This window comes from Aquimarina mycalae (assembly GCF_029906345.1).
Lineage (GTDB): Bacteria > Bacteroidota > Bacteroidia > Flavobacteriales > Flavobacteriaceae > Aquimarina.
Map to the genome: position 1 here is coordinate 1 of NZ_JARYGY010000007.1, position 230,686 is coordinate 230,686.

The following is a 230,686-nucleotide window of genomic DNA, read 5'->3' on the forward strand; positions in this document are numbered from 1 at the left end:
TTATTTAATACACGCTCTTTTTAGGGGTGGGTCAATTTAAACAGGAATACCCAGGTCACTTTAAATAGGATTCAATGGGTCACTTTCGCAGGATTAAGTGGGTCAGTTTGGCAAGAATTTCCATACAATGATCTAATTATATCGGAACATAAGTATGGTTTCGGAGGTAAAGAAGAAAATGATGAACTTGGGTTAGAATGGTTGGATTTTGGGGCACGAAATTATAATTCTGCAATTGGAAGATGGATGAATATCGATAATATGAGTGAAGATTATGCTGAATGGAGTCCATATAATTATGCTCTCAATAATCCTATTTATTTTATTGATCCTGATGGGAATAGTGCAACCGATGTGTGGTTGTATGATATTGATACAGATCAGTTAACCTGGGTTAGTGATGTAGGAGGAAGTGAAGTGCAGTTTGTAGGTATTACTAATAGTAATAATGATGATTTGGGGATGGCTTCCGTTTATGGAAGTCAAGTTTATGTAGCTGAACTTGAAAATAGTGTTTTTGTTTCCAGTTATGATGCAACTTCGGATATTCCAGCAGGATATAATTCAAATACAGGATATAATTACACAGGATTAGACTTGAAAAAACGAAATGAATTAAAGGAGTTAGGAGGTGTATTTTGGGGATTAATAAGAGAAAGGGAAACCTCAGGAGTTGCTGAACCGATTCACAGTAAAACGGGAGTCGATGCTTATATAAGAAAATGGGGGACTAATTCTGCATTTTGGCATGGTGCTGAACATTATTTTTCGGCAGATGGAGGAACTAGAGGAGTTGCTCAAAGAGGTTACAATGCTCTTAAAAGGCAAGGTTCATCCTTTAGAGATGCTTTAGATGGATCTAAGTCATCCGCTAGAAAAGTTTTAAGAAACTCAGCCAAATCTTCACTACGAAATGCACCAGCTTTTAGGTCAATTTCGGGAAATACTACTGCTAAATCAGGTTCTATAAGTAAATCTGTAAGTACATCTGTTTCTGGAGCAAGTAGTCAGACGCAAGCTAAAGTGATTAAAAATTCTTGGAATAGCTTTTTAAACCTTACGAAAGGCACATATTCTGGCAAAAACTGGTTAAAAAAAGCTTCTAGTGATTATAAGAAACTTCAAAGTAGTACCAAAAACTAGTAATTAAAAATATTAAATCTTGAAGTATCCGTATTCAAAAAAACAGATACTTCAAGATTGATTGGAAGCTTTAAGTTTGGACAATTTGTCAAATATTTATATAGTTTTGTGAAAATATTATAGTTTATTGAACACGATGATAAATCAATAATAATTGATGAGGCAAAAAAAACATAAATATTTAGATTTTTATGATGGCATAGTATGTTTTAAAAAATTAAATTTATTACCAATGATTTTAAGAGTTTATTGTAAGGATTGTTTAAAACCGAATAGAATTAGCAGCAATGCTTCGGATAGAGTTCAGTTGTCTAAAGAAAAGGGAGATCTGATTGAATTAAAATGTAAACATTGTTCTAAAAATCAAAAATACTCTCCTAATGATGTAATAGGTGAAAATGGTGTGTTAAATTTAATTCTATTGATTGGTATGATTCTTGGTACTATTACATTAGGCATCTTTCTTTTAAAATATGTTAATAAAGGTGGGGTTTATTCTTTGTATATTATACCAGTAGGAATTGTAATTCCTAGTTTAATTTATTTTGTTTGGTTGCTTGAAGAAAAGAAAAAAATTAGATTGTTTAACAAGTTTAGAAGATAGTTTTTAATGAAACGTATATTTTTAATTATTGTTTTTATTTTTTGTTCTATATCAGCAAATTGCCAAGTAAATAATGAGCAAGAAATATTTTTAAAAAAACCATCGGAGAGTGAAAAAATATATAATAATTATGTTGTAGATCAAAAAGCAACATTTAAAGGTGGAGAATCCGAATTATTCAAATTTTATAAAAAAAATTCGAAGTTTAAAGTAAAGAATTTCGAAGTTCCTAGTAAGTCTGTATATTTCAATTTGTATATAAATGAAAAAGGCAAGGTTTATGACTATAAAATAATTAAATCTATTGGTGCGGATTATGAAGAAGAAGTGACAAGGCTAATAAGTCTAATGCCTAATTGGGAACCAGCTATTAACAAGAAGGAACGAATTAAGGTTGTAGTATTTGATTTCATCACTTTTGAGTAAGGTATATACAACATTAATTAACGTGAATTCGAGATAATCTTATCCAATTCTATATAGATTATCAATATTAATATTGGGCTTTGTTGGGTATTAAGGAATAGACGATTACCAGATATTAAATTGATAATCGTTTTATTGAACTTAAGCGTTAAGTTTATATTTGAAAAAACTCTCCGAATTCATAATTCTTTGATGTAATTCAATTTCATTGAATATTATCTTAGGAGGTAATCTTTCTATAGATTCTAATATTTCTATTAAACCTTCTCTATCACTTGTGTCATATAAAGTTTCTCCATTTGGTTTTTCTCCAATAATCCAACAGTTTGCTCCTCTGCCAACTTCAGCACTAAATTCAACAGGAAGGTTACATTTTGCAACGCACTTTATGTAGATATCTTCATTATATTCCAAACCAAAGCCTTCAGATATAACACCTAAAATTTGATTTGGTCTGTTTAATATCTCATCTATACATTTATCAGAGTTTTCAATTTTAATGCTTTTTAATAATTTCTTTAGCTTAGGAATATTATTAAAAACCTTTGACTCATTCGATTTTTTATATGTATTCAATTTCATCGGTTTATTGAACTTTTATTTTATCTCTATTCTTAAATCAGAAGGAGCATTTTCACAACTTATTTTCACATCATGATTTTTATAAGTATTCACTCCGCAATTAATATACTCTTCCATTACATCTCCTAAAATCTCTATAACTTCAACTTTAGGATTCTTTTTCTTATGTTCTTTAAATGGAATTATAATTTGAGGGTATTTATTAATTTCCCATATGTCCTGACTTATCATTTTGATATAAGGCTTTCTAGTATAATATGCTAAAACAGCACCTAATCCTAGAAGCAATATTCCTATATAAATAAGAATATTGGTAAGTATATTGTTTTCAATTACATTCCTTAATACCTGACCTCCAAGAGATAATACAAAACCTAGTAATTGTAAGAATAAGTTACGTCTTTCTTTATTCATCGTTTTATTGAACTTTTGATTTATTGAAAACGAAAAAATATATCCCTATTCCAAGGGTAATCAAAAAGAATAATAGAAAATAGGGATATGGTATATTTATCCCAATAAAATGAACATCATATTCAGTTAAAGGAATAATATTTCTTAAACTTCTTCTTTTAGAAATACCACCGTAAAAATCTTTTGTTTGTATTCCATAAAATAACATTAGTATTGAAAACAAAATTATTATGAATGGTACTTTTTTATTTGATTTTATTTGCATTTCTATTTATTGAACTTTAAAATATGTTTACATGTTATTTAAGTTTAATACATCTAATAGACCTTTCCCAAAATCAGTTAAAACATAAGCGTATTCTGTATCTCGAATTTGATAATAAGAATAATTACTTTCTTTATTTCCGATCTCTCCTTTCTGAAACAGTCCCTTTTGTATCCTTGGTAATACTACTTCATTTTTATCTAATAATTCATGTGTTTTAACCACTTCCGAATAAATTAAAGAGTATTGATCTTCAAAAGCATCTAACCAATCATTTCTATCAAATGTTTCCCAAACATCAAATTTTGCTAATAACGGATTCCTATTTTGCCTAGTCTGTTTAATAATACCTAGCATTTCCAAGTTTTCAATAGATAACTTTACGGTCTTAGAATTAATTAACTGCTCATTGACTTCTTTTGGAAAATTAAATAACTCTCTTCGCGTCTCCTTAAATTCATGAGAATTGTGAGCCAGAAAAAGGGATTTTATGTAACCGTGGTTTCCAAGATGTTTTAGAATTATTGATTCATCATAAGACATCTCTTTAAGAACATTAACATATCGCGGATGTACTTTATTAATAGTATTTATATGCGCTGCTTTAGTAAATAGGGTAATAAATAAATCTGCCAAATCTTCATTAGTAACAACAGTTAAGTGATCAATAATATTTGCAGCAATTTCTCTTGGTGGAGTTATTAATTTTCCATCAGGAATTTTAATTAGCTTCTCTTTAAGTGCTTTGAGATTTCTTTCAAATAAAAGTTTGGCACCTTCACTCCCCAATTTTAAAAAAAGTAAAGGCGTTAATGAAAATTCAATAATTGTTTTAACACCTGAACCAATCTCTTTTAAACCAGGTTGGAATAGATCGGGATATGTTAATTTGACTAATTCCATTGAATTTTCACTTAAGGAACCAATTCCAAATATATCTAAACCATTTTTTCGTTCTTTACTCATCGTTTTATTGAACTTTAAAATTTTTTACTTTTTGCCACGACTTGAAATTCATCCTCATACAATATCATATCAGGTTTATCAGTCTTTAATACTCTAGTATTCACATCATTTTCCTCAAGAATCGTGACTAAATCCCACATTTTATTTATGAATTCCTGAGCTGTGTCTTTAAACCATGCCACAGCCTCTTTGGGAATATTTTTTCTAGAGTATGGGGGTACAGGCAAATTATCATTAAAATATATAAATGTGTCCTCTAGAAAACCTATCTGGTAATCGAATAGTTGATTCTTGTCTTTTAGTATCTGTAATTCAGTAAAAAGCCCGTTCTGATTTCTGGCTTCTTCTGAATCTACACTTGCTACAAACCTCAAATACGTCATCGTTTTATTGAACTTTTTTTGTTATTTCGGAAAATGAAAAGCCATTATTTCAGTATATACCAATTTCCCTTTATCTTCTGGGAAATGCAATAAATAAGAAAAAGATGTTTCATCATTTGCTCCCACATATCGTATATAGTAGTCATGTTTTGGAATAGTAGTTTTGATTGTTTCGATAACAGTAGAAAAATCTTTGTTTTCGACAAACAGTATTATAGCAACCTTGCTATCCCTCCATGTTAAATACCTGTCAAATAATTGATTGACAGCATCTTTTAAGGCAATGGCTCCTTTCCATTTTTTACATTCGGCAATAAACAAATTAGTGCCATCAATATGTTTAACTAAGATATCTGTACGTCCCTCCTTGTTGAATGTCTCACCTGTTACTGTAGCATTGTCAAACTTAAATTCAAGAAATGGTAAAATATAATCTCTAAGACCTTCCTCGTCTAGACCTCGATATATCTTCTTCTTTTTCTCTACAGATTTATAGATTAAATTTATAGTATTCAGGATTTTATTATAAGTTTTATTTTTTAATTGTGGAATTTTGGAATATGAATTTTCTTTGGAATTCAAAACTTGATCTTGTTCTGGTAATATAGAAACTACAGGGGCATATATTACTTTGTCAATCGAAGAGTCTTCTTGCAAGTCCAAAGATTCAATAAAAGATTTTTCATTTTGTGCACTCATTAATCTTTGATTAAAAATATTCTCAAATTTGGATTCCAGCCCGCCCAAATACTCAGACAAATCTTTATTGATCTTTTGATAATTCTCTTCAATAAATTTTATGATACCTTTCTTCGCCAATTCAAACTTTGCTTTTGATTTTCCAGCAATTTTAAATTTTCCCTTGATAATACCCTTCTTCAAAGATTCTGAATCAACTTTGTACAAATTATCATTATTATTGACACTTAGGGCAAAATTACTAGGCTTATAAGACAATAACTTATAATATCCTTCGAAAGGAATTGAATAAGTAAAGGAATAAACATCCATTTTATTTCTTACTCCGGTTCTAATTTCAAAATTTTTTCCCTCTTTGTTTTCTAAAGTAACTTGTAACTTATCAAATTTTATGCTTAATGGCTCAAAGGAATATTTATCAATATAATATTCCTTAAGCTTCAGGTAATTAACACCCAAAATATACTCGTCAGTATGTCTATCTATTTCTGTTTTTATTTGATGTACATATTCAGGAAAAATTGTTATTGCCGTTCTTGAGCTGAAAAGATTGATAAATTTCATCGTTTTATTGAACTTTATTTTCTTGTAACATTGTTGAATCAATCATATGTAGAGCGAACCTTCTTTTATGTTCTAAATCATTAAATTTTTTTCCTTGTGATAATTCTAATAATTTTTCCAAGACCTTTTTACTATTATCTGATTGTTCAATAAACATTACTCTTTCTGGTTTATGTAAAAACAAATGAAATAAAGATACATAGTGTTGATTTTGAATCAAATTGATTAAAGATATTGTTTCCTTATTATTCTTTTGAACAGTTCTTATATGTTTAAGAGTTTCTAAAACATAAAGAGCATAGTTTAATTTATGGGTTTCGTTTTTGAATATTTTGTCATTGTTAGACTTTTCTAAAACTTCATAAATCTCAGATAAAAAAGAGGTGGACTCTAATTTTTTTAAAATCCCTCTATTCTCAAGAACTTCCTCAGTAATGTGAAAATTAACCTCAATAAATCCTTTTAATTTTTCTATATCCATCGTTTACTTAGACTTTAAGCAGTTGTAATTAAAAGCTTTTTAGTTTCCTCACAATGCATTTCTATAACATCAAATTCTATAAGTTTTCCTATATAATTTTTCCTTATTATTTGATACCAACCATCAGACCATTTCTTAAGTAATTCAGGTGTAAGATTTATAATATAAGGATAATCTTCTATTGATAGATCTTCATCGTTCATCCAAATAGTGTCTCCTAGTCTAAGTTCTTTCGCGAAACTTAATTCTAATTGTAAGTTACATTCTGTTAAATCGTTGAATCTGATATTATCAGGAATCAAATAGTCTGATGTAACATCTTTTAATATTACTTTTTCTATATGCATTAATCAATTATTTGAATTTTATTCTAATAGTTACTGTCATTTTTCCATATTATTACAGGAAATCATATGTATAATATGGCTATCTTTAAATCAATGCAACTGCAATTGATAGTATTATTTTCTTCTTACAATTACAGTCATATTCTCTTCCTTATTTGAATTTTCTAAATATTCTTGTTGCATTTTGTCAATTTCGGCGTTATCAAAAATGTTATTCTTATTAGCAACTTGTTTAATCCATTCTTTCATTAATAAAATCTCCTTACTACTATATAACGCACTTTTAATGTCAATATATAAGTAATCATATGTTTTTTTAGGAAGAAGTTCATAGAAATCTTCTTCTTTAAAAAAATGTTTGAAATAACTGAAATCTCCATTCAAACTATGCTTCCAAGAATGATTGGTAAAAAGTAGAATGCTACCTGATCCAATATTTTTTTCGATCTCGGTAATAAACTCTTTAGCTTCTTTTAGATCCAAGAAATGAAGCAAATTTGAAACAATTACTCCGGTAAAAATTAGTTTAGATAATTCTAATTCTGAATTCGGAAATCTTTCAGTGTAAAAAGTAATTTCATTCTTTGACTTTATCTTTTCAATTCTTCTTTTTAATGCATCTATTTGTATTGGTTCATCATCAATTGCAAAGAGCTGGTGATTGGAATTTTTACAAAAGTCTATTAGATATGGGCTCTGTCCACATCCAATATCAACTATCTTTCCTTTTTTTTGTGGATGGTAAACATCCATTAAATTCCTGAAGTTTTTAAGAAGATCATCATTTGTATAATACTTCTCATAAAGTTCCCAGTATATCTTTAGTTGTTCATTCATTTGAATTCCTATCGTTTTATTGAACTTTTAAATTTGTACACCTTACGCCATGTACAAGTATGCCATTAAGTTTTATATCGAATTTGTATGCATTAAGATTTTCGCCTTGATACATTCTTTTTTCTGATTTATTACAAATGATGACTTCAACATTTTTAGCTATAACATCCCCAGATAAATTTCTTTGCTCTGTTATCAAAATAGCTTTTACACCTGACCAATTACTCGAGCTTATTTCTTCATATTTATCTTCTGTTATCATCGTTTTATTGAACTTTATTTATCTTGAATCTTTAATAACTATAAAGTTATTTAGAACTCCAATGCATTTGAAAACTGTTGGATCGTTATAATTCCTATTTTTATTAATCTCGAATATTGAGAAAATGAAAAAATCTACTGTTTTCCCACCATGAGTTTCAACATAAGATTTCCTACTACCTTTGGCTATAAGATATTCCTTGAAATCAGAGTTACTTGGATTTGTAAAAACTAAGATTATTAATACCGAAATAGATATGATTAACAACTTGTTTTTGAACAACTTCATTTCTATTTTGCTTATCGTTTATTTGAACTTTTAGGTTCTCTTTTTTAATTTCTTGATTACTCATTTTTTCTACTTTGATAACATCCCCATCAATTAATACTAGCACCATTTATACTATTTCGATAGAGGTTGTTATCGAATGAAATACATAGTTTTTCATCATAATACCATCAAATTTTCCGTCCTCATTTATCCAAATTTGACGAACGTTGTGAAAAACATTCCTGTCGAGTGGAAATTTAGCGTTTGGATTATGATAAATTGTTAAACTTTCATTCCAATCTTCAATCGATTTCCCTTTTTCTACTTGATAAGTAAAATCCTTTGCCGGTGCATTTGGCTTACTATCATCAAATTTAGAACCTATGCGGAAGATCATAAGTTCTTTTTCTGACAATTTATGTTCATACCCCATTCTGTTGAATTTGTGTAAATCACAATTATTTGAAAAAATTATAGCACTAACATTTTCGGTATCTGGCTGAGAAAAAAAATGTGATGGAATTTTTTTATCGTCATTTGTATGCTCCTTTACTATTTCTGTTTTTAAATTTTCTAAACCCTTTTCCGTCTGTTTTGTTATTACTTTTCTGCCATATAAATACTCCATTAACTTTGCATCAGGTAAAAATTTAGCCAAATAATTGTGTGATGGTGTAATTGCAAAAACTAAAGGTTTATCCTTAACCCAATCTAACTCCCAGTATTTTTTGTTCAGCTTCGAGAATAAAACGCTGCCCAATCTTATAGTATAGTAATCTAATATATCTTTTTGTACATCTAAATCCATCTTTTTAATGGATTCTTTTATAAATTCTTCTGAATACTTTTCGTCTATTTTTTCCGCAGACAGACTAGCTTCAATAAAGAAATCATATTCTTTTTTTTTAACGTGAAAATCAGGTCTATTTTGATCTTCAAGGAATTGGAATTGATTTTCAAATAAGAATATAAATAAGTAAATTTCCCAAAGTCTAGAATCAAAACCTGTACTTTGAAAATCTTTCACAAAATTACCGTCTTGGTCATTCATAAGCAAACAAATATTTTTAATAATGTTTTTAGCTGGGTCGAAAAGAGAACTTTCAGTAAGAAGCTTAAAATTTTTATTCAGTTTGTCTTCCTTGACAATTTTTTTATAAATGTCCTCCATTTAGATCATTTTATTGTGCCTTATTATAGCTTTATTCCTAACTTTCTCAATACTTTTTTGGCTAACTTATCAGGTCTAGTGATAGCCATTCTTATATCGTTATTTTTACCCATTCCAGCTAAGCCAAAAATATCATCTTGGAGTTTGTTCAGTAAACTATTTTTACCACCCAAAATATTGCCTTTTAATATTTCTCTTACATCTATATGAGTGAAATGTTTTGGTAAAACCTCAGATAATCCACCTGTTATAATTGCTACGGATTTATCAACTGAAACTTGTATGGCCGCTTCATGTTCCTCATAACACTCATTCTCTATGTAGTTTTTGAATTCTTCAATTGCTTTTTTCCTTTGTCTATTTAATTCGAACAAAAAGACTTCCCAGTCTATCTCTATGTCTTTCGAGGGATCATAAAATTTCTTAGGATTTAAACCCTTTTTATTGAGATTATCTATCACTAATGCTGTTTCTTGGATTAATGGTTTATAGTTTTCATCTATTTTGTTCAATCCCTCTTCTAGTGCTTTTTTACAATTTGACATACTAATTATGATTAAAATGATTATTAATTTATCCTTTTGTCGTCCCTGTGGCCTTTCTTTTTGGGATTATCTGCCATTGTTTGTTTCGATTTTTTGTTAAACTATTTTTTAGTTGATTTAGAAGGTTTTAAGCTTGGTGTATTTCCCGGTGTATTTTTATTATCTCTCTGTCTTCTATCTGGTTTTCCTGTAGATTTTGCTTTTCTTTTAGGTCCTGGTTTAAGTACCATAATCTTACTCTTTTTTATTTGTATAATATTTTATCGAATTTTTTCAATCTACAATATCTATAAACTATTAATACAATTATTACGGTTTTCCACAGTAATGCTTTTTATCATCGCTTGTGATTATTATAAACTCTCTCAAAAAACAAAAAATCCCTTACCCGGAGCTAATCCAGATAAGGGGTAATTTGCACGTTTACGTTGATTCTAAAATAAGGATTTTTATTTAACTCTGGTTATTTTTTCCCTCTTTTATTTGTGTGCTTTTTGCAATATGCATTCTCTATTTGCTTGTCTTTATCCCAAAACATAGCTTTACAAACAACACAATTTCTGCGACCACGATGAGCTAGATATTTGTATAAAGTGGCTTTGGAATTAATATCCACTAGTTTCATAATTTCTAAAATAGAAAGCTGATTTTTCTCATCTCGGTAATAATTCTCAGCAAGAATAGCCTTTGATTCAGCTATTTTGCTTAAACCTTTTCTCCTACCAATCATAGTACCTCTTCTTCTTGCACTTTCCTGTCCGGCTAATGTTCGTTCTACAATGATATTTCTTTCCATTTCTGCAACAGCGCTAAAAATGGTGAGCACAAATTTTCCATGAGCAGATGTTGTATCTATGAAAGGCTCCTGTAAACTCCTAAAGCCGACTTCCAATTGTTCAAATTCATCAACCAGCTTTAACATATTAGAAACACTCCTAGCGATTCGATCCATCTTCCAAACGATAACTATATCTTCTTCTCTCAATTTACTTAAAAGTAAATCCAGACTTTTCCGATTGGCTTTTGCTCCAGAAGAAACATCTTTATAAATATTCTTTTCTTTTACTCCTGCTTTTAACAAAGCATCTATTTGTAAATCAAATTTCTGAGAGGGGGTACTTATACGTGCATATCCAAATAACATATCGGTTCATTTAAGTGTTAAATCATAAACTTATTAAATGAACCGATTTATTGAACTTGATGGACTTCGAGGTAGGATTTCTGAGATCCCGCCTCTAGGGCGGGATTAGTTCAACTATCTATTTTGATGTAGCGCTACGCGACTTTTCAACATAGAAGTTTCACTAAAACCACTGGTTAAATATACTCCTATTCAGGTAGTATTCATTCACATAAATTTATGCCATATCATTTCTTACGCTCCAAAACTACTGTAAACAAACTATCGGATTGGGGTTCATCGTTATGAAACTTGATTTCAGCTACTGTCCTTTTTCTTTTAAAATGATTCTGGGGGCGACTTTCCTGTTTTTTTATAATAGCATTAAACTTCAATATTGTGAATAATTTATATATAACTTATGTTTTTATGTTTATCATAAATTGGGGAATAATCTCCTAATAATATTATATTTAGGAAAAATCAAAAACAATAATTCCATAATTTAAAAATGTATGTCTGATTCAAAAATTATTAAAGAAATTGAACAACGACTATCTAAGATTCCTGTTTTCAGACTTTATGATAATGATGATGATCTATTCTTGCCAAATGGATATTCAATGGATAATAATAATAAGGTGAATAAACTTTCTATTCAACTTGAAAGAGGCATAGAAGGACCTGAAAATATAGGTTTAAGCAAAGAAACATTGCTGCTAATTTGTGAATTAGTAAACCTTGAAGTATTAGATTTAGCACATAATTATATACCTTATTTACCAAAGGAAATAGGCAATCTAAAAAACTTAAAAGAATTATTTCTAGGAGGGAATTCTTTGACTAGTCTCCCATCAGAAATAAGAAAATTAACTCGCCTTAAGAAATTATCCTTAAATTCAAATCAATTTGAGGTTTTACCATTAGAAATAACCAGCTTAATAAATTTAGAACAGTTAAGTATAAATTCAAATGGAATTAAGTATTTGCCAGTAGAAATAGGAAATTTGACAAAACTTAATAAGTTAGAGATTAATAAAAACCGGCTTCAAGATCTATCTTCAGAAGTAGGTAACCTTCAAAAAATTCATACATTAGATTTAAGTGCAAATTATCTTCGCACTCTACCAAGGACAATTAATAAACTAAATAGAATAATTGATTTATCTATTGGAGCCAATTTATTAGAAAATTTCCCTTTAGAAATTGGTAGTATGCAAAAGTTAAAGGTTTTGAATTTAAGCAATAATAAATTAAAAAATATACCGAAGGAAATAGAAGGTTTAACACACCTTGAAATATTGCACATAAATAATAATCACTTAGAAAAGATATCACCAAAAATTAAATATTTAAAAGCTCTTCAGAAGTTGTTTATTAATTCAAATCAATTAGAATATCTGCCTAGTGAAATAGGTGAGTTATCAAATCTAAAGTTCTTATTATTGAATTCTAATCAATTAACCAATTTACCTTCGGAAATTGGAATGTTGTCAAACCTTCTAAAATTAGATTTAGATTTTAATCAAATAGATCAACTACCGCCAGAGATTGGTCAATTACTATCTTTAAAAGAATTGTCTCTAAATTCGAATAAATTAAGTAATATACCTTCGGAGATTGGAGATCTAAAAGGGCTGATGAAATTAGAGTTAAAATTGAACCCCAATATAGTGTCTCCTCCTCTTTCTGTATTAGAAAAAGGTTTAACAAACATTCAAAAATATTTAAGTACATCACAAGTAAAGGTTTGGAAAGGAAAAGTGGTTATAATAGGAGAAGGTGGTGTAGGAAAATCTTGCCTATTAGATGCTATAGAGGAAAAGCCTTTTAATTCTAATAATCCTACCACTCATGGTATAAATATCAGAAAAATAGAAGCCTCACTAAATGTTGAAAACAAAATGGAACTTAATTTTTGGGACTTTGGGGGACAAGATATTTATCACGCTACGCATCAATTTTATTTAAGTAATCATTCTCTTTTTATTTTAGTATGGAATGCTCGACAAGGGTTCGAAGCAGGAAAGGTAGAAAAATGGCTAGAAACTATTGAAGCTTTAGCTCCTGAATCTCCCATACTTGTGGTAGCGACTAATACTAAAGAAAGAGGTGCAGATCTCCCTAAAGATGAATTTAAGCAAAGGTTTATAAATATTAAGAGTTTTATCAATATTGATAATGAAAATAATTATGGAATTTCTTTATTAAAAGAAAAAATTAAAAACGAAGCTCTTCAAATACCCTATATGGGTGTTGATAGACCACAAACTTGGATAAAGTCTATGGAAAGCCTTTCGTTGATGGAAGAGAAATATATAACCAAGCGAGAACTTTTTAGCATATTTAAGAGAAATGAAGTTTATAAAGAAAATTACGAGAGTTTTGCTAATTATTTACACGCCTTGGGAGAAATTTTATATTATCCGGAAGATGAAGAATTATGTAATACCATTATTTTAAAGCCTAAATGGGTTAGTGAACACATAGCACGAGTATTAGATAACGAAACCATTACGAAAAATGCAGGCTTTTTAAATAAGACTTTAATGCAGAATCTATGGCATGATTTAGATTCCGATACACAAGTAAAATTTCTCAGTCTAATGGAAAAATTTGATCTCTCATATCGTACTGATGAAAGAGGAGTTTGTTTAGTGGTAGAAAAACTCAAGCACGAGGAGGATTTAAGATATGTAGAACCTTGGGAAAATAAAAAGGAAACAAAAGAGATTCATTTTATTTATCAACTTAGTGTAATTCCTGCTGGAGTTCCGACTTGGTTTATTGCTCGAACACATCGTTATTCCAAATTCATTCATTGGAAAAATGGAGCGTTTTTAGAAGATAATCAAAGTGATTCGCTATGTTTAATTATTGCTTCTGAATTCAATAGAGAAATCCATTTGAAAGTAAGAGGGTCTAACCCTTATTCATTCTTTTACAAACTAAGGGATATATTTGAACATACTTTGTCAAGGTTTAAAGGATTGAGTGTGAAAATTTATGTTCCATGTAGAGGCAATGGAGTTGATTTGTGTGAACATAATTTCAGGTTGGAATTATTGAAGAAAAGATTAGAAAAAAAACCACCGATAACGAATATTGAATGTCCGGTGGAGATAGAAATAAAGAGTGTCACAGAATTACTTTTTGGAATAAGCGACACCAGTGTTCCTGACGTTTTAGCTAAAATTAAAGAAAATACTGAATCTATTCTTCAAAATTCAAATCAAAAAAACGAAAATCTTAAAAATGAATTATTGGACTTGAAAGAATATATTCAATTACAATTTATTCATCAAAACCAATCAATACAGAAATTATTAGATATATCCTGTCCTAATATATTTACTTTTAAACCAAAGAATATTCTAGATTGGGGTAATGTCGATATTAGTCAACATGTTTTTGAACTTACTCTCTATTGTCAAATGCCAGGAAAAATGCATCCAGTAGTCACGTATGAGATCACGGAAAATAGAGATTGGGTAAATTCAATATTACCATATTATAATAAAATGCTTAGACTTGTTAGAATTGCCGTTCCTTTTGTTTTTGAAGGAGCATCGGGATTATTAACAATTAAACACGATGGAGTTTTAAAAAAATTAACGACTATTACTAAGCCTCTTAAACCTATACCTATTGAAGATAATATAGTTGAACCAGATCTGATTTATACAAGTAAAACATTTAGTAATCATAATGATGGTAATACAATTAGACTTTTAAAAGAAACTTTGAAAAAAGCTGACCCAAGTTGTAATTGGGGTGGGTTAAGTAGAAAAGTTACATCAGAAGGTAAAGTATTATGGCTTTGCAAGGAACATTATAATGAAATTTAGTACAATAAAAACAAGAAAGTTAGTTTTCCGTTTCAGTGGACTAAGTTTCATTCATTATAAAAACACACAACAGAATTAGCTTTCAGGTATGTACATACCTTTTCCATCATACCGAAAGAAACTTTTATTTTTAACTCTATTCTCTTTATAGTATTTCTACTGACCCCAATTAATGTTCCGCATTCTATTGCGGTAAGTTGGTTTTCAATACGATATAACAGAAGCTTATTTGATAAGGAATTAGTTCCATCATCCCAAAAATTGAATTTTAAAAATTCATTAATTTTCTTCCTTTTTTGGATATCAGGTAAATGCACGTTCCATTCAAATCTTGAATAGTTGGGAAGTAAAAGCCCCAAATAGTTGCCTGTTTGTTCCTGTGTCCAGCCTCTGCTCAGTCGCTCACGTTTTAAGGCAGCACCGAGACTCGTGTCGCTGTTTAAAGGGTATTCGCGGATAGGTTTAGATGCATGTATAGCTATATCCCAAATGGGCAACGCAACCAGTAGGTTGCTTGGTACATGGCTTAAATCAAGTATACCCTAAAGTGCATAAAAAGTATATGTCACAAATTGAAGAAAATGGTGGTTTCTTTACTGATTTTTGGAGCACAGATACTTTTGACAGAAAGAATTTTTTAGGACGTAATCGCATTATTGCAGGTTTAAGCGAAGCTACTGTTGTTATTGAGAGTGCAGAGAAAGGAGGTTCACTGGTTACTGCAGAAATTGCAAACTCTTATAATAGAGAAGTTTTTGCTGTACCAGGAAGAGTAGGAGATCCGCTAAGTTCGGGTTGTAATACACTTATTAAAACGCAAAGAGCACACATGATCACTAGTGCAGCGGATCTAATCTATATGCTTAATTGGGAGTTGGATGAAAAAGAACAACCGACGGTACAAAAACAACTTTTTGTAGAATTAGAAGGAAATGAAAAGAAGATCTACAGTTTTCTTACTAAAAATGGAAAGGAGTTACTGGATGTCATTGCATTACAATGTGAAATTCCAACATTTAAAGTGGCATCGATGCTATTAAACATGGAATTAAAAGGTGTTATCAGACCGTTGCCAGGCAAAATGTTTGAGGTTGTTTGATAATTAGGTGTAACATTTTATTTGATTGTGACACATATTTAAAATCATATAAATAATTTAAATGAAAAATAAATTGAAAATTAACAAATCTGTTTTATTTTATATTTTAAGACTAATATGTCGATACTTTATTGCTTTAATGATGTTTTCCTATGCTTCTGCAAAAATATTAGGAACTCAATTTTCTTCAGATCTTAGTATTGGAGAGAGAGCTATTAGTAGTATGAATGGTTTTGAATTAACCTGGTATTTTTACGGATATTCACCTACTTATGGTATGCTCATAGCTGGTTCACAAATTGTTGCTGCTCTACTGTTATTATTTAGGAAAACCGTAAGAATGGGAGCTGTGCTACTATTATCTTTTATGGTTAATATTGTTTTATTGGATGTTTTTTATGAAATAAATGGAGCAACACCAATGGCAGTTTTACTTACATTAATGGGTTTTTTCCTTCTATTAAGTGATTGGAATGCATTCAAAGGCTATTTTTTAAAGCAAGAAAAAGAGATGCATTTTTATAAAGAAGAATTGCCACTAAAATTTAAAAAAATACATTGGTTTAAGTATATATTGATACCAGTGATGTTTATTGGAATGTTTTTTTCGATTTATAAATTGCGAGAAGTATATATGTATAAGAATGAATTTTATGGAGCTTGGAAAGTAATGGATACTAAGTATGATTCTAAGATTGATAAAGTATATTTTGAACTTAGAGATAGGATAGTACTATTAGATACAACAGGAAAGCTTTATAAAGGAAATCTAAAAAATCAAGATGAGGTAAAAAGCACTTTCGATATTGAAGCAAAACATTACTCAAAATCATTAAGAAGTTTTGTTCAGAAAAAAATTGACACATCCAAAATAAAAGGGGAGAATAACATAAAAAATGAAAGGTTAAGATTAAGTAAATTGTATCATAAAATAAACAACTCTGAACCAGTTAACATTAATGCGGTTTATAAACTAAATATGGATACATTATATTTAACAGAAGGGAACAATATAGATCTAAAATTGATTAGAATTGAGTAGTTTTTATACAGTGCTATTTTATACAAGTGTTGTAAGAGTATGTTTATAAGGGGATTATCTCATTATTATTAAGTCCAAAAGCTGGCATAGGATTTTGCAGTAAAAAGTATCTGTGGCCAATTTATTTCTTATTAGTTTTAAAGAATAGTATACGATACTTTGGTAACAATAAAGGAATCAAAAAAACAATAGGAAGTAATTTAAGCTCATCTATGCTTCTTCATATATATCAAATTCGGCAGCAATGGATTTCATTAATTCAGTATCTTCAAAATCATCGTCAGACATTTTAGATAGTTTTTCCAAGTATAGATCAAACTGACCATTCTTAAATATGGTTAGCATTTTTCCTCCATTTTTACAGCTTGCAGCATGCCAAACATTAGGAGGAACAGTAACTGTATCACCAGGTTTAGCAATTACAGTTTCATTATCAAAAATTAATTCTACTTCGCCTTCTAAAATGTAAAAGATTTCTGTCATTATTTTGTGGTGATGCCTTTTCAAGTAAAACCCAGGTTTTAAGGTGTCTTCAACAAAAGACAGCTCACCATTAGTATCATTTGAAGAAAGCTTGATGAAACAATGATCTTGAGAATAATTATAGTTTTCACCTTCACCTTGCCGTATAACTTCTTTTTCTTTCATTTTTATTTGTTTAATTAGATGCTTCTATTCTTTGCTGTTATCGTTTTGATATTAATGATTTGATTTCCCTAAAAACATTACCATCCATACATCAAAAGAATTCTCCAAGCATTTATAGATAACCATTCTTTGTAAAAAGAACATTTCTCTTAAAGAATACCAATGCAATGTAAATCACATTGGTATTTTAAAATATTAAGTTATAGTTCTAAGGGGTTTATGTATTAAAATTAATCTACTTTTTTAGTTGATTAGGTTATCGACTTACCTTGTTTACTTATGGTAATTTTGGGAAACTTCAAAACTATCTTCAAACCAATTCCAAAGTATAATTTTTCCGTCTTTCACTTTTACACGTAATGACCATGGGAATTCTTTGGTTTTCTGATTTGATTTGGTAAGCAAACCAACCATTGTGCCAAAGAAAGCCGCTGTATCTCCGCTAGCGAAAGCATCCTCGGTATTCCATTTAACGGTTTTAAAATTTTCCCCAAAAAGAGGCATAAATTGTTCTAAGATTGCTTTTTTTCCTTTCCACGGACCTATCCATGGCAGACTTTTATCACCACTATTTTGCCATATCATGTCTTCGTGCATAAGCTTTTTAATGGTTTCCATATCTCCCTTACCCATTGCTTCCATATAAGCCATTGCAATTTCCATAGTTTCCTTAGATTGCCTGTCAATACTTGGTTTAACTATTTTTTCTGATTTTAATTCCTTAGTATCATTCGTTTTGATCCAGCCTATAAACACTATAGAGGCTATAAGAAATGATGCTAGCATCAAATATTTCTTCATGATTATTGATTTAAATATAATTGAACAACAACAAAGTTAAATCAGCACCGAAAAGTTATTAGGTTAAAAAAAGCTTTTTTAGGGTAGAAATGAGAAAAACACTTACTGGCTATTTTCTTTAAATTGTTTTGGCGAAAGTCCAGTTTTTTTTCTAAAATATTTAAAAAAATTGGTTGGAGTACTAAACCCTGCTTGATAAGCAATTTCGGTGAAGGAAAGTGATGAATTGATTAAAAGCCTTTTGATTTGAAGAATTACAATTTCATCAATACAGGATTTAGCAGATTTGCCAATAACGGCTTGGGTTATATTATTAAGTGTTTTGGATGTAACACCCATTTTATTTGCATAATAGGACACCTTTTTACTTTCAAAACATTCCCGTTCAATTAGTTCCTGTAGGTACATAAATTTTAAATGGTATTTCTTTATTCCTAAGTAGTGAACACTCTTTGATTTTATCCGAAATAGTTTAAGTATTAAGACTTGCATTAAATATCTTATTATTTCTATTGAATAAGTGTTTTTGAGATCAGAATATTCTTGCGCTATTTGACCAATCAAATTTTCTATTTCAGCAAAATCATTGCTATTTAATTGTAGCTTGGGAGAGCTTAGCATTTCATTAAATAGTTGAAATAGCTTTATAGTTTCACTTTTATCCGAATAGTGAATAACAAAATCTTCGGTAAAAACAAGAAATTTTCCTTTAGCATCGGTTTTGTAGAACTTGTGAATATTATTCTTACGTAACGTAAAAACTGTCCCCTTTTTAAAGGAATAATCATTATAATTTATACTGTGTTTTCCATTTTTATGAGTAATGAGCGCTATAACATAAAAGGAAATCTTATGATGATCAAATTGACTGTGATCTTTAGGTTTTTTTTTAAGAATATCCTCTAAATCGACTAGATCAAACCTATAGTTACTATTCCGCTTATTTTTAAAAAGTATTTCTTTCATTATATTTTAGAATAGTTCAATAAGCCATATGACTATAAGAGGGATAATGTAAAAAAGCAAGTAAGAAAAGAATACCGAAAAGATAGAGGCTACAATGATTTCGAATCTATTTCCTTTAGTGTAGAAAACCATGTATAATAGAAACAATATATAGAAGAAAATTATAGGATTAAATATAGGCGGTACGCTTTTAAAAACATAAAACATGATACCAAATAAGGTAGAATGACCTACGATTAATGAATTAATCGCTAAGTGTTCAAAAAAGTTAAAACGCTTAAAAAACAATCTAGTAAATAAGCTTAGAAATAAGATATTCAAAAGCCAGAAGAATTTTGAATACTGGGCTATGATTTGACCCGTTTTATAGCTAAGACTGTATAACTCAGGATTACTCCTTTCGATTTGATCGGATGAGGAGATATTAGAAATCCCAAGTTGAGATTGAATAATCAAATATATAGTAATCGTTATAATCGCATAGCTTATGGGATTAAAGAGACGTTTTCTTTTTCCTTGGATGTAATTGAGAATGGTTTTTTTTGGTGCAATGATCAAGTATTTTAAATTGAACAAAAAACCTTTATCCATATCAGTAAAACCAGATATAAAATCCGTTGCTAAGGATTGATATGTAATTTGTTTTGTTGTACTCTTTTGTCCGCATTCAGGACAAAAATTCCCATGAAATGATGTTTTGCAGTTGAGACAGTGTATTAATTCCAATAGTAATTTATGTATATATATTATTTGGTATAAATATAGGTAATAATACGATTCAGGTACAGAATCTATAGGAACAACCACGATTTTTGTAACGATGATTAAGACGTCTTATTCAAAATAATTCAATTATTTTTTGTATCATTGTGATATCAAAATGATATTATTATGAAAAACGAAAAAAATATTAAAGCACAAAATGGTTATTTAGTACTGGGAATTTTAGTGATTGTTGGCTTGGTATTGATCGCGATAACGATTAAAACAGAACTGCCGCAACTTTTGTTACTATTTCCAATAGTATTAATTGTTTTGCGAGGATTTTTTATAGTTAATCCTAATAGTTCTAAAGTAATGGTACTTTTTGGGGCATATAAGGGAACGGTCAGAGAAAACGGGTTCTTTTGGGCTAATCCATTTTATACCAGGCAAAAAATATCTTTAAGAGCTAGAAATTTTGATAGTGAACGAGTTAAGGTAAATGATAAGATTGGAAACCCTATTATGATTAATGTAATTTTGGTTTGGAAAGTCAATGATACCTATAAAGCAGCATTCGATGTAAATCATTATGAAGAATTTGTAAGAGTACAAACCGATGCCGCTGTAAGAAAATTGGCAGGATCGTATCCATATGATAATTTTGATGATGAACAGGCAGAATTGACATTGCGTTCTGGTATGGATGAAGTAAATGAAGCTTTGGAAAATGAGATTACAGAACGTTTATCTATGGCAGGTATTGAAGTGATGGAGGCAAGAATAGGATATCTGGCATATGCACCCGAAATAGCAAGTTCAATGCTAAAAAGACAGCAAGCAGTCGCAATTGTAGCTGCACGTAAAAAAATTGTAGAAGGAGCTGTTGGAATGGTAGAGGATGCATTACAAAAATTATCGGCAGATGGAATTATAGATTTTGATGATGATAAAAAAGCATCTATGGTTAGTAATTTAATGGTAGTTTTGTGCGGTGATAAAGAAGCTACACCAGTAATTAATACTGGGACTTTAAATTAAAATTACATGAGTAAGAAAAAGTCATTTGCACTACGAATTGATCCTGAAGTTTTTAAAGCCATTGAAAAATGGGCTGATGATGAATTCCGTAGTGTAAATGGCCAATTAGAATGGATGATTCAGAAATCTCTAAAAGATGCAAAACGTCTTAAAAATAAGAACAAGCCAGATACTAAAGATGAAAGCTAAAATAGATCTTGCCTTATACCGATGCTCCTTAGAATATGATAACTAAATCACTCCACTACAAACTTTCAATCGTAGTATTTTTTTAACAGATTGAACTACCTGTTTTTTGTAATTAGGATCCTTTTTCATCGCTGCTATAATTGCATTGATTGTTTTTTCTTCGTTTTGTGGCATCAGAATGAGATCACAACCAGCTTTAGAGGCTAATAAAGGTGCATTATCAAGAATCGTTACAGCTTTCATGATATTTAATGCATCAGAGATAATAATTCCTTTAAATCCCATTTCTTCTTTAAGCAGACCAGTAATTATTTTTCGAGAACAACTAGAAGGTAAACCATCTGTACCATACTTTTCGTTATTTTGGATGGTGATATGTGCGATCATAATGGATAATACACCATCTGCTATGATTGTTTTATAGTTGTCTACTTCTTGTAAAGGACCATCGATATATACACTTTGTTTATGAGTATCGCCTTTTACCAGTCCATGACCTGGAAAATGCTTTGCCGTAGCTATAATACCACCTTCTTGCGTGCATTTTATAAATTGATTCGCAAGACTGATTACTTCATCTTTATCGCTTCCATAACTTCTGGATTTAATAGCTTCATTGCTTGCGCTAATATCCAGTACAGGTGCGTAATTATGGTGAACACCTATTTCTCTTAGTTCGGTATTAATGGTATTTACGACGGCATCAGATTGTGCTTCTGTTTTGATATCAATGGTTTTTCCAACATCTTTAGCACCTTTGATTCGGCTACTAAATAAACTAGGTTCTGCATCCATACTAAAGAGTAATGGAAGTGTCTTATTTTTAGAAGAAATTGCGTTTAAGGCCTGAATACTTTCGGTATGTGTTTTTTTACTGCCTTTTAAGAAAACAACGCCACCGATAGCATCTTTTTCTGTCAGGTTTTTTACGGTAGCCATGGGTTTTCCTAGTTCACCTGCAGATGATATGATCATTTGTGCTACTTGTTGTCTTTCTGAAAGCGTATGATAAATAGAATCTACTGTATATTCAAGTTCTGAATTATAAGTATAAAAATCTTGTAAACCGAACTTGGTAGATTGAGCGTTTGTTTGCAAAGTGCAACATACACAAATTAGTAGAAATAGAGGAAAATAGCGCATAAGTAAGAATTAGTTTTAAATATTAACATTGGATTGGAACACCTTTTAATTGTCCCCATTCGGTCCAAGATCCATCATAGACCCAAAGATTGGAATAACCCGAAAGCTGAGCAGCTAATAAAATAATACAAGCCGTTATACCAGAACCACAACTAAAGATTAGTTTTTTATTTTCAAGATCAAAATTTGCAAACAGCGTACGAAGTTCTTGTACTGGAAGCATTTTTCCATCTTCTAGTACTTCGGTATATGGTAAACTGAGAGCGTTGGGTATATGTCCTCCTTTTAGATCAGATCTGGGTTCGGGATCAATACCCTTATATCGCCCATAGGAGCGTGCATCAAGGATCATAGAATTTGTACTGTTCATTTCAAATAAAACTTCTTCTGCGTTTACAACGCATTTGGAACGATCGTTTACTTTGAAATTTCCTTTGGGGTAATTAGTAATAGTACTTTTGTTTTCTGTTGAAAACCCTTTACGTATCCACTCAGGAAGACCACCATCCAGTACTGCAATATTTTTATGCCCCATTATGGATAACATCCACCAAGCTCTTGGACTTGAATAGATCCCAATCGTATCATAAATTACGATTTTAGAATTAGTATTAATTCCAAGTTTTCTACAACTCTTTTCAAAATTGTTTGCAGAAGGAAGCATATTAGGTAAATCAGTATCTTGATCAGAAAATGATTTCTTGATATCAAAGAAACGAGCTCCTATGATTTGAATATCAGAAGATGTTGATGTATTTGTAGTGACTTTTTTAATACTTGCATCCAGGATAATCAAATCAGGATGATCAAGATGTTCTGATAACCAATCTACAGATACTAATGGAGTAGGAAGTTGTAATGTTGTCATTGCCTAAGATGCTTGAAACTTATCGAGCAATCTATTGGTTTGCTGATGAAGTTTTTTCTTAAAGAAACCTGTTCCTCCAAGTAATTTACCTTTCCAGCCAATTGCCTGAGAAGCCCATCGATGTAGATTAAAGTGATCTGTATGCTTTATAATTTTACCATCTTTAAACTCAAATTGAGCATCAATGCTATTATGTACTTTTCTTCCAGTTTGGCTAAAGGTATACCACGCTTCCCAATGTGCAGATCCGTTTTGCTCATTAGTTTCAATTTTAGAGAACTCGACTCTAAGATCTTTACCATTTTTGCATAGCATTTGCCACATTTTTTTTGCTCGTTCTCCCTTTAGTTTTCCAAAACCAGGGTCTTCAAAAACAATGTCATCATGATAACAAGATATCATTTTGTCCGCATCTTGTTCGTTTAGACCAGTATAAAATCTTTCGATGAGCTCTTTCATAATTACCTAGTTTTATGTTTAATTCTGTTGCTTCTCATGCTATCAAAAGAAACATTTTAATTGCAATTTAGTCCAGTTTATCAGCTAGTTTGCTAAATACTTTTTTTGGATTTTTGTTTTCATATAGTACATCATGTACGGCATCAATAATGGGTGTTCGTGTACTTTTGGTAGCGTCCAACTCATAGGCCGTTTTAGCTGCATAATATCCTTCTGCGACCATGTTCATTTCCATTTGCGCACTTTTTACAGTATATCCTTTACCGATCATATTACCAAACATTCGGTTACGTGAGAAAATAGAATATCCAGTTACTAATAAATCTCCGAGATATGCAGAATTATTGATATTACGTTTCATCTTATGAATCTTTTTGATAAAACGCTTCATTTCACGAATAGCGTTACTCATTAAAACACTCTGAAAATTATCTCCATATCCTAATCCGTGTGCAATTCCAGCAGCAACCGAGTAAATGTTCTTTAATACCGCAGCATATTCAGTACCAATAATATCATCACTTACCTTACATTTGATATATTCACTGCTTAATTTTTCTGCCATAACCTTTGCTTTAGCTTCATCATTAGAAGCAATGGTTAAATATGAGAGGCGCTCTAAAGCAACTTCTTCTGCATGACAAGGACCAGTAATTACACCAATATTATTAAAAGGAATATTGTATTCATCATGGAAATGTTCTCCTACAATTAGTCCAGTTTCTGGAACAATCCCTTTGATTGCAGAAAAAATGATTTTATGTTCTAGTGAAGCAGAAAGATTACCTAATTCGGTATGTAAGAACGCAGAAGGAATCGCGAAAATTAAATAATCCGCATATGTAATAGCTTCATTAATATCATTGGTAAGTCTAAGTTGTTCAAGTTTAAATTCTACCGAGCTTAGATAATTAGGATTATGTTGCTGTCTTTTTAAATGTTCAATAGCATACACACTTCTCATATACCAACCTACTTCATGTAGGTTCTCGGTAAGCATTTTTACAATTGCAGTTGCCCAGCTACCACCACCGATCACGGCGAATTTTAATTCTTTATCCATGTAAAATGATTGTGAGTTCAAAAATACGCAAAATAGAATTCAAAATAAAAGACTGATAATCAATTGAATATATTTTTGGCACAGGTTTTGGTTTCTTCTATATGAAATTGAAAAACACTTAGCTTATGAAGACTTTAAAATTACTTTCGGCTTTATTATTAGGTTCAATACTTTTTACTTCTTGTGTTGCAGAAGTAGTAGTAGAAGAAGATGTTTTTATTGAAGAACCTGTAATTACATTAAATGAATTATTAAATACGTATGAAATCTGGTATGTGGATATAGAACGTACACAAGGAAACGGTGAGATTCCTTTTCTTCAGAAAGCATTTACAGTTTCTTTTAAAAACGGAACATTTTATGCCAATAATAATCTAGTAGGTATTGGAAGTAATGGTAATGGGTTTGGGTTAGACGTTGGATTCTATGATACTTTTAGTATGGAGGTTGATATCAATCATGATATTGATGGGATTTATAGCCTTGATGTAACGCAATATGGAAATAATGAAATAAGGCTGTATGATCGCATTACTAACACGAGTTATTATCTTATTGGATATCAGAGAAATACTTTTGATTATGATAGGGTGTTCTATGATAATATTCATTACTTCTTGCATGAGTATACTACCTGGGAAAAAGTATATACAAGTGAGTTCGGAGCATTAAATGAGTTTGATAATGAGAATTACTTACAGTTTCTTTATTATGGATCTGGAGATAATTTTAATAGTTCTGAAGATGCTAATGTTAACAATATCAATGATATATACTACGATTATACTGGGTATTATGCGGTAGAAGATGTAGCTAATAATTTCTATATGAAAAATTTAACACTTGATTACGATTATTTGGGCAATGAATATTTCGAGTTGACCGTTATAAATGATAGTAAGATAGAATTGCTTCATCCTGCTTCGGGAACTATTTACGAATTTGTTGGTAGAGGATATCTTCAATTTAAGAATTCTAAAGATGGAAAACCATCCCAGAATGATAAGAAAAGAATTAAAAAAGCAGATTTTATGAAGCTTACAAAATAGAAAGTCGTACTAGACAATATAAATTTTTTTGGTTGGTTATTTAGTTGGAAATCGTTCTACAAGAGAAATCTTGTCTGAGCGATTTCTTTTTTTATGTTAATAAGTGTTGATTAAGTATCTGATATTGAGAATATAATTTAAAAATTACAGGGAATTAACCTCTTGTTTTTTTATCTTTAATACCTTAACAAATCAACTTTAATATTATGCTCAAAAAAATTTTAAACATCGACAACAGTAAAAAACTAAGTAAAATCGCGCAGAAATCTATTCAAGGAGGCGGTTTCCCATTTTTTAATGAATGCTGTGCTTGCGTTTTTAGACCAGGAAATAGCCCTTATCAAATCATAATTACACAATCCTGTTCGGATCCTTGCCCAACAGATGGAAGTTTAGAATATGAAGATACAGGTTGTTAAGTATTAAAATAAGCGAACTTCGGTTCGCTTTTGTTTTTTTTAATTAAGATTGCTTTTGTTTTTGGAAAGATCTCACGCATTTCCGTAATTTTATATTTCAAAACATAAATAGTTATGCCGATTCAGCAACCGTTCAATCTTACTACATGGATTGAAGAAAATAGAGATATACTAAAACCTCCAGTTGGTAATAAAAACTTATACAAAGATGCAGGAGATTACATTGTAATGATTGTTGCTGGTCCCAATGCAAGAAAAGATTACCACTATAATGAAACAGAAGAACTATTCTATCAATTAGAAGGGGAGATCGAAGTACATATTCAGGAAGATGGTAAGAAAAGAACCATGAAGTTAGGACCAGGAGATATGTACTTGCATCCTGCAAAAATTCCGCATTCTCCAGTACGTCACCCTAACTCTATTGGATTAGTGATCGAAAGAAAACGGGTAGATCTCGATGCCGAAGATGGATTATTATGGTTTTGTGACAATTGTAATACCAAATTGCATGAAGTATATTTTAAATTGAACGATATCGAAAAGGATTTTCTAAAACATTTTAAAGATTTTTATAGTAACACATCTTTAAGAACTTGTAATAATTGCCAAACCGAAATGCCCATGGATGAGCGATTTATTGCTGAAGAATAAAGAGTCAATTTAATTCAGGTAGTTGTGTTTTAGTAGAAGATTGATTTTTTTTATAGTGTTTTTTTGAAAATTCATTCAAAATCAACTTTATAAACGATCAAAATTTAATATATCTTTAAAACACAGTATCTTTACAACCTCAAAAAAAACAATTCAAAAAACATGGCAGCTATAGCAACAGATTTTGGAATAGATGAAGCACTAAAACAATTAGGTGTTTCTGATCTTAATAATGGAACTTCTACAGGTTCTGATTGGTTTTCTTCTGGAGAAGAGATTTCTTCTATTTCACCAGTAGATGGTAATTTAATAGGAAAAGTAACTACAACTACTGCCGCTGATTATGAGCAAGTAATAGAAAAAGCACAGTCAGCATTTAAATCCTGGAAATTAAAACCAGCACCTATAAGAGGAGAAGTTGTAAGACAGTTTGGAGAAGAGTTAAGAAGACTAAAAGAACCACTTGGAAAACTTGTTTCGTATGAAATGGGGAAATCATATCAAGAAGGATTAGGAGAGGTTCAGGAAATGATAGATATCTGTGATTTTGCTGTTGGATTATCCAGACAATTACATGGATTAACGATGCATTCTGAGCGACCTGGACATAGAATGTATGAACAATATCACCCAATGGGAATTGTTGGAATTATTTCAGCGTTTAACTTTCCAGTAGCGGTTTGGGCTTGGAATACTGCTTTAGCATGGATCTGTGGAGATGTATGTGTATGGAAACCAAGTGAGAAAACACCACTTTGTGGAGTAGCTTGTCAAAACATCATTGCTAAAGTTTTAAAGGATAATGATCTTCCTGAAGGAATCTCTTGTTTGATCAATGGAGATTATAAAGTAGGTGAGATGATGACTACAGATAAGCGTGTTCCATTAATTTCTGCTACAGGATCTACAAGAATGGGTAAAATTGTGGCAGCCACTGTTGGACAACGCCTTGGTAAATCTTTATTAGAATTAGGAGGAAACAACGCTATCATTGTTACTCCAGATGCTGATATTAAAATGACCGTGATTGGTGGAGTATTTGGAGCAGTAGGTACAGCAGGACAACGTTGTACATCTACTAGAAGATTAATTATTCACGAATCTATTTATGATAAAGTAAAGAATGCTGTAGTTGATGCATATAAGCAATTACGTATTGGAAATCCATTAGATGAAAACAATCATGTTGGACCTTTAATTGATACCGATGCCGTAAAAGGATATCAAAATGCTTTAGAAAAAGTGGTAGCCGAAGGAGGAAACATTGTTGTAGAAGGTGGTGTGCTTTCTGGAGAAGGGTATGAAAGTGGATGTTATGTAAAGCCAGCAATTGCTGAAGCGGATAATTCTTTTGAAATTGTACAGCACGAAACGTTTGCTCCTGTTTTATACTTATTAAAATATAGCGGTGATGTAGAAAACGCTATCGATCTTCAGAACGGTGTAGCGCAAGGATTATCTTCTGCTATTATGACCAACAATCTTCGTGAAGCAGAAAGATTTTTATCGCACGCAGGATCTGATTGCGGAATTGCCAATGTGAATATTGGAACATCTGGTGCTGAAATCGGAGGTGCTTTTGGAGGAGAAAAGGAAACTGGAGGAGGACGTGAGTCTGGATCTGATGCCTGGAAAGTATATATGCGTAGACAAACAAATACAATTAATTACACAACAGAACTTCCTTTAGCTCAAGGGATTAAGTTTGATTTGTAAGGTATAATATCATTTTAAAAATAGAAGCACCCTTTTCAATAAAAAGGGTGTTTTTTTGTTATATATCATGCGTTAGCAAATTATACTTAAATATAATATATGCTTAGACCAAACTCAATAATAGTATGCTTTTTTAGGAAAAATAAGAAGTAGTGCCAATATGTTAAAAAAACAGAGTTTTGTTGGTAATATTTATCTTAGCAAAAATAAAGACGCAACCACCTCGACAGAAATGCATCTTTATTATAAATATGTAAAAGAGATATGAAGAAATTAATTTTAATCGCATTATTAATTTGTACAGCTTGTAACCTGGATGAACAAGAAACCACTGATCCTGTTTTTTGTACGGAAGAGGCAAGACCAGGACTAGAAATTAGTGTGAAAGATGGAATAAACAGTGATGTGTTTCTAGTTACAGGGATTACAGTAGTAGCTACAGATAATGATTATACTGAAACACTTGAAAACATTACAAATTCTAATACTTTTGTTGGAGCTTTTGAGCGAACAGGAACATATATTATAACAATTAGCGGTGATGGATATGAAACATTTACTTCCACAATCCCTATTATTGTAGATAAGGATATATGTCACGTAATCACTGAAAGTAGAGAATATATTTTACAGTCTAATTAAGAAGTTATCCTTGAGGTTGGTTTCCATACATATCTACCAACCAAACAATAGTTAGAATTATAACAATGATCATTAGAGAAAAGAAAAATATTTTCCAAAAGGAATATGGTCGTTTTCCAGATATTTTTCCTGTTTGACCATTGACAAAGAAATTGTATTTCTTTGCATTGTATTGATATGCACTGATGTATACAGGTAGTAATATATGTTTAAATGTTTCTTCAGATAAACTCATATTTACCGAATGTACTCGCTGCGTGTCACCACCAATATCATGGCGTGCCCAGGAATGTGCGATTCTTTCTGCCTCTTGCGTAGAAGACAAATGACCATCTTTTAATGGGATTGTATATTTTTCTGTAACAAAACCAGCTAAAAAACTAGTGTTAAAAGGTTCTAAAGCGTCAAGGTTCCAGTGAGCAATTTTAGTAGGTATTGGATTTTTACGCTGATGAGAAGCTTTTATAAGAGTATCATCCACAAAACCGTTTACATTACCACTAGCAGGAGTCCATCTGGTTCTTCGTTCTTGTCGAGTTCCACTAACTGTTTTACCATTAACTGTTTTGGTATATGGAACACTTACATAATAATAATCTCCTCGTTGTCCAGTATAGGTTGCATATAATTGCGCGTCAAAAGTCCAATAGGGAAGATATAAACCTTTAGTATGTTCAGGATCTAAGGCCGCTTTTTTAAGATTATTTGGCGCAAACCACAATCCTTTTACCCATTTAGAAAATATTTGATGTGATTTTTTTTGATCAAGCTGAAAAGGCAATACAGCTCCAGGAAGAATCCAATCTTCTTTATAAGCATCTTCTATGATCAAAGGCATCGTACAATACACACAATGAAGAGATTTGTAATTTTCTTCAATGTGCTGATTTGCACCACAGTTTTTGCAATGTAGCATCAAAATCTCTTCAGAATGAGAAAGAGATCCCATTTCATCGAGATAAGGTTTTAGCTCTAATTCCTTAAAACCATTTTCATCTTGAACAATAGCTTCTTCATGTCCACAATAATCACAGGTAATCTGAGTGGTACCTGGCTTATATGTCAACTCAGCACCACAATTGGTACAGGATTTTTTTTGTTCAGAAAATGCTTTTTTTTCTTCTTCCATGTTAGGAACTACGATACTAAAGGTTTTACAAAATAATTCCTTCTCCTTTGAGGGAGAAGGTTATGATAAGGTGTTTAATTAATATTAGAAGACTTATGCTCCAGGTAATGGAGGAGGAGTGCTACCACCTAAAAATGATTTTAGCTCTTCTACATCTTTAATCGCAGCCCAATTAGCCATTCCTTGTTTCCATACTAATGAATCTTTGTTTACAGTTCTATTAGCAAAGAGTGCTTTTAATTGATCAATAGATACAGGTCCTGCTTGTTGACCATTAGAGGCGTAGAAGTATTGAACCTGTACAGGCATTGGTGGTGGAGCAACTGGAGAACTTTGCTGAGGTTGTACTTGTTGTTGTGTAGCCATTGGATTCATCATACCACCCATTTGTTGTGCAAGTACAAAACCCATTCCCATTCCCATTCCAGCGCCAGCAGTACCACCTTCATTAGCTGCGGCAGCCTCAATAGCTTTTGCTGTTTTGAATTTGGTTAATTTATCTAGATCCAGTTTGTCGATTCTACTATACTCAAAGATCTCTTTCTTTAAATCTTCTGGCATCGATACATTCTCGATAAAGAATTTTTCTAAAGAAATCCCAACAGATTTAAATTCAGGTTGCATTACCTCTTTACAAGTTTCAGACAACTCAGTAGTATTTGCAGCATATAATTCAATTGGGAAATTAGCTTCACCAACGGTATCCGTAAAACGTGTTGAAATTAGACTTTTAAGATGTTCGTTAATTTCAAAATTGGTAAAATTAGCATCCGTACCAACAATATCAACGATAAATTTTCCTGGGTCACTAATTTTAAAAGCATAGGTTCCGAAGGCTCTGATTTCTACCAGACCAAAACGATCGTCATTTAATGTTATTGGGTTTTTTGTTCCCCATTTTTCATTCGTAAATAAATGTGTGTTTACAAAATACACTTCTGCTTTAAACGGACTGTTAAATCCATATTTCCAACCTTTTAGAGTAGTTAAAATAGGCAGGTTTTGAGTGTTTAAAGTATAGGTTCCTGGTTCAAACACGTCTGCTAATTGACCTTCATTAATGAATACAGCAGTTTGCCCTTCTCTTACAATCAATTGGGCACCATTTTTTATTTCGTTTTGGTAACGTTCGAATCGATGTACAATGGTATCCTGTGTATTGTCTAACCATTCTATAATATCTATAAATTCGTTGCTAAGCTTCTTTTTTATTTCGTCAAAAATTCCCATTGGTGAGTTGATTTATAATTCGTGTTCTAAAACTACAAAATAGAATGCTTCATTAAAAATTATTTGAGGTTAAAATCTATGAGATTTAGATGAAATGCAGATTGTTTTATAAGTCTTGCGTATCATCGATTATTTAAAGGGATCAAGCAGTTTATTTTTGGTTAAAGAACAAAAATAGAATCTAAATATCTTTTAAGTTCAAATACTATCAGAATTGAGTAAATATAAAACTCCCTGCTCAAAAAGATTGAACAAGGAGTTTTATACTTGATTAGGTATGGTTATTAGTCTAATCCGTAATGCATTTGTACTTCATCATAATTACTAAAGTCGACACTGCTAGCATCAGTACCTTCTACTAATACAAATCGTAGTCTAAGATTTGATTGAGTAAAAGTGGCTCTCAATGTGATTTTACCAACTTCTATTTTGTCGATTTCTAGAATAATCTGTTGTCCGAGACTTAGTGGCAATACTTCCCAATAATCATTTCCAGTTACTGTAACATATGCATATACGATTCCTGTGTCATAAATTTCCTGAGTTAATTGAGGGACATCAAAAACGGTATCACCATTATTTATAGTTTGATTTTCTAATAAAACCGAAACTACATTAGCATTACCATCTTCACCTTGAGAGCCAATTGCACCATCAAGTCCGTTGGCACCATCTTCACCATCACAAGAAGTTAATACTAAGGCAAAAGCCATCATACAATACGTTAAAAATTTCATTGTCGTTTTCATCATTTAATGTTTTATAGTTTATGTTTAGTGTGAGTTTTTATAAAGAGGTAAACATTAGAACTAAAAAAAACCTATTCAAATTCATGAAATAGGTTTTAAAAGGGAAGTATTTTCTTTGTAATTAGAGGTCAATCACTTCTGTAGTATGATTTCCTATATATATGTTTAATGATTCTGTTGTTGTGTTTGATGTTCCATCAGATCCTCCAAAATCTTTAACTAAAAAAGAGAATGAGATGCTTATGATATCTCCATTGGTTATTAATTTTCCAGTTAAGATATTTCCAGTAGTCGGATTTGCCTGATCCCCGTTCCAATAAATTAAGCTAGAAATAAATGTCTGAGAAGTGTTTTCCCAAGGAGCTGGTATTTCTGTAATAAACTCAATATAATCGTGCGGGTATTGCCAAGATATTCTTTCTACACCTCCAGAATCCGATCCAGTGAAAATAAAATCATATTCAGTGTCTGCATTTAAATTAAGTTGAAGCCCAGAAAAATCATCATCTTGAGTAAATGTTCGATTAAAACCATCTCCAGAAATATTAAATGAAAATTCGGGTACTGTTGTGTCGATTTCTGGGATGTCGGTATCACAGGATATTAATAGTAATATGGACATTACATATATTATCCTAATTAATTTTGTAACGATTAGTGTTTTCATCATTGTAAGTTTTATAATTTAAAACTTAGTGTTGATAAAAGATTTCAGGTAAACATGAAAAATAACAAATTTGGAATTTAAAAGAGGAAGTGCTTAAATTCCTTTAGGTATAGCATTTATAAGTTTTTTTGTGTACTCCATTTTTGGATCTTCATAGATCAAATCAGCATCACCTCGCTCTTCGATTTTACCGTTATTCATAACCAAAAGTTGATCCGACATATACTTTACTACCGCTAAATCATGAGATATAAAAATATAGGTAAACCCAAATTTTTCCTTTAGTTCATTTAGTAAATTTAGTACTTGCGCTTGCACAGATATATCTAGCGCACTTACCGATTCATCACATATTATTAATTTAGGCTGTAATGCGATGGTTCTTGCAATACCAATTCGTTGTCGTTGTCCTCCGCTAAATTCGTGAGGATATCTATTAAAATATGCTCGATCGAGCCCTACACGTTCTAAAAGATGAATGGTTTTTTCTTTTCGTTCTTTATTATTAGCATATAGGTTATGAGCTTTCATCGGTTCCATAATTGCATTACCTATTGTTAATCTAGGATTAAGTGATGCAAATGGATCCTGAAATATTAATTGGATCTCTTTTCTTAGATTTCTTATTTCAGAAGAAGAGATTTTTGTAATATCCTGACCTTTATATAAAATCTCACCGCTATTAGCTTTGTCTAATTGTAAAATTGTATTTCCTAATGTAGACTTACCACATCCAGATTCTCCAACAAGTCCTAGGGTTTCGCCTTCGTATAATTTGAAGCTTACATTGTCGACAGCTTTAAACTCTTTTTTACCAAACAAACCAGCTTTAGAAAAAAAACTCTTTTCTACATTCTTTACTTCCAGTAATGGTGGATTACTATATAATTCTTTATGATGTTCTTCTCGTTGTATTTTTGTAACAACTTCTCGATCCTTTTTTTGATCATTGAGATAATCTTGTATGGTTGGTAGGTTTTTAAATCTAACGTCTAGTGATGGTCTGGCATAAATTAATGCTTTTGTGTACTCTTTTTGAGGGTCATTAAAAATTTGACTTGTAACTCCATATTCAACCATTTTTCCTTGATAAACGACTAGTACCTTATCTGCAATTTCGGAAACCAACGATAGATCATGTGAGATAAAAAGAATACTCATTTTATATTCTTTCTGAAGCTCTTTAAGGAGGCTAATAATTTCTTTTTGTACTGTTACATCTAGTGCCGTTGTAGGTTCGTCTGCAATAAGTAATTTTGGTTTACAGGCAATTGCCATAGCAATCATGATACGTTGTTTCTGTCCACCACTCAATTGATGTGGATAAGAATCATAGGCACGAGCGGTATCAGGAAGTTTTACTTTTTCGAATAAAAAGAGTGTTTCTTTTTTTGCTTCGGATTTAGATAGGTTTGTATGCTGAAGCAAAATTTCTATGACCTGTTTACCACATTTCATAGATGGATTTAAGGAGCTCATAGGTTCTTGAAAAATCATTGCAATTTCGTTTCCACGAATGGATTGCAAGGTTTTATCATCTACATCAAGAAGTGAATTATGATCATATAGAATTTCACCAGTCGAATTCGATATGTTTGTGGGAAGTAATCCCATAATAGCTAGTGATGTTACTGATTTTCCGCTTCCTGATTCTCCAACTACTCCTAAGATTTCATTAGGATTGATGTCAAACGAGATATTATGTAATACCTGAGTTGATGTTCCCTCAGAAGAAAAATAAACAGATAGATTTTTAACAGAAAGCAATGCAGTAGTATCCATAGTATCAAAACTAAGTAAATTTAATCAATTCGTCTTAATGAATTGATGGATAGACCAGCTTATCGGAAGTGTTTATCGTGTAACTATTTTGGTGTGATATTTGTTATATTTACGTTTCAAAGAACACTATGAAGCTTACCAAATTATCACTACGAACACGGATTTTTATCTTGATGACTTTATTAGTACTTATAGCTTCGATTATGATTGCTGTTATTGCTATATTTCAATATAAGGAAGAAGCTGAGGAATATCATAGTGAACGACTTGATAGAAAAGAGGTGGCGATACGAGAGAATATTGATTTTATCATTAGAAATACTACCTATAAAGAATCAACAGAAAATATTCCTTTAATATTTAAAGCACCCAGAAAATTTGGTATTAACGAATTATCAACGGTACATAATTTACCAGTGAATATTTATGATTTAGATGGTAAATTATTAATAAAATCTCCAGAGACATTTGTCATAGACACTTTGGATAGGCAAATAGATAAAAAGATCATAGATGATTTGGGTAATGATTTTGAAAAAAAGACCATTATAAAATTTGAAAAAAAGGGCATTAATTATCAATCATCTTATACTTTTATTTCGGACTCTAAGGGTAAACCCATAGGAATTTTGAATCTAACTTATCTTGAAGATGATGATTTGATTACCCGAGAACTGAAGGAATTTTTGAAAAGAATAGGAGAAGGATATCTTATTATATTACTGATTGCAATTACATTAGCGTATTTCTTATCTAAATATATTACTCGTTCCTTAAAAACGATTTCAGAAACCATAGATCAAACACGTTTAGATAAACGAAACAAAAGAATTCAAATAGGGGATACAAGTGAGGAAATTTACTCATTGGTTAATGCATATAATAGTATGATCGATGAACTAGAAGAAAGTGCTGCTATGTTGGCTAAAAGTGAGCGTGAAGCGGCTTGGAGAGAAATGGCCAAACAAGTAGCTCATGAGATCAAAAATCCATTAACACCAATGCGATTGACCGTTCAGAGTTTTGAGCGTAAATTTGATCCAAATGATCCAAATATTGATCAAAAGGTAAAAGAATATAGTGATACGTTGATACAACAGATCGATACCATGAGTTCTATTGCATCTGCATTTTCTAATTTTGCGCAGATGCCAGCTCAGAAAAGTGAAACATTAGACGTAGTGAAGATTGTGGGACTGGCGTTGGATATTTTTAACGAAGATTATATCGTCTTTCCTTCAGAAAAAGAAAAAATTATTGCCACATTCGATAGAACTCAGCTAATACGTGTGGTTACTAATTTGGTGAAGAATGGTATTCAAGCAATTCCTGAAGATCAAATACCTAAAATCATGGTTAATGTCTTTACAGAAAAAGAGGATATTGTGATTACTGTAGCCGATAATGGAGTTGGTATTACAGAAGAAAATAAAAAAAAGATTTTTGAACCAAAATTTACAACCAAAACCAGTGGAATGGGGCTCGGATTAGGTATGGTGAAAAATATTGTGGAAACCTATAAAGGAAGTATTACCTTTACCTCTCAAGAAGGAAAAGGAACTGTATTTAAAGTAAAATTTCCAAAAGAATAACCTGATATTTAAAATATTATGAAAGAGTATAAATTAGAATCCTTAATTTATTATTCAAAATTAACATTGGATAAAGAGCATATTCTAAAATCTTCTTCTAAAGACATTCAAGAAAAACTGGATATATATGCTAAAGATCGATGGAGATTGGTCTCTACAGATGTTGAAGATTTCGGAATGGGCATGTATTTCTATTTGTATTTCGAAAGAGACGTAAAATAATAAACAAACAATATATAATGTATAATAATATTCTCACAGCTCATAATAGTGGAATCACTACGATTACGATCAATCGTCCTTCAAAATTAAATGCACTTAATAAAGAAACTATTCAGGAACTACATAAGGCTTTTGATACAGCTAATAAGGATGCTGCAACAAAAGTAATTATAGTGACTGGAAGTGGAGAAAAAGCCTTTGTAGCAGGAGCAGATATTAGTGAATTTGCTAATTTCTCTGTAGATCAAGGTGGTCAGTTGGCCGCAAAAGGACAGGAATTGCTTTTTGATTTTGTAGCAAACTTATCTACACCAGTAATAGCTGCTGTTAATGGATTTGCACTTGGTGGTGGATTAGAGTTGGCGATGTCGGCTCATTTTAGAGTTGCTAGCGATAATGCCAAAATGGGATTACCAGAAGTTTCTTTAGGTGTCATACCAGGATATGGAGGAACCCAACGTTTACCTCAATTGGTAGGAAAAGGCAGAGCGATGGAAATGATAATGACAGCAGGAATGATCGATGCTAATCAAGCGTTAAATTATGGATTGGTAAACCATGTAGTTACTCTAGAAGAGTTATTACCGTTAGCAGAAAAATTAGCAAGCAAGATTAGTCGAAATTCTTCTGTAGCTATAGGTGCAGCAATTCAGGCTGTTAATGCTGCATACGAAGATGGTGTAAATGGTTTTAAAACTGAAATAACAGAATTCGGGAATTGTTTTGGAACTGAAGATTTTAAAGAAGGAACTACTGCATTTTTAGAAAAAAGAAAGGCAAATTTTCCTGGAAAGTAATAAAAGTACAGATGAGGCTTTCTAAAAAGTAATATTTGGTTGTTAAACCCGATTCATTATTTTTTAGAAAGCTACCCTATTTTTGTCGATAAAAATTCATTTCATCTATATATTCCCATACTTCTTTTGTAAGTAATGGCCTGATATTTTTCCCTTCTGGTATTGCGTTTCTTATAAAAGTTGAAGATATTTCCATAATCGGAGCGTCAACTCGATGAATTTTTGGATGAGTTAAGAGTTCATTTACAACTTTTCCTCCTGCAATTCGTGGATACACATAGATGTCATGATTTTCTAAAATCACATCATAGTTTTTCCATTTATGGAAGCTTTTTAAATTGTCTTCACCCATGATCAAACTAAATTGATCATTGGGATATTTTTCTTGTAGATGTGCGAGTGTATGGATAGTATAATTGGGTTGAGGTAGTTTAAACTCAATATCGCTAGGATTTAGTTTGGGGTATGATTCTGTAGCGCGGTATACCATCTCCAATCGATGATTGTTGTCAAGCAACGAACTTTTCTTTTTAAATGGATTATGGGGTGTTACTACCATCCATATTTCATCAAGGTCAGAGTATTCTGCCATATGATTAGCAATCGCTAAATGACCTATGTGAATGGGATTAAATGTTCCAAAATATAGACCTGTTTTTTTCATAAGAAGTCCTTTCTTTCTTAGAAAAGGGAGATTAGATTCTTGTTATCCTAAAATAAATTTTTTTACTAATTGTAATACCTCAGCTTTTGCTTTTTCAAGATCATCATTGGTTACAATAGCATCAAATTGTGGAGCAGTTGCTAACTCAGTAGAAGCTTTGGCTACTCGCATATTGATTTTATCTTCTGATTCGGTTTTACGTTTTTTAAGTCGAATTTTTAATTCTTCGATACTTGGTGGTTTTACAAAAATAGCAAGGGTACGATCAGGATAGATTCTTTTGATATCTAATCCACCAACAACATCAATATCAAAAATAACATGTTTGCCTTTATCCCAGATACGTTGCACTTCGGTTTTTAGCGTTCCATAAAAATTATCACGATATACTTCTTCCCATTCCAGAAATTCATCTGCTTTGATTTTATCTTTAAACTCTCTCAATGAAAGAAAGTAATAATCTTTTCCATGAACTTCTCCTCCACGAGGTTCTCTGGAAGCAGCAGATATTGAGAAATCTAGGTTCAATTCCTCATTGTGTAATAAGTATTTAACTAAAGTAGTTTTTCCACTGCCTGATGGTGCAGACAGTACTATGAGTTTTCCTTGTTTCATCTATATAAATTTTACCAACAAAAAAGGTAAAGGACTATGTATATCAGCTTTTAATTTAGACTACTATAAAATATTCAGTAGCTGTTCTTTGATTTTTTCTAATTCATCTTTCATCTGCACAACTAATTGCTGCATGGGCGCATAATTAGATTTGCTTCCTATAGTATTGATCTCGCGACCAATTTCTTGTGTTATGAAACCTAACTTTTTACCATTAGAATCTTTAGAATTCAGTGTGGTTGTAAAATATTCCAAATGGTTGGCAAGTCTTACTTTTTCTTCAGTAATGTCAAATTTTTCAAGATAATATACTAGTTCCTGTTCAAAACGATTTTCATCCACTTGTTCTTTTAATTCAGAAACGGCTTTATGTAATCTTTCTTTTACTACTTCAATACGTTCTGGATCAATCTCAATAACTTTTTCAAGCAAATCTCCAATGTTTTTGATACGAGTAACAAAATCTTTCTCTAGTGCTATACCTTCATCAAGTCTGTAACTTTCTATTGCATTAAGAGCATCAGACAATCCTTTTTTTATAGCTTCAAATTCTTTTTGATCAACCTCTGCACGCTCTGTTTTTAAAGCATCTGGCATACGAACAGCCATTTTTAAGGTTTCCAGTCGATTTCCAGGATTATGGATTGATTCTAATTGTTTGATGTAATCATTTACAATATCTCTATTGATTTTAGTTGAATTTTCCTCTCCAGTCACTTCTACATATAAACCAAAGTCTACTTTTCCTCTTTCCAGAGTTTTTGCAATGGTTTTACGCATTTCTAACTCCTTTTCGCGGTATTGAGAAGGAATCCTTGCATTAAGATCTAGATTTTTGCTATTAAGGGATTTTACCTCAATAGTGATTTTTTTGGTAGGAAGCTGAAGGATGCACTTCCCAAAACCTGTCATGGATTTGATCATAAACTTATATCAGTACTCGTTTAAAAAATTACACGAAGATACATAAAAGTAGTGAGGTGAAGGTATCCAGTACGGTTTTAGAAACTATAACAGCAAATTATTAACAAATTAGACCTCTCTAGACATAATAATTTTATCAATATAGTTCTCTTTTTCCAGAAAAAAATTAGGGATAATACCGCGTTTTTGAAACTTCATTTTCTGATACAATGCAATTCCTGAAGGATTGGAAGCGTATACTTCTAGCCAGATTGTTTTTAGTATTTCGTTTTCTTTTGCCCAATCCACCACATTTTGAAGCAATAAAGTACCAATACCTTGATTTTGCCACTGCGTATGAATACCCATACCAATCATACCTGTGTGTTTCATTTTTTTTCTTACACTATTTGATAGGTCAATATTTCCAATAATTTTTTCTTCAGAAATTGCTACCAGAATAATACTATTAGTATCTAATTGATATTTTTCAATCATATCTCTTTCCTGATCAATATCATTCGGATATTCATCTTCGAAGAGAGGCAAGGTTGCTGTGTTTTTTAAATATTCTAATTTGAGATTTAATAATTGAGAAGCATCATCGGATATAGCTTGTCGAATCAAGATATCTTGACGGTTTTTAGCGGTATATGTTTTTGGAAAGAAACTCAACTATAAATAGGGAATTTAGACTAAGCATCTGGGTTTTTATCTCTAATTCTTTTATAAAGTCGTATCCCCAGCATTAATAATACAGCAAGTAAAAGAATACCTATTACTCCATAGATCCAATTTACTGCATCTCGCACAATCACTAGAAATATAACAGAAAAAAGAATAATTGTAGATCCTTCATTCCATATTCTCATTTGGTTCGAAGACCAAGTTACAATATCGTTCTGAAGCTGTTTATATATGTGATGGCTTTTAAGATGGTATATAAAAAGTAGGACTACAAAGCCTAATTTTATATGCATCCAGGAATCATGTAAAATCCCAGGCCTTAAAATTAATAGGCAAATTGCAAAAGTAGTTGCCAGGATTCCAGAAGGCCATGTGATGATAAACCAAAGCCGTTTGGCCATTAGTTTTAATTGCTTTCCTAATATTTCTTTATCTGGAGAAGGCTTTTGCGAAGCCTCAATCTGATATACAAATAATCTAGGCATATAAAATAACCCTGCAAACCAAGTTATTACAAAAATAAGGTGCAGGGCTTTTATGTAGTTATAGTATTCTTGCATTTATTCTTCTACAAAAAGATAATTAAGTTGCAAGGTATTGAATTCTGTATTAAAGCTTTTGATTTCTTCAGAAATTAATTTGTCAAAAGCTTTTAGTTGTTTGTCAATCTGTTTCGTCAATTCGTTTTTAACTTCTATATCTTGAGATGTAGGACCAAAATCTCCCATTCCTACAAGAGAATTTAAGTGACCTAGTTTATTTGTTAATCTAATTGGGAAATTTAAAGGATCCTGACCACTTTTATTTTTGGTTTGATATAATGCTTTCTCAATTTCTCCAAACTGTTTTTGCAAATCTTTTGCTTTTTGGACTAAATCTTTAGTGTTCTCATCATCCTTGTATTGTGTGGAGAACGCTTTTAGTTGCGCATTGATCTTTCTAATTTTTTTAATGGATTGGTGTGCTTGATCGACCGTTTTATTTACGCTAGTAATAAAATCAAATTGTGATTGCATTTCTTGAGGAGTTGCCTCGGCTCTTGGATCAGCAAGAATTGTAAAAGATTGAGAAGTTTCATTTCCATTTACATTTAAACTCACTTTATAAGTGCCTGGAACCGCTTTAGGACCATTGAGATTTGCCCACCATAGAATCATTCCTTTTAGTTTTTCTGCACCATCACCACGCATGTTCCAACTAAACTGATTGGCTCCTTTTTTTAACTCTAACAGTTTGTCTTTTTTCTCCTTAGCTCCAGAACTAAATGATTTTATAGTATCTCCCTTTGTATTAAAATAGGTAAGCGAAACAGTGTCTTTTTTTGTATCAAAGTTTTTTAGGTTAAAGTATGTGATTACTCCACTAGGATGATTGGTGCCTTCTGTTTTAGATTCTTTGCGACTTCCACCAGCCATTCTATAGGTGTCTTTTGGTTTAAACAAGACGTTCTCTTGATTTTTTAGAGTGTTGCTTAGTTGGTGTATCACGGTAAGATCATCAATAATCCACAAACTTCTTCCTTGTGTAGCAACGATCAAATTATTGTCTTTGATCGTTAAATCCGTAATAGGAACAATAGGAAGATTTAATTGAAATGAATTCCAGTTTGTACCATTATTGAACGAAATATACATTCCTGTTTCAGTACCAGCATACAGCAACCCTTTACGCTTAGGATCTTCGCGAAGTACACGTGTGAAATGCTCATTATTTATTCCAGAAGTAATTTTTGTCCACGACTTTCCATAATCGGTTGTTCTATATAAATAAGGTGCAAAATCACCAGATTTATAGCGGGTTCCTGCGACATAGCAAGTACCTTCGTCAAAAGAGCTTGGCTCAATGCTATTAATCATCATCCATTCTGGCATTCCCTTAGGAGTTACGTTGCTCCAGTTTTCCCCTCCATCCTGACTTATATGAATTAATCCATCATCACTACCAGTCCATAAAAGACCTTCTTTTAGAGGGCTTTCAGCAGCTGCAAAAATGGTACAATAGTATTCTACAGAAGTGTTATCCTGAGTAATAGGCCCTCCAGAAGATTTTAGTTTGCTTGGATCGTTTCTGGTAAGATCAGGACTGATTACATTCCAGTTTTGACCTTCGTTTTCAGTTACATGTACGTGGTTAGAAAATGTATATAGCTTATTTGGATTATGTTTAGAAAACATAATAGGGAAATTCCATTGAAAACGATATTTCATATCCTCGGCGCCATGTCCCATTGGATTATCAGGCCATACGCTTATAGATCTAATTGTTTCGGTTTTATGATTTACTCTGGTTAAGAAACCATCATAACTACCTCCATATACGATATCATTGTTTTTAGGATCTACAGCTATATGAGCGGATTCTCCACCAGCTGTGCGTTCCCAATCATCCTCAGAGATAGAAGATCCTGTACTTCTATGATTAATTCTAATGGTAGAATTGTCCTGTTGCGCTGCATAAATTCTATATGGGAAACTATTATCTGTAGTTACGCGATAAAATTGAGAAGTAGGTTGATTGTGATAAGTACTCCAGGTTTCTCCACCATCGTAGGTAATTTGCGCACCTCCATCATCGCCCATTATCATCCGTTTTGGGTTTTCTGGAGCGATCCAGAGATCGTGGTGATCTCCATGAGGAGCTCTGAAACTACTAAAGTTTTTTCCACCATCTTTACTCTTATGATAGGATACGTTTACAACATAAACAACATCTTGATCCTTAGAGTCTGCATAGATACGGGTATAATACCAGGCACGCTGACGAAGACTGCGATCACTATTTAATTGATTCCAAGTATCTCCTCCATCATCACTACGATATACTCCTCCTTTTTCTTTATTTTCTACTATTGCCCATACTCTTTCACTATTTACAGGAGAAACCGTTACTCCTATAATTCCAAGAGTATCTTTAGCAAAACCTTTATTTGTTGAGATTTCTTTCCAGGTTTTTCCGCTATCTGTGCTTTTCCATAGTGCAGAACCATCTCCTCCAGAGCTTAAGCTATATGGCGTTCTTCTTGCATTCCAAGTTGAAGCATATAGAATTCTCGGATTGTTAGGATCTAAGGTAAGATCAACAGCTCCTGCATCTTGATTAGCGAATAATACTTTACTCCAGTTTTTTCCACCGTCGATACTTTTGTATACACCTCGATCTTGTGTAGGCTTATAAATATTTCCTAAAACTCCAGCATAAACAATATCTGGATTTGTTGGATGAATAGCTATTCTAGGGATATGTCTGCTTTTTGGTAATCCTGACTGAATCCATGTTTTTCCTGCATCAACACTTTTCCATACGCCATATCCAGAAGATACGTTTCCACGTAATGTTTTTTCTCCACCACCTACATAAATAACGTTGGGATCACTTTTAGATACCGAAATAGAACCAACAGATCCGCCAAAGAAACCATCAGATATGTTTTCCCAGGTACGACCTCCATCGGTAGTTTTCCAGACTCCGCCACCTGTTGCTCCAAAATAAAACAGGTTTGGTTTGTTAGGAACACCCGTTACTGCGGCACTACGACCACCTCTAAACGGACCAATTAATCGATACTCTAATGCATCGTATAATTCTTGTTCAAAGGTTTGGGCATTCAGGAAGGAAAAATTACCTAAAACAAAAAAGGCAATAATAGTTACTTTAATAAATTGTGAGTACATGTTGGTTGAGTTTTAAAGTTTTGCCAAGAATAACTAAAACATAAAGTGGAGTAGATTTGATGGCCCACTAAAATCTGGAATAAAAAATTATTCAGAAAGATTTTCACGTAAATTTAACCTTAGTTGATTAAATCGATAATTAAGTTGTCTTAGGGATCACTAAAGTTTTCCTAACTTCTCTGTTTAGAAAATAACCTGTAAGAATAGTCGATAGTACATCTGCAATTGGGAACGCAATCCAAACTCCTAAAACACCTAAAAATGGTGGAAGAATTAAGATGAGAGGAATTAAAAAGAAACCCTGTTTGGTAAGACTCAATAATAGCGCAGGTATAGCTTTTCCTATAGATTGGAAATAGGCAGACCCTATAAGTTGAACAATGATTACTGGCGTGGCTAAGAACACAAACCGCAACGCCGATGGAGTTCTTTTCAAGATCTCTGCATTATTAGCAAGTGTTTCAGGATCTAAAGATTCTTTACTACTCACAAAAAGCGAAACAAAACTTTCAGGGAATAGCATGATAATTGTGAATATACAAATTGCCAACATACCTCCATATTTAATTGAAGTATTAATTGTACGTCTCACTCGTTGGTATTTTTTAGCACCATAATTATATCCAGCAATGGGCATAAATCCTTGATTTACTCCAATTACAGGAAATAAAGCAAACATCAACATTCTACTTATAATACCATAAGATGCAACATCCAGTGCATCTCCATATGTAATTAAAACATTATTCAATAATACCGTAAGTACGGCGATAGTTCCTTGTCTGGCTAAGGTAACAAAACTTAATCCACTAATCTCTTTTACTACTGTGGGTTTAAGTTTGAAATATTCAAAGGTTAGTCTTAATTCACTTTTGACGATAAAAAACCAGGCAATAAAACCGAAGCAAATTCCGTAACTAATAAAGGTTGCCCAGGCAGCTCCTTCCATTCCATACCCCATAACGTTAATCAGAAGATAATCCATAAAAATATTACCGATTGCAGGTAATATCATAGCGATCATGGCAAATTTTGGTTGACCTTCTGCTCGGATTACGTTATTACCCATCATACACATGGATAACATAACGATTCCATAAAGGACAATTCTATAATAAGTGAGTGCGTAGTCCTTAAATGAGTCATCTGCTCCAAAAAATCCGATAAGATAATCTTGGAATAATAAACCCATTACTGCAAGAAATCCTGAAATCAAAAAAGTAAGCGTGGTCTGATTTCCGAATACACGCAAAGCCTTGTCATGATTTCCTGAGCCCAATGCTCTGGATAACACAGAGCTACCTCCGATTCCAATAGCTAACCCAATCGCCCCAATAAAAAAAGTTACAGGAATCACAACTGTAATTGCCGAAATAGCCAATGGACCAATCCAACGTCCTAAGAAAATCGTATCAACGATCATGTTTAATGACATGACAAGGATTCCAATAGAAGCAGGTACGGCTTGTTGTACAAGAAGTTTTCCTATGGGTTGGGTGCCTAATGCATCAGAGTTAACTTTTGCCATTATATGACAGTTGTTTTAACATTGGCCCATTCATTCACCCAATTTCCTATGATGTCTGCCCAATCATCACGATCATTCAAACAAGGAATCGTAGTAAATTCTTTTCCACCAACCTCATGAAAGATTTCTTCTCCTTCCATAGCAATTTCTTCTAAAGTTTCCAGGCAATCAGAAACAAATGCGGGCGTAACAATAGCCATTTTTTTAATACCTTCTTTACCCATTCTTTCAATAGTTCTATCGGTATAAGGTTGTAACCATGGATCAAAACCTAATCTAGATTGGAATGAGGTAGAGTATGTACCGTTTTTAAGACCTAATTTTTTCGCTACTTGTACAGTGGTTAACTCACATTGATGGCGATAACAGAACTCGTGTTGTACAGATCCTTTTTTAAAACAACACTTTCCGTCCATTTTACAGTTTCCGTTACTAATATCACTTTTTCTAATGTGTCTCTCTGGCACACCATGATAGCTAAATAAAAGATGTTCATAATCCAGATCTTTAATTTTTTCAGCTATGCTATTAGATAGTACCTCAATATAGTCTGGTTTATTATAAAAAGCAGGAATATCTGTTAATTTCATATGAGGGAAATGTGCTTTCCGTAGTTCTTCGGCAAGCACTAAAATAGTTTCAGTAGTCGCCATGGCGAATTGTGGATATAAAGGGACTATTAATACTTCGTCAACCCCTTTTTCGTGTAATTCTTGCAAACCACTTTTTAAACTCATAGAACCATATCGCATGGCTAATCCAACAGGTATTGAAGTTCGTTCTGCGACTTTTTTCTGTAATCTTTCTGAAAGTACAATTAATGGAGAACCTTCATCCCACCATATCTTTTTGTATGCTGCGGCAGATTTTTTTGGTCTGGTATTAAGGATAATACCTTTAACCAATAATGTTCTTGCCCAAAGCGGCACATCAATAACTCTAGGGTCCATTAAGAATTCACCGAGATATTTCTTTACATCCTTTGGATCTGTGCTATCTGGAGATCCTAAGTTGACAAGAAGTACACCTTTACTCATAATTTTTCTTTTTCGGGAAGTAAAAATACAAACTATTATATGGATAGTTATTAAAAAAACAATAAGACTTGCTTATGGTAAGATTAGAAAACAGCGAGTAAAACAGCATGGTTAAACGCATAACTCAGAATTGCTTAATAAAAAGTAAACAAATTATAGCCCTAAGTTAAAATCTTATAAACTAAGAGTTACCAACTATTATTTTAGTATTTTTATAAGATCAAAAAAGCATTGAAATGAAACGTATTATTGTAGATGTCGAAAACGATAAACTGCCCTTTGTCTTAGAGTTATTGGAGCATTTCGAGTTCGTATCAGTTTTAAGTGACACTGGAGAAGATAATAGAGGAATGTATGATTCTATAGTCTCTCTACAAAAAGGAGAAGGGATTCCAGTAAAGGAATCTTAGGATAAGTTATCAACTTAGATTCATCACATATTTTTTTGGTGTAGTGCCAAATTTTTTCTTGAACGCAGCTATAAAATGGCTCGCTGTACTATATCCTACTTTTAACCCTACTTCATTTACATTATGACTTCCCGAAGCCAATAATTGTCGGGCTACTTCCATTTTATAGTCAAACAAAAACGCATATACAGGTTCGCCATAAATTTGTTTAAACCCATCTTTAAGCTTACTTAACGGCAATCCTATTTCCTTGGACAATTCAGAAAGAGTAGGAGGCTCTGCCATTCTGGAAATAATAATTTCTTTAGCTTCCTTTATTTTAAGAACATTCTCTTCATCTACTAAAAAAGGACACTGCTCAATGTCCGCATCTTCTGGTTTATTAAAGTATAAACTTAACAATTCATAAGATTTACCTTTAAAATATAGAAGCTTAATAGACTTATGGAGATTATAATTTAAAACTTGATTTAAAACGACTGTCATGGATGGAGAAATGTCAGCATCTGTATAATATTTTTTATCTCGATTACCTTCTCCTAGAAACGGAATATAATCTGCTTCTTTAGAAAATAACGAATGAAATTTTTTTATTGAAATTAAAAGAGAAACCAACCAAGAATCTTTTTCCATCTCCAGATTCATAGGTAGATCTCTTTGAGGATTATACAATAGCAGGGACTTTTTCTGTGGCAATGGTAAAGCGTAGCTTCCGTTATTAAAATTAAATTTCATATTGCCCTTTAAACAAAAATGAAATTGAATATAACTGCTGTCTATATCACGGATAATTCTTTGAGTATCACTGGTTTCGTTTTGAAATTTTAGAATGTAAAACCCATCTTCTATAAAGGTTTCTTCTAAAATTCCTTGAGCGTTATTTTTTAGTTGTATTTCCATCAGGACAAAAATATTTATTTAGAATTAATCTAAACTACTTAGATTGGAATCTATGGTACTTATACAAAAATAGGTGTTTTTACCCGTTTTAGCATATTTGAAGGAATAAACAACGCTTTTCGATATTAAAAAAACTGCTAGCGTTATTTTTTAAACTAGATGTAGGATATTTTTGCTACCGAAAAATTAAGAGAACTTAATGGAGCCTCACCTACGGAACAAAGGAACTAATTTTTATACTATCGGCTTGAGCTATAAAAAAGCTGATGCAGAGATAAGAGGTCATTTTAGTATAAATGAAGAGGCAAAGACTGCTATACTTAATCAGGCTAAAGAAGAAGGGATAGAAGGCCTTTTAGTGATGTCTACCTGTAATCGTACTGAGTTATATGGTTTTGCTCAACACCCATTTCAACTTATTAAACTTTTATGTGAACATACGCATGGAACTGTCGAAGAGTTTGAAAAAGTTGCCTATGTACATAAAAATAGTAAAGCGGTTTCACATTTGTTTCGAGTAGGAACAGGACTAGATAGCCAGATTCTGGGAGATTTTGAAATCATTGGTCAAATAAAATCAGGATTTAGAGCGTCAAAAAAAATACAGATGATCAATCCATTTTTAGAACGATTGATCAATGCCGTAATTCAGGCAAGTAAAAGAATCAAAAACGAAACTGAAATTTCTACTGGAGCCACCTCTGTTAGTTTTGCTGCGGTACAATATATTTTGGCAAGAGTACCCTATGTGTCCGATAAAAATATCTTACTTTTTGGTACAGGAAAAATAGGACGTAATACCTGCGAAAATTTAATAAAACATACCAAAAACGATCATATTGTTTTAATAAACAGAACAAGAAATAAGGCAGAGAAAGTAGCTGGAAAGTTTAATCTTGTAGTTAAAGATTTTAATAACCTTAAAGAAGAGGTTAATAAAGCCGATGTGCTGATAGTAGCTACTGGAGCACAGATACCAACAATTAACAAGTATATTGTTGATACAGATAAACCGCTATTGATCTTAGATCTATCTGTACCTAAAAACGTAGATACTAACGTTACTGAATTACCAAATGTTACTTTAGTACATATGGATCATTTATCAAGAATAACGGATGATACTTTGCAACGCAGACGTGTACAGATACCTAAAGCTGAAGGGATTATAGAAGAAGTAAAAACAGAATTTGATAGCTGGTTAGAAACTAGAAAATTTGCTCCTACCATAAAAGCTTTAAAAAACAAACTTAGCACGTTTAAAGAAGCAGAGATTAATTTGCAACGAAAAAAGATGTCTGATTTTAATGAAGAACAAGCTACGATAATAAGTGATCGTATTATTCAAAAAATCACCAATCATTTTGCAAATCATCTTAAGGATGAAAATACTTCATCTGATGAAAGCATTGAATTAATTCAGAAAGTATTCCAAATACAGAATAAATAGTGGCGAATAAAACAATCCGTATTGGGACCAGAGATAGTGAATTAGCACTTTGGCAGGCACATACAGTACAGAATATATTAGAAAGTTTAGGGTACACTACCTCATTAGTTCCTGTAAAATCCACAGGAGATATCATTTTAGATAAACCGTTGTATGAATTAGGGATTACTGGTATTTTTACAAAAACCTTGGATGTTGCTATGATCAATAACGATATTGATATTGCAGTACATTCTATGAAAGATGTTCCGACTGCTTTACCTAAAGGCATTGTCGAAGCTGCTGTGTTAGAACGCGCAAATGTAAATGATATTCTTTTACATAAAGGATTAGATTTTTTGGACAAGGAAGAACAAGCAACAATAGCTACTGGAAGTCTAAGACGACAAGCACAATGGCTACATAAATACCCTAATCATAATATTGTTGATTTGCGAGGTAACGTAAATACCCGTATGCAGAAATTACAAGATAACGATTGGAACGGAGCTATTTTTGCAGCTGCTGGATTAGAGCGAATTAATCTAAAGCCAAAAGATTATTTGAATCTTGATTGGATGACACCTGCACCAGCTCAAGGAGCTATGTTGGTTGTTGCCAAAGAAGAAGATGCTTACTGTTTAGAAGCGCTTTCTCATTTGAATCATGCGGATTCTAAAATATGTGTACATATAGAACGAGAATTTCTTAGAAAACTAGAAGGTGGATGTACAGCACCAATAGGAGCTTTGGCCAAAATTAAAGAAGGATATATCCATTTTACGGGAGTCTTGTTTAGTTTGGATGGAAAAGATAAGATCGAGGTTGTAAAGACAATTCGTATCGAGGATCGTGAAGGTTTTGGAATTACTTGTGCCGAAGAAATATTACATAATGGTGGAAAAGAATTGATGAAGAAGATTAAAGCAGATTTAAAATAATTGAGTGCAAATGCTACCATATTATCCACAAAAAAACTATCAGTAGCTCAGAAAGAGTTGTTACTAAATGCGGGAATCGGAGTTGTAGCATATAGTGCAATTGAGATTGAAATATTAGATATTTCAGGAACATATACCTCTCCAATAGCAAATGCAATATTTACAAGTAAGAATGCGGTAAAAGCAATTCAAAATACAGATATAATTATTGATGTATGTTTTTGTGTAGGAGAGAATACAAAAAAACTGCTGGAAGAAAATGGTCAAAAAGTTGTTGAAACAGCTAAAAATGCTTCAGATTTAGGCAAAATTATAGCAAAAAAACACAAAACAGAGCAGTTTTCTTTTTTTTGCGGAAACATAAGAAGGGATGAATTGCCAGCCATTTTAAAAGAAAATGATATTCATCTAGAGGAAAAAGTAGTATATAAAACTCATATAAAAACAAGGAAACTGAATCGTAATTTTGATGGCGTATTCTTTTTTAGTCCATCAGGAGTACAGAGTTATTTTTCTAATAATGTAATAGGTACTGGTACAGCTTTTTGTATAGGAAATACTACAGCATCCGAGATTAAAAAATACACCAACAATATTATTGTTGCTAACAAACCAACTGTAGAGAATGTTATCGTTCAGGCAGTTAAATACTTTGATAAAAGGATATGATAAAAAACGATTTATTTTTAAGAGCTTTAAAAGGAGAAACAGTAGATAGACCGCCAGTATGGATGATGCGACAAGCAGGAAGATATCTACCAGAATTTATGGCCTTAAAACAGAAATACGATTTCTTTACAAGATGCAGAACACCAGAGTTGGCTTCAGATATTACAGTACAACCTATTGATATTATTGGTCCAGATGCAGCAATATTGTTTAGTGATATTTTGGTTATTCCTCAGGCGATGAATATCGAAGTAGAGATGAAAGATGGTATTGGTCCTTGGTTGCCAAAACCAATTCGTTCACAATCAGATGTTGATCAGGTGGTTATTCCAGATATTGATGAAGAGTTAGGATATGTCATGGATGCAATCAAAATGACAAAAGAAAAGTTAGATAATAGAGTTCCATTAATTGGTTTTGCTGGATCACCATGGACAATACTGTGTTATGCGGTACAAGGGCAAGGTTCTAAGAACTTTGACAAAGCTAAAGGCTTCTGTTTTACACAGCCAGAAGCTGCACACCAATTATTGCAGAAAATTACAGATACTACAATTGCCTATCTGAAGAAAAAAGTAGCGAATGGGGTCAATGCGGTTCAGGTGTTTGATAGTTGGGGAGGAATGCTTTCTCCCGTTGATTATCAAGAGTTCTCTTGGAAATATATTCAGCAGATCGTAGATGCACTGAAAGATGAAACTCAAGTTATTGTATTTGGTAAAGGATGTTGGTTTGCATTACAAGAAATGGCTGCGTCTGGAGCTGCGGCATTAGGCGTTGATTGGACCTGTTCTGCGAGAAACGCAAGATACCTTACTGGTGGAAATATTACACTACAAGGTAATTTTGATCCATCCAGATTATTATCTCCACCATCAGATATCAAAAAAATGGTAAAGCAAATGATTGATGAATTCGGTAAGGATAGATATATAGCAAATTTGGGACATGGGATTTTACCTAATATTCCTGTGGATAATGCAAAAGCTTTTGTAGATGCTGTAAAAGAATACAAAGTGTAGTCATGAAAATCCGAAGTCTGATTAGGCGATTTAGTTTTTGGCAATTATTCCGATTATCGGGATTAATGTTTCAGAAACCATTATTGATTTTTCCGACGGCGAAGGCCACGAAACAAACCATGATTATTTGCAATACTTTATATGGAGCAACGCATCATAACAATGGTAAACCTAATGCATTTAGGCATGCATTGTGGAATGTTTTGATTTGCCAAAAAACCTTTAGAAGTACTAGAAATGCAAATAAATCAATGATTTGGGCTCAAAAAGTGACTGATTTACATGAAAAATTAGCTCCAAACAAACCTTTAGAAGAGGCAATGGATTTGCATAATAATGCTTTAGGAAGAGATTATTTTATGAAGTTAAAAAATGCTTCAGAAGAAGAAATTATCACTTTTTTGGAGCAAAGACTTTGTGAAGCTAAAGTAGTGGAAACTGTTAAATCCGTGCAGGAGAACACTAGTTATTTGGTGTACCTTTCAGAATAAAATAAGTAAAAGAATAGTACATAAATTGAAACAAAAATCATAAAAACACTACCTATAAAGCGTTAACCAATTCATTACATCATGATTAAGAACATCATTAGCGGTATCAAGGCATATTTTGGAGGTTTTGCTTTAATCTCAAAACTTGGATTGTGGAAATACTTTGCAATTCCAATTCTGATTAGCTTTTTAACTGGAGTCATCTTTATGGTTTTAGCTTGGTTTTTGTCTGATCCATTAGGTGGATTTATTGCCAAAGCATGGGTTTGGGAATGGGGATCAGAAACCTTTGCAGTGATTAGTAAATATTTAAGTATCCTCCTAATCCTGGCAGTTGGATTAGTGCTATATAAGCATATTGTGATGGCGTTGTCTGCTCCATTTATGAGCCCCGTTTCAGAAAAAGTAGAAGCACACATTTTAGGCGATCATACCCATATACATCGTAATACTTCCTTTAGAGAACAATTAATGAGAGGTGTTCGAATCAATGTTAGAAACTTATTTAGAGAATTATTGTTTATACTTCCTTTATTGGTTCTTAGTCTTATCCCTGTTGTAAATATTGTGACAACAATTTTAATTTTTGTGATACAGGCATATTATGTAGGTTTTGGTAATATGGATTATACGATGGAACGGCATTTTAAGTACAAAGAAAGTATTGAGTTTGTGCGAAAGCATAGAGGAACTGCGATCGGTAATGGATTGGTGTTTATGTTGATGTTATTTATTCCAATTGTTGGATTTATAGTAACGCTTCCGATTTCGGTTGTAGCAGCTTCTGCAGAGACTGTAAAGATTTTAGATAGAGAAGGATTAATGATAACAGAAACTTCTGAAGAGGTTTCTAAGATTGAAGCATAATTACAATGAAAGAAAAGTTTTATCAATACATACAGAATCTTCAGGACGCCATCACTTCTGGATTAGAAGCAATTGATGGTCAAGCAACATTTAAAGAAGATATCTGGAAACGACCAGAAGGTGGAGGAGGTCGTACGCGTGTGATCGAGAATGGAGCAGTATTCGAAAAAGGAGGCGTAAATATTTCGGGAGTTCATGGCAAATTGCCTAAAGCCATGCAGAGTTATTTTAATGTAGGAGATGTTGATTTCTTTGCCTGTGGATTGTCGTTGGTTTTACATCCTAAAAATCCTATGGTGCCAACAGTACATGCCAATTGGCGATATTTTGAAATGTATGATGCTGATGGAAACATTGTAGATAGCTGGTTTGGTGGAGGACAGGATTTAACACCTTATTATTTGTTTGATGAAGATGCGAAACACTTTCATAAGATATGCAAAACCTCTTGCGACAATCATAATGCAGATTTTTATCCTGTATATAAAAAGAAATGTGATGAATATTTCTATAATGCGCATAGAGGTGAAGGTCGTGGAGTAGGAGGTTTGTTTTTTGATTATTGCAAGGCAACAGATGATATGTCGATGCAGGATTGGTATAATTTTGTGACTGAGATTGGTGATAGTTTTTTAGAAGCGTATGTACCCATCGTAGAACGCAGAAAAAACGCAACATATACTAAGGATCAAAAAGACTGGCAGGAGATTCGACGAGGGCGATATGTTGAGTTTAACCTGGTTCATGACAAAGGAACCTTGTTTGGTTTAAAAACAAACGGAAGAATAGAAAGTATATTAATGAGTTTGCCTCCACAAGTACAATGGAGATATGATCATCATCCAGCTTCTGGAAGTGAAGAAGAAAGGTTGATTACGGTATTAAAGAATCCAGTAGATTGGATATGATAAGGTCGTATAATTAGAAGTAAGAAAAATAACTACCTAAATCTATACCCTAATAATTTACAGATTGTTAAAGTAATTCCTGTAATTTATCTGCTCCTAATTGTTTTGTCTTTTTTTATAAATGTCTTTCGTGTTTCTTGGAACCGCTTATAATTTTAACAAATATGATTTAGGTTTAGTGCCTGTGATTCAGTACCACTATATACTTTTTCAACCTTGCATAAAATACCTTTGATCTTCTTAGTTGTATCGTTTACACGAATAAAATGATATAGATTTACTATTTTTTTACGATAAAAAGCGCAAAAAAACGGCTAAAATGCAATATTTAGTGAGTCTTATCTTACCATTAATCCTAGTAAAAACGGGGTATAACCAAAATAAATCGGTTTAAGTGCTTAAAAAACAGGATAAAAGGTTGTTGTTGTGATTTTTTTTATTAACTTGCGCTAACTTGTGGGGCTTAATATTTTAAAGAAAACCAATTAACACCCAGAACCCTATGAAAAAAATTTTACTATTGTTAACTGTAATCCTTCTGACAGGATGTCAATATTTCACAGACGGAAAACAGAAACCTAAATTTGCAAGTTTCAAGAAAAACACAATCGAATTTCGTAAGAATACTATTATGCTTACGGCTGGATACGAAAAAACATCTCCAGAGCAATTTAAAGTAAGATTAGATTCACTAAGTGAAAAATCTAAGTTTAAAGATATTGCATTAGAAGAATTAAAAAAGATCGAAAACAAAAAGGTTGATTTTCAATTATTTGTAGACGAGAAAAATGTAGAGAACTACGTATTTATATATGCTTGTGATTATTATCAGTTAGATGAGCATAGAGCAGCAACTGTAGTGGAGGCTTTAAGTAGAGAACTAAAAGACGAAGCAAATGTTCAGGAAGTAAGATACAAAAGGATTCACGGAAGATTTTTCTTTACGCCAACTTCAAAGATTGTTAAGTTAAAATACTTAAAAGGATACAAGATGGAGAAGAAATATCAGGCAGAGTATATTGTAGCATCTAAGTTAGGTGGTATCGGTCTACTGATAAGCAATCTTGAAAATGTAGATTTCGAAAGTTCTATTAAAAGATTAGCTTTAAAATAAAGAATATAACCAATTTTTATTGGGTTTTCAATACAATTAAAAAGGGTATTAGTGTTGTAGCTAATACCCTTTTTTATATAACTTTATCATAATAAGAAATTTCATATTACAGTAGGATGCAGAGAGTTTTAATGTTATTGGTGGTTATGGGTATAGTAGGATGTGCACGCAGTGTAGAACCGACTGTAGAAAATATTAATACCATCTTTGCTTCTCAGGATTTTACTTTTGAATTTCATAAGGTACACGAAGCAAAAAAATCTATCAGTTTTAGAAATGATTATTTAGTATATAAAAGTGATCAGCCTACATTAAGACGAGAGATTACCTATGATGAGGTATTACTGATTAATGATTTTATACAGAATATAGTGAATCTTCATGATCCAGATTTAAACCAGGAATCTTCATCATATTATATTATAAAGAATACGGCTTACAAGGCTGTTATTATCCCTAAACAGGAAGATTTTTATTTTGAAGCTCTGATAAAGACCTTGCAATTACAAAAATAGCTATTGGTTACTCTTCAATCTGTTCCTCAATAACCTTAAATTGTTTTATAGCAGTGTTGGGTTCTATGATATTATAACCTTTCCAGAAATCAGGATCATATTTTGATAAATATGCTGAATCCACATTTTTATTTTCTTTACTACTTGCATATTCTGACTCAGTAATATTGGTTGCATTAAAAACAATAACTTCATATTTGTTTTTAGCATAGCTAATAACATCAAGATTAAGTGATAATTGATTTTGTTTGTTTCTTCCTTTTACGTTTTTGTTTTTCTCAATAATACTTAGAGGTCGATCTACTCCAAACTTGTTTTCGGTTACTTTTTCAATAAACTTAACTCCATATTTTCCATCAGGTCCTTTTGCAAAAATAGTAGTTCCGCTATATCCGTTTTCTTCAAAACTAAGGCCCAATAGATTAAAACTACGCAGTCGCTTTACGTTTTGATAATCAATTCTCATGATCGCAAAATCTTCTGTGTTTACATATATAGTTCCTTTAAAATCACCTCTTCTTTTGGGAGTAAAATTAATCACATACACACCTATATCATCTAATATGGTATAATCTACACGTTCAAAATTGTATCGTCCAGAGTTTTTGATCACATTTAGTTTGGTATCTGATTGATAAAATGTCTCATTAAAAAGATTTTTAAGATTCATTTTTCTGGACTTAAAGAAGAAATTTTCCTTTGGGTTTTCAATTCCATCTGCAATCGCTGCAGCATCCTCATTAGCATTTAAGATAGAGTCTACTTGTACTTTTTGACTAAATAGACCTGATCTTATTTTGATATAAGAATCGGGCTTTACATTGTCTCTAAATATCTTTTCCATCTTTTTGAAAATGGCTTCAAAGGATCCTCCATTATTTTTGTCATATAAACGAGCACCTTTGATTACATTTAGCTTTTGTTTTTCTGTATTGCCATAAAAATCACACAAGGCTTCTGCATAAAAAACAGAATTTCTGGGTACAACTCTAGAAATACTATCTACAAGATTTTTATCAATCTCTGCGATACTAGATTTCTTAAATTTAATATCCATTTTTTTGATAAAACTAGTATTGGTTTCTCTAAAAAACAACCTACTTTTTGCCAGAGCATCTCTATAATTTTCCTCCATATTATCATCTACATTATCAATGATTTCATCAATAGTTAGATTTTTGTTAGAGATAAATACGCTTTTTAGCTCTATCGCTTTGGGTTCTATATAGATGATGCTATCTGTAATATTTTGCACCGCAACACCTACAGTAGCATATCCCATAGAAGAGATATAGATCGAATCTATTTTTGATTGAATTTCATCTAGTGTAATACTAAAACGTCCTTCTTCATTTGTTACGATTCCTTGGTTTTCGCCAATTTGTATGGTTGCATACGGAATTACTTCATTGGTTTTTTTATCGACAACTTTGGAACTAATCGTTTGGCCAGTAACTGAAAAAAAATTTAGGCACACACAAAGGATTAGTAATAAGATTTTATAAATTTTCATAGCTTCAGTAGATTCATAAAATTACCATATAAAAATATAGATTCTCAATGTATCTAGGGCATAGTTACCACACAAAAGAATATCATTATGATTATATGTCTTATAATAAGACGAGTCACCTACTGATTTATAACAGAGAATATCTTAAATATTATGGATTTTATAAAAACATGTATTGAACCTATGGCTTTCTTTTAGTCAGTGCCTTGTATCAAATGTTATGTCAAAAAGAGGATATCTAGGTACGATCATACAATGATCCTCAATATATTTAAGACTCACCTTCAAGCACTGTAAACTGCTTGATGGCTGTATTAGGCTCTATGATATTATATCCTTTCCAGAATTCTGGATCGTATTTAGATAAATATTGTGGTTTGATACTTTTGTTTTCTGTACTACTTTCATATTCACCTTCGGTTATTGGTTTAGAATCAAAAATAACTACTTCGTATTTGCTGATTTCGCCTGCACCGATATCCAGACCTAAGGATAATTCGTTTTGTTTACGTCTTCCTTTTACGAATTTGTTTTTCTCGATAATTTTAAGTGGGCGATCAATACCATATTGATTCCCTCTTGTTTTTTCGATATAGCGTACACTATACTTACCATCTGCACCTTTAGAAAAAATGGTTTTCCCAGCATATAGATTATCCCTAAAACTGACTCCTAATAAACTAATACTTTTTAGGTTTTTTACATTCTTATAATCTACTCGCATAATCGCAAAATCCTCGGTGTTTACATACATAGTTCCTTTAAAATCAGCACTTCTTTTAGGTTCAAAATTGATGATATATACGCTACTGTCGTCAATGGTTGTGTAATCCATAAGTTCGAACTTGTATCGACCTGATTTTTCAATAAAATTTAATTTAGAATCTTCTTGAAAAAACATACTGGCCAATATGTTTTGTAATGATGATTTTCTATAGTTAAGAAAATAGTTTTCTTCGTTTTTATTTGGTTTTTCTACTTCTTTTTTTACCTCTGCAGCTTCTTCATTGTTATCAAAAATAGAATCCATCTGTACTTTGGTTCCCAGAATCCAACCTGATTTTATTTTTAAATAAGAATTTGGTTTTACGTTCTTTTTTAGGATATCCTCCAGTTTTTCTGATAGTGCCTCCATGGATCCATCATTGCTCTTATCATAGAGTTCGGCACCTTTGATAATATTAAGTTTTTGTTTGTTAAAATCTCCATATAGATCACATAACGCTTCGGTATAGTACGATGATTTTCTGGGGATGATAGAGACCACACTATCGATAAACTTTTCGTTAAACTCTGCAATCGTAGATTTTTTAAACTCGATATCGATCTTATTGATATCGCTAAAATTAGATTGTCTGAAAAAAAGCTTTTTATGAGACATATCCTTGCTATAGTTCTGATCTACATTTTCTTTTACATTGTCGATAATCTCATCAATGGTTAATTTTTTATTAGACACAAAAACCCCACTTAACTCGATCGCTTTGGGTTCTATATATATAATACTATCAGTAATACTATTGAGTGCAATCCCTACGGTAGCATATCCCATAGAAGAGATATAGATAGAATCAATGGCTGTTTGTTTTTTATCCAGAGTAAAACTAAAGGTTCCTTCTTCGTTAGTGATTACGCCACCATTGTCTGCATATTGAATTGTAGCATATGGGATAGGTTCGTTTGTTTTTTTGTCTACCACTTTAGAGCTGATGGTTTGTGCTTGAAGCAAAGATGTAGAACATACAAAGAACAAAATGTAGTTATAGAATTTCATGAGTTGTTATTTAGATTGATGTATTAGTATAGACATCATTTTTAGTAAAAAGGTTGCCTGCACATTGTATATGAAGACTGATACGAGAAAACTTTGTTACAAGAATTGCACCAAAAAAAGAAGAAAGCCCAGAAAAACGAATTTCCTGAGCTTCTTTGTGATTTTTTAGAAAACGGAATATTTGGCTAATTCCAATTAAACAAAAAATCCCTTACATAGGTAGTCGTAAGGGATTGTGCTTTATTACATTAAATTTTGTTTGAAGGTATATGATGATAAAAACAGTAAGATTGTTTTGTTATTAATTAGTGAGCAATACTTATTTTTTTAAAAAGAAAATCACGATAGTAACAGCGCGTCCATATCGTGATTTTCAGAATTCAACTAACTAACTAAATTTTTATTGCTACCACATTTATAGTATGGCAGGCAAACAACTAGGTTTTAGAAACCTTTTATTCCTCATCTACTCTTCTTAAATTATCATTAGAGTTTCTGTCTATTAATTTATTATAAGGATCAATACCTGCTTTTTCTGGTTTTTTATCAGTCACAATCGTGAATGTATTTTCGCCAGGTTGTAACCACTTTCGTTCCAGGTAATATGGGTTCTTAAGAGGTACTTCTTGATCATCTACAATATCCTCACCAAACAAACCAATTTCTATATAGTTGGTCGTATCATCGGTACGCTCTTCTTTTCCTTTATCATCATAATAAATCTTCTTAGAATCTACTGTAAAGGTAGTTTCATAAGAACCATTATCCAGTTTTTTGGTCTTGGCTTCTTTGGTTATGTTTTCGTATAATACTATTTCTTTAAAACCATCATCTACCGAGTATTTTAGAGAATCTGGTGCTACCTTATATAGCGCTTCATATAAATTCTCTGAGGTAGGATATACTCCTTTTTCAAAATGTTTATACTCATCAAGAAAACCTTTTAAGGCAGTATTGATTTTTTCTTCACCAATAATATCCTGCAGTTCATACATCACCATAGATCCTTTTCGGTACCAAACATATCCTCCTGTTTCTACATTCATTAAAGAACGTTCTGGTTTAAAACTAAAGGATCGACTTCTTAGGTATGCATCCAGAGAATACTTAAGGAAATTTTTAATTCCATTTTCTCCATATTCTTTTTTCATAGTCATCAAGGATGAGTATTCTGCTAAGGTTTCAGAGATGATATTAGCTCCAGATGTTTTACTAGGAGTTACAATATGTCCCCACCATTGATGTGCAACTTCGTGCGCAGTTACCCTAAAAGCATAATTAAAATCTTCTGCTTTATCAAAATCAGCAGCAAATCCAAAATCCTCAGAATACGGGATCGTAGTTACAAAAGATTGTGCAAATGTCGAATGAGCGGGGAACTCTACAATTCTGATCACAGAATTAGGATACTCATAGAAATTCTTAGAGCAATAGTCTAATGCTACCTTCGTCCCTTCAATAAAATACTGCAAGTTTCTTTTATGCTTAGGAGAGTGATAGATCTCTATAGCTACTTTTTTACCGCTAGGTGCCGTCCAACTTGATTTTTCTACATCATATCTGGCTGAAACTACATTAAAGAATAAGTCGGTCTGAGACTCTAGTTTATAATGGTAATACGCTCTGTTATCTTCCTTCCATTCTTTAACTAATTTACCTGGTGCAATAGCAATTTGATCTGATGCTGTACTCACTACTGCTTCAAAATTGATATAATTAGCATCCTCATTAAATAGATTCTTTTTTAAAGCAGTAGAATCTGTTCTGGGAGGAAATAAATAATCTAATTTTTCTAATCCATATTTTCTTCTGGTACCATTGTCACTAAGAGACCTGTCGTAATGAAAACTTGGAAATATAGAATTATTTATAAAGGTACCGTTGTTTAGTACCTGTGTTTCTATGCTATTTGCAAACCCTTTGGTTTCGGCAGACATAGAAATTGACAATTCAGCAGTATCTTTTGGTTGTAATGTATTAGGTAATTTATAGAAATACATCCTGTTAACCGTATCAGAAACTACAGGTTTTATAGGACTACCATTATAGATGATTTCTCCTAATTGTGTATGTTCTACTGGATATTGAACATTTAATAACAAGGTATCAATAGGAGTGGCGTAATTATTAACCAACTTAAATTCTCCTGTAGCTTTTAAGGCTCTTTTTTCTGGAAATACATCAATATAAGCTTTTAAATCAGTAACCTGTGGATGTGCCTGATTGATCAATCGTGAATATTTTTTTTCAGCCTCAGCAGCGATTTCATTAAAGTAATCTCCACTTTCAATAGTATTCAATACTTTTAAATTATAATAACCATAACCTGCTACAGAAGCAAAAGCAATGATCACCATGGTTAAGGCTCCGATCATTTTGAAATTCAACCTTCTTTTGGCTAAGGTTAATCGTTCTTTTGCTGTAGAAAAGAATCCACGATTCCAGAATATGGTTCCAACTACTAATAGTATAGCCATCATTAAGGCCCAATACAAGTTTAATGTAAAAGTACCGTGCATATAATGACCAAACCCATTCAGGTCACTTAAGAAAAATGGTGTAGAACCTGTGAAAATAAGTAATGGATTATTACTTTTAAATGCTAACGTAACTAATAGTGGAAGTCCAATATATATTAATATAATTATAAAATGGCCTAAGAACTTATTATTCACCAAAACATGAATGAAAAAACACAGAAATATAGTTGCAATAAAACTAGGAAGAATGAGTGCAAAATTATAAACTGCGTACATCCCTAGTTCATATCCAAAATAACCATTAAACGTTTGAAACAACGCACCAATTAGAATATTTACAAATGCTAGTACACCTGCAATACCTAATAGCGAAATAACTTTAGAAAAGTATAAACTTGTATTGTTAATCGGTAATGCATCATAAAACACAAAAGTTTTGTTCTTACGAGTTCTATGCACTGCTTCACCAGAATAAATAATTAAAATAATAATGGATAAGAGAGAGATTCCTCCAGAAATATAAGTCGTTACAAATCTCGTAAGCGGTAAATTAGGAGTTCCATAAATCTCATTAGCATTATAAATTGTAATTAAAGAAAGTAAGATTCCAATAACAATCAAAATTATAAAAACAGGATCTTTAATGATAGAAAGAAATTCAATTTTACTTAATGACAGTAAGTTGTTTCTTTCTGTTTTTTTATTGAATATCTGAGATATAACACCTGTAAATGATGGCGCATGCGTATCTCCTTTAGTTTTCTTTTCCTTTTTACCAGAAATTAAGAATTTCTTATAGTCGAATTTAAATAAAGTTAGTAAGAAAAATAACAATCCTAATCCCAACCAAAGCATTCGATTTAATAAAAATTTCCCATAGATTGGAAGTTGATTAATATTTAATTCATTAACCGACCAATACTTTTTGACAAAACTAAAAGCTCTTCCACCAAAAGGATCCAAATATATGGTTAGCCATTGATTATCTAGACTGGCGAGTAAGTTTCCTGAAATACTATATAATAAGAATAAAAATATTCCTCCAAGATATATAATAGGCATTTTCTTAAAAAAGGCCATCAAACAAAAGAAGAGAGAACCTATTAGAAATGCATTGATCTGTAAGATAAATATGAACGGAAGGAGATATGAAGATAAATTAAAAGCATCATAATCCCCATAATCTGGTCTATCTAAATACATTCCTGTAGTAAAACCTATAATTGCACCTAGTACAATAAATAGGTTTAATAATGTAACAATAGTAAAGCTTCCAAAAAACCTTCCTAATACATACGATTTTTGCGTAATCGGAAATGTAAAATAAGTCTGTGCAGTTTTATGATCCTGATCTCTAAAAATGGGAACTCCCATAATAGCAGCATAAAAGAAAATAGAAATCACAGAAATTGGAGCTATAACATCTATAATATTATTAGGACTATTGACAAATTGTGCAGTAACAGATTTTTGAAAAACTGCTATTAACAATGCCATAGCAAGCCCTAATCCAGCATAAATCCAAGTAGCAGGTCGACGAAGACGATATTGTATTTCGAATAAGAATATTTCTTTCATAATTATGCCTCCTGTTCTTGCTTTTGATTAATACTATAGAAATAGAATTCTTCTAAACCATTGTTCATTTGCTCAAAACCATTTCCTGGAGCACTCTCACTGTATATATTCACAAAGAACTGGCCTCCTCTTAAATAATTAGAAAGCACAGTAAATTCATTTTGATAACGTTCCAATTCAGTTTTTTCAATCTGTTTTTTGAATATTTTTCCATCCAATGTACGTGATAACTCTTGCGGATTTCCTTGAGCAAGAATTCTTCCTTCATTAAAAACCGCCATATGCTCACATAAATTAGTTACATCATCCACAATATGAGTAGATAATATTACGACAGCATTTTCACCTAATTCACTTAGTAAGTTATGAAAACGATTACGTTCTAATGGGTCCAAACCTGCTGTTGGTTCATCTACAATAATTAGTTTTGGATTTCCCAATAAGGCTTGCGCAATTCCAAAACGTTGTCGCATCCCACCAGAAAAATCTCCCAGGTTTCGATTTCTAAATTTATATAAGTTCACCTTGTTTAATAAATCGGCAACATATCCTTTACGTTCGCTGGTATTGGTAATGCCTTTAACCTTGGCAATATGATTAAGCATCATTTCTGCAGAAACCTTTGGGTATACTCCAAAATCCTGAGGTAAATAGCCTAATGTTTTTCTAAGCTCTTCTGGTTGTTTAAAAACATCAATGCCGTCAAAATCGATAGATCCTGTATCCGCAAGTTGCAATGTAGCGATCGTTCTCATCAAGGTTGATTTTCCAGCGCCATTAGGGCCAAGAAGACCAAACATTCCTTTTTCTAAGGTAAGATTTACATCATTTAACGCCTGTGTTCCATTTGGATACGTCTTGTTCAGATTTTTTATTGTAAGCATACTATATAAAGTTTAGCAAAGTTTATGTATTGAATTGTTAGTATAAAATGTGGTGTGTTTGTTACAGAATTGTATTAATTTTATAAAAACGATCCGCCTAAAGTTACATTATAGTTGGTATATTTACGTTTCTTATAAATTAGTAGCAAGTTAATGCATCAACTCCGTAGAAATAGAAGATTACGAACCAATGATTCGATTCGATCTTTAGTAAGAGAACATACGATTACTCCCAATGATTTTTTAGTTCCTCTTTTTGTAGTAGAAGGCAATAATGTAAAACAAGAGATTGCATCCATGCCTGGATATTACAGATATAGTCTCGATTTGTTGAAAAATGAGGTAAAAGAGGTTTGGGCGATGGGATTAAAGGCAGTATTACTTTTTGTAAAAGTACCAGATAACCTAAAAGATAATAAAGGAACCGAAGCGTTGAATCCCGATGGATTAATGCAACGAGCAATTAAAACTGTTAAAGATGTCGCTCCAGAAATGTTGGTCATGACTGATGTAGCACTAGATCCGTATTCTTCTTATGGTCATGATGGGATTGTAGAAGATGGGTATATTGTCAATGATCCTACCTGCGAAGTATTAGCTCAGATGTCCTTATCCCATGCAAAAGCTGGAGCTGATTTTGTTGCTCCTAGTGATATGATGGATGGCAGAATTCTGGCAATTAGAACCTTGTTAGAAGAAGAAAACTATAAGAATACTGGTATTATGAGTTATAGTGCCAAGTATGCTTCTGGTTTTTATGGACCGTTTAGAGATGCGCTGGATTCTGCACCTGGTTTTGGAGACAAAAAAACATATCAGATGGATTTTGCAAATCGGGATGAAGCGATTAAAGAAACATTGATGGATATAGAAGAGGGCGCTGATATTGTTATGGTAAAACCTGGATTGGCGTATTTGGATATAGTAAGAGATGTGCGTGATGTGGTAGATGTGCCAGTAGCAGTATATCAAGTGAGTGGAGAGTATGCGATGCTGAAGGCAGCTGCCGCAAAAGGGTGGTTAGATCATGATGCGATTATGATGGAACAACTTATTGCATTTAAGAGAGCAGGAGCGCAGATCATCGCAAGTTATTTTGCCAAAGATGTGGTGAAACTTTTAGGATAGTAATAAATTAGAACTATATGATAAGCAGGGATCGATTGTATCAAACTTTTGGAGAGTTATTGTATGTAATTGCAATGAGTGATGGTGTTATCCAGAAAGAGGAAGTGAAAACTCTGGAAGAAATACTGAAAGCGCATCCCAAAGGAGAAGAAATAAAATGGTCATTTGATTACGAGAATGAAAATCAAAATGATATCGAAACCCTTTATAAAAAAGTAATAGAAGTTTTTTCTGATAATGGCCCAGACGAAGAATATGACTTTATGATTTATGCCTTAACAAAAATTGCAGAAGCAAGTGATGGTATGGGATCTAAAGAAGAAAAGGTGATTAATAGTTTCTCTAAGGATCTATTAGAAAGATTTAAAAAAGACATCGATAATTTGTTTAATCATTTGTAGAAAATTAATTTCTCAAAATCTGTTTCAAAAACTAAATAGACTAAAATTAAGAAACCTTGCGAATTGACTTGATTGGTATTGATTTTAGTATAACCACTTTTATAAAACCTCTAAAATTAAAAAGATGAAACATGTTGTTTTATTATTGTTAAGTATCACTTTTATCGCAACTAGCTGTCAATCCGAAAAGAAACCTGAAAAAGAAAAAATCGTTATCGGAGGGAAGAAAAAAGCAAAATCTCCAGAATTTGAATTAGGTGAAAAACTCTTCAAAGGCAAAGGAAACTGTTTTTCTTGCCATAGATTAGATAAAAAATCTGTAGGTCCAAGTACTGCAGAGATTATGAAAATCTATAAAGAGCAAAATGGGGATATTATTGGTTTTCTTAGACAAAAGAAAGATCCGATTGTAGATCCAGATAATTACTCAGTTATGAAGACTAATTTTGCACGATTAGAGAAGTTTTCTGATGAAGAACTCAAGGCAATAGAAGTATATATGAATGAAGTGACTAAAAAATAATGAAGAATTTTTTAATAATCTGTATTCTTATTTCGTATCCTGTAATGTCTCAACACACAACACCCAAATCCGCGTTTCTAGAAAAATGGAGTAATTCTAAAGAATATCTGTTAGCAATTGCCGAATCCATGCCCGAAGAACATTATGTTTTTAAACCTACAGAACGCGAGATGGATTTTAAGAATCAACTACTTCATATCTGCGGAAATATGCGTTGGCTTGGCACCAACTATTTTTCTGAAGAAACTTTTGATCGAAAGCAGTTTTCTGAAAATGTGCCCGAATCTAAAAAAGAAGTTATTCTATTGCTCAAGGAGTCATTTGATCTTGTTTATGATCGCATAAAGACGGTAGATGAGGATGCCTTAAAAGCAGAGGTTGATTTTTTTGCAGGCCCAAAGTCAAGGCTTCAGATTCTAAATTTATTGCAAGACCATGTAACACATCATAGAGGACAATTGATTGTATATCTAAATCTTAATGAAATTAAACCACCAAGGTACGTGGGTTGGTGATAAGGATTCTTATCTTTTCTTTTTACAAATGATAAGCAAATCCTTACTTTAGCAAAACTAATTATATATTATGGCATTACTTATTATATACGGAGTCGTATCTATTTTCTTTTCGTTTTTATGTTCGATTCTCGAAGCAGTGTTGCTTAGTATTACCCCAACCTTTGTGAATGTTAAGAAAAAAGAAGGTAAAGCCTATGCATCTTCTTTAGAAAAGCTAAAAAAAGATGTAGACAGACCGCTTATTGCGATTCTAACACTTAATACAATTGCCCATACTGTAGGAGCTATATTAGTAGGTGTACAAGCAAAAGTAGCATATGCAGAAATGTATGGATCCGAAACACGTACGTTTCTTGGAATGGAAATTACAGAAGATTTAATGGTAGGAGTGGTATCCTCTGTGATGACAATATTGATATTAGTTGCCTCTGAGATTATACCCAAAACGATTGGAGCAACCTATTGGAAACAGCTGGCTAATTTTACTTCGAAAGCCTTACATGTATTGATTTGGCCATTAAAATGGACAGGAATACTTTGGTTATTGCAATTAACTACAAAACTAATTGGAGGAAAAGGACATCACGGATCGGTATTAAGTAGAGAGGATTTTACCGCGATGGCAGATATTGCAGAAGAAGAAGGTGTTTTTGAAGAGTCTGAATCTCAAATAATCAGAAATCTGCTAAACTTTAAAGCCATTTTTGCAAAAGATATCATGACACCTAGAAGTGTTATGAAAATTGCTCCCGAAGAACAGAATGTTCAAGATTTTTTTGAAGCTAATAAAAACCTTCGTTTTTCCAGAATCCCAGTATATGCTGATAATCCAGATAATATAACGGGATATGTGCTAAAGGATGAGGTGTATAAAGAAATGGCTGAAGATAATCATGCTAAAAAATTAAATGACCTTAAGCGAAAGGTATTTGTTGTAGATCGTAATGTAGCAGTTCCTAATTTGTTCGAAAAACTAGTAGAGCATAAAGAACATATGGCATTGGTAGTCGATGAATATGGTTCGATTAGTGGTTTGGTCAGTATGGAAGATGTTATTGAAACGCTTCTTGGGTTAGAAATCATGGACGAGAGTGATCAGGATTCTAATATGCAGGAACTGGCAAGAAAAAACTGGGAGAACAGAGCAAGACGTTTAGGTATTCTGGATGATAAAAAGGAAGAATGATTCAAACCGCTTTCATAGAAACGCCACTTGGGATAGCTACGATTACAGGCGATGAAAATGGAATAAGTAAGATTTCAATAACAGAAGATACTACAGAAAAACCTTCTGCCAAAATTCCAGATGTATTACAAAAAGCAGTAATCCAATTACAGGATTATTTTAAAGGAAACAGAAATACTTTTGATATTAAGTTAAACCCTTCTGGCACAGATTTCCAAAAAAAAGTTTGGCATGAACTATCTAATATTCCTTTTGGGAAAACAGTAAGTTATCTGGATATTGCTAAGCGACTAGGAGATCCTAAATGTATAAGAGCTGCTGCATCCGCTAATGGAAAAAACCCTTTGTGGGTTGTAGTTCCCTGTCATCGCGTAATTGGTAGTGATGGATCACTTACGGGATATGCGGGAGGATTGTGGCGCAAAAAATGGTTATTGGATCATGAAAACCCTGTAAAACAACAATCACTTTTTTAAAGAACTAACAATCAATAGTTTAAGAATACTTATTGTCATAGAGTAAACACAAAATACATCAGTATTACTGCACACATCTATATATAATTTAGGGTACGATCAATTTTTTTGTTTATATAATATAGATTATGATTATATTATCCTATGATACAAGCATATAGATATCTCTCAATAATTTGCGTATTTCTTTTTTTTGACATTTATGCTCAAAACCCTATTGATAGGGAACTGAATAAACCTTTGGTTCTTGAAAGCGATTCTGTCGAGTTTTTTATCAAAAAAGGAGACAGTTTAAATTCAGCTAAAAATCTGACTTTAGCAGAAGATGCGTACGAGAAAGCTTTTCGTTTGGCAAAAAGAATTGGTGATAAAAAACAAATACTTGATACCGGATTTAAATTAGAAAGATATCGGTCTGCGATATTGGAAAAGCATGATGAAGCCAAAGAAATAATTGATTTTATAAATAGTTATTGTACAAAATTAGATGATAAAGATTGCATCATCCAAAGTATAATTCGTTATGGTGAACTGAAACGGAGAAAACTTCAATTTGTTGACGCATTGAAGCGTTATAGTCAAGCACTTCTCATGGCAGAAAAAACAGAAAACAAAAATCTAAATTGGCAAATATTAACTGGAAGAGGAGGTTTGTTATTGGATATTGGGGATCTTGATCAAAGCAAAAGAGATTTTAAAAAAGCTGTTGATTACATTACCGATATTAAAGGAAAATACATGACAGATAAACTCAAATGCATCATCATTGATGACGAAAAAAAAGATAGAGAGAATATTCATATGCTTTTGGATTCATACTGTCCACAAGTAGAGGTTATTGGAGAAGCCAAAGATAGAGCTACGATTCTTTCAGTGCTATCAGAACTAAAACCAGATTTGGTCTTTATAGATATTCAATTAGGTGCGATCTCGGTATTCGATGTGTTGAATGAATTGGATAGTATTGAATTTAAAATTGTGTTTGTAACTGCTTTTGATAAATATGCAATACAAGGGTATCAATATGATGCGATAGATTATTTATTAAAACCAGTAGATCCCAAGCGATTAATTAAAGTAGTGGATAAAACCTTTAGATTAAAAGATCAATTAGCATCTAAAGAGAATATTGCCAATGATTTTAAAGAACTGTATTCTAAAGTGATGGAAACTCCTAAAATATCTATTACGGATGCTAAAGGAGTACATATTGTAAAAGCTATTGATGTTTTATACTGCGTAAGTGATGGGAACTATACTACATTTGTAATGAAGGATGAAAATGAAATTGTAATCTCTAAAAACTTAAAACATTTTGAATCTAAATTAAAAGATTATAATTTTTTTAGAATTCATAAATCTTATTTGGTAAATCTCAATCATATTGACTTCTTGGTAAAAGAGCAAGGAGGCTCTGTTGTTATGAAAAATGGAAAATCTTTACCAATCTCCAGAAATGGTAAAAAAGAACTTTACGAGAAAATGAATATTTTATAAGGAATTTCTGGGTAAATAATTTTGGTTTTCACAATATTCTAAAGTGATCTTCAGTATTTTATATACTTCTTTACTACCCTTAAATTTTATTATATGTATGTAAAAGTGCATTTAATACACTAAAACCTACCGTTAAAACAATCAACCGATTAAAAACTGTATGTGTCTGTTACTTTTGATCTGAAATTAACTCAGAAAAAATACATACTTATGAAATCGAATTTTTTAAAAATCGGAACAGTTGCAGTAGCTACACTTTTATTTGCAACTACATCTTGCTCGGATGAAGGAATAGAAGCCGGATTAGAAACAGGAGAAGAAATTAATGCAAGCCATCTTCCAAAAAATGTTTTAAATAAAGTTTTAGAACTTAAAATGAACCCCAATGAATTTGAAGTAGAAGAGCTTGTGCATTTGGATGGTACAGTTTCAGAAGTGATCGTTACTTCTGGTGATATGGCAATGGATAAAGAGAGGTTTTTAGGGATACCTGCTAGTACCGAAGGTTTTGCTAAACAATATCGTACAGAGTTCATTATTGATACAAATCTGCATCCAGAAGTAAACCTTTTTGTGTATACAGGAGGTCCAATTCTTGTTGATGGTGAGCCTAGGTTAATTGGTTTTTCTGCAGGAGCTCAGCAAGGAATTATAGATGCTTTAGAAAACTGGAATTCGGTTCGTTCTGGACTTACGCTTAAAGCAGAGTTTAGCTCAAATCCAAATCTTTTTGATGAAAATGTTCATGAAACGTTCATTGCTGTAAACCTTACCTTACCTGGATTTTCGGGTAGAGCAGGTTTCCCTGACGAGGCAGGTAACCCAGGAAGCTTCTTCATTATAAGTCCTATAGCAAACCAAGCTGCGCCAAATGTTCCAGATGCAATTGAACATTTAATTACACATGAATTAGGACATGCTATTGGTTTACGTCATACAGATTGGAACAGTAGACAAAGCTGTGTAGATTTAGGATTAGAAGATGCACCATCAGTAGAGACTAATGCTCCTGATAGAATTTTTGGAACGCTACCTAGTATTCCTGGTATTATAGAGCAAGAAGACTCTATTATGAATGCTTGTTTTGGAGAAACGGATGGAGAATTGAATTTCTTTGATGAATTTGCTATAAGAAATTTATATAGACGAAGTTTCTCTTATTATAATTACTAAATACCCATACATAATGTTTGTTTAAGAAAAGAGCACTGATTCAGTGCTCTTTTTTTGTGATCAAAAATGAATGAATAGTATGAGATTTATTTTTATAACTTAGTGCTTCAAAATTTTAAGATTTATGAAAATCATTAAAAAACTCCTTAAAGGCCTCGTAGCCATCTTGCTACTTTGTATAGTGCTATTGTACATTTTTGATTATGATTATATCCTTAAAGGAGTTCGTGTGGTCTATATGACAGGTCACACTACAGCTTATATAGATGATTACACCTATTTTGATAATCATACCATAGAAAAAGGAGATACGTTTATTCCGTGGAAATTACATGCTAATTATAATAAAGCTACACCTACAGAAAGGTTGAATACTATAAATGAAACTATGGGAACAGTAGCGTTTATGATTATTAAGAATGATGAAATATGGTATGAGAAATATACAGAAGGCTATGGTACTGAATCTAAAACCAATTCGTTTTCTATGGCAAAAAGTATTACAACTGCCTTGCTAGGGAAAGCGATTATGGATGGATATATTAAAAACCTAGATCAACCAATAGGGGATTTTCTTCCTAAATTCTCAGAAGGATTAGCTGCCAAGGTTACTGTAGGAGATTTATCTTCTATGTCTTCAGGATTAAATTGGACGGAACATTATACAAGCCCATTTTCGATAACTGCCAGAGCCTATTATGATCCCGAATTAAGAGATGTAATGAATGGATTAGAAATAGTAAAAGAACCTGGGAAGGAATTTGAGTATTTAAGTGGGAGTACTCAATTATTGGGAATGGTCATTGAAAAAGCAACAGGAAAGACCTTATCAAATTATTTGAGCGAAAGTTTCTGGAAACCAATGGGTATGGAACAAGATGCCCTTTGGCAAGTGGATAGTGAAGAAAGTGGTATGGAAAAATCATATTGTTGTATTGCCAGTAATGCCAGAGATTTTGCTCGTTTTGGAGTGTTATTTAAAAATGATGGAAAATTTGGAGGAAAGCAAATATTGCCTAAAGAGTTTACCAAACTAGCTACTCAAAAACGTTTTGAAAAAGACGATATGTACGGTTATGGATTTTGGTTATCGGATCATCTGAATAAAGATATATTTGTAATGCGTGGAATTTTAGGACAATATGTGATCAGTATTCCTGAGGATGATGTAATCATTGTTCGCTTAGGGCATCATAGAGGGCAGCCGCAAGGATCTTTTAGTGAAGATTTCTTCATTTATATAGAAGAAGCATATAAAATGTTAGAGAATGCTTCATAAGATTGACTTAGAACACATCTTGTTTTTAGACATAGAAACCGTTCCAGAACAAGAACATTTTGAAAACCTAACAGATGAAATGAAATATCTGTGGGCGGATAAAACAAAATATCAACGCAAGGAAGAATTTTCTCCCGAAGATTTTTATGAACGTGCAGGTATATGGGCAGAATTTGGTAAGATTGTCTGTATTTCTGTTGGATATTTCACTTTTAAAGGAGAAACAAGATCGTTTAGAACGACTTCTTTTTTTGGAGAAGAGAAACAATTGTTGATAGATTTCAAAAATTTACTAGAAACACATTTTAATCGACCACATCATTTACTTTGCGCACATAATGGTAAAGAATTCGATTTTCCGTATATCGCCAGAAGAATGATTATTCATAATATTAGTTTACCTTTTAAGCTAAATCTATTTGGTAAAAAACCTTGGGAAGTACCTCATTTAGATACCTTGGATTTATGGAAATTTGGTGATTATAAACATTATACTTCATTAAAATTACTCACCAATATTTTAGGAATCCCTTCTCCAAAAGATGATATCGATGGTAGTCAGGTAAGACAAGTATATTATGAAGAAAATGATATTGATCGTATAGTAATTTATTGCGAAAAAGATACGGTTGCGGTAGCCCAAATTCTTCTGCGTTTACGACAAGAAGATTTATTGGACGATGATGAGGTAGTGTCAGTATAAGTGAGGGTTAAAAACTAGTGTTTACTGCTAACCAGACGAAAAAAAATCGCTCAATTGAGCGATTTTAATACGTTTTTTCTGATAGATCTATTCCCATTGTTTTGTAGTAGTACTAAGACCTTGATATAATAATTTTAAAGGAGTTGATGTTTTATCAGAGGTGTTACTGGTATCTCCAAGTTCGAAAAAATAAGTGTTGTTATCAGTAGTACTTTTTCTTCCTATAGTTAATCCTGCGGGTTTGAAGATTGCTAAATACCCACTATTTGTAGGCGCATTGCTTCCTTTTAATAAGAAGAACACTTCTTGATTGCTAGCTGTATGTCGAGGTAATGGATCTCCTACATCAGAATAACCTTCTGTATTACTTGTATTCGATTGTTTTATTTTTAATCCAGGTTGATCAGAAGCATCTATAGCATAATATTTAAATGCAAATAAATAGCTGTTCGCTGGCATAATGGCATGCGTAGTTTCATTAGTCAATGTAGTAGGCGAAGAAGTTGTGGTAATTATGTTAGAGGACTCATTATATTCTGATTCCAGAACACCACTTTTGGATACTTCCATAATTTCCGTAGCCAATAAGTTATATTCTGCTTCTGTAATTAAAATCCATTGTCCTTCAACTGCATTGGTATATTTAGATTTTGATACGGTTAATACAGCTTCAATTCTATCTTTTTGAGGATCCGTGTTATCATCAGAATTTGTGTCGTCTGTATTTGGGTCATCGGTAGTTTCATCCTGTGGGTTGGTATTGTCTGAATCAGTTTCGTCAGTTTCGTCAGAATTGGTCTCATCAGTATCAGTTTCATCAGTATCAGTTTCATCAGTATCAGTTTCATCAGAGTTTGTTTCGTCTGTGGATTCCTCATCAATTGTGGTTAGATTCTCTAATTGATTAATTTCATCAAGAGGTTCATTATCAGTACAGGATTGAAATGATGATACAAGGAATAAAATAATAAATAGGTAGGTGTAGTTTTTAATCATACTTTGGGGTATTTGCATTAAAATTTACGCCAAAATACACAAAAACAGGATTAAGTGCACAATTATTTTCATTTTTTCGATGAAATATACAAGAAATTTCTTACATATCTACAAAACGAATCACGTGATTTACATTAAAAATTGATGTAAAGTGTTTTTTACCACTGTTTTACGTTAGTACTGAGACCTTGATATAATATTTTTAATCGTGTATCACTAAGTTCTACAAAACTATTAGTATCAGATAAAGCAAAATAATAAGTATTGTCATCAGAAGAATCTTTTCTTCCAATTGTTAAACCTGCTGTTTTAAAAAATGCAAGATAAGCCGTATTCAAGGTTTGGACGGTATTCCCTTTTAATACAAAATATACTTCTTCATTGATGGCAGAATGTTCGGGTAAAGGATTTCCGACGTCAATAAATTCTTCACTGTTACTAATGCTGGATTGTTTTATTTTAGAACCTTTGGATCCAATTGCTTCTACTACATAATATTTAAAAGCAAAGATGTAGCTATCAATTGGCATTACTGCAATTTCTGTCTGATTTGCTAAGGTTGTAGGAGTAGAGGTCGAAGATATAATTTCAGAAACATCCAAATATTCAGAGTCATCAATTCCACTTTTGGATACTTGCAGAATTTCTGAAGCTAAACCGTTGTATTCTTCTTCCGTAATACGAATCCAATCACCATTTGCAGCCTGATTGTATTCTAGTTTTGAATCAGATAGTAAATATTCAATATCATCAATATCATTTACAGTGATATTGATATTGGATGTTTTTGATAATTCACCGCCACGCACGTTTATAGTAGCACTGATTCCAGTATTAATTTCATAATTAAAGACACTACTATCTTTAACCAGTATTTCTCCTGTTATACTATCGATCTCTAATGCATTGTCGACAGATTGATTCAAAATTGAAAAGGTAAATGGTCCTTCAAAGTTAGCAGTTATTGATATCGTACCGATCGAATAACCAGACTCTGGATGTTCATCAAGTGTTGCCTGAAGATCAGAAACTTCTAGCGTAGGAATAAAGGTTTCCTCTTCTTCTGGAATTATTATTTCTTCTTCGATTTCAGAATCTATAGGTAATGAATTGTCATTACTACTACAAGATAGTATTAGGATAAAACCCATTATCCAGAAAAAGCCACGTGCCATGTAGGGGTATTGATGATTAGTTGAAGTTGGCTAATTTAACACATAAATGTCTAATATTATATGAGTTATGATTTTTTTTGTAGTGATGTTATCAACCGCTAATTTCTCCCTTTTTCATTGGGATATAGTGTATAGACAGGATCACTTTGAAAATACTCTTTTGTGTGAATATCTATTGCTGTTAGTGGTCCTTTAAAAGCAGCTCCAGTGTCGATATTCCAGATGCAGGTAGCTTGAACTGGTATGGTTTTGTTGATTCTTGTTACTGGAGTATGACCAATATAGATTTCATCAAAAAGTAAAAGCCGCTTTGGGTAGGTAAGATCTGTTTTTTTTAGTTTAGGATCTATGGACAAGGCAGTTTCCCATAAAGTTCGATCCCAATAAAACAGTTTACTAAAGTATTCCCTATGTGGTCCATGAAGATTTGTAAAACCTGCATGTAAGAATAATCGATTGTGATTATCTATGTGATAATTAGTAAGGTTTTCATAAAAATGAAGATGCCTACCTATTTCTTCTTTTGATAATTTATTATAAGAATCTATGGTAGCTTGCCCTCCATGTTTCATCCATTCTGGATTGTATTTTTTTTCGGTCAACCAAGTATAACATAGTTCATCATGATTTCCTCGTATATATATACATTGATGCGTTTTTTGTAGTTCAATGAGAAAAGAAACCAATGGAGCGCTATCACTCCATCCATCTACATAATCACCTAAAAAAATTAAGGTGTCGTTAGTTGTGATTTGTGCTTTTTTTATAAGTTGTTTTAGAGCTTTTAGAGCTCCGTGCATATCTCCGATTACAAGAGTTCTGTTCATGTTATATGTAATAAGTTGGGGTTAACGATTTTAAAATTTAACTGTATCGAACTTTTCTTAAGATTCGAATACTTTCTTTATACAATGCATATACTTTTTCGTCTGCATAATTTCTTAAGTATGGTTTTGCTTCTTCAAGCTTTTCTTTAGCTTCGGTAAAATCATTAAAATAGCACAACAAATAGGTTACAGGAAGATTAAGTAAGTCTTTTTGCTCGTTTGCGGTTAATAACATTTTCTTTTTTAATTTTTCTATCAATGCATTATTACTATTATATAAATGATGTAATATTTTTCTATCAAATTGTGGTGGTTCAAATAATAATGTGTTTTCAATATCATAACTCACATTATTTTTAAATTTGATAGTAACCTCTTCTAATGGATAATACTCGTAGTTATCTTGCAAACCAAGTTGAACATATTCTATAATCTTAAACTCTTCATCCGTAATCGAGATACTAACTTCGTCAAATTGTGAGTAAAATAGTTTTACCTGTTCATTAATTAAAGCGATATCCACTCTAGAATAGTATATTTCGTCATTTACTTGTTTTTCTTTTGCAGACCAACACACTACGAAATACTCTTTAAAAACCTTGTAATCAGGGCTATAGTCTTTTCTCGAGTTCATAAAATCAAAGACACCATCTAGTGTTAACTCTATGTTGTTTTGAGCGTGACTTTCTATAGATTCAACAATTTCAGAATTTACATCCTTGATTACTATATCAAATACCTTGGGCATACTGATACTTCCATCTCTAAAAAAGACAGTACCTCCGTAATATTTCCAAATGTTTTTACGAAGCGAACATAATTTTCCTTCTTGTGAACGTATCGATACTAGACCTACTACCTTATCACCTGGTAAATGAGGAAATGGAATGTTTTCATAGGCTACAAGTGGCGGATTAGAGAGATATGCATTGATCAGATTTTGGATTTTACTATCATCAAAAAAATCAACTCCTATAATATGATTGTCCTCGTCTTCAACTCCAATAACGATATAAGAATTGTTTTTAGGGTTAGAATTTGCAAGAGCACAGATATGCTTAAGAAATTTAGCTTTTCCTTCTTTTTCCCCAATATTAAGTTTGCGTTTTTTGTCATAAAAACTGTTCTCGTCATTATGGGCAAGTAGGTTTTTGATAAGTAAGCGTTTATTGATCATTCCTTTCGCAAATAGCAATCGACATTTTTCCCAAGTTAAACTTAGTTATTTTTATTGGGTCAGCAATGCAATGAGAATAAAGAAATTATAAACTTTTTTTCACGATTGTACTATTAGCTTGTGCGGTTGGGAAAACGACAAGATCTGCAATATTTACATGATAAGGTCTTGTGATTACAAATGCAATGATATCTGCAATATCTTGAGGTTTTAGAGGATCAAAACCTTTATAAACATTATCAGCTTTTTCTGTATCCCCTTTAAATCTAACATTACTAAACTCTGTTTCTACTAATCCAGGATTAATTGCTCCGACTTTGATTCCGTATTGATTTAGATCTACTTGCATTCCTTTATTGATCGCATCAACTGCATGTTTACTGGCACAGTATACATTTCCATTAGGATATACTTCTTTACCTGCAATAGAACCAATATTGATAATATGACCAGACTGTTGGGTAATCATTTTAGGGATTACAGCTTTAGAAACGTATAACAATCCTTTTACATTAATATCTACCATAGCGTCCCAATCATCAAGGTTTCCACTTTGTATTGGGTCAATACCATGAGCATTACCAGCATTATTAATCAAAATATCAATAGTGTCGAATTCTTTAGGAAGATTATTAATATTTTTAAAAACATTTTCTTTATCTCTTACATCAAAAGATAAGGTGTGAACTTTTACCGTATTTTCTAATTCACTTTTTAAGCTTTCCAAACGTTCTTGTCTTCTTCCGCATAGGATAAGATTGATGCCGAGTTTTGCAAACTCATAGGCAGTTGATTTTCCAATACCGCTTGTGGCTCCAGTAATTAATGCTGTTTTTGTCATTATAAAATTATTATTCTTAAGCTTTACATGTTTTTAGATAACTTTTTGATTTTTGCAACACTTAAAATAAGATGTCGTCTTTTGATAAAATCATCGTGAAAGCCGATGAAACTAGTTACGTCCGTTTTTTTCAGTAAATCGATCTAAATATACTGTAAAAATTGGGCGTAAGCGTATTTATAAGAGATACATTTAACCTATAATTAACAAGGAGAAGAAAAATAATTTAACAATTTGCAATGTTGAAACATGAATGTTAAATTCACGCCTTTAAAAAAAGAATAGATGGAAGAAAATAGTTCTATTGATATTGCTTCAATCAATGAAAAAATACAAAAAGAATCTGCGTTTGTAGATTTACTTACTTTAGAAATGAATAAAGTAATCGTAGGCCAAAAACATATGGTAGAACGATTACTGATAGGATTACTTGGGCAAGGACATATATTATTAGAAGGTGTTCCTGGATTAGCAAAAACTTTAGCGATTAATACCTTGTCAAAGGCGGTTCACGGAAGTTTTAGCCGTATTCAATTTACACCGGATTTATTACCTGCTGATGTTGTAGGGACATTGATTTATAATATGAAAGAGAATGATTTCTCTATTAAGAAAGGTCCTATTTTTGCCAATTTTGTACTGGCTGATGAGATTAATCGTGCACCAGCCAAGGTACAGAGTGCTTTATTAGAAGCAATGCAAGAAAAACAAGTAACGATTGGAGATGAGACTTTTGTGCTGGATAAACCATTTTTAGTAATGGCAACTCAAAATCCAGTAGAACAAGAAGGAACTTATCCGTTACCAGAAGCGCAGGTAGACCGTTTTATGCTAAAAACTGTTATTGATTATCCTAAGCTAGAAGAAGAACAATTAATTGTTCGCGCAAATCTAAAAGGTTCTTTTGAAAAAGTAAACCCTGTAGTTTCTATCGAACAAATTCTTACTGCACAAAATGCAGTTAGAGAAGTTTATATGGATGAGAAGATTGAAAAATATATTCTTGATATCATTTTTGCAACTCGTTATCCTGAGAAATATGGTCTGGAAGAGTTAAAACCATTGATCAGTTTTGGAGCTTCTCCTAGAGGAAGTATTAACCTGGCAACAGCGGCTAAATGTTTTGCATTTATTAAAAGAAGAGGATATGTAATTCCTGAAGATGTTCGAGCAATCGTGCATGATGTTTTACGTCATCGTATCGGTATTACCTATGAAGCCGAAGCAGAAAATGTGACATCAGAGGAAATTATTAATAAGATTGTAAACGAAATTGAAGTACCATAGCGATTTTTAGATTTCAGCATTGCGATTTTGGATTTCTGTAATTCACAATCGTCAATTATTAAATCATCAATCGTAAATCATTAGAATGGATACCAAAGAGTTACTAAAAAAAGTTCGAAAAATTGAGATCAAGACCAGGCGCTTGAGCGATCATATATTTGGAGGAGAATATCATTCTACTTTCAAAGGACGTGGTATGACTTTTAGTGAAGTCCGTCAATATCAATTTGGAGATGATGTTCGTAACATTGACTGGAACGTAACCGCTAGATATAACGAACCCTATATAAAGGTTTTTGAAGAAGAGCGAGAATTGACAATGATGCTTATGGTAGACGTTTCTGGATCGCAGTTATTTGGTACCAAACAGCAGTTTAAGAAAGAGATTATTACCGAGATTGCTGCTACGTTGGCTTTTTCTGCAACACAGAATAATGATAAAATAGGATTGATTTTGTTTACTGATGAAATCGAACTATTTATTCCGCCAAAAAAAGGAAGGTCTCATGTGCTTCGTATCATTAGGGAGTTGTTAGAATATCAACCTAAAAGTAAACAAACTAATATCACCGAAGCATTAAAGTTTTTATCTAATGTAATGAAGAAGAAAGCGATTGTATTTATGCTTTCTGATTTTATAACAGATGATTATCAACAAACCCTTAAGATTGTTGGAGGAAAACATGATGTTACTGGAATTAGAGTATATGATCAACACGAAGAAGAAATCCCAAATCTTGGAATGGTCCAAATGGAAGATGAAGAAACAGGTGAGTTAATGTTGGTCAATACAGGATCTAAAAAGATGAGGTTAAATTATACTAAATATTATCAAGATCGAGTAGATTATTTTAGAGATAGTTTTACCAGAAGTGGAGCAGGATCATTAAGCAGTAGGGTAGACGAAAGTTATGTAAAGAAATTATTAGGATATTTTAAACGAAGAGGGTAGGCGAAAATTAAGAATGAAGAATTACGAATTACGAATTATAAATAATACATGTGATGTTCCTTTTTTAATGAGGATAAAGGGGTTGTTTTTTATAATGCCCTTTTTTGCCCTTATTGGATTTCAAGGATTTGCGCAGGTTGCTACAACTATCGATTCTACTTCTATTATTATAGGAAGTGAGATTAGGTATACAATGCAAGTAGAATCTGATTCTACCGAGATCGTTATTTTTCCCGAAGGTCAAACTTTCTCGCCACTAGAAGTTATTGAATCTTATAAAACCGATACGACCAAAAATGGAAATCGATTTAGTTTGATCAAGGAATATGCACTGACACAATTTGATTCTGGACAGTATACCATTCCAAGACAAAAAGTGATGATCGGAGATCAGGTCTTTTTGACAGATTCTGTAAAAGTAGAAGTTCGGGATGTTTTGGTAGATACTACCAAACAAAAAATGTATGAGATTAAGCCGTTGGTAGATGTAGATGCTTCCTTTTTTAATTGGAAGAAATATTTTTGGTGGATTTTGATACCACTTGTATTGATAGGATTCATTGCATTTTTTGTATTAAGAAGAAAAAAACGCAAAGAAGCTAAAGAAGAAGAGTTACCTCCATATGAAAGAGCAATCTTAGCACTGCAGCGAATCGATGCATCTCAATTGTTAGAACAAGATTCTCATAAGGAGTATTATTCTCAATTAAGTGATACGGCGCGTAAATATATCGATGAAGAAGTATATGATCATGCCATGGAGAGTACAACCGATGAATTGATCGAGCGTTTGGATGAGGAAATAAAAACAGGAGCATTACGTCTGGATAAACATACGATTGAAGAACTTAAAACGGTCCTTAAAACAGCAGATATGGCAAAATTTGCCAAATCTAAACCAGATATCGGAACCGCAAAAGCAGATCGTAATGTAATCGAAAGGGTGATTAATGAGACCAAAGAAGCAATTCCTGAACCTACAGAAGAAGAATTATTAGCAGATGAAGAGTACCGAAAAACGGTAGCAGAGAAAAAACTAAGAAGAAAAATCATATTTGGAAGCCTTGCAGGAGTCGGATTGATAGCAATTACCTTAATTGTGTTTATTGCTGTTAAAGGATATGATGTGGTAAAGGATTCTATATTAGGGCATCCTACGAAAGAATTAGCAGAAACAGAGTGGATCAGCAGTGCATATGGCGCTCCTCCAGTTACAGTTTCTACGCCAAAAGTATTGCTTAGAAATAATTATCAACTCACAGATGAGCAGCGACAAATTCTTAAAGGCAATGAAACTTTTGTGTATGGAAGCTTACTCGCAAATTTCTACATCGCCGTGTCTACTGTTCAATATAATAAACAAACAGAGGTTGATCTCAATAAAATTGTAGAAGGAGTTGTGGGTAATTTTGAATCTCAGGGAGCAAAAAATATTTCTGTAAAAGATGAAGAATACGAAACGCTAAGAGGAGCAAAAGGAGTAAAAGTTTTTGGTAGCTTAGAAGTTACAAATGCGATAACCAAAAAAGAGCAGAAGAGTGATTATTTGATGCTTAACTTTGCCGAAAACGGAGGCTTTCAACAAATTATGGTAGTATATAGTAAAGAAGATCGATATGCCCAAGATGTAGCGCAACGCATTATTAATTCTGTAGAACTCAAAAATGCCGAATAACTATGTTTGAAAATTTCACATTTGAGAATCCGCAGTTTTTTTGGTTGTTTTTAATACTGCCAATAGCGATCGCGTGGTATATCTGGAAACGCAATAAACAACAAGCAGAACTTAAGATCTCCAGCATCAAAGGATTTAAAATTTCGGGAAGTTGGTTGTCTAAGCTTAAACCATTTTTGCTGTTGCTAAGATTAATAGCCCTAGCACTTATTATTACGGCTATGGCTAGACCCAGAACAGTAGATGTATCTACCAAAACTAAAACCACAAGAGGTATCGATATTGTGATGGCAATTGATGTATCTGCAAGTATGTTGGCTAGAGATTTAAGACCAAACCGTCTGGAAGCCTTAAAAGAAGTAGCTGCCGAGTTTATAGTAGGCAGACCTAATGATAGAATTGGATTGGTGATGTATGCAGGAGAAAGTTTTACCAAGACTCCAATTACAAGTGACAAGGCTATTGTACTCAGTGCAATGAAGGATATTGTGTATAATAACCTGTTAGAAAACGGAACTGCTATCGGAATGGGACTTGCTACTTCTGTAAATAGGTTAAAAGATAGTAAGGCAAAAAGCAAAGTAATTATCTTGCTTACAGATGGTTCTAATAATGCAGGTTTTATTGATCCTAAAATAGCCTCAGAATTGGCAGTAGAATATGGAATCAAGACCTATACAATTGGAATCGGGACTAACGGAATGGCATTAGCTCCTGTTGCTATAAGACCTAATGGATCATTTCAATACGGAAATGTAAAAGTAGAGATCGACGAAGAATTATTAAAAGAAATCGCCAAGGTAACTAAGGGAAAGTATTTTAGAGCGACCAATAACAAGAAGTTAGAACAGATATACGAAGAAATTGATAAATTAGAAAAAACAGACGTAGAAGAATTTAAGTTCTACAATTACGAAGAGAAGTTTAGACCTTTAGTATTATTAGCAGGCTTACTCTTGTTGTTTGAGTTCTTATTGAGGTTTACAGTATTTAGAAGTTTTATCTAAGAAAATAAAATATAGAAAAGAGTTGAAAAAAGGAATCATAGTTCAAGGAAGTTCAAGAAGTGATGGAGATACAGCTAAGATCGTTTCTTATTTAAAAAATGTTTCTGGGTTTGATATTATTGATTTAAATCAAAGAGACATAAAGTACTTTGATTATGAATTCCAGAATCAGGATGATTTTGAAATAATTTTCAAAAACATTGTTCAGAATTATCAAACTATTGTGTTGGCAACACCTGTATATTGGTATACAATGAGCGGGATAATGAAAGTATTTTTGGATAGAATTTCTGATTACTTATATAAAGAAAAAGAGTATGGCCGTATGCTAAGAGGAAAAGAAATGGCAATGATGAGCTGTAGTAATGATGATGACCGTGTAGACGAGTTTAATCTTCCTTTTTCTAGAAGTGCTGAGTATTTAGGAATGGAGTATCTGGGAGATATCCATACTTGGGTTAAAAATCAGGAGCTTCCTATTGAAGTAAAAGAAAAAATAAATGCTTTTGCATTAAACATAAAGAATTAAGAAAGTATAATATAATTAAGAATGTACTTACTAGAAGAAAAAATATATTTCTGGTTATTGTTAGTGATACCACTATTAATAGTGCTGTTTTTGGGTGTTTTAATTTGGAAAAAAACTACACAAAAGAGATTTGCTGATAAAGAATTGCTTAAGAAATTAAGTCCTAACCAATCTATTTTTAAGTCAATACTTAAATTGGTGATTATAGGTTTGGCAATGGCTTGTTTTGTAATAGCTTTGGTAAACCCAAAAGTAGGTACCAAGTTAGAAACGGTAAAAAGAGAAGGAGTAGACGTAGTATTTGCAATTGATGTTTCTAAGAGTATGTTAGCAGAAGATATTGCGCCTAATAGATTAGAAAAATCTAAGCAATTGGTTACACAGATCATTAATAATTTGGCAAGTGATCGCGTGGGTATTATTGCATACGCTGCCAGCGCTTTTCCGCAGCTGCCAATTACTACAGATTATGGCTCAGCTAAGATGTTTTTACAATCTATGAATACAGATATGCTTTCTTCTCAGGGAACCGCGATTAATGAAGCAATAGAGTTGGCAAAAACATACTATGATGATGAAGAGCAAACCAATCGGGTTTTGTTTATTATTAGTGACGGAGAAGATCATGAAGGAAATGTAGGAAGTATGGCAGAAGCAGCTGCAGAAGAAGGTATTAAAATATTTACAATTGGTGTTGGAACCGCAAAAGGAAGTCCAATTCCAATAAAACGAAATGGAATTGTTCAAAATTATAAGAAAAATAATCAAGGCGAAACCGTTATTACGAAGTTAAATACGACAATTTTGCAGGAAATTGCCAATCAAGCGAATGGCACATACATTGATGGTACTAGTACCAGTAAGGTGGTAGAAAATGTTACCGAACTGCTACAAGGAATGGATAAGAAAGAATTTGAAGCAAAGCAATTTGCAGATTTTAAAGATCAGTTTCAATGGTTCCTTGGTGCTGGATTGTTGTTATTATTCCTAGATATTTTCTTGTTAGAAAGAAAAACATCTTGGGTTAAAAAATTGAATTTATTTAATGAACAATAGTTTATTGAATACTAGAATATTGTCACACTGAGCATGTCGAGGTGCAAAAAATAAATACGTTATGAAGCATGTATTAATCATATTATTATGTTTCCAATTCGGGATCATTTTTTCGCAAGAAGAAGATAGAGAAGCAACGATAGCCGAAGCAAATCGTTTTGTAGCAACGGGAAATGAAGTGTTGGTAAAGGATGGTAATTTTCCGAAAGCAGAAGGAGAGTATCGAAAAGCGATTTCTAAAAATCCTATAGATCCTAATGCCAAGTATAACCTGGCAAATGCCTATTATAATTCAGAAAAATATGATGAAGCAACACAGCGATATACAGAAGCGGTAAAAGTTGCAGAATCTAAAGCAGAAAAACATAAAGCATTCCATAATCAAGGGAATACCTTTATGGAACAAAAAAAATATAAAGAGGCTGTAGAAGCTTATAAAAATGCATTGCGTAATAATCCTAAAGATAATGAGACGCGATATAATCTTGCCTTAGCCAAGAAAATGCTTGAAGAAGAGCAAAAGAAAAACGATCAGAATAAAGACGATAATAAGGATAAAGATAATAAAGACGAAAACAAGGATAAGAACGAGGACAATAAAGATAAAGAAGGGGATAATAAGGAAGATAAGAAAGAAGGAGAAGACGATAAGGATAAAAAGGGAGATGAAGGAGAAGATAAAAAGGATCAAAAAGGAGAGGATGAAAAAGATCAGAAAGGAGATCCTAAAGACGAAGGAAAAGATAAGAAGGAAGATAAAAAAGAAGGTGATGGAAAACCTGAGGAGCAAAAACAGCAACCAAAACAGGCACAAGGACAATTATCTCCTCAGCAGGTAAAAAGCTTATTAGAGGCAATGAATAACGAAGAGAAGAAGGTGCAGGATAAGATAAATGCCAAAAAAGCACAAGGCGCAAAAACAAGAACTGAAAAAGACTGGTAGATAATGAAGATAAGATTAGTTTTTTTAACACTATTTCTAATGATAGCACAGCTAGGTGTTGCTCAGGTCAAATTCGAGACCAAAGTGAGCAAGAAGAAGCTAGGTGTTAACGAGAGATTGCGTGTTGATTTTGAGATGAATAAAGATGGTGACAACTTTACACAACCCAGTTTTAAAGGGTTTACAGTAGTTGGAGGACCTAATCAATCGATAAGTAATTCCTGGGTGAATGGTAAAAGATCTTATGCTAAAACCTTTAGTTATTTTCTTGCTCCTACCAAAAGAGGAAACTTTACTATAGGACAAGCAACCATAGAGATTGATGGGCAAACGTATAAAACATTGCCAGTAAAAGTACAGGTAACTGCTGCCGTTCAAAAACCTAAAGATGGTAATAATGCAGATTATGTAGCCAGTGAAAATCTTCACTTGGTAGCAGAAGTTTCTAAAACCAATCCATACCTTAATGAAGCAATTACAGTAATATACAAACTGTATGTGAGTCCTAGGATACAGATTAGTAATTTAAGAGAAATAGATAACCCAAAATACAGTGATTTTTGGAGTCAGGCAATTAAAATAGGTCAGCTAAAAGTAGAACGAGGAGAATATAAAGGAGAGCCTTATAATTTTGTAGTGTGTGGTAAAACGGTATTGTATCCGCAAAAAACAGGAAAGTTAGAGATTGAACCACTTACATTATCTATTGCGGTAGATGTTCCTACCAACCGTCGTGATATTTTTGGAGGAAAATTGTATTCTACGGTAAATAAAACAGTAGCTGCAGGTACCAGAACGATCAATGTAAAACCACTTCCGGAACAAGGGAAACCCGATGATTTTACAGGAGCAGTAGGTTCTTTTGATTTTAAAGTAACACCTAACAGAACAGAATTAGATGCTACAGAATCTCTAGAAGCAAAGGTTTCAGTTTCTGGTAGCGGAAATTTAAAATTGTTTGATCTACCTAAGTTAAATGTGCCAAATGGTTTAGAACAATATGAACCAGAACATAACGAAAGAGTAAGAACCAACCTTTCTGGAATGAATGGAAATATATCAGATTCATATACCTTGGTTCCTCAGTTTAAAGGAACATATCCTATTCCTCCAGTTTCTTTTTCATATTTTGATCTTAAGACAAAGACATATAAAAGAATTACATCAGAAGAAATTGTGATCAATGTTAAGAACGGACCAGATAGTGGTACTATTGTTAATAATTCAGAATCTTCTGGAACCACCAAAAAGCTAGTAACGCAAACAGGAAGTCAATTTCGGTTTTTAAAACTTAATGCAAACCTCCAACCTATGGAGAAAGAACATTTCTTTAAGTCTACTGGATATTGGATAGCATTGACTGCACCTTTATTAGCGATCCCGTTATTCTTGTTTTTTGGTAAGAAAAGAGAAGAACGATTAAGTGATGTAAGCGGTAACAGAGTGCGTAAAGCAGATAAATTAGCTAGAAAATATCTTTCTGAAGCCAGAAAAAATTTAGGAAACCAGAAAGAGTTTTATATCGCAATGGAGCGAGCTTTGCATAATTATCTAAAAGCAAAATTACATATCCAAACCAGCGATATGAGCAAAGATCGTATCCAGCGTTTATTAAAAGAACGAGAAGTAGAAGATACCACTTCTATAGAGTTTATAGCCCTTTTAGAAAGTTGTGAATTTGCAAGGTATACGCCATCGTCTACGACAGCAATGCAACAGGATTATGATAAAGCATCCAGAGTGATTGCAGCAATTGATAAACAATTATAAATATTGAACGTAGTGAAGAATTTAGTAATAATAGTTGTTTTTTTAATAAGCATCGTGAGTATAGCTCAGGATGATCAGGTTTTTCAGAAAGCAAATACCTTGTATAATCAAGAGCAATATCAAGAAGCTATTGATGCTTACAAATCTATTATAGCATCAGGTCAGGAATCAGCAGAGCTGTATTACAATCTGGGCAATGCTAATTATAAATTGAGTAATATAGGTCCTAGTATTTATTATTACGAAAAAGCACTAGAATTATCGCCAAATGATGAGGATATAAAGAACAACCTGGCTTTTGCTAATAATGCCACTGTAGATGCGATCGATGTGATTCCAGAAGGTGTTATTTCCAGAACCATCAATGGGTTTACCAATATGTTTAGTTTTGATGCTTGGGCATGGATTTCGGTATGCTGCGTGATCGTTTTTGTGGTGCTATTTATGTTATACTATGCTGCTAGAATATCTTCTAAGAAACGATTATTCTTTTTGGGTTCTTGGGTGTCATTGATCATTGGGTTATTTGCGATTTTCTTTGCGTTTAAACAATATGGTTTTATACAGAATAATCAGTATGCGATCGTTTTTGCACAAGAAACAACAATTAAAAGTGAACCTAATTTACGTAGTGAAGAGGTGTTTGAACTTCATGAAGGAACCAAGGTTAAAGTTACAGAAACGGTAAACGATTGGAAAAAAATCAAACTTGCCGACGGAAAAATAGGATGGATTCCTGCTACAGATCTTAAAGAATTGTAACGGTTGTTTTTTCTAATACTTTGATAGCGCGGAATTATATTCCGTGCGATACATAATAGATCTAATATAACTACTTCTAGTTCATTATCTAAATCTTTCGCTCCCGCTAGTCTGTGACTAGTGGTATTATAATGTTATTAAACCCAACAAGAAACCATCACTGTCAATTTTTAAAACTGTATGATCATCTTGATAATTTGTAGTTGCTACTCATGATCACAAAATATAAAAAGCTATACCAACTCGTATAGCTTTTTGTTTCTTATTTCTACTTACTCTTGCTAGTTATCTTTGCCGCCACTAGTCACAGACTAGCGGGAGCGAGGGATTGGATATTTTTTACTCCATTCAACATCATTAGTAAAATCTTCCATAAGCTCAAGAGTTAACTCACCCGCTTTCTTTTCATTTCCATTACATAACTCATTAAGGATATAACTGGACCAATTTAAGCTAAAGTTCTTTTCTTCTCTTACTTGAAGCCAATCGTGAAAGTCATCAAGGATATTTTTATCTTGTTCAGAGATTCCAAGGCTAAAACCTATTAAAAAGGACGCCAATGAAGAATAAGAGTTTTTGTCCAATAGGTACATTCCTTTTCTTATCTTCAAGTGATAAACAATATTTTTTAATTTAGATTTCATATCTACTTTAATTAAAATTTAAATAATTGCCATGTTCAAATAGTTTTTTATAATCATTAACATGTAACCCATTTGGACCTGTTACTCTATCAAAAATCATATCTCCTTTTCTAACAGCGTGATGAATTTTAAAATTCCTTCGCTACCGCTAGTCTGTGACTAGTGGTATTATTATGTTGTTAAACCCAACAAAAAACCATCACTGTCAATTTTTAAAACTGTATGATCATCTTGATAATTTCTGGCACTACTATATTTCCAATCTACTTGATCTATAACAAAACCCGATGCTATTGGATTATTATGAATATAATCAACCTTTTGTTGAATCACTTTATCAGTCCATAACTCGATAGGTTTATTATGTTGTTGCCAAAACTGTCGTTTTGTAACAGTTACGTTTTCTTTTCCAGCTTTTTCAAACATCCATAGCAACCATTCTTTTCTACTTTCTTGTGGATTAGCTTCTATTGTTGCAATAATCTTCTTGGATGTGTACTTTTTAAAATCTCTAATCAATCCTGAAGGATCGCCATGACCAGATCTAAATATCAAGTGTACATGACTAGGCATAAAACAATATGCATATACCTCCATTCTTTTATGTTTTCTACAATAATCAATACTCTTTGCAAGTATCGACAGGTAAATTTCTCTAGTAAAAACATCGATCCAATATACTGTAGCAAAGCTTACAAAATAGAGACCTGATTTGTTATGAAATTTGTAGTTTCTACTCATTATCACAAAATACAAAAAGCTATACCAACTCGTATAGCTTTTTGTTTCTTATTTCTAGTTACTCTTGTCTAGTTATCTTTGCCGCCACTAGTCACAGACTAGCGGGAGCGAGGGCAATGTTTATAGAGCTATTCCAAATACTTTTCTAAATATAACAAAAGCCACAACTCTAAAAGTTGTGGCTTTCTTCTTTTATTCTTACTCGTACCGCTACTAGTTGCAAACTAGCAGTAGCAGCATACTATACCCGAGCGGGGCTAGCGGGGCGAAGGAAACAGGCTATTCTGTAACTTCTATTCTTTCGCTACCGCTAGTCTGCGACTAGTGGTGTTACAATGTTGTTAAACCAAACAAGAAACCATCACTGTCAATTTTTAAAACTGTATGATCATCTTGATAATTTGTAGTTGCTACTCATTATCACAAAATACAAAAAGCTATACCAACTCGTATAGCTTTTTTGTTTCTTATTTCTAGTTACTCTTATCTAGTTATCTGTGCCGCCACTAGTCACAGACTAGCGGGAGCGAGGGGTCTTTGGATTTCTTAATTGGTAAAGTAACTGTAGAAGTGGATAACCAACTCCTAAAACGCGTTATCGAAGTACAACAAATGGATGATAACGATAAAGAGCATATCTTATACACTCTTGATGCACTTATCAAAAATGTAAAACTTAAATCTATCGCATAAAAAAATCCACAACATTACTGCTGTGGATTTATCAATCCTCATGTTCTTACTCATACCGCTACGAAGTTAAAAACTATCGCAGAGCATCACTCTTCGGAGAGCTGAGAGCGATCACTCTAGCGGCAGCAGGGAGTATTAACTATGACCAACTATTGTCATTGAGAAATATTGCCCCTCTATTATTCCTAGATCATTACACCAAACATTATCCATTCCATTTAAAACAATTGGATTATAATCTTCTAAAACAATCCTTTCTTTAATCTGTTTAAGTATATTATTTCCTAAATTACTTATATTTTCTGTTTTAAATTTATCATACCATTCCTTAATAAGGATTTTTTTTATCTCATTATCTCCTTTTAATTGACTAATATAAGTACCCTCATCATAGTTTATTATAACTATATAAATCATCATTTAAATCATTATGTAAATTAAGTTTTATTTCTTTGGCTGTGATTTTCACCTGAAAAATCAGCTTTTCCTTTCCAATGGTTCATTTGTTTCCTAGCCTTTTCCATCATCTTCTTATCTTGTTTAGTCTTATTAGGTTTAGACTTTAGAGATTCGAATTCGTTTTTGAAATTATTGTATTTATCTAGAGCTGATTCTTTTGCCTTTTTATTTGAATGTTTTCCATTTTTACCACTTGATTTCTCATTGACTTTTTCTTCCTCAAAATCCCCCATCCTTTTAATAGGACTATCACTTTCACCTTCTGTTTTTACTATTTTATCATCAACTTTAAATTTCTCATCAACAGCTGTTTCTTCTAGGATAGAGTTCATTAAATTCTCATGATATTCCTTACCTCTATGAAGACATATATCACAAGTTTCCCCTCCTGTATTAGGACTCATTGTATCTGTTAGCACTGCTAACACAGTGGCAATAGCAGTACCTCCAAGTTTAATTACATTTTTTAAAGTACTTGATTGCTTAGCTACCTCTTTTGTAGCTTCTTGAACTACTTTGCCAGTAGCAACCATAGGACCAATAGGGCCTGGCCCACGTGCTTGTTGCACTTTTATTGGTTCATGAGTAATTACATCTTTTTCATTAATAGGTTCCCCTTCTAATCCTTCTAATTCAACTTTCCAGATAGGACTGTTATGTGCAAATTGATATGTAGAAATAGACATATATTCCTCACTAACAGGATCAACTCCAAAAAACCTACCTATTTCTGGCATATAGTTTCTATACCTAAATGTGAGCCAGTTTAATCCAAGTTCATTTTGTTCTTCTTGACCTAAATAACTATAGTTATGGTTACGCCCAGTAATGGTGTTGTTGTACCCTTTATGTTGTAGTCCAAAAGGATAATAATTTTTTTCCTGTAGGATTTCATGAGTCAGATCACCATCACCGTCTACATCTGTGTTATTTCTCAGCACGTCTATTCTCCCATCTTCATCAATATCAGCATAAGACAGTCTAATATTTCCTAGGTGGTCTTTGAGTTGGTATACATAATCAAAACTTCCATCGTTTTTAGGTTGTATATATCCTTCAGGATGGTTCATAAATTCTAAAGCACCATTCTTATAGATATAATTCCCTGCATATACTGTTTCTGTTAAAGAACTTCCCTCTGTTACGATCTTTTTTAGTTTCGCTCCAGTGGCGTCGTAAATATAGCTAATATTTCCGTTAATTGATCGTGGTTGATCATTAATAGTTACGGTTTCAGGTAGATTAAGATAATTATAGGTAATCCCAGTAATGCTTTTGTTACGATCGATAATCATATTACCATTTACATCATATTCATAGTCATTCCCAATGGTATTTCCATCTATAAACCCTTGAGTAGGATCTTCTGTATCTGTTACTTTTAGTAATTTGTTTCCAGCATCATATTCATAAGTAAGGCGATCAATAAGTACAAAATCCTGATCACTACCTCTTGAAAGCGATTGGATATTACCATTTTTATCATAAGAATATCCACTACCATATTTAAACTGACCAAAATAAAGTATTCCAACAAAACCTTTATAATATGCAGCGCCTGTTAGTCTATTAAGATGATCATACTGATAACCATACATTCTACTATTCATTTCATCATCATTAGCAGTTTTCCATACAACCTCTTTAATATTTCCGTTGTAGAGTTTAGCAAAATCATTTAGTTCGGATTTGTTATAATTAATCTTAAAACTAAACAGGTCATCCCCGATGTTGTTTACATCATTAATATCGGTCAACCATCCACGTACATTATATTTATAATCTACAGTCTGTAAGGGCGCTTGCTCTGCATTTCCTACTTTTTTACGTTCTAGCTGTCCCAGATCGTCATATACATTGTGTACAATCATCTCTTCTGGCTCACTATTGATCTGTTGTTTTTGGGTCAATAATCTCCCCATATGATCATAGGTAAAGGTGTCTTTGGTAGTAATAGTTGTTCCAGCTTTGGTATGCATGTTTTGGCTTATCAGTACTCTTCCTGTAAAATCTAATTTATTTAAGCTCCAATCCTCTGTTGCTAAATAATCGTTTTTCACATGCGTTGACCAAATTCTTCCTTTCTCTTCATAATACATAGCTGTAGTTATCCAATCATTGGTTCCTAAAACACGTACCTGTGTTACCGTTGGCAATCCTTTTACATTTGCTACAGAGGTCATCCCTTCCCAAGTTCCAGAGCCATTAGCAGGATTAAAACTTACTACATTTCCTACTTCATAATCATCATAATAGTTGATGGTATAAATCTTATTGATTCCAGTAGGAATAGCGTCATTGGTATAATATACATCAGTTCCTGCAAGGTTTGTTGACCCTGAGGTTTTTGTGACATATTGCGTATAGGTTGCTGTATTATCTGCATATCCTTGCATCTGAGTTCTTGAAATTAAACCTGGATGAAGGTGTAACCCAGTATACGCTACTCTTCCAAAAGCGTCATATTTAGTAAACAACCATTCATTGTTAACCCTTTGATTGGCATCTTGTGTCAATACAGGTTGATCTAGTGTATTGTATACAATATACTCCCATCCTTTGCCAGGGATTTTCTTTTCTACCAATCTATTTCTGTTATCATACTTGTATTGATAACAGAGCTCATTGAGTTCTGTGCCAGAGACACCATTTGTAAGATCTACTTTTGGGGATAGTACATAAGTCAGATTCCCAAAATCATCATATATATAATAGGTATCGTGAGGCTCTTGCTCATTAAAAGTTCTTTTTAAGATCACTCTCCCTAACTTATCGGTATACTCTTCTGTAGTATGATTATCTCCATCACTGCTTTTCCAGTTTTCATCCTTGGTGATATTTACATACAGATCATTGGCGGCATAGCTTCCTTCTGTAACAAGTGTGGGTGCTTCTGTATTGCCATTGGTAAAACTCACCTTAAGATATACCACTCCATCAGCCAGACTGTTGGTTTGTCGATCCATCTTGATGGTGTGATCTGTATTATCAGATTTGATTTTCCAATCCAATCCTGGTGCTCCTTGTTTAAGTGGTCTTTGTAATGGTGACTGCTCAAACACAGTTTCTGAATACGGATTGGTGGTTTGCTGATATTTGGCTGAGTTATAAAAAGCATTCAGTTCTGCTAATGGATCGGTATAGATCGCTCCGTTTTGGGTTTGATCAGAGGCATAAGGCAAGTATTCTTTTGCTTGTCTCCCATAATCATCATACTCATAATGAGTGATGATATCCTTAGGAGTAGATTGCTGGATCAACTCAGTAATCGGTGTACCTGTACCATCTATTTGTGTCAATACTGGATTCCAGAAGTACTGACGTACATTAGGATCTGTGGCACTGAATAAATAACTTCTAAATCGTGAGGTAACCGTAGTATCCCTCCACTTAAAATCTGTACCACTCATTACCTTAGTTCCATTAAGATCATACACACCACTAATACCAGAATTTCCTCCTGTATAGGTATGTGGATGTACAACACCTACTAGTAGATACCAGGTATCTAATTGTGGTAAATCTCCATAAAAGAAATAAGGATTGTTATTTTGAGAACCGCTAAGGTTGTTTACAGTAGAGGTTCCGTGATAAGTAGTTCCATTTTGTGATCCAGTGCGTTTTACCCAAACCGTATATCTATAGGATATATTCTTATCGACTGCAATATAATCTACATTCCAACCTCCATCAGCATTGCTTTCTGGATCATTACCACATTTCCATAACATAGATTGTGCTCCAAATGGATTTTCTCCAAACAAACGTTCATTCTCTGAGGCTTGTCCGTTTTTGTTAAACAAAGGTGTAGATCCTGTGCCTACACTCCAATCATTGGTCCAATCCAGGATATTGGTACTTTGTTGTTGTCCTCCAGCGTTAACCGCTACCGACTGCTTGGCTCTACCCAATCCATCAAAGTAATTGACCGATATGATCTTATCGCTCTCTAATACCTGGTCTTCTTGTCCTTCTTGTACTGCCTTTTGATAAGCAGTGGTTTGTACATAATTCTCTGTCTGCGTCTGTGCAGTTACTACTGTACTTACTAATACAGTAACAGCTAACCATAATTTTTGTATCGTTCTCATTGTATTAGTTGTTTTTATAGTGATATGCATTTTCTGACAGGATGTTTCCTTGTGCATCTTTTACTTTCTCTACTCGATTAAACCTATCATAAGTATAGCTCATCTGATACCCTCTTGGGTCGGTCACACTAGTAACTCCAATCAGTGGGTCATAGGTATAATAACTCATCTGTGCATTGGCAAAGAATGCGTGATCCTGCAAGGTTTGTAATTGTGATCTCAAGGCAGCTTCTTCACTTGCGGTGTTTTCAGTATCAGAAGCAGTTTTGATCTGATGGATCAAATTGGTTACATCTGCAGGCATTCCTGTATAACTCGCATTGGCAATCTTGGCAATCGGATAAGTATCCTTATATCCCCAGATATATATGATATGTGAACCATCTGTCTGGGAGACTTCTAATGGATTGCCATAACTATCGTATTTGTGATAGGCAAGACGTTCTTGTACTGTTTCTGTTGATTTTCCTGCTTTTACCATATGTGGTGCAATCATATTAGATTCCCACTCTTTGTATACCTGTTGCACGGTTCCTAAGACGGTACTGTTCTTGGTATTCTTAGTATAAATCGGTGCTGTGATCATATTCAAGGTATTCATTTTAGTAATCACTGCCTGTTCTGCAACAGTATACTCCGATGTTGGATATCCACCTACTGCATAATAGATATCATCTACATAGACATCTGTATTTCCTGCCTCTGTAATGGTTCTGGTGGTTTGCTTAGGTTGATAATTGATCGTATTGTAATCGTATTCTTGTTTGGTTTCTACTACGGATTGTGTTCCTGCACTATCATAGAAATAGCTCTTGGTCACAGATTCTTTAAGCTGTGTCCATCCTGAACGTAGGTTATCCTGTAATATATATCGGGATCCTGCTCCACAATTATTGAAAGAATTTATACAAGGGACATTACCACACGAAGGAATATTGATCGATGGAATCGTATTAATATTACCATCATAAGAACCATAGAACTGCATCCAGGCACAAGTCTCTGGATTTACAGCCTTGTATGATGGAGCGATCGTATTCTCTACAAAATTATAGATGGTATTTTCAGTCTCTTGTAATTTTCGCTGGTCATTATCATATATTTCTTGTTTGACTAATAACCCTCTTTTAAAATCTAGGTTAGGTGCTGGTGCAAATGGATAAATAAACACACTGGCTGGAGTAGGATACTCCTTTGCAGTAGTATACTTATATAAAGAATACCCATTATTGGTTTCTGATACTTTTACAGTACTATACCCTATATAGTTTCCTTTAGTCAACTGAGCTGTGGTTCCCTTAGTACTTACTTTATACTTTACCGTTGTTGGAATAAAATTACTACCATTATCAGCTCCCGAAAACAAGTGTTTTACAATATTTACTTCATACTCATTTTTCAAACTTCCTGTTTTGATATCTGCCACACCAGAAGATATTGCTGGATTTGCTATATCATTATAATCGTACTGAACTCTCTTTGCTACTTCCATCGTATTAGGAGTGTCTTTAAAAACCACTTCTTTGATTCTAACTCCTCCACCTTTTAAGAACTCTGAAAAGGATGTGGTATTAAGCGTATGATAATCAATACGTACTGTTGCACCTACCAGATTAAACCCATCTATATTATAATCATGATGTTGTAAAAACAGGTATTGATCTCCTTGCGTAAGTGAGAGTTTCATAGTTTCATTGGCACTATCAAATTGAACTGCAACTCCCTGACTAGGGTCGTTTACTGGTGATAGAATGACACTAATTCGATCTACGCCTTGTTCCCATCCTGCGATACTGTTCAAACTAATGTCTACTTCCTGATTATGGGTAAGTGAGAAGGCCAACACACCTCCTCCTGATTGAGGACTTATAGAAGCTGGATGTGTTTGTGCATATTGTTGCGTAATGATATTATCTGGATTTAGATAATAATCTTCTGTAGTCAAAGGTGTAGTTCCTTGATGAGAAAATGTATTCGATTCAAAAACAAATTCTTTTACACCTCCTGTGGGATATTGGATCTGTGATAATAATCCTGCTTTGATCGTTTCTGGATTATATATCGTTTGATAATTAAATCCCCAAGGATCACTTTCTGAATCAAAGGAAGCCAGATTGCTTGTATTGGTATAAGATAATTTATAGCTGTTAGAAGTACCTGTGATTGGTTTTTCTTCTACTTCTGTAAGCCATAACCGATCGGTTTGTTCATAAGTGAAATGATATCGCTTGTTTTCGGTTCCATCTGCATTATTGATGATTAGGTTGGTAAGCATGGCTCCATTGGTTTCTGGATGTGTGCCTCCTAACTGAAAACTTACCGAAGTATTATCTCTAAATCGAATCGATGCCAGTTTTTTGGTTTGTGTTCTAATCGTAGTATACGAAACTGTCTGTTTTGGTTTTAGAATAGAGGTATTATACCCATTTTGCAGTACATCTACAGAAATTGAGGGAGTGATCGTGTTGTAAGTACGAGACGCAGCACTTACATATTCTTCTAAGGAAGTCTGATAACTAAAAGTAGCTATATTTATCCCATTACTAGTAGCTACACTGGTTAAATGCCAAGCTGTTGTTGCCGAGTAATTACCATTGGATGCTGGTACAATTCCTACTCCTCCAGGTCCTTGTGGAATGGATCCATTAAAAGGAATCGTTTCCGAACTTTCTGTTTCAGTAAAATAATACCTATACCCATTGGTATCAGTAATAACAAAAGCATTAATTTCCTTTGTAGATGAAGGACTATAAATGATTTTCACATTAGGATCATTGGATAGTAATTTCACCCCTTGATTGGTCACTACAAACCTTCCTGAAAATCCTAAAAAGTTAAATTGATATAAATCCAATTGTGTATCATAACTATTTGCTGATGTTCCTACTGCATTCCATGCGAATTCATCTTTTTCTAAACCAGATAGTGTATTATAGTTCCAAAAATCTGGATTATGCAATACTCCTAAACGATCCGTAGCATTGCTCTCATCAGGAAAACCTCTGACGGTTCTGGAGATACTTCCTCCAGCAAATAAAGACCAACCTGTTCCTATCCATCCAGAACGACTGTCTACTTTTACGCCTTGGGTATTATACTGTAAGGATAACCCCAGACTTATGCCTTTATGGATTGTTTTAGAAAATAAAGGAATCCCAATACTGGGTTGTCCTGTGTAATACTCTACAGGAACCTCCTCGAACTGCATCAGGTTTGCTACAGTGGGTGATGGAGGTACAATCGTAGGTAATCCGAAAGGACTATCTCCCTCTGGAGTATTCTGACCATACATAGTAATCCCTAGAAAAAGGGTCATCACTACAAAAGAAATCTTCTTCATAAAAAATAATTAAAATTATACACCAATTCAATTTTTCAGGCGGCAAATGTACTGGAAAACCACAATACTCGCAATGGATATTTTCCCGTATATCCTATTGTTTATGTTGTTATCACCTACTGCTGTCAATCGTATTTTTGATATGCAGCAAGCACATTTTATCCGCGTTCTTATAGGTAGGTGTTACCAGTACTAGATATGTTACCCCTAAATCTGCTTTTTTTTTTAATTTTTTTTTACGAGTAGGAAAACTGAACGCAATATTAGGTTCATTTATATTAGCATAAATGAGTTCATTTTTAGGAATACGTATCAACTTTTATTGTTGAGATTACGTTATAGAATATTGAATAAAAACAGAGTATGGAATATTACTGCCTTTTAAAAGCTTGGATTTTACCTTTAGTCGCACTACGCCATAACCATTCTAATGGGCCATATTTATAATGACGCAACCATATATCACTTAGGACCGCTTGCAATGATATAAGAGCTATAGCAATAATTACCAGGTATAGGGTACGTACTTTTCCTAATAATCCTATTCCCCAACCAAATAATAGAAAAGTACCAATAAGAGATTGTAATACATAATTGGTTAAAGCCATCCTTCCATAAGAAGTGAAAAAAGATAAGAATTTATATCCTCGCTTTCTTTGATATATTAGGATAAAAGCGCAAAGAATAATTGCAGTAAGGCCAATATTAGACCAGTCATATGCATTAATTCCGAACACATGAAGCCAGCTTTTAAAATCAACCGGCTGTGGAGATAAAGCGAAAACTCCTCCAGTTATAACTAGTGTGATAACAAAAAAAATGGAAGCTTTTTTTAGCCAGTTCTTAACCATAGGGATTTTTTCTTCTACCTGATGAAATAAGCCAATTTTTCCTATCCATAAACCAATAAGAAAATACCCAAATGTTAAATAGAATCTGCCAAACAAACCAATCTGAAAATCCATTTTTTGTAACATTCCCTGATAACTATTAACAGCAAATACTGATGTAATGCTACCTTCCTTTAAGGTATTGATATAGGAAATATTCATAGCGCTATTAGCATCCATGATCGGTGGTAATCCAAACGCACTTTCGTTTCCTAAAATTGCATAAGAAATAAATCTAGGGATACTTATCAAAAACAATCCTGCAACTAATAGAATCCATTTATTTTGCAAGCGATAAAAAGGAATAAGAAATGGGGCCAATAGGGCATATATGGTTAAGATATCTCCTTTATAAAATAGATGATGCGCATAGCCAATAATAAATAACAAAAAGGCTCTCCAAAGGAATCTCATCTCGAATTTTTCTCCTCTTTTTGTAGCAGCATCCATTTGTATAAAGAAACTTAAACCAAAAAGAATCGAGAATAAAGCGAAGAATTTACCAATAATAAAAAAACCAATCACACCACTAAGAATTTGGTCAAAAAGACCATTACTAATTTCCATCAAATTTTCTGAAGGTGGAGAAGCTATATATTGCTCGTTCATATGTACCAAGCATACACCAGCTAATGCAAACCCCCTTAAGGCATCAATAATTGTAATTCTATTTGTGTTGATATTCTCCAAGATCATTAAAATTAGCGTATTACAATTTTTAAACAAAAAGTAAAAGGTTAATTTCTCTTAATGTTAATATAGTGTATTGATCTAAAACTATTAATCAATTAATTTTACGATTGATTTAACAAATTTTAATAACATTCCTGTTATTTTTGTCAACTTAAAATAATTTTCGGATTGGTAATAAAATGTAAAATAGCAAGGCTTTTGATTGTATTAGGTTTTCTTTTGAACCTAAGCAATTATACCATAGAGTTATTTGACGCATATGATGGAGATAGTTCATCTATAGTTTTTAATATGGATGATACAGAAGAAAAATCTGAATCTAATGAAAATGAAAAATCAGAAAAAGAAGATTTAAAAGAAAAAGAAAAGATTTCTCAGTTTTATCAAGATTTTAATGATAGAGCTATTACCATGTTAGAAAGGCGATATCCCGATTTTTATATTCACAATTCTTCGGTATATCTGGAATATTCCACACCGCCTCCAGAACACTCTTAATTTTACGGTACCTGCTGTTTTGTTTGGGTTTAATAAAATTTAAAACATAATAGCGCTTTTATATGTGTAGTTTTCTCTTGCGATAAGCTGCATATCTACTATTTTTTGTGCCTTTTTTAGGCCCCATATTTAATTAATAAAAAACTATGAACATGTTTAAAAACATAAAAAATGATCTTCCTGCTAGTATTGTAGTGTTTTTTGTAGCACTGCCACTTTGTTTAGGAATCGCACTTGCTAGTGGAGCTCCACTTTTCTCGGGATTAATTGCTGGGATTGTTGGAGGAATTGTTGTAGGAGCATTAAGTGGCTCACAAATTGGAGTAAGTGGTCCTGCTGCAGGGCTTGCTGCAATTGTATTAACTTCTATCGGAGCTTTAGGAGGTTTTGAGAACTTTCTAGTAGCTGTTGTACTAGGAGGTGCAATACAAATAATTTTAGGAATTCTTAAAGCTGGTGTTATTGGGTATTACTTCCCTTCATCAGTGATTAAAGGAATGCTTACAGGTATCGGAATTCTTATTATTTATAAACAAATCCCTCACTTTTTTGGGTATAAAGCTGATGGCTCTGGAGAAGGTATACTAACAGAACTTTCTAATGCTTTAGGAAATATAAGCATCGGTACAACCGTGATTGCTGTGATTTCTTTAGCAATACTAATTCTTTGGAGTAACGTATTATCAAAAAAAGGAAAGCTCTTTACGTTGGTTCAGGGACCTCTTGTTGCTGTGGTAGTTGGTATACTATATTATACTTTTACAAAAGGCACTTCTTTTGAAATTGCTAATGATCTTCTAGTTTCTGTTCCAGTACCAGAAAATTTTGACAGCTTTTTAGGGCAATTCGCTTTTCCTAACTTTGCTGTAATTACACGAAGTGATGTATTATTAACAGGATTTACAATTGCATTAGTTGCATCTTTAGAAACGTTATTGTGTGTGGAGGCTACAGATAAAATCGATCCACAAAAAAGAATAACACCTACCAATAGAGAATTATTAGCGCAAGGAGCAGGAAATATGATATCAGGATTGATAGGAGGTCTGCCAGTAACTCAGGTAATTGTAAGAAGTTCGGCTAACATCCAATCTGGAGGTAAAACTAAACTTTCTGCAATAGTTCATGGATTCTTTTTGTTAATTTCTGTAATTGCTATCCCGAGATTACTGAACCTTATTCCGCTTTCAGTTTTGGCAGCAGTTCTGTTAATAGTTGGATATAAATTGGCAAAACCTTCTACATTCAAGGCAATGTGGAATGCTGGACGAAAACAATTTGTGCCATTTATAGTTACTGTATTAGGAATCTTTTTTATCGACTTATTATGGGGAATTGGATTAGGATTGGCAGTAGGAATCGTGGTTATTTTGTTCAAAAGCTATCAAAATTCTCACTTTTTGCATATTGAAGACAATAGTAATGGTAGGCATATGATTAAAATGACATTGGCAGAAGAAGTAACCTTTTTTAATAAAGGAGCTATTTTGAAAGAGCTGGATCAATTACCAAAAGATACGTATCTTACACTAGATGTTAGGAAAACAAGATATTTAGATAATGATATTGTGGAAATATTGGAAGATTTTTCAGAAAAAGCTAAGGCTCGTAATATAGATATTAAGATAATTTCTGAAAGAGGAATAGTAGAAAATCCTAATAGTTATATCGAATTTTTTGAACTTAGACCTAAAACTGCTTAAATTAAAAAAATAGACAGACATGAAAGCACAGACAAGAGAAACTCAAGCAGCAATTACACCGCAAAGTGCCGTGCAATTGCTTAAAGACGGAAACGGAAGATTTCTAAAAAAGAAAATGACAGATAGAGATTTATTGGATCAAGTAAATGATACTCAAGGCGGTCAATATCCTTTTGCTACTATATTAAGTTGTATAGACTCACGAGTATCCTCAGAATTAATTTTTGATCAAGGAATAGGAGATATTTTTAGTGCCCGTGTTGCTGGTAATTTTGTAAACGAAGATATTCTAGGAAGTATGGAGTTTGCGTGTAAACTAGCAGGTACTAAATTAGTTCTTGTATTAGGTCATACAAGTTGTGGTGCGGTAAAAGGAGCTTGTGATGATGCTAAAATGGGGAATCTGACTGCGTTATTAAGTAAAATTAAACCAGCGGTTGAAGCAGTTAATGAACCAACAGATGCATCATTAAGAAATTCTAAAAATATTGAATTCGTTAATGAAGTTGCTGAGAAAAATGTACATATGACTATCGAAAATATTAGAAAAGATAGCCAGGTACTTAAGGAAATGGAAGATAATGGTGAGATCCTTATTTTAGGAGGGATGTACCATATCGATAGTGGTAAAGTAACTTTTTTTGAAGGGTAAAACCCTTAAAACTATATCAAAAAAAGCCAATGTTGTAAGAGCATTGGCTTTTTTGTTTCAATTTTTATAGCTTTAGTGATAATTAACATAACTTAGATATACAAGACATGAAGGGTTTATTCAATAATATAAAAGGAGATGCTTTTGGAGGTTTGACGGCTGGTATTGTAGCACTTCCGTTGGCATTGGCATTTGGGGTATCATCTGGTCTTGGGCCGACAGCAGGGCTTTATGGAGCTATTTTTATTAGTTTTTTTGCTGCGTTATTTGGTGGTACAAACACTCAGATTTCAGGACCGACAGCTCCAATGACCGCTGTAAGTATGGTGGTAATTGCAAGTATTATTGCAGCCAATGAAGGAAGTGTCGAAAAAGCGTTACCCGCAATTTTAACTGTATTTCTGCTTAGTGGATTAATGCAAATTGGATTAGGAGCAATAAGACTAGGAGAATATATTAAATATATCCCTTATCCAGTTGTCTCTGGTTTTATGACAGCTATTGGTGTGATTATAATACTTACCCAGATTTTGCCATCTTTAGGCTATTACCCGAAAGAAGATGAAGAATATGTTACTAAGTTTAAACCAATGGCAGAAGAAATGATTCTTGAGAATATCTTAATAGAAGAGGCAGGAGAAGGAATCTTGGTACTTGAAGATTTTAAAGAAACTATTTCAAGAGCAGGAAATATTACGCAGGATGATATTTTAAAAGAATCTCAAATTCTTGCCGCCAAAGAAGCATCAGGAGCATTAGGAGCTATAAAAACGTTCCCAAGAGTAATTAGAAATATTAATTGGTTGGAATTTTTACTGGCCTTAGGAACGATTTTTATTATTTACGGATTTAAGCGCATCACTACTGTAATTCCGAGTACATTGGTAGCACTTTTAGTGATGTCTGGGATTGCATATGGTTTCGGGTTGGACTATAGACCTATAGAAGAAATCCCTAGTGGGATTCCAGTCCCTAGATGGGAAATTTTTACAGGGTTTAGTTTAAGTAGTGTTACGCCTTACATTTTTACGGCACTTACATTGGCGTTGTTAGGAGCGATAGATTCTTTGCTTACGAGTATTGTAGCAGATAATATGACCAAAACTAAGCACAAACCTAATAAGGAATTGATTGGGCAAGGAATCGGAAATAGTATTGCTGCATTATTTGGAGGGATTCCAGGTGCTGGAGCAACCATTAGAACCGTGGTAAATATAAATTCTGGAGGAAAAACAAAGTTATCTGGGATGATTGCTGGTTTGATATTATTTATAGTTATGTTGGGATTTGCACCTGTTGCTTCAAAAATTCCAGCTGCTGTTCTAGCTGGAATATTAATCACTGTGGGTATAGGTGTAATGGATTATAAGGGCTTAAGAGCAATAACAACTTTACCAAAAGACATCAAATTAGGACCTATAAAATTGAGTTCTGAAGTGTTAATTATGTTGATTGTTTTGGTGTTATCAACCTTTTGGAACCTCGTATATGCTGTAGGTATCGGATTGGTAATTGCTTCTCTGATGTTTATGAAGCAAATAGGGCGTATAACAGCAGAACGATCCGACATTAAGCCTTTAAATGAAGAAGAAACCTGGAATGATGAAAAAGATTTTTCTGAACGATTAAAAGAAAAGGTTTTTATAAAACATTTGAAAGGGCCTTTATTTTTTGGCTCTACAAGTGATTTTCAGCAATTGTCGTTGCAGATACCTGATACTGCATTAGTTGTGGTTATGAGATTGAATAGAATGCAATATATGGATCAATCTGGTTTATATACAATGGAAGATATGATTGTCGATCTGCAAAAGAGAGGTATTAAGGTTCTTTTTGTTGGCTTACTAAAACAACCAAGATATATGATGCAAAGAATTGGTGTTATTCCAGATCTAATCCCTGAAAACTGTATTTTTCAGGACTTTGATAAATGCATTCAACAATTAGATGTGTAGTTCAAGATCAGGAAAAAAGAATTGAAATAAAGAATATCGTAAGGAAACTTTAGTCTTTTTCTGGAGTTTCCTTTATAATACTTGGCAATACCATTGGAGCAAGTTTTTTTACTGGCGCATATAAAATAGAAGAATCTAGCGTTTCTTGTTTGATAATATTTAAACTTCTATTACCTGCATCGATAAATATAATTACTACACTGGCAATAAAAGCAAACTTTAATACACCAAAAGCAGCTCCAAGAAGTTTATTAAGAATTCCTAGAGAGGCAAAATCTGCAATTTTAGTTAATAATTTTCCAGCAAGAGATATTAGAATTACGATAGCTATAAATGTGATAGCAAATGCTGTTAGTTTAACTGCGCCATCTCCCCAATCAACTCTTTGTTCGATATAACCTCCTACAAGATGAGAGAAATGTACAGCTATATAAATTCCAGCAACCAAGGCAACCAAAGAAGCAAGCGAAACGAATAAGCCTTTACTAAACCCCTTAATTAAACCCCATAGCAATAATATTCCTAAGATGATATCTATGTAATTCATTGATGTATTTTGTTTAGACTAATATACTGTTTTATATCAAAATCAATACTGTGAGAAATTAAACTGAGCTTAATAATAAAAATAAAATGCATAGTAAGACCTATGCTTTTAGAAATACATTCTAAAAATAAAATTAGGTGTAATCCCCAAGGATTCTTGACGAATTATATCCAATTCTGGATTTCCAGTATTAATATTTTCATCGGCTTGATAACTTACAGCGATAGGAACTTGTCTGTTGTACACATTAAGAATCGAAGCTCCGATTTGACCGTTCCATGTTCCTTTTGTATTAAAATTAAATTTATAAATAGCAGAAGCATCTAAACGATGATATTCAGGTAAATTACGTGCATTTGTTGCACCAAATTCGATTTCTTCATTTATAAGATCAGCATCAGTAAATGGAGCGCCAGATCTCCAGGTCCAACCTAAAGAAAACTCCCATTTTTTATGCTCTAAGGTGCTAGAAAATCTAAAGTTATGTGTAATGTCATTATTTCCTGGGAAAGGTGTGTCCTGTATCTCCGAAAATGTATATTCTACATCATTAAAAGTATAACCAATCCATGCTCTAAAATTTCTAAATCGTTTCTTTAGTAATACATCTACTCCAATAATACTACTCTTTCCAGAAGAAAGATCATTATTGATGTTATTAAATCCATTGGTTAGCGAAGTTAGGCCATCAATTTTTTTGTAATAACCATCAATTTCAAAATTCCAATCGTTTTTAGAAAATAATGCTCCGCCAGAGAATTGCGTACTTTCTAATACAGGAACTTCTTCATTATCAGAATGAATCCATATGCTGTTTGCCAATCTAAGTTGAGTATCCTCAAATTCGATTAATTGGCTGATAGGTTGATATCTAAGTTCTCCAGTAGCTTTTAAACGGAAATTTTTAGTAATAGGATATTCTATATGAATTCTGGGCTCAGTATACAATTGATCTACAATCGAATAATGAGAAGTTCGGATTCCAAGGTTGATAGATCCTTTGTTTTTAGTAGAAATTATATAATTAGCATATAAGGAGTTAGCACTATTTTTTATAAGATCAGTTTCATTAATAGGAGTTTCTAATTCACCTTCTCGAGTAATGTTATAAAAAACCTCATTATTAGAGAACTCATAACCTAATGTAATCGAATTCTTTTTATTTAAATCATATGTTATTCCCAAATTGACACCTATATCTTCCACCGTATTTTTTCGAATAGATTGCTCTTCTATTACTAGATCTTGCCGTTCAGTAAATGTATAATCCGAGTCATGTTTAGAATAATATCCTTTAAGCACATGATGGATACGACCTAATTTAGTACCAGTCCAGGAAAAACTGGCGCCTTCATTTTGTATTGTAAGATCATCCGATAACAAGTCTTCTTCATCATTTATTTCAAATACAAGGTCATTTTTGGTATAAATTCCACTAATCAGAATTTTATCTTGTTCTGAAGCATTGATAATTAGCTTTGCATTGGTATCATAGAAGAAAAAATTATTATTTGCAATTACCTCTTCTATTTCGTCCTCTTCTGTATCAATTGGATTGAGTGCATCTGTTATTTTAGTATTCTGAAATACTTTTTCAAAATATGCTGCGTAGGTAGGAGTTTCAAGTACATCGGTATAGGCTCTTCTTCCAGAAATAACCAAACCAACAGTATTGCTTATGGGAGTTTTTATAAAAACATCTGCATGAGTACCATTAATCCCTAAACCACCGCTAAACTTCTTTGGGATTTCCTTATCACTAGTAATGTCTATAACACCAGATACTCTATCTCCATATTCGGGATTAGCGCCTCCTTTATATACTTTGGTATCAGCAATCACGTATGGGTTAAAGGCAGAAATCAATCCAAATAAATGCCCTGTATTATACATTTTTATACCATCCCATAAGATTAGGTTTTGATCAGGAGAACCTCCTCTAATTTGAATACCTGTGGCAGTTTCATCAGGACTAGTAATTCCTGGAATCAATTGTAAACTTTGAAAAACATCAGGTTCGATTTGACCAGGTAAAATACCTAAATCCTCATTGGAAATACTTAGAGTTCCATCAATGTTCTTTCCAAGGCCTTTGGTTATATATTCTACGATAAGAACTTCTTCTAGAGCAGTACTTTGTTTGACCAATCTAATTCGCTGACAATCAGTTTTTTTAAAAGAAGTTACAGGGATGGATTTTTCAGCATACCCAACGTATTGGATGGTAATAGTTGTGTTTTTATCTATTTTTTCTAGAGTAAAAAAACCATTTTCGTCAGAAATAACACCCTCGTTAGTATTTTTGAGAATAATAGATGCGTATGACAATGGGCCATTAGTATCAGCGTCAAAGATATACCCGCAAATAGAAGTTTTAGTATCAGGTTTACTAACCGTTACTTGTCGATCCGAAATTTTATTAAAATTGAGATTGGTTAATACTCTTAATCGTTTCAAAATTTCATCTAAAGAAGTATTATTAAGAGATAAGGTTACTACTTTGTTTTCTACCACATCGTTACTAAACGAAAATATGAGTCCATAGGACTCTGAGATTTCAGTAAGCACTTGCGACAAAGGGGCTTTTTTATATTTTTTAGTTACTTGAGCTTGCGCAGAGAAGACTAGAAATAATAACAGAAACAAAGTTTTTTTCATCAAAATAAAATAATAGGTAATATTAAATTTTTGAGCTCTTTATGAGAGATAATGATTTTATATAAGGCTTAGTACAAGCTTTTAAAGCTGCTATTTGTTAGCTAGTTTTATATTAGAACCATTCACTACATATTCTATATTCATTGGAACAAAAACAGCCTCTAACGCAATAGAGATATTGTTATGAACAAACCCTCCAGAAAATAGTTTATTTCCATCAATATTATCTCTTGTAAAAGTAACATCATACTGACGTTCTAATTCATCAAGAACCTGATGCAGTGGTGTACTTAAGAAAAGACTTTCTCCGCGTTTCCATAATGGTTCAGATTCTGAAATGGATCTTTTATTTAAAGTGCCATTCTTAAGTAAAACACCTTCTCCTTTCTGAATAATCTCTTCTTCATTTTGATTGGTGCCTACACGTACTTTTCCTTCATAGCAAACTACTTCAAATACTGATACTCTTGATTTTACATTAAAAACAGTTCCTAATACCTCTATGATTCCCGAATCTGTTGAAACTACAAAGTTGTCACCCGTTTTTACTGTAAACAAACCTTCTCCTTCTAATGTAACTACTCTATTTTTTGACCAAAAGAAACGATTATAGGTTAAGGATGATCCTGCATTAAGATCCACTTTGCTATCATCTGGTAAAATGATAGCAAGCTGTGTTCCCCGATCTGCGGTATAGGTAACTTTATTAAAGAACAACCCAAGGATTAGCAGGACAGATGCAGCTGCAGAGATTACATAAAGTAAAGGTTTCAAACGGATGACTTTTCCTTTTTGCTGATGTTGTAGTTTTTGTAAGGTTGTGGCTAAAGACTTTTCTTCATCAAAAGAAGGTGCATGAAAATATTCAAGACCCTTTACAATTTTTTCGTAGTCTTCAAACTCTTCAGACTTTTTTAATTGTTCCAGTTCCTGAGGTGTTAAATCATTGTTTAACCATTTTCCTAAATATGGATCTTTATCCTCGGACATCTAAATTAGTATTTGTTTCTCGAATAATTTGGGTTGTTGTTTGCCTTATAACCGCCGACAAACTAAATACCCTACCCAAGCTAAATATTTTTTATAAGTTTTCTTAGTTTTTTTAGTGCATTGTGCATTCTCTTTTCTACAGCTTTAACCGATATGCCTAGCATTTCTGCAATTTCATTATATGTTTTCTTATCGATACGATTTAATAAAAAAACTTCTCTTTGCGCCTCGGTAAGATCCGCAATAGCTTGCTGCAGCTTGATCATAAACTCTTTTTCTTCTAAAATAAAATCAGGAGATTCATGATTTCGATCTCTGTGAGATAATTTAGAATATTCTAGTCTCACTTTTTGATGCTCTACTTGATTTAGAAATAAGTTAGTAGAAACCTTGTATAGAAAAGCTCGTGCTTTCTCAAATATTATTTTTTTACAATTATTCCATAATCGAATAAAAGATTCCTGCATAATGTCTTCTGCCTGATCTGGATTTCCACATTTATAATAAATGTGATTTCTGATAGTCCTAGAATGTGTTTTAAACAACTCATTAAATACAGGTTGCTCACAAACAGATTTAGAAGGGATATTCATAAACGGAATATTTTTTTTTTGATTGAGGGTAGGGTGCTTTTCTTATGGCCGGTTATACAGCCAAAAATAACTCTTTATGAATTCCAAAACAAATCTTAGAATCATAGTACTTTTAATTACAGTCATTGCTATCACATCTATCGGTTTTAAACTAAAACCAGTATTAGAAAACTATGATGACTTTAGTCCAGAAAAAGTATATAAGGTAAAATATAGTTACTTTTTTAAGTCAGCGGATAAAAATACATATGTAAAAACATTCATTCCGCAAGATAATGCCAGACAAAGAATCTCTGGTGAAAACGCACAAAACAACAGTACATTATATTTTAATAAGAAAGAAGGTAAGCACGATAATATAAGAGCTATCTGGAATACGAAAGATAAGAACATATATCATTCTGTTGACTATGAGTTTACATTTGAAGGTAAAGATAAAAGCTATATTATCCCTAATACGTTCATAAAAGCATCTGATTCTTATAAAAAATATCTTGAACCTACTTTAAATATTCAATCAGATGATGAGGCAATAGTTGCATTAGCTACCAAACTTGCTCAAAATGCCGAAAATGATAAAGAGATTATTAGAAATATTTTTGACCATGTGTTACAAATTCCTTCTGCGCCTATTATAACATTAACGGATGCATTAACTGCAATCCAGCAAAACAAAGCATCTTGTAATGGAAAGAGTAGATTGTTTATCGCTTTATCAAGAAACTTAGGATATCCAGCAAGAATCAAAGGTGGAATTATTGCAGAAAACGCGAATAAGAGAACATCTCATGTTTGGGCAGAAGTGCTGATTAACGAAACCTGGATACCCTTTGATACGTTAAACAATCACTTTGCCTATATACCTTCTAATTATTTAGAAATCTATACAGGAGACGAATTCTTAATTACACATACCTCTGGAATCCAATTTGATTACACTTATTTGATTCATGAAGTTAATCATATTAATTTCTTAAAAATGAACGCTTCAGAAATTCGGGAATTATCTGGAATTTCTCTTTGGCAACTTGTAGAAAGTGGGGTGATCCCTAAGAACTCGTTAGATCTTTTATTGCTATTGCCTTTGGGAGGATTATTGGTTGCCTTTTTAAGAAACGTGGTAGGAGTAAAAACGTTTGGAATTTTTCTTCCAGTTTTGATTGCATTCTCGTTACTACATATAGGTTTCTTGTCGGGAATTATATTATTTGTGGGACTCATACTATTGGTAGGATTGATCTCATATCCGTTTGATAAAATAGGGTTGTTATATACTCCAAAATTAGTAGTATCCCTTACTATTATGGTAGGTTTAATGATTATTGCCACTACATTAGGATTGAAGTATCATATTTCCTGGCTCACAACACTTACTTTTTTTCCAACAATTATCCTGACGATCGCTGCCGAAAGGTTTTCGCGAGCAACAATAGAAGATGGATATAAGATGGCTGTTGACAAATTGTTTCAAACCTTAATAGCAACTACAATCTGTTTTGGATTATTGTCTTGGCAGGCATTGCCATCTATCTTAATCATCTTTCCCGAAGTTATTCTTTTGATCATTACTTCAGCAATTTTATTAGGAAGATATATTGGTATTAGATGGGTAGAATTCTATCGCTTCAAACCATTGTTCAATTAGAACAATATAAATAGTAGTAAGTAAAAATATTACTTGAATATCTCAAAAAAACTTGAAAACTATGTTATCGACAATGCTAAAAATAAAATCAAGAAGAAAATCAAATGTGATTGGTTTAAATGAGAGAAACATTAACCTAATCTATCCTAATAATGAAAAGAAACATTATCCACTTGCCGATGATAAAGTGTTGACCAAGGAAATTTTGCATCAATATAATATTCCTTGTGCTGAAACCTATGCAGTGATCGAGTACAATAGTGATATTAAGAAAGCATGGGAAATATGCAAAAAATATAACGCGATGGCTATTAAACCTGCCAATGGATGTGGTGGAGGTGGGATAAAAATTGTTCGTAAAGACAGAGATGGAAACTGGACAAGTAGTGGCAAAATAATAACAGAAAGACAGATTTTTCAGCATATGGCAGCAACTATTATGGGATTCTTTTCTCTAGGTTCTCATGATAGGGTTTTAGTAGAAGAGTGTATAGAGCCTCATCCTTTTTTTCATGATATATATCCGCAGGGAGTTCCTGATTTTAGGATTATCACATTACATCAGGTTCCTCTTATGGGAATGTTACGAATGCCTACAGATAGATCCGATGGAAAGGCAAACCTTCATCAAAATGGTGTAGGTATTGGAGTAGATCTAGACAAAGGAACATTAACTGAAGTATACGATGGTAAAAATTACTTTGATCACCATCCTGATAGTAATTTTTTAATCAAAGACCTTCCTATCCCATATTGGAAAGAAATCATAGAAATATCAATTGAAACCGCAAAGGTATTCCCTTTACATTATTTAGGAATAGATATCGTAATTGATAAAAATAAAGGCCCACAAATTATGGAAATTAATGTGCGCCCTGGATTAGGAATACAATTAGTGAATAAACAAGGATTAAAAAAAGCAATAACAGAAAAAATAAACAAGTAATACAAGGAAAACAACACATATGAATTCATTAAAAACAACCATAACAACTATCCTGGTACTAGCAAGTATTGGTGCATATTCACAAATCAAAAATACCTTACAAGCAGAAACTCAAATAGGGTATGAGTATAACTATTTTCGTAGTCCTGATGAAATACGAACAGAAGGAGTTATTTTGAATAAAGATGATTTAATATCCAGTAGTTTTTATCAGGATGTTGAACTTAATTATAAGTTTCGATATAAATGGAATAAAAATAGACTTAGAGTCTATGTAAACCCTTTTTCAAGACTATTTTACGAGAATTTTGATGATAGTTATTGGAGCTTGAATGTAAATGCAAAGTATGATCACCAATTTAATAAGTCTATATCCTTATTATCAGAAGTAAGGTTTCTGAGAATGAATAGAGAGGGACTTGGCGGAGATCAAGATGTACTAATTAATCCACTTGGATATACCAATTATGGAGGAACCTTAGGATTAGAGTTAGCACTTTATAGAAATAATGAACTTACAGTAGAAGGGTTTTATAATTTTAAAAATTTTGATGCTTTTGGGACTCGTGATTTACAATATCATGAGTATGGAGCACAATTTTCTTGGATGCAGGTATTTAGAGTTAATAAGTTGAAACACAAAATAGGTGTAACGGGATATGTAAAAAAGAGATTGTATGATACATTTAATGCAAGTGATATTGAGTCCAATGGAGAAAGAGATTGGGATTACTTAAAAGGAACCTTGTTTTATAAATTGCCATTGCACAGGCATTTCGAAGTAAAACCAAGCTTTGTGTATTATGTTAGAATTGACAATTCTACCAATCGTTCTGGATTTAATCAATATGGTCCAGGAATTGCCCTGAAATACGATAATAATAAAACGAAGATAAGAGGTACGTTTTCGTTCATCACTAGAAATTATACAGATATCGAAGCCAGGAATACTGATGGACTTATTGGAGAACGATTACAATATGAATATGCTAACTTTCAATTAAATGGCGCCCATAAAATTGGAAACGGGTTTTCATTAACCGCAACCCTGTTTTCAAAAATCCGTAGTACAAATTATAGTGATATAGATGCAAGATCTTTTAGAAATTATAGGAATCAATATGCCGGAATCGGCGTATTGTGGGAGTTTTAAGATTTCTCCCAAATGATGGTTGGTTTTTTTAGTTAAGCGTTACTTTTGTAGCGCTTAATTTTTTATGTAGAAATTGAAAGTATAGTACAGATACATTATGGCTAGAGACGAAAAATTAAAAGAACGCTGGGAAGAATTGGTGACGAAATTATCAAATCAATTTGCTGATGGAGATGAATTAGATCTCGATGCAATTATTTACCTTATCGGAGTACAAGAATTAGGACAGGTACATCGTAGATTTAAGAAAGACGAAAAGTTAGATCTTATGCATATTGCGATATGTCGATTATTAGAACCATATGGTTATTATGAGTTTGATTATTTTGATGAAGAAGGATGGCCTCATTATATTGTAAAAGAAGAATTACCTAATCTTAAGGCAGGAGAGCAATCAGTACTTATGAAAGAAGCAATAGTTAGTTATTTTCTGACAAGTAAGTATATTTCTTAGTTGTGTGTAATCTGAAAAACTTCATACATTTGATTTGAATCATCAATTTTCTTTATTTGATTTATTAATTCTAATTGGAATAATTCAAGGAATTATTACGGGTGTATTATTACTAAATTCAAAAAAGAACAAAAGGAGTAATAAATATCTTGCTTTAGCCTTATTTTCTTTTTGTTTTTTAAGTACTAAACCTCTTTTACATACATTACAACTTTGGGATACTAAGCTATTTAGGTTTTTTCCAAATGCTATTGAACTAATACTGTCACCTTTGATATATTTCTATATAAGGTCACTTGTAAACCCAAAATTTCATTTTAAAACTAAATTCTGGCTACATTTCGTACCATTCTTTTTGTCTCAAACCTATGCGTTTATTGTATATTTTTCTGCTTTAAGAGTAAATGATTTTAGTCAAAAAGATAGTATTGCCAAAAACCTTCATTTCAATGATATAAAACAGTTAGATGAATATGTACTCTTAATTTCCTTAGCATTGTACTTGTTCTATGGATATAAGGAATTGATAAATTATAAAAAGTGGCTAGATAATACAACTTCAGATAGCTCATTTCCTGATTTTAAATGGTTAAAAGATATATTTGGCTTATCCACAATTATTGGTGTATTTTTAGTAATAAATCATTCGTTAGATATTTTTTTAGATTTAAAAAGCAGATCCATAATACATTATGACTTGCTCATGCTTTTTATTTCATTCGTAATTTACTATTTAGGGTTAAAAGGGTATTTGCAACCTGATTTTTCTTTTATAAGGAGTGAAACCAATGCCGACAATAAAACAGATGTTGCTTTATCTGTTGTTAAGGTTAAAGAAATAAAAGTACTACTATCGAAAGCGATGGAAGAAGATAAAGTATTCCTGAATCCTAAACTTACTATTAAAGAATTGTCTGCTATTTTAAATGTTCCTCAAAGAGAAGTTTCTATATGCATCAATAAACACTTCAAATTAAGTTTTAGAGAATTCATTAATAATTATCGAGTAGAAGAAGTGAAATCTAAATTAAAGGATAAAGATTTTAGCCATATGTCTATTCTGGGAATAGCCCTAGAATGTGGTTTTAATTCAGAAGCTAGTTTTTACAGAGTATTTAAAAAAAATACTGGGATATCACCAAAGGAATATCTTCAGCAATAAAGATTGTATATAATCTTCATTTTTCACTCTCAAAAAGTGTTTTGAGAGTCTTGTATGCCTTTTAAGAGTAACAAATGCGATAATTCTTTTGTCTTTTGTACAAATCTTAAAAACATCATGAGACGAAAAACAATCAAAAAATGGGTATTAGGAATAACTTTAACTGTGATTACTGGAAGTATAGTATCCTGTTTAGGTGTTAAATCCCAAATAAATCAACATCTCGGAAAAAAAACAGAACTAGTCAACACATCAAACTTTAAAACATCTTCGGGTTCAATAGCCATAAAAAATATAAGCGCACTTTCATCAGATTGTTCACAAATGTTAGACAGTTTGACGGTCTTAATAAAAGATGGTAAAATTATAAACGTAGCAAAACAAGTTGATATAACAAGTGATTATACCATAGTAGACGGAACTGGAAAATATCTAATTCCAGGGCTTATCGACACACATGTTCACCTAAAAAACAGTAAAAATGATTTGTTACTTTATGTGGCTAATGGTATTACATATGTGGGCGAAATGACTGGAAGTAAAAGACATTTACAATGGCGTGAAGAGGCTAAAAGCGGCTCACTTAGTCCTAGAATATATGTAGCAACAAGAAAAGTAGGAAGCCAAAAGGGTATAATTCGAAAAATAAAAGGAGCTTTTTTTGATCAACCTCTTAATTATACAAAAACAAAAAAAGCTAGAAAAGCAGTTCAAAAATTTAAAGAACAAGGTTTTGATGCAATTAAACTTAATGGCACTTTAAATAAAGAAATATATGAAGCCATAACAAATGAGGCTAAAAAACACAATGTTCCTGCGATTGGTCACTTAAGCTTTTCTGTTGGATTGGATGGTTTGTATTCTTCGGGGCAATCACAATTGTCACACATAGAAGAGATTACTAAAAACACAATGGAAGATTATACAGGAATTGTGTATAATACACCAAATGAATATCTAGATTACCTAAATCAAAAGAGTGATTCTATTGCCATTAAACTTAAAGAAAGTAATATAATCGTAGCTTCTACAATATCAGTTATTGAAAGCGTTCCAAAACAAAATTTTGATATAGAAAATTTCTTAGAATCTATTGAACTTGAATATGAAAACCCTGGACTTATTGAAGGTTCTAAATTAGCAAAAGGCTGGTTACCTGGGAATAACAGTTATGAAAATATGGAAATTAAAAACAATCCCGAGCTAGTTAGAAAAAGTAAAATATTCTGGGAAACGTATGTAAAGGCGTACTATATCATGACTAAAGCTTTAATCAGGAATGGTGTCACTATAACTGTCGGAACAGATGCAAATGTTACTGGTGTTATTCCAGGTTTTTCTTTGCATGATGAATTAGAATCACTTAGTAAATGTGGTATGTCAAACTCGAAAATTCTTCATGCAGCAACAATAGCACCAGCTCAATGGATGCAAAGTGAAACTGGAAAAATTAAAATAGGATATGACGCAGATTTAGTTATTTTAGAAAAAAACCCTTTGATAGATATCAAAAATAGTAGAACAATTAATACTGTAATTGTGAATGGAAAACTTTTGAATAGGAAAGAACTAGATTCAATATTACAATCAGTAAAAGAAGCTAATAATAGAAGTAGAAAAATTAGTATTGATAAATTTATTAACTAATAAAATACGCAACCTTTAGGAAAGTAATGTATCTTCTACTTAAAAAGTCTCAAAAACAATCAATTATGAAAAAACGTATTCTTTTGTTTGCTATTTCCTTTTCCATGGTAATAATTTCTTGCGGAGATGACGATGATGGGATCGATCAAGATCTCTTGATAGGATCTTGGAAATTATCTCAAGAATTCGAAGATGGTGAACTTATTGTATCTGATCCTTGTGATTTGCAAGGAAGTTTAACATTTAATGCCGATGGTACGTTAGAATCAGAATTTTATGAAGAAGACGGAAATGAAAACTGTATTTTAGTAGTAGAGTATGAAGATACAGGAACTTGGGAAAATAAAGGAAATGGAATATATACCTTTATTATTGATGGAGAAGCTAGCACTGATGAAATCAAATTTTCTGAGAATACTTTTTATATAGAATACTCTGATACTTTTGAAGGAGAAACTACAGAGTTTAGAGAAGTATTTGAGAGAATTTAGAGAATCTTCAAATAGCAATTATTTATCTTAAAAAAGATACTTTTACTAGAGTATCTTTTTTTATTTTTATAGATGTAATTTTTAAAAAATGATTGTTTTTCAACACCCAATGGATAATGGTCCGATTTATCGGGAAACTATTATGGGGAGATTGCCTGTAGAGCCATTTAATACCGTGAGTAATCTAATTTTTTTAATCATAATCATTTATTTCTCTATACGAGTATATAAAAATCCAAAGCAACACTTGTTTTTAGCGTTTAGTTTACCAGTTTTGGCAATTGGTTTTATTGGAGGCACTTTATTTCATGGTACCAGAAGTCATCAAATATGGTTGTTTATGGATTGGGTGCCAATAATGATATTATGTTTGTCTGCTGTTTTTTATTTCATTTTTAAATTATACAGAATTTGGTGGAAAAGAGTATTGGCATTTATCCTGATTTTTGGAGTTTCTTTTGCAGTAAGAATGTTGCCAATTCCACCAACCATAAGAATTTCATTGGGATACATAATTACTGCAGTTACAGTTTTGCTGCCGATTATCTTATATCTTATAAAAACAAAAGGGAAAAATAAAGAAATGATTATGCTAGCCTTTGTGTTTTTTGCTATTGCAGTAAGTTTTAGGAGTGCAGATAAGTTTTGGAACACTAATATCTTATATATGGGTACCCATTGGTTATGGCATGTATTCGGAGGAATATCAGTTTTCTTTTTGATGCTATATACCTATAGAGATAACCTAAAACAAAAGAAAATCCTTTCTGAAAGGTGATTTTTCTAGAAATAACACATTTTATTACCTAAAAGGACACATTTTTGTACACACATGTACACTTTTATGTGTACAAATCTTAAATTTGCCCTCTATTAAGAAAAAGATCATGATCGATAAGATTAAAGAATATATCTCAGAAGTTGAGGATTTCACGGCAAAGACCAAAGAAGAAGTTGAAGCATTCAGAATAAAATTTTCTGGTAAAAAAGGATTGGTTAATGATTTTTTTACAGAATTCAGAAATATTGCGAATGATCAGAAGAAAGAATTTGGTCAAGCCATAAATGCACTAAAAGTCGCTGCCGAAGAAAAGGTAAAGGCATTAAAAGATGAGCTAGAATCCAAAGATGAAGAAAAAGGAGCTTATGGAGATTTAACACGTCCATCAGAACCAATTACGCTAGGATCTCGCCATCCAATTTCTTTAGTAAAAAATCAAATTATCGATATTTTTTCGCGTATTGGATTTAATGTAAGCGAAGGACCAGAAATTGAAGATGACTGGCATAATTTTACAGCACTTAATTTACCAGAATATCACCCAGCACGTGATATGCAGGATACCTTTTTTATCCAAACAGATCCTGATATTTTATTACGTACCCATACATCTTCTGTACAGGTAAGATATATGGAAGAAAATAAACCTCCGATCAGAACAATTTCTCCAGGAAGAGTATATCGTAATGAAGCAATCTCTGCCAGATCACATTGTTTCTTTCATCAGGTAGAAGGATTATATATTGACAAGGATGTTTCATTTGCAGATCTAAAACAAACCTTACAGTATTTTACTACAGAAATGTTCGGGAAGTCTAAAATTAGATTACGCCCTTCTTATTTCCCGTTTACAGAGCCAAGTGCTGAGGTAGACGTGTATTGGGGATTAGAAACCGAAACAGACTATAAAATGACCAAAGGAACTGGTTGGTTAGAAATAATGGGATGCGGAATGGTAGACCCTAATGTATTAAAGAATTGTAATATAGATCCAGAAGAGTATAGTGGATTTGCATTTGGTATGGGAATTGACCGTATAGCACTTTTGTTATATGGAATTTCTGATATTAGAATGCTAAGTGAAAATGATGTGCGTTTTCTAGAACAATTTAAGTCAGCATTATAAATTGAAGAAAGATATAGAAATACCTGTTGTAGAGAATGTTCATATCGCAGTAGTCAAAGAATGGAATGAGGAGTTTGGCGGGCACGATTGGAACTCTTACATCATTAATGATCAAGAAATACCTATCGAAATGGTTTTTGTTGTTACTAAAGGCTATGATACCGAAAGAAAAACTTCTTTACTTAGACATGGTATCGGAACGATTAATGCCAAATCTTCTGCTAAAATTGAAATGATTCAAGAAGAGTTATTTGCGATGAATAATGAATTTTCTGTCTCATTCTTTGCAGAAGGAAAGCTATTTGATAAAAAATATCTTTTTAGAAAAAACTCCATCAACGAAAATGCTTTTCGTGATCTACCAGTAATGAAACAACGAGGAGTATTGGTTTCATAAACTTCATCTCAAGTTAAATAACTTGCACAAAAACAGGTTAATACCCCGTTACTTACATCTAAAATGATGCTACTTTAGCCTCATGTTTCCAGATTTTAAAATATAATCAACAACAGCTTTTTGAAATAACAAAAAACAAAGAGCTGTTACATCATATATCCCCTAAACGATTGGAGTGCCAACGACCAATTGTAATGGGGATTTTTTAATCTTAAAACCTAAATATTATGAAAAAAGTAGTTTTTTTAGCCGCAGTAATTACATTAAGTGTGTTCTGTGCATGTGAGAGAGAAACGGTAGACAATACCATTGTTGAAGAATCAATTGATTGGAACACCAATACGTTAGATGAAACCGATGGAAAAGCCAATTGGGGGAGATGTTATTATTATGTTAGGAAAGGGCTGAAGTTTGGAGGAACATGTTACTCACAGTTTATAGGAATATGTGACGTATATAGAATATGTATACCTGAACTAGTTTTTGATCCATGTCAATTTGTTCCTTGTTGGATTGATATTTTTGATCCGTGGATCATTTATGAAAAGATTGATCCCAGAGAGTTTATTTCTTTTAGAGATAAACTAGATTTAAAAATAGACCCTAGAGAAAATGTATTTCCATTTGCGCTTAATGAAGGGATCGCAGGATTACAGTTTTATCAAGACGAAGGCTTTTTAAGAGATAATACCTTTAACCTGGAAGAAGATCTTATATTGGATGCCGAAACTTCAAAAGAGCTTGGACTACACGGAAATGTAATAAAAGCTGGGAAGTATCCTGTTATTATTAATGAAAGAAATAAAACTTTTAATGCTATTCTAGCTGTAGAAAAGGGCTTTGAGCGTTAGTTCAGTTAGTGTTGGCATGTAAAAGAGGCTGTTAAGAATTCATTCTTAACAGCCTCTTACTATTTTTATAGTATGGTTCTTATTCCTTTAATTCAAATACAATAGGCAAAGAATATTGAACATTAACATTGACACCATTTTGTGATCCTGGTATCATTTCAGGCAATAGATTGATAACTCGTTTAGCTTCTTTTTCTAAATCTGGATGAGGTGCTCTTGATTGTACACCGACAATTTTACCTGTATTATCAATTTTAAATCTTACATAAATTCTTTGTTGTCCATTTAATCCAAGATCCTCTCCGATTTTGGTGTTAAATTGCTTAGCCACATGTTGAGATATTTTCTGTGAAAAACACTTTTTTGTCTCTTCTCGTGATAAGTCTTCACATCCTTGAAATACAGGAACATTTTCTATAACACCAAATGGGATTTCTGCATCTGCAACTACATCCTTAAAAAATGGTTCAGAAAAACCGTTTTCGGTAGTTAATAATAATAGTCCTTTTAATGCTTTTCTTTCTTCTTCAGTCATTTCCCCTTTTGCAGCGATAGATTCCTTTAACTCAGCAATATTATTTAGAATCGTACTTTGAGATTTTGATTTATTATCTGAGTCGTTTACTAACTGGGCATTAGCGTCTTCAGTACAGGAAGTATACACTAACATCATACAGACCACAGGTACTAATAATAGATACTTTAATTGAAAGATTTTTTTTGATTTTGATTTTTGTAACATAACAAGTCGATTTTTGATTAATGAATGGTTAAAAAATGTATTAATAAATGAAATTTTCTCTGTTTGAAAAACCTGAGATAAAAGATTCTGATAGTATTCTTTTTTGCTTGTTTCTGAAATAGCTTTGGCATCTGCAATATATTCCTGAAGCATTGCCACTCTGTTTTGATATATATAGATTAGTGGATTAAACCAGAACAGAATGCGCAATAGTTCAAAGAAAATAAGATCCAGTGAGTGATATTCTCTTACATGAATTTTTTCGTGTAGTAGAACATTGGTTTTTTTGATTTCTGAAAGATTATTTCCGATGTAAATCGTATTGAAAAAAGAAAATGCAGTAGTGGTGTTAGGTAATGAAATAAGGGTAATGTTTTTTGCTTGGATTTTGGTTCCAGACCTTTTTAATTTGAATATTTTAAAGACTTTATAAAGAAATAAAAATAGGCTTGCAGCGATTCCTATGTACCATAAGTACCCAAAAACGGGTATCAAAGTAATGTAATTAGATACTTGGCTTTCAGAGCCTATTACAACTTCAGGTAAAAGATGAAGTTGCATAGGAGAATTCGTAATAAGTACTTCTGGCAATTGTATACTGTAAGCTGTAGGAATATGTTGTCTTATGAAATCCAAACGAATAAGAGGAAGCAAAAAACTTAGAACGGGCGTTATCAAAAGATACACTCGATTCCAATTAAAAAAAGTTTCCTTTTTAAGAAATAGGTCATAGGTTACTAAAAAAAGTAGTTGAAATGCTATGATTTGTAGGATATAATGTATCATAATTATTCTTCTTCTTTATTAATTTCTCTCATAGCTGCTTCCATTTCTGAAATACTAATATCATTTTTCTTCATAAAAAAGGAAACCATACTCTTAAAAGATCCTTGAAAGTATCCATCAATCAACTTGTTGATGCTTTGATTGCTATATTCTGTTTTTTGAACTAGCGGAATGTAGATATGGATTCTTCCTTCTTTCCTATAGTTTACAAAACCTTTATCTTCTAATATTCTAACTATGGTAGAAACAGTATTGTATGCGGGTTTTGGTTCTGGTAACTGTTCAAGTATCGAAACAACACTTCCTTCTTGCAGATTCCAGAGGATTTTCATGATGTCTTCTTCGGCTTTAGTAAGTTGCTTCATAGTACGCTATTGTGGTTTTTATTTTCAAACTAAACATTTAGTTTCAGATTGCTAATATAAACTAAATTTTTAGTTTGAACTATTTTTTTAGTTTTAAATTTTACAAAAAAGAAATTCTGTAGTCAAAATGTTTACCAGTTTATAAAAAAGTACACTAATTACTAAAGAACCTCAGTAGGCCACAGTTAGTAATAACTGAATAATGGTCTTAGGGGTTCTTTTTTATTTTTTAACTTTTAAAACCATGTAATCATGAAAAAACAATCATTAGTAATTATTGGGGCAATGCTAATTTCTTTGTTAGCCTGTCAAAAAGAAGATGTAACAGAAGAAGTAGTACATCCAGAAGCGATTTTAGAGGGACAAGATACCGATATACAAACAAAAGCATCGGGAGAATTCTGTAGGTTTACACTTCAGTTTAATGCCAAGAGTGTTCTGGATCCTGTTACTGGAAAACAGATTTGCCAATTCGATCCAGGTAATATTTGTGCTATTGTAGAATGTATTCCTGATCCGAACATTATTTTCGAATTACCACCTATTATTTGGGATCCTTGTCAAATTGTTCCGTGTGGTCTTGATTTTATAGATCCTTGGATTCTTACAGAGAGAATCGATCCAAGAGAATTTAGATCTTTTAAAGATTTTTATGAATTGAAATTGGATCAGAGAACACAGGCGATTCCATTTGCTATGAACGAAAACTTATTAGGAATTCAATTTTATCAACAACCGCAGCCACAACCAAGTATATATGGTAATGAAATACTTCAGGAAGACGGTATGGTTGAATCTGGTATATTTTATCTCGAAAACAAGATTGTTCTAGAGCACGAAGTTGCCAAGAAACTAGGTTTAAGAGGAAATGTTATTAAACCAGGAAAATATCCTATTGTTTTTAACAAAGAGAATAAAACTCATAATCTATTAGTAGTGGTAGAAAATGGATTTTAGTATTCACTAAGTTCTAAGAACAAAGCCAGTTTTTTAATTAAAAAACTGGCTTTGTTTTATTAGAATATTATATCAACAAGTTGGAGTATACTACTGTAATTAGTACCCAACTTTTTCACGTACTCTAGAAAGTACTCTGTTTGCAACTTCAGATGCTTTTTTGGCACCAATAGCCAATGCTTTATCTATTTCATTTAGATTAGACATATAATAATTATAGCGTTCACGTTCTACAGAGAACTTATCGATCAATACTTCATATAGTGCTTGTTTCGCATGTCCATAACCGTAATTTCCACCTTTATAATTTGCACGCATCTCAGACAATTGATCTTCTGTCGCCACAAGTTGATATAATGCAAATACATTACAAGTATCAGGATCTTTGGGATCTTCCATAGGTATACTATCCGTTTGGATAGACATAATATCCTTACGCAGCTTTTTATCTGGTAAAAACAAGTTGATAGTATTGCCTTTGGATTTACTCATTTTAGCACCATCAGTTCCTGGGACATACATCGTTTCTTTTTGGAATTGAGCTTCTGGTAAAACAAACAATTCTCCTACTTGATTGTGCATTCTTTCTGCTACATTTCGGGTCATCTCTATGTGCTGTTCCTGATCTTTTCCTACAGGTACAATTTCTGCATCATATAATAAGATATCTGCAGCCATTAGCATGGGATATGTAAATAATCCTGCATTGACATCTTCTAATCTATCTGCTTTATCTTTAAAAGAATGTGCTAAAGTTAATCGTTGGTATGGAAAGAAACAGTTAAGATACCAAGACAATTCAGTTACCTGAGGGATATCGCTTTGACGATAAAAAACTGTTTTTTCAATATCTAAACCAAAAGCCAGCCAGGTTGCAGCAGTAGAGTAAGTGTTTTCTCTTAGTGTTTTAGCATCCTTAATCTGTGTTAATGAATGCATATCTGCAATAAATAGGAAAGAATCATTTTCTGGCTGATTAGCCATCCTGATTGCCGGAATAATTGCTCCTAATAAGTTTCCTAAATGAGGGGTTCCTGTACTTTGGACTCCTGTTAGAATTCTTGCCATAGTAATTTTATAGTTTCTGGCAAAGGTAATTTTTTTGTTCAGATAGCTCAAAGCAATTGCGTATTTTTGCGGCTATGTTTATCATTAGATACATCTTGATTATTTTATGGCGCATTTGGTTTTATATAATGATGGGTGTTCCTATAATTATTTTATTTCCTGTTTTGCTGGTATTAACATCAAGAGAGCAATGGTATTCACAATTTTTTGTGGTAGCTAGATTATGGGCGGCGATTGTTTTATATGGTAGTGGTTTTCTTCCTAGAGTAAAAAAAGAAGAAAAAGTAGATAGGCATAAGAGCTATATGTTTGTAGCAAATCATACTTCAATGACGGATATTATGTTGATGTTGTATTGTGTGAAAAACCCTTTTGTATTTGTTGGAAAAAAAGAGTTAGCAAAGATTCCGATTTTTGGATTCTTTTATAAAAGAACCTGCATATTGGTGGATCGAAATAGTCAAAAAAGTAGGAAAGAAGTGTTTGATCGTGCTCAGGCAAGATTACAAGATGGAACAAGTATCTGTATATTTCCTGAAGGAGGAGTTCCTGATGATGAATCTATTATCCTAGACGCTTTTAAAGATGGAGCCTTTAGATTGGCGATAGATCATCAAATACCAATATTGCCACTAACATTTCTTGATAACAAAAAACGATTTTCATATACTTTTTTTAGCGGAAGCCCAGGAAGGATGAGAGCTTTTGTACACAAAGCAATTTCAACTACAGGATTGACTCAAGATCATAAAAAAGCGTTGAATATGGAGGTGCGAAATGTTATTTTAGATAAACTGCAATCTAATCAGTTTTAAACCACGTCTTTTTTATAAAAAAACAAAAGCTGTTCCTCCCCAGAAACAGCCTTGTCATCATTGCTTCCCTAGAGCAATAATTCAACCTAACCAACTATAATAACCTAAAACACATTTGGTTATTTTTCTTTTTCATTATTTTTAAAACTTAAAACTTATTCCAGTATATACACCAAAATAATAAGGTTTAAAGTCTTGCGCACCTTCCTTAAAACCATTAAACTGATATTTAAATATAGGTTCCATATTAATCTGAAATTGATCAGATAATTTATAATCAAAACCTATACCAATATTACCACTAAAACTTATATCGTTGACAGTTTCATCTCTTGCTACATTTTCGTTTTTAAAACTTCCAGCAATGATCGACACATCATCGTCTTCAAGAAACAAGGTGCTGACTCCTCCTATCATATGTACTCCTAGTTTCGAGTCAGTTATTGCATACTTAATTTCTAATGGAACTTCAATATATCCAATACTATGATTAAGTAATCCTGGGTTTTGAGATTTAACAAGGATTTCGTCATTAATATCAGGTGCGGATCCAAAATCAGAAGACCCACCTTGATAATCCGAAACTACAATATTTCGAACATTAGTGGGATTATCAAATCCTTCAACTCCTGTAGCTACAGATGAGATACCAAACCCTACATCTTCAGTATTGTAACCTACATCCACTTTACTGATTCCAGATCTTACACTTAGTTTTTTATTAATTGAGTATGCAATTTGGATTCCGTAACTAAGATTAATTTGCCCTTGCTTATTATTGTCAGAGAATTCAGCATCAATAGAAGATCCACCAAAAGAGTCATAATATACTGGAGCTACATTAGGAGTTATATTCCATTTCTTTTCTTGTGTTGTTTCGGTAACCAACGTTTCTTTTGCTTCTTTTTCTTTTATAACATCAAAAATTGACTTTTTTCCGTCATTTGAAGTTTGATCTTCAGTTTCATCAGAAACTATTTTTTCTTCATCTTTGGACGTTTTTTCTTTGGTGTTTTCCGCAAGTATTTTGCTTTCCGTATTTTTTATACCTGTATTGGGTTCTTTAAAAATAGGATGTTCTTCTTTTGGGATATTTCCTTGTTGTGTATTGTTTGTTGGCGAAGAGTTTTCTGCAATCCCTTTTTTAATAACTTGTGATGAGTTGTTAAACGAATTTTTTTGGGTATTCGCTTTGGGCGTATCCGTATTTTTTATATCCGTTACAGCATTTTTAGTATCAGGATTTTGTTCAAAGAAAAGATTCTTCTTATTCTCTGATACATCTTTGATTATTTTATCTTCAGTATCTGTAATAGTAGTGTTAGATTCTTTGTTAAGTTGGTTTTTATCGAGTGAAGGATCTTTATATGTCCTTGGTTGAGTATTTTCTTGATTTGTATTTATATTGGTTACAAGGTCTTTTTTTGGCGCATTTTTTAAAGAACTATTAGTGATAGCTTCGTTATTAGTATTATTACCTTCTGAAGCTCCATCATCGTAATTAGATTTCTGATCTTTAGCCGTGTTTACTAAACCATCGTTAGAGGTTTTGGTGTCAACATTCTGATCTTCTTCGGATCCTACGTCCTTGTTCTCTATTTTTTCTGTATTAACAATTGCATCCTGCACAGAATCATCGTTAGTTAACACAGATCCTACAGATAAAATTACCGCTATCAATGCAGCAACTCCTGCAATACGATACCAAAAGGGTATAATGATTCCTCGTTTTCGATCTTTATCTTTTTTAGCTTTAATTTTTTCCCATACAGCATCATCAGGAGTAACTTCAAAGTTTTTGAATTTTTCCTGAAACAATCTATCTATATTTTTTTTATCACTCATGTTCATCCTTCATTTGACTGAACTCGTGGTTCTTGGTTGGTTTCTATTTTTTCTTTTAAAATTTTTCTGGCTCTTGCTAAATTTGATTTAGAAGTTCCATTAGAAATATCTAACATTTCTGCAATTTCTTTATGAGAGTAACCATCTAATACATAAAGATTAAAGACCAATCGATATCGATCGGGCAATTGCTGAATAATTTCTAGAAGATAATCTAGAGAAACCTGATCTTCATCAATTTCTACTTCGACCTCTTCAATTTGCTCTTCGCCAATGATCTCGAAAACTTTCTGTTTTCGATACTTTTGTAGGGCTGTATTAATTGTTATTCGTTTAATCCACCCTTCAAAAGAACCTTGACTTTTATACTGTTCTATTTTGTTAAAAATTGTAATAAACGCATCCTGCAATGTATCCTCGGCACTTGCATAATTGTTAGAGTACTTTAGGCAGATAGAAAATAACTTACTACCATATAATCTATACAGTTGTTCTTGTGCCTTAGCATCTTGTTTCTTACAATTTTTTATGAGTTGGTCTAAACTCACGAACAGTTTTTGTTTTACGTAATTAAAATATAAACTCCTATTCTACAACGGGAACTTCCATAATTAAAAATTGATTCTCTCCTTGATCATTTCTGCCTTGCCAAAATCTAAAAACATAAGAATCTTCGAATCCAACAAAGAAATCAAAAGAAGCCTCAACTAAATCAGTTTGCACAAGATCTTCGCAAACACGGTCGTTAACTACCACATTGACTGCAGAAACTGTACGTTCATTAGATACTCTATCATAATCAAAACCACTAAAAGAATGACAATCAGAAGGTCTGAAATAAGAAACAGTAATCGTAACTGTTTCTCCTCTTACGAATTGATCTGGAATTTCTACTTGTTCAATAGGGACTAATTCATAAAAAAAGTTGATACCTGCATCATCACTCAAGCAACTTGTCAAACAACTTGACAAAATAATCATTGCAATTATTTTTATCTTTTTCATACTACTAACTTTGGGGTACTACATACCAAATTGTATAATATAGATGTTTGTATATGCACATGGTTGCGTTGGTATCTAAATAAATTTATTAATAAGCGGTATAGCTTTGTTATTTTATGTAGGTATAAAAGGGGTAAGATTTGGATAAAAGGTATAAAAAAATCCCGAAACTCGGGATTTTAATATTTTTTTTAAGATGATGGTTTATTCATTTACAATCTTTATGGCTTCCTTGATTTTTTCTTCAAGTTCTTCCATAAGTTCTGGATTGTCATTTAATAAAGCTTTTACAGCATCTCTTCCTTGACCTAATTTTGTGTCTTGATAACTAAACCATGAGCCGCTTTTTTTGACAATTTCATAGTTTACACCAATATCAATAATTTCTCCAGTTTTAGAAATTCCCATACCATACATAATGTCAAATTCTGCAGTTCTAAATGGTGGAGCAACTTTGTTTTTTACAACTTTTACACGGGTTTTGTTTCCTTGTACTTCACTGTTACTATCTTTTATTTGAGTAGATCGACGAATATCTAATCGAACCGAAGAATAAAATTTAAGGGCATTACCACCTGTTGTGGTTTCAGGATTACCAAACATTACTCCAATTTTTTCACGAAGTTGGTTGATAAAGATAACAGTACAGTTAGTTTTACTAATAGAACTAGTTAATTTTCGTAATGCTTGAGACATTAAACGGGCATGAAGCCCCATTTTAGAATCTCCCATTTCTCCTTCGATCTCACTTTTTGGAGTTAAAGCCGCAACAGAATCAATAACGATAATGTCGATTGCACCTGATCGTATTAAATTATCAGCAATTTCCAATGCTTGCTCACCATGATCTGGTTGAGAAATAATTAAGTTATCGATTTCTACACCTAACTTTTCTGCATAAAAACGATCAAACGCATGTTCTGCATCTATAAATGCAGCTATTCCTCCTGCTTTTTGTGCTTGCGCAATTGCATGCAATGTTAAAGTGGTTTTACCAGAAGATTCAGGCCCGAAAATTTCGATAACCCTTCCTCTAGGATATCCTCCTACACCAAGTGCCAAATCCAGTCCCAATGACCCAGTAGAAATTACTTCTACTTCCTGAACGGCATCGTCGCTCATCTTCATCACTGTACCTTTTCCGTAAGCCTTATCTAGTTTGTCTAAAGTTAGTTTTAACGCTTTTAATTTTGCATCTTTTTCTTTATCCGTACTCATGCGTTTACTTTCTTTTGTTATTGATTTTGGCTAAAATACTACAAGTTTTTTGCATACCCATTTCAAAAATAACACTTATACAACTAATTTATTAACAATGATTATAACCGTTATGAACGAGTATTTTATTTTTTTTTGAATCAGACGCAACCCTTTCGGTTTTCTTGTATCTACATAGAAAGCAAAACTTGAACAAACTGTGCGGAAGGAGGATGTATGAAATTTCTTAAAAGAGTCGTAAGACACAACCTTGATGGCTGTACAATTACTACAATTAGTAATTGTATAGTAGAAGGTGGTTAGCTTCGTTACTTAAATTAATTAGTCGTTTAGATTAAATAAATTAATTAACGAATTAGCCCAAAAAATGCCTTGAAGTAATTTTCATGGCATTTTTTTATTTTATCTCTTGGTATTTGTATTTTTGCAGCAAATAAAATAATTTCTTTTAACTTAAAAATTGGTATAGCATGCAACTGTACAATAAATTAAGCGCAAAAGAGAGAGCTGCTCTTATTGATGAGGCAGGTACGGATCGACTTACACTCTCTTTTTATCAATACGCACATATCGGTAATACAGAAATCTTTAGGAACCATCTTTTTATCCATTGGGATGAACTTGATGTTTTGGGACGTATTTATGTGGCTAAAGAAGGAATAAATGGACAATTATCTGTTCCAGCACCGAATTTCGAAGCTTTTAAAAAACACTTGGATAGTATTTCTTTTTTAGAAAATGTTCGCCTTAATATAGCAAGAGAACAAGATGTAAAGTCATTCTTAAAATTAAAAGTAAAGATTCGCAATAAGATTGTTGCAGATGGATTAAAGGATGAGGCTTTTGATGTTACCAATAAAGGAGTGCATGTAAATGCAGAGAGATTTAATGCATTAATTGAAGATCCAGATACGGTATTGGTTGATATGCGCAATCATTATGAAAGTGAAATAGGTCATTTTAAAGGAGCAGTAACTCCTGATGTAGATACATTTAGAGACTCATTGGATATAATTGAAGAGGATCTTAGAGAACATAAAGAGGATAAGAAATTAGTAATGTATTGTACAGGAGGAATCCGATGTGAAAAAGCAAGTGCATACTACAAACATAAAGGGTTTAAGAATGTTTTTCAGCTAGAAGGTGGTATTATAGAATATGCAAGACAAGTTGAAGAAAAAGGATTAGAAAATAAGTTTTTAGGAAAGAATTTTGTTTTTGATCATAGAAGATCAGAACGAATTTCTGAAGATGTGATTGCTAACTGCCATCAATGTGGAAAAGCCTGTGATACCCATGTCAATTGTGAAAATGAAGCCTGCCATCTTTTGTTTATTCAATGTGAGGAATGTGCTGCTACAATGAATAATTGTTGCTCAACAGAATGTAAAGAGGTTAATAGCCTACCTTATGAAGAACAAAAAGCACTTCGAAAAGGGAAAGGTAATAGTAACAAAATCTTTAAGAAAGGGCGATCTGAAGTACTAAAATATAAACAGTAATACTAAAATGATTTAGATACTATGGTTTTAAAAGAAATCATAGTATCTTTATCGATTAAGATGTTGGATGTATAAAGCGTCTAACCTGAGTAAGAATCATATTTGCTGTGTTTTACACAGACAAATTTCAATATAGCAAGAGAATATGGGGTGTAGTAGTTGTTCCTCCGGGAAAGACGGACAACCAAAAGGATGCAAGAATAATGGTACATGCGGTACAGATGGTTGCAATAAATTAACTGTTTTTGATTGGTTATCTAATATGTCACTTCCTAGTGGTGTGGCTCCTTTTCATTGTGTAGAAATTCGTTTTAAAAATGGACGGAAAAGTTTCTTTAAAAATACTGAAAACCTATCCTTAAGTATAGGAGATATTGTTGCTACAGAAGCTTCTCCAGGCCATGATGTGGGTATCGTTACACTTACTGGTGAATTGGTACGAATCCAAATGAAGAAGAAGAAGGTTGATATTGATAGTGAAGATGTAAAGAAAGTATATAGAAAAGCATCTCAAAAAGATATTGATATATGGCAAAAGGCACGTGATCGAGAAGAAACCATAAAAGTTCGTTCCAGAGAGATTGCGATTCGATTAAAATTACAAATGAAAATCTCTGACATTGAATTTCAGGGAGATGGTTCTAAGTGTACTTTTTTTTATACAGCAGAAGATCGCGTAGATTTCAGACAACTGATCAAAGAATTCGCGCAAGAATTTAGTACGAGAATTGAAATGCGTCAAATCGGTTTCCGTCAGGAAGCTGCTAGATTGGGAGGTATTGGTTCTTGTGGTCGTGAATTATGTTGCTCTACTTGGCTTACTGACTTTAGATCGGTAAATACAAGTGCTGCCAGATATCAACAACTATCATTGAATCCTCAGAAATTAGCAGGACAATGTGGAAAGTTAAAATGTTGTTTGAATTATGAACTGGATGCATATATCGATGCATTAAAAGAGTTTCCGAAAACTGAAACCAAATTACAAACAGAAAAAGGTGTTGCAGTATGCCAGAAAATTGATATTTTCAAAGGATATTTATGGTATGCATACGAAGGGGAATGGATGAACTGGCATAAAATCTCTGCAGATCATGCGAATGAAATTATTGAAGCAAATAACAAGAAAGAAAAGGTAGCAGGTCTTGAAGATTATGCTTCAGAACTAATAGAGGATACTAAAGTAGATTTTGAGAACGTTGTAGGACAAGACAGTTTAACACGATTTGATCAACCTAAAAGAAATAACAGGAGAAGAAATAAAAACAAGAACAGAAATAAGAATAAGAACAAAGTTTCTGCTGAAAAGCAAAAACCTACTTCTCAAAAGTCTAAAGGTGGAAATTCTGAGAATAAAAACCCAAATAAGAAAAATAACCAACGAAATAGAAAACGTAAACCGCAGCAACGTAAGAATAATGACAAATCTTAGGTTTTTAATATTGTTTTTTCTGCTTATAGGTTTGATTTCTTGTGATGACTCACGGGTTTTTGATCAATATAAAGCAGTATCAGGTTCTTGGGAAGAAAATGAAAAAATAAGTTTTACGCTTCCAGAACTTGATTCATTGCAGCAGTATAATCTATTTATAAACGTTCGAAATAATAATGATTATAGATATAGTAATTTGTTTTTGATTAGTGAGATGAATTTTCCAAATGGAAAAATCGTGACCGATACATTAGAGTATGAAATGGCAGCACCAGATGGAACTTGGTTAGGAACAGGCTTTACTGATCTAAAAGAAAATAAATTGTGGTATAAAGAAAAAGTGAATTTTGCAGAAAAAGGAGAATATAAAGTGATACTTCGACAGGCAATGCGAAAGAACGGAGAGACTTTAGGAATACACTCCTTAGAAGGAATTACAGACATAGGTTTTAGAATAGAATTTGCACAAAACCCTAAATAATATGGCTAAAGCAACACCCAAATCAAATAAAAAAACATCAAAATCTCCTCAGATTAATATCCTAAAGTATATCAAGTGGTTTTGGATCACTTTTGCATCAGGAGTGCTTTTTGTAATTCTGTTATTTTTGTTAGCCAGTTGGGGGACTTTTGGAGAAATGCCAGGTTTTGATGAGTTAGAGAATCCACAGAATGATTTAGCTACTCAGATTATTTCCTCGGATGGAAAACAAATAGGAACTTTTTTTAAAGAAAATAGAACTCCAGTTAATTTTGAAGACTTAGCACCAGATTTAGTAAAAGCACTTGTGGCGACAGAAGATGCGCGTTATTATGAGCATTCTGGAATTGATGCCAGAGGAACTGTACGTGCTTTTGCTTTTCTAGGAACTAAAGGAGGTGCAAGTACCATCACCCAGCAATTAGCAAAACTACTTTTTACAGGAAAAAGATCAAGAGGATGGCAACGATATACCCAGAAAATTAAAGAATGGGTGATTGCAACTCGATTGGAAAGACAATATACTAAAGATGAGATCATGACAATGTATCTCAATAAATATGATTTTCTTAATCAGGCAATAGGTATTAGTTCTGCATCCCGTATTTATTTTAATAAAAGCCCTAAAGCCTTAAAAAAAGAAGAGGCAGCTGTATTAGTAGGGATGTTAAAAAACTCGGCACTTTTCAATCCTTTAAGGAGACCAGAATTGGTAAAGACCAGAAGAGATGTGGTATTGTCACAAATGGCAAAATATGAATATATTACAATTCAAGAAAAAGATAGTTTACAACAATTACCTTTAAAATTAGATTATGCTCCTGAAGGGCATTCTGATGGAATTGCGACTTATTTTAGAGAGTATGTAAGAAGTTGGATGGGTGATTGGGTTAAGAAAAACCCTAAAGGAGAGAATGAAGAAGGAGAAACTCAATATTATAATATTTATAGAGATGGTCTAAGGATTAATGTCACTATAGATTCTCGAATGCAAAAATATGCAGAAGAAGCTGTGCAAGAACATATGTCGAATTTGCAAAAAGAATTCGATAAGCAAGAAGGAGAAAATAAAACAGCACCTTTTAGGGACCTGACAAAGGAGGAAGTTGAGGGTATTGTAAGAAGAGCAATCAGAAGTTCTGCAAGAAGAAAGAAAATGCTTTCTCAAAACAAAAGCGAAAAAGAAATTCTAAAATCTTTTAATGAAAAAACGGAGATGAAGGTGTTTTCCTGGAAAGGATATATCGATACTATAATGACACCTAGAGATTCCATTTTATACTATAAAGGATTTCTGCGATCTGGAATGATGTCTATGGAGCCACAGACAGGTCAGGTTAAGGCTTGGGTTGGAGGAGTAGATATTAAACATTTTCAGTATGATCATGTATATCAGGGAGCTCGTCAGGTTGGATCTACATTTAAGCCTTTTGTGTATGCTACAGCTATTGATCAACTTAAACTATCACCTTGTGATACATTGCCAATGTCTCAGATCACGATTCCTGCAGGATCACATGGTGTAATGGAGGATTGGACTCCAAAAAATAGTGATGCTAAATATACAGGATATCTAAGTCTTAAAGAGGCGTTAGCAAAATCTGTGAATACTATTTCTGCTCGATTGATGGATCGTATTGGACCAGAACCAATTGTTCGGTTGGCAAGAAAATCTGGAGTAGAATCCGATGTCCTTGAAGTAGCATCTATTGCCTTAGGTTCGGTAGACCTTAAGCTTTCAGAAATGGTAGGTGCATACAGTACTTTTGCAAACGAAGGAATCTACAATAAACCAGTAATGATTACTAGTATCGAGGATAAAAACGGCACCACATTGTATCAATTTGAGCCAGAAACACGAGATGTAATCAGTAAAGAAGCCGCTTTTGTGACACTAAACTTAATGGAAGGAGTAACTCAATCGGGATCAGGAGCACGCCTTAGATCGGGACCTTCTAATAGATATGATTATAAAAATGTGGTTACTGGATATCCATATGGATTTACGAACCCAATAGCTGGTAAAACAGGAACAACGCAAAATCAAAGTGATGGTTGGTTTATGGGGATAGTTCCTAATTTATGTACAGGAGTATGGGTTGGTGGAGACGATCGTGCAACACATTTTAATTCTACAAGATACGGGCAAGGAGCTACAATGGCCTTACCGATATGGGCATTATACATGAAGAAATGCTATGCAGACAAAACACTTAAGGTTTCTACAGATGCCTTTAAAAAACCTGATAATCTTACTATAGAAGTAAATTGCGAAGAGTTTAGAAAAAGTATCAAAGTAGAGGATCCTATAGAAGATGAGTTCGGCCTTTAGTAATTTGGATTATTAATAATGATTAAATGGATACCTGAGATAAGAAAAAGTATGTCATCAGAAAACTTTAATTACAAAAAATATATTAAAGCTTTCTGGATTATTTTTGTATCTGCTCTTGTATTGGTAGTTTGTCTATTTCTTTTAGCTAGTTGGGGAGTATTAGGAAAAATGCCAACTTTCGAAGAGTTAGAGAACCCAAAAAATGATCTGGCTGCGCAGATTATATCATCAGATGGTGTGCAATTAGGAACTGTATTTAAGCCTAATGAGAATAGAACTCCTATTAAATATAATGACTTACCGCAACATTTAATAGATGCTTTAATTGCTACCGAAGATGTTCGTTTTTATAATCACTCAGGAGTTGATCCTAGAGGAACGCTCAGAGCTTTTACATCTCTTGGTAGAAAAGGAGGAGCCAGTACTATTACGCAACAGTTGGCAAGGTTACTCTTTATTGGTTTGAGATCTAAAAACCTTGATAAATATACTCAGAAAATCAGAGAATGGGTAATTGCGGCTCGTTTAGAAAGGCAATACACCAAAGATGAGATTATTGTCATGTATTTAAATAAATATGATTTTGCCAGACAAGCTATTGGTATTGGATCAGCATCAAGAATCTATTTTAATAAACAACCAATAGATTTAAAAATAGAAGAAGCAGCAGTACTTATAGGGATGTTAAAAAGTGCAACTCTATATAATCCAAAAACGAGATTTGAAAACGCCACAAAAAGAAGAAATACGGTATTAGGCCAAATGGCAAAATATGGATATTTAACAGTTCGTGAAAAAGATAGCTTGCGCCGATTACCATTAAAACTTAAATATACACCTGAAGGATATTCTGAAGGACGTGCTACTTATTTCAGGAAACAAGTAAAGAAATGGGTGGAACAATGGATTAAGGCAAATCCTAAGGGGAAAAATAAAGAAGGTGAGTTAGAATATTATGATATCTATGGAGATGGACTTAAAATTTATGTTACAATTGATTCGCGGATGCAACAATATGCAGAAGAAGCAGTAGCTGAACATATGACAAATCTTCAACGAGAGTTTGATAAGAAAGAGTTACATAACAAAACTTCGCCTTTTAGAGAAATTTCGAATCAACAAATTGATAGAATTATAAATCAGGCAATCCAGACTTCTTCAAGAAGAAGGAAAATGCGTAATGACGGTAAGAGCGAGAAAGAAATTCTGGCTTCATTTGAGAAAAAAACAGAGATGACTGTGTTTTCTTGGAAAGGTACGATAGATACTATTATGACTCCAAGAGATTCTATTTTGTATTATAAAAGGTTTTTGCATACTGGATTAATGTCAATGGAACCTCAAACAGGAGAGGTAAAAGCATGGGTTGGCGGCATTGATCATAAGTATTTTAAATATGATCATGTGAATCAGGGCGCTAGACAAGTAGGTTCTACCTTTAAGCCATTTGTCTATGCAACGGCTATTGATCAATTGAAATATTCACCTTGTTATAAAATTCCAAGAGCAAAAGTGACAATTCCTGTGGGGAAATATGGAGTATCAGGTAAAGACTGGACTCCAACCAATACGGACGGTAATTATATTGGATCTGTAACCCTTAAAGATGCTTTAGCAGAATCATTAAATACGGTTTCTGCTCGATTAATGGATCAAATAGGCCCAGAACCAATTATTAATTTGGCTAAAAAACTGGGTATTAAATCTGAAATTGATTCTGTTGCTTCCATTGCATTAGGTACCGAAACACTTAAGCTTTCTGAAATGGTTGGAGCATATAGCACCTTTGCTAATGAAGGAATATATACAAAACCAGTTATTATTTCTCATATTAGAGACAAGAACGGAACAGTGTTGTATGAGAATTTTCCTGAAAAAAGAGACGTGTTAAGTTCGGAAGCTGCCTATGTAACCCTTAATTTGATGGAAGGAGTTACACAAACAGGATCAGGTAAAAGATTAAGGACAAAAGCTTCTAATCAATATGTTTTCAAAAATGTAGTTACAGGTCATCCTTATGGATTTACAAACCCAATTGCAGGAAAAACGGGCACGACCCAAAATCATAGTGATGGGTGGTTTATGGGAATTGTTCCAAATCTTTGTACAGGAGTTTGGGTAGGAGGAGATAATAGATCTATCCATTTTGAATCTATAACATATGGACAAGGCGGAACTATGGCGCTACCGATTTGGGCTTTGTTTATGAAAAAGTGTTATCAAGATACTTCCCTAAATATCTCAAAATCTGATTTTAAAAAGCCAGAAAATTTGTCAATTGAACTGGATTGCGATGTATATGAGAAGATGAATAGAGAAGAGGATGAACTTGGTTTTTAAAGACAGTATCTTTTTTATTTAAATATTTCTAAAACTCATAATATTCAAACGTTTTAGTACTATTTTTTTAGTACTTTTAGTCTGCTAAAAATTGAACAGTATGATTCGTAAAACAGTGGCTGGAGTTGTGGAGGCTACAGAAGGAGTAAAAGATAATATGACCTTTATGCTTGGAGGTTTTGGACTTTGTGGAATTCCAGAAAATGCGATTGCGGCATTGGTAAAGAAAAACATTAAAGGATTGACCTGTATTTCTAATAATGCTGGGGTTGATGATTTTGGACTTGGACTTTTATTACAGCAAAAACAAATAAAAAAGATGATCTCTTCTTATGTTGGAGAAAATGAAGAGTTCGAACGCCAAATGTTAAGTGGTGAACTGGATGTAGAACTGATACCTCAAGGAACATTGGCAGAAAGATGTCGTGCGGCGCAAGGAGGCTTTCCTGCGTTTTATACACCAGCTGGTTATGGTACCGAGGTAGCCGAAGGAAAAGAAACAAGAGAGTTTAATGGTAAAATGTATATACTTGAATCAGCTTTTAAGGCAGATTTTGCATTTGTAAAAGCATGGAAAGGTGATGAAGCTGGAAATCTAATTTTTAAAGGGACTGCAAGAAATTTTAATCCTTGCATGTGCGGAGCGGCAAAAATTACCGTTGCAGAAGTAGAAGAACTTGTTCCAGCTGGAAGTTTGAATCCAGATCATATACATATTCCTGGAATTTTTGTACAAAGAATTTTTCAAGGAGAGAAATATGAGAAGAGAATTGAACAACGAACGGTACAGAAAAAAGGATAATAGAATTAATATACAATACTTTTAAAACTTAAATCACATAAATCATGGCAGTATTACGATTAGGGGATGAAGCACCAAACTTCAATGCGCAGACTACTGAAGGACAAATCAATTTTCATAATTGGCTGGGAGATAGCTGGGGGATTTTGTTTTCGCATCCAGCAGATTATACACCAGTATGCACTACAGAACTGGGAACTGTCGCCAAATATACAGATGAGTTTAATAAACGTAATGTAAAGGTAGCTGCATTGAGCGTTGATGGATTAGAATCGCATCATGGTTGGGTTAAAGACATTAACGAAACGCAGAATACTACAGTTAATTTTCCAATTATTGCTGATGAGGATAGGAAGGTGTCTGAATTATATGATATGATTCACCCTAAAGCAGATAGCCAATTAACGGTACGCTCTGTTTTTGTGATTGCACCAGATAAAACAATAAAATTAACGATTACGTATCCTGCCTCGACAGGGCGTAATTTTGATGAATTATTGAGAGTTGTGGATTCATTACAATTAACTGCTTATCATAAGGTAGCTACACCAGCCAATTGGAATCAGGGAGATGATTGCGTAATAGTACCGTCTGTAAGCAATGATGATATACCTGAATTGTTTCCCAAAGGACATAAAGAAATTAAACCTTACTTACGGATGACTCCGCAGCCTAATTAGAGATAATTAAATAGAAAATTTGAATGAAATTAGAATATACCTGTTCAGGATGTAAGAAACAAAATAAGTATACGCCTGTAGTAGCAACAAGAGGGGATTTACAAATGAAGGTAGGTGATGAGGTGAATGTAAATTGCGGTCATTGTGGGAAACAGGATAAAAAACATATTAATAGAATTGATGGGGTTGTAGACAATAAAATAATTCTTATAGCTATAGTAGCTAGTGTTATTGTTACTATTGTTTTATGGAATTTTTATGGAGCGATTGGTTCAATTACTGGAGTTATACCCGCTTTTGTGTGGATGTATGAAACTAAAGCGGCAAACAATTTTAATTCATATAAAATTAGAAGAAGATAATTATGCTTGATAAAAATGGAATAGCAAGACGTATAGCAAAAGAGCTTAGAGATGGATATTTTGTGAACTTAGGAATTGGTATCCCAACCTTAGTAGCAAATTATATCCCACAAGGAATAGAGGTAGAGTTTCAGAGTGAGAATGGGGTTTTAGGTATGGGACCATTTCCATTCGAAGGAGAAGAAGATGCTGATATAATCAATGCTGGTAAGCAAACGATTACTACGATGCCTGGTGCTTCTTTTTTCGATTCTGCCACTAGTTTTAATATGATTAGAGGACAACATGTAGATTTAACTATCCTTGGTGCTATGGAGGTTTCTGAAAATGGGGATATAGCGAATTGGAAAATCCCAGGAAAAATGGTAAAAGGAATGGGAGGAGCAATGGATCTTGTAGCTAGCGCAGAGAATATTATAGTGGCGATGATGCATACTAATAGGGCAGGAGCGTCTAAACTGCTTAGAAAATGTTCTTTGCCATTGACAGGAGTTAATTGTGTAAAGAAGGTGGTGACGAATATGGCGGTGCTGGAAGTTACAAATGAAGGATTTAAATTATTGGAAAGAGCTCCTGGAGTAAGTGTGGAAGATATTCAAAAAGCTACAGAAGGAATGCTTATTATAGACGGAAATATACCAGAAATGATTTTAGATTAGTAGATCAAATACTATGTGGTGTTAAACGGTTATTAAATAGAATACTACGAATAATAAACCAGAAAAGAATCCGTTAATTAATTATGCACTTCAAGATCATTAGTTTTGAAGGAAAAATATTACATAAATTGTACGTTTTTCACTTACTTAAACCTTTGGTTTAACCTATAAAATGGCACAAAACAATATTGAATGTTAAAATTTTGTGTTTTTTGTCGATTTTTAATAGCACTTAAACGTTTTTTTGGATTATTTTTCGCATATTAGCAATCCCTATGAGAATAACAGTATTTAATTGTATTCTTTTTTGAAAAATATTTAATTAATTTTTAACCTCACACATTTGCCCTATTATGAAAAAGCGTATAAATCGTCTACAGAAATCAGTTAAGCCTACAATCGAATTGATTTCTAACTGTATGTATTTAGCAAAAAAAGTATTTTTGTTTTAACAAAAACAATAATTTTTGTTATGTGATTTTTTGTTGTTAATTAATCGCAACCTCCCCAAGTCGCGATGAATAAAACCTGTTAGTCTATTGAGCTTAACAGGTTTTTTTTATGTACAAAAACCAACGACGATTGTAGTAACAACAGGGAATTATTATAATAAAGATGGTTTTTAGATGGATATATCGAAGATCATAATATTACTATGAATTTGTGCTATACTCATACAACATAAGATCTTCATCGTCATTCGGTATATTGATGATTTTGATAAATGTAAATTCTAATTTTTCTAAAAGTTTTTGAGAGGATTTATTCGCTGGTATTGTGATTGCGCTAATTTTTTGAATGCCAAACTCGCTAATACCTACTTCTTTTATTTTTAGAGCACTTTCATAAGCATATCCCTTTCCTTCAAAATCTGGTAAAAAAGCAAAACCAATATCCACGCCTTCAATACCTTCTCTGTCATAGAGACCACAGCATCCTAGTTTTTTATTGTCTAATTTTCGGATTACTGTATAATTAGAGTACCCTAATCGCTCAAGTTGAGGTGTCATTTTTTCTGCAATATAATTCTTAGCTTCAGCAATGGATTTTACGTTTCTATCACCAATATTTTGTATCCATTTTGGGGTATTAAGTAGTTCCAAATAAAAGGATGCATCAGCAAGTGTAGCAGGTTTTAATATAAGCCTTTCTGTTTCTAAATGTCCCATAATTAAAACTATTGGTTTAGTGTAATACAAGTATACAAAAAACCCCAAAACAACAATGTTTCAGGGTTTTTTTTTAATAAAAATTAAGGTTATCTATCTGTAATTTTTATTCTATTATAAAACGAGCAGTTTGTGCATTTACTTTTAACATATATACTCCAGCTTCTAACTGTTGAACATTTATGGTTTTAGAGAATGTACCTTCGCTAACAATTTGTCCTAACGTATTATAGATTTGGTATCCTTGATTTGCTGAGTTTCCAGCTTGTACATTAAGGATAGCTCCTCTTAACGGATTAGGGTATACTAATAATACATTTGTAGGAGGTCCTAAAAGATCATCAGAAGTTGTGCTAAGAGCAGTAGTAGTCCCACAAGCTCCAAGATTTGTCCATCCTGTAGTGGTTCTCTCATATAGATTACCTTGGTACGTAACTCTATCTCCAGCTTGATAAGATTGAGAACTACTCCATTCTGAAACTCCTTCACAAATATCTGTAGATCCACCACCAGCACTATCTGTCAATGATACATTATCTATAGCGATATCTGCTTGCCAGGTAGAACCTGTAATTCTGTTAAATCGTAATTGAACTCCACCACCAACATAAGCAGAAAGATCTATACTAGCATTTAACCAAGAGTTTCCTTTGTTACCTGTTTCACTCCATAAGCTTGTCCAGGTAGCACCGTTATCATCGCTTGCTTCAACAGCAATACTTCCCATATTAGTTGATCCATACATATGGTAACTAAAGGAGAAACTTGCTTCTGTTAGACCAGATAGGTCAAAACAAGGTGAATTTAATATTGCTTGTTTGTTAGGATATCCAGTTCCGTTACCCGAAGCTTCTACGTAAATATAATATGAACCTTGAGTGGCAGAAGATGGTCCAGTTCCACTAGAAGGTGTTCCATTAGCATCTACAGACCAGTTAATATCATCAGCAGTAGATTGTGTCCAAGATCCTAGTGTATTCTCAAATCCTTGATTGTAAGGGAAAGAAGAAATACCTGATGTACATCCTCCACCTGTAGATCCTCCAGTTGTCGTCACATTAACAGTGTTACTAAATGCGGATTCATTACCAGCAGCATCTTTTGCTTTTACACTAAACTGGTATGCAGTATCTGCAGTTAATCCAGTGATGTTAGTTGAGGTACTTGTCACTTCTCCTAGATTAGTACTTCCTTGATATACATCATAAGCGGTTACACCCACATTATCGGTAGCTGCATTCCAAGATAAGGTCAATGTAGTTTCTTCTACATTAGATGCAGTTAATCCTGTTGGTGCTGTTGGTGCTTGTGTATCTGGCGGAGTTGCAGTAGTTACATTAGCAGTATTACTAAATCCTGATTCATTACCAGCAGCATCTTTTGCTTTTACTCTGAATTGGTATGCAGTACTTGCTGTAAGTCCTGTAATATTAGTAGTAGTTCCTGTAACTTCCCCTAGATTAGTATTTCCTTGGTATACATCATATGCAGTTACACCTACGTTATCTGTAGCAGCGTTCCAGGATAAGGTTAATGTAGTTTCTGCTACATTAGATGCAGTCAATCCTGCAGGAGCCGTTGGTGCTTGAGTATCAGCAGTGGCACCTCCAATTGTTACAGTATAATCTTCTACTTCTCCATACTGAAAAGATTCACAAGAAGTAGGTACTCCATTATATTTCATAGAAACACGCATTCTTGTGTTTCCACTAGCAGCATTAGATGGTACCGTAAAGCTACCACTAACTGGTGTAGTTTGTGTTGCAGATTGTGTCCATACTTGTTCTCCAGAATCAAATGTGCCGTTTTGGTTATAATCAATCCACACACTATACCCTTCGCTATACACTGTACCTGTCCAAGTTGGTGTTACAGTGATCGTATACGAACTTCCTTTTGCAATAGATGTAGAAATAGAAGTGAAATCTGTGTAACCTCCGCTTCCAGCACCAGAAGCATTATTAATCGTTCCTAGTTGTACATTACCAATATATTCATCAGCAACACTGTTACCATTAGACGCACAATAGTTTAATTGTATTTCGGTAGTGGTAAAAGTTGTTGATGCACTATATGAAGAAGTTGATCCATCAGAACATATACTTCGTACTTGTGCTTCATAAGAAGTTGTCGCAGATAATCCAGAAATTACATAAGAAGTTCCACCAGCTGATTGAGTTGTCCAGCCAGAAGTACCTGTTTGACGATATCTTACGTCAAAAGATGCTCCAGGAACAGCAGTCCAGTTTATTGTAGCTGTATCAGAACCTATATTAGAAGATCCAACACCAGCAGGTACAGTTGCATTACAAACTACAGGTGTACCAGTAAGACCCGTTACTACAAGAGAGAAATTTTGACTTCCTCCTACTAATGATCCTTTATTGGTAACAGTAATGGTATATGAACCAGAGGCATTAGCTACATCAACTCTTTCATATGGATCAACGGTGTTATCACCGGTTCCATTAGTTGTTATTCCTGTTAATCTGTAAGGACTGTAAGTTGTAGAGTTCTTAGTAACTCTAATGTCTAAATCATTTACTAATACAGCAGTATTTGAGTTGGTTGCTGTTACAGCTGTACCTGCACGATCTGTCCAGGAGATAGAAGCCATTAAAGGATTAGTTCCATCAGAATCTACTGTGATAGAGTACGTTTGACCACTATTTAATGTAAGCTCCTCTATTTTAGCTTCATTTCCATTTGCAGAAATAGCTTCTGCAGCAGCTTTGGTGTTCATTAATCCCCATCCATACACAGCATCAGGTCCAGAAGGTCCAGCATCATCTGCTGTATGAAGTGCTATCCCTTTTAGGGTAGCAGCTCTCATAAAACTTCCGTTTAAGTTGTTATAATGTTGTTGTAATAATAATAAGGAACCTGTTACATTTGGCGAAGCCATAGATGTTCCAGTAATACTATTATATGCAGTATCACTATTATCAAAAGTAGAATAAACACTAGTACCATTACCTGTGATATCTGGCTTAATTCTGAAATCATCAGTTGGTCCTTCGCTACTAGAATTATTAATAGAAACACTTATTAAAGTTCCGTTTGCGTTTACATTTGCATCCTGAGCATTAGCAACTACTATATTATTTTTAGAGGTTGAATGCCCTGTCAATTTATCATAAGAAGAATTTCCATTTAATGGTTGAGCATTAGAACTATTATCATTTCCATCGTTTCCAGCTGCTACTACCATAAGATAATATGGTGCATTAAACATGATTTCATCCCAAGTTCTGGATTCATCTATATATGCTCCAAAATATTGATCTGGAACTTGACTTGCTCTAAAACCATACGAATGATTAGAAAGAAGCATTCCGTTTGAAGCAGCTGTGGTAGCTTCTGATGCATCGTTGTTCCAATCATTTGTTCTTGCTTTTGCCTGAGGCGCCATACCTTTTGCATTAGCTTGAACTCCTGATGCTACAATAGTCCCTGTTACGTGTTGAGCATGAAAACTGTTTCCGTTAAGTCCAGTAACACCATCGTTAATTGAAACCCTATTATTTCCACCAGCACCATCAAATTCTTGGTGAGTAGTTCTTGTAGGCCCACCATCCCATACATAAGCAGTCATGTTTTGACCATCCAGGTTTAATCCAAGTGATCCTCCAATGTTAAGATGATTAGCTCTAGTGGACCTAGCCGCAGATACATTACTAGTAGCATAGTAGATAGGACTACCATCGTTTGCTAACCTTTGCAGTTCTGCAAAACTTCCATCTTCCATGGTAAGTTGTACTTGCCATCCATTCTTTTGAGCGGCTTGTATAGCCTCTTTTTTTTGAATACTAGCTTTTTCTTGTAAATCGGATTTCAGTTGGCTAAGTTTAGTAATATTACTTTTTGATCTGATTTCTGATTTGGCTTTTTCAGATTGTGCAAATAAGCCCGTAGAAAGTAAAAACATAGTAGAAAAAACTAAAATGTGTAGTTTTTTCAACCTTTTTGGTATAAAACCAAACTCCCCAGTAAGGTTTATGTAACTTTTTTTCATTTTTATTGAGTTTGAGTTAGCTGTAATTTAGTTTCCTTGATAATTCGATAAGGAAACAGCCAAAACTCTTAAAATATTCCTAATAAAAAAAAGATTTTCGATGAAGGGATTAAAAATGGCTACACAAAACCTTAACATTGACTTAACATTTGTTCAAATCTCCGTGTTTGTGCGAAAAAAACTACAAAATATGGTAAAAACGTTATTTAATCTCTCCTATTTCTGTAAGAACGCTACGGTTTTTTGTTCGTTATAATAGGTGTCTCCAAAAAGATAAAACCCTACATGTCCCCCAAAATCAGGGGTTTCTAGGAATAAATTTGAATTTTCTTTAGCTTCTTCAATTGGATAACAAGCATCTCCTAGAAAAGAATCATTCTTTGCATTAATAATTAGTGTAGGTGTTTTAATTTCCTTTAAAAACTGCTTACTACTGCATTTCTTATAATAATCTAAAGCATCAATATAGCCATGCGCTTTACTCGTATATAAATCATCGATATCTATCAAGGATTTGCAAGCTTTAATATCAGATATACTGATTTTATCAGGAAAAGCATGTTGTCTTTCAAGTAATTTTTGCTTTAAACTTCTAATAAATCGTTGTTGATAGATAAAGTTACTTGGTTTATTAATTGCACATAACGAGTCATAAAGATCACAAGGTACAGAAACTGCCACAGCAGATTTTACTTGTAAAGGAGTTTTTCTTTCTCCTAGATATTTCAGCGTTATATTTCCTCCAAGACTAAATCCACAAATAGAAATTGAGCCGTAATCTTTTGTAATTATGTAATCTACTATTGAACTTAAATCGTCACTAACTCCAGCATTATAAGACCTATATAGCCGATTAACTTCCCCACTACAATTGCGAAGATTAATTGCTGCAACATCCCAGTTATTTAAGTTTAGATTTTTGGCAAGCCCCATAATATATTGGCGTTGAGCATTGCCTTCTAATCCATGAATTAAAATTGCTACTCGTTGTCCAGACTTCAATTTAGAAGTATAGCTCCAGTCTATATCTATAAAATCTCCGTCATCTAGCTCTACCCGTTCTCTTGTTTGATCAACACCTGTTACTTTTCTGATTAAGTTTGGGTATATGGTCGAGAGGTGACCATTTCTGAAAAAATAAGGAGGATTATAATTTGATTCTGTTATTGGCATTAATAGAGTATATTATCTTTTGGTTTTTCCTTTTCAGGAAGGTTTTTTTCATCCAGCATATCTCTTAGATCTATTTCGATTGTTTTACACAATGCGGTCATAGGTACATCGTTAATCCTTCCTTCAAATGGGTCTTCACTATTACTACCAACTTTTTCCATAGTAGTAAATATCCAGGATACCAATACAGATAACGGAATCATTAAAAAAATAAACCATGGTTTTAGATGGTGTGTCATATCACTTAGCTCATTTTCAAATACATTGAGTAACCCAAAAGGTAATAATAGTACAAAAATCCAAGTAAAAACTGTACTGAAGTAAGCATATTGTCTAGGGAAAGGAGTGTTTTTAATTCGTTCACACTTTCCCTGAAGATTATATAATTCTTCTAATACTCCGTGAAGCAGTTGTTTGTCGAATTCTGTAATTTTTTTTTCGTTCAATAATTTTTTGAGGTGTAATCCTTGATTTTTCACTAAATGAGTTGCAGCATTTTTTCTTTGTAACAAGTCATTATATTCTTCTGGTGAAACAAAATGCTTGGTGGCATCACAAGCTGGATTACGCTCTGCATGTTTATTAAAAAGACGTTCTACAGAAGGGTTTTCTTTAATAGAAAAAGAAGTAGGTTGTCTTAGTTGAATTCGTAATGCATTAATCCATGCAATATGTCTATAAATAAGTGTTTTTTTCGTTTCTAGATCATCATCTACCAAACACAATACTTGGTTTGCCCAAGTTCTACTGTAATTAACAATGCCTCCCCATATTTTCCTACCTTCCCAAAACCTATCGTAGCTTTGGCTATTTTTAAAACCAATATAAAAGGCTACCGCAATACCGATAACGGTCAACGGTTGAAAAGGTATATCAATGAATTGTAAATCTAAAAAATGGTATAAAGAAAAGATACTTGCCGTATAAATTGTAAAAAAAAGTAAATTTCTCCAAGCAAAGCGAAGAATAAGTCCCCAGCCAATATTACGTTTTATATACATAAGTTAATTTTGCTCTAAAATAAGAAGACCCCACAGTTTTTCAAAACCTGTAAGATTTTATTTTAGCTATCACTAAGACCTTAAACATATGTAGTCTTGTTTAGGAGCTTGTTTTTATGTATTGCATATGGTATGATATTTTAATACGTATTTATTATGCAGGCATAACAAGTGTTTTGTATTTTTGAAGATTAATAATCAATAGCTATGTATTTAAAAGAATTTGAGATCAGGTGGAATGATATTGATGCGAATCGTCATTTAGCGAATAAGGCTTATATTGAGTATGCTGCGCATACTCGTATGTCGTTTTTAACAGAAAAAGGATTTGATCAGAGATTATTGGGAAAGTTTAATATTGGACCAGTAGTATTTTATGAGCATATCTACTATTTCAAAGAGGTGTTTTATGGAAGACCAGTTCGAGTATCTTTAGAGATTTCTGGTTTAAGTGAGGATGGTAAGTTCTTTGAATTTAGACACCATTATTACGATCACAAAGGACGAAATTTTGCACAATGTGAAATGATGGGAGCTTGGATGGATTTAGCTACTCGTAAGTTGATTCCACTACCAGAAGAGATGCAAACGTTTTTAGATAAGGTAGAGCGTCCTTCAAACTTTAGGATTCTTATTAAGGAAGATACTAGGAGGTTTGCAAAAACACCAGTAGACTTAGGATAAAGCTTTAGGTTTTTTAGTAACTAAATACACTCCTAAAAAGACCAACATAGCTGACATAATTTTTACTAAATTTAATGAATCTGCCCCCATTGCCATAGCGAAACTTATTGCTAAAAGTGGTTGGAGATAAATAAACGCACCAATTGTTGAAGCTTTTAAGGTTCTTAATGCAAATACATTTAATAAATAGGTAAAGAAAGTAGTTCCTACTACAACAAAAATCATTTTCCATATTACATCATAGGGTAGAGAAGTCCATTGAACTTCGCTAAATTCTGAAATGGTAATTGGAAAATTGATAATAACACCTATCAGAAAAAACCATTTCATTAATGTAAATGCGTGGTATTTTGCTGTTAATGGTTTTACCAACACCAAGTATATAGCATAAGATGCAGCGTTGATAATAAACAATATATTACCCAAAGGAATATTAGGGGCATCTTGTCTTACTTCTGCACCAAAAAGAATTAATCCTAATGCTCCTGCAAAACCAAGTAAAATACCAATAGTTCTTAAAAAAGTGATTTTTTCACTTAAAAAAATAGCAGATAAAATGAATACTAATATAGGTGAGATAGTAATCATTACCGAACTGTTAATAGGCGTGGAGAGTTGTAGCCCTTTAAAAAACATTAACATATTAATTACCATACCAAAAATAGCACAGCCAAATATCCTAAGCCAATCACCACGTTCTATTTTTTGCTTGGGAGCCCAAATTGATGCAATCCAAAAAAGAATTGCAGCTCCTATAACTCTAAGAAGTATAAAGCCAAAAGGTTTGATGTAAGTAGGCATTACTCCTTTTGCTAATGTATGATTAATAGCATAAATCAAACTTGCACCAAATGCAGCAAGTAAGGCTGCCGTTCTTCTATCCATTAATAGCGATATTTGCAGTTTCCACTACTTTTTTACTGTTACCTATAAATATTTGATTATTAAATAGTATTACTGGGCGTTTTAGAAAGGTATAATGTTCTAGGATTAAGTTTTTATAATCGTCTTCTGCGAGCTGCTGGTTTTTTAAATCACGTTCTTTATAAAGTCTTGCTCTTTTACTAAAAAGAGATTCATAGCTCCCAGCTAGTGTATGCATTTCTTTAATTTGCGCTAATGTAATAGGTTCTGCCTTAATATCTTGTAAAACAAAGTCCGAAGATGGGTTCAACTCTTTTAAAATTCTTTTGCAGGTATCACAAGTGGATAGATGGTATATTTTTTTCACAGTTGATAATTTAAAATGTCAAAATCAGCACAAAGGAAATTCATTTCACGATTAAAACTTATATTTTTGGCTAAAAATTAAGAATCCTATGCAAAATCCAATAGAAATTACACGTGTTAATCGAAAAGCACTAGAAAAAATGTTAGAACAATATTCTTTAGAACAATTGAACTTTGTGCCTGAAGGGTTTACTAATAATTTGATTTGGAATATTGCTCATGTTGTGGTTACACAACAGTTGTTGGTATATAAATTGAGTGGATTGGACATGATGATTGATGATGAAATGGTGCATAAATATCGCAAAGGAACAAAAACAGAAGGGCCAGTTACTCAGGATGAAATAGAAAAGGTTAAGAAATTGCTTTTTTCTACATTAGACCAGACCGAAAAAGATCTTACATCTGCTGTTTTTAAAGAATTTCAAGAGTACCCTACAAGTACTGGATATGTTCTTAAATCCGTAGAAGATGCAATCAATTTTAATAACTTCCATGAAGGGATTCATTTAGGTTATATTCTTGCACTTAGAAAATCGTTATAAAATATTAATTGCAAAATATTTTGTCACCTCTTCCTTATTCAGTTTTAGTTCAATAGGACCTTCTGCATATGAACTGATCTCGTATTGGTTATACAATAAAATTACGTGAGTATTAGTGAGTCCGATATTAGCAGGAAGTACAAACATGTCATTTTCGAAAAAGAAGCCAGTACTATTGATGGAGGCATTCTCTGAAATTTTATGTGCTTTTCTAAACATCATTTCGGCAAAACTCGAAAACTCATTAATATCCTTAAATAAGGAGTTGTGATTTATAGTTTTACCTGTTTTTAGGTCTAGATTAAGGTAGGTGGCGTTTCCACTTCCATGAGCTCCTCCAGTATAGATATATGAATCTATAAATACAGAGAGTATAGTTGTGTTTTGAAAACTGATTTCGCAATTTATACTAGCTTCATAGGGAACAATTTCTTCAGGAAATTCTTTCTTCATTTCCTGATATTCTATATTGAAACTTTGAAGAGCTTTTTCTATACTATGATAGTTTTTAGGGGCTTCTTCAAGATATAAAGCAGAACATGCAGTTTTTTCGATTTCAAAATTAATGTTGTTAGAAATTTCGTTTTCCTGAATAGATTCTAAAAGAAAAATTTCTGTAATTGCACAATCTACAGTATCACAATCAAAAAAATCCTGAATAGCAATTGTTCGTTTTTGAAAAGTAAAAGATTCCTTAGTCTCACAACTAGATATACTCACAAAAATTCCTAAGAAAAGCAAGAGTTTTATATTGGTGTTAGGTTTTCTGTTAATCATCTACTAAAGGTATTCATTGAAATATGATTAGAACAAATTAAATTATACATTTGTTCAGCTTTTTAACATAAAAACGTACAAGTTAATTTTTTCTATTCTAAAATGTTGTAGTTGACTAAAAGAAGATCAAAAAATTAAGAATTCTAAAAAGTAGAAAAGGTGAAGTTTAATACTAAAACAATACATGGCGGACAAAAACATGATCCTGCATATGGAGCAGTGATGCCACCGATATATCAGACTTCTACTTATGCACAAACAACGCCTGGCGGACATAAGGGATTTGAATATAGTAGAACACATAACCCAACCAGAAAAGCATTAGAGGATGCTTTTGCAAGTATAGAAAACGGGAAATATGGTTTGGCTTTTGGATCAGGATTAGCTGCAATTGATGCCGTACTTAAATTACTAAAACCAGGTGATGAGGTTATTTCTACAAACGATTTATATGGAGGTACATATAGGTTGTTTACCAAAATATTTGAAAGCTTTGGAATCAAGTTTCATTTTATCGGAATGGGAAACACTGATAAAGTAGAAACTTATATTAATCAAAATACTAAATTAATTTGGGTTGAAACACCGACCAATCCAATGATGAATATAATTGATATTAAGACAATTGCGTCAATATCTAAAAAACACAATATTTTATTAGCGGTAGATAACACTTTTGCAACACCTTATTTACAGCGCCCTTTAGATTTAGGTGCCGATATAGTAATGCACAGTGCGACAAAATATATCGGAGGTCATAGTGATTTAGTAATGGGAGCTTTAATTGTAAAGGATGATGAGGTTGCGAAACAACTTTATTTTGTTCAGAATGCGAGTGGTGCTGTTTGTGGACCTCAGGATAGTTTTTTAGCATTAAGAGGAATTAAAACACTTCACGTGCGTATGCAACGTCATTGTGAAAACGGAGCGGCGATTGCCAAATATTTAAAGAATCATCCTAAAATTGAAAAAGTATATTGGCCAGGTTTTGAAGATCATCCTAATCACAATATTGCCAAAGAGCAAATGGATGATTTTGGTGGAATGATTTCTTTTGTAGCCAAAGATGGCGATTATAAGGAGGCTGTTAAAATAGTAGAAAAATTAAGGATTTTTACACTTGCAGAATCTCTAGGAGGTGTAGAAAGCCTTGCTGGGCATCCAGCAAGCATGACACATGCATCAATCCCGAAAGAAGAACGAGAGAAAACAGGAGTTGTTGATTCATTGATTAGATTAAGTGTCGGTATTGAAGATGTAAACGACTTAATTTTGGATTTGGAACAAGCAATAGAATAGTACATTATTAAATTCAAAAAAATAGATATATTTTTTTGATAATATCATATATTTGACGCATTAAATCAACCTTTAGATAAGAATCTATTAATCCAATTAACATATGCAAGCAAAGATAGATGCATTTATGGAAGAAGTAAGAGCTCGTAATGCCCATGAGCCAGAGTTCTTACAAGCTGTACAAGAAGTTGCAGAGACTGTAATACCGTACATCGCTACAAAAGAAATTTATAATGGTAAAAACATTCTTTTAAGAATGGTAGAACCAGAAAGAGCTATTATGTTTCGTGTACCTTGGGTAGATGATAAAGGAGTAATACATGTAAATAGAGGATATAGAATTCAAATGAATTCTGCCATTGGTCCATATAAAGGAGGACTGCGTTTTCATCCTTCGGTAAACCTGAGTATTCTGAAATTTCTTGCTTTTGAGCAGGTATTTAAAAACAGTTTAACTACACTTCCTATGGGAGGTGGTAAGGGAGGATCTGATTTCGATCCTAAAGGAAAATCTGATGATGAAATTATGCGTTTTTGCCATAGTTTTATGAGTGAACTTTATAGACATATTGGACCTAATACTGATATTCCTGCAGGGGATATTGGAGTTGGTGGCCGTGAGATAGGATTCTTGTTTGGTATGTATCGTAAAATGCGTAATGAATTTACGGGCGTATTAACAGGAAAAGGTATTACTTGGGGAGGATCTTTGATTCGTCCAGAAGCTACAGGATATGGTACTGTGTATTTTGCACAAGATATGTTAGAAACTAAAAATGATTCTTTTGAAGGAAAAGTAGTTGCTATTTCAGGTTCTGGAAACGTAGCGCAATATGCTGCAGAAAAGGCGATGCAACTTGGTGGAAAAGTAGTTACCTTGTCAGATTCATCTGGATTTATCTATGACAAAGATGGTATTGATGCAGAAAAGCTAGCTTTTGTGATGGATCTAAAAAATATAAAAAGAGGTCGTATTAATGAATATGTAGAGAAGTATCCGTCTGCAGAATTTCATAAAGGACAGACACCTTGGGGAGTAAAATGTGATATTGCTTTGCCATGTGCTACACAAAATGAATTACACGGAGATGATGCTGAAAAACTAATTGCTAATGGATGTATTTGTGTAAGTGAAGGAGCCAATATGCCAAGCACACATGAAGCAATAAGTGCTTTTCATAAAGCAAAAATTTTCTTTGCACCAGGAAAGGCTTCTAATGCAGGAGGAGTTGCTACTTCTGGATTAGAAATGACTCAAAATTCACTTCGTTATAAATGGACCCGCGAAGAAGTAGATGAGAAGTTAAGACAAATCATGAGAGAAATCCATTCTGCTTGTCTTGAGTATGGTACAAATGAAGATGGATATGTTGATTACGTAAAAGGAGCTAATATTGCTGGTTTTGTAAAAGTTGCTGATGCAATGCTTGCACAAGGAGTTATATAAATATTAACTAAGAGTTTATTGAAGCCGTTCTAATCATATTAGAACGGCTTTTTTGATTATTTAAAAGCAATAATTACTATTTTAGCGTGTTATCAAGGCAGAGTTAATATCACTCATCAGTTATGCAATATTTTAAACATTTAATAGTCCTAATTTTTCCGTTATGTATCTTTTCTCAAGATTTTAGTAATCAATGGACAGGGCATTACTCATATTTTCAGATTAACGATGCGTTTGCAGTTGATAATAAGGTATATACTGCTTCGGAGAATGCAATTTTTATTTATGATACTGATACAAGAACTTCGGAAACTTTTTCTACCGTAAATGGGCTTTCTGGAGAGACTATTTCAACTATCTATCATAGTCAAGTTTACGATATTACTGTAATAGGTTATGAAAATGGATTGTTAGAACTTATAGTTGATAATACAATTAGAACATTTGTAGATATTGTAGAAAAACCAACAATTCCTCCAACCCAAAAAAGAATTAATCATTTTTTTGAGAATCAAGACACCCTTTTTATTTCTACAGAATTTGGAATTGTGGAATTCAATTTAGAAAGAATTGAATTTGGAGATACGTTTTTTATTGGACCTGCAGGATCCCAAATAAATATAACAGGAATCACCATATTTGATAATTCCATATATGCGACCACAATTGGAAATGGAATATTAACCGCTGATGTCAATAACCCCAATTTAGTTGATTTTAATCAGTGGTCAACAGTTCTTTTAGGAAACTTTAGCGGGATTACTTTGTTTAATGATCAAATTTTGGTTCATCAAAATACTGGTACGGTTAGTCGAGTTGATGGTAATGTATTGACAACAGTAATTTCGACTCCTACAATAGTTAGGGATTTTTATTCTGATTCAGAAAACTTAATCGTAACAATTATAGATAGGGCTTTGGTTTTTGATACTAATTTGCAACAAGTTAATTCGATAAGCAGTACTCCAGAAGACACTTTTGAACTTACTACCTCTTTGGTTGCTAGTGATAATGTTTATTTAGGAACAGAAAGTGGAGGATTATTGGAAGTCGATCTTAATGATTCGAGTACTAAGACTTCTGTTACGCCTGAAGGTCCTTTGCTTAATTTTATTTTTGGATTAGAAGCATTAAATGATAATTTATGGGTTGTTTTTGGTCAGTATGACATTAACTTTAATCCATTTCCTCTTAGACAAAGAGGTATAAGCAAACTTACTTCGGATGGCTGGCTTAATATTTCTGATGATGCAGTATTGGGAGCTACATCTTTATCTCATATTACGATAAACCCAAATAACGAAAATCAAGTTTTTATAAGTAGTCTAAGCAGTGGTTTATTAGAAATCAATGATAATGTCGTAACAAATTTATATAATAATTTTAATAGTGGTTTTGAAGCTTTTATCCCTGATGATCCACAATTTGTTTTTCTTAATGGTGCTGTTTTTGATAATGATGGTAATTTATGGGTTAATAATTCTAGAGTTGATGCAGGTTTAAAAAGATTCTCTCCAGGATCGACAGATACTTTTAATGTTAGTTTGAGTGCTATCCTACCAGATCCTAGAAGAAACCTTGGTTTTTCTGATACAGTAATTGATAGAGATGGTAATTTGTTTTTAGGGAGTAGTACTTCGGGAGTGATTGGTTATAATTCTAATACAGGAAATCTAGTGCAGTTATCAGGAGAAACCGAAGGTTCTAATCTACCGAGTAATCTAGTTTTAGCTTTAGAAGTGGATCGAAATAATCAATTATGGATTGGCACATTTAGAGGAATTAGAGTATTGTTTAACACTGCTGGAGTTTTTCAGCAAAGTAACCCTCAAGCCAGTCAGATTATTATTGTAGATGAAGAAGGTGTTCCGCAAGAACTTTTGTTTGATCAAACGATTACAGATATCGAAGTAGATGGATCTAATAATAAATGGGTTGCCACAGCGTCATCGGGTGTATTTTATTTTTCTCCAGATGGTCAGGAAACGTTGGCTCATTTTACAGCAGATAATTCTCCTTTACCGACGAATAACATACGCGATATTTCTGTAGATGATGCTACGGGTTCTGTTTATTTTGCAACAGCACAAGGCTTGTTAGAGTTTAAAGGAACAGCAACGGGCCCAGAAAGAGATCTAGAAAATGTAGTTGCATTCCCAAATCCTGTTAGACCTGGATTTAGTGGTAGAGTTACCATAAAAGGATTGACCAGTAGAGCAAATGTGAAAATCACAGATATTGAAGGTAATCTAGTATATGAGGAGGTCAGTGAAGGAGGAAGTATTCAGTGGGATACTACTGCTTTTGGAAGACATAAGGTGGCTTCTGGAGTATATCTTATTTTGGTTACTGGAGAAGATCAAGGAGAAACCACTATATCTAAACTTTTGATTGTTAGATAATGATCGTACAAACTTCGGCCATAGTGATTCATTCTTTACGCTATGGCGAAAGTGATTTAATAGTTTCTTTGTATACAAAAACGAGTGGATTACGATCGTATTTATTAAAAAGTATTCTAAAATCTAAAAAAGGAAAAATAAGAGCATCTTTGTTCCAACCGCTTACTTTATTAGAAATAGAAGCCAATCATAAGGATAAAGGTACTCTAGAAAGAATAAAGGAAGCTAAAATCCTTACGCCATACCAAACATTACACACGGATTTTGTTAAAGGTTCTATCGTGTTTTTTCTTTCAGAAATATTGAAAAACACAATTCAGGAAGAGGAAGTTAATGAAGAGTTATTTCATTATTTAGAAACGACATTTTTATGGTTGGATTCTCATGAAAATATGGGGAATTTTCACATATCTTTTTTGATCAAACTGACTCAATATTTGGGCTTTTATCCAGATACATCCAAATCATTACTTCCAATTTTTAATATGCAAGATGGTTGCTTTCAGGAAAGCAGTTCGAATATTTATTGTACCGAAGGAGAAAGTGTAATGAAGTTCAAAGAGTTTTTGGGCACGACATTTGAGGAAAGTATGAATATAAGGATGTCAAGGACGTTAAGAAATGAGATTCTTAAGATGTTATTAGTATATTTTGAACTACATTTGCACGGTTTTAAAAAACCAAAATCGTTTTCGATTTTAAATGAAATTTTTAGTTAAATAATGCGCTTTTTTATAGTTGTTGTATTCACTTTGTTTTTTGTCGTGGACAATACCGCTCAAAGTATAACGGTATTGAGTAGGTCAAATAATCAACCGATTCCGAGTGTTACGATTTATAATAAAACGAAATCCAAAACATTAGTTACAGATTTTGATGGAATAGCCGATATTTCGATGTTTTTAAATAATGAAGTATTGTATTTTGCCCACATTTCTCATATTACTAATAACTATACTAAATCAGAAATACTTTCATCTGCTAATATTGTATATTTAGAAGTAGATGAAAATCAATTATCAGAAGTAGTTATTTCGGTTTCTAAATGGGAACAAGATAAAAAGGATGTTACTCAAAAGATTGTTAGTATAACCTCTGATGAAATAGCATTATCTACGCCTCAAACTTCTGCAGATCTTTTACAAAGTAGTGGTCAGGTATATGTCCAAAAAAGTCAATTAGGAGGAGGAAGCCCAATTATAAGAGGTTTTTCGACAAATAGATTATTATTAACTGTAGATGGAGTTCGGATGAATACCGCCATTTTTAGAGGAGGAAACGTGCAAAATGTAATAGCAGTTGATCCTTTTACTGTGGATAGAACCGAAGTAATTCTTGGTCCAGGATCTGTTGTATACGGTAGCGATGCTATAGGAGGAGTAATGAATTTTTATACCACTCAACCTAAGTTCGCTATAAGCGGAAAAAATAAATTAAGCGGTAATGCAATTGCCAGATATGCTACAGCAAGTAATGAAAAAACAGGGCATATTGATTTTAATATAGGCCTAGAAAAATGGGCGTTTTTAACAAGTGTTAGTTATACAGATTTTGACGACCTTACGATGGGAAGTCACGGTCCTGATGATTATCTGCGAAATGAATATGTAGAAACAATTGACGGAGTTGATACTGTGATTCAAAATGATGATCCCAAAACTCAGGTTTTTACAGGATATGATCAATTCAATATATTACAAAAAGTATATTTTATGCCCAATGAACATTGGGATTTTAATGCTGGATTTATCTATACTAAGACATCAGATTATCCTAGATATGATCGTTTGATTCGTAGAAGAGATGGTAATTTGAGATCTGCAGAATGGTTTTATGGCCCGCAGAAATGGTTAATGGGAAATCTCCAAATAACGAATAAGTCGGATAATTTCTTCTATAATAAAATGAAATTTACTGCTGCATATCAGAATTTTCAAGAAAGTAGAAATGATCGTGATTTCGGAGGTGATATCTTATCAAAAACAAAAGAAGAAGTGGATGCTTATTCTGCCAACTTTGATTTTGAAAGAAAATTTAGTGAGAGTACATCATTATACTATGGATTAGAATATATTCTAAATCAAGTTTCCTCTGATGGATCAGCACTCAATGTAGTTACCAATGTTACCGCTGCAGCACCATCAAGATATCCCGATGGATCAACCTGGCAATCCATAGCGGCGTATGCGAGTATAAAAAGTAAATTAAGTGAAAAACTAAGATTTCAAGGAGGTCTACGTTATAATAGAATCATATTGTATTCAGAGTTTGATGATACTTTTTTTGATTTTCCGTTTAGAGAAGCAAATATTGATACAGAAGCATTAACAGGAACAGCAGGAATAAGTTGGCTACCAAATGAAATTTTACAATGGAAATTAAACTTCTCTACAGCTTTTAGGGCTCCTAATATAGATGATGTTGGTAAGATTTTTGACTCTGAACCTGGTTCGGTAGTTGTGCCTAATCCAGATTTACAACCAGAATATGCGTATAATGGAGAAATAGGTGTGACCGCGAACCTGAATAAAAATTTTAAAGTCGATTTAGCTACATATTATACAAAGCTTGATAATGCATTAGTGCGCAGAGATTTTGACCTTAATGGAGAAACAGAAATTATTTTTGGAGGAGAATTAAGTAATGTGCAAGCAATTCAGAATGCAGCGAATGCAAGAATTTATGGCTTTGAAGCAGGAATTCGATACGATTTTGCAAAGAATTTTATGTTTTCTTCGAAGTATACTTTTACTGGTGGAGAAGAAGAGTTAGATGATGGATCGATTTCTCCATCCAGACATGTAGCTCCACAATTTGGCACTAGTAATATTAGATATAAATCAAACAAATGGATGGTTGATGTTTCTGCAATATATAATGGTCAATTTGATTTTGAAGACTTAGCACTATCCCAACAGAATAATGATTTTTTATATGCACTGGATGAAAATGGAAATCCATATTCTCCATCATGGTATACGTTAAATATTAGATCACAATATCAATTTACTAAGAGTTTACAAGGAACCTTGACTATCGAAAATATTACAGATCAGCGTTATAGGCCATACTCATCTGGTATTTCTGGAGCGGGTAGGAACTTTATAGTATCTTTAAAATATGCTTTGTAAACAAAAAAATCATCTCTTCTGAAAGACACACTTTATATATTCGACATAGATGGAACATTAACGGATAGTGTACCAATGTACCTGATTTCTGTTACTAAAGCTTTAATGAATCTCGGAATTAAAGATATCGATACCGATTACAATAATTATAAACATCATACAGATAGTTATGCATTGCGGTATAACTATGAACGTAATTTTAAGGGAGGTTTTTCAGAGGAATTACTATATGATTTCGAGAATGACCTTGTAAAACAGATGAGTGCTTTTGATCCTGTGCAGGAAATTAAAGGCGCAAAATCTATTATCCAATTTTTTAGAGAACATCAAATATCGTTTTGTTTTGCAACTGGAGCCTTGCCGAAACCTGCAATCATGAAGTTAGAGCAATGTGATATTTGGTATGATGAACAATTATTAGCAACATCTATGACTCATGTATCAAGAGAGGGTTTCGTTCTGGATGCTATTGAAAAAGCAAAGTTGTTTTATAACAAGTCAACGTTCGATAATATCGTTTCTGTTGGAGACGGAATTTGGGATCTTAAAACTGCACAGAATTTAGCGTTGGATTTTATTGGTATTGGGGATAAGAACAAAGAAATACTTCTTAGAAATGGAGCATCTCAATGCTTTACTAATATTGAAGAACTTAAAAATACATTGTTTTAGTTTTTTGTATTTCTTAATTTCTTCATTAAATCAGTATCAAATACTTTTTTCAGCCCAGTGATTTCTTTTACATTTTCATTAGGAATCGCAATAGATAAAACATAATGCTTTACTTTCCAACCTTCTGTAGTTTTTTCTAATACACCACTACCTCTACAAATACCCATTTGCGTATCTAGTAATTCATCAAACCAAGCTAAATTGGTTTCGGATTGTACAAAAATGTTTCTTTCTAATGTGCTAAAACTCCAGGCTTTTCCTTTATCGAAATACGGTTTAGAAAATGCTTTAAATTCGGATAAAGACCAGTTTTCTGTCGCATCCGTACCAATAAAGATTGCATCTTCTGTCATTAGATTAAAGTACTGATCAAAAGAAGCATCCGCAGCTGCCTTATGCCATTGCTCCATAATTTTATTTACCTCTTCTTTTGCATCTACTAAGGTATCCTTTGTTTGCGAAACACATATCATTTGGATTATTAAGAACCCAAAAACAACTATTTTTCTCATAACATTTACTCTTCTATTTCTATGTTTTTTTCTTCTGGATCTATGATAGAATCTCTTAAAAGGTCTCGTTCTCTAAGTAATTCTTTTTCGATATTTTCGGGTATTGCTAATGATAATTCATTTAATTGAATAACCAAACTGTTATAGGCTGTAAGTAATCGTATGTTAGCATCCATTAATTTTTGAGAGTCAGGATGTTGTTTTTTTGCTAGTTCCATTAATAAACCTGATTCGGTTAATAATACAGCTATTCTGGAATGGATGGTGTTAACTTTTAAATCTTCGGATAGGTTTTCTTTAAAGTTTTCAATCGAAACATCTACACTGTCAGCATATTTTTTTATATGAAATGGATTGGCGGTATGCATAGACAACATTAAAGCTTTTAGATTCTGAAAATCTTCAAAAATTTCCAAATCCTTTGCAGATTCAGGAGATAGTTTCAATATGTCTAGATTTACTTTTTCTTTTGATAGACTATCTAGTTGTATAATTTTAGTTTCTTCTTTAATCGTAGAAGAGTTTTCTTTTTTACATCCAAAGCAAAGAATGGAAACTATACATAATGTGGATAACAATGATCTCATCATAGGATTTTCAATAACAGACCAAAAATAGGGAATATCGTTGCAACTAAAAATACTTCGAAATCGAAATTCTAAAAAAGCGATCTTCTTTAAAATAATTAATAGTATAGATTCTTCTGAATAACCAGATCTGATCTGTTACTTATTTAGATACATATAGATAAGGAATCTTATTATGTTCCCTTTCAATTATTTGTCTTGTTTTCCTGTTTTTACCTGTATATATAATATGGATTTAATCTTCTTTAATTTTTATTTCTTTTATTTCTGACAAAAAAGTACCATCACTAAGTATTCCTTCAATACATAATTTGATAGTTGAAGTTTTAGTGTCTTTAATTTTGATAACGATATTTCCTGCATTAATTTGGAGATTAGGGAACCAGTCAATTATTCCATATTCTCTAAAAAAATTACTGTTATATGAAGAATATTTTGGGATGTAAAATTCTTTAGGAACACTAAAACTTAAAGGAACTTCATACTCTTTGTAAACCTCTTTTTGATCCTGTTTTTTGTTTGTTTTAAAAGGGTTAGTAACGATTTTTATAACTCCAGCGCCACCACGTATCCCAGTACCAAGACCATACTTTATTACTTCAATGTAATCTACTTGATTTAGTTGGTAGTTTTGTAAAAACTTTACATTACTCAATAAAACGCCATCTAAATATATAGTAGGAATATTGTTATTGGGAGTTGGCGGATTTCTATTGATGACAATAAAATCTGCTCCACCAGCAGGATTATCTGAAGCATAGAAACCTTGTGTACTGATATAGTTAGCAAAAGTTCGATGGTATCTTTTTTTCTTTTCGTCAAACTCTTCTATTTTGCCAAAGGATTTATTTTGAAGCAGTTCGTGTTTTGTATACTCTCTTTTTTTTATGAGAACTACTTCTCCTAATTCTTCGATATCTTGAAAAGGTGAAGTTTCTGAGCTTTGTAAGAGGTTATTGTCTTTTACACTTAAAATAGTATTAGTGATATCAAGCGATGGAATTGTAGAAGGTTTAAACTTTAGGAAGACATAAGGTTTCTTGACATCGCCGTTACTTTGTATCTCACCAAATCTAATTTTTTCATCTTCTAATAAGAATAATTCATTTCTTTCGAATTGATTGTCACCAGAATCTAATTCAATAAGTTCTGTTGGGTGGATAATGGTTGGATAGTGCATCAGTTTTATACCATTTTGGTTATTCAGTGTGGCCGTGAATCCAATGCCTTTTTCGTAATCATAATCATATTCAGGAGGATTGTTAAAAATGGTATTCCAATCATAACTACTCCATCCTTGAGTTAACAATAAATTGTCTAATTCATACTTTTTTTTCTTATTTATTTTTGTAAAATAATAAGGCGCGTTCTCAATATGTCCTTGTATATAGGGTTGTAAAAGCGTATAAGATGGTAAATTATGATGATGTCTATAGGATTTTGTGTCGGATGGAAGCACAGAAATACTAGCATTATTAAATAATGATAAATCGATATTATCATAGGATAGATTGATAAGAATAGAATCAGCTTCTTTTTTGTGAGTGAATCGTTGAGATTTTATAAATGAAATGCCTTCGTGATTAAAAAATTGCCGTTCTGATATGGGATTGTTCTGATCATCAAAAAGAGTGAAAATATTTATCCCAGGAAATAGGTCATTGTGTGAGATTACCTTGGTTTCTTCAATGTTATCATTAAAAGAGATAGTTAGTTTTTTTATACTACTTCCATTATGAATAGCAAGCGTAAAATAACGGTTTTGTAAAGAAAATAATGTAGCGGTGTTTGTTCTGCATCTAATAGCCAATTTATCTCCAAGATCTTGTAAGTTTATTAGAACACCTTTAGATTCTATTTTATTTATGGAGAATGTTTGCTCCTGATTGTTAAACTGTATTCTGGCACTATAGGTATTGTCTACTTTAGGTATGAACGAAAACCGACCAATACCGAGTTGATTAGTTTTAAATGTGGAAATAACATTAGATTGAGCATCTAGAATTTCTCCGGTCAATGATGATATTCCAAAACCTAGGCTGTCTTTTATTGTTACTCCAACTGTGTTATTTATTCCAGTGATAAAATGACCTCCTTCAGGTAAGAATTGGGCATCAATGGTATTACTTATTAATTTCGGTTTTGCTTGTGGTTCTTCTTTTGGGTCAATGATTCTGATTTTTTGAATAAAGAAATTTTTCTCGCTAAAATTTTTCATCCAATTGGTGTATGCTTTAAAAGTATACTCACCTGAACCAAATAGACTATCTATTGCAAAACTACCTCTGGAAATACCTTGCTGAACCATTACTAATTTGCTTTTAATGATGGTGTTGTTTTTGTCTGAAATTACACAGTACAAGTTGGTTGTTTCTGTCGAGAATTTTTTATCACTTTTATTTAATATGTAGGCATTAAAACCAATATTTTCGCCTTTTATATAGGTAGATTTATTTAAATGTACATATGCCACCTCTCTTGGCATTTCGATGTATTCCTCATATGAGGATATAATATCTTTAGTAATAAAATTTTGTTGTGCATTGGTAATAAAAGTTATTAATATTACTATAACTAAGTGATATTTCATGGGTGTTTGGATTTACTATTTTTTATTTCAGTAATAATCTAATACGCAGTGGTATTATTTATTCAACATTTATGTCTTTTATTTCGGATATAAATGTTCCGTCATTTAGAATACCTTCTATATATAATTTGATTTCTAATAGTTCAGTGTTTAGAATTTTAAAATGGATGTTTCCGTCTATGCCTATTTTTAACTTAGGAAACCAATCGATAACACCATATTCTTTAAAAAAATCACTTTGGAAAGATTTGTATTTAGGAATGTAGAACCTATCAGGAGTTGAAAATGTTAAAGGGATTTCGTATTCTTTGTAAGGAGTTTTATATGCTACTTTTTTGGTTACTTTAAAAGGGTCAGTCACAATTTTAATAATTCCACCAGCACTTCTAATACCACCTCCAAGACCATTTGTGTTAATTTCAATGTAATCTACTTGTTCTAAGCTAAAATCTCGTAATATTTCAAAATCACTTAATAAAACCCCATCTAAATAGATTAAAGGAACATTGTTTTTTGTCATAGCAAAAGGTGCATCTTTAGAAAGTGATATGGGATTTGGACTAGATGCGGCAGAGGTTAATGAAACTGATGTAATGGATCTATTAAAAATCTGAAAATTGGATAAACTTAGAGATGTTGGATCTTCAGATGTGGTTTCTTCTACTCTAAAACCTTTAGATCTAATATAGTTAGTAAAGTTTCTATAGTACCTTTTTTTATCTTCATCAAACTCTTCAACCTTACCCAAAGTTGTATTTCGGATTCTTTCAATTCTAGTAGGTTTGCTTTTTTCAATGATAATAACCTCATCTAGTTTTTCAGTTTCTTGCCAACCAGAGAATCCTGTATAATTTTTTTCTTTTTCTATCTGTTTTGGACTATTGAGAGTGTTTTTTAATATTTTGAAATTAGGATTATCAATTTGTTTTGGATTAAACTGTATTGATAGATTGGGTTTGGTTAATAAGTTCTTAGCATTAATTTCTCCAAATCGTATTTTTTCATCATCTATAGGAAAGAATTCGTTTCTTTCAAAATTTACTTCATCCTTGTTCAATCTAATTATTTCTGATTTATTATTGGCGTTGGGATACAGTAATAATGTTGTTGCCTTAGTTTTATTATTACGTGCCATAAATTGTATGCCATTTTCAAAATCATATTCGTAATCTGGCGGGTTATTAAAAATTGTATGCCAATTATAGCTACTCCAACCTTGTGTAATTAAGAGATTGTCTAAATCGTATTTTTTTCTTGGTGTAATTTGAGAAAAATAATAATGTGCGTTCTGAATATTTCCTCGTACATATGGTTGTAAAGTAGTATAAGATGCAAGATTATGATTAGATATATTAGACTTGTTTTTTTTGGGTAAAACAGAAAGACTCATGGCATTTTCTGATGCTGATAATGTGAAGTCATATTTGATGGTGATTAATATAGAATCGTTCTCTTTTTTATGAGAAATTTGTTTAGACTCTAGAAAAGATAATCCAGAATAATTAAAAAATAATCTTTCTAGTATTGGATTTTTTTTGCTGTCAAACACAGTGAAAATGTTTATTCCAGAAAAGAGATCTTCTGATGGTATTACACGGATTAATTCGGTGGAATTTTCAAATGAAAAATCTACTTCTTTTAGACCATTTCCATTGTGTATGGCTAGTGTATAATACTTGTCTTTAATGGATGGTAAAGTATTGGCATTAGTTCTAAAAGTAAAAGCTACTTTGTTTCTTTGATCTTGAACAGATAATGAGATGCCTTTTGGTTCTATATTCTCAATCGGGAATGTGTGTTTTTTGCCTTCATGTGTAATTACAGCTTTATATTTTTCCTGAGACATAGGGATAAATGAAAACCTGCCAATTCCGAATTGATTTAATGTAAAAGATGCAATGTTTTGGTTTTTAGAATTTATGATGTCACATAATGCAAATGGTATCCCGTTTCCGTCTTCGCTTTTTACGATTACTCCAATTACATTAGTTGTTTCTGATAGGATATGACCTCCTTCAGGAAGAAGCTGAGCGTCAATGCTATTATTAATGGTAGAAGATGAATCGGGGCTTTTACTTTCAGAGTCTAGAATTAGAATCTTTTCACGAAAAAAATTTTGTTCCTCAAAATTTCTCATCCAGTTCGTGTATGCCAATATGGTGTATTCTCCAGCGCTAAATGTATCATCAATCATAAAGTTACCAATCGCTGTTCCATTAGTTACTGCAAACAACTTACTTTGTATGATTACATCATTTTGATCAAGAATTATACAGTATAGATTTGATGTTGCAGAGGACAGTTTTTTGGTATTCTTATCTAATAAATATGCATTAAAAGCAATCATCTCTCCTTTTATAAAGGTTTGTTTGTTTAGATGAATATATGCCACTTCTCTAGTCATTTCTGCATAATCTTCATAGGAGGAAATCAAATCCTTATCACTAAAATTATTTTGCCCAAAACTAAAAGTAAAGAACAATAAACTTATCCAAAATAAATTTTTCATAGTATTATTCTTTAATGGTTTTTAACGGTGTATTAACCCAATATCTTGATTCATCCTCTAATGTGTTAATTGGCGATTGAGATAAAGGAACTGATTTTCTTGCGTATTTAGGGGCATCAGAATATTTCTTATTTGGAAATACCTCTTGAACAAAAAGTTCCCTAAACTGCTTTACTTTGGTGGTTGAGGGTTTTCCTAATTTTCGATTCGCTATATCTGTTATATTTTTAATTTTATATTTAAAGTCAGACATCTCACTTTTGACCAACTGGTCAACATTTTTTATACTTCCTTTTACAATGTCTACTTTAATAACCTTAGGTGTTTTTAGAGTAATCTGTTTGATGTTGAGCTTTCTATTTTGGTATATAAACCTGAAGTTTTTCTTATTTTGTATTGAAGCTTCATTGATTTCATTATTAAAAGTCAGGAAAAAGGCATTTTCGGCTTGATCAAAAGTAATGTCATTCATTACAAAACTTTTTTTGCTTCTTACTTCAAAATGATTATTAAAAGATATGTAATTGAGAAACATGCGATCTCCCTTTGGAGCATATTCAATGTTTACAGAAAATACAGGCTCCTTTTGAGGGATTCTAAAGGCAGAGTATATTATTTTATGAATGCTATAATTCTCTGGAGAAATATAAATAATTCCCTCTGCAGCGTGCTTAACTCCAGTAATGTCCTTTTTTGCATAAAATTTTATTTCGTAGAGCGGAATATCATCTAAATATTTTTTTTGTGCATATCGAAATTCATGATTATATAGAAAGTTTTCTTTCAAAATATATACAAACGAAAAAGCACGTTTGTTATAATTTCTGATAATATTACTAACATTTAAGATACTTAATTCATTACCTCCAATCGGGGATATTTCCCCATCTTTTATGTATTTGTGCTTTTCATTATCATAAGCAACCGCCATAATAGAATCTCTAAAGAAATTCTTATTTTGTTTATAATTGTAAATTACTGTCTGATTGTTTGAATAATGTATTTTATCCGTCAAAAAACCAGCATCATACACTTCTATAATTCCTTCATTAAGATTTATATATCTTTTATTTGCCAATTGATAATCTCTATAATATCCAATATAAGAGAAGGGGGTTATTGGGTAATTGTCCCATATTTTCTGAATAGCTTTTTCTACAATTTTTTCTGGAGCAATATATTTAGTAGGGGCATTTTTTTTGGCGATCAACATCACTTCCTCTAAAGCTTCTATTTTAGGAAGGAGTTTTATAATGTTGATTTCGGTATCTTTTAAATTGCTTAGTGGGATTACCCTTGTTTTATAACCAATTGATGAAACTAATAAAGTATCATTTTGCTGTTTATATCGTTTTGGTATTCTGAAAAACCCGTTTTCGTCAGAGATGGTTCCTACAGTGCTATTCTTCAATTTGATAGTTGCGAATACAATAGGAAATCCTGAGTTTATTTCGATAGCTTGTCCTGTAATTTCTTCTTTCTGTTCAATTTGTTTGGGAGCTACTATTGCCTTATTTTTCTTTTTAGAAAGAACAATTTGATCTTCATATACTTCAAAAACAATTGCAGTTCCTTTAAAAAGCTTAGATAAGACTGCTTCTATTGGTTCATTTTTAACAATTATTGACGTTTTACGGCTTAACGCTATATTTTTAACATTATATAAAAATTTAAACTTGGTTGAGGATTCAATAGTGGTAAGTACTTGTTCAACAGTACTATTCTCAAGGTCTAGACTTACTTTGGTTTTTTGGGCATATATGGGAGCCGTGATAAGTAATAAAAATGTAAGTAACAAAAAGTAAGTCAGTTTCATATTTTATGTATTATTAATGGTTGGTATGAGTAGAAGTTATTAGGTTTATTATTCTATAGTGATGTTTTTTTCTGTGATAGTAAACTCGAACTCGTAACTTTTACTAAAGAAAAACAAGACTCTTTCTATAGTCTCATTGTTAAAGCTTGCAGTAAATTTTTCATTATTTAGTGTCTTATTTGTATTGATGATTTGTATATCATAATGGCGTTGTAATTTTGCAATGATCTGTTCAAAATTATGATCTTTAAAAACAAGTTCTCCTTTCATCCAACTTGTGTATATATCAGCATCTACTTCTGTTTTGGTTAGTTTTTTTGTGTTCTTATCCCAAGAGGATTGTTCATCTGGAATAAGTATTATTGGTTCTTTTTTTGTTTTTTGAGTATACACTTTTACAGATCCTTCTTGAAGTGTTGTCTTGATTTCTTTATCTTCTAGATAGGATGATACATTAAATCGTGTTCCAAGTACTTCTACATTGATATCATTTGTTTCTACTAAGAAAGGACGATGAGGGTCTTTGGTTATATCAAAAAAAGCTTCTCCTTTAAGTGATACAATTCTGTTATCTGTCGCATTAAATGTTGTTGGGTATTTTAGACTACTACCAGAATTAAGATGTATTACAGAACCATCGGATAGTTGTAACTTAAATCTTTTACCATAAGGAATTTTGATTTTATTAAATGCTAAAGCTGGTGTAGTATTTTTTCTAAGGTAACGAAGTACTCCTTTATTCAAGAAACCAATAATATTATTATTTCGACTATCTCTAATAGTATCGATGTCCCGATTTGTTATGGTTCGTTTTGTGCCATCTGCAAGCTCTAAAAGAATTTCTTTTTCAATGGTGGTTTCAGAAACAACGATGTCTTTTATTGGTGCTGTTGTTAAAAGCTGTACCAGAAAAGTTACTCCGATTGCTATGATAATTATAGCGGCATATTTGTAATAACTTTTCAGGGATCTGATTTTAGTAGAAGGCTTGTTTGTATCATCAAGATGAATATTTTTTAATGATTGTATAGCATTAAATCGTCGGTTGGCAGTTTTTAATAAATAATCATCCTTTACTAAATCATTGAATATCTTAAGATTATCAGGTTTTTGTAGTAAGTTTTCAAGAGTTTTTAGTTCCTCATTAGAAATATCCTGCTCCAAAAATTTATTGATTAGTAAGATTAAATCTTTCATAGCCATTTTTTCGGTTTTATATACTGAAGACGGATAAAAACAAAAAAAACCTTACGCTGCTATTTATTTTTTTTATTTATTTGTTGGGGATATTTAATTGGAAAACATAAATGACCAGTTCTAATGATGCCGACAAGAAGCTATTAACTGCTTTAAAGAAAGGCAGCAAAAAAGCATATACGGATATTTATGTTTCTTATTATGAGAGGTTGTGTAAGTATATTTTTAGTCTTTCCAGAAACCTAAAAGAATCAGAAGACCTTGTTCAAGAAACCTTACTTCAACTATGGACACAACGCGATAGTTTAAAAATACATACTTCACTAAAAGCATATTTATATAAAAGTGCATATCATAAATACATTGATTTCTATCGAAAAAACCTGAAAGAAAGAACGATAGTTGATGCGTTGCAGCAAGAAGCTGTTATCGCTTTTGAGGATGAAGATAATAGTGTAAAGGAAGAGCGATTACGTATATTAAAAGAAGCAATCGAATTACTTCCTGAAAAGCGTAAGGAGATTTTTGTATTAAATAAATTAAAAAACCATAGATATAAAGAAGTTGCAGTTTTGTTGAATATTTCAGAAAGAACTGTTGAGAGTCAAATACGGAAAGCACTTATTTTTATTCGGGAAAGACTTAAAAACACCTTAACATCTATATTTTTTATACTGTATTCAGATCAAGATGATTAACAATCTTGAAAAACAGAACTTTATCCTAATACGTTTTTTCTTCTATCCAGTCTGTAAAATCTATATATCCTAATATCTGTTTAGGAATTGGGTTTTCTTTTAATTGCTTAGATAGTTGGTCAAAAGCGTTTTTCTGTGCTTTTTCAGAAAACTCCACGGTTTTTGATAAAAAACTCATTAGTATCTTTTCATAGGATTCTATGTTTTTTTGTTTTTTAATATGTTTTTTAAGAGAGTCAATCAGATACCTAAGTGTAAACCCATTTTCTAATTCATAATGTGTTAATAGGTTAAGCCAGTATGTGTAGGTCACTAAGTCTTTTCGATCTTTTTTTGTTTGGTGATTAAGGATGTCATTGACCCAATGTAATGTTTTTTTGTAATCCTTTTTTCGGAAGTAAATATTCGCAAACTGGAAACGAAAGGAGAGCCAATAACTGTTGGGAATCATTAACTTGTTTGCATTAATAAATACTTGAATGTCTTCAATTATTTCTTGTGTGTTATGGAGCTCTTTTAGATTTCTATGAATTTCTAGCTCGATGTTGTATAGGCGTAACGTTTCCTTTATTATGGAGGCTGAAGAAGTGGCAATCTCGTTTGCTTTTTGTTTTAGAAGTAAAATCCTTACAAAAGCTTCTTTATATGATTTTTTAAACACAAGAAAACCAAGATAACTATTGCAAACTGAAAAATATGTTGCAAAATACTCTTTGAGTAATTCTGGGTTTTGTTCCCATTCTTTCAATAACTTTTCGATAGTCTGTTTTGCTTTTTCATTATTTCGACTGGCAAGCTGTTTTCTATATATATGAAGAGTTTTTAGCGTTTTGTTCTGAAGGCGATGTGTTTTTTTATGGGATAAAGAAAAATTGGCTGGGTCTGTGTTGGCTAATAATAGGTTGATGTATTCAATAGTAGAATTTAGAGATTCCTTTTGTTGTGTTATGATACCTTTTAGAGATTCAAAGTCTTGCGGATATAATGCCTGATGTACTTTTCTTTTCCAATCCTGGATTTGAAATAAGAGTAAGTCTTGCTGAAAATTTAATGCTTTTTTTTCTGCTCGTTTTAGTTCACTCTCACAAACCGTATATAGTCCTTTATGAAATAATATTTCTACATTACGAAGAATATCCGTCAACTCAGCTTGTATAGAAATTTTAGCATGATAATTCCTTAAAGATTGTAGGATACGCTGTCGTAAATAGTTTTTTAAAGTGGTTAATTGAGAGACAAAGGCTTTATCTTTAAATAATAGTTTGATCTGAGTTTCGTCATATTTTTTTTGAGCCTCAATTGCATTAAATAAACTTAGGTATTCTGACGCTTCATTTCCTTTTGTGTTTACTTTAAAATACCTTTTTTCACTCTTAGATAATGACTTGATCAGAAAGAATAATTCTTCGTTTTTTTTCATTTTAGAAACCTATGTTTTTTCAAAAATAATGTTTTTCTTGTTGATTATGATCATATACCTTTGAGATATTCTTAATCAATACTTTATACTATTATGTCAAATGCAATTAGCTGGTTTGAAATACCGAGCACCAATTTCGAAAGAGCAGTAAAATTTTATAATGAACTTTTAGATGCAGAATTACAACCCATGGAAATGGATTTTAAAATGGCTTTTTTTCCTTACAAAGAAGGCGGAGTAGGAGGTTGCGTTACCCATGGAAACGGGAATACTCCTTCTCAAGAAGGAACTTTTGCATACCTTAACGGAGGAGATGATTTGTCGGTCCCTTTAGCACGTGTAGAGCAGGCAGGAGGAAAAATATTAATGCCAAAGACTTCTCTTGGAGAAAATGGTTTTATGGCTATATTTCTTGATACAGAAGGGAATAGAGTGGCGTTTCATTCTATGGGATAGAATCTTATCCGTCACATTGAATATTGTTACATTCTCAATGTGACGGATTATTAAATACTAGTTTTAGCTTATGAAATATTTTACAGAAGATTTTAATGCATTTTTTAAAGACCTTACACTAAATAATCATAAGGATTGGTTTCAAGAGCATAAAAAAAGATATGAGGCGAGCGTAAAAAAACCATTCTCTACGTTTGTCCGTGCTATGATAGAAGAAATACAAAAATTGGATGCAGAGGTGCTAATAGAACCTAAAGATTGTATCTTAAGAATCAATAGAGACATTCGGTTTTCTAAAGATAAATCTCCATATAATTTATACTATACTGCTATTATTAGTAAAGTGGGCAAAAAGGATAAAAGCATTCCAGGTATTTTTATTCGATTTTCTCCAGAAATGGTAGGTGTAATGGGTGGTTGTTTTAACCTCTCAAAAGAACAGTTACACAGGATTAGAACTAAGATTAATGGTGATCCGACCAAGTTTAGAAATTTAATACAACAGAAAGATTTTGTTCAAAAATTTGGAGAGATTAGAGGAGATGTAATGAAACGAATTCCAAAAGAATGGCAAGAAGCTTGTGAAAAGGAACCATTAATCGCTAATAAACAATTCTATTTTTTAGGTGAAGAAGCCCTAGATTTAATAACTAGTACGAATCTAATTAAAGAATTAATGGAGTATTGGAAAGCAATGCATCCTGTAAATGAGTTTTTAACAAAAGCAGTACAATAGGTTATGGCTTATAATGAATATTTATCTGATCGAATTCATCAAATTCTTCAAGAGAAAAAAGTGAATTTTTACACAAAAAAAATGATGGGAGGCTTATGTTTTATGGTAAATGATAAAATGTGCTGCGGAATTCATTATGACAAAAAAAGAGAAACAGATCTTTTAATGGCAAGAATCGGTGAAGTAGCCTATGAAAATGTAATACATAAACAGGGTTGTCATCCTATGGATTTTACTGGTAGACCTATGAAAGGTTATGTTTTTGTTACCCCAGATGGTTTCGATTTAGATAAAGATTTAGAGTTTTGGATACATTTATGTGTAGACTTTAATCCATTGGCAAAAAAGAGTAAAAAAAGAAAATAGTCTTTTATGTATTACTAGATTAATTACATTTGATTCAATTAACTAGTCTTTGTAATCCAATTATTCTTTTCTCGACCTATGCAATATGTCTAAACACGTTTTCAATAAAACTAATATCTTCATTGCATTACAATATTTGTTTGCACGCAAGAAACAAAGTTTTTTAGCTACAATTGGGGTATTACTAGGTGTGACCACTTTTATTGTCATGATTAATTTTATGACTGGTGTAAACGATTTTTTAGACGATGCTGTTTTTAACGGAAGCCCTGATATTATTGTAAGTTCAGCTACAAAAAAAAGACCTGACAACACATCATTCGCCATTGGGGTTCATACCATTAATTCAAGTAAACAAATAGATAATCTTTTAAGCGTAACTAATAATGTACAATCTTTTGCACATCAAGTTATATCTCCAGCTATTTTAATTAGCGATGCCAAACAGTTCCCTGGCAGTATTAATGGAGTGTTTTTTGCCCAAGAGCAAGAGATGGTAGACTTAGAAAGACGATTAATAGAAGGAACAGGTTTTCAGAGCCTATCAGAAGAAAATACTATTTTGCTAGGCGTTAGTCTTGCAAAACGATTACAAGTATCTACAGGAGATGAGCTGAAAATAATACTCCCTAATGGAAAAAATAGCACTTTAAAAGTTTCAGGAATATTTAGTTTTGGAATCACCACAATAGATAACGTGAGAACGTATGTTTCTGCTAATACGGTACGAAGCTTGTTGGGGCAAGAAGATCTGATAACTAATATTCATATAAAACTAAAAGATAGAGATGATGTTAGTGTAAAAACAGATATAACTGAAGTCATTGATGGTGTTACTACTGAAGATTGGAAGGATAGTAATAAGACCATTGTAATTGGTAATAAGGTTAGAGATATTCTTACCTGGTCGGTTTCATTTGCATTACTTTTAGTGGCTGGATTCGGAATCTACAACATTCTGAATATTACAGTTATTCAGAAAAGAAAGGATATCGCTGTTTTAAAAACAATTGGATATTCTAGTAATGACATTGTATTTATTTTTTTAGTACAATCCATTATTATTGGAGTATTAGGAGCAGTGTTAGGTAGTGTTTTTGGATATGTTATTAGTTATTTAATTTCTACTACACCTTTGGACACATCAGACTTTATTATTGTAGATACCTACCCAATTAACTTTAAGATTTCGTATTATGTTATGGGCTTTTTGTTTGGAGTACTGACCACTGTTTTTGCAGGGTATTTTCCTTCTAAAAAAGCAAGTAAAGTAGATCCAGTAACCATTATTAGAGGAATATGATTCTAGAAGCAAAACATATCGATAAGTATTTTCTTGAACCTGAAAAACATCAAGTGCTAAGAAATATTTCTTTGTCAATTTCTGAAGGAGAATTGGTTTCTGTATATGGAGAATCTGGAAGTGGTAAATCAACGTTGTTATATATATTATCCACTTTGGATACTGATTTTGAAGGTAATTTGAATATACAAAATCAGGATATAAAAAGTTTGACATCTTCTACTTTGACTGATTTTAGAAATAAGCATATCGGGTTTGTTTATCAGTTTCATTATTTACTTCCAGAATTTAATGTCTTACAAAATGTAATGCTTCCTGCAATGAAACTAGCTCAAAAGAGCAAAGAGGCAATGAAAGAAGATGCCTTGTCTTTATTGGATGAAGTAGGAATGAAAGATTTTGCAAAACGCCCTTCATATCAACTTTCTGGAGGACAACAACAACGCGTTGCGATTGCAAGAGCACTAATTAATGATCCCTCATTGGTTATCGCGGATGAACCTACGGGAAATCTGGATCAAAAAAACTCAGAAATGATCTTTGAGCTTCTTAAGGAAATTACAGAACGCAAAAACAAAACAGTGGTGATCGCAACACATGATCCCAAAATTTATCAAAATTCTCATCGTACCATTGAAATGATTGACGGTTCTATACGACTATAGTTGTGTAAAAACTTAAAAATCAATAAAATGGAAACTTCTTTAGATAAAAGCATTATTATATTTGATGGTGAATGTAATCTTTGTAATGGTGTTGTTGGTTGGTTAATGCAATTTGCTCCAGAAGATATTTTCCAGTTTATTCCTTTTCAATCTCCTAGAGGTCAGGAGTTGCTTAAAAAACACGGATATCCAACCAAAAGATTAGATACGGTAATTCTTATTGATGAAAAAGGGTTACATACACATTCTGATGGTTTTTTAAAGATTGTATCCAAAATCCCAAGATGGAAACGTGTTGCCGCATTACTGGCATTTGTCCCTAGGATGCTTCGTGATGGAATATACAAACTAGCTTCTCGTAATCGAGTAAAATGGTTTGGGCAATCACAGAGTTGTACAATAAATTTTAGATAAGTATTCTCTTTACTTTATATTTTAAGTCAAAAAACAGTTTAGAAAGAATCATTACATTTGGGTGTATACTTCACATCGATCTACATGATTTTTTTTAAAAAACAGTTACTTTTATATCATATCCTTTTTTTCGTATTTCTTTCTTCAATAGCCTCAAATATTGATGCACAAGAATCAAATTTTAATATACCCGATAGTCTAATACATAAAACACCAGAAGAACTGGTGGATTTGATTAAGTCTTCTGATGCTTCAGACAGAGAGTTTTATGAAAAAATGTTAGAAGGTTTTCATAAGAATGATTCAGTTAGTGCCAAGCTATATCTTCGATTGGGATTTTTTTTTTACCGAAAAGAAGATTTTAAAAGAAGTATTAAATATTCAAATAAAGTTCATGAAATAGGAGAGGAGCAAGATAATAAATACCTGTTATTTTGGAGCTATATATTAAATGGAGCTACATTTCTTAGAGAAGGAAAACATCAGAATTCATTTGACAATTATCACAAAGCAGAAAGAATTGCACAAAAAGAAGAAAATCTAGAAAATTTGATAATAGCAAATTCAGGCCTTGTACTGGTATTACATAAAATGAATCGATTAGATAAAGCTTTAGAAATTTCAAAAGAAATGCTGCAGTCTATTGATAAAACCTCTTTTAAAAACGGGATCGATCATGTTGCAATACTTACCAATGTCAATGAGGTATACTTAGATAAGAAACAATATGACTCTGTATTATATTATGCGAATAAAGGCATTAATATGAGCAAATCGCTTGACTATAAAGAAGGTCTTGTAGATTTATATATTAAAAAAGGGATTGTCTATTATTACAAAAAAGACTTTAATCTGGCTTTTGATAACTTAGAGAGAGCTAAAGATCTTTTGGAGGGTTATGAAATTGATAATGAGTTATTTCCAAAGGTGAAAGCCAATTATTATAAAGCAGCTTGTTATTATGAACAAGAACAATATGATAGAGCAATTTTTTATTTATGTCAAACAATGGGTTTCATAAAGGTAAATGATTTAAGTAAACTACCCGTAATCCAATCACATCTGTTATTGGCCAATTGTTATTTTAAAAAGAAAGATTACGAGGAAGCTCATTATTGGGAAAGTATATATGTGAAATTAAATAGTAAGTATCAAGAAGATAAAGACAAGACAGTAGATACAATTTATGAAAGAGAAACGGAGAAATTTGAGGAAGAAATAACACAATTGAAAAGTAAAGAAAGCGTCGTAAGCTATTTGTTAATCACTTCGGTTACAATTTCTTTGGGGTTACTACTTATAGGATATAGGTATTATAAAAAGCAACAATCTAATAAAATAGTGTTCTTAGAATTACTTGAAAAAGTTAAGCTTTTAGAATTAGAAAAATATAAAAAAGAAACAAAAAAGAGTAGTACAGCAATTGTAATTGATGATGATAAAATCAATGAGGTGCTTAAAGGTTTGGATAAGTTAGAGCGTCAAGAATATTTTTTAAAATCTGAATGTAATTTAAGAACAACTGCAAAAAAGGTAAAAACTAATTCAACTTATTTAACTAAAATTATTCATATTCATAAGGGTAAGAATTTTAATGATTACCTGACCGATTTAAGGATTGAGTATGCGTTACAGCGATTAAAAAATGATAAAAAATTCAGAGCGTTTTCTGTCAAATCTATTGCTGCAGAAGTAGGGTATAAAAGTGATGATGCTTTTGCAAAACGTTTTAAAGCAAAAACAGGCTTAAACCCATCGTATTATATCAAGAATATAGAAAAGCTACAATAAGAAAAATAAGATTACTAAAAGTATATAAAAAACAACCCGTTTTTGTCTAATAAAGGGTAGGTGTATTGTGATTAGTGCTCCAGAAAAAATATATTTCAATAAGAATATATATGGGGGATTCTGAAAACCCATAAAAGAGTAAGAAGTATAAACTAAATTATATTGTTTATGAAGCAACAACAAAAAAACAAATTCAGCTTAAAAAAACTAACTATTGCTAGAATCAATGTAAATGCTATGAACCACATCAAAGGTGGAAGCAGCTTACCTTCAGGCACTAGGCATACAAATGATAAACCTTGTCTAGCGGATGATTGATTAACTAGAAATTATAGAATAAAAACCTTGAATATTTAACAAGGTATTTTTACAACCCTGTTTTAGATAAAACAGGGTTGTTTTGTTTTTTATCAACTTATTTCCAATCTACTTTAGTATCAAAATCAAAGAAGTGTCGACAACTGATTTTTGATAAGGGGTAACCGAAAACCTTTGTATAGAGTAGGTGTATTTTTAAAAACTATATAATGAAAAAATCATTAAAAAATTTAGAGCTTAACAAACAAAAAATAAGCAATTTAAGTCTTAATAAGGTGAAAGGTGGAAATCTAGCAACGGGTTACCTATGCGGTAATACTGCTAGAACAGGCACAAATGGAGTGCCTGTATGTATGAGACACTAATAATGTAACAAACATTCCCTGAGGTTTTTACTTCGGGGATTTTGTTTTTTAATTGTACCTCAGAGTATGTAAGATTGCATTTTCATTTCAACTAAAAAAACAGTTGAGAAAGAATCAGTACATTTGGAATCTATACTACACGTCCAATAGAATGATTTTTTCTACAACAAAAGGTTTATCATTATATCTACTTCTTCTTATATCAATTGTTACGCTAACGATTTCAAAAGTGCAAGCTCAGGAAACTAGCCTTGGTGTACCAGATAGTCTACAAAATAAAACTCCAGAAGAGCTTACTAAGTATGTAAAAAATGCAAATATGGGTGAAGCATTTTTTTACGAAAATATCATTCAACATAAGTATAGTAGTAAGATAAATGTCCCATTATATCTAGAGTTAGGAAGGCGCTTTTATTTTGAAGGCAACTATAAGAAATGCCATAAATACCTCAATATCGTAATTGAAGAAGCCAGGCAATCAAAAAATAATGAAGCTGTATGTGTAGCCTCCTTAATAAAGGCTAACGCATTTATGTTAGACGGAGAGCAGCAAAAAGCATTTGAGCTTTATAATTTGGCACTGGATATCTCAAAAAAACAGGGTGATCTAAACCGTGAAATAATAGCGAATTCAGGCTTAATGGTAGTTTTAAGCAACATGAATCAATTAGATAAAGCTATAGAAGTTTCCCGAAATATAATAGAAGACGTAAAAAGATCATCATATAAAAACAAGAAAAACCATGTAAGGTTGTTAAGCACTATTAATGAAGTGTTTTTGACAGCAGAGCAATATGATTCTGTACTGTACTATGCTAATGAAGGAATTAGAATTGGTGATTCTTTAGGTTTTAAAGAAGGAATAACAGATTTATATGTTAAAAGAGGAACAGCTTTTTATTATAAAGGAAACTGCACTAAATCCCAAGAGGAGTTATTTAAGGCTAAGGAACTTTTAAACCAAAATGAACTGAAGAGTGATTTTCATCAAAAAGTAAATACAAATTATTTTTTAGCACGCTGTGATTATGATAAAGGATTATACGATAAGGCAATACTTCATTTGCAAACTACAGTAAACACTTTAAAAGAGGAAGACTTTAACAAACTACCCGTTATTCAGTCTTATTTGTTGTTAGCTAATTGTTATGGAAAAAAAGAAAATTTTAAAGAAGAATCGTATTGGCTAAACCAATACAGACTTTTAAAAGAAAAGTATCAAAAAAATAAAGATAAAACTGTAAATAAAATTTTTGAAAGAGAAGCTAAAATCTTAAAAAAAGAGAGGGATGAAGTTACCAGAGAAAAAATTAAGGAACAAAGAACCAAAAATTATTTATTGGTAGGGATACTTATTATTTCTTTAGCACTGGCTATTGTTGTTTTCAGATATATTAAGAGACAAAAATCAAATAGAATATTATTTAATGAATTAGTTGAAAAGATAGATAATTTAGAAACTCAAGAAAAAGACCTGAATTTAGCATCCAATGAAAAAAGTAAAGAAATTATTATAGATGATGATACTGTGGTGGATATCCTAAAAAGGTTAGATAAATTAGAACAACAAGAATATTTTTTACGATCGGATTGTAATCTAAGATCTATTGCCAAAAGGATAAAAACTAATGCTACTTATTTATCGAAAATTATCAATACACATAAAGCAAAAAATTTTAATGACTACATTAATGATCTTAGGATTGAATATGCATTAAAGCGACTAAAAAACGATAGGAAATTTAGATCTTTTTCTGTTAAATCCATTGCTACAGAAATAGGATATAAAAGTGATTACTCTTTTGCTAAACATTTTAAGGCCAAAACGGGTCTAAATCCTTCGTATTATATTAAAAACATTGGAGTGGTAGAGGAAAAAAAGATATAAAAATCTGCTTAAATAACACCCCTAATTTAAACAAAATAGGGTTTGTTCTTTAGAATAACATTATGATAAGAATTATATTTCCAAAGAAATACAATTGTAAAACAGGTGTAATTCTGAAAAACCATAAAAGAGTAAGAACGAATTAAATTATGTATTGATGAAAAACAAGAATAACAAACAGATCAACTTAAAAAAACTAACCATAGCAAGGATTAATCAAAATTCGATGCGTAAGATTAAAGGAGGAAGTACTCAGTTTACAGACCCTAATTTTATACAAACTATAAGACCACATCTTTGTGATAATACAATACCTTAGGATTTATTTTTGATATATAATTAGCCCTGTTTTTACAGGGCTTTTTTTATACCCTATTTTGTTTAATCTAAGGAGATCTTGTTTTTTGATTTGTGTTTTACGCGCTACTTTGGCTTCAAAATCAAAGCATTGTTAACAACCGATTTTGATAAGGGAATACCGAAAACCTTGTAACAGAGTAGGTAGTATTTTTTAAAATTAATATCATGAAAAAATCATTGAAAAATTTAGAACTTAAAAAACAAACGATTAGTAGATTAGAGCAAAATACGGTTAGAGGTGGAGGAGGTCCTTTTCAATCACAGTTTGCTTATTGTGAATCCATTGTACAGGCAAATACACAAATACCTTGTCACATTAAATAAGATTATAGGTTTATGGAAAAGATCTTTCACAAGGACGAAAGATCTTTTCTTTTTTTATAAATCGTTGTTTTTGATACATTCACTTATAAATGAAATGAGCAAGCTCATATTTGCTTAAAACGTATAGATGACCCCTAAGCCACTCTGTATATATCAAGAAGGTATTTAATTCCTTAATTAATGAATGGAATCATTACATTTGAGTAGTTAATTTATACGCTCGTAATGTTTTCTAATGTTAGTTTTTTTTCTTTAGTTATTGTTTTTTTAGAAATCCTACCTATTTGTATTAATAACGGATCTAGTGCTCAACAGGCAGTTCCAGATGATCTACAAAATAAAACTTTAGAAGAATTAGTAGAACATATTAAAAGTTCCTCTTCAGAAGAAACCAGCATATATGAAGAAGTACTTTTGATATATCCCGATATAGATATAAACATCGCTAAAAAGTATTATGAATTAGGTCATTTTTTTTATAACAAGGAAGCTTATAAGAAAAGTAAAGAATACTTGGATAGAACTATTTTAATATCCAAAAAATTAAATAAGGATACCTTATTGAGTAAGGCATATAGTCTAAAAGGACATGTCTATCTCCGTGAAGGAGATAATCAAAATGCTTTAGAATCATATTATTCTGCTATTGAGATTTCAAAAAGAACAAAGGATATTGATCGAGAATTAATAACTAAATCAGGCCTTATTGTAGTCTTAACAAGAATGAATCAGTTAGATAAAGGGCTAGAAGTATCTAGGTATATGCTAAAAAACATTGATAAATCATCATTTGTAAATAAAATAAACCATGTGCGGATTTATACTACGATTAACGAAGTTTATCTAGGAAAAGAGATGTATGATTCGGTATTTTATTATGCAAATGAAGGAATACGGATGAGTAAATCATTGGATTTTAAAGAAGGACTCCTAGATTCGTATATAAAAAAAGGAATGGTTTTTTATTATAAAAAGAGCTATGATCAGGCACTATCTTATTTATTAAAATCAGAACATATTTTAGATACTGGTGCTGTCAAAAACAAGTTTTTTCCAATGGTTAATACCTGTTATTTTATTTCGAGCAGCTATTATCAACAAAAAAAATATGATAAAGCAATTGCCTATGCACGTAAAATTATTGATCAATTAGAAAATAAAAACACAAACAAAGTCCCAGTTATTCAATTACACCTGTTATTGGCAAATTGCTATAGAGCAAAAAAAGACTATAAGCAGGCTTTATTTTGGAATGATGAGTATGTAAGATTGAATAAATATTATCAAAAAAACAAAGACAAAACGGTAAATAGAATCTATCAAAATGAAGCTGATACCATGGAAACGGAAATTAGCACTTTGAAGAAACAAATTAAAAAGGAGGATATAATCAAGAATACTGTAGGGATTGTACTTGGTTTATTACTAATGATAGTTGTCTTTGTATACTTTAAAAAGCAAAAAACAAATAAGATAATATTTAATGATTTAATCAACAAAATAGATGAATTAGAGTCTAAAGAAATTGTTCAGAAAGTAGCTGCTAAAATGATTAATATAGATGATCAAAAAGTAAATGATGTTCTTAAAAGGCTGGAAAAGTTGGAGAAACAAGAATATTTTCTAAAATCTGAATGCAATTTAAGATCCGTTGCAAAAAAAGTAAAAACTAATTCCACATATCTAACTAAAATTATTCATATTCATAAAGACAAAAATTTTAATGACTACCTAACAGATTTAAGAATTGAGTATGTGCTTAAGCGATTGAAAGATGATAAGAAATTCAGATCGTTTTCGATAAAGTCAATTGCAAAAGAGATTGGGTATAAAAGTGACAACTCATTTAATAAACATTTTAAAGCAAAAACAGGACTTAATCCGTCCTATTATGTGAAAAATATAGAGAAATTAGAAACAATCTCGTAATGGATTATTTACAGTAAAATAAGAAGCGCAAATTAGATGATTTGCGGTGTGTAAATTATGATTAAAAACCTATAAATATTATATTTCATTAAAGGATATTATGATATCCCAGAAGTAATTTTAAAATATATATCTCGCATTTAATTATTTATGAAACACAAGCAAATAAACAAAATCAGTCTTAGAAAGCTTACTATAGCTAGAATAACGGTATCAGAAATGACTAAGGTTAAAGGAGGTAGCAGTTCTCCCACAGAAGAATATTATGATTCTCATATAAAGTGTACTGATGGTAACAGTCCATAGTTTAAATCAATAATCATTTGTAGAAAGAAGTCAAAAAATTATACGTTTGATTTTAGCACCGCAGTTTGTCTAAACTGCGGTGTTTTTGTTTTTATGCATCTAAGTTCTATCCTACTTTAGTCTTGTTAATATTTAACAAGGGCAAACCGAAAACCTTAAAAAGAGTAGGTGTATTTTTAAATTAATATCATGAAAAAATCATTAAAAAAATTGGAGCTTAACAAACAGACGATTAGCAATTTTAACCTTCGTAAAGTAAGAGGCGGTAGTGACACTGTTATTGGTTGTTATGGAGGTAATGTTTCTGTTAATGTTTGTGGAAACTCCGTACCAGTAGCACAAGGAGGAATAGGATGTCACGCTAAATAATTAACAGAGAAAAAATTTATGAAGTTATAATTTTTTAGAATGTTCAATGGTTCTAAAATGTATGATCGCATAAATTTCAATTTCCCTAAGATCTGATCTTAGGGAAATTTTAGTTTTTTGATGACCCAAAGAGATAAATAATTTAATTTTTATAAGCATTATAATTGCAGCATTCATTCCTAATCTATAATAGGGCTTATCAAGTTTTTTTATTACCCTATTTTGTCTAATCTAAGGAAGCGTAACTTTTATCCTTTATAACTACTATCTACATTAGTATCAGAATCTAAATGTTGTTAGCAATTGATTTTGATAAAGGGTACACCGAAAACCTTGTAATAGAGTAGGTATTATTTTAAAATTAATATCATGAAAAAATCATTAAAAAACTTAGAGCTTAAAAAACAAACGATAAGCAGATTAGAACAAAACTCTGTAAAAGGAGGTGGATTTCTTTCTTTTGTTTTCTGCCCTTCCAGGAGACCACAGGATAGTTGTTATCCTCCAGGAGGACAATGCTTATAGTATTAGAAAAGTGAAATGCTTTAGATTTATGCTAGTTCTGTTGTGTATTCTATGGTAATTCATCAGTTTTGTTTAACAAGTTTATTCATGACTATTTTTGAAGCTGTCTAGAGATAGACAGCTTTGATATATTCTTATAAAAAATATGACTAAAGAAGATCGCTTATTAAAGAAATTAGAGCAAATTAATTTGCAACTAAGTACCCATTATCAAAACAATGAGCATGTAGGAGTGCTTTCGGGAATTTCAGGAATATCTTTATTTCATTTCTATTATTCCAGGTATATGGAAAATGAACAGGTTGCGGATATCGGAGTCGATATGATATCTGAAACAATACAACGAATTAATGATGGATATTCTTTTCCAACTTTTTGTACTGGTATTGCTGGAGCAGGATGGGTATTAGAATTATTGAGTGAAGAGGAGTTTATTGATATAGATAACGATGATCTTTTATCTTCTTTAGATGAGTATCTTTTTAAAGCTACAAAAATAGATGTAACGAATGAATATTATGATTTTTTACACGGAGCTATTGGTAATGGATATTACTTTTTAAAAAGGTACCAAAATACAAAATCTGATGAGCTAAAGAATACATACAAAGAATATCTGATGTTCTTGATTTCTGCGTTAAAAAAATCTTCTAAAAAGGATAACCGGGGAATATGGTGGGATTATGAACTAAATAAAAAAGAGGAAATTATTGGAGCAAATCTAAGTTTGTCACATGGAATGGCAAGTATTATTAATTTTTTATGTAGGTTGTATTATTTCAATGACTTTAGAGCAGCTGTTGAAGAATTGCTACAAGGTTCAATAGATTTTATTGTACATAACAAATATGAGATTGAGGAGAATTCCTGTCTATTTCCTAGTTGGGTATATACAGGAATGAACGAATATGTAGGCAATAGATTAGCTTGGTGTTACGGAGATTTAGGATTAGGGATCTCATTATGGAGAGCAGGAGTAACCTTAAAAAATAATGAATACCAGAAACTGGCGATTCAAACTTTAAAACATGCCGCAAAAAGAAAAGATCCTGAAGAAGCAAGAATAAAGGATGCTGGATTATGTCATGGAGTATTCGGGATAATTAGGATTTTTAATTATATGTTTAAAGAAACTAAAGAAGAGATATTTAAAGAAACAGCAGATTTTTGGATGGATGAAGCGCTAAAAATGGATATTCATGAAAATGGACATGCTGGATATATGCAATGGAGAGGAGATCTACAAGAATGGAATAATGAAATTAATCTATTGGAAGGAACCGCAGGAATAGGTTTGTCTATAATATCTTATTTAAGACCAGAGTTAACCAAATGGGACGAATGTTTAATGATAAGCTAATAGCAAAGTAGAAAAGAACTATGAATTATAAGAATTTTCCAAAGTATGTGTTACGTACTCCATTGTTTCCTTTCTCTTTCTATAAAAAACTTACTCAGAATACGACACTTGAAGAAGAAGAGCTGAAAAAAGTGTGCTCTGATGATATTATAAAAGAGGCGATTTTTTTAGCATCTCCGTCACTATACCAAGAATTTGAGAAATGGCTAAAAGGACATATTAAAGAAAAGGCAGCATCAGAACGCATCATGCATGCAGTATTAAAGTATATAAGTAGAATGTCTTCGCGTTGTACACCGTTTGGTCTTTTTGCAGGAACCACAGTTGGTAAGTTTTCTGATAAAACACATATAGAGCTTTTAGATAAATCCAAAAACAAACGTCATACACGTTTAGATATGAACTATCTGGTAGCATTATCTCAAGATATTGTAAAGGATAAAGTAATAAGGGATCAACTATTGTTTTATCCTAATACCAGTATTTATAAAGCAGGAAAACAACTTAGATACGTAGAATATACGTACGTAAAAAGTAGAAGAGTACATCACATTGTTGCTGTAGAAGATTCCGAATATTTGCAAAAAATAATTAGCAATGCAGTAAAAGGATCTTTGCTTAGCGATTTAGCAGTTTTATTGGTAGATGATGATATCACTATAGAAGATGCAAGTGGTTTTATAGATCAATTAGTTGAGAGTCAATTATTAATTAGTGAACTCGAACCTTCGGTTTCTGGGCCAGAGTTTTTAGATCAGTTATTACCAGTGCTAAAAAAACTGTCTGGTACCGAACGTTTTATTTCAGAACTAGAAAATACTTCAAATACTCTTACCCATATTGATGAGAATATCGGAAATGCAGCATTAGAATACGTTACACTAAGCGAATCATTAAAAAAGTTAGAAACTGATTTTGAGCTAAAATTTATGTTTCAAACAGATATGACTTTATTGCATAAAAGCAATACAATTAGTAATGAAACAATAAGAAAAGTAAAAAAAGGGCTGTCATTACTCAATAAGTTGACTTTGTCGCCAAAGGAAACCTTAATTTCTAGATTTGGAATGGCGTTACATGAGCGATATGAAAACAGGGAAATTTCCCTATCCAAGGCGCTGGATGTAGAACTGGGAATTGGATTTTTGCAAAATACAGATTCTGGTGATGTAAGTGAACTTGTAGATGATCTAATCTTACCATATAAAGAAGAAAAAGCAGCAGCTAGAGATGTAAAATGGTCTCCAATTCATTCAATTCTTCATAAAAAATTAATTGAATGTATAAAAGAGCAGCAGAAGGTTCTTATAATAGATGATAAGGATTTTGAGGACTTTGAAGAAAATTGGGAAGATTTACCAGATACCATTTCGAGTATGGTAGAATTGGTAAATATCGATGGCTCTGAAAAAATAGTAATGTCTAGCTGTGGAGGTTCTAGTGCTGCAAACTTATTAGGACGATTTTGTCATGGAGATCAGGAGTTAGATGCTTATACTAAGGAGATTATTGATTTAGAGGAGATAATGAATCCTGATAAGGTTCTTGCAGAAATTGTACATCTTCCAGAATCACGTGTTGGAAATATTCTTATGAGACCTGCTTTTAGAAAATACGAAATACCATATTTGGCAAAGTCAATTTTAAACAATGAAAATCAATTGCTATTGGATGATTTGATTATCTCTGCAGATCATTCAGGAAAAGTTACTTTAAGATCTAAAAAACATAATAAAAATGTTGTACCGCATTTAACTAATGCACATAATTTTTCGGCCAATGCCTTACCAATTTATCAGTTTTTAGCCAATATGCAAACACAAAATCTGCGAGGAGGAATAAGTTTTGATTGGGGCCCTTTTGCAGGAGAATATGAGTTTTTACCAAGAGTAGAATATAAGGATGTTATAGTATCCAGTGCCACATGGAATGTCTCAGTGTCTGAAGTAGATATGCTGGTAAAAAACATGAGTGACGAAGATTCATTTAGTAATCAGCTGCAAAAATTTGTAACAGATAAAAACCTACCACAATTTGTACTTCTTGTAGACGGTGATAATGAGTTGTTGATTAATACTAAAAACAATACCTCGATGAAAATGCTATTAACAACTGTAAAAAAGAGAGATCGATTTATACTTTCAGAATTTTTGCATGCTGATGGTGAAATAGTAAAAAGAGGAGAAGATGTATATACAAATCAGGTAGTTATGTCATTTTTTAACGAGAAAAAAATAAAAAACACACAGAATTAATGGATGATGTACAAAGATCTTTTATCGTAGGTAGTGAATGGCTATACTATAAAATCTATACTGGACCCAAAACATCAGATCTGGTTTTAACTGAAATTATTAAACCTGTCGCTTCATCTTTATTAGAAAATAATAATATTGATCAATGGTTTTTTATCCGATATAATGACCCAAAACATCATATTCGTGTTAGATTTCATTATAATTCTCCAGAGAATGTTGCTAAGATTATTAATTCGTTATCTGGTCCACTGAAAAAGTTTGTTGATGAAGATTTAATCTGGAAAATACAGTTGGACACCTATCAAAGAGAGCTAGAAAGATATGGTCTAAAAACTATGAAACAATCTGAAGAGCTTTTTTTTCACGAGAGTATTATGATTACTGATTTTTTGGACTTGATTGATGGCGATGAAGGAGAAGAATTAAGATGGTTATTTGGTGTAAGAGCAATAGATCAAATGCTTAGTGATTTTGACTATGATGAAGATCAAAAACTAGTGTTGATGGAAAGATTGAAAACAGGTTTCGGAGTTGAGTTTGGGATGAATAAAAATCTCAAAAAGCAAATGGATAAGAAATTCAGAAATGAACATGAAAAAATAAAAAGTTTTTTAAGTTTCAAAAGAGAAAACAACCCAGATTACGCACCTATTTTGGATGTTTTGGAAACAAAAAATAAAAATAGTGCTCCTATAATTAAGGATGTCTTATCTGTAGTAAATACATCCCAGTTAGATGATCTTATGGGCAGCTATATTCATATGCTTATGAATAGATTATTTAGATCTAAAAACCGTTTACATGAAATGGTAATCTATGATTTATTATATCGAACATACAAAGTAGCATGGGGAATTAGAAAGTTCAAAAAAACCTAAAACATTTTATAAAAATTTGATAAACAGGGTTTTGTAGTGATGTCAAGTACTAAGATCTTAGCACCCTATTTTGGATTAAATAGGGTGCTTTCTGTTGTTTTGAACCTAAGTTGTTGTTTTCTTTGATTGTATAATTACTAAAACAATATCAAATGAAAAATTATGTAAAAAGTATTTTGTTACTAATCTCAATGATGTCATTTACTATAAGTTGTACCACAGAGAACATTGATGAAATTAGTCAGATTGAAGATAAATCTACAGATGAAGGTACAGGTAAAGGAGAAACAGAAGGTTCGGGAACGTATAAAGGAGAAACTGATGGAACAGGTAAATCCAGTGATGAAGGAACTGGACGTAGAGGTGAATCTGAAGGAACAGGAGCTCATAAAGGAGAAACCGATGGAACGGGTAAATCCAGTGATGAAGGTACAGGAAGAAAAGCAAATGGAGAAGGAGGGTCAAATTAACAGAAAAGGAAGTTATGAAATAGCGTATAGATCGGGTTTAAAAAGCGGAATCTATATGGTAGAAATCTTGATAAATGAAAAAAGACAAATGAAGAAATTAGTAGTTGAGTGACCCGAAGTTCTTTAGATTATTAAAGTTCAATAAAACATACTAAAACCATAACGTTAATAGACTGGGATTTCATCGTATTTTGTCGTAAATTTCAGTCTATCTCTTTAACAATGGGAATTACAAGAAGAAAATTTGTAAAAGACACTTCAATAGGAATGATGCTTATTGCACTTCATCCCGAAACTTATTTCCCCTATAATGCCGTCAGTACATATGATAATTCTCAAACAGATTTAATACACAACATTCGTTTACTCACAAGCACTCCGATTATAGAGATGAAAGAATTTTATATAAATAAATTGGGATTATCTGTACAATCAGAGAAAGATAATAAAGAGATCACTTTTATAGCAGGCAGATCTACTATAACTTTTATTAAAATAGATAATACTTTAGGTGATCCGTGGTATCATTTTGCGTTTAATATTCCTGAAAATAAAATTCTAAAGGCTAGAGCATGGCAGCTGAAACGCTCTGAGCTTATACCAACCCCTAAAAGATTAAGAGATCCTAAATTCCCTGATGATATAAGGCATTTTAGAAATTGGAATGCACACTCTGTTTTCTTTTTAGATCCTGCAGGTAATGTCTTAGAATATATAGCCAGACATAATTTAAAAAATGGTGACGAAGGAGATTTTTCTTCTAAGGATATCCTTAATATTAGCGAAATTGGCTTTGTAGTAGATGACCAAGAAAAAGAAGCACAAGAACTTCATTATAATCTGGGATTAGAAGTGTATCCCAGAAATAGCAATTTTTGGTGGTCTATGGGAAATGAAAATGGGTTGTTATTATGTCTTCCGAAGAGAATTTGGGGAGAAAATACAGATAACCCAAGAAGGTTTAATGTTTATGCAACCGAAGCCACTATTGTAGGAAGAACAGATAAAGAATATAGATTTTCGAACTTTCCGTATTGTGTAAATGTGATTAAAAATGAAATGTAGAATCGTTCTTGTTAAAACATGTTTTTTATTTGTTTTTTGTTTTTCCATAGTAATTATGACCTCTTGTAAGAGAGAAACTACGGCTACAACAATAATATCTGATGCTTTACAAGCTCATGGAGGCATAGAAAGGTGGAATAATACCGAAGAACTTTCTTATTTGAAAACTACCATATTGTATGATAGTTTAGGGAATATCGAAACGAAAATAGTTCAAAAACATAAAAATATATTCGGCTCTGAATTTGAAGCGCAAATACAATGGACGGAAGACACGATCAATAAAAAAGTAGTATTAAAAAATGATAAAGTTTCGGTTTATTTTAATGATGTACCTCAAACTGATCCCAAGCTCCAAGAAAAATATTATAAAGCTATTATCGCTGCTAACTATGTGATCTGGCAGCCATATAAGTTATTGGATAAAGATGTTATGCTTTCATATCAAGGAGAAGACACAATAGATGATAAAAAAGTGGATGTAGTGAAAGCCGAATACTTTAATGATGATGGATCACCTGCAAATACGTGGTGGTACTATTTTGATCAAAAAACAAATAGGTTAGTTGGTAATATGGTGCATCACGGTACCACATACAGTTATATTAAAAATCTGCAATACGAAAATCAAACAGGACTCTTTCTTAATGCTGAACGCAAAAGCTATATGACGGATAGTTTAAGAAATACAAAGTTCTTAAGAGCGCATTACTTTTATGAAGCATGGGAACGAAAATAATTTGATGTCTTGTTAAGAATTGGATTTTACCTTTAAAGCATCCGTTGGTTTTGGAACGAAATGCCCTTTTCCACCAGCTCTATCATCATCAAAGGTTACAGGTATATCATTATTAATGCTTCTTTCATCCCAAGTAAGGTGTTGAGTGCCATCATCTTTTTTGACCATAGTAATACAATCTTCTACAGGACAAACCAAAGAGCATAAATTACAACCAACACAGTTTTCTTCAATAATACTTGGGATTCTATTGGTGCGATCATCAGATAAAGCTATTGCTTGATGTGCTCCATCATCACAAGAAATATAACATAATTCGCATCCAATGCATTTGGTAGGATTGATTTCTGCAACTACTTTATGTTTCAGGTTTAAATGCTTCCATTCAGTAACATTCGGTAATGCTTTACCAGCAAAATCATAAATTGTTTTATAATTTCTTTCTTCCATAAATTGCCGTAATCCAGCTTCCATTTCACGTACAATTCCAAAACCGTAATGCATAACAGCAGTACATACCTGTACAGAAGTTGCACCAAGTAATATAAATTCTACAACATCTCGCCAAGTTTCAATACCTCCAATACCAGAAATAGGAACCTTACCAATTTCAGGATGTTGAGCCAAATCTTTAACCATATGCATAGCTATAGGTTTTACAGCAGGTCCACAATATCCTCCATTAGTACCTTTACCATCTACCTCAGGAAGTGGAGCGTATGTGTCCAAATCAATTCCGACAATACTTTTTACGGTGTTTATTAATGAAATGGAATCTGTTCCTCCTTGCACAGCAGCTAATCCAGGATCCGTAATATGAGAAATATTAGGAGATAGTTTAGTAATGACTGGAGTTTTTGCAGCGTCTTTAACCCACTCTACGATGGTTTTTAAAACTTCAGGTTCCTGACCAACGGCAGAACCCATTCCGCGTTCGCACATTCCATGAGGACATCCAAAATTAAGCTCAATTCCATCGGCTCCTGCGTTTTCAACATCTTTTATTATTTGTTCCCATTCTGCCCTACTTTCTACCATTAACGAGGCAATTACTGCATGATCAGGGAAGTACTTTTTGACCTCTTCAATTTCTCGAAGATTATCAGCCAAAGGTCGATCAGTGATCAGTTCAATGTTATTGAATCCCATCATTCTAGTGTTTCTATAATTAACAGAACCGTATCGGCTAGATACATTAACTACAGGAACACCTAGGGTTTTCCATACAGCGCCTCCCCAACCTGCTTCAAAAGCTTTCATGATTTGATACCCAGAATTTGTTGGTGGAGCAGAAGCCAACCAAAATGGATTAGGCGCTTTGATGCCTGCAAAATTTATTGATAAATCGATCATGTCTTTTTGTATCTGAATTAATTATGTAACCATTGATGTATTCCTTTTGCAGCCATTTTTCCGTCATAAGCAGCATTGACAACTTCTGCGCCACCATTAATGGCATCACCACCAGCAAAATATTTGGGATTTGTAGTTTGAAATGTTGTTTTATTTACTTGTATTCTTGTTTTACTATCTACTTCCAAATGATCGATGAGGTCATATAAACTTCCTAGTTTTGCTTGCCCCGTAGCTTTGATCACCATATCACAATGAATTACAAATTCACTACCCTCTATAGTTTGTATTCGACCGTTTATGGATTGTGTTTTTGCAAATTTCACACCTTCCACTTTGTCATTACCCAATATTTCAATAGGTGTTGTATGAAACAAACTTTTTACACCAGCACTAATTGCCAGGTCATACTCAAAAGCATAAGCGCCCATTTCTTCTTTAGATCTTCTATACGCTAAAACCGTTTTTTTTGCGCCCATTCTGGCCGATTCTGAAGCTGCATCCATAGCAGTATTTCCTCCTCCTATAACTACTACTTTATCGGGTACTGTTATCTTATGATGTTTAAGACGTAGCTCTTCTATGAATTCTACTGCACCAATAACATTTTCTTTATCTTCACCTTCTAAATGCAGTGTGGCAGTTTTTCCTAAACCAACGCCTAAGAAAACTGCATCATACTCAGACTCCAAAGCTTTCAATTGTTTTTTAGAAGTAATTTCATTGTTATATTTTATGTTGAATCCAAGTTGATTTTGTAAGTAATCTATCTCTTTTAAAACTTCTTCGTTGGTAATCTTATAAGGAGCAACACCGTGAACTGTTAGTCCAGAAGGTTGTTCTTTAGCTTCCAGAATATCAACATCATATCCTAAGGTCCTTAACTCACATGCGCAAGCGATTCCTGCAGGTCCAGCTCCAATGATAACAATTCTTTTACCGTTGGATACTCCAGCTTTAAAAATCGTTTTTCTGGAATCAATAATACTATTGGTCGCATAATTTTGTAATCTTCCGATCTGGATAGGAGGGACATCTTGATGATTATACACACAAGCACCTTCACATAACACGCCAGTAGGGCAAACGACTCCACAGGCATTTCCTAGCCAATTGGAATCAAATATAGTTTTTGCAGAACCAGTTACATTATCAGTATGTATTTGCTTGATAAATAATGGGATATCGATATGGGTTGGACAAGCTTGTATACAAGGAGCATCATAACAGAACAAACATCTGGAGCTTTCATAATAAGCTTCAGTATCATTCATTAATGGTTTTTTCTGCTTGAAATTCTTTTCAAATTCCGCTTCAGATTCTGGTCTTTTATATTCTGCCATATAATGATTTGTTATGCGTTATTAAAGAAGGGTTTAACTGTTGTACAAATTACTTATATCAGAGTTCAGTCAATTTATCATAAGTTTCTGGCCTTCTGTCTCTATAAAATTGCCAAGTCGATCGCACTTCATCAATTAAGTCTAGATCAAATTCTGAAACCAATAATTCATCATCATCACGAGATGCTTCGGCAAATATTTGTCCTCGTGGATCGACGAAATAAGATTGTCCATAGAATTTACCTAGATTCCATGGTTTTTCTTCTCCAACTCTATTGATACAACCCATAAAATATCCGTTAGCTGCTGCGTGAGCGGGTTGTTCTAATTTCCATAAATATTCACTTAATCCAGCTACTGTTGCTGAAGGATTATAAACAATCTCTGCTCCATTTAATCCTAATACTCTCGCTCCATCAGGAAAATGACGATCATAACAGATATAGACACCTACTTTTGCATATTTAGTTTGAAAAACGGGATACCCCATATTTCCTGGTTTAAAAAAGAACTTTTCCCAGAAACCTGTGGTATGTGGGATATGATTTTTTCTATACTTCCCTAAATAGGTGCCATCTGCATCAATTACTGCAGCAGTGTTATAAAATATGCCTGCTTGTTCTTTTTCATAGATCGGAACAATAATTACCATATTGTATTTTTTGGCGAACACCTGCATTTTTTCGGTAGTTGGCCCAGGAACGGGTTCAGCAGAGGCATACCATTTTTTATCTTGGCCAGGACAGAAATATGGAGTGTTGAATATTTCTTGTAGACATAGGATTTGAACACCTTGTTTTCCAGCTTCCTCAATATATGGAATATGTTTATCATACATGGCTTGCATAATTTCCTTAATGCTGCCTTCTCCTTCCGTCATAGGAAGACTCATTTGTATCAATCCTGATTTTACTGTTCTTGGCATAGTTTAAAACATTTAAGAGTAGTTTAATTAAGAGTTACAAGTTGTTTAGAACGGTACTCAAATTACTTTAGAGGTTTTACCTCTTCTAATAAATTTTCCAAAACCTGGTTGTAATTTACAGGTCTCATTTTCGATAGCGATTTGCCCTCGTAGAATCACAGTTTCGGTTTTTCCGATTACTTTCTGCCCTTCGTATGCAGAGTAGTCACAATTCATATGGTGTGTTTTTACCGAAATAGTATGTTCTTTTGTAGGATCAAATATTACAATATCTGCATCACTACCGACAGCAATAGTACCTTTTTGAGGGTACATCCCAAAAATCTTTGCTGCATTGGTAGCACTAACTTCTACAAATTTTGTAAGTGATATTTTACCTGCATGTACACCTTCAGAATATAATAATTCTATACGATGTTCAATCGCAGGATGGCCATTTGGAATTTTAGAGAAGTCATCTTTTCCCATATTCTTTTGTTCCCACATAAACGGGCAATGATCAGTTCCGACCACTTGAACTAATCCTTGATTGATTCCAGACCATAGAGCTTCCTGATCCTTTTTTTCTCGTAACGGAGGACTCATTACCCATTTTGCACCTTCAAAATCTTTTTCATACAAAGACGCGTCCAATACAAGATACTGGGTACAGGTTTCTACAAATACTTTTTGATTGCGCTGTGTAGCCTTTCGAACCGCATTTAATGCACCTTCGCAGGTCATATGTACAATATAACCAGGACAATCCGTATAATGAAGCATGTCTGCAAATCTAGCAGATGCTTCGGCTTCGGTTACTTCAGGCTGAGATAGATAATGATACAATGGAGATAAATTACCTTCTGCTCGATTTTTAGCAATTAATGAATCGATCATATCGCCATTCGTAGCATGTACAGTGACCAAGCCTCCATGTTTTTTTACTACTTTCATGAGTTGTACCATCTGTCCATCATCAATCATCAAAGCTCCTTTATATGCCATGAACGTTTTAAAAGATGATATCCCTTCATCTTCTATCATCTGTACAACTTCTTTTGCAGTAGTATCATTAAAATCAGTAACTGCCATATGGTAAGAATAATCACCTATCGCTTTTCCTATTGATTTTTGTTGCCAAGTTTTTAAGGCATTATGTAAAGTATCTCCTTGAGTTTGTAGAATAAAATCGATTACCATTGTAGTACCTCCATGTAGAGCTGCCCTGGTTCCTGTTTCATAATCATCGCTTGAATAGGTTCCCATAAAAGGCATATCTAGATGCACATGAGGATCAATTCCTCCAGGAAACACTAATTTATCAGAAGCATCAATAATTTTATCAGCTTTATATGGTAAATTTTGACCTATTGCTACTATTTTTTCTCCTTCTACATAGAGATCCGCTAGATATGTTTCTGCGGCAGTTACAATGCGTCCGTTTTTTATTAGAATCGACATGTCTTTGTTTGTGTGAATTTTACATGTATTGGATTTTGAATCCAAAAACTTCTTTGACGCCTATGAATAACAAGTTTAAGAGCGTCTATTTTCTAAATTTACAATTTTTTTCAATCAATATTACCTGTATGTGGCTCATTTTCTGGTTTTTGTTTTGTTGTAGCTAAACTTACTACTACACCAACTAGTATAGCTAGAATGAATGAAGGGCCTAATTCGCCAAGTTCATCAAAATAAACACCTATAGTATCTAATGAAGTCATCCCAAATTTAAAAAAAGGCACAGATAGAAAACCAGTTATCATGGAGGCAATAGCTCCTTTTTCTGAAAATTTATTCCAAAAAACAGAAAGAATGATTGTAGGGCAAAATGTTGCTGCGATACCAGACCATCCGAAAATAACGAACCAAAAAATAGTTCTACCAGGAGTCGTAATTGCTACTATCATCGCAATTATAAGCGCAAATACTGCTAAAACAAAAGTGATTATTCTTGAAATATTAGCGAGTTGTTTTTCGGATTTGTTAGGTTTAAAAATTTGTTGATAGAAATCTCTGGAAATAGCACTGGATGCTACAACCAAAAGAGAATCAATTGTAGACATGATTGCAGATAAGACAGCTGCAATGTATACACCGATTAAGGTGAGCGGCATGATTCTTTCTACTAGCATGGGTAATACATTTTGCGCTCCATTTCCTAAAATTTCTTCAGGATTAGCATCTAATGAAGTCAGGAGATATCTTCCGAATATCCCGATTAAAACGGCACATGAATCCGTTAGTATAGTAAATACGATGGCTACCCAGCGTCCTTTTTTAATTTCAGAAACATCCTTAATAGACATAAAACGAACAAATAATTGGGGTGATCCCATAAAACCCAATCCAATACATGCAAATCCTAAAATGGTAAAGAAATTGAGCATTGTAAATCCGCCATCTCCCCAAATGTTTAGAAAAGAAGGATCCAGTTTTGTCAACTCATTAGAAATGGAAATTTCTGAACTAATGGAATAATAGGCAACAATTGGTAATGCTACTAAACCAAGTAGCATAATTAACCCTTGGAAAAGATCAGACCAAGCAACGGCAACAAACCCTCCAGAAAAAATGTAGGCTAAGACAATCAGAAAACCAACAACGGCTCCTGTAAAATAATTCCATCCCAGGAATGACTCGAATGCAGAACCAGTTGCATCGATTTGTGCACTCACATAAATAACAACAAATAAAGAAAGTGCTGTTGCTGCTACAATTCGTAAGGTATGTGTTGAGGATTTAAATCGGCTTACCAAATAATCAGGAATAGTTATAGAATTGTATTTGTCTGACAACACCTTAAATTTTTCAGCCATAAAAAACCATGAAACGGCAACGCCCAGAACTTCACCCAAAACCACCCAAAAAGCAGAAACACCAACCATTGCGCCTAATCCTGTAAGCCCTAATAATAACCATGCAGATTCTCCAGTGGCTCTGGCAGAAAATGCCACAACCCAAAACCCCAGTTTTTTTCCTCCTACATAGTAATCTTTGGTTGTTTTTATTCTTTTGGAGGCAAAATACCCAATCATGAAAAGGATCGAGAAGTAAAGAAATAGTATGGTATATTTTGTAATCAAAATTAATTATGTTTTTGTTTCATTAGAAAATAGTACAATACGAATGAGATGATAAATCCAGTAAACCATGATAATGAATACAAGAACTCTAGTTGTGGTACCCAATATCCAATTAAGGCTAAAAACACACCAATAAAAAGAGCGATCATTGCAGCTTTATTGAAACCAGCTTTTCCATAAGAATATATTCCTTGTTCTTTATATAATTCTGCTAATTCTAGTTTCTTTTTTCTTATCAAATAATAATCGGCAATCAATATTCCTAAAACAGGGCCCAATAATCCGCTAACAAAAATTAAAAATCCAGAAATTTCATTAAGCAACCACCAAGGAGCTATTAAGATTCCGATGATTCCTGTAATAATACCTCCCATTCTAAAGCTAATCTTTTTAGGCCATAGATTCGAAAAAGCGTTGGAAGGTGCGATAACATTGGCTGCAATATTGGTACTTAATGTTGCGATAAGCATAAAAACTTGTGCAATAACAACCACTGTTGGACTCTTAAATTTTGAAATTAGTGAAACTGGATCCCATGGCGCATCATCCGCAATTAAAATATCTTTGAAATTGATAATTGCAGCACAGGTTACAAAGATCCCTACAAATGAGTATAACATCATCGTGGCGGGAAGACCTACAAACTGACCAACTACCTGATCCTTTTGAGTAGATGCAAAACGCGTTATATCGGCTATACTTATGGACATTGTTGCCCAAAAACCAACCATAGCAGTTAGCCACAACAAATAACTCCAGAGTTTACTTTCTGCTTGATTCGAATTTGATAACATAACCTTAGCAGAAACTATGCTCGACAATACAGGAGTACTATCTTCTATATTTCTAAATTGAAGTTGGATCTTTTCTTTACCAGATATAATGTTTTCGGTACTTTCTATTGCTGTGATTGGGATAGGTTGTTCAGTAAAAATAGTCCAATTGTTTTTCTCATCAGAAATGATCTTATACTCGTCAACTTTTAGGTTTCCTTCTTTATCTTTTAAAGATTTTAACGTAAGAAATAGTGTATTATCCTTTTCGGTAATGGTCGCTGCCGTATATTCTAGTTGTTGGCTTTGTTTTAATACAATAGATGCTCCACCAGCTTCAGTATAGCTCCAATAAATAAGAGCTAACCCTATAAGAACTAAAATAGGTGCTGAATAGGTTTCTAGCCATTTGATACTTTCTGTTCCTTTCCAAATAAAGTAGATGTTGATGAGCCAAAATATACCAAAACCAACAAACTTTCCTACTGATAGCCCTAGTTCAGCTTGAGTACCCATAATTGCATGAAAAATAGCATAGATAGCCAATCCACCGATCCAGGTTTGTACTCCAAACCATCCACAAGCGATAATACCTCTTGCTACCGAAGCTAAATGAACACCTTTGATACCAAAAGCTGCACGGCCAATTACAGGAAAAGGAATACCGTATTTTACTCCTGCATGACCATTTAGAACCATTGGGATGGTAATAATCAAATTTGCTAATCCTATAATAATCAGCGCTTCATACCAATTTAAACCTGTTTTGATCATATACGATGCTAACAAGTAGGTAGGAATACAAACTGCCATGCCTACCCAAATTGCTGCTAAATGCCATTTACTCCAGGTTCTGTTTTTGGATAAAACAGGAGCCAAATCTTCACTGTATAATGGTGATTGAGAAACATCTTCACGTAATTCTACTATATCCTTACTCATATACCTAATTACAATATTGATCAGCAATGGCAATTGCTTGTGAAACAATTTCTAATCCTTCATCAACTTCTTCTTTGCTTACATTTAAAGGTGGTGCAATAAAAATCCAATTCCACCGAACAAATGTAAACATGCCTAACTCTCTAATTTTTGCCGCCATATTATGAGTTACTTCCATTTGATCTGGCGCAGCATTCCAAGGAGTTGTCGGTTCTTTGGTTTCACGATTTTTAACCAATTCAATACACCCTAATAATCCTGTATTTCTGAAATCTCCAATGGATGGATGTTTAGTTTTTAGTTTTTCGATTTGTGCTTCAATATAGACTCCCATTTTGGCTGCTTTATTAACTAAGTCTTCTTCTTCAATGATTTTAATATTTGCGAATGCGGCAGCGCAAGAAGTTGGATGAGCTGAGTATGTTAATCCTAGAATCATTGGATTGTCATTAAAATGATTCGCAATAGTATCAGTAACCGTCATAGCGCCAAGAGGCAGATAACCAGAAGTTAGTCCTTTGGCCATACACATGATATCAGGAGTAACATTATGATGATCAATACCAAACATTTTACCCGTTCTACCAAAACCACTCATCGTTTCATCGTCTATTAATAGAATATTGTAGGTATCACACAGTTCTCGTACCTTTTTTAAATACATTGGAGGGTATTTAATACACCCAGAAGAACCAGATTCTCCTTCAAAAAGAATTGCTGCGATGCCGTCGGGATTTTCGAATTTAATTACTCGTTCTAAATGAGCTAATGCTCGTTCTCCACATTCTTCAATCGAAGTAGAATTCCAAGGACACCGATATGCATATGGATTTTCTACATGAACAACATTTGGCATGGCTTGACTATCTACTGCAAATTTTCTAGGATCGCCTCCTGCAGAAATAGCGCCATAGGTTGCTCCGTGATAGGCCCTATAATGGGTAATAATTTTATGCTTTCCTGTGTAAATTCTGGCAAGTTTAATTGCATTTTCTACTGCTTCGGCTCCACCTAATGTAAAGAATGTTTTGGTTAAATTTCCAGGCGTTATTTCCGCTAGTTTCTTTCCAAGTTTTCCACGAATATCAGTAGCCATTCCTGGATAAAGATAACTAACCTCTTTCATCTGTTTTGCCACAGCATCTGTGATGCGTTGATCTCCGTGACCAATATTTACATTCATTAATTGAGATGAAAAGTCAAGATATTTTTTTCCATCTCTATCATAAAAATATGATCCTTTGGCGTGTGAAGCATTGATAGGATTTAGATTTCCCTGTTTAGCCCATGAAAAAAGGGTGTAATCAAGGTTATTTTTCACAATTTGTTGGTTACTCATGCAGATAGTTTAATTTTAGTAGAAAAAGAATTTAGACACTTTTGAAGGAAGTTAGCTCATCCAATTTGTTCGAGCTTCTGGATTCCATTTAACTGTTGTTTTTTTGTTTTGTGTCCAAAACTCGATAGAACTTCGACCTGTAATATCACCAACACCAAATTTTGATTCATTCCATCCACCAAAAGAAAACGGCTCACGAGGAACAGGTACTCCAATATTGACTCCAATCATTCCAGCACTGGCACGTTCCATTACCTGTTTTGCAAGACCACCACTTTGTGTAAATACAGCAGCAGCGTTACCATAATTGGATCCGTTTTCGATCTCAATGGCTTCATCTAAATCTTTAGCTCTTATAATCGAAATTACTGGACCAAAAATTTCTTCTCGAGCTACAGACATGTCTGTAGTAACATGATCTATGATTGTAGGTCCTACATAATAACCTCCTTCTTTTCCTGTCACAGTAGAATTTCTGCCATCTACTAATATGGTGGCTCCATTAGATTCTGCTTCAGCGATATATCCTTCGATGCGTTTTTTAGCTTCTGCAGTAATTACAGATCCTAAATTTTCACCTGGAATGATACTTTTAGCCTCGATTACCATTTTATCAATAATGTGTTGTACTTTATCTACTCCTACCATTACTGATGCGGCCATACAACGCTGACCTGCACAACCAGTCATAGATGCAACTACATTAGATGCGGTCATTTCTGGATTGGCATCTGGAAAAACTAATAAGTGATTTTTGGCACCACCTAAAGCAACACATCTTTTTAAGTTAGAAGTGGCTCTTTTATAAACGATTTTAGCAACCTTTGTAGAACCAACAAAAGACACTGCTTCAATATCAGGATGATCACAGATGGACTCTACAACTTCTTTTCCGCCATTGATAATATTAAACACTCCATCAGGTAAACCAGCTTCTTTTAATAGTTCTGCCATTCGAACTGTACTTAGTGGTACTAATTCTGATGGTTTCATAATCATGGTATTACCAAGCACCAATGCATTGGGAACTGTCCAATGTGGAACCATATTAGGAAAGTTAAAGGGTGTTATAGATGCTACCACTCCTAATGGTTTACGCTCTATTCTACATTCAACACCTTTACTAACTTCTTGTACTTCATTTACAATGATTTGTGGTATAGATACAGCAAACTCACATAACTCCATACTTTTTTCTACTTCGGCTTTAGCTTCTCCGTAGGTTTTACCATTTTCTATCCTTACTAAATTGGTTAATTCGTCTATGTTTTTTTCTAACAGGGATCTGTATCTAAAAAAGATTTGCACTCGTTCTTTAAAGGTCATAGATGACCAAGCAGGGAATGCTTTTTTTGCAGCTTGTACTGCTTTGTCAACATCTTGACCTGTAGATAAAGGAAGTGTAGAGATCACGGTTCCATCAAGAGGACTTATAATATCCATTGAGTTTTGACCATTTCTATCAAACTGACCGTTTATATAATTTTTTACCTGTGGTTGTTTAGCGATTGTTTCCATTGGATAAGAAGATTTAATATCATTTATATCTTGAACATATAAGTGATAATGTGTGTTTTTAAGGTTTTAAAAGGCTATTAGACCGATAAGATAATGGATTTGAAAAACCCTTTATGACCTAAATTTAGCTTTTATTTCTATAATTATCATATAATTAGAGTTAAAATGAATGGCAGTTGAAGAAAGGAAAAGATTCAATTCTTTCAGTTTTTTGGTGAGTATGTAAAAATCCTTAACAATAAAAGATATCCTCTTCAAGGAATTTAAAAAGATGAATGATAGACTTTGTGTAAAGATTATAAAACAATAAAGACTGCCATTTTAGACAGTCTTTATAAGTATTGATTATAACCTATATTTAGTTTTTGATAAATCTCTTTATGATTGTTTTTGCCCTATAATCGAAAAGTACTATTTCTACCAAGTAAATTCCAGACGGGAGATTAACTACTGGTATAGTTTCTTCTTTTGAATAGTCAATTATTTGTTTTACTAACCTTCCGTTTGAGTTATAAATGGATAAGCGATTATTTGATGGGATTTCAGAAATTTGGATTTCATCTACTACAGGATTCGGATATAGTTTTATTAATGCTTCATCAATTTGACCAGGTAATACTGTTAAAACTCTAGCTACAGAATTTGCTGGAAGGTAGTTCTCATTACCAGGTTGATATGCTGAAATAACTACAAATCCTTCACCCATAATAGAGGCTTTATTTCCTGATATATTGACTATATTATTGTCAGAAGTACTGTATGTAATTGCTAGTCCTGAAGAAGCGATAGCATTTAGGTCAAATGCTGGATCTCCAAAATGTACATTGGTTAATTGATCAAAAGTAATGGATTGAGTTGCTTTGGTAATTTCAAACTCATTAATTACAAAAGTAATGTCGTAGTTAGAATTACTCAATGTTCCTTGATTAATAGAATAAAACCCTACATCTTCTCCAGAGACTCTTCCTAGATTTCCTGTGAGTACATCGCTTGCTACAAGGTTTCCAGTAGTAATAGCATAAGTGAATATTGGATCTATAGCACCGAATACTTTTGTTTGACCAGTTTCAGCAGCAATAGTAATAGCTTTTTGAAGTACTGTTAAAGTCTGACTAACTGTTACAGCAGCGTTATAATTTCCATTCCCTTCTTGTCTGGCAGTGATAGTGGTGGAGCCTGCTCCAACAATAGTTACCGTATTTCCTGATATGTTAATTACATTTGTATTAGAACTACTATAACTAATTTCTAATCCTGAGGTTGTACTAGCTCCTAAGTTGAAATCTGAATCTCCATAGGTAACATTTGTTAAAGGATTAAAAGTAATTGTCTGGGTTGCTTTGATAATTTCAAAACTATTAGATGCGAAGGTAATGTTGTAATAAGGATGATTTAATGTTCCCTGATTAATAGGGTAGGTCCCTGCATCTTCTCCTGTAGCTCTTTCAAGGTTACCTATAAATGTATCACCAGCTATTAAATATCCATTAGTGATTGAATAAGTAAGTATTGGGTCTGAAGTACCAATCAATTTGCTTTGGCCACTATCAGCAGTTATTGTAATAGCTTTTGGAGTTACGGTTAATGTTTGGGTAACATCAGGAGCAGTATTATAGTTTGTATTTCCAATTTGACTTGCCGTAATCGTTGTGCTTCCAACTCCTACAATAGTTACGGTGTTTCCCGAAATGGTTGCGACCGAGGTATCCGAAGTTGAGTAGTTAACAGTTAAACCAGAGTCAGTAGTTGCATTTAAGTTAAAATCTGGATCTCCGTAAATAACATCAGTCAAAGGATTGAATGTAATGATTTGATCCGCTTTAATGATTTCAAAATCATTAGTTACAAAATCGATATCATAGTTAGGATTACCTAAGGTTCCCTGATTGATAGGGTAAGTTCCTACATCTTCTCCAGCTGTTCTTGTTAAACTTCCTGTCAATACATCATTTGCTACTAGGTTTCCGTTGGTGATTGCGTAAGTGAATACTGGATCAATAGCTCCGAATACTTTGCTTTGACCAGCATCTGCAGTAACAGTGATCGGTCTTGGGTTTACCGTTATGGTTTGACTAACATCCAAAGCAGGAAGGTATTCTGTATTTCCAGCTTGACTTGCGGTAATAGTAGTAGTCCCTGCACCAATTAATGTAACTGTGTTACCCGAAATTGTTGCTACATTGGTATCAGAACTAACATAGGTAACTACTAAGCCAGAATCACTGGTAGCTGTTAAATCAAGGTTAGTATCACCATAGATAACATCTGCCAAAGAATTGAAAGTGATGGTTTGTGATAATCTAGAATACTCATAAGCTCCAATATCAATCGTATTGGTCATATCCAGATCACCATCGATGATGCGTTCATTTCCTCCTAATCCTTTGGTTTCTGTATTCGTTGAATTATTTCCTTTATCTACTAAAGGCGAATTTCTTAGTAAGGTATACTCTTTATTTGCTACATCTTTAAAGGATACATCCGTAATCGATGTTCCGTCTATATTTCCTGTTCCTGTTGGATTTTCGCCTTTAAGATAACTGTAGTTAGCTGTCAAGCTTCCTGTTCCTGTAGTATTGAAGTTTAAGGTATGTGTACCTTCTAAAATACTATTCGTTAATGTTATGGTTGCGTCTTTAGTTCCTAAAATCCCGTTACCAGAAACAGCCGTATTATTTACCAAGGTAGTATTGATGAGGTTTGCTGTATCTGCTTCCACAAAAATAGGGCTAGTTTGTTGTGCTTCATTTTCGTAAAACAAACAATTGATGAATTTAGTATTATTTCCTGAAGTATGGTATACAGCAGCACCTTCCTGTCCAAAATTATTTCTAAAAATACAATTTACGATACTGCTATTATTGGCATTTTTTAGATAGATACCTCCTCCTCGAGTATCTGCTAAATTATCTATGAAGTTATCAAATTCTGCATTCGCTTCTTCAATAATAAATCCATCAATGTGTACGTTATTTGTGTTTTGCAAACTTAATAAGGTCAGCGTGTTTCCTGAAATTTGTTCAGGAATACCAATATCTCCATTCAAAATAGTAATATTTGCTACCCAATCTCTTTGTGCAATATTGGTTTCGGTACCATCAAAACCTCCGTAGATTTTAACATTGCTGGGAATAGAAAATGTATTGAATCTATTTTTTCCAGGTTTGTAGGTTCCTTGCTGTACCCAAATTTCTTGAATATTAGGGCATTGTTGTGCTAGTTTCAATGCATGTTGTAAAGATGTTGCTTCTGTCCAGGAACCTCCGTTATTCGTTTCTGTTCCTGTTGAGCTTACATAAAGAACGGTTGAGGTAAGCGTACTACAATCAAAAGGTTCAAATGCCCAAACTTCTTCTTGATAAATACCATCATCAGCATTAAAGAATAATTTACCATTAGAAATAACCATGTCGTCCAAAGAAGAACCACCTGAACCAGGTCTCATATCAGCCACTAAGTAAGTACCTTCTGGAGTTCCATTACTTGTCCATAGTTCGCTCCCAAATACCCCATCACTGGCTCTAAAATATAAACGATTTTGGAATGCGACTAATTCTCTAACAGAAGAACCATTATTACCTTCTCTAATATCTACTGCTAATTTTGTCCCTACTTCAGTTCCGTCACTTTCCCATAATTCTGATCCATGAATACCATCATTAGCTTTGAAATATAGTTTGTTTTGATACACAGCCATCCATTGTGGACTAGATCCTAAGCTTCCTGGATACATATCCTTTACCAATTTGGTTCCAGCAGTGGATCCATCAGTTTCCCATAATTCTTCGCCATGAATAGCATCCCAAGCATTAAAATATAGCTTGTTGTTGTAAACTTTGAAATATCTTGGAGAAGAACCATAGGTTCCTGTAACTATATCATTTAGTAATCGAGTACCTGCTTCGGTACCATCACTTTCCCATAACTCTGTCCCATGAACACCATCATTAGCTCCAAAATATAGTTTATTGTTAAACACTACCAATTCAGTAATAAAGCTATGACCCGTTCCAGGATTTATGTCTGTAAAACGTTGAGTACCTGCAGCTGTTCCGTCACTTACCCACAATTCTGAACCATAGGCAGGATCTTCTGCTCTAAAATATAGTTTATTGTTCAATACTACAGCTTTGTCCGTGTAAGAGTCCCCATTTCCTGGATTGATATCTTTTACCAATTTTGTTCCTGCAGCGGTACCATCGGTTTCCCATAATTCATTTCCATGAATTCCATCGTCTCCTTCGTAATATAATTTACCATTTATTACTCCAAGCATATTGTCGGCTCCACTACCGCTACCAGGATTATTATCCATTACCATTACGGTTCCATCTTCGGTACCATCACTTTTCCATAATTCAGTACCATGAATACCGTCTCTTGCTCTAAAATAAACCTCGTTGTTATAATCGATAAAGTATCTGGCGTTGGATGCTGTAGAACTCTCTCCTATTTTTAACAATTGATTTGTTCCTGTTTCGGTACCATCGCTTACCCATAATTGAGACCCTCCAAATGCATCTTTAGCAGAGAAAAAAAGTTGATTGTTAAATACTAAAAAGTTTTGAGGATTACCATCATTAGTTCCCGAATAAATATCTTTTACTAATTGTGTCCCTGTTTCAGTACCATCGCTTTCCCATAATTCAACTCCGGTTGAAGGGTTATAGGCATTAAAGAAAAGCTTATTCTGAAAAATGATATAGTCTTCTGGGTTTGAACCTGAGTTCCCTGGATTAATATCAGCTACCAGTTTTGTTCCAGAAGAAGTTCCATCACTTTCAAACAATTCTCGTCCTGAAGAACCATTATTTGCTGTAAAATATAACTTGCTGTTGAACACAATAAAACCAAAAGGGTAGGAGTCTCCACCAGGAAAAATATCTACAGCCAATTTTGTTCCTGCTTCAGTTCCATCACTTTCCCATAGCTCTGTTTGTATACCATCAAAAGCTCTAAAATATAGTTTGTTATTAAAAACAGTAATATCTAAAGGATATCCTGAACCATATATGTTGGGATTGATATTTTTAACCAATTGTGTTCCTGTTTCGGTACCATCGGTTACCCATAATTCTGTTCCATTTTCACTACTATCATTGGCAGAGAAGTATAGCTTACCATTATACACCGTTAAATACCTGGGATATGAACTATTGAATTGGTTCCCTACATAAATATCTTTTACCATTTTGGTACCTGTCTCTGTACCATCGCTTTCCCATAATTCGGTACCGTGTACACCATCGTCTGCAGTAAAATATAATTTGTTATTAAAAACAGTAATATTTGCAATTCTACCACTGTTTGGACCAGGATTCAAATCAATAATACGTTTTGTTCCTAGAGGAGTTCCATCAGTTACCCATAATTCCTGACCATAAACAGCATCCCTTGCTCTGAAGTATAATTTATCTTCGAATATTGTTAACTCTGTTGGCGAACTACCTGGAGCTCCTGATTCTATATCTACAAATAAATGTGTTCCTTCGGGAGTTCCATCACTTACCCAAAGTTCGTCTCCATGCGGATCATCTTCAGCTGAGAAAAATAAATACCCTTGGAATTCTACTAAGTTATCGACATTGGCACCAAAACTTGAGCCAGTATTAATATCTTTTACCAAGTATGCTTGCTGGGCATTTATTTGTATACACAAGGTAAAAAAGAGTAGCGTAAAAATTGATCTCATATAAAGGGGCTTTTAAAGATTTTTATAGTTGTATTGTACTCAATACAGCTGAATTTGAAAACACCCTATTTTTTTGTTGAAAAAAAATAAAAAGAAGAATCTAGAAAATGCACTTTGTATGTTTAATTGCGCTAATCCTTGGGAATGGGTATTATTAGCAACACTTCATTTTAGAAGATTGTAACATCACTTTATAGTTATAAATGTAAAAAAGTTCAACATTACAGTTGGACTTTTACTTTCCTCTTTTGGCTTACTTCAACTATGCTCAGGCTAAATTTCTCACCCAAAAGAGTTAAAACAAAAAAGCCTTAACTTAGTAAAGTTAAGGCTTTGTTTTGCTCCCCCTCTTGGACTCGAACCAAGGACCCTCTGATTAACAGTCAGATGCTCTAACCAACTGAGCTAAGGAGGAAAATGCTTTTGCAAATATAGAGTGTTTTTCTCTTTTGCGAGTGCAAATATATACTAATTTTTGATACTCAAAAAGATTTTTTTAATTTTTTATCACTTTCCGAAAATTGCGCGGTAAATATCATTACCATTGGCAAATAATAATAAAGCAATTAGGATTACAAAACCAACCAATTGTGCATATTCCATAAACTTATCATTTGGTTTTTTTCCTGCAATGATTTCATATAATAAAAACATTACATGACCACCATCTAACGCTGGAATTGGTAGAATATTCATAAATGCTAATATAATTGAGATAAATGCTGTGGTAGCCCAAAATGCTGGCCAGCTCCATACAGGAGGAAATAAGTTACCAATAGCTGCAAAACCACCAATTTGCGTAGCACCTTTTTTGGTAAAGACATATTTGAACTGAGCTATATAGTCATGCAATTTCCAATAGCCATAATCAAAACCTTTACTGATACTTTGACCAAAAGAATATTGATCAGAATTAATTTTATAATATACAGGTCTTACACCAATAGTTCCTTCATCATCTGTTTTAACAGAAATACTCTCTTCAACCCCATTTCTTAAGTAGTTGATTTTAATCTCTTTTTCCTCATTAGGTTTTACTGCCTTTTGGAATTCATGCCACCATTCAATCTTTTCGTCATTAACCGATAAAATATGGTCTCCTTTTCTAAGTCCAGCTGCATAAGCAGGCCTATCAACCAAAACAGTATCTAATACAGGTGCTAATCGTATACCAAAAGGCTCCATAACACCTTCTTCGAACATTTTTCCTCCTATATCTTCAGGAACATCTATAGTTTTTGTGCTTCCATCAGCAGATAATACTGTAATGTTTTGTACGTCTCTTAAGAAAAGATACATGTTGATATCCGTAGCATCCTTAAAATCTTCTCCGTTTAATTGCATAATTCTATCGCCATCCTTAAATCCGAGCTCTTCAAAAATTTCTGCAACCTCGTATCCATTAGGAATATCTTCTGCACTTACATACGAAGTACCCCAAGTAAATATAATTGCCATATAAATTAGAAATCCAAGAACAATATTTACCGTTACACCACCTAACATAATAATTAAACGTTGCCAAGCTGGTTTAGATCTAAACTCCCATGGTTGCGGAGGACCAGCCATTTGCTCTTTATCCATACTTTCATCAATCATTCCAGCTATTTTTACATAGCCTCCTAAAGGTAACCAACCTATTCCATAAACTGTTTCGCCTATTTTTTTCTTAAACAATGAATATTTTACATCAAAAAACAGGTAAAATTTCTCCACTCTTGTTTTAAACAATTTAGCAGGGATAAAGTGTCCTAATTCATGAAGAACGATTAGGATTGATAAACTTAATAATAGTTGTAACGCTTTTACAATAATGGGACTCATAGGTCTTATTTCATCTATTTATATTACTATCTTTTTTAAATGTAAGATTGAATTTGCCAAGAATCATATCGATCATTATCAATTACTTTGTATGGCTCATTTCAAAATTAAATCACGCAAAAGTAACCTTTTAGACCAGTTTATGAAAGAAATCAAGGAGGGAGATGTTGGTTTTAGTAATTTTTTAGGGAAAACAGTAATTATATCCATGATAATCCTTGTAATTTTGCAGCTCTAAAAATATGTGTATGCTTCGTTTTTTTGCCAAGTACAAATTTTTTGCAATAGTATTATTTATATTATCCTGTATTATTATTTCCGTTATATATACTATTCTAAAACCAAAACGGGTTCTCAGTGTTTATGAACCAGATATGGTGAATTTGGAATTGGTAGACAGTACGATTCAGCACGTGCGCAAGTATCATAAAATAGCTGATTTTAGTTTAATGAACCAGAATGGGGAAGAGGTAACTCAAAACAACTATGAAAATAAAATTTATGTTGCCGATTTTTTCTTTACTACTTGCCAAACGATATGTCCAATAATGACAGGCAATATGAAAACGATTCAGGAGAAATTAAAAAATGATCAAGAGGTTTTGTTACTATCACATACTGTTATTCCTGAAACCGATAGTGTACCTAAATTAAAGAAATATGCTATAGAAAAAGGAGTAGATGATACTAAGTGGAATTTAGTAACAGGAAACAAAAAACATATCTATGACCTTGCTAGAAAGTCATACTTAGTGGCTAAATCTGATGGCGATGGAGGACCGTATGATATGATTCATACAGAGAATTTTGTCTTAGTAGATACAAAGAAACGTATTCGTGGATTCTATGATGGAACCAAAGAAGAAGAAATTGATCGCCTACTAGAAGATATTGAAGTGTTAAAAGAAGAAATACTGCCACATTAATGTTATTTTAATACAGCAGTATTTTCTTTTTATTATTTAATCCTGTAAAGGACAATCTGCGGGATTTTCTTCGCATACTGAGTCAATCCAGTTTTCAAAGCCTTCGTAAAAGGTTTCGTTGAAGAATTCTATAAGTTCGTTAAAATCTACATCTTCAAACAATTCATCTGCACCAAGTGGCTCCTGAGGATGAATATTGTAGTTTAAGAACTCAATTTCACTTCCAGCAAGCAATTCGATAACTAACTTTAATGGTTCGTTCATTACAGGATCAGTTTGTGTAAACGGATACGGGAAAGACCAGTTTTCGTTTGCCTCATCGCAAGCTCCTATAGGTCCAGTAAATTCCACACCTCCTAAATAATAATTATCTCCAAATAATTCCTGAATAGAATCATCAGGGCCATTCTCTGGGACATAATTGTATGGGAATGTATCTACAACCTGTCCTCCTTGATCTAACCATATAAACCTATCTGCTTTTAGGATTCTCATACCGCAGAAATTGTTTGGGAAGATAATTTCTCCATCATATTGCGGTAATTCAGGGAGATAACTTACAGGAATAGTAATTTTCGGATTTTCATCAATAATTGTTGTAAAATCTACAATGATATTGTGCCCTCCAGAGAGTTCTATATGACTTGGTAATTGAGGGAAATCTTCTGGATTGGGAGTACCATCTCCATTTCCTCCGCCACCTCCATCATTTCCGTCATCAATGACAACATCTTCGCGATCCATCATAAAATCAAATTGATCTTTACCCATTGCGTTTTTCACACGTAGTCGAAAAGATGTGTTTGTTTTTGTATTCCACGAATAGGTATACACCTTAGTAGTATTTGCAGGAACTTCAAAACCTTCTGGATACAATCCATTAGGGTTTTTCATGGATTTCCATTTTCCATTAGAGTAATATTCAAAGTATAATTCTGGTCCGACATAGGCATTACAAGGAGGGCTTTGGCAGAAACCACCTGTAATGTTAGAAGCTATATGATCATTACTTCTGTTCTGAACAGCTTTACTACAGATTTTACCTTTCCATTTGCTGATCTTGTTCATCACAGCATGGAGCTTATATCTGGGCCCTTTATTACAGTAGGAAGCTGGTACACTAGCACAATCATTAACAAAACCATTATAATTATTAGGGGTTTTGTCTAATGCTACAAATTCGGGAGTTCCTAAAAACCCATAGGCTATAGAACTAGTAAAATCACTGTTTTTACAAGCTACAATACGAGTAGGATTGCCTTCATTTGTTATAGGTAAATCTAGTGCAACTCCTCTTGCCCAGCCTTGTTCTTGTAATTCGCTGCTTTTAGAAGCAATATCTTCTTTTTTTAATTTTAGAAAAGATGGGATTTGAGTTCCTGATTCTGAAAGTGCCCAGAATATTTCTTGTTCTGATAATTCTCTTCCTGCTAGCTCTGTAATATTATTTAGAACCGAGCATTCTTGGCAATCACTTTCTTCGAGTAAAAAAGTTCCCTTTAAGTCTCCATCATTGATACGATGAAAACGTATTATATTTCCATTGGTTAAAACAATTTTTGCTTCATCGTCCGAAACTTCAGATATTTCTTCTTTAGTATCTGAATCCGTTATTATAGAATCTGTTTTCTCACATGATACTATAAATAATAAGAGAATAATGGTTAAAAGTTTATATTTTAAATTAAACATGATTGTAAGGTTTTATGAGTTATTACGTACTCTGTTGTAAGGCTTTTCAGTTTCCGCCTTTTCTAAATTTAGATGAGACGAAATTATATGTTGACGTATTGATGAGTATCCCAAAACTTTGAAATTCAAAGATTCTGGACCGATTTTGGGGCGTTTACCCTATTCTGAACAGGGCTATAAACTGTAAAATTTACCAGATATGATGTTTTAACTAGAAGATTAATAGTTGTTTTTTAACTATTTATTATTAGTTTTTCGATAGGATATCTTTCTCAGTAAATATTTTTCCATTACTTTTGCCTTGTTTAAAATTAATCTAAATAAGCACTTGAAAATAACTATTGCAAATCTCAAAAGAGGCCAGCGCGGATTGATTAAAGAAATTACTTCAGATGCGATTCCTCTTAAGTTATTAGAAATGGGTTGTTTACCAGGTAATGAAGTACAGTTGTTACAAACGGCACCGTTTCAATGCCCGATGTACCTTACTATCAATGGTAGCCATCTTGCCATTCGTAAAGAAATTGCTTCACAAATTGAGATTGAAATTATTTAACAAGATTATCTTTTATGTCGAAGCAGATTAAAGTTTCACTTATCGGAAACCCAAATACAGGTAAAACATCTGTTTTTAATTTGCTAACAGGATTAAATCAACAAGTTGGCAACTATCCAGGAATTACTGTAGAAAAGAAAGAAGGAGTATGTAAATTACCACGTGGTGTAAAAGCACATATACTGGATTTACCAGGAACCTATAGTCTTAATGCATCTTCATTAGATGAAAATGTAGTTATAGAAATCCTGCTCAATAAAAAAGATAAAGATTTTCCTGATGTTGCGGTTGTAGTAAGTGATGTCGAAAATCTTAAAAGAAATTTGCTGCTTTTTACCCAAATTAAGGATTTGGAGATTCCTACGATTTTGGTTATTAATATGGCTGATCGTATGGATAGTAAAGGGATATCGCTCGATATTCCTTTACTAGAAGAAGAATTAAATACTAAAATAGCCTTGGTAAGTGCCAGAAAGAATCAAGGTCTCGATACACTTAAAGAACTCATACTTTCTTATAAGACATTACCAACAAAACGATGTGTTGATGCATTGACTTTTGCTCCAGAATATTTTGATAAACTTAAGCAAGTATTTCCTAATCAATCATTGTATAAGCTTTGGTTAGTAATTACACAGGATGTAAATTTTAGAACGGTTGACAAAAAGAAACCTTCTATAGCTCCAGATTTTGAGATTAAATCTGAAAGTGAACTGAAACGATTTCAACAAAAGGAAGCGATTAAACGATATCAATTCATTAACGAAGTTCTTAAAAAAGGATTATTAGTTGATGAAAAGGCAGCAACAGGAATGAGAGCCAGATTGGATCGAGTACTAACCCACAAATTCTGGGGATATTTTATTTTCTTTGCCATATTGCTACTTATTTTTCAAGCAATTTATGATTGGTCGTCATATCCAATGGATTTAATAGATGAAGGTTTTGCTTGGTTAAGTGAGGCTGCCAAATCTACATTACCGTCTGGGCCATTTGTAGACTTAATAACAGAAGGTATTATACCTGGATTAGGAGGGATCGTAATTTTTATCCCTCAAATAGCATTTTTATTTCTTTTTATTTCTATTCTGGAAGAAAGCGGATATATGAGCCGTGTTGTATTTCTAATGGATAGAGTAATGCGACGATTTGGACTAAGTGGAAAAAGTGTAGTGCCCTTGGTTTCTGGAACAGCTTGCGCAATTCCTGCCGTGATGGCGACCCGAAATATTGAAAACTGGAAAGAACGCCTTATAACCATATTGGTGGTTCCGTTTACAACCTGTTCTGCAAGATTGCCAGTATATTTAATCATTATTGCTTTGGTTATACCTGATGAAAAAGTAGGTTGGATATTTAGTTATCAAAGCCTTACTCTAATGCTATTGTATTTTATAGGTTTTGGTGCAGCAGTTGGATCTGCTTGGTTGCTTAATAAGATGTTAAAGATAAAAAGCAAAAACTATTTTGTAATCGAAATGCCTGGTTATAAAGTCCCTTTACTGAAAAATGTTGCGATCAATGTAATTGAAAAAACCAAAGCATTTGTTTTTGGAGCTGGAAAAATAATTTTAGCGATTTCGATAGTTTTATGGGTTTTGGCAAGTTTTGGTCCTAATGAAAATTTTACCAATGCAGAAGAGATCGTTACAGAAAAATATATAGATCTTTCGCAAGATGAATTAGATCAAAAGATAGCTTCTTATAAGTTAGAATATTCTTTTATTGGATATGCTGGCAAGGCTATTGAACCTGTGGTGGCACCGCTAGGTTATGATTGGAAAATAGGGATCGGAATTATAAGTTCATTTGCAGCAAGAGAAGTTTTTGTAGGAACCTTAGCAACCATATATAGTGTAGGAAGTGATGAAGAAGAGACCATTAAAAATAGAATGGCTGCAGAGATAAACCCTGTTACTGGAGCACCATTGTTTAATTTGGCTAGCGGAATTTCTTTATTACTGTTTTATGCTTTTGCTATGCAATGCATGAGTACGTTAGCTATCGTAAAAAGAGAAACAAATAGCTGGAAATGGCCTATGGCCCAACTTGTATTTATGAGTGTTCTGGCATATAGTGTAGCACTGGTTGCTTATCAAGTTTTAAAATAAAAAGAATAAGTTTTTGTATTTTTATACGACAAAATTGACATGAATATCCTTATCCAAAACATATTAGTACTTTTAGTTTTTGCAATTGCAATTGGATTTTTGGTTAAAAAATTCTTTTGGAAACCTCAGGTGTCAACTTCGAATAAAAAATCATCAGACTCGTGTGGTAAAGGTGGCTGTGGTTGTCATTAATACGGGCATAACAACGATATTCAGGTTATTAGAGTAGTAGTTTAGTTTGATTATAGATGTAATAAAAAACAACTTACGTACTTCTTCTCTTCTTTAATACACCATTGGTGCTAATCAAATATACGCCAGTAAAAATCAAGACGCAGCATAGTAATTTTGCAATTGTAATATCTCCTTGATATTGACTATTGACAATAAAATAAGTAATTCCTGCAACCAATAACATAGCAACAGCAGGTTGTACGTAGATGTAACTACTAGATACAGTAGGTTTTACATATTGTAAGGCAAACATATTCAATAAATACGCAAGAAAGGTTGGACCAAGAATTACATAAAATAATGATATCCAGTTAGAGGTTTCATACGATCCAAAATCAGTTGCTAGTAATTGACCAATACAAAAAGGGAACATAAATACAAACCCAAATAAAAAAGTCCAAACAATAACGGTAATTGGTTGATATTTTGTCATCATAGGCTTTACAATTACTAAATAGAAAGCAAAGGCTAATGCATTAATCCCAATAAAAATATTTCCTTTTAATGAACTTGTTCCTAATCCCGAATTACCTAAATAAATTAATAAAACAGCGCCACTTCCACCAATGGTTATTCCTAATATCCGTTGCAATGTTAAAGGTTCTTTTAGTATAAAATAACTGATAATTATAGTAAATATGGGCATTGCAGTTACTATAATTGCGGCATCAACAGGAGAGGTTAAACTCAATCCGTTCATAGAAAAGAATTGATTCGTAGCTACACCTAATAATCCACAAAGGATTAATCTGGGAATGTCTTTTTTTTCTACTTGTTCTCGGATAAAAAATTTAAGAATAAGAAATAACAATCCAGCACCACTGATTCTAAGAAAAACCAAAGCAGAAGCACCGATTTTATCAGGCATTAATCCTTTAGCAATAAGATAGTTTGCACCGTAGATAATATTAACACTTAATAAGGAAATATGGGCTTTGGCGTTATTAGAAATCATCCAGCAAAGAAACTAAATAAACAAAGATTCATTGTTTAAGTAACATTTATTTAACGAGTAATTCCAGATAATAATCAGAAGGGTCAATTTTTTGACTACTAGAAGGGTATGGACTTAGATGGTATCCATAAATACTTTGTGTACCAGATTTAAATAAAATTTTCGAATTAGTAGGAGTAATTGCTTTTGCACCCATAACAATTTCTTTTTCTTCTAATAATATATTGTTTTCATATAAGCCAATCAATACTTTCGCTTGTCCAGCCCAAACACAAGTCACATCAGACGGACAACGAGAATCTTCCACAACTTGTATGAATTTTATACTTTTTGATTCAAAATCAAGAGAGTTACCAGCCTTAAGTTTAGTAATTATTGTAGGAGTTTCTACTTTAGTAGAATCTTGAGCCTGGATATATATTGGCGCTATAATCAATATAACATAGATAAGGTTTTTCATTGTTTTTTATGTTAGGTAAGATTTTTATTTAGAATATAATATCGATGTTCATCTAATATTCGGTCGTTCTTAATCAATGCTTTTTGAGATATTCCTTCTTTCTTGTAACCATTTTTTTCAAGGGTTTTCATGGATGCTATATTGTGTTCAAAAACTCCTGCATATATTCTAATCAAATTTAACTTATCGAATCCATAAGCGGTTATTAGTTCCACAGCTTTTGTTGCAATTCCTTTTCCCCAATATGGTTCGCCTATCCAATATCCTATTTCTGCGGATTTTCTATAAACATCTTGTTGAATGATAAGACTAATCACACCACAAAGGTTATTTTTAAATTCTATTCCAAAACTTTGTTTTGGATGTTGTGCTTTGGTAATATCAATAAAAGAAGCTGCATCATTCTCATCGTAAGGATAAGGAATATAATCTCTTAAATTATTCCAGATGTTTTCATTGTTAGCAAGCCTGGCTAATTGAGGGATATCTAATGATGTTAGCGTTCTGATTTTGATTTCCTGATCTTTCAATCTATTATAATAAGAAAATGGTTATTTGTTTAAAATTAAAGATAGATAAAAAAATGCTTCAAATAATGTATTTATAAGTGAGCTTATCATATTTCATTCTATATTTACAGTAATCGTATGCAAAATAAAAAGGCAGTAATTATTGGATCTGGAATTGCAGGACTGGCTACAGCAATCCGTTTACGAAATCAACAGTTTGATGTTCAGGTGTATGAAACTAATAGCTCTCCTGGAGGAAAAGTAACAGAGTTTCATACTAAAGGATATCGATTTGATTGTGGACCTTCACTATTTACAATGCCTCAATTTATAGAGGAGTTGTTCTATCTCTCTGATAAGAATATTTTGGATTATTTTGAATATGAAAAGAAGGAAGTGATTTGTAATTATTTTTATGAAGATGGAACAAAGTTCACTGCGTTTTCTGATGTAGAAAAATTTGCAAATGAAGCCGTCAAGGTGTTTGAAGTAAGTCAAGCTAAGATTCTTCGATATTTTGAGAATAGTAGATTGAAATATGAGGCAACGTCATCTTTGTTTTTAGAAAAATCATTACATAAACTATCTACCTATCTATCGTTTGATACTATAAAAGCTATTGCCAAGATTCATAAATTAGGAATACACGGCAGTTTACATAGTCTTAATTCTACACAATTTAAGGATGTTAGATTAGTTCAGTTTTTTGATCGATTTGCTACATATAATGGTTCTTCACCATATCTCACACCTGGAATTATGTCAATGATTCTTCATTTAGAACAATATTATGGGACCTTTTTACCTAAAGGAGGAATGTATAGCATCACTAAAAGTTTATATCAATTGGCTATAGATATAGGGGTTAAGTTTCATTTTGATACCAAGGTAGATCGAATTATTGTGAAACATAAAGAAGCTGTAGGTATTGTTGCAAAAGGAAATAGTGTAATTTCTGATCTGATTATATCCAATATGGATGTAGTTCCAACTTATAGAAAATTATTATTGGATCAGAAAGCACCCGAAAAAATATTACAACAGCCTAGGTCTAGTTCAGCATTGATATTTTATTGGGGAATTAAAAAGAAATTTCCAGAACTGGATCTGCATAATATCTTCTTTTCCAAGAATTATGAAGAAGAGTTTGACTATATTTTTGAAAAAAAATCAATAACTAGTGATCCTACTGTATATATAAACATCACTTCAAAAAATGAGCGAAATGATGCTCCCAATGATTGTGAAAACTGGTTCGTAATGATTAATGTCCCAGGTAATGAAGGACAAGAATGGGATGAGATGATTCATCAAGCTAGAAAAAATATCCTCAAAAAGCTATCTGGATTATTAAAATCTAATATTGAGGATTTAATCGAAACTGAAGAAATATTGGATCCAAGAAGTATCGAAAGTAATACGCAATCACACCAAGGATCATTATATGGAGCTAGTAGCAATAATAAGTATGCAGCTTTTTTAAGGCATCCTAATTTTTCTAAAAACATTAAAAACCTTTATTTCTGTGGCGGTAGTGTGCATCCTGGTGGTGGAATTCCGTTATGTTTGTTATCTGGGAAAATTGTTTCAGAATTGATAAAAAAAGATTTTAAATCTTAAAATATGCGTCCAGAAAGAAAACTACTCATTTCGATTATACTTATCTGGTTATTTAATGTATCAGGGATTATAGGTATTCTTATTGGCTATAAAGATTGGTTCCTAGCATTAACACCACTTAATTTATTAGTGTACCTTGGTTTGATTCTTTGGAATTCTACAAAGCGTAAAAGTTTAATTATTGGCCTGCTAATTCCATTTACTATGGGAATGATTACAGAATATTTGGGTGTAAATTATGGGTTGATTTTTGGACAATATCAATATGGAGATAATTTAGGAACCAAAATGTTAGGGGTTCCATGGATTATAGGAGTTAATTGGGCATTGTTGGTATACTGTACTGGAGCGATTTCGAAAAAAATACATACAAATGTTATTGTCGCTTCTTTTATTGGTGCGATATTAATGGTAGCACTAGATGTTATTATTGAAGTCTCTGCACCAAGATTTGATTTTTGGGAATTTAAGAATGGAGTAGTGCCTTTGCAAAACTATGTTGGGTGGTTTGTAATAGCATTTATTGCGCACCTTTTATTTCAAAAAGTGATTAAAACATTGCAATACATGGTTTCGATTCATATTTTCATAGCAATATTCATATTTTTTACTACATTTTTATTCTTCTAGATGCAGAAATACGATTACATTATTACAGGTACAGGTGCATCAGGTTTAATGTTGGCATATCATATGGTGATGGATTCCTTTTTTAATCAAAAGAAGATATTATTAATTGATAAAGAAATAAAGAATCAGAATGACCGTACTTGGTGTTTTTGGGAAAAGGAAAAAGGAGTTTGGGATTCCATAATTAGTAAAGAATGGAGTCAAGTTTTTTTTGGAAGCCAGCGTTTCTCTCAAGATATAAAGATTACGCCATATCAATATAAGTTAATACGAAGCAAGGACTTTTACAATTTTGTCCATACAGCTGTGCAAGCAAAATCTAATGTTACAATTGTTAGAGAAAGTATTATTGCTATTATTGATGAAGGAAATATTGTAGAAGTTGAAACAGATCAAAGGTTGTATTTGGGGAATAAGGTTTTTAATAGCGTTCTTCTTTCCAATGTATATAAAAACCAACAAAAATATCCAGTATTGAATCAACATTTTATCGGGTGGTTTGTAGAGACAAAAGAACCATTCTTTGATAGTAAAACCGCCACTTTTATGGATTTTACAGTTGATCAAAAGGGAAATACGCGATTTATGTATGTGTTACCAACTTCGGAAAAAGAAGCGTTGTTTGAGTATACATTATTTTCTGAACATCTACTGACAGATCAAGAATATGAAAAAGAGATTGCTAAATATCTGCTAACAAAAGGAATTACTGATTATACCATTACCGAAAAAGAAAAAGGTTGTATACCTATGACTTGTTATGAGTTTAGAAAACACAACTCTGAAAATGTTTTACATATCGGAACTGCTGGCGGTTGGACAAAACCTAGTACTGGTTTTACATTCCATAATACAAAGAAAAAATCCGAAAAACTGATCACATTTCTTAAAAAAAATGACAATCTATTAGAGTTTGGAAAAAGAACTAAGTTTTGGTACTATGATCTATTATTTTTGGATCTTTTATATAAAGAAAATCAAAATGGAGCAGCGTTGTTTTCAAGCTTGTTTAGAAAAAATAAAACCACCAAAATTCTTAAATTTCTGGATGAAGAAACCTCTTTTTTAGAAGACCTTAAAATTATGGCTACTATGCCAGCGATGAAGTTTTTAAGGATGATCTGTCGTCGTGTTTTTAATTAACGAATCATTAATTCATTCCTCTTTCTTTCTGTATTTGTTCATATGCTTTCTGTACCTCTTTAAATTTATCTTCGGCACCTTTAATATGTACTGGATCCATATGCTGAACTTTGTCTGGGTGGTATTTCTTTACCATGGTTCGATATGCTTTTTTTACTTCAGTATCAGTGGCATCTTTTTGGATCTCTAGAATTTTATAGGCGTGATCTCCTGTTTTAAAGAACATGGCTTTGATACTTTCAAAATCACTAAAATTAACACGCATAAAACCAGCCATTTTCTGTATTTCTATAGCTTCGGCTTCACTTACATTTCCATCGGCATTGGCAATTCCAAAAAGAAAATGAAGGATTTGTAATCTAGCTGCATAACGAGTATGCTGCGTAAGAAACATACAAATACGTTGAGATGAGATTTCTCTATTTTTTATAATATCATTAAAAGTCCTGAAAGTAGCATTGGCACGTTCTTTACCATACGCACTTACAAAATATTGACGCACGTAATCCAGTTCGGTTTGATTAACACGACCATCTGCTTTTATTACAATCGAAGAAAGTGATAAGAGGTTTAATTCAAAATCACCTGGACTTACTTGTTTTTCCTGAGTAAATACCTTGGTAAAACCTCCTTTTCCTTTACTTCGTGTGGCATCTAATAAGCTGCCAAGTATAAAACCAAGCATTGCTCCAGGAAATCTAAAGAAAGAATATCCTAATATAGCCGCAATCCATTTAATCATTCTATTGCAATTTTTTAAAGGTGTAAAGATAATCGAATTATCAGACACCATTTCTTTTATATCATATTAGTAAAACAATATTGTGATTTGTTACTAAAAAAGATTTTTCAGTTGGCTTTGGATATGTTTTACGACTACTTGACAGTTCAATAGAAGTGGTACATTATTTGTATCTTTGTATCAAAATTTAAAATAAAAAATAGTTAAGAAATATGTATCCAGCAGATTTAGTAAAACCAATGCGTGAGGACCTAACTAATATAGGTTTTGACGAATTACAAACAGCAGCAGATGTAGAAACAGCTATAGCAAAAGAAGGAACAACATTAGTAGTTGTAAATTCGGTATGTGGTTGTGCAGCTGCTAATGCAAGACCAGGCGCGAAGGCATCTCTTGAGAATGATAAAAAACCAGATAATCTAGTGACAGTTTTTGCTGGAGTAGATCGCGAGGCAACTGATAAAGCACGTGGGTTTATGATTCCTTTTCCTCCTTCATCACCATCGATGGCGCTTTTTAAGAATGGAGAATTAGTTCATATGTTAGAACGTCATCATATAGAAGGAAGACCTGCAGATATGATTGCAGAGAACCTGAAAGATGCCTACAATGAACATTGTTAAGAATCTGTGATTCTTTAAGATATTGTATAAACCGCCTGTAATTATAGGCGGTTTTTGTTTTTATATTATTTGAGCACCAGAATTTGTGTCTTAACTATTTTCGAGATTATAATTTTGTGTGTTAAACAATTGGCTAACTAAAAATAATATCAGACCTTGCACAACAATAACACAAGTCAAAATTATTAATTGCAAGAGAAGTTATGGGGGCATTAAAAAGGATAATTTCATATCCGCTTTCAATAGTTTTCTATTTATTTTTTGGATTAACACTACTGATTTTTCACCCATTTCAGTGGCTGGGTGTTCAATTAGGAGGAGCTAAAGGACATAGAGGAGTTATAAATCTAATGAACCTTTGTTTGCTGCGATGTTTACATGTGTTAGGGGTAAGGATTAGTTTTAAAAATCAATATAAATTGCCACTGGATCGTTCCTTGATTATTGTTTCTAATCATCAAAGTATGTTTGATGTTCCATTGATATCCTGGTATTTGCGTAAACATAAGCCAAAATTTATCTCTAAAATTGAATTAGGAAAAGGAATACCAAGTATTTCTTTTAATTTAAGAAATGGAGGACATGTGTTAATAGATAGGAAAAATGCAAAACAATCTATTCCTGCATTATCAAAATTTGGAAAATACATTGCAGAACATAAATTTTCTGCAGTAATTTATCCCGAAGGAACGAGAAGTAGAACAGGGCAACCTAAACGTTTTGCGCATACTGGATTAAAAATATTGTTCAAGAATGCTCCTGATGCGTTGGTGGTTCCTGTTACAATAAATAATAGTTGGAAATTAGTTCGATTTGGTAATTTTCCTATGGGAATAGGAATACACCTAACTTTAGAAGTACAAGAGCCCGTAGCTGCAGAGAATTTAACAACCGATGAAATACTTGATATTACTGAAAAAAGAGTAATCTCTACAATAAAAAAGTAAATAAAATAGTCATGGCTATAGATAATATAAGATTAGAGGTAATGCAATTATTAGAAAAGAAAATTGAATCTTTTATAGATAAATTTTTGATTCCAATAGACAAGGTATGGCAACCAACTGATTTTTTACCTGATTCACAAAATGAAGACACATTCTTTGATGAGGTAAAAGAGCTAAGAGAATTAGCTAAGGAACTTCCATATGATTTTTGGGTGGTTTTAGTAGGAGATACTATTACCGAAGAAGCACTTCCTACGTATGAATCTTGGTTGATGGATGTAGAAGGAGTAAATCAACATGAAGGTCAAGGTGGAAATGGTTGGTCTAGATGGGTGAGGTATTGGACAAGTGAAGAGAACCGACATGGCGATACCTTAAACAAATATCTGTATTTATCAGGAAGAGTGAATATGATAGAGGTGGAGCGTACTACGCAACATTTAATCAATGATGGTTTTGACATTGGAACCGATAGAGATCCTTATAAGAACTTTATATATACAAGTTTTCAAGAACTTGCTACAAATATTTCTCACAGTAGAGTAGCCAAGTTGGCAAAAGGTTATTCTAATAAATCACTGGCTAAAATGTGTAAGATTATTGCAGGTGATGAAATGCGTCATTATAATGCTTATAGTGAGTTTGTAAAAAATATATTCGAAGTAGATCCTAGCCAAATGATGGTTGCATTTAGTGATATGATGAGGCATAAGATAGTGATGCCAGCAGTTTTTCTAAGAGAATCTGGGAATGCTATTGGTACTGCTTTTGAAGAATTTTCTAATGCAGCACAACGATTAGGAGTATACACTTCTCAGGATTATATTGATATTATGCAACGCTTAATTGATAAATGGGAAATAGATAAATTAGTTGATCTTACCGATGAAGCAGAAAAAGCGCGTGATTTTGTAATGAAATTGCCAGCTAGAATGCAAAGAATAAGTGAACGATTAGTAATTCCAGAACAACCATTTGAGTTTAAATGGGTGCAACCTGCATTGGTTAAATAAAAATTTAAGCGTATGACAAACGATCAGATCATAAGTCAGACGATAGATTTTGTAAAAGACACCCTCAAAGATGCTGAAGGAGGACATGATTGGTTTCATATCTTGCGAGTATATAATAATGCCAAATTAATAGCTAAGGACGAAAATGTGGACCTTTTTATAGTCTCATTAGGTGCGTTACTTCATGATATTGCAGATTCTAAGTTTCATAATGGAGATGAAACGATTGGTCCAGAAATCGCCAGAACCTTTTTAACAGGCTTAAATCTAGAAAAGAAGGTGATCAATCATGTGATACAAATCATAGAAAATATCTCTTTTAAAGGAGGAAATACAGTTCAGAAGTTCACATCACCAGAACTGAATGTAATCCAGGATGCAGATCGTTTAGATGCTATTGGGGCAATTGGAGTAGCTAGGTGTTTTAATTATGGAGGATTTAAGAATCGTGCCTTATATGATCCCCAAATAATGCCTAATTTAACGATGACCAAAGAAGAGTATAAAAATTCTACAGCTCCAACAATTAATCATTTCTACGAGAAATTATTACTTCTTAAAGATAGAATGAATACTGCTACAGGTAAAAGAATTGCCGCTAGTAGGCATCATTTTATGGAAGCATTCCTGGAACAGTTTTATAATGAATGGGAAGGTAGGCTTTGATGAATCGCCTACCTAATATGATGATGTACGTGCTCATTTTTTGATGATGATTGTTCGTTTTTGATTATGCAAAAATGCTGATTACAAATTCTACAATAATTAGAAAGTAACTTAAAATTAGATCGATTAAAAGTTTTGTAAGTGCTATCATGATTAGTAATTTATAGTTCCGTTATTGATTGTTATTAATTTTGAAGAATTTCTTTGTACAAATTCCATAGTAAATCTGTCAATTTCTTTATATCCTTCGACTTTATTGATTAGTAATTGATTTATCCTAGTGGCTTCTTTACTTACGTCAGAATATTTACAGTTTTTTAGTTCATATTCGGCAGTTTCGGTAGAAATTTCATTTCCAGAAACCGCTAACCCTTTTACATACAGAAATTGTTTAATTTGCTCACATTCACAATTTGATTGCAAAACCTTAAGTATCGCATTCGATTTATCTTCTACTTTATTATTAAGGAATAAAGCATAGGTCAAAATCCCAGCGATGATTCCAATAGAAAATAAAATAATTTGCTTTTTCATTAGTAAAGGGTTTGATGCAATGATTGTACTCAATAATTACTTTATCAAAGTACCTTTAAAAAAACAGTAATAACAAGGAAAGGAAACCTATTTTAAAGAAAAAGGGGTTGTATTTATTAATTTAATTATTTGATTACAAGTTGTTTAGTTTAGATTTATTGCTTTTTGTGTAGAAAATGACCTTAAGCCCTATATTTATAAATTTATGGTGATTTTTAGGTGATTTTTTCACAGATGATAGAAGGTTAGCTTTTGGATTTCAGCTTTTTTATGTAGAAGGAAGGAAGTAGTCCAGTATGAATTTTGAAATATTTAGAAAAAGAATCGGCACTTTTATAACCCACTTCTTCTGCTATTGATTTTATGGAATAAGATCTAAATTTTGAATCCTTTTTTAATCTTAGGATGGTGTAATTTATTCTTAAATCATTAATATATGTATTAAAATTTTTACTGAAATGTGAATTGATTACTTTTGATAAGTACGAAGTATTAGTATTGATCTTCTTTGCAACATTATATAGATTACATTCTGTTTTAAGATAGTATTCTTGAGATTCTATTTTTTTTAGACCTAAAAGAATCTGTTCATATAATTCATCACTGATATCTAATTCACTGGATTGTAAATCTAATTTTTTATCCTTAGTATCTATAATTGGCTTTTGTTCCAGGTTTTCGTTAGCTGCAATTGATGACTGATTATTTGCTTCTTGTGTTTCAATTTTTGCTAATAAAGCTTCAAACTTGTTTTTATTGTTCTTTTTGGCTTTTATAAAAAAGAATAAAACCAAAACTAACCCTAGACCAAATGTAGCCATGCCAATTTGAGAATAAATGGATCTGTTTTTTTGCTTCTTTTTTTGGTTTTCAAGACTATCAATTTCACTTTGATAATCATTCATGGTAAATTCTCTAATTTTTCTCGAAGCTGAACTTTTTTTATTATTGAGTTTGCTAAGACTTAAGATATGTTTTTCATAATATTCATTGGATTTCTCTAAATCTCCGTTCATTTTGTAGGATTGACCCAGTAGTTTATAGCAATTACTGAGTTCATCAGAATTCGAATATTTAGTTGTTAGGATTTCTAAAGATTCTTCAAGAACATCAATACTTTCTTCATATTTTTTTAACTCCAATTTACAAGATGCAATTAGATTAAGAATTTTTCCCAGAAAAATAATATCATTTGCACTATAACAAAGTTTTTTTGCTTGATTTAAATAATCGAGGCTTTTTTCATAATCTTTTTTGTTTTTGTAAATGATCCCTCGATGCATTAATAAATCAATATGAATATTATCTATTTTTACTTTTTTGGTAAGCGATAAACCTATATCATTATACTGTAGTGCAGAATCTAATAAGTTTAGTTTTATATACGCTTCGCAAATTCTAGCTTTATTAAGCATAGGCACGTGCTTTGCAAATTCTCCTTCTCCTTTTTCTAAAATTTCATCACTTATTTTAAGTTCTTCTAATGCACTTCTTGGGTCTCCAGAACGAAGTTTTACAAAACCTAGATTAGTTTGTAGTGCCCAAAGAGCATATCGATAATCAATCTCCTTAGCTATCTCTAAAGATTCATAATATGTGCTTGTAGCTTTATCGTATTCTTCTATATCGAAGTAATGATTTCCTTTTAGTTTTATAAGATCAACAATCGTTTTCTTTTCTACTTCATATTGATTGGCAATAGCAAGCGCGCTATCCAAATAAGCTATGGCAAGATCATTATTCCCTCCATTAAGATTGGCCATACTTAGATTCTTTAAGGCTTCAATCATATGAACCGCATCTTCATTATCAAAAGCAGTCTTATATAGGATATTGCTTAATGATATAATTTCATCTACATTACTAGGATCAAGAGCTTCAATTTGGGAACGTATATCCTCTGCGTTTTTGTTAATAAGGATACTATTATCAACCTGAGCAGTAATATTATGTACAAATACAACAGTAAGAAATATAAACAGATGATATAAACGCATAAAGAATGACTAAACCTTTATAGGAGGATTCAAAAATAACCAAAAAACCTTCAAAACAATCGTAATTGATCATCTTTATGGGATTCGTGTAAATCACAGTTTAAATGAATCTTGTTTTCTTTTGGAAAATACTTTTGTCTTGCAATAGCAAACATTTGATGGATTTGATCTGCTATTTTTCCAGAACCTTTCATTCTTCTGCCAAATGTGCTATCATTTAAATTTCCTTGATGGCATTCCATAATTTGATGTAAAATCTTATCTTTTCTATCAGGAATAGTATGCTCTAACCATTTTGTAAATATTTGACCAATTGCTCCGTTTAATCTAACGATAGTGTATCCAATGCTTTTGGCTCCACGCGCTGATACCTCTTTAGAAAGTGACAATATTTCATGACTATTAATAGAAGGAATAATAGGAGCCATCATAACATTTGTTGGGATTCCTATAGTATTTAATTTTTCTAAAGTTTCTAATCGTTTCTTAATACTAGTGGTTCTTGGTTCCAGGATTCTTCTAGTATCTTCATTTAAAGAAGTAATAGATAAAAACACAGATACCAAATTATATTCTGCCAATTTGGAAATAATATCGATATCACGTTGTATCAATGCATTTTTAGTAATGATACCAACTGGGTGACGGTATTTTAAAAATATTTTCAGAAGTTGTCTGGTAATCTTTAGTTTTTTTTCTGCGGGTTGATAACAATCGGTATTTCCAGAAAGAGCGATAGGATAAGCTTTCCAGTGTTTACTTTTTAGTTTCTTTTCTAATAGTAGAGGAGCGTTTTTTTTAACCAGAATTGTACTCTCAAAATCTAATCCAGCACCATATCCCCAATATTCATGGGAATTTCTGGCATAACAATATACACATCCGTGTTCACAACCTTGATATGGATTTAGAGAATATACCATGCCTACATCTGGACTAGTTACCTTGTTTACAATTGTTTTAGGAAAAGTCTCTATAAATGTAGTTTGATGTGAATTAATAGATTCTCCCTCTTTTTGAAGGTAGTTTAGGAAATCATCCCTTAATTCATAGTGATTCGCAGAAAACCGATTGTGTATCTTTTCCTGTGCTCCTCTTCCTTTGATAAATTTTTTCCGTTCCAAAAGTCATGATTTTACGGTTTAAAAGTAAAACTTTTGTTGGAATATTTCCAATAAAAAATGGAATAATTCCAAATAAAGAGAGTAATTTTGTAATAGATCAATTATTTAGAAAGTATTAAGTCAGTTTTAGGTTAAAAAATAGTCAGTGATGAGTGATAGAAGTTATGAATATGATGTGGCTTTATCTTTTGCAGGAGAGAATAGGGCGTATGTAGAGAAGGTAGCGAATAGCTTGCGACTTAAAGGAATTAATGTGTTTTATGATTTATTTGAGGAAGCTAATTTGTGGGGAAAAAATTTATATGAGTATTTGTCAGAGATTTATCAAAATAAAGCAAGGTATACAGTACTTTTTGTATCTAACTTTTACAATAAAAAATTATGGACAAATCATGAGAGAGTTTCGATGCAAGCACGAGCATTTCAGGAGAGCAGAGAGTATATTCTCCCTGCTAGATTTGATGACACAGAAATCCCTGGAATTCTCCAAACAATCGGTTATATAAGTCTGAAAAATAAGACTCCAGAAGAATTAGCCATTCTGATCGAAAATAAGTTGAGAAAGGATCAATCTTTTTTCAGAAATCGATGGTCGAAACTCTCTACTATGATTAGTCCAAAACCATTTATTTTTACAATTAAAGTAGTAGATGAGAAAAAGAAACTAATTAAGCATGCAAAAGTAGTGCTTGTAGCAAATAATTCAACCTATCTAGAAGGGTTTACAGATGAAAATGGATTGGCTCATTTTGTAATTCGTACAAGAAAATTATACACGGTACTTATTGCACATCAAGAGTATCCAGCAGTGGTTTTTAATAATATAAACCCTAAAGAAGATATTGAAGTTATTATTGAAAAATCCAATAGCTCTGGATCTGTTATTATCAATAAATCAGGTCAAATCCCTGGAATCTCAGGAAAAATAGAACCAGTATTAAATACTGAAAAAGGATTATCTCTGTATGCTGATAATATTGCAATCGAAGGAGGAAAGAATCAACCATTTGATTTTAAATTAAATACATCGGTTTCTCTAGAAGATAATAAGGGTAATGTGATACAGTTGACATTCCGATTTTTTCAAGGTAGAATCGCACTAATCGATTTTTACAAAAACAAACCGTTTTAAAATTATAAGCAATATGATTCGTATAGCGTAGTAGGTGTATAACAGTATGCGAAGGTGTTTTTTTGTTTCAGAATGATATTTATCCATAAAAATTGAAAATTCACTATTTTCAGGGGACAACTACGCCTAAAAATATCTTACATTTATAAAGTCAACTAAAATTCCATCAATATGCGAGTATCACGTATCCTGTATCTCTTTTTGTTTTCTACAATTTTGTTTTCCTGTAAAAAGAAAGATGCCAGAGAAATGGCAGAAGAAAATGCTTCAGAGCTTAATAAGTATCAAGAGTATATTTCGGATGTATCTACAGGTGTAATTTCGGTATTGGATAATGTGTATGTTGTGTTACAAACACCAGTAGAAGGTTGGGATGATAATCAAGAGTTATCGGATAAAGTACTTTCTGTTTCGCCAAAGGTAAAAGGAAAAGTGATTGCAATTAACAATCGTACTATTTCATTTCAACCAGAAGAAGGTTTTGAACAAAATACAGAATATACGTTTACATTAGATCTAGAAGATATTGTAGAAGATTTAAAAGATGAACTGGATGAGGAGTTTGTTTTTAGTGTAAAAACGCTAAAACAACAATTTTCGGTACTTACAGATAATCTTCAGTCATATAGTAAGGATTGGCAATATATAAATGGAACAATTACGGCAAGTGACCAATTGAGTTTTGATACAGCAAAACAGTTAATTACTGCTACTCAAAAAGGTAAAGAGGTTTCAGTTAATTTTGGAGAATCCACTACAAAAGGCCGTCAGTTTAGTTTTAGAATTGATAGCATTCAACGTTTTGAAGATGATTCTGAAGTAGAAGTTAAGTGGTCAGGAAAATCCTTTAATATTGATACAGAAGGAAATAATGTTTTAAATATTCCAGGAAAGAATAACTTTTCTGTGATAAGTGTATCGGTTTCTAATTTTGATGGACAATATGTGGAAATTAATTTCTCTGATCCGCTGAAAAAAAATCAAAATTTTGATGGACTTGTTACCATTGCTGGAGCCAAAAATTTAAAATATACAGTAAAAGGGCAAGATCTAAAGGTGTATCCTAAAAAAGAATTAAAAGGAACATTAGAGGTAACTGTCTTTGAAGGAATCAAAAGCGTTGACAATTATAAGCTAAAAAGTACTTATTCAGAAAATGTATCGTTCCAGCAACCGAAACCAGACGTGAGATTATTGCAGAGTGGAGTGATTCTTCCAACTTCAGAAAATTTAAAATTTAATTTTGAGGCAGTAAACTTAAGAGCAGTAGAAGTGCAGGTTGTAAAGGTGTTCGAGAATAATATCCTTCAGTTTTTACAAAATAATAATCTGGATGGATCCAGTAATCTTAGAAGTGTTGCAAGGCCAGTTGCTAAAAAATTAATAAACCTTCAAGAAAATGCATCATTAAACCTAAGTAAATGGAATGCATTCGCAATAGATTTAAAAGAACTGATTACACCAGAGCAAGGAGCAATTTATCGAGTAGAATTAAAGTATCGAAAAGCGTATTCTCTTTATAAATGTGATGGAGTAGCTACAGATGATACAAGTATTGATGAATTGACAGAAAACTATGATACAGAGGAAGAATCAAGTTTTTGGGATAGTTCTCAGTATTACTATGATGATTATTATGATTATGACTGGAACGAGAGAGATAATCCTTGCAGCAATTCATTTTTTAGAAATAAAAAATTGGCAGCTAATATTTTAGCATCTAATCTGGGTGTAGTTGTTAAAAAAGGATTGAATAATTCTTATATGGTTACTGTAAACGATATTATAACTACAGAACCGATGAGTAATGTAAAAGTTACCTTCTATAATTATCAACAACAGGAAATGGGTATCGCCACAACAGATGCTCAGGGAATGACTGGGTTTGATGCTGATCGTCCTGCGTATTTTGCAATAGCCACTTCGGGTAAACAACGTACATATGTAAAACTAAACGATGGAAATGCATTGTCTGTTAGTAAATTTGATGTCTCTGGAGTGCGCTTACAAAAAGGAATTAAAGGGTTTATTTATGGAGAACGTGGAGTGTGGCGTCCTGGCGATACTTTGTTTTTGTCATTTATGCTAAATGATAATGCTAATAAATTGCCTAAAGGCCATCCTGTAAAATTTGAATTAAAAGATCCATATGGAAAGATAGTAGACCAGAAAACAGCAACAGATGGAGTAGGTAATGTGTATAAATTTATGGTAGAAACTTCTGATGAAGCACCTACTGGAAATTGGCAAGCAAAAGTACAAGTTGGAGGAGCTAGTTTTTCTAAATTGTTAAAAATAGAAACCATTAAGCCTAATCGTCTCAAAATCAAAACAAATTTTGAAGATGAAGTTTTAGGGGCAAACAAAAGTATTACAGGAGATCTGGAAGTGCTCTGGTTACACGGAGCTATTGCTAAGGGACTTCAAACTGATATTAATGTTCGTTTTAATGCAAAGAAAACAACATTTAAAACCTTTCCTGGGTATATTTTTGATGATCCATCAAGAAGATTTGGTGTTGATGAACAAGAAGTATTTAATGGAAAACTCTCGGGAGATGGAAAGGTTAGTTTTTCTATGCAACCAAAACTAAAAACCAAGGCAGCAGGAATGTTGAGAGCCTCGTTTATTACCAAAGTGTATGAAAATGGAGGTGATTTTAGTACTGATGTGATTTCTAAAGACTTTTCACCATATAAAACTTATATCGGTTTAAATACCCCAAAAGGAGACAAAGCACGTGGAATGCTTTTAACCGATACTGAACATAATTTTGAAGTGGTTTCTGTTGATGAAAATGGAAAACCAAAAGCAGCAAAAGATCTCGAAGTATATGTGTATAAGGTAAACTGGAGATGGTGGTGGGATACTTCAGATGATAATTTATCATCGTATAATCGTAGTTCTTATCGTCGCGAAATTTTTAAAACCAAAGTAAGTACGAATAATAGTGGTACAGCAAACTTTAAGTTCGAAATCAAACATCCAGAATGGGGAAGATACCTTGTACGTGTTGTAGATCCTAATGGAGGACATGCAACTGGTAAAACTATATATGTAGATTGGCCAGGTTGGGCTGGAAGAGCCAATAAAAATGATCCTTCTGCCGCTACAATGTTGTTGTTTTCAGCAGATAAAAACACCTATGATGTAGGAGAAACCGCTACAGTTACTTTTCCATCCAGTGAAGGCGGGAGAGCACTGATTACAGTAGAAAATGGTACAGAAGTATTGTCATCTTTATGGGTCACACCAAAAAAAGGAG

The 230,686-nt window shown here is 32.7% G+C and carries 210 protein-coding genes, 1 tRNA gene and 1 pseudogene (1 of these 212 cut by a window edge); 116 read left to right on the forward strand and 96 right to left on the reverse strand.

The genetic code is table 11. The features are described from left to right. Positions 1–201: 201 nt before the first annotated feature. The 3 genes from QBK95_RS16425 to QBK95_RS16435 all read left to right on the forward strand — a co-directional run bounded on the left by QBK95_RS16425 (position 202) and on the right by QBK95_RS16435 (position 2,173). Positions 202–1,143 (forward strand): RHS repeat-associated core domain-containing protein, encoded by a 942-nt coding sequence (locus tag QBK95_RS16425; RefSeq protein WP_445012632.1) that lies wholly within the window; start codon positions 202–204, stop codon positions 1,141–1,143. A gap of 157 nt (positions 1,144–1,300) precedes the next feature. Beyond that, entirely contained in the window at positions 1,301–1,747 is a 447-nt protein-coding gene (locus tag QBK95_RS16430) for a hypothetical protein (protein WP_280935640.1), read from the forward strand. Between the two features lie 6 nt (positions 1,748–1,753). Further along, positions 1,754–2,173: an energy transducer TonB gene (locus QBK95_RS16435; protein WP_280935641.1), complete on the forward strand. Its 420-nt coding sequence runs from the start codon at positions 1,754–1,756 to the stop codon at positions 2,171–2,173. A 141-nt stretch (positions 2,174–2,314) separates the two neighbouring features. On the opposite strand, the gene QBK95_RS16440 is transcribed toward QBK95_RS16435, so the two are convergent. The 14 genes from QBK95_RS16440 to QBK95_RS16505 form a co-directional block, all read right to left on the reverse strand. Next, positions 2,315–2,749, reverse strand: coding sequence for a hypothetical protein (locus QBK95_RS16440; RefSeq protein WP_280935642.1), 435 nt, complete (start codon positions 2,747–2,749; stop codon positions 2,315–2,317). A gap of 21 nt (positions 2,750–2,770) precedes the next feature. Next, entirely contained in the window at positions 2,771–3,169 is a 399-nt protein-coding gene (locus QBK95_RS16445; protein ID WP_280935643.1) for a hypothetical protein, read from the reverse strand. 292 nt (positions 3,170–3,461) lie between these two features. Then, the gene (locus tag QBK95_RS16450) at positions 3,462–4,400 is read right to left on the reverse strand and encodes an Abi-alpha family protein (RefSeq protein ID WP_280935644.1); all 939 of its coding nucleotides are present in this window, start codon (positions 4,398–4,400) and stop codon (positions 3,462–3,464) included. A 14-nt stretch (positions 4,401–4,414) separates the two neighbouring features. Beyond that, entirely contained in the window at positions 4,415–4,774 is a 360-nt protein-coding gene (locus QBK95_RS16455; RefSeq protein ID WP_280935645.1) for a hypothetical protein, read from the reverse strand. Positions 4,775–4,804: 30 nt separating this feature from the next. Then, positions 4,805–6,046, reverse strand: a complete 1,242-nt coding sequence (locus QBK95_RS16460; RefSeq protein ID WP_280935646.1) for a hypothetical protein — start codon at positions 6,044–6,046, stop codon at positions 4,805–4,807. A 4-nt stretch (positions 6,047–6,050) separates the two neighbouring features. Further along, entirely contained in the window at positions 6,051–6,527 is a 477-nt protein-coding gene (locus tag QBK95_RS16465; protein WP_280935647.1) for a hypothetical protein, read from the reverse strand. A 14-nt stretch (positions 6,528–6,541) separates the two neighbouring features. Then, positions 6,542–6,874, reverse strand: coding sequence for a hypothetical protein (locus tag QBK95_RS16470; RefSeq protein WP_280935648.1), 333 nt, complete (start codon positions 6,872–6,874; stop codon positions 6,542–6,544). Between the two features lie 114 nt (positions 6,875–6,988). Continuing rightward, the gene (locus QBK95_RS16475; RefSeq protein ID WP_280935649.1) at positions 6,989–7,711 is read right to left on the reverse strand and encodes a class I SAM-dependent methyltransferase; all 723 of its coding nucleotides are present in this window, start codon (positions 7,709–7,711) and stop codon (positions 6,989–6,991) included. A gap of 16 nt (positions 7,712–7,727) precedes the next feature. After that, the gene (locus QBK95_RS16480; RefSeq protein WP_280935650.1) at positions 7,728–7,973 is read right to left on the reverse strand and encodes a hypothetical protein; all 246 of its coding nucleotides are present in this window, start codon (positions 7,971–7,973) and stop codon (positions 7,728–7,730) included. A gap of 211 nt (positions 7,974–8,184) precedes the next feature. Next, the gene (locus tag QBK95_RS16485; RefSeq protein WP_280935651.1) at positions 8,185–8,370 is read right to left on the reverse strand and encodes a hypothetical protein; all 186 of its coding nucleotides are present in this window, start codon (positions 8,368–8,370) and stop codon (positions 8,185–8,187) included. Next, positions 8,371–9,414, reverse strand: a complete 1,044-nt coding sequence (locus QBK95_RS16490) for a hypothetical protein (protein WP_280935652.1) — start codon at positions 9,412–9,414, stop codon at positions 8,371–8,373. 23 nt (positions 9,415–9,437) lie between these two features. Further along, on the reverse strand, positions 9,438–9,959 hold the full coding sequence (locus tag QBK95_RS16495) for a hypothetical protein (RefSeq protein ID WP_280935653.1): 522 nt from the start codon (positions 9,957–9,959) through the stop codon (positions 9,438–9,440). A gap of 101 nt (positions 9,960–10,060) precedes the next feature. Next, positions 10,061–10,189, reverse strand: coding sequence for a hypothetical protein (locus QBK95_RS16500; RefSeq protein WP_280935654.1), 129 nt, complete (start codon positions 10,187–10,189; stop codon positions 10,061–10,063). Positions 10,190–10,422: 233 nt separating this feature from the next. After that, positions 10,423–11,103: a recombinase family protein gene (locus QBK95_RS16505; protein ID WP_280935655.1), complete on the reverse strand. Its 681-nt coding sequence runs from the start codon at positions 11,101–11,103 to the stop codon at positions 10,423–10,425. A 494-nt stretch (positions 11,104–11,597) separates the two neighbouring features. Between QBK95_RS16505 and QBK95_RS16510 the strand changes: the two genes are divergently transcribed. After that, positions 11,598–14,930: a leucine-rich repeat domain-containing protein gene (locus QBK95_RS16510; RefSeq protein ID WP_280935656.1), complete on the forward strand. Its 3,333-nt coding sequence runs from the start codon at positions 11,598–11,600 to the stop codon at positions 14,928–14,930. 47 nt (positions 14,931–14,977) lie between these two features. Here QBK95_RS16510 and QBK95_RS16515 read toward each other — a convergent pair whose 3' ends face one another. Beyond that, positions 14,978–15,427 carry a helix-turn-helix domain-containing protein gene (locus QBK95_RS16515; RefSeq protein ID WP_280935657.1) on the reverse strand — a complete coding sequence of 150 codons (450 nt, stop codon included), beginning with the start codon at positions 15,425–15,427 and terminating at the stop codon, positions 14,978–14,980. Positions 15,428–15,429: 2 nt separating this feature from the next. Here QBK95_RS16515 and QBK95_RS16520 point away from each other — a divergent pair. Further along, positions 15,430–16,029 (forward strand): annotated as a pseudogene (locus QBK95_RS16520) (DNA-processing protein DprA); the annotation flags it as partial. Between the two features lie 61 nt (positions 16,030–16,090). Beyond that, the gene (locus QBK95_RS16525) at positions 16,091–17,071 is read left to right on the forward strand and encodes a hypothetical protein (RefSeq protein WP_280935658.1); all 981 of its coding nucleotides are present in this window, start codon (positions 16,091–16,093) and stop codon (positions 17,069–17,071) included. Positions 17,072–17,281: 210 nt separating this feature from the next. Here the strand turns inward: QBK95_RS16525 and QBK95_RS16530 are convergent, their stop codons facing one another. From QBK95_RS16530 to QBK95_RS22960, 4 genes are all read right to left on the reverse strand, one after another. Then, complete coding sequence (locus QBK95_RS16530) at positions 17,282–17,719, reverse strand: cupin domain-containing protein (protein ID WP_280935659.1); 438 nt, start codon at positions 17,717–17,719, stop codon at positions 17,282–17,284. Between the two features lie 273 nt (positions 17,720–17,992). Continuing rightward, entirely contained in the window at positions 17,993–18,520 is a 528-nt protein-coding gene (locus QBK95_RS16535) for a nuclear transport factor 2 family protein (RefSeq protein ID WP_280935660.1), read from the reverse strand. A gap of 102 nt (positions 18,521–18,622) precedes the next feature. Beyond that, positions 18,623–19,486 carry an AraC family transcriptional regulator gene (locus tag QBK95_RS16540; RefSeq protein ID WP_280935661.1) on the reverse strand — a complete coding sequence of 288 codons (864 nt, stop codon included), beginning with the start codon at positions 19,484–19,486 and terminating at the stop codon, positions 18,623–18,625. Positions 19,487–19,492: 6 nt separating this feature from the next. Beyond that, positions 19,493–20,077, reverse strand: a complete 585-nt coding sequence (locus QBK95_RS22960; protein WP_445012636.1) for a DUF3667 domain-containing protein — start codon at positions 20,075–20,077, stop codon at positions 19,493–19,495. A 300-nt stretch (positions 20,078–20,377) separates the two neighbouring features. Between QBK95_RS22960 and QBK95_RS16545 the strand changes: the two genes are divergently transcribed. Together QBK95_RS16545 and QBK95_RS16550 are read left to right on the forward strand one after the other, a co-directional pair. Further along, positions 20,378–21,229, forward strand: coding sequence for an SPFH domain-containing protein (locus QBK95_RS16545; protein ID WP_280935662.1), 852 nt, complete (start codon positions 20,378–20,380; stop codon positions 21,227–21,229). Between the two features lie 6 nt (positions 21,230–21,235). Continuing rightward, positions 21,236–21,418, forward strand: a complete 183-nt coding sequence (locus tag QBK95_RS16550) for a type II toxin-antitoxin system antitoxin (protein ID WP_280935663.1) — start codon at positions 21,236–21,238, stop codon at positions 21,416–21,418. 42 nt (positions 21,419–21,460) lie between these two features. Here the strand turns inward: QBK95_RS16550 and QBK95_RS16555 are convergent, their stop codons facing one another. The 4 genes from QBK95_RS16555 to QBK95_RS16570 form a co-directional block, all read right to left on the reverse strand. Beyond that, positions 21,461–22,516, reverse strand: a complete 1,056-nt coding sequence (locus tag QBK95_RS16555; RefSeq protein WP_280935664.1) for a glycoside hydrolase family 3 N-terminal domain-containing protein — start codon at positions 22,514–22,516, stop codon at positions 21,461–21,463. Positions 22,517–22,583: 67 nt separating this feature from the next. After that, a complete protein-coding gene (locus QBK95_RS16560; protein ID WP_280935665.1) occupies positions 22,584–23,429 on the reverse strand; it encodes a sulfurtransferase in 846 nt (281 codons plus the stop codon). 3 nt (positions 23,430–23,432) lie between these two features. Beyond that, entirely contained in the window at positions 23,433–23,888 is a 456-nt protein-coding gene (locus tag QBK95_RS16565; protein WP_280935666.1) for a nuclear transport factor 2 family protein, read from the reverse strand. Positions 23,889–23,955: 67 nt separating this feature from the next. Then, positions 23,956–24,951, reverse strand: coding sequence for an NAD(P)H-dependent glycerol-3-phosphate dehydrogenase (locus QBK95_RS16570; RefSeq protein ID WP_280935667.1), 996 nt, complete (start codon positions 24,949–24,951; stop codon positions 23,956–23,958). Positions 24,952–25,076: 125 nt separating this feature from the next. Between QBK95_RS16570 and QBK95_RS16575 the strand changes: the two genes are divergently transcribed. The 5 genes from QBK95_RS16575 (at position 25,077) to QBK95_RS16595 (ending at position 29,431) form a co-directional block, all read left to right on the forward strand. Continuing rightward, positions 25,077–26,000 carry a nicotinic acid mononucleotide adenyltransferase gene (locus QBK95_RS16575; protein WP_280935668.1) on the forward strand — a complete coding sequence of 308 codons (924 nt, stop codon included), beginning with the start codon at positions 25,077–25,079 and terminating at the stop codon, positions 25,998–26,000. 206 nt (positions 26,001–26,206) lie between these two features. Further along, positions 26,207–26,419: a hypothetical protein gene (locus QBK95_RS16580; protein ID WP_280935669.1), complete on the forward strand. Its 213-nt coding sequence runs from the start codon at positions 26,207–26,209 to the stop codon at positions 26,417–26,419. Between the two features lie 114 nt (positions 26,420–26,533). Then, complete coding sequence (locus tag QBK95_RS16585) at positions 26,534–27,073, forward strand: 3-hydroxyanthranilate 3,4-dioxygenase (protein ID WP_280935670.1); 540 nt, start codon at positions 26,534–26,536, stop codon at positions 27,071–27,073. Positions 27,074–27,235: 162 nt separating this feature from the next. Next, positions 27,236–28,789 (forward strand): L-piperidine-6-carboxylate dehydrogenase, encoded by a 1,554-nt coding sequence (gene amaB / locus QBK95_RS16590; protein WP_280935671.1) that lies wholly within the window; start codon positions 27,236–27,238, stop codon positions 28,787–28,789. Between the two features lie 264 nt (positions 28,790–29,053). Beyond that, positions 29,054–29,431, forward strand: a complete 378-nt coding sequence (locus tag QBK95_RS16595; RefSeq protein WP_280935672.1) for a hypothetical protein — start codon at positions 29,054–29,056, stop codon at positions 29,429–29,431. A gap of 4 nt (positions 29,432–29,435) precedes the next feature. Here the strand turns inward: QBK95_RS16595 and QBK95_RS16600 are convergent, their stop codons facing one another. The 5 genes from QBK95_RS16600 to QBK95_RS16620 form a co-directional block, all read right to left on the reverse strand. Then, entirely contained in the window at positions 29,436–30,560 is a 1,125-nt protein-coding gene (locus QBK95_RS16600) for a TFIIB-type zinc ribbon-containing protein (RefSeq protein ID WP_280935673.1), read from the reverse strand. Between the two features lie 93 nt (positions 30,561–30,653). Further along, positions 30,654–31,790 carry an SPFH domain-containing protein gene (locus QBK95_RS16605; RefSeq protein WP_280935674.1) on the reverse strand — a complete coding sequence of 379 codons (1,137 nt, stop codon included), beginning with the start codon at positions 31,788–31,790 and terminating at the stop codon, positions 30,654–30,656. Positions 31,791–32,074: 284 nt separating this feature from the next. Next, the gene (locus QBK95_RS16610; RefSeq protein WP_280935675.1) at positions 32,075–32,539 is read right to left on the reverse strand and encodes a hypothetical protein; all 465 of its coding nucleotides are present in this window, start codon (positions 32,537–32,539) and stop codon (positions 32,075–32,077) included. A 121-nt stretch (positions 32,540–32,660) separates the two neighbouring features. After that, on the reverse strand, positions 32,661–33,206 hold the full coding sequence (locus QBK95_RS16615) for a hypothetical protein (protein WP_280935676.1): 546 nt from the start codon (positions 33,204–33,206) through the stop codon (positions 32,661–32,663). A 93-nt stretch (positions 33,207–33,299) separates the two neighbouring features. Next, a complete protein-coding gene (locus tag QBK95_RS16620) occupies positions 33,300–34,988 on the reverse strand; it encodes an ABC transporter ATP-binding protein (protein WP_280935677.1) in 1,689 nt (562 codons plus the stop codon). Positions 34,989–35,116: 128 nt separating this feature from the next. Here QBK95_RS16620 and QBK95_RS16625 point away from each other — a divergent pair, with 128 nt between their 5' ends. From QBK95_RS16625 to QBK95_RS16635, 3 genes are read left to right on the forward strand one after another with little or no spacing between them, the layout of a single operon-like run. Then, a complete protein-coding gene (locus QBK95_RS16625) occupies positions 35,117–36,580 on the forward strand; it encodes a sensor histidine kinase (protein WP_280935678.1) in 1,464 nt (487 codons plus the stop codon). Positions 36,581–36,598: 18 nt separating this feature from the next. Further along, positions 36,599–36,802, forward strand: coding sequence for a DUF4177 domain-containing protein (locus QBK95_RS16630; RefSeq protein ID WP_280935679.1), 204 nt, complete (start codon positions 36,599–36,601; stop codon positions 36,800–36,802). Positions 36,803–36,816: 14 nt separating this feature from the next. Then, complete coding sequence (locus QBK95_RS16635) at positions 36,817–37,599, forward strand: enoyl-CoA hydratase/isomerase family protein (protein WP_280935960.1); 783 nt, start codon at positions 36,817–36,819, stop codon at positions 37,597–37,599. Between the two features lie 76 nt (positions 37,600–37,675). Here QBK95_RS16635 and nadD read toward each other — a convergent pair whose 3' ends face one another. The 8 genes from nadD to hemH form a co-directional block, all read right to left on the reverse strand. Beyond that, a complete protein-coding gene (nadD, locus tag QBK95_RS16640; RefSeq protein ID WP_280935680.1) occupies positions 37,676–38,263 on the reverse strand; it encodes a nicotinate (nicotinamide) nucleotide adenylyltransferase in 588 nt (195 codons plus the stop codon). Between the two features lie 42 nt (positions 38,264–38,305). Further along, positions 38,306–38,878, reverse strand: a complete 573-nt coding sequence (gene gmk / locus QBK95_RS16645) for a guanylate kinase (protein WP_280935681.1) — start codon at positions 38,876–38,878, stop codon at positions 38,306–38,308. Between the two features lie 63 nt (positions 38,879–38,941). After that, positions 38,942–39,802, reverse strand: a complete 861-nt coding sequence (locus QBK95_RS16650) for a YicC/YloC family endoribonuclease (protein WP_280935682.1) — start codon at positions 39,800–39,802, stop codon at positions 38,942–38,944. A gap of 108 nt (positions 39,803–39,910) precedes the next feature. Continuing rightward, positions 39,911–40,456 (reverse strand): GNAT family N-acetyltransferase, encoded by a 546-nt coding sequence (locus tag QBK95_RS16655; protein ID WP_280935683.1) that lies wholly within the window; start codon positions 40,454–40,456, stop codon positions 39,911–39,913. A gap of 20 nt (positions 40,457–40,476) precedes the next feature. Next, positions 40,477–41,028 (reverse strand): CopD family protein, encoded by a 552-nt coding sequence (locus QBK95_RS16660; protein ID WP_280935684.1) that lies wholly within the window; start codon positions 41,026–41,028, stop codon positions 40,477–40,479. Next, entirely contained in the window at positions 41,029–44,139 is a 3,111-nt protein-coding gene (locus QBK95_RS16665) for a VPS10 domain-containing protein (protein ID WP_280935685.1), read from the reverse strand. 139 nt (positions 44,140–44,278) lie between these two features. After that, the gene (locus QBK95_RS16670) at positions 44,279–45,667 is read right to left on the reverse strand and encodes an MATE family efflux transporter (RefSeq protein ID WP_280935686.1); all 1,389 of its coding nucleotides are present in this window, start codon (positions 45,665–45,667) and stop codon (positions 44,279–44,281) included. Then, positions 45,667–46,704, reverse strand: coding sequence for a ferrochelatase (gene hemH, locus QBK95_RS16675; RefSeq protein ID WP_280935687.1), 1,038 nt, complete (start codon positions 46,702–46,704; stop codon positions 45,667–45,669). Before hemH ends, QBK95_RS16670 begins: the two co-directional genes overlap by 1 nt. Positions 46,705–46,940: 236 nt before the next feature. Here hemH and QBK95_RS16680 point away from each other — a divergent pair, with 236 nt between their 5' ends. Next, positions 46,941–47,114 (forward strand): hypothetical protein, encoded by a 174-nt coding sequence (locus tag QBK95_RS16680; protein ID WP_280935688.1) that lies wholly within the window; start codon positions 46,941–46,943, stop codon positions 47,112–47,114. A gap of 9 nt (positions 47,115–47,123) precedes the next feature. On the opposite strand, the gene QBK95_RS16685 is transcribed toward QBK95_RS16680, so the two are convergent. After that, the gene (locus QBK95_RS16685) at positions 47,124–48,014 is read right to left on the reverse strand and encodes an AraC family transcriptional regulator (RefSeq protein ID WP_280935689.1); all 891 of its coding nucleotides are present in this window, start codon (positions 48,012–48,014) and stop codon (positions 47,124–47,126) included. A 199-nt stretch (positions 48,015–48,213) separates the two neighbouring features. Between QBK95_RS16685 and hemA the strand changes: the two genes are divergently transcribed. The 9 genes from hemA to QBK95_RS16730 all read left to right on the forward strand — a co-directional run bounded on the left by hemA (position 48,214) and on the right by QBK95_RS16730 (position 55,970). After that, positions 48,214–49,464: a glutamyl-tRNA reductase gene (gene hemA, locus QBK95_RS16690; RefSeq protein WP_280935690.1), complete on the forward strand. Its 1,251-nt coding sequence runs from the start codon at positions 48,214–48,216 to the stop codon at positions 49,462–49,464. Next, the gene (gene hemC, locus QBK95_RS16695; protein WP_280935691.1) at positions 49,464–50,384 is read left to right on the forward strand and encodes a hydroxymethylbilane synthase; all 921 of its coding nucleotides are present in this window, start codon (positions 49,464–49,466) and stop codon (positions 50,382–50,384) included. Before hemA ends, hemC begins: the two co-directional genes overlap by 1 nt. Beyond that, positions 50,385–51,053: a uroporphyrinogen-III synthase gene (locus tag QBK95_RS16700; protein WP_280935692.1), complete on the forward strand. Its 669-nt coding sequence runs from the start codon at positions 50,385–50,387 to the stop codon at positions 51,051–51,053. It begins immediately after the preceding gene. Continuing rightward, positions 51,050–52,075 (forward strand): uroporphyrinogen decarboxylase, encoded by a 1,026-nt coding sequence (gene hemE, locus QBK95_RS16705; protein WP_280935693.1) that lies wholly within the window; start codon positions 51,050–51,052, stop codon positions 52,073–52,075. Before QBK95_RS16700 ends, hemE begins: the two co-directional genes overlap by 4 nt. Before the next feature lie 2 nt (positions 52,076–52,077). Further along, positions 52,078–52,566, forward strand: a complete 489-nt coding sequence (locus tag QBK95_RS16710; RefSeq protein WP_280935694.1) for a DUF6973 domain-containing protein — start codon at positions 52,078–52,080, stop codon at positions 52,564–52,566. An 81-nt stretch (positions 52,567–52,647) separates the two neighbouring features. Next, positions 52,648–53,433, forward strand: coding sequence for an EI24 domain-containing protein (locus tag QBK95_RS16715; protein WP_280935695.1), 786 nt, complete (start codon positions 52,648–52,650; stop codon positions 53,431–53,433). A gap of 5 nt (positions 53,434–53,438) precedes the next feature. Then, on the forward strand, positions 53,439–54,341 hold the full coding sequence (gene hemF / locus QBK95_RS16720; protein ID WP_280935696.1) for an oxygen-dependent coproporphyrinogen oxidase: 903 nt from the start codon (positions 53,439–53,441) through the stop codon (positions 54,339–54,341). Positions 54,342–54,843: 502 nt separating this feature from the next. Beyond that, positions 54,844–55,455 (forward strand): hypothetical protein, encoded by a 612-nt coding sequence (locus QBK95_RS16725; protein WP_280935697.1) that lies wholly within the window; start codon positions 54,844–54,846, stop codon positions 55,453–55,455. A gap of 116 nt (positions 55,456–55,571) precedes the next feature. Further along, positions 55,572–55,970 carry a hypothetical protein gene (locus tag QBK95_RS16730; RefSeq protein WP_280935698.1) on the forward strand — a complete coding sequence of 133 codons (399 nt, stop codon included), beginning with the start codon at positions 55,572–55,574 and terminating at the stop codon, positions 55,968–55,970. A 7-nt stretch (positions 55,971–55,977) separates the two neighbouring features. On the opposite strand, the gene QBK95_RS16735 is transcribed toward QBK95_RS16730, so the two are convergent. The 4 genes from QBK95_RS16735 to QBK95_RS16750 form a co-directional block, all read right to left on the reverse strand. Continuing rightward, positions 55,978–57,483, reverse strand: coding sequence for a carboxypeptidase-like regulatory domain-containing protein (locus QBK95_RS16735; protein ID WP_280935699.1), 1,506 nt, complete (start codon positions 57,481–57,483; stop codon positions 55,978–55,980). A 271-nt stretch (positions 57,484–57,754) separates the two neighbouring features. Further along, positions 57,755–59,257, reverse strand: coding sequence for a carboxypeptidase-like regulatory domain-containing protein (locus QBK95_RS16740; protein WP_280935700.1), 1,503 nt, complete (start codon positions 59,255–59,257; stop codon positions 57,755–57,757). A gap of 455 nt (positions 59,258–59,712) precedes the next feature. Then, positions 59,713–63,315 (reverse strand): ABC transporter permease/M1 family aminopeptidase, encoded by a 3,603-nt coding sequence (locus QBK95_RS16745; protein ID WP_280935701.1) that lies wholly within the window; start codon positions 63,313–63,315, stop codon positions 59,713–59,715. Between the two features lie 2 nt (positions 63,316–63,317). After that, a complete protein-coding gene (locus tag QBK95_RS16750) occupies positions 63,318–64,199 on the reverse strand; it encodes an ABC transporter ATP-binding protein (protein ID WP_280935702.1) in 882 nt (293 codons plus the stop codon). 153 nt (positions 64,200–64,352) lie between these two features. Here QBK95_RS16750 and hemB point away from each other — a divergent pair, with 153 nt between their 5' ends. The 10 genes from hemB to QBK95_RS16800 all read left to right on the forward strand — a co-directional run bounded on the left by hemB (position 64,353) and on the right by QBK95_RS16800 (position 73,083). Continuing rightward, on the forward strand, positions 64,353–65,327 hold the full coding sequence (gene hemB / locus QBK95_RS16755) for a porphobilinogen synthase (protein WP_280935703.1): 975 nt from the start codon (positions 64,353–64,355) through the stop codon (positions 65,325–65,327). Positions 65,328–65,344: 17 nt separating this feature from the next. After that, positions 65,345–65,728, forward strand: coding sequence for a tellurite resistance TerB family protein (locus tag QBK95_RS16760; protein ID WP_280935704.1), 384 nt, complete (start codon positions 65,345–65,347; stop codon positions 65,726–65,728). Positions 65,729–65,852: 124 nt separating this feature from the next. Then, positions 65,853–66,251, forward strand: coding sequence for a c-type cytochrome (locus QBK95_RS16765; protein WP_280935705.1), 399 nt, complete (start codon positions 65,853–65,855; stop codon positions 66,249–66,251). After that, positions 66,251–66,766 carry a DinB family protein gene (locus QBK95_RS16770; protein ID WP_280935706.1) on the forward strand — a complete coding sequence of 172 codons (516 nt, stop codon included), beginning with the start codon at positions 66,251–66,253 and terminating at the stop codon, positions 66,764–66,766. The genes QBK95_RS16765 and QBK95_RS16770 overlap by 1 nt, the downstream gene beginning before the upstream one ends. Before the next feature lie 70 nt (positions 66,767–66,836). Then, positions 66,837–67,955, forward strand: a complete 1,119-nt coding sequence (locus QBK95_RS16775) for a CNNM domain-containing protein (protein WP_280935707.1) — start codon at positions 66,837–66,839, stop codon at positions 67,953–67,955. Continuing rightward, positions 67,952–68,431 carry a methylated-DNA--[protein]-cysteine S-methyltransferase gene (locus QBK95_RS16780; protein ID WP_445012633.1) on the forward strand — a complete coding sequence of 160 codons (480 nt, stop codon included), beginning with the start codon at positions 67,952–67,954 and terminating at the stop codon, positions 68,429–68,431. The genes QBK95_RS16775 and QBK95_RS16780 overlap by 4 nt, the downstream gene beginning before the upstream one ends. Before the next feature lie 240 nt (positions 68,432–68,671). Further along, positions 68,672–69,928: a LytR/AlgR family response regulator transcription factor gene (locus QBK95_RS16785; RefSeq protein ID WP_280935708.1), complete on the forward strand. Its 1,257-nt coding sequence runs from the start codon at positions 68,672–68,674 to the stop codon at positions 69,926–69,928. 210 nt (positions 69,929–70,138) lie between these two features. After that, a complete protein-coding gene (locus tag QBK95_RS16790; protein WP_280935709.1) occupies positions 70,139–71,101 on the forward strand; it encodes a M57 family metalloprotease in 963 nt (320 codons plus the stop codon). Between the two features lie 124 nt (positions 71,102–71,225). Continuing rightward, positions 71,226–72,380: a serine hydrolase domain-containing protein gene (locus QBK95_RS16795; protein ID WP_280935710.1), complete on the forward strand. Its 1,155-nt coding sequence runs from the start codon at positions 71,226–71,228 to the stop codon at positions 72,378–72,380. Continuing rightward, on the forward strand, positions 72,370–73,083 hold the full coding sequence (locus tag QBK95_RS16800) for a 3'-5' exonuclease (RefSeq protein ID WP_280935711.1): 714 nt from the start codon (positions 72,370–72,372) through the stop codon (positions 73,081–73,083). Before QBK95_RS16795 ends, QBK95_RS16800 begins: the two co-directional genes overlap by 11 nt. Positions 73,084–73,170: 87 nt before the next feature. Here the strand turns inward: QBK95_RS16800 and QBK95_RS16805 are convergent, their stop codons facing one another. From QBK95_RS16805 to QBK95_RS16825, 5 genes are all read right to left on the reverse strand, one after another. After that, positions 73,171–74,079 carry a hypothetical protein gene (locus QBK95_RS16805; protein WP_280935712.1) on the reverse strand — a complete coding sequence of 303 codons (909 nt, stop codon included), beginning with the start codon at positions 74,077–74,079 and terminating at the stop codon, positions 73,171–73,173. Positions 74,080–74,237: 158 nt separating this feature from the next. Then, positions 74,238–75,254, reverse strand: a complete 1,017-nt coding sequence (locus QBK95_RS16810; protein WP_280935713.1) for a cadherin repeat domain-containing protein — start codon at positions 75,252–75,254, stop codon at positions 74,238–74,240. 98 nt (positions 75,255–75,352) lie between these two features. Beyond that, complete coding sequence (locus tag QBK95_RS16815) at positions 75,353–76,081, reverse strand: metallophosphoesterase (protein ID WP_280935714.1); 729 nt, start codon at positions 76,079–76,081, stop codon at positions 75,353–75,355. A gap of 37 nt (positions 76,082–76,118) precedes the next feature. Next, the gene (locus QBK95_RS16820; protein ID WP_280935715.1) at positions 76,119–77,258 is read right to left on the reverse strand and encodes an ATP-binding protein; all 1,140 of its coding nucleotides are present in this window, start codon (positions 77,256–77,258) and stop codon (positions 76,119–76,121) included. 85 nt (positions 77,259–77,343) lie between these two features. Then, on the reverse strand, positions 77,344–78,099 hold the full coding sequence (locus QBK95_RS16825) for an SDR family NAD(P)-dependent oxidoreductase (RefSeq protein WP_280935716.1): 756 nt from the start codon (positions 78,097–78,099) through the stop codon (positions 77,344–77,346). A gap of 285 nt (positions 78,100–78,384) precedes the next feature. On the opposite strand from QBK95_RS16825, the gene QBK95_RS16830 reads away from it, so the two are divergent. The 9 genes from QBK95_RS16830 (at position 78,385) to QBK95_RS16870 (ending at position 88,080) form a co-directional block, all read left to right on the forward strand. Beyond that, positions 78,385–79,386: an AAA family ATPase gene (locus tag QBK95_RS16830; protein WP_280935717.1), complete on the forward strand. Its 1,002-nt coding sequence runs from the start codon at positions 78,385–78,387 to the stop codon at positions 79,384–79,386. Positions 79,387–79,471: 85 nt separating this feature from the next. Further along, a complete protein-coding gene (locus QBK95_RS16835; RefSeq protein ID WP_280935718.1) occupies positions 79,472–80,338 on the forward strand; it encodes a DUF58 domain-containing protein in 867 nt (288 codons plus the stop codon). Positions 80,339–80,351: 13 nt separating this feature from the next. Continuing rightward, positions 80,352–82,013, forward strand: a complete 1,662-nt coding sequence (locus QBK95_RS16840; RefSeq protein ID WP_280935719.1) for a DUF4381 domain-containing protein — start codon at positions 80,352–80,354, stop codon at positions 82,011–82,013. Between the two features lie 2 nt (positions 82,014–82,015). Next, a complete protein-coding gene (locus QBK95_RS16845; RefSeq protein WP_280935720.1) occupies positions 82,016–83,020 on the forward strand; it encodes a vWA domain-containing protein in 1,005 nt (334 codons plus the stop codon). Positions 83,021–83,042: 22 nt separating this feature from the next. After that, entirely contained in the window at positions 83,043–83,549 is a 507-nt protein-coding gene (locus QBK95_RS16850) for a flavodoxin family protein (protein ID WP_280935721.1), read from the forward strand. Positions 83,550–83,570: 21 nt separating this feature from the next. Beyond that, on the forward strand, positions 83,571–84,605 hold the full coding sequence (locus QBK95_RS16855; RefSeq protein WP_280935722.1) for a VWA domain-containing protein: 1,035 nt from the start codon (positions 83,571–83,573) through the stop codon (positions 84,603–84,605). Between the two features lie 61 nt (positions 84,606–84,666). Next, the gene (locus QBK95_RS16860) at positions 84,667–85,548 is read left to right on the forward strand and encodes a tetratricopeptide repeat protein (RefSeq protein ID WP_280935723.1); all 882 of its coding nucleotides are present in this window, start codon (positions 84,667–84,669) and stop codon (positions 85,546–85,548) included. Positions 85,549–85,551: 3 nt separating this feature from the next. Beyond that, on the forward strand, positions 85,552–87,318 hold the full coding sequence (locus QBK95_RS16865) for a BatD family protein (protein WP_280935724.1): 1,767 nt from the start codon (positions 85,552–85,554) through the stop codon (positions 87,316–87,318). Between the two features lie 12 nt (positions 87,319–87,330). Beyond that, positions 87,331–88,080, forward strand: coding sequence for a tetratricopeptide repeat protein (locus tag QBK95_RS16870; protein ID WP_280935725.1), 750 nt, complete (start codon positions 87,331–87,333; stop codon positions 88,078–88,080). A gap of 311 nt (positions 88,081–88,391) precedes the next feature. On the opposite strand, the gene QBK95_RS16875 is transcribed toward QBK95_RS16870, so the two are convergent. Further along, the gene (locus tag QBK95_RS16875; RefSeq protein WP_280935726.1) at positions 88,392–88,724 is read right to left on the reverse strand and encodes a hypothetical protein; all 333 of its coding nucleotides are present in this window, start codon (positions 88,722–88,724) and stop codon (positions 88,392–88,394) included. Positions 88,725–88,895: 171 nt separating this feature from the next. Next, positions 88,896–89,465 carry an REP-associated tyrosine transposase gene (locus tag QBK95_RS16880; RefSeq protein WP_280935727.1) on the reverse strand — a complete coding sequence of 190 codons (570 nt, stop codon included), beginning with the start codon at positions 89,463–89,465 and terminating at the stop codon, positions 88,896–88,898. Positions 89,466–90,002: 537 nt separating this feature from the next. On the opposite strand from QBK95_RS16880, the gene QBK95_RS16885 reads away from it, so the two are divergent. After that, the gene (locus tag QBK95_RS16885; protein WP_280935728.1) at positions 90,003–90,158 is read left to right on the forward strand and encodes a hypothetical protein; all 156 of its coding nucleotides are present in this window, start codon (positions 90,003–90,005) and stop codon (positions 90,156–90,158) included. 135 nt (positions 90,159–90,293) lie between these two features. Here the strand turns inward: QBK95_RS16885 and QBK95_RS16890 are convergent, their stop codons facing one another. The 4 genes from QBK95_RS16890 to QBK95_RS16905 form a co-directional block, all read right to left on the reverse strand. After that, positions 90,294–90,578 carry a hypothetical protein gene (locus QBK95_RS16890; protein WP_280935729.1) on the reverse strand — a complete coding sequence of 95 codons (285 nt, stop codon included), beginning with the start codon at positions 90,576–90,578 and terminating at the stop codon, positions 90,294–90,296. Between the two features lie 17 nt (positions 90,579–90,595). Next, positions 90,596–94,708: a DUF6443 domain-containing protein gene (locus QBK95_RS16895; protein ID WP_280935730.1), complete on the reverse strand. Its 4,113-nt coding sequence runs from the start codon at positions 94,706–94,708 to the stop codon at positions 90,596–90,598. A 4-nt stretch (positions 94,709–94,712) separates the two neighbouring features. Further along, the gene (locus QBK95_RS16900; RefSeq protein ID WP_280935731.1) at positions 94,713–98,048 is read right to left on the reverse strand and encodes an RHS repeat domain-containing protein; all 3,336 of its coding nucleotides are present in this window, start codon (positions 98,046–98,048) and stop codon (positions 94,713–94,715) included. A 371-nt stretch (positions 98,049–98,419) separates the two neighbouring features. After that, entirely contained in the window at positions 98,420–99,628 is a 1,209-nt protein-coding gene (locus tag QBK95_RS16905) for a DUF418 domain-containing protein (protein ID WP_280935732.1), read from the reverse strand. Positions 99,629–99,829: 201 nt separating this feature from the next. On the opposite strand from QBK95_RS16905, the gene QBK95_RS16910 reads away from it, so the two are divergent. From QBK95_RS16910 to QBK95_RS16925, 4 genes are all read left to right on the forward strand, one after another. Next, positions 99,830–100,129, forward strand: coding sequence for a hypothetical protein (locus QBK95_RS16910; RefSeq protein WP_280935733.1), 300 nt, complete (start codon positions 99,830–99,832; stop codon positions 100,127–100,129). Between the two features lie 152 nt (positions 100,130–100,281). Beyond that, the gene (locus QBK95_RS16915; protein ID WP_280935734.1) at positions 100,282–101,832 is read left to right on the forward strand and encodes a SulP family inorganic anion transporter; all 1,551 of its coding nucleotides are present in this window, start codon (positions 100,282–100,284) and stop codon (positions 101,830–101,832) included. Positions 101,833–101,851: 19 nt separating this feature from the next. After that, positions 101,852–102,484, forward strand: a complete 633-nt coding sequence (locus QBK95_RS16920; protein ID WP_280935735.1) for a carbonic anhydrase family protein — start codon at positions 101,852–101,854, stop codon at positions 102,482–102,484. A 107-nt stretch (positions 102,485–102,591) separates the two neighbouring features. Continuing rightward, positions 102,592–104,439 carry a SulP family inorganic anion transporter gene (locus QBK95_RS16925; protein ID WP_280935736.1) on the forward strand — a complete coding sequence of 616 codons (1,848 nt, stop codon included), beginning with the start codon at positions 102,592–102,594 and terminating at the stop codon, positions 104,437–104,439. Between the two features lie 49 nt (positions 104,440–104,488). Here the strand turns inward: QBK95_RS16925 and QBK95_RS16930 are convergent, their stop codons facing one another. The 4 genes from QBK95_RS16930 to QBK95_RS16945 all read right to left on the reverse strand — a co-directional run bounded on the left by QBK95_RS16930 (position 104,489) and on the right by QBK95_RS16945 (position 109,227). After that, on the reverse strand, positions 104,489–104,986 hold the full coding sequence (locus tag QBK95_RS16930; RefSeq protein WP_280935737.1) for a CvpA family protein: 498 nt from the start codon (positions 104,984–104,986) through the stop codon (positions 104,489–104,491). 108 nt (positions 104,987–105,094) lie between these two features. After that, positions 105,095–107,644 (reverse strand): TonB-dependent receptor, encoded by a 2,550-nt coding sequence (locus QBK95_RS16935; RefSeq protein WP_280935738.1) that lies wholly within the window; start codon positions 107,642–107,644, stop codon positions 105,095–105,097. Between the two features lie 90 nt (positions 107,645–107,734). After that, positions 107,735–108,634: a FecR family protein gene (locus QBK95_RS16940; RefSeq protein ID WP_280935739.1), complete on the reverse strand. Its 900-nt coding sequence runs from the start codon at positions 108,632–108,634 to the stop codon at positions 107,735–107,737. Positions 108,635–108,714: 80 nt separating this feature from the next. Further along, positions 108,715–109,227, reverse strand: coding sequence for an RNA polymerase sigma factor (locus tag QBK95_RS16945; RefSeq protein WP_280935740.1), 513 nt, complete (start codon positions 109,225–109,227; stop codon positions 108,715–108,717). 76 nt (positions 109,228–109,303) lie between these two features. Between QBK95_RS16945 and QBK95_RS16950 the strand changes: the two genes are divergently transcribed. From QBK95_RS16950 to QBK95_RS17000, 11 genes are all read left to right on the forward strand, one after another. Next, positions 109,304–110,872, forward strand: a complete 1,569-nt coding sequence (locus QBK95_RS16950; protein ID WP_280935741.1) for a 7TM domain-containing protein — start codon at positions 109,304–109,306, stop codon at positions 110,870–110,872. Positions 110,873–110,945: 73 nt separating this feature from the next. After that, positions 110,946–111,818: a sugar-transfer associated ATP-grasp domain-containing protein gene (locus QBK95_RS16955; protein ID WP_280935742.1), complete on the forward strand. Its 873-nt coding sequence runs from the start codon at positions 110,946–110,948 to the stop codon at positions 111,816–111,818. Between the two features lie 19 nt (positions 111,819–111,837). Next, entirely contained in the window at positions 111,838–112,971 is a 1,134-nt protein-coding gene (locus QBK95_RS16960; RefSeq protein ID WP_280935743.1) for a hypothetical protein, read from the forward strand. A gap of 97 nt (positions 112,972–113,068) precedes the next feature. Further along, positions 113,069–113,425: a hypothetical protein gene (locus QBK95_RS16965; RefSeq protein ID WP_280935744.1), complete on the forward strand. Its 357-nt coding sequence runs from the start codon at positions 113,069–113,071 to the stop codon at positions 113,423–113,425. A 34-nt stretch (positions 113,426–113,459) separates the two neighbouring features. After that, complete coding sequence (locus QBK95_RS16970) at positions 113,460–114,587, forward strand: helix-turn-helix domain-containing protein (RefSeq protein WP_280935745.1); 1,128 nt, start codon at positions 113,460–113,462, stop codon at positions 114,585–114,587. 117 nt (positions 114,588–114,704) lie between these two features. Then, positions 114,705–116,234: an amidohydrolase family protein gene (locus QBK95_RS16975; RefSeq protein WP_280935746.1), complete on the forward strand. Its 1,530-nt coding sequence runs from the start codon at positions 114,705–114,707 to the stop codon at positions 116,232–116,234. A gap of 65 nt (positions 116,235–116,299) precedes the next feature. Continuing rightward, positions 116,300–116,725, forward strand: coding sequence for a lipocalin-like domain-containing protein (locus tag QBK95_RS16980; RefSeq protein ID WP_280935747.1), 426 nt, complete (start codon positions 116,300–116,302; stop codon positions 116,723–116,725). A gap of 88 nt (positions 116,726–116,813) precedes the next feature. After that, positions 116,814–117,503 carry a ceramidase domain-containing protein gene (locus QBK95_RS16985; RefSeq protein WP_280935748.1) on the forward strand — a complete coding sequence of 230 codons (690 nt, stop codon included), beginning with the start codon at positions 116,814–116,816 and terminating at the stop codon, positions 117,501–117,503. A gap of 109 nt (positions 117,504–117,612) precedes the next feature. Beyond that, positions 117,613–118,632: a phenylalanine--tRNA ligase subunit alpha gene (pheS, locus tag QBK95_RS16990; protein ID WP_280935749.1), complete on the forward strand. Its 1,020-nt coding sequence runs from the start codon at positions 117,613–117,615 to the stop codon at positions 118,630–118,632. 1 nt (position 118,633) lies between these two features. After that, the gene (locus QBK95_RS16995) at positions 118,634–119,029 is read left to right on the forward strand and encodes a hypothetical protein (RefSeq protein WP_280935750.1); all 396 of its coding nucleotides are present in this window, start codon (positions 118,634–118,636) and stop codon (positions 119,027–119,029) included. Between the two features lie 227 nt (positions 119,030–119,256). Then, positions 119,257–119,880, forward strand: coding sequence for a hypothetical protein (locus tag QBK95_RS17000; protein WP_280935751.1), 624 nt, complete (start codon positions 119,257–119,259; stop codon positions 119,878–119,880). A 79-nt stretch (positions 119,881–119,959) separates the two neighbouring features. On the opposite strand, the gene QBK95_RS17005 is transcribed toward QBK95_RS17000, so the two are convergent. Together QBK95_RS17005 and QBK95_RS17010 are read right to left on the reverse strand one after the other, a co-directional pair. Then, on the reverse strand, positions 119,960–121,408 hold the full coding sequence (locus QBK95_RS17005; RefSeq protein ID WP_280935752.1) for a M56 family metallopeptidase: 1,449 nt from the start codon (positions 121,406–121,408) through the stop codon (positions 119,960–119,962). A 2-nt stretch (positions 121,409–121,410) separates the two neighbouring features. Further along, the gene (locus tag QBK95_RS17010) at positions 121,411–121,773 is read right to left on the reverse strand and encodes a BlaI/MecI/CopY family transcriptional regulator (protein WP_280935753.1); all 363 of its coding nucleotides are present in this window, start codon (positions 121,771–121,773) and stop codon (positions 121,411–121,413) included. A 252-nt stretch (positions 121,774–122,025) separates the two neighbouring features. Here QBK95_RS17010 and QBK95_RS17015 point away from each other — a divergent pair, with 252 nt between their 5' ends. Further along, positions 122,026–122,730 (forward strand): hypothetical protein, encoded by a 705-nt coding sequence (locus QBK95_RS17015; protein ID WP_280935754.1) that lies wholly within the window; start codon positions 122,026–122,028, stop codon positions 122,728–122,730. A 99-nt stretch (positions 122,731–122,829) separates the two neighbouring features. Here QBK95_RS17015 and trpS read toward each other — a convergent pair whose 3' ends face one another. Further along, positions 122,830–123,798, reverse strand: a complete 969-nt coding sequence (gene trpS / locus QBK95_RS17020) for a tryptophan--tRNA ligase (RefSeq protein ID WP_280935755.1) — start codon at positions 123,796–123,798, stop codon at positions 122,830–122,832. Positions 123,799–123,872: 74 nt separating this feature from the next. Here trpS and QBK95_RS17025 point away from each other — a divergent pair, with 74 nt between their 5' ends. Next, on the forward strand, positions 123,873–124,613 hold the full coding sequence (locus QBK95_RS17025) for a lysophospholipid acyltransferase family protein (RefSeq protein ID WP_280935756.1): 741 nt from the start codon (positions 123,873–123,875) through the stop codon (positions 124,611–124,613). A 141-nt stretch (positions 124,614–124,754) separates the two neighbouring features. On the opposite strand, the gene QBK95_RS17030 is transcribed toward QBK95_RS17025, so the two are convergent. From QBK95_RS17030 to recA, 4 genes are all read right to left on the reverse strand, one after another. Then, positions 124,755–126,458 (reverse strand): hypothetical protein, encoded by a 1,704-nt coding sequence (locus QBK95_RS17030; protein WP_280935757.1) that lies wholly within the window; start codon positions 126,456–126,458, stop codon positions 124,755–124,757. 2 nt (positions 126,459–126,460) lie between these two features. Then, positions 126,461–127,006, reverse strand: a complete 546-nt coding sequence (locus QBK95_RS17035; RefSeq protein WP_280935758.1) for an RNA polymerase sigma factor — start codon at positions 127,004–127,006, stop codon at positions 126,461–126,463. Between the two features lie 37 nt (positions 127,007–127,043). Then, the gene (locus QBK95_RS17040; protein WP_280935759.1) at positions 127,044–127,463 is read right to left on the reverse strand and encodes a hypothetical protein; all 420 of its coding nucleotides are present in this window, start codon (positions 127,461–127,463) and stop codon (positions 127,044–127,046) included. Positions 127,464–127,667: 204 nt separating this feature from the next. Then, positions 127,668–128,681, reverse strand: coding sequence for a recombinase RecA (gene recA / locus QBK95_RS17045; RefSeq protein ID WP_280935760.1), 1,014 nt, complete (start codon positions 128,679–128,681; stop codon positions 127,668–127,670). 470 nt (positions 128,682–129,151) lie between these two features. Here recA and trhO point away from each other — a divergent pair, with 470 nt between their 5' ends. The 9 genes from trhO to QBK95_RS17090 all read left to right on the forward strand — a co-directional run bounded on the left by trhO (position 129,152) and on the right by QBK95_RS17090 (position 139,274). Next, the gene (gene trhO, locus QBK95_RS17050) at positions 129,152–130,183 is read left to right on the forward strand and encodes an oxygen-dependent tRNA uridine(34) hydroxylase TrhO (RefSeq protein WP_280935761.1); all 1,032 of its coding nucleotides are present in this window, start codon (positions 129,152–129,154) and stop codon (positions 130,181–130,183) included. A gap of 145 nt (positions 130,184–130,328) precedes the next feature. Beyond that, positions 130,329–131,615 (forward strand): PSP1 domain-containing protein, encoded by a 1,287-nt coding sequence (locus QBK95_RS17055; protein ID WP_280935762.1) that lies wholly within the window; start codon positions 130,329–130,331, stop codon positions 131,613–131,615. Then, a complete protein-coding gene (locus QBK95_RS17060; RefSeq protein ID WP_280935763.1) occupies positions 131,602–132,096 on the forward strand; it encodes a gliding motility lipoprotein GldH in 495 nt (164 codons plus the stop codon). Before QBK95_RS17055 ends, QBK95_RS17060 begins: the two co-directional genes overlap by 14 nt. Before the next feature lies 1 nt (position 132,097). Continuing rightward, a complete protein-coding gene (locus tag QBK95_RS17065; RefSeq protein WP_280935764.1) occupies positions 132,098–134,428 on the forward strand; it encodes a penicillin-binding protein 1A in 2,331 nt (776 codons plus the stop codon). Between the two features lie 51 nt (positions 134,429–134,479). Then, entirely contained in the window at positions 134,480–136,771 is a 2,292-nt protein-coding gene (locus QBK95_RS17070; RefSeq protein ID WP_280935765.1) for a transglycosylase domain-containing protein, read from the forward strand. A 100-nt stretch (positions 136,772–136,871) separates the two neighbouring features. Beyond that, positions 136,872–137,573 (forward strand): CoA transferase subunit A, encoded by a 702-nt coding sequence (locus QBK95_RS17075; protein ID WP_280935766.1) that lies wholly within the window; start codon positions 136,872–136,874, stop codon positions 137,571–137,573. 44 nt (positions 137,574–137,617) lie between these two features. Then, a complete protein-coding gene (locus tag QBK95_RS17080; protein WP_280935767.1) occupies positions 137,618–138,253 on the forward strand; it encodes a peroxiredoxin in 636 nt (211 codons plus the stop codon). Positions 138,254–138,276: 23 nt separating this feature from the next. After that, on the forward strand, positions 138,277–138,615 hold the full coding sequence (locus QBK95_RS17085) for a hypothetical protein (RefSeq protein WP_280935768.1): 339 nt from the start codon (positions 138,277–138,279) through the stop codon (positions 138,613–138,615). Between the two features lie 2 nt (positions 138,616–138,617). Then, positions 138,618–139,274 carry a CoA transferase subunit B gene (locus tag QBK95_RS17090; protein WP_280935769.1) on the forward strand — a complete coding sequence of 219 codons (657 nt, stop codon included), beginning with the start codon at positions 138,618–138,620 and terminating at the stop codon, positions 139,272–139,274. A 653-nt stretch (positions 139,275–139,927) separates the two neighbouring features. Here QBK95_RS17090 and QBK95_RS17095 read toward each other — a convergent pair. The 4 genes from QBK95_RS17095 to QBK95_RS17110 all read right to left on the reverse strand — a co-directional run bounded on the left by QBK95_RS17095 (position 139,928) and on the right by QBK95_RS17110 (position 146,632). Beyond that, positions 139,928–140,443 carry a GNAT family N-acetyltransferase gene (locus tag QBK95_RS17095; protein ID WP_280935770.1) on the reverse strand — a complete coding sequence of 172 codons (516 nt, stop codon included), beginning with the start codon at positions 140,441–140,443 and terminating at the stop codon, positions 139,928–139,930. 106 nt (positions 140,444–140,549) lie between these two features. After that, the gene (locus tag QBK95_RS17100) at positions 140,550–144,458 is read right to left on the reverse strand and encodes a fibronectin type III domain-containing protein (protein WP_280935771.1); all 3,909 of its coding nucleotides are present in this window, start codon (positions 144,456–144,458) and stop codon (positions 140,550–140,552) included. Between the two features lie 216 nt (positions 144,459–144,674). Continuing rightward, a complete protein-coding gene (locus QBK95_RS17105) occupies positions 144,675–145,631 on the reverse strand; it encodes a YheT family hydrolase (protein ID WP_280935772.1) in 957 nt (318 codons plus the stop codon). After that, positions 145,631–146,632: a bestrophin family protein gene (locus QBK95_RS17110; protein ID WP_280935773.1), complete on the reverse strand. Its 1,002-nt coding sequence runs from the start codon at positions 146,630–146,632 to the stop codon at positions 145,631–145,633. Before QBK95_RS17110 ends, QBK95_RS17105 begins: the two co-directional genes overlap by 1 nt. Positions 146,633–146,839: 207 nt before the next feature. On the opposite strand from QBK95_RS17110, the gene QBK95_RS17115 reads away from it, so the two are divergent. Then, entirely contained in the window at positions 146,840–147,316 is a 477-nt protein-coding gene (locus QBK95_RS17115) for an acyl-CoA thioesterase (RefSeq protein WP_280935774.1), read from the forward strand. Here QBK95_RS17115 and QBK95_RS17120 read toward each other — a convergent pair. Together QBK95_RS17120 and QBK95_RS17125 are read right to left on the reverse strand one after the other, a co-directional pair. Next, complete coding sequence (locus QBK95_RS17120) at positions 147,308–148,201, reverse strand: DMT family transporter (protein ID WP_280935775.1); 894 nt, start codon at positions 148,199–148,201, stop codon at positions 147,308–147,310. The genes QBK95_RS17115 and QBK95_RS17120 overlap by 9 nt on opposite strands. After that, on the reverse strand, positions 148,194–148,547 hold the full coding sequence (locus QBK95_RS17125) for an arsenate reductase family protein (RefSeq protein ID WP_280935776.1): 354 nt from the start codon (positions 148,545–148,547) through the stop codon (positions 148,194–148,196). The genes QBK95_RS17120 and QBK95_RS17125 overlap by 8 nt, the downstream gene beginning before the upstream one ends. 88 nt (positions 148,548–148,635) lie before the next feature. Here QBK95_RS17125 and QBK95_RS17130 point away from each other — a divergent pair, with 88 nt between their 5' ends. Beyond that, positions 148,636–149,091 carry a DinB family protein gene (locus QBK95_RS17130; protein ID WP_280935777.1) on the forward strand — a complete coding sequence of 152 codons (456 nt, stop codon included), beginning with the start codon at positions 148,636–148,638 and terminating at the stop codon, positions 149,089–149,091. On the opposite strand, the gene QBK95_RS17135 is transcribed toward QBK95_RS17130, so the two are convergent. Beyond that, entirely contained in the window at positions 149,086–149,868 is a 783-nt protein-coding gene (locus QBK95_RS17135) for a DUF3298 and DUF4163 domain-containing protein (protein ID WP_280935778.1), read from the reverse strand. The genes QBK95_RS17130 and QBK95_RS17135 overlap by 6 nt on opposite strands. Before the next feature lie 159 nt (positions 149,869–150,027). On the opposite strand from QBK95_RS17135, the gene QBK95_RS17140 reads away from it, so the two are divergent. The 6 genes from QBK95_RS17140 to QBK95_RS17165 all read left to right on the forward strand — a co-directional run bounded on the left by QBK95_RS17140 (position 150,028) and on the right by QBK95_RS17165 (position 158,819). Further along, positions 150,028–151,167: a cystathionine gamma-synthase gene (locus tag QBK95_RS17140; RefSeq protein WP_280935779.1), complete on the forward strand. Its 1,140-nt coding sequence runs from the start codon at positions 150,028–150,030 to the stop codon at positions 151,165–151,167. Positions 151,168–151,270: 103 nt separating this feature from the next. Then, positions 151,271–152,614 (forward strand): NADP-specific glutamate dehydrogenase, encoded by a 1,344-nt coding sequence (gene gdhA, locus QBK95_RS17145; protein ID WP_280935780.1) that lies wholly within the window; start codon positions 151,271–151,273, stop codon positions 152,612–152,614. A gap of 122 nt (positions 152,615–152,736) precedes the next feature. Further along, the gene (porZ, locus tag QBK95_RS17150) at positions 152,737–155,016 is read left to right on the forward strand and encodes a type IX secretion system anionic LPS delivery protein PorZ (protein WP_280935781.1); all 2,280 of its coding nucleotides are present in this window, start codon (positions 152,737–152,739) and stop codon (positions 155,014–155,016) included. After that, positions 155,016–155,735 carry a DNA repair protein RecO gene (recO, locus tag QBK95_RS17155; RefSeq protein ID WP_280935782.1) on the forward strand — a complete coding sequence of 240 codons (720 nt, stop codon included), beginning with the start codon at positions 155,016–155,018 and terminating at the stop codon, positions 155,733–155,735. Before porZ ends, recO begins: the two co-directional genes overlap by 1 nt. Before the next feature lie 3 nt (positions 155,736–155,738). Beyond that, positions 155,739–158,147, forward strand: a complete 2,409-nt coding sequence (locus QBK95_RS17160; protein WP_280935783.1) for a TonB-dependent receptor plug domain-containing protein — start codon at positions 155,739–155,741, stop codon at positions 158,145–158,147. A gap of 36 nt (positions 158,148–158,183) precedes the next feature. Beyond that, a complete protein-coding gene (locus QBK95_RS17165) occupies positions 158,184–158,819 on the forward strand; it encodes an HAD family hydrolase (protein WP_348637347.1) in 636 nt (211 codons plus the stop codon). On the opposite strand, the gene QBK95_RS17170 is transcribed toward QBK95_RS17165, so the two are convergent. The 6 genes from QBK95_RS17170 to QBK95_RS17195 form a co-directional block, all read right to left on the reverse strand. Further along, entirely contained in the window at positions 158,816–159,331 is a 516-nt protein-coding gene (locus QBK95_RS17170; RefSeq protein ID WP_445012634.1) for a nuclear transport factor 2 family protein, read from the reverse strand. The genes QBK95_RS17165 and QBK95_RS17170 overlap by 4 nt on opposite strands. A 5-nt stretch (positions 159,332–159,336) precedes the next feature. Beyond that, positions 159,337–159,921 (reverse strand): hypothetical protein, encoded by a 585-nt coding sequence (locus QBK95_RS17175; RefSeq protein ID WP_280935784.1) that lies wholly within the window; start codon positions 159,919–159,921, stop codon positions 159,337–159,339. A gap of 232 nt (positions 159,922–160,153) precedes the next feature. Then, positions 160,154–162,508: a hypothetical protein gene (locus QBK95_RS17180; RefSeq protein ID WP_280935785.1), complete on the reverse strand. Its 2,355-nt coding sequence runs from the start codon at positions 162,506–162,508 to the stop codon at positions 160,154–160,156. 58 nt (positions 162,509–162,566) lie between these two features. Then, a complete protein-coding gene (locus QBK95_RS17185) occupies positions 162,567–165,017 on the reverse strand; it encodes a hypothetical protein (protein ID WP_280935786.1) in 2,451 nt (816 codons plus the stop codon). Positions 165,018–165,021: 4 nt separating this feature from the next. Beyond that, positions 165,022–166,833 carry a carboxypeptidase-like regulatory domain-containing protein gene (locus QBK95_RS17190; RefSeq protein WP_280935787.1) on the reverse strand — a complete coding sequence of 604 codons (1,812 nt, stop codon included), beginning with the start codon at positions 166,831–166,833 and terminating at the stop codon, positions 165,022–165,024. A 48-nt stretch (positions 166,834–166,881) separates the two neighbouring features. Then, positions 166,882–168,030, reverse strand: a complete 1,149-nt coding sequence (locus QBK95_RS17195; protein ID WP_280935788.1) for a FecR family protein — start codon at positions 168,028–168,030, stop codon at positions 166,882–166,884. Positions 168,031–168,140: 110 nt separating this feature from the next. Here QBK95_RS17195 and QBK95_RS17200 point away from each other — a divergent pair, with 110 nt between their 5' ends. Further along, entirely contained in the window at positions 168,141–168,728 is a 588-nt protein-coding gene (locus QBK95_RS17200) for an RNA polymerase sigma factor (protein ID WP_280935789.1), read from the forward strand. 25 nt (positions 168,729–168,753) lie between these two features. Here QBK95_RS17200 and QBK95_RS17205 read toward each other — a convergent pair whose 3' ends face one another. Next, positions 168,754–170,148 (reverse strand): hypothetical protein, encoded by a 1,395-nt coding sequence (locus QBK95_RS17205; RefSeq protein WP_280935790.1) that lies wholly within the window; start codon positions 170,146–170,148, stop codon positions 168,754–168,756. Between the two features lie 93 nt (positions 170,149–170,241). On the opposite strand from QBK95_RS17205, the gene QBK95_RS17210 reads away from it, so the two are divergent. The 22 genes from QBK95_RS17210 (at position 170,242) to QBK95_RS17315 (ending at position 189,033) form a co-directional block, all read left to right on the forward strand. After that, positions 170,242–170,604, forward strand: coding sequence for a VOC family protein (locus tag QBK95_RS17210; protein ID WP_280935791.1), 363 nt, complete (start codon positions 170,242–170,244; stop codon positions 170,602–170,604). 70 nt (positions 170,605–170,674) lie between these two features. Then, positions 170,675–171,340 (forward strand): DUF2461 domain-containing protein, encoded by a 666-nt coding sequence (locus QBK95_RS17215; protein ID WP_280935792.1) that lies wholly within the window; start codon positions 170,675–170,677, stop codon positions 171,338–171,340. A 3-nt stretch (positions 171,341–171,343) separates the two neighbouring features. Continuing rightward, the gene (locus QBK95_RS17220) at positions 171,344–171,706 is read left to right on the forward strand and encodes a TfoX/Sxy family protein (RefSeq protein WP_280935793.1); all 363 of its coding nucleotides are present in this window, start codon (positions 171,344–171,346) and stop codon (positions 171,704–171,706) included. Positions 171,707–171,791: 85 nt separating this feature from the next. Further along, the gene (locus QBK95_RS17225; RefSeq protein WP_280935794.1) at positions 171,792–173,009 is read left to right on the forward strand and encodes an ABC transporter permease; all 1,218 of its coding nucleotides are present in this window, start codon (positions 171,792–171,794) and stop codon (positions 173,007–173,009) included. Further along, complete coding sequence (locus QBK95_RS17230; protein WP_280935795.1) at positions 173,006–173,674, forward strand: ABC transporter ATP-binding protein; 669 nt, start codon at positions 173,006–173,008, stop codon at positions 173,672–173,674. The genes QBK95_RS17225 and QBK95_RS17230 overlap by 4 nt, the downstream gene beginning before the upstream one ends. Before the next feature lie 27 nt (positions 173,675–173,701). Further along, entirely contained in the window at positions 173,702–174,088 is a 387-nt protein-coding gene (locus QBK95_RS17235) for a thiol-disulfide oxidoreductase DCC family protein (protein ID WP_280935796.1), read from the forward strand. An 84-nt stretch (positions 174,089–174,172) separates the two neighbouring features. Beyond that, on the forward strand, positions 174,173–175,879 hold the full coding sequence (locus tag QBK95_RS17240) for a helix-turn-helix domain-containing protein (RefSeq protein ID WP_280935797.1): 1,707 nt from the start codon (positions 174,173–174,175) through the stop codon (positions 175,877–175,879). A gap of 168 nt (positions 175,880–176,047) precedes the next feature. Then, entirely contained in the window at positions 176,048–176,197 is a 150-nt protein-coding gene (locus QBK95_RS17245; protein WP_280935798.1) for a class I lanthipeptide, read from the forward strand. Between the two features lie 209 nt (positions 176,198–176,406). Then, positions 176,407–176,562, forward strand: a complete 156-nt coding sequence (locus QBK95_RS17250) for a hypothetical protein (protein WP_280935799.1) — start codon at positions 176,407–176,409, stop codon at positions 176,560–176,562. A 151-nt stretch (positions 176,563–176,713) separates the two neighbouring features. Next, the gene (locus QBK95_RS17255; protein WP_280935800.1) at positions 176,714–178,450 is read left to right on the forward strand and encodes a response regulator transcription factor; all 1,737 of its coding nucleotides are present in this window, start codon (positions 176,714–176,716) and stop codon (positions 178,448–178,450) included. A 157-nt stretch (positions 178,451–178,607) separates the two neighbouring features. After that, positions 178,608–178,769, forward strand: a complete 162-nt coding sequence (locus QBK95_RS17260; RefSeq protein WP_280935801.1) for a hypothetical protein — start codon at positions 178,608–178,610, stop codon at positions 178,767–178,769. A 206-nt stretch (positions 178,770–178,975) separates the two neighbouring features. After that, entirely contained in the window at positions 178,976–179,134 is a 159-nt protein-coding gene (locus QBK95_RS17265; protein ID WP_280935802.1) for a hypothetical protein, read from the forward strand. A 225-nt stretch (positions 179,135–179,359) separates the two neighbouring features. Beyond that, positions 179,360–181,063 (forward strand): AraC family transcriptional regulator, encoded by a 1,704-nt coding sequence (locus QBK95_RS17270; protein ID WP_280935803.1) that lies wholly within the window; start codon positions 179,360–179,362, stop codon positions 181,061–181,063. A 150-nt stretch (positions 181,064–181,213) separates the two neighbouring features. After that, positions 181,214–181,369, forward strand: a complete 156-nt coding sequence (locus tag QBK95_RS17275) for a class I lanthipeptide (RefSeq protein WP_280935804.1) — start codon at positions 181,214–181,216, stop codon at positions 181,367–181,369. Between the two features lie 189 nt (positions 181,370–181,558). Beyond that, entirely contained in the window at positions 181,559–181,738 is a 180-nt protein-coding gene (locus QBK95_RS17280) for a hypothetical protein (protein ID WP_280935805.1), read from the forward strand. A 369-nt stretch (positions 181,739–182,107) separates the two neighbouring features. Next, the gene (locus QBK95_RS17285) at positions 182,108–182,263 is read left to right on the forward strand and encodes a hypothetical protein (RefSeq protein WP_280935806.1); all 156 of its coding nucleotides are present in this window, start codon (positions 182,108–182,110) and stop codon (positions 182,261–182,263) included. A 145-nt stretch (positions 182,264–182,408) separates the two neighbouring features. Further along, positions 182,409–183,623, forward strand: a complete 1,215-nt coding sequence (locus QBK95_RS17290; RefSeq protein ID WP_280935807.1) for a lanthionine synthetase C family protein — start codon at positions 182,409–182,411, stop codon at positions 183,621–183,623. 20 nt (positions 183,624–183,643) lie between these two features. Beyond that, positions 183,644–185,878, forward strand: a complete 2,235-nt coding sequence (locus tag QBK95_RS17295; protein WP_280935808.1) for a lantibiotic dehydratase family protein — start codon at positions 183,644–183,646, stop codon at positions 185,876–185,878. Next, complete coding sequence (locus QBK95_RS17300) at positions 185,878–186,759, forward strand: thiopeptide-type bacteriocin biosynthesis protein (protein ID WP_280935809.1); 882 nt, start codon at positions 185,878–185,880, stop codon at positions 186,757–186,759. The genes QBK95_RS17295 and QBK95_RS17300 overlap by 1 nt, the downstream gene beginning before the upstream one ends. A gap of 152 nt (positions 186,760–186,911) precedes the next feature. Further along, positions 186,912–187,229, forward strand: coding sequence for a hypothetical protein (locus tag QBK95_RS17305; protein ID WP_280935810.1), 318 nt, complete (start codon positions 186,912–186,914; stop codon positions 187,227–187,229). Positions 187,230–187,451: 222 nt separating this feature from the next. Then, complete coding sequence (locus QBK95_RS17310; protein WP_280935811.1) at positions 187,452–188,294, forward strand: VOC family protein; 843 nt, start codon at positions 187,452–187,454, stop codon at positions 188,292–188,294. A gap of 55 nt (positions 188,295–188,349) precedes the next feature. Further along, positions 188,350–189,033 carry a DUF6503 family protein gene (locus QBK95_RS17315; protein WP_280935812.1) on the forward strand — a complete coding sequence of 228 codons (684 nt, stop codon included), beginning with the start codon at positions 188,350–188,352 and terminating at the stop codon, positions 189,031–189,033. A 12-nt stretch (positions 189,034–189,045) separates the two neighbouring features. Here the strand turns inward: QBK95_RS17315 and preA are convergent, their stop codons facing one another. The 11 genes from preA to rseP all read right to left on the reverse strand — a co-directional run bounded on the left by preA (position 189,046) and on the right by rseP (position 207,807). Next, complete coding sequence (gene preA, locus QBK95_RS17320; RefSeq protein WP_280935813.1) at positions 189,046–190,386, reverse strand: NAD-dependent dihydropyrimidine dehydrogenase subunit PreA; 1,341 nt, start codon at positions 190,384–190,386, stop codon at positions 189,046–189,048. Between the two features lie 17 nt (positions 190,387–190,403). After that, a complete protein-coding gene (locus QBK95_RS17325) occupies positions 190,404–191,729 on the reverse strand; it encodes an NAD(P)-dependent oxidoreductase (RefSeq protein WP_280935814.1) in 1,326 nt (441 codons plus the stop codon). Between the two features lie 58 nt (positions 191,730–191,787). Then, positions 191,788–192,654 (reverse strand): nitrilase-related carbon-nitrogen hydrolase, encoded by an 867-nt coding sequence (locus tag QBK95_RS17330; RefSeq protein WP_280935815.1) that lies wholly within the window; start codon positions 192,652–192,654, stop codon positions 191,788–191,790. Between the two features lie 57 nt (positions 192,655–192,711). Then, a complete protein-coding gene (hydA, locus tag QBK95_RS17335) occupies positions 192,712–194,094 on the reverse strand; it encodes a dihydropyrimidinase (protein ID WP_280935816.1) in 1,383 nt (460 codons plus the stop codon). A gap of 110 nt (positions 194,095–194,204) precedes the next feature. Next, positions 194,205–195,719 carry a sodium/proline symporter gene (locus tag QBK95_RS17340; RefSeq protein WP_280935817.1) on the reverse strand — a complete coding sequence of 505 codons (1,515 nt, stop codon included), beginning with the start codon at positions 195,717–195,719 and terminating at the stop codon, positions 194,205–194,207. A 2-nt stretch (positions 195,720–195,721) separates the two neighbouring features. Continuing rightward, positions 195,722–197,434, reverse strand: a complete 1,713-nt coding sequence (locus QBK95_RS17345) for an NCS1 family nucleobase:cation symporter-1 (protein WP_280935818.1) — start codon at positions 197,432–197,434, stop codon at positions 195,722–195,724. A gap of 4 nt (positions 197,435–197,438) precedes the next feature. Continuing rightward, positions 197,439–198,773: an aminotransferase class III-fold pyridoxal phosphate-dependent enzyme gene (locus QBK95_RS17350; RefSeq protein ID WP_280935819.1), complete on the reverse strand. Its 1,335-nt coding sequence runs from the start codon at positions 198,771–198,773 to the stop codon at positions 197,439–197,441. A 51-nt stretch (positions 198,774–198,824) separates the two neighbouring features. Then, positions 198,825–200,291 (reverse strand): CoA-acylating methylmalonate-semialdehyde dehydrogenase, encoded by a 1,467-nt coding sequence (locus tag QBK95_RS17355; protein WP_280935820.1) that lies wholly within the window; start codon positions 200,289–200,291, stop codon positions 198,825–198,827. A 358-nt stretch (positions 200,292–200,649) separates the two neighbouring features. Next, positions 200,650–205,983 (reverse strand): ELWxxDGT repeat protein, encoded by a 5,334-nt coding sequence (locus tag QBK95_RS17360; RefSeq protein WP_280935821.1) that lies wholly within the window; start codon positions 205,981–205,983, stop codon positions 200,650–200,652. 341 nt (positions 205,984–206,324) lie between these two features. Next, positions 206,325–206,398 (reverse strand) — tRNA-Asn (locus QBK95_RS17365). Between the two features lie 92 nt (positions 206,399–206,490). Next, positions 206,491–207,807 carry an RIP metalloprotease RseP gene (rseP, locus tag QBK95_RS17370; RefSeq protein WP_280935822.1) on the reverse strand — a complete coding sequence of 439 codons (1,317 nt, stop codon included), beginning with the start codon at positions 207,805–207,807 and terminating at the stop codon, positions 206,491–206,493. A 248-nt stretch (positions 207,808–208,055) separates the two neighbouring features. Between rseP and QBK95_RS17375 the strand changes: the two genes are divergently transcribed. Beyond that, on the forward strand, positions 208,056–208,733 hold the full coding sequence (locus QBK95_RS17375; RefSeq protein ID WP_280935823.1) for an SCO family protein: 678 nt from the start codon (positions 208,056–208,058) through the stop codon (positions 208,731–208,733). Between the two features lie 36 nt (positions 208,734–208,769). On the opposite strand, the gene QBK95_RS17380 is transcribed toward QBK95_RS17375, so the two are convergent. After that, positions 208,770–210,425, reverse strand: coding sequence for a hypothetical protein (locus tag QBK95_RS17380; protein ID WP_280935824.1), 1,656 nt, complete (start codon positions 210,423–210,425; stop codon positions 208,770–208,772). Between the two features lie 328 nt (positions 210,426–210,753). Between QBK95_RS17380 and QBK95_RS17385 the strand changes: the two genes are divergently transcribed. Genes QBK95_RS17385 through QBK95_RS22985 form a run of 3 tightly spaced genes read left to right on the forward strand, consistent with a single transcriptional unit; the run spans position 210,754 to position 213,284 of the window. Beyond that, positions 210,754–210,981: a FeoA family protein gene (locus tag QBK95_RS17385; RefSeq protein WP_280935825.1), complete on the forward strand. Its 228-nt coding sequence runs from the start codon at positions 210,754–210,756 to the stop codon at positions 210,979–210,981. Between the two features lie 14 nt (positions 210,982–210,995). Beyond that, entirely contained in the window at positions 210,996–213,092 is a 2,097-nt protein-coding gene (gene feoB, locus QBK95_RS17390) for a ferrous iron transport protein B (protein WP_280935826.1), read from the forward strand. 39 nt (positions 213,093–213,131) lie between these two features. Continuing rightward, positions 213,132–213,284: a FeoB-associated Cys-rich membrane protein gene (locus tag QBK95_RS22985; RefSeq protein ID WP_508093695.1), complete on the forward strand. Its 153-nt coding sequence runs from the start codon at positions 213,132–213,134 to the stop codon at positions 213,282–213,284. Positions 213,285–213,357: 73 nt separating this feature from the next. Here the strand turns inward: QBK95_RS22985 and QBK95_RS17395 are convergent, their stop codons facing one another. From QBK95_RS17395 to QBK95_RS17405, 3 genes are read right to left on the reverse strand one after another with little or no spacing between them, the layout of a single operon-like run. Next, on the reverse strand, positions 213,358–214,281 hold the full coding sequence (locus QBK95_RS17395) for a DMT family transporter (RefSeq protein ID WP_280935827.1): 924 nt from the start codon (positions 214,279–214,281) through the stop codon (positions 213,358–213,360). 46 nt (positions 214,282–214,327) lie between these two features. After that, positions 214,328–214,741, reverse strand: coding sequence for a hypothetical protein (locus QBK95_RS17400; RefSeq protein ID WP_280935828.1), 414 nt, complete (start codon positions 214,739–214,741; stop codon positions 214,328–214,330). 11 nt (positions 214,742–214,752) lie between these two features. Continuing rightward, positions 214,753–215,271, reverse strand: coding sequence for a GNAT family N-acetyltransferase (locus tag QBK95_RS17405; protein ID WP_280935829.1), 519 nt, complete (start codon positions 215,269–215,271; stop codon positions 214,753–214,755). Between the two features lie 117 nt (positions 215,272–215,388). Here QBK95_RS17405 and crtD point away from each other — a divergent pair, with 117 nt between their 5' ends. From crtD to QBK95_RS17420, 3 genes are read left to right on the forward strand one after another with little or no spacing between them, the layout of a single operon-like run. After that, a complete protein-coding gene (gene crtD, locus QBK95_RS17410) occupies positions 215,389–216,870 on the forward strand; it encodes a 1-hydroxycarotenoid 3,4-desaturase CrtD (RefSeq protein WP_280935830.1) in 1,482 nt (493 codons plus the stop codon). A gap of 3 nt (positions 216,871–216,873) precedes the next feature. After that, the gene (locus QBK95_RS17415; RefSeq protein ID WP_280935831.1) at positions 216,874–217,500 is read left to right on the forward strand and encodes a carotenoid biosynthesis protein; all 627 of its coding nucleotides are present in this window, start codon (positions 216,874–216,876) and stop codon (positions 217,498–217,500) included. Next, a complete protein-coding gene (locus QBK95_RS17420) occupies positions 217,501–218,643 on the forward strand; it encodes a lycopene cyclase family protein (RefSeq protein ID WP_280935832.1) in 1,143 nt (380 codons plus the stop codon). 7 nt (positions 218,644–218,650) lie between these two features. On the opposite strand, the gene QBK95_RS17425 is transcribed toward QBK95_RS17420, so the two are convergent. Beyond that, complete coding sequence (locus QBK95_RS17425; protein ID WP_280935833.1) at positions 218,651–219,385, reverse strand: TerB family tellurite resistance protein; 735 nt, start codon at positions 219,383–219,385, stop codon at positions 218,651–218,653. 212 nt (positions 219,386–219,597) lie between these two features. On the opposite strand from QBK95_RS17425, the gene QBK95_RS17430 reads away from it, so the two are divergent. From QBK95_RS17430 to QBK95_RS17445, 4 genes are all read left to right on the forward strand, one after another. Further along, the gene (locus QBK95_RS17430; protein ID WP_280935834.1) at positions 219,598–220,008 is read left to right on the forward strand and encodes a BrxA/BrxB family bacilliredoxin; all 411 of its coding nucleotides are present in this window, start codon (positions 219,598–219,600) and stop codon (positions 220,006–220,008) included. A 203-nt stretch (positions 220,009–220,211) separates the two neighbouring features. Continuing rightward, complete coding sequence (locus QBK95_RS17435; protein ID WP_280935835.1) at positions 220,212–220,955, forward strand: lysophospholipid acyltransferase family protein; 744 nt, start codon at positions 220,212–220,214, stop codon at positions 220,953–220,955. Between the two features lie 11 nt (positions 220,956–220,966). Then, positions 220,967–221,968 (forward strand): acyl-ACP desaturase, encoded by a 1,002-nt coding sequence (locus QBK95_RS17440; RefSeq protein ID WP_280935836.1) that lies wholly within the window; start codon positions 220,967–220,969, stop codon positions 221,966–221,968. 12 nt (positions 221,969–221,980) lie between these two features. Next, positions 221,981–222,634, forward strand: coding sequence for an HD domain-containing protein (locus QBK95_RS17445; RefSeq protein ID WP_280935837.1), 654 nt, complete (start codon positions 221,981–221,983; stop codon positions 222,632–222,634). Positions 222,635–222,787: 153 nt separating this feature from the next. Here QBK95_RS17445 and QBK95_RS17450 read toward each other — a convergent pair whose 3' ends face one another. From QBK95_RS17450 to QBK95_RS17460, 3 genes are all read right to left on the reverse strand, one after another. Further along, positions 222,788–223,168, reverse strand: a complete 381-nt coding sequence (locus QBK95_RS17450) for a hypothetical protein (RefSeq protein ID WP_280935838.1) — start codon at positions 223,166–223,168, stop codon at positions 222,788–222,790. Positions 223,169–223,413: 245 nt separating this feature from the next. Further along, on the reverse strand, positions 223,414–225,165 hold the full coding sequence (locus tag QBK95_RS17455) for a tetratricopeptide repeat protein (protein ID WP_280935839.1): 1,752 nt from the start codon (positions 225,163–225,165) through the stop codon (positions 223,414–223,416). A gap of 50 nt (positions 225,166–225,215) precedes the next feature. After that, positions 225,216–226,289, reverse strand: a complete 1,074-nt coding sequence (locus QBK95_RS17460) for a PA0069 family radical SAM protein (protein ID WP_280935840.1) — start codon at positions 226,287–226,289, stop codon at positions 225,216–225,218. 148 nt (positions 226,290–226,437) lie between these two features. Here QBK95_RS17460 and QBK95_RS17465 point away from each other — a divergent pair, with 148 nt between their 5' ends. Together QBK95_RS17465 and QBK95_RS17470 are read left to right on the forward strand one after the other, a co-directional pair. Next, entirely contained in the window at positions 226,438–227,421 is a 984-nt protein-coding gene (locus QBK95_RS17465) for a TIR domain-containing protein (RefSeq protein WP_280935841.1), read from the forward strand. A 171-nt stretch (positions 227,422–227,592) separates the two neighbouring features. Further along, positions 227,593–230,686: the 5' portion of an alpha-2-macroglobulin family protein gene (locus tag QBK95_RS17470; RefSeq protein ID WP_280935842.1), read on the forward strand. 2,432 nt of this gene lie beyond the right edge of the window; only the first 3,094 of its 5,526 coding nucleotides appear in the window; it begins with the start codon at positions 227,593–227,595; its stop codon lies beyond the right edge, outside the window.

Bases quoted from the DNA above. Each gene is read 5' to 3' on its own strand.
- QBK95_RS17070 (WP_280935765.1), top strand. From the start codon at position 134,480: ATGTCATCAGAAAACTTTAATTACAAAAAATATATTAAAGCTTTCTGG.
- QBK95_RS17060 (WP_280935763.1), top strand. From the start codon at position 131,602: ATGACAAATCTTAGGTTTTTAATATTGTTTTTTCTGCTTATAGGTTTG.
- QBK95_RS17195 (WP_280935788.1), bottom strand. From the start codon at position 168,030: ATGAAAGATTTAATCTTACTAATCAATAAATTTTTGGAGCAGGATATT.
- QBK95_RS16810 (WP_280935713.1), bottom strand. From the start codon at position 75,254: ATGGCACGTGGCTTTTTCTGGATAATGGGTTTTATCCTAATACTATCT.
- QBK95_RS16980 (WP_280935747.1), top strand. From the start codon at position 116,300: ATGAAAAAACGTATTCTTTTGTTTGCTATTTCCTTTTCCATGGTAATA.
- QBK95_RS17350 (WP_280935819.1), bottom strand. From the start codon at position 198,773: ATGAGTAACCAACAAATTGTGAAAAATAACCTTGATTACACCCTTTTT.
- QBK95_RS16480 (WP_280935650.1), bottom strand. From the start codon at position 7,973: ATGATAACAGAAGATAAATATGAAGAAATAAGCTCGAGTAATTGGTCA.
- QBK95_RS16650 (WP_280935682.1), bottom strand. From the start codon at position 39,802: ATGATCAAATCCATGACAGGTTTTGGGAAGTGCATCCTTCAGCTTCCT.
- QBK95_RS16925 (WP_280935736.1), top strand. From the start codon at position 102,592: ATGAAGGGTTTATTCAATAATATAAAAGGAGATGCTTTTGGAGGTTTG.
- QBK95_RS17185 (WP_280935786.1), bottom strand. From the start codon at position 165,017: ATGAAAAATTTATTTTGGATAAGTTTATTGTTCTTTACTTTTAGTTTT.
- QBK95_RS17260 (WP_280935801.1), top strand. From the start codon at position 178,608: ATGAAAAACAAGAATAACAAACAGATCAACTTAAAAAAACTAACCATA.
- QBK95_RS17310 (WP_280935811.1), top strand. From the start codon at position 187,452: ATGGGAATTACAAGAAGAAAATTTGTAAAAGACACTTCAATAGGAATG.
- trhO (WP_280935761.1), top strand. From the start codon at position 129,152: ATGCAACTGTACAATAAATTAAGCGCAAAAGAGAGAGCTGCTCTTATT.
- QBK95_RS17290 (WP_280935807.1), top strand. From the start codon at position 182,409: ATGACTAAAGAAGATCGCTTATTAAAGAAATTAGAGCAAATTAATTTG.
- QBK95_RS17325 (WP_280935814.1), bottom strand. From the start codon at position 191,729: ATGGCAGAATATAAAAGACCAGAATCTGAAGCGGAATTTGAAAAGAAT.
- hemE (WP_280935693.1), top strand. From the start codon at position 51,050: ATGATAAAAAACGATTTATTTTTAAGAGCTTTAAAAGGAGAAACAGTA.
- QBK95_RS16830 (WP_280935717.1), top strand. From the start codon at position 78,385: ATGGAAGAAAATAGTTCTATTGATATTGCTTCAATCAATGAAAAAATA.
- QBK95_RS17440 (WP_280935836.1), top strand. From the start codon at position 220,967: ATGGCTATAGATAATATAAGATTAGAGGTAATGCAATTATTAGAAAAG.
- QBK95_RS16960 (WP_280935743.1), top strand. From the start codon at position 111,838: ATGAATTCATTAAAAACAACCATAACAACTATCCTGGTACTAGCAAGT.
- QBK95_RS17085 (WP_280935768.1), top strand. From the start codon at position 138,277: ATGAAATTAGAATATACCTGTTCAGGATGTAAGAAACAAAATAAGTAT.
- QBK95_RS16585 (WP_280935670.1), top strand. From the start codon at position 26,534: ATGCCGATTCAGCAACCGTTCAATCTTACTACATGGATTGAAGAAAAT.
- QBK95_RS17435 (WP_280935835.1), top strand. From the start codon at position 220,212: ATGGGGGCATTAAAAAGGATAATTTCATATCCGCTTTCAATAGTTTTC.
- QBK95_RS17135 (WP_280935778.1), bottom strand. From the start codon at position 149,868: ATGATTAACAGAAAACCTAACACCAATATAAAACTCTTGCTTTTCTTA.
- QBK95_RS16565 (WP_280935666.1), bottom strand. From the start codon at position 23,888: ATGAAAGAGCTCATCGAAAGATTTTATACTGGTCTAAACGAACAAGAT.
- QBK95_RS17175 (WP_280935784.1), bottom strand. From the start codon at position 159,921: ATGATGAGATCATTGTTATCCACATTATGTATAGTTTCCATTCTTTGC.
- QBK95_RS16840 (WP_280935719.1), top strand. From the start codon at position 80,352: ATGAAGAATTACGAATTACGAATTATAAATAATACATGTGATGTTCCT.
- QBK95_RS16780 (WP_445012633.1), top strand. From the start codon at position 67,952: ATGATTCAAACCGCTTTCATAGAAACGCCACTTGGGATAGCTACGATT.
- QBK95_RS16955 (WP_280935742.1), top strand. From the start codon at position 110,946: ATGCTAAAAATAAAATCAAGAAGAAAATCAAATGTGATTGGTTTAAAT.
- QBK95_RS17255 (WP_280935800.1), top strand. From the start codon at position 176,714: ATGATTTTTTCTACAACAAAAGGTTTATCATTATATCTACTTCTTCTT.
- QBK95_RS17280 (WP_280935805.1), top strand. From the start codon at position 181,559: ATGAAAAAATCATTAAAAAAATTGGAGCTTAACAAACAGACGATTAGC.
- QBK95_RS17305 (WP_280935810.1), top strand. From the start codon at position 186,912: ATGAAAAATTATGTAAAAAGTATTTTGTTACTAATCTCAATGATGTCA.
- QBK95_RS16435 (WP_280935641.1), top strand. From the start codon at position 1,754: ATGAAACGTATATTTTTAATTATTGTTTTTATTTTTTGTTCTATATCA.
- QBK95_RS17330 (WP_280935815.1), bottom strand. From the start codon at position 192,654: ATGCCAAGAACAGTAAAATCAGGATTGATACAAATGAGTCTTCCTATG.
- QBK95_RS17130 (WP_280935777.1), top strand. From the start codon at position 148,636: ATGCAAAATCCAATAGAAATTACACGTGTTAATCGAAAAGCACTAGAA.
- QBK95_RS17025 (WP_280935756.1), top strand. From the start codon at position 123,873: ATGTTTATCATTAGATACATCTTGATTATTTTATGGCGCATTTGGTTT.
- QBK95_RS16795 (WP_280935710.1), top strand. From the start codon at position 71,226: ATGAAAATCATTAAAAAACTCCTTAAAGGCCTCGTAGCCATCTTGCTA.
- QBK95_RS16545 (WP_280935662.1), top strand. From the start codon at position 20,378: ATGAAAAACGAAAAAAATATTAAAGCACAAAATGGTTATTTAGTACTG.
- QBK95_RS16800 (WP_280935711.1), top strand. From the start codon at position 72,370: ATGCTTCATAAGATTGACTTAGAACACATCTTGTTTTTAGACATAGAA.
- QBK95_RS17180 (WP_280935785.1), bottom strand. From the start codon at position 162,508: ATGAAATATCACTTAGTTATAGTAATATTAATAACTTTTATTACCAAT.
- QBK95_RS16465 (WP_280935647.1), bottom strand. From the start codon at position 6,527: ATGGATATAGAAAAATTAAAAGGATTTATTGAGGTTAATTTTCACATT.
- QBK95_RS16680 (WP_280935688.1), top strand. From the start codon at position 46,941: ATGAAACGTATTATTGTAGATGTCGAAAACGATAAACTGCCCTTTGTC.
- QBK95_RS17240 (WP_280935797.1), top strand. From the start codon at position 174,173: ATGATTTTTTTTAAAAAACAGTTACTTTTATATCATATCCTTTTTTTC.
- QBK95_RS16790 (WP_280935709.1), top strand. From the start codon at position 70,139: ATGAAATCGAATTTTTTAAAAATCGGAACAGTTGCAGTAGCTACACTT.
- hemH (WP_280935687.1), bottom strand. From the start codon at position 46,704: ATGAGTAAAGGTGTACTTCTTGTCAACTTAGGATCTCCAGATAGCACA.
- QBK95_RS16750 (WP_280935702.1), bottom strand. From the start codon at position 64,199: ATGCTTACAATAAAAAATCTGAACAAGACGTATCCAAATGGAACACAG.
- QBK95_RS17395 (WP_280935827.1), bottom strand. From the start codon at position 214,281: ATGATTTCTAATAACGCCAAAGCCCATATTTCCTTATTAAGTGTTAAT.
- QBK95_RS17345 (WP_280935818.1), bottom strand. From the start codon at position 197,434: ATGAGTAAGGATATAGTAGAATTACGTGAAGATGTTTCTCAATCACCA.
- QBK95_RS16605 (WP_280935674.1), bottom strand. From the start codon at position 31,790: ATGGGAATTTTTGACGAAATAAAAAAGAAGCTTAGCAACGAATTTATA.
- QBK95_RS17010 (WP_280935753.1), bottom strand. From the start codon at position 121,773: ATGAAGCAACTTACTAAAGCCGAAGAAGACATCATGAAAATCCTCTGG.
- QBK95_RS16855 (WP_280935722.1), top strand. From the start codon at position 83,571: ATGTACTTACTAGAAGAAAAAATATATTTCTGGTTATTGTTAGTGATA.
- QBK95_RS17015 (WP_280935754.1), top strand. From the start codon at position 122,026: ATGAAAAAACAATCATTAGTAATTATTGGGGCAATGCTAATTTCTTTG.
- QBK95_RS16940 (WP_280935739.1), bottom strand. From the start codon at position 108,634: ATGTCCGAGGATAAAGATCCATATTTAGGAAAATGGTTAAACAATGAT.
- QBK95_RS16595 (WP_280935672.1), top strand. From the start codon at position 29,054: ATGAAGAAATTAATTTTAATCGCATTATTAATTTGTACAGCTTGTAAC.
- QBK95_RS17220 (WP_280935793.1), top strand. From the start codon at position 171,344: ATGGCTTATAATGAATATTTATCTGATCGAATTCATCAAATTCTTCAA.
- QBK95_RS16945 (WP_280935740.1), bottom strand. From the start codon at position 109,227: ATGAATATCCCTTCTAAATCTGTTTGTGAGCAACCTGTATTTAATGAG.
- QBK95_RS17000 (WP_280935751.1), top strand. From the start codon at position 119,257: ATGAAAAAAGTAGTTTTTTTAGCCGCAGTAATTACATTAAGTGTGTTC.
- QBK95_RS17160 (WP_280935783.1), top strand. From the start codon at position 155,739: ATGCGCTTTTTTATAGTTGTTGTATTCACTTTGTTTTTTGTCGTGGAC.
- QBK95_RS17090 (WP_280935769.1), top strand. From the start codon at position 138,618: ATGCTTGATAAAAATGGAATAGCAAGACGTATAGCAAAAGAGCTTAGA.
- QBK95_RS16445 (WP_280935643.1), bottom strand. From the start codon at position 3,169: ATGAATAAAGAAAGACGTAACTTATTCTTACAATTACTAGGTTTTGTA.
- QBK95_RS16740 (WP_280935700.1), bottom strand. From the start codon at position 59,257: ATGAAATTCTATAACTACATTTTGTTCTTTGTATGTTCTACATCTTTG.
- QBK95_RS17075 (WP_280935766.1), top strand. From the start codon at position 136,872: ATGATTCGTAAAACAGTGGCTGGAGTTGTGGAGGCTACAGAAGGAGTA.
- QBK95_RS16865 (WP_280935724.1), top strand. From the start codon at position 85,552: ATGAAGATAAGATTAGTTTTTTTAACACTATTTCTAATGATAGCACAG.
- recO (WP_280935782.1), top strand. From the start codon at position 155,016: ATGATCGTACAAACTTCGGCCATAGTGATTCATTCTTTACGCTATGGC.
- QBK95_RS17245 (WP_280935798.1), top strand. From the start codon at position 176,048: ATGAAGCAACAACAAAAAAACAAATTCAGCTTAAAAAAACTAACTATT.
- QBK95_RS16765 (WP_280935705.1), top strand. From the start codon at position 65,853: ATGAAACATGTTGTTTTATTATTGTTAAGTATCACTTTTATCGCAACT.
- QBK95_RS16570 (WP_280935667.1), bottom strand. From the start codon at position 24,951: ATGGATAAAGAATTAAAATTCGCCGTGATCGGTGGTGGTAGCTGGGCA.
- QBK95_RS16660 (WP_280935684.1), bottom strand. From the start codon at position 41,028: ATGCAAGAATACTATAACTACATAAAAGCCCTGCACCTTATTTTTGTA.
- QBK95_RS17065 (WP_280935764.1), top strand. From the start codon at position 132,098: ATGGCTAAAGCAACACCCAAATCAAATAAAAAAACATCAAAATCTCCT.
- QBK95_RS16820 (WP_280935715.1), bottom strand. From the start codon at position 77,258: ATGATCAATAAACGCTTACTTATCAAAAACCTACTTGCCCATAATGAC.
- preA (WP_280935813.1), bottom strand. From the start codon at position 190,386: ATGATCGATTTATCAATAAATTTTGCAGGCATCAAAGCGCCTAATCCA.
- QBK95_RS16670 (WP_280935686.1), bottom strand. From the start codon at position 45,667: ATGGCAAAAGTTAACTCTGATGCATTAGGCACCCAACCCATAGGAAAA.
- QBK95_RS16760 (WP_280935704.1), top strand. From the start codon at position 65,345: ATGATAAGCAGGGATCGATTGTATCAAACTTTTGGAGAGTTATTGTAT.
- QBK95_RS16630 (WP_280935679.1), top strand. From the start codon at position 36,599: ATGAAAGAGTATAAATTAGAATCCTTAATTTATTATTCAAAATTAACA.
- QBK95_RS16895 (WP_280935730.1), bottom strand. From the start codon at position 94,708: ATGAGAACGATACAAAAATTATGGTTAGCTGTTACTGTATTAGTAAGT.
- QBK95_RS17235 (WP_280935796.1), top strand. From the start codon at position 173,702: ATGGAAACTTCTTTAGATAAAAGCATTATTATATTTGATGGTGAATGT.
- QBK95_RS17095 (WP_280935770.1), bottom strand. From the start codon at position 140,443: ATGGGACATTTAGAAACAGAAAGGCTTATATTAAAACCTGCTACACTT.
- QBK95_RS16610 (WP_280935675.1), bottom strand. From the start codon at position 32,539: ATGAAAACGACAATGAAATTTTTAACGTATTGTATGATGGCTTTTGCC.
- porZ (WP_280935781.1), top strand. From the start codon at position 152,737: ATGCAATATTTTAAACATTTAATAGTCCTAATTTTTCCGTTATGTATC.
- hemA (WP_280935690.1), top strand. From the start codon at position 48,214: ATGGAGCCTCACCTACGGAACAAAGGAACTAATTTTTATACTATCGGC.
- QBK95_RS16450 (WP_280935644.1), bottom strand. From the start codon at position 4,400: ATGAGTAAAGAACGAAAAAATGGTTTAGATATATTTGGAATTGGTTCC.
- QBK95_RS17275 (WP_280935804.1), top strand. From the start codon at position 181,214: ATGAAACACAAGCAAATAAACAAAATCAGTCTTAGAAAGCTTACTATA.
- QBK95_RS17315 (WP_280935812.1), top strand. From the start codon at position 188,350: ATGACCTCTTGTAAGAGAGAAACTACGGCTACAACAATAATATCTGAT.
- QBK95_RS16550 (WP_280935663.1), top strand. From the start codon at position 21,236: ATGAGTAAGAAAAAGTCATTTGCACTACGAATTGATCCTGAAGTTTTT.
- trpS (WP_280935755.1), bottom strand. From the start codon at position 123,798: ATGGCAAGAATTCTAACAGGAGTCCAAAGTACAGGAACCCCTCATTTA.
- QBK95_RS17205 (WP_280935790.1), bottom strand. From the start codon at position 170,148: ATGAAAAAAAACGAAGAATTATTCTTTCTGATCAAGTCATTATCTAAG.
- QBK95_RS16875 (WP_280935726.1), bottom strand. From the start codon at position 88,724: ATGAAATCTAAATTAAAAAATATTGTTTATCACTTGAAGATAAGAAAA.
- QBK95_RS17170 (WP_445012634.1), bottom strand. From the start codon at position 159,331: ATGAGAAAAATAGTTGTTTTTGGGTTCTTAATAATCCAAATGATATGT.
- QBK95_RS16430 (WP_280935640.1), top strand. From the start codon at position 1,301: ATGAGGCAAAAAAAACATAAATATTTAGATTTTTATGATGGCATAGTA.
- QBK95_RS16860 (WP_280935723.1), top strand. From the start codon at position 84,667: ATGAAGCATGTATTAATCATATTATTATGTTTCCAATTCGGGATCATT.
- QBK95_RS17430 (WP_280935834.1), top strand. From the start codon at position 219,598: ATGTATCCAGCAGATTTAGTAAAACCAATGCGTGAGGACCTAACTAAT.
- QBK95_RS16920 (WP_280935735.1), top strand. From the start codon at position 101,852: ATGAAAGCACAGACAAGAGAAACTCAAGCAGCAATTACACCGCAAAGT.
- QBK95_RS16725 (WP_280935697.1), top strand. From the start codon at position 54,844: ATGAAAAAAATTTTACTATTGTTAACTGTAATCCTTCTGACAGGATGT.
- QBK95_RS16615 (WP_280935676.1), bottom strand. From the start codon at position 33,206: ATGAAAACACTAATCGTTACAAAATTAATTAGGATAATATATGTAATG.
- QBK95_RS17400 (WP_280935828.1), bottom strand. From the start codon at position 214,741: ATGAAAAACCTTATCTATGTTATATTGATTATAGCGCCAATATATATC.
- QBK95_RS16735 (WP_280935699.1), bottom strand. From the start codon at position 57,483: ATGAAAATTTATAAAATCTTATTACTAATCCTTTGTGTGTGCCTAAAT.
- QBK95_RS16485 (WP_280935651.1), bottom strand. From the start codon at position 8,370: ATGGTGCTAGTATTAATTGATGGGGATGTTATCAAAGTAGAAAAAATG.
- QBK95_RS17005 (WP_280935752.1), bottom strand. From the start codon at position 121,408: ATGATACATTATATCCTACAAATCATAGCATTTCAACTACTTTTTTTA.
- QBK95_RS16600 (WP_280935673.1), bottom strand. From the start codon at position 30,560: ATGGAAGAAGAAAAAAAAGCATTTTCTGAACAAAAAAAATCCTGTACC.
- QBK95_RS17465 (WP_280935841.1), top strand. From the start codon at position 226,438: ATGAGTGATAGAAGTTATGAATATGATGTGGCTTTATCTTTTGCAGGA.
- QBK95_RS17210 (WP_280935791.1), top strand. From the start codon at position 170,242: ATGTCAAATGCAATTAGCTGGTTTGAAATACCGAGCACCAATTTCGAA.
- QBK95_RS16470 (WP_280935648.1), bottom strand. From the start codon at position 6,874: ATGCATATAGAAAAAGTAATATTAAAAGATGTTACATCAGACTATTTG.
- QBK95_RS16745 (WP_280935701.1), bottom strand. From the start codon at position 63,315: ATGAAAGAAATATTCTTATTCGAAATACAATATCGTCTTCGTCGACCT.
- QBK95_RS17425 (WP_280935833.1), bottom strand. From the start codon at position 219,385: ATGATTAAATGGATTGCGGCTATATTAGGATATTCTTTCTTTAGATTT.
- QBK95_RS16835 (WP_280935718.1), top strand. From the start codon at position 79,472: ATGGATACCAAAGAGTTACTAAAAAAAGTTCGAAAAATTGAGATCAAG.
- QBK95_RS16525 (WP_280935658.1), top strand. From the start codon at position 16,091: ATGAAAAATAAATTGAAAATTAACAAATCTGTTTTATTTTATATTTTA.
- QBK95_RS17265 (WP_280935802.1), top strand. From the start codon at position 178,976: ATGAAAAAATCATTGAAAAATTTAGAACTTAAAAAACAAACGATTAGT.
- QBK95_RS17200 (WP_280935789.1), top strand. From the start codon at position 168,141: ATGACCAGTTCTAATGATGCCGACAAGAAGCTATTAACTGCTTTAAAG.
- QBK95_RS16620 (WP_280935677.1), bottom strand. From the start codon at position 34,988: ATGGATACTACTGCATTGCTTTCTGTTAAAAATCTATCTGTTTATTTT.
- QBK95_RS17450 (WP_280935838.1), bottom strand. From the start codon at position 223,168: ATGAAAAAGCAAATTATTTTATTTTCTATTGGAATCATCGCTGGGATT.
- QBK95_RS17355 (WP_280935820.1), bottom strand. From the start codon at position 200,291: ATGGAAACAATCGCTAAACAACCACAGGTAAAAAATTATATAAACGGT.
- QBK95_RS17270 (WP_280935803.1), top strand. From the start codon at position 179,360: ATGTTTTCTAATGTTAGTTTTTTTTCTTTAGTTATTGTTTTTTTAGAA.
- QBK95_RS16715 (WP_280935695.1), top strand. From the start codon at position 52,648: ATGATTAAGAACATCATTAGCGGTATCAAGGCATATTTTGGAGGTTTT.
- QBK95_RS16845 (WP_280935720.1), top strand. From the start codon at position 82,016: ATGTTTGAAAATTTCACATTTGAGAATCCGCAGTTTTTTTGGTTGTTT.
- QBK95_RS17300 (WP_280935809.1), top strand. From the start codon at position 185,878: ATGGATGATGTACAAAGATCTTTTATCGTAGGTAGTGAATGGCTATAC.
- QBK95_RS16915 (WP_280935734.1), top strand. From the start codon at position 100,282: ATGTTTAAAAACATAAAAAATGATCTTCCTGCTAGTATTGTAGTGTTT.
- QBK95_RS17115 (WP_280935774.1), top strand. From the start codon at position 146,840: ATGTATTTAAAAGAATTTGAGATCAGGTGGAATGATATTGATGCGAAT.
- feoB (WP_280935826.1), top strand. From the start codon at position 210,996: ATGTCGAAGCAGATTAAAGTTTCACTTATCGGAAACCCAAATACAGGT.
- QBK95_RS16935 (WP_280935738.1), bottom strand. From the start codon at position 107,644: ATGAAAAAAACTTTGTTTCTGTTATTATTTCTAGTCTTCTCTGCGCAA.
- QBK95_RS17420 (WP_280935832.1), top strand. From the start codon at position 217,501: ATGCAGAAATACGATTACATTATTACAGGTACAGGTGCATCAGGTTTA.
- QBK95_RS17250 (WP_280935799.1), top strand. From the start codon at position 176,407: ATGAAAAAATCATTAAAAAATTTAGAGCTTAACAAACAAAAAATAAGC.
- QBK95_RS16560 (WP_280935665.1), bottom strand. From the start codon at position 23,429: ATGACAACATTACAACTTCCTACTCCATTAGTATCTGTAGATTGGTTA.
- QBK95_RS17080 (WP_280935767.1), top strand. From the start codon at position 137,618: ATGGCAGTATTACGATTAGGGGATGAAGCACCAAACTTCAATGCGCAG.
- QBK95_RS16775 (WP_280935707.1), top strand. From the start codon at position 66,837: ATGGCATTACTTATTATATACGGAGTCGTATCTATTTTCTTTTCGTTT.
- QBK95_RS16530 (WP_280935659.1), bottom strand. From the start codon at position 17,719: ATGAAAGAAAAAGAAGTTATACGGCAAGGTGAAGGTGAAAACTATAAT.
- QBK95_RS17040 (WP_280935759.1), bottom strand. From the start codon at position 127,463: ATGAAAAAGATAAAAATAATTGCAATGATTATTTTGTCAAGTTGTTTG.
- QBK95_RS16975 (WP_280935746.1), top strand. From the start codon at position 114,705: ATGAGACGAAAAACAATCAAAAAATGGGTATTAGGAATAACTTTAACT.
- crtD (WP_280935830.1), top strand. From the start codon at position 215,389: ATGCAAAATAAAAAGGCAGTAATTATTGGATCTGGAATTGCAGGACTG.
- QBK95_RS16825 (WP_280935716.1), bottom strand. From the start codon at position 78,099: ATGACAAAAACAGCATTAATTACTGGAGCCACAAGCGGTATTGGAAAA.
- QBK95_RS16495 (WP_280935653.1), bottom strand. From the start codon at position 9,959: ATGTCAAATTGTAAAAAAGCACTAGAAGAGGGATTGAACAAAATAGAT.
- QBK95_RS16890 (WP_280935729.1), bottom strand. From the start codon at position 90,578: ATGATGATTTATATAGTTATAATAAACTATGATGAGGGTACTTATATT.
- QBK95_RS16965 (WP_280935744.1), top strand. From the start codon at position 113,069: ATGGCTAGAGACGAAAAATTAAAAGAACGCTGGGAAGAATTGGTGACG.
- QBK95_RS17105 (WP_280935772.1), bottom strand. From the start codon at position 145,631: ATGCCAATAACAGAATCAAATTATAATCCTCCTTATTTTTTCAGAAAT.
- QBK95_RS22960 (WP_445012636.1), bottom strand. From the start codon at position 20,077: ATGGATAAAGGTTTTTTGTTCAATTTAAAATACTTGATCATTGCACCA.
- QBK95_RS17455 (WP_280935839.1), bottom strand. From the start codon at position 225,165: ATGCGTTTATATCATCTGTTTATATTTCTTACTGTTGTATTTGTACAT.
- hydA (WP_280935816.1), bottom strand. From the start codon at position 194,094: ATGTCGATTCTAATAAAAAACGGACGCATTGTAACTGCCGCAGAAACA.
- nadD (WP_280935680.1), bottom strand. From the start codon at position 38,263: ATGAAAAAAACAGGTCTATATTTTGGAACATTTAATCCCATTCACATA.
- QBK95_RS16510 (WP_280935656.1), top strand. From the start codon at position 11,598: ATGTCTGATTCAAAAATTATTAAAGAAATTGAACAACGACTATCTAAG.
- QBK95_RS17110 (WP_280935773.1), bottom strand. From the start codon at position 146,632: ATGTATATAAAACGTAATATTGGCTGGGGACTTATTCTTCGCTTTGCT.
- QBK95_RS17380 (WP_280935824.1), bottom strand. From the start codon at position 210,425: ATGTTTAATTTAAAATATAAACTTTTAACCATTATTCTCTTATTATTT.
- QBK95_RS16805 (WP_280935712.1), bottom strand. From the start codon at position 74,079: ATGATTAAAAACTACACCTACCTATTTATTATTTTATTCCTTGTATCA.
- QBK95_RS16535 (WP_280935660.1), bottom strand. From the start codon at position 18,520: ATGAAGAAATATTTGATGCTAGCATCATTTCTTATAGCCTCTATAGTG.
- QBK95_RS16950 (WP_280935741.1), top strand. From the start codon at position 109,304: ATGAATTCCAAAACAAATCTTAGAATCATAGTACTTTTAATTACAGTC.
- QBK95_RS16815 (WP_280935714.1), bottom strand. From the start codon at position 76,081: ATGAACAGAACTCTTGTAATCGGAGATATGCACGGAGCTCTAAAAGCT.
- pheS (WP_280935749.1), top strand. From the start codon at position 117,613: ATGATCGATAAGATTAAAGAATATATCTCAGAAGTTGAGGATTTCACG.
- QBK95_RS22985 (WP_508093695.1), top strand. From the start codon at position 213,132: ATGAATATCCTTATCCAAAACATATTAGTACTTTTAGTTTTTGCAATT.
- hemB (WP_280935703.1), top strand. From the start codon at position 64,353: ATGCATCAACTCCGTAGAAATAGAAGATTACGAACCAATGATTCGATT.
- QBK95_RS16730 (WP_280935698.1), top strand. From the start codon at position 55,572: ATGCAGAGAGTTTTAATGTTATTGGTGGTTATGGGTATAGTAGGATGT.
- QBK95_RS16490 (WP_280935652.1), bottom strand. From the start codon at position 9,414: ATGGAGGACATTTATAAAAAAATTGTCAAGGAAGACAAACTGAATAAA.
- QBK95_RS16710 (WP_280935694.1), top strand. From the start codon at position 52,078: ATGAAAATCCGAAGTCTGATTAGGCGATTTAGTTTTTGGCAATTATTC.
- hemF (WP_280935696.1), top strand. From the start codon at position 53,439: ATGAAAGAAAAGTTTTATCAATACATACAGAATCTTCAGGACGCCATC.
- QBK95_RS17100 (WP_280935771.1), bottom strand. From the start codon at position 144,458: ATGAAAAAAAGTTACATAAACCTTACTGGGGAGTTTGGTTTTATACCA.
- QBK95_RS17230 (WP_280935795.1), top strand. From the start codon at position 173,006: ATGATTCTAGAAGCAAAACATATCGATAAGTATTTTCTTGAACCTGAA.
- QBK95_RS17295 (WP_280935808.1), top strand. From the start codon at position 183,644: ATGAATTATAAGAATTTTCCAAAGTATGTGTTACGTACTCCATTGTTT.
- QBK95_RS16460 (WP_280935646.1), bottom strand. From the start codon at position 6,046: ATGAAATTTATCAATCTTTTCAGCTCAAGAACGGCAATAACAATTTTT.
- QBK95_RS16575 (WP_280935668.1), top strand. From the start codon at position 25,077: ATGAAGACTTTAAAATTACTTTCGGCTTTATTATTAGGTTCAATACTT.
- QBK95_RS16580 (WP_280935669.1), top strand. From the start codon at position 26,207: ATGCTCAAAAAAATTTTAAACATCGACAACAGTAAAAAACTAAGTAAA.
- QBK95_RS17225 (WP_280935794.1), top strand. From the start codon at position 171,792: ATGTCTAAACACGTTTTCAATAAAACTAATATCTTCATTGCATTACAA.
- QBK95_RS17030 (WP_280935757.1), bottom strand. From the start codon at position 126,458: ATGAGTGATAAAAAAAATATAGATAGATTGTTTCAGGAAAAATTCAAA.
- QBK95_RS16540 (WP_280935661.1), bottom strand. From the start codon at position 19,486: ATGAAAGAAATACTTTTTAAAAATAAGCGGAATAGTAACTATAGGTTT.
- gdhA (WP_280935780.1), top strand. From the start codon at position 151,271: ATGCAAGCAAAGATAGATGCATTTATGGAAGAAGTAAGAGCTCGTAAT.
- QBK95_RS16770 (WP_280935706.1), top strand. From the start codon at position 66,251: ATGAAGAATTTTTTAATAATCTGTATTCTTATTTCGTATCCTGTAATG.
- amaB (WP_280935671.1), top strand. From the start codon at position 27,236: ATGGCAGCTATAGCAACAGATTTTGGAATAGATGAAGCACTAAAACAA.
- QBK95_RS17360 (WP_280935821.1), bottom strand. From the start codon at position 205,983: ATGAGATCAATTTTTACGCTACTCTTTTTTACCTTGTGTATACAAATA.
- QBK95_RS16930 (WP_280935737.1), bottom strand. From the start codon at position 104,986: ATGAATTACATAGATATCATCTTAGGAATATTATTGCTATGGGGTTTA.
- QBK95_RS16500 (WP_280935654.1), bottom strand. From the start codon at position 10,189: ATGGTACTTAAACCAGGACCTAAAAGAAAAGCAAAATCTACAGGAAAA.
- QBK95_RS16505 (WP_280935655.1), bottom strand. From the start codon at position 11,103: ATGTTATTTGGATATGCACGTATAAGTACCCCCTCTCAGAAATTTGAT.
- rseP (WP_280935822.1), bottom strand. From the start codon at position 207,807: ATGAGTCCCATTATTGTAAAAGCGTTACAACTATTATTAAGTTTATCA.
- gmk (WP_280935681.1), bottom strand. From the start codon at position 38,878: ATGAAACAAGGAAAACTCATAGTACTGTCTGCACCATCAGGCAGTGGA.
- QBK95_RS17445 (WP_280935837.1), top strand. From the start codon at position 221,981: ATGACAAACGATCAGATCATAAGTCAGACGATAGATTTTGTAAAAGAC.
- QBK95_RS16985 (WP_280935748.1), top strand. From the start codon at position 116,814: ATGATTGTTTTTCAACACCCAATGGATAATGGTCCGATTTATCGGGAA.
- QBK95_RS16625 (WP_280935678.1), top strand. From the start codon at position 35,117: ATGAAGCTTACCAAATTATCACTACGAACACGGATTTTTATCTTGATG.
- QBK95_RS17415 (WP_280935831.1), top strand. From the start codon at position 216,874: ATGCGTCCAGAAAGAAAACTACTCATTTCGATTATACTTATCTGGTTA.
- QBK95_RS17375 (WP_280935823.1), top strand. From the start codon at position 208,056: ATGCTTCGTTTTTTTGCCAAGTACAAATTTTTTGCAATAGTATTATTT.
- QBK95_RS16475 (WP_280935649.1), bottom strand. From the start codon at position 7,711: ATGAATGAACAACTAAAGATATACTGGGAACTTTATGAGAAGTATTAT.
- QBK95_RS17285 (WP_280935806.1), top strand. From the start codon at position 182,108: ATGAAAAAATCATTAAAAAACTTAGAGCTTAAAAAACAAACGATAAGC.
- QBK95_RS16900 (WP_280935731.1), bottom strand. From the start codon at position 98,048: ATGAAGAAGATTTCTTTTGTAGTGATGACCCTTTTTCTAGGGATTACT.
- QBK95_RS17215 (WP_280935792.1), top strand. From the start codon at position 170,675: ATGAAATATTTTACAGAAGATTTTAATGCATTTTTTAAAGACCTTACA.
- recA (WP_280935760.1), bottom strand. From the start codon at position 128,681: ATGAGTACGGATAAAGAAAAAGATGCAAAATTAAAAGCGTTAAAACTA.
- QBK95_RS16665 (WP_280935685.1), bottom strand. From the start codon at position 44,139: ATGTACTCACAATTTATTAAAGTAACTATTATTGCCTTTTTTGTTTTA.
- QBK95_RS17120 (WP_280935775.1), bottom strand. From the start codon at position 148,201: ATGGATAGAAGAACGGCAGCCTTACTTGCTGCATTTGGTGCAAGTTTG.
- QBK95_RS16685 (WP_280935689.1), bottom strand. From the start codon at position 48,014: ATGGAAATACAACTAAAAAATAACGCTCAAGGAATTTTAGAAGAAACC.
- QBK95_RS17190 (WP_280935787.1), bottom strand. From the start codon at position 166,833: ATGAAACTGACTTACTTTTTGTTACTTACATTTTTATTACTTATCACG.
- QBK95_RS17055 (WP_280935762.1), top strand. From the start codon at position 130,329: ATGGGGTGTAGTAGTTGTTCCTCCGGGAAAGACGGACAACCAAAAGGA.
- QBK95_RS16880 (WP_280935727.1), bottom strand. From the start codon at position 89,465: ATGAGTAGAAACTACAAATTTCATAACAAATCAGGTCTCTATTTTGTA.